Origin of the sequence: Labrenzia sp. VG12 (assembly GCF_002237595.1) — a bacterium.
Taxonomy (GTDB): Bacteria; Pseudomonadota; Alphaproteobacteria; order Rhizobiales; family Stappiaceae; genus Roseibium.
In genome coordinates this window covers 978,103-1,208,788 of sequence record NZ_CP022529.1, presented here as the reverse complement: position 1 = coordinate 1,208,788, position 230,686 = coordinate 978,103, and the positions used below count along the sequence as shown (strand labels likewise).

Genomic DNA, 230,686 nt, shown 5'->3' with positions numbered 1-230,686 from the left:
GATTCGTGATCGACCAGGACGGCATCGTCAGCATTGCTGAAAATGCCGAATTTGATGCCGAAACCGAAGGATCCGTGACTTTCACCGTCACGGCAACCTCAACTGATGGCTCGACGTCCGAACAGTCTTTCACACTGAACATTTCAGATGAAAACGAATACGCGGTCTCTGACATTTCGGACAGCGACACCGCTGTCAACGAAATTGCTGAAGACGCCGCGGCCGGTACCCAGGTCGGCATCACTGCTCTCGCCTCCGATGCCGACGTTACTGACAGTATCTCCTACACCGTTGACGATGCCCGTTTCTCCGTCGACGAGAACGGCGTTGTCACTGTCGCTGATGGTGCGTCGTTTGATGCCGAGACAGAAGGCTCCATCGACGTTACGGTCACCGCGACCTCGACCGATGGCTCGACCTCGACCGAGACCTTCACCATCGCCGTTTCCGATGTCAACGAGAGCGATGTCTCTGCCGTCACCGATACGGATGCCTCCGACAACACCATCGCCGAAGATGCCACGGCCGGCACCCAGGTTGGTGTGACTGCATTCGCAACGGACGCAGACATCACCGACAGTGTCTCCTACACCGTTGATGATGCCCGCTTCTCCGTCGATGAGAACGGCGTCGTCACCGTTGCTGATGGTGCAAGCTTTGATGCCGAGACAGAAGGCTCCATCGACGTCACGGTCACTGCGACCTCCACCGATGGCTCTACCTCGACAGAGACCTTCTCCATCGCCGTTTCCGATGTCGACGAGAGCGATGTCTCTGCCGTCACCGACACGGATGCCTCCGACAACACCATCGCTGAAGACGCAACGGCTGGCACGACTGTTGGAGTGACCGCATTCGCAACGGATGCCGATGTTACTGACAGCGTCTCCTACACCGTTGACGATGCCCGATTTGCGGTCGACGAGAACGGTGTTGTCACTGTCGCTGATGGTGCAAGCTTTGATGCGGAGACTGAGGGTTCCATCGACGTTACGGTTATTGCGACCTCGACCGATGGGTCGACCTCGACTGAGACCTTCACCGTCGCCGTGTCCGATGTCGACGAAAGCGACGTTTCCGCCGTTACCGACACGGATGCCTCGGACAACACCATCGCCGAAGATGCCACGGCCGGCACACAGGTTGGTGTGACTGCATTCGCAACGGACGCAGACATCACCGACAGTGTCTCCTACACCGTTGACGATGCACGCTTTGCCGTCGATGAGAACGGCGTCGTCACCGTTGCTGATGGTGCAAGCTTTGATGCGGAGACAGAAGGCTCGATCGACGTCACGGTCACCGCGACCTCCACGGACGGATCGACCTCGACCGAGACCTTCACCATCGCCGTGTCCGATGTGGACGAGAGCGATGTCTCTGCCGTCACCGACACGGATGCCTCGGACAACACCATTGCCGAAGACGCAACGGCTGGCACGACTGTTGGTGTGACTGCCTCTGCCACCGATGCCGACGTCACCGACAGTGTCTCCTACACCGTTGATGATGCCCGATTTGCGGTCGACGAGAACGGTGTTGTCACTGTCGCTGATGGTGCAAGCTTTGATGCGGAGACTCAGGGTTCCATCGACGTCACCGTCACTGCGACCTCGACCGATGGATCGACCTCTACCGAGACCTTCACGATTGCGGTTTCCGATGTTGACGAGAGCGATGTCTCTGCCGTCACCGACACGGATGCCTCGGACAACACCATCGCTGAAGACGCTACGGCTGGGACGACTGTTGGTGTGACCGCATCTGCCACGGATGCAGACGTCACTGACAGCGTCTCCTACACGGTCGACGATGCACGCTTCTCCGTCGACGAGAACGGTGTTGTCACTGTCGCTGATGGTGCAAGCTTTGATGCGGAGACTGAGGGTTCCATCGACGTTACGGTTACTGCGACCTCCACCGATGGCTCGACCTCGACCGAGACCTTCACGATTGCGGTTTCCGATGTCGACGAGAGTGATGTCTCTGCCGTCACCGACACGGATGCCTCGGACAACACCATCGCCGAAGATGCCACGGCCGGCACCCAGGTTGGTGTGACTGCATTCGCAACGGACGCCGACGTCACTGACAGCGTCTCTTACACCGTTGATGACGCACGCTTTGCGGTCGACGAGAACGGTGTTGTCACTGTCGCTGATGGTGCAAGCTTTGATGCGGAGACTCAGGGTTCCATCGACGTCACCGTCACTGCGACCTCGACCGATGGATCGACCTCTACCGAGACCTTCACGATTGCGGTTTCCGATGTTGACGAGAGCGATGTCTCTGCCGTCACCGACACGGATGCCTCGGACAACACCATCGCTGAAGACGCTACGGCTGGGACGACTGTTGGTGTGACCGCATCTGCCACGGATGCAGACGTCACTGACAGCGTCTCCTACACGGTCGACGATGCACGCTTCTCCGTCGACGAGAACGGTGTCGTCACTGTCGCTGATGGTGCGTCGTTCGATGCCGAGACCGAAGGCTCCATCGACGTCACGGTCACTGCGACCTCCACCGATGGATCGACCTCGACAGAGACCTTCACGATTGCGGTTTCCGATGTCGACGAGAGCGATGTCTCTGCCGTCACCGACACCGATGCCTCCGACAACACCATCGCTGAAGACGCAACGGCTGGCACGACTGTTGGTGTGACCGCATCTGCCACGGATGCCGACGTCACTGACAGCGTCTCCTACACCGTTGACGATGCCCGATTTGCGGTCGACGAGAACGGTGTTGTCACTGTCGCTGATGGTGCAAGCTTTGATGCGGAGACTGAGGGTTCCATCGACGTTACGGTTACTGCGACCTCCACCGATGGCTCGACCTCGACCGAGACCTTCACGATTGCGGTTTCCGATGTCGACGAGAGTGATGTCTCTGCCGTCACCGACACGGATGCCTCGGACAACACCATCGCCGAAGATGCCACGGCCGGCACCCAGGTTGGTGTGACTGCATTCGCAACGGACGCCGACGTCACTGACAGCGTCTCTTACACCGTTGATGACGCACGCTTTGCGGTCGACGAGAACGGTGTTGTCACTGTCGCTGATGGTGCAAGCTTTGATGCGGAGACTGAGGGTTCCATCGACGTCACCGTCACTGCGACCTCGACCGATGGATCGACCTCTACCGAGACCTTCACGATTGCGGTTTTCGATGTTGACGAGAGCGATGTCTCTGCCGTCACCGACACGGATGCCTCCGACAACACCATCGCCGAAGATGCGACAGCTGGAACGACTGTTGGTGTGACTGCATCTGCCACCGACGCCGATGTCACCGACAGCGTCTCTTACACCGTAGACGATGCGCGCTTTGCCGTCGATGAGAACGGTGTCGTCACCGTTGCAGATGGCGCATCATTCGATGCGGAGACCGAAGGCTCCATCGACGTCACGGTCACCGCGACCTCGACCGATGGCTCGACCTCGACCGAGACCTTCACGATTGCCGTGTCCGATGTTGACGAGAGCGATGTCTCTGCCGTCACCGACACGGACGCCTCCGACAACACCATCGCCGAAGATGCAACGGCTGGGACGACTGTTGGTGTGACTGCATCTGCCACGGATGCCGACGTTACCGACAGCGTCTCCTACACCGTTGATGATGCACGCTTCTCCGTTGACGAGAACGGTGTCGTCACCGTTGCAGACGGCGCATCATTCGATGCGGAGACCGAAGGCTCCATCGACGTCACGATCACTGCGACCTCCACCGATGGCTCGACCTCGACCGAGACCTTCACGATTGCGGTTTCCGATGTCGACGAAAGCGATGTCTCCGCCGTCACCGACACGGATGCCTCCGACAACACCATCGCCGAAAATGCGACGGCTGGGACGACTGTTGGTGTGACTGCATCTGCCACGGACGCCGATGTCACCGACAGCGTTTCTTACACCGTTGATGATGCACGCTTCTCCGTCGACGAGAACGGTGTCGTCACTGTTGCCGACGGCGCATCATTCGATGCCGAGACCGAAGGCTCGATCGACGTCACGGTCACCGCGACCTCGACCGATGGATCGACCTCGACTGAGACCTTCACCATCGCCGTTTCCGATGTTGACGAGAGTGATGTCTCTGCCGTCACCGACACAGACGCCTCGGACAACACCATCGCCGAAGATGCGACGGTCGGCACCCAGGTTGGTGTGACTGCATTCGCAACGGACGCCGACGTCACCGACAGTGTCTCCTACACCGTTGATGATGCCCGGTTCTCCGTCGACGAGAACGGTGTTGTCACTGTCGCAGATGGTGCAAGCTTTGATGCGGAGACTGAAGGCTCCATCGACGTCACGGTCACCGCGACCTCGACCGATGGTTCGACCTCGACCGAGACCTTCACTATCGCCGTTTCCGATGTTGACGAGAGCGACGTTTCCGCCGTTACCGACACGGATGCCTCCGACAACACCATCGCCGAAGACGCGACGGCCGGCACCCAGGTCGGCATCACGGCCCTCGCTTCCGATGCCGATGTCACTGACAGCGTCTCCTACACGGTCGACGATGCACGCTTCTCCGTCGATGAGAACGGCGTTGTTACCGTTGCCGACGGTGCAAGCTTTGATGCCGAGACAGAAGGCTCCATCGACGTCACGGTCACTGCGACCTCCACGGATGGCTCGACCTCGACCGAGACCTTCACCATCGCCGTTTCCGATGTTGACGAGAGCGATGTCTCTGCCGTTACAGACACGGACGCAACGGACAACACCATCGCTGAAGACGCGACGGCCGGCACCCAGGTCGGCATCACGGCCCTCGCTTCCGATGCCGATGTCACTGACAGTGTCTCCTACACGGTCGACGATGCACGCTTCTCCGTCGATGAGAACGGCGTTGTTACCGTTGCCGACGGTGCAAGCTTTGATGCCGAGACAGAAGGCTCCATCGACGTCACGGTCACTGCTACCTCCACGGATGGCTCGACCTCGACCGAGACCTTCACCATCGCCGTTTCCGATGTTGACGAGAGCGATGTCTCTGCCGTCACCGACACAGACGCCTCGGACAACACCATCGCCGAAGATGCGACGGTCGGCACCCAGGTTGGTGTGACTGCATTCGCAACGGACGCAGACGTCACCGACAGTGTCTCCTACACCGTTGATGATGCCCGGTTCTCCGTCGACGAGAACGGTGTTGTCACTGTCGCAGATGGTGCAAGCTTTGATGCGGAGACTGAGGGTTCCATCGACGTTACGGTTACTGCGACCTCCACCGATGGCTCGACCTCGACCGAGACCTTCACGATTGCGGTTTCCGATGTCGACGAAAGCGATGTCTCCGCCGTCACCGACACGGATGCCTCCGACAACACCATTGCCGAAAATGCGACGGCTGGGACGACTGTTGGTGTGACTGCATCTGCCACCGACGCCGATGTCACCGACAGCGTCTCTTACACCGTAGACGATGCGCGCTTTGCCGTCGATGAGAACGGTGTCGTCACCGTTGCAGATGGCGCATCATTCGATGCGGAGACCGAAGGCTCCATCGACGTCACGGTCACTGCGACCTCCACCGATGGATCGACCTCGACAGAGACCTTCACCATCGCCGTGTCCGATGTCGACGAGAGCGATGTCTCTGCCGTCACCGACACCGATGCCTCCGACAACACCATCGCTGAAGACGCAACGGCTGGCACGACTGTTGGTGTGACCGCATCTGCCACGGATGCCGACGTCACTGACAGCGTCTCCTACACCGTTGACGATGCCCGATTTGCGGTCGACGAGAACGGTGTTGTCACTGTCGCAGATGGTGCAAGCTTTGATGCGGAGACTGAGGGTTCCATCGACGTTACGGTTACTGCGACCTCCACCGATGGCTCGACCTCGACCGAGACCTTCACGATTGCGGTTTCCGATGTCGACGAAAGCGATGTCTCCGCCGTCACCGACACGGATGCCTCCGATAACACCATCGCCGAAAATGCGACGGCTGGGACGACTGTTGGTGTGACTGCATCTGCCACCGACGCCGATGTCACCGACAGCGTCTCTTACACCGTAGACGATGCGCGCTTTGCCGTCGATGAGAACGGTGTCGTCACCGTTGCAGATGGCGCATCATTCGATGCGGAGACTGAAGGCTCCATCGACGTCACGGTCACCGCGACCTCGACCGATGGTTCGACCTCGACGGAGACCTTCACCATCGCCGTTTCCGATGTTGACGAGAGCGATGTCTCTGCCGTCACCGATACGGACACAACGGCAAATACGCTCTCCGAGAATGCGGCGGAGGGAGATGCGGTGGGCATTACCGTATCTGCAACGGATAGCGACGTCACCGACAGCGTGACATACACGGTTTCCGATAGCCGCTTCACCATCGATGAAAATGGCGAGGTTACCGTCGCTGCAGATGCTGCATTCGACTATGAAAGCGAACCGACGATTTATCTGACCGTCACTGCGACCTCCACGGATGGTTCTACATCCCAGGAAACCTTTGAAGTTTCTGTCGCAGATGTGGCGGAAGCCTATCAGATGGAAGAAGGCCAGACGACCTTCACCGACACCGGTGTTGCAGAGACGACCATTACCGGCAATGACAGTGCCGATACGATCACTGCCCATGATGACGGCAGCGAAATCTACAGCGGCGCTGGTGACGACACTGTTTATGGCGGTGACGGTGATGACCGCATTCTGTATGGCGAAGGTGCGGACGTTGTCTATGGCGGCGGGGGCAACGACTTCATCGACGACGAGGTTGGAAGCCAACCGAACACCGATGCCAACTACCTGGACGGCGGTGCAGGTAACGACACCATCTATGGTGGCGGCGGTGACGACACGCTGATCGGCGGTGAAGGCAATGACATGCTGGCCGGCGAGAACGACGACGATACGCTCGATGGCGGAAGCGGTGCCGACGCCCTTTATGGTCAATCTGGAAATGACACGCTCGAAGGTGGTGCCGGCAACGATTATCTCGACGGCGGCAGCGGCACCGACACCGCGGTTTATTCGGGTAACCGCGACGACTATTCAATCACCCAAAACGATGACGGCTCATACACCGTCGTCGATCTGCGGGACGGTTCTCCGGAAGGAACCGATACCGTCTACAACGTCGAGAATTTCCGGTTCGCCGATGGTGATGTGCTCGTCGGTGATCTTATTGCAGAAGACATTGGTGCGGTCTCCGATGCGGACAGCAGCGCCAATTCGGTTGCTGAAAACGCTGGCTCCGGTTCGACCGTCGGCGTGACCGCGTTTGCCGAAGACAGCAATACGTCCGATACGGTGTCCTACACCGTCGATGACAGCCGGTTCACGGTCGATGGCAACGGCGTGGTGACTGTCGCTGATGGGGCTAGTTTCGACTACGAGACCGAAACCGACGTTTCGATTACGGTTACGGCAACCTCGAGCGATGGTTCGACCTCCCAGGAAACCTTCACGATCGACGTGGCTGATGTGGCCGAAGACCTTCAGCTGTCGGATGGTGGCACGAGCTTCACCGACACCGGTGTTTCGGAAACGTCTATCACCGGAGGAGACGGTGATGACACCATCACCGCCCATGATGACGGTGGAAACCTCATCGGCGGTGAAGGCGACGACACCTTGATTGGTGGTACCGGCAACGATACGCTGACCGGTGGATCCGGTTCCGATACGCTTCAGGGCGGCGATGGCGACGACGTGCTGAATGCCGGTTCCGGCGCAACGGCAGCGATCGGTGGCACCAGCGCAGTTGCAGCGACCTACTCCTTGATCCATCTCGGCAACATGGCGGACATTGATACCGACGAGACCAACGGTGCCAGCGAAAACGCTGCCGACCTCCTTGGCTCTTACGGTGATGCAAATTCTCCGCTCTATGGCCAGACTGTCAGTGCGACTGCCAATGACACCAGCGGCGACGGTGTGCTCGCAGACAATGACTTTGAGGGAACGGCCGAGACATTCAACATCGGCGGCACCGATTACGCGTTGGATTCCCTTCAGGTCTACGACGCCACCGTTACCTTCACGGACGGCACAACAGGCACCTTCTCGGCCGTTGTCATCCAGCTTGAAGGTGGTGATGTCTACCTGGCGCCGGAATACATGTCGAACACGGATTCGGAGCTTTTGAGCAGCAAGCCAATCCAGGGCATTTCGCTCGATACGCTTACGATCGACAATGCAGGCATGTACGCCAACCGCCTGGACACGGACTATCAGGTTGAAGGCGATACGCTGGAAGGCGGCGCCGGCAATGACACGCTAATTGGTGGCGAGGCAGCCGATACCCTTGAAGGCGGCAGTGGCAACGACAGCCTTGACGGCGGAGCCGGCAACGACACGGCGATCTATTCCGGCAATTGGGAAGACTACGACATCGTCGACAATGGCGACGGCACATACACCGTAACCGACACGCGCAGCGGCGCACCGGATGGTGTCGACACGGTGACCAATGTCGAAAACTTCCGCTTTGCCGACGGGGACGTTGCCGTTGACAACTTGATCGAAACACCGGTCGGGGCGGTCACAGATGGTGATGCAAGTGCCAACACCATTCTGGAAAATGCAGCAGCAGGTACTCAGGTCGGCATCACGGCAACTGCGTCCGACGCAGACGGTGACGCGGTCAGCTACAGCCTGAGCGACGACCGTTTCTCGATCGACGCCGACGGGGTTGTCACGATCGCCGACCATGCATTCTTCGACAGCCAGGTCGAAAGCGCCATTGACCTGACCGTCACGGCGACCTCCTCTGACGGTTCGGAATCGAGTGAAACATTCTCGATTTCCGTTTCGAGCGACTATGACTATGAGTTCTCCGGCGGAACCGGCAGCGGCAGCTTCAGCGCGTCCGACCAGTCCTATTCGATCGATGGTGTCGGCGGTGACGATGTCATCGCGACCGGTGATTTTGACGACCGTATCGAGGGTGGCTCGATTGATGGCAACGACAACATCTCAGGTGGAGGCGGCCGGGATCTTCTGTTTGGCCAGGCTGGTAGTGATGTCATCAGCGGTGGCTCCGGTGACGACGTGATCGTCGGTGGCACCGGCAACGACAACCTGTCCGGCGGCGATGGTTCCGACCTGTTCATGCATGGCCTTGGGGACGGCAGCGACGTCATCAGCGGTGGCGCAGGCGTTGCCTGGACGGACGTTATCGATCTTGGCGGCGGCCCGGGTGTGACCTCTGCCGGTGAATACGGAACCGACTGGACCGTGACCATCACCAATGGCTCGATCGAGACAACCGACACGGATGGCAAGGTGCTTGAACTGTCGCAGGATGCGGACGGGTACATCGACTTCGCAGACGGCAGCCGGGTTACCTTCAGCGATGTCGAGGAAATCCGTTGGTAGCTGATGTCACCGGACAGCGGAGACTGACGAAAGCCCCTCCGGAAACGGCGGGGTTTTTTCGTGGCTGATTGAACAAGCGGGGCAAAAAATGCGGTGTGTTGATCGTTCAATTCACACAATCGACTGATCTGCCTGGCCGGACAATCAAGTCCTGACACGGATGGGACGCAGGCACGCGCCTTGAAGGAAATCTGCGAAAACGATTTCCGCTAGCGAAACATCACTTCATTAGCGGGCAGCGAACGTTGCATGCCTGGATCCTGTCCGCGCATCAGCGCTCGCTCAGTGGGTCTCCGATGGCCCGTGTGACCGGTTTCAGCATATATTGCAGCACGGATTTGGACCCGGTCACGATCTTGGCATCAACGACCATGCCCGGCGAAATGGTTTCAGCCCTTGCCCCCTGCCCGATCGTGTTGGACGCCAGCGGAATGGTGGCCTTGAAATAATAGTTGCCATATTCGTCCCGGAAACTGGACGCTGAAATCACCGAGACCTCACCCTTGATCGTCCCTTCGATATTGGGATCGAAGGTCGTGATGTGGATCTCCGCCTCGTCACCGACTTCAACATGACCGATGTCGCGCGGAGAGACGCGCACTTCCGCGACCAAGTCGCTGTCGCTCGGAACAACTTCGGCAACCACGTCGCCGGGTGCCAGTACGCTGCCGGCCCCTTTGAGGTAAAGCGCCTTGATATGACCTGCCACCGGCGCGCGCACATAAAGCCTGTCGAACCGGTCACGCTGTTTTTCCGCTTCGAAGGCCAGTTCGCTGCGCTCCTGCGCCACCCGGCTACGTTCTTCGGCCAGTTCTTCCTGAAGTACGGCGATCGAGCGCTCAAGGCTCGCTTCCGCTTCCATCAACTGCGCCTGCGCACGACCCTTGAAGCCATTCAACTCGCTCAATTGGCTCTGCGCATTCTGAAGCGACGACTTGGCGTCCAGAAACCGCCGCTTCGACGTATAGCCCTGGTCGTAAAGCGATTCCTGGATGTTGAACTTTTCCTGCTCGATTTCGACCTGCGTCCGCTGCAGCGCAATACGTTCAACAATGCTGGCAAGTTCAGCCTGTTTCTCGTTGATCCGGGCCTTTAGCGCCTGCTGCTCCTGTTCAGCGGCCTTGCGCTGCGCGTCAAACGCCGCCTGCTGGGCTTCGCTGAAAACAGCCCCGCCGGTGAGCCGCAATCCATTAGCCCCATCCCCCGACGTATCGCCGGTGAGGCGCTGTTCTTCTGTTGCCAGGAACCGCAAACGTGTCTGCACCCGTTCCAGATCACTGGAGGTTGCTGTTTCCTGCAGGCGGACCAGAGGTGTGTCTTTCGTAACAAGTTGCCCTTCCTGCACCAGGACTTCGGCAACGATGCCGCCTTCCAGGTGGCCGACGGTTTGAACCTTGCCTGCCGGTACGATCTCGCCGGTCGCACTGGCAACTTCCCGCACCTGGCCGAAGGCAGACCATGCCAGGAATGCTGCCGCACTGAGGGAAAGAACCTGCAGAACGCGCCGATAGGCAACGGGAGGCGGTCCCTCTTCCAATTCAAGAGGAACGTCGAGAGAATAATTTTCAAGTGAGGCTTTACGAGTAAACATGGCGCCCTAACGCTGGCCGATACCACGCTAACTATTCGCGATTAAAGTAAATATCCGCTGAATCCGCGTAGCTCTCTTTTCTGAAAAAGTGCGCATTTGCCGTTGAAACCGGGCCGCAATCTTTTTCCTCAATCCACAAGTGCGTGGCAACCGAACCAATTTGGCCCAAACTGTCTTTGACCAAAGTCAGACGGCGTGCATTAATGTCACAAGAGTTGACCTATTTTGAGTCAAACTGTGATGCTTTGGGAGGAGCGTATGGCGACTGCGGAGACTGTTCTGGCGGAAAAACAGGACGGATTTTTGCGTATCACCCTCAATCGGCCGGACCGTCTCAACGCCTTCAACGAAGAGATGCACCTCGCCTTGCGCGGGCAGCTCAAAGTCGCGGCTGAGACTGCCGATATTCGCGCTGTGCTTCTGACCGGCGCCGGCCGGGCTTTTTGCGCCGGGCAGGACCTGTCCGACCGGGACATGCGTGACGGCAGCGAAGCGCCGGATCTCGGCGTGACGCTGGAAACGCTCTACAACCCCCTTGTGCGGCAGATCCGGGCGCTTGAAAAACCGGTCATCTGTGCCGTCAATGGCGTGGCTGCCGGTGCCGGTGCAAATATCGCGCTTGCCTGTGACATCGTTCTGGCAGCCCGGTCCGCGCGCTTCATCCAGGCGTTTTCCAAGATCGGACTGGTGCCGGATTCCGGTGGCACCTGGTTGCTTCCCCGCCTGATCGGAGAAGCACGGGCGAAGGCACTCGCCATGACGGGAGAGCCGCTGAACGCGGATACGGCCGCCGACTGGGGACTGATCTGGAAAGCCGTTCCGGATGAGGAGCTTCAGTCGGAGGCCCAATCCCTGGCCAGCCGGCTTGCCTCCGGAGCCACCAAGGGCCTGGCCGCCACCAAGAAACTGATCCAGGACGCGGCCGATCAGCCGCTGGACCGTCAACTCGATGATGAACGCGATGCACAGCGCCTTGCGGGACGCTCCAGCGACTACAAGGAGGGCGTCTCTGCCTTTCTCGAAAAACGCCCTGCCCGGTTTACCGGCACCTGATCAGACGGAGCCCCTTATGACCCCGGAAGAGCTTGCAAAAGCCTGTGCGCAGCGCATGTGGTCCCAGGACACGGCCTCCCAGAACCTCGGCATCGCCCTGGATCAGGTTGAAGCGGGCCGCGCGACCATGTCGATGACGGTGACCAAGGCCATGACCAATGGTCATGGCATCTGCCACGGCGGCTACATCTTCACGCTTGCGGACAGCGCCTTTGCGTTTGCCTGTAACACTTATAACCAGGTCACCGTTGCCCAGCATTGTGATGTCACGTTTCTAGCGCCGGCACATCTCGATGACAGGCTTACCGCTGAAGCGCGCGAACGGAACCGGCGTGGCCGTTCAGGACTTTACGACGTAACCGTAAGCAACCAGGCCGGTGACGTGATCGCGGAGTTCCGCGGCAATTCAAGAACGACAAAAGGCAGCATCCTGCCGGAATGAGGTGGTGACCTGATTGGTTGCCAAGGGAGGACATCATGGAAAATCTCGCTCCGCTTCCAGGAGATCTCGAACCCATCGAGACCGCTAGCCGGGACGAATTGTCGGCACTGCAACTAAGCAGATTGCAGTGGTCGCTAGCCCATGCTTATGAAAACGTTCCGCTTTTCAGGAAACGCTTCGATGAAAAGGGCATCCATCCGTCTGATCTGAATAGTCTCTCGGACCTGTCGAAGTTTCCCTTCACGACAAAGACCGATCTGCGTGACCACTATCCGTTCGGCATGTTTGCGGTTCCGCGCGACAAGATTGTCCGGGTTCATGCCTCGTCCGGCACCACCGGCAAACCGACGGTGGTTGGTTATACGGCGAACGATATCGACATGTGGGCCCATCTGGTTGCCCGCTCGATCCGCGCTTCGGGCGGACGGCCCGGTGACATCATTCACATTGCCTATGGCTATGGCCTGTTCACCGGCGGCTTGGGCGCACATTACGGCGCGGAGAAGATGGGATGCACCGTGGTGCCCGTTTCCGGTGGCATGACAGAACGGCAGGTGACGCTCATCCAGGATTTCAAGCCGCGCATCATCATGGTGACACCGTCCTATCTGCTATCCATCCTTGACGAGTTCCGCCGCCAGGGCATCGATCCTCGCGAAACGTCATTGGCGACCGGCATTTTTGGAGCGGAACCCTGGACCAATGCAATGCGCCAGGAAATCGAACAGGCGTTTGATATGCACGCCGTTGATATTTATGGACTTTCAGAAATCCTCGGGCCCGGCGTCGCCAATGAATGCGTGGAGACTAAAGACGGTCTGCATATCTGGGAAGATCATTTCTATCCGGAAATCATCGATCCGCAGACAGGCGACGTTCTGCCCGACGGGGAAATCGGTGAGCTGGTGTTCACAACGCTCACCAAGGAAGGTCTGCCGATGGTCCGTTACCGGACCCGCGACCTGACCCGCCTTCTTCCCGGCACCGCCCGCAGCATGCGGCGCATGGAGAAGATCACCGGACGCTCCGATGACATGATTATCCTGCGCGGCGTCAACGTTTTTCCTACACAGATCGAGGAACAGATCCTGAAATGCGAGGGCCTGTCACCGCATTTCCAGATCGAGCTCAGCAAGAAGGATCGTCTGGATGTCATGACGGTTCATGTCGAAGCACTTCCGGCAGCGGCAGGCAGCGATGCACGGGAGGCGTCGGCCCGGGAGCTTGCCCACCACATCAAGAGCGTCGTCGGCGTTTCTGCCCGGATCGATGTCACGGAACCGGGCGATGTGGAACGTTCTGCCGGCAAGGCCAAGCGTGTGGTTGATAACCGGCCCAAAGAGTGATCAAGGCCCTTACCCTTCAGCGCTCCCTGCCGGTTTCCTGAAAAACATGGCAACCGGCAGGGGCTTTCTGCCTAAGGACCCGAGACTGACTTTGCGTTTGAAACAATATCCGGCCCCCGGCGTGGCGTGCCTGGGACCGGTATAGTCAGTTCTTCGGTAGCGATAGCGTCCCGATCAGGCGGGCCAGTCTTTTGCGACCAGCGTCAGGACATCATACTGCGCCACAGGCTCATCCTTCTGGTTGGAAACCAGGCAATCCCAGCGAACTTCGCCATAGTCGGCGGTGATCCTGGGGGAGATTTCCTTGGCGGTCAGTTGTACCTTGAGGGTATCTCCGGCATTGACCGGGGTCATGAAACGCAGATTGTCGACACCGTAATTTGCCAGAACCGGGCCTTCGTCCGGGTCGACAAACAGGCCTGCGGCAAAGGACACGATCAGATAACCATGGGCCACACGCCCCTCGAAGAACGGGTTCCGCTCCGCAGCCTCCTGGTTCATATGGGCGTAGAACGTATCTCCGGTGAACTCGGCAAAATGCTCGATATCGTCCAGCGAGACCGTGCGTGACCCGGTGACAAGCTGATCGCCAATCTTCAATTCGGCCAGTGACTTGCGGAAGGGATGGCGCGTGTCTTGCCGGCCAGGTGACCCGGAAATCCACCGTCCCGTGACAGCTCCGAGAAGGTGCGGTGCGCCCTGCACGGCGGTGCGCTGCATGTAATGTTTCACGGAGCGGATACCGCCAAGCTCTTCACCACCACCGGCGCGCCCCGGGCCGCCGTGAACCAGCATCGGCAGCGGCGAGCCATGTCCGGTCGAGGACCTTGCGCTCATGCGGTTGCCGATCATGACACGGCCATGGAACGGTGCCATGCCGAGCACCGCCTCTTCCGCAACGCCGGGATCATTGGTGAACACCGAGGCGACCAGCGAGCCCTTGCCCTTGTGGGTGAGTTCAACAGCCTCGTCGACCGTGTCATAGGGCATCAGGGTTGCCACGGGCCCGAAGGCCTCGACGGAGTGTACGGCCTCAGCCTTGAGCGGGTCGGCACAATGAAGGAGAACCGGGCCGGCGAACGCGCCGTCACTGGACACCCCTGCCGGATTGCGTGACAGAAGCTCAGCCTCAGCTTTGAGATCGGCGATACGGTCCTCCACTTCCGTGACCTGATCACGCGAAGCCAGCGGACCCATGGTAACAGTGTCGTCCCGTGGATCACCGATAACCAGACGGTCGAACCGTTTCTGAAGCGCCTCCGAGACGGCTTCGATCGATTTCCTCGGCACGATGACACGCCGAATGGCGGTGCATTTCTGACCTGCCTTGACGGTCACTTCGCGGGCGACTTCCTTGACGAACAGGTCAAATTCCGGATCCTCCGGCGTCACATCCGGACCGAGCACGGCCGCGTTAAGACTGTCTGCTTCCATCGAAAAACGCGTGGAGTTCTGCACGATCGCCCGGTTCTGGCGCAGCATCTGCCCGGTGGCCGCAGAACCCGTGAACGTGACCACATCCTGTCCGGTCACATGGTCGACCAGATCGCCTGCCGAGCCGCAAAGAAGCTGAAGCGCTCCTTCCGGCAGGATGCCGGTTGCCAGGATTTCACGTACCATCAGTTCTGTCAGGTAGGCCGTCTGGCTTGCCGGCTTGACCAGGCACGGGACGCCCGCGATCAAGGCGGGCGCGATCTTTTCCAGCATGCCCCAGCAGGGAAAGTTGAAGGCATTGATGTGAATGGCAATGCCGCGCAAGGGGGTCAGCACGTGCTGGCCCGAGAAGGAATTGTCGCGCGACAGAAGTTCCACGGCTCCTTCGACAAACACCTTGGTGTTCGGCATCTCGCGGCGGGCCTTGGACGAATAGGCGAACATGGTCCCAATGCCGCCTTCAATGTCGATCCAGCCATCCTTGCGTGTTGCCCCCGTGGCAAAGCTTTCCTGGTAGAAAAGCTCCTTCTTGTCCATAAGCGCCTGGGCAAGCGTTTTCAGCATCAGGGCGCGCTCGTGATAGGTCATCTTGCGCAGCTCCTTGCCACCTTTGTCACGACCCCAGGTCAGAGCTTCGGCAAGATCGAGACCGGACGCATCGATCGTTGCCACAGGCGCTCCCGTGGCTGCGTCGAGCAAGGGTTTGCCGTCCGCCTTCCCCGGCCGCCAGGCGCCGGCCAGATAACTTTCCAATACGCGGACTTTTTGCGGATGAGCGGTCATGAAACAGCCTTAAATTCAACAGGATACGGAAGCGATCAGGCGTCGTAGGTAACGACGAGACGTTTTGTGAGCGGCCGCGACTGACAGGTCAGCACGTAGCCGTCACGGATCTCGTCGTCTTCAAGGGCATGGTTGGCCGCCATTTCCACCTCGCCCTCCAGGACCTTGCCCCGGCATGTGGAGCAGACCCCGGCACAGCAGGAGTAAGGCGCATCGATGTTGTTGCGATGGGCGGCTTCCAGAATGGTTTCTCCCGGCTCCATGTGGATGTCACGCGTGGTGCCGTCGATGGTCAGTTTCAGGTCCGCATCCTTGGCCTTGCCGTCCACGACTTCCGGACGAAGCTTTGGTGGCAACCGGCCGGGCTGATCGGACTTGAACAGCTCCTGCTTGATCCTGTCCGTGTCCACGCCCCCGGCTTCGAGGCTTTCGCGAACCGTTTCCATCATGCCATGCGGACCGCACAAAAACGCGAGATCGATGTCTTTCGGGTCGATCAGGGTTTCAAACAGTTCGGCAAGTTTTTCTTCGTCGATCCGGCCGGAGAAGAGTTCTGTGTCCTGTGCATCGGATTTCAGAATATGGATCACGTGCAGCCGGCCGAGATAGCGGTTCTTCAGATCCTCCAGTTCCTCCCGGAACATGATCGAGGACACTTGCCGGTTGGCATAGACAAGCGTGAACTGCGACTGCGGCTCCCGTGCCAAGACGGTCTTCAAGATGGACAGGATCGGGGTGATGCCGGATCCGCCGGCAAATCCGACATAAAACCGCGCCCGCTCGGGCTCGATCGGTGCATTGAAACTGCCAAGCGGCGGCATCGCTTCGACACTTTCGCCGACAACGAGATTCTCGTTGGCCCAGCAGGAGAAGGCGCCACCGTCGACACGCTTGATCCCGACTTTCAGAGCCCCCTCTTCGGTTCCGGCGCATATGGAATAACAGCGGCGGACCTCATGTCCGTCAAAATCGCGGCGAAAGGTCAGATACTGACCCTGCGAAAAGCGGAAAAGCTCCTCTTCGCCGGGTGTCGGCTGCAGGGTCACGACGACCGAGTCCCGTGTATCCGGGGTTACTTCGGTCACTGTCAGGGCATGAAACCGAGACATGCAAATCCTCCCAAGTGTGTTTCAGGCGGCGCTGCCGATCAGAAGCCAATCACAACAGCCTAGTGGCATTTGAAATAGTCGAATGGTTCAAGGCAGGCGCGACACCGATAGGCTGCCTTGCAGGGTGTCGAGCCGAACTGACTGACCTTTTCGGTGTCCTGCGACCCGCATCGCGGACAGGCGACCACCACGTCGGACTGTCCCGTCAGCCGGGCAATCCTGCCCTTCGAGGCACTCGGCGCACCGGTTTCCCGAACCGGCGGCGCAATGCCATAGGCACGCAGCTTCTCGCGCCCGCGGTCGGTCAGCCAATCCGTCGTCCAGGGCGGGCTCAGCTGCTGTTCAAGTCGCAGGTTGGTGATCCCGTGGGACCTGAGCTTGGTCTCGATGTCGAGATTGATCACCGCCGTTGCCGGGCAACCCGAATAGGTCGGCGTCACCGTGACAACAAGCGTTTCCTCTTGCCAATGAACGTCCCGGATGACGCCGAGGTCGGTCAGCGACAGGACAGGGATTTCCGGGTCAGGAATTTCCCCCAGCCATTGCCAGACGGTGTTGGTGGTCACGAGCATGACTTACCAGGTCGCTCCCGGATAGGCGCGCTGCAGGAACTGCATCTCCGCCAGAATGTGACCCAGATGCTCGGTATGCCGACCTTCCAGACCGCCTTTGTGCGCGAATGTGCTTTCGGGCAAGATCAGCGTTGCATCCGTCAGCACTTCCTGAACAGTTGCCTGCCACTCAGCCTGCAGCGACGCCGGATCAGGTGCCAGACCGGCTTCGGCCATGGCCCTATCGACCGCATCTGAGGCAAACATCTCGCCCGTATAGGACCACAATTCGTCCAGGGCCGTCTGCATCCGCTGATGGCTTTCCGGTGTGCCGTCGCCCAGACGAATGACAAGATCTGCCGAGCGGTCGAGATGATAGGCGACCTCTTTGCCGGCCTTTGCGGCAATCGCTGCAATCCGGGGATCGGTTGAGCCTTGCAGCGCCTTCAGCATCTGCATCTGGAACACGTCGATAAAGAACTGGCGCATCATCGTCTTGCCAAAATCGCCATTCGGTTGCTCGGCCAGAAGGAGATTGCGGAAGTCCCAGGCATCCCGCAGATAGGCCAGTTCGTTCTCGCCCCGCCCCTTGCCTTCAACCTCACCGGCCAGACCGAGCCACATACGCGCCTGCCCGATCAGATCGAGCGCGATATTGGCCAGCGCGATATCTTCTTCCAGAACCGGCGAGTGCCCGCACCATTCTGACACGCGGTGACCCAGGACCAGCGCGGTGTCACCGCGTCGCAGCAGCCATTCGAACAGAACATCGTTCGCGATATGATCGTTCTTGTCAGTCATCACATTTTCCCGACATCGTCCGGAATGTCATAAAAGCTCGGGTGCCGGTAGATCTTGTCCATGGAGGGTTCAAACAGGCTGTCCTTGGCTCCGGGGTCCGACGCCGAGATCTGTGCAGACGGCACCACCCAGATCGAAACGCCTTCCTTGCGGCGCGTATAGACGTCGCGCGCGTTCTTGATCGCCATTTCCGCGTCCGGCGCATGAAGCGAACCGACATGGCGGTGGTTCAAGCCATGCTGCCCGCGGATGAAGACCTCCCAGAGCGGCCATTCCTTTTTCATGTGTATCCTCCGAAATTCAGGCGGCTGAGCCGGCACAGCGTGCCGTGCGCCAGAGATTGGCGTTCGGAACGTGTTCCCAGCCAAACGCCTGGTCCGATGAGCCATTCTTGTTGTAATGATCCAGACGGTCCCGGGCTTCCTCCAGGCTTGGCTGATGACCAACCGGAACCGGCCACATGACAAAATGCATCCGGTCCATGACCTCGAACCATTCGGCACGCCGGTCGTAGATCCGCTTGTGAACCGTCTTGAAGACAAAGTTTTCAAGTGAAGTCACATCGGTCCAGACAGAGAGGTTCGGGATCACCATCGGATCGGCCTCCCGCGTCATCTCAACGGAGGTGCCGCCTTCATCCTTCAGGCGCCAGACAAACCCTTCGCTGCGCTCGGCAGCGGCGTTGACCCTGTCGAGATTGTTGACGAAATCGGCGATCCGCGGGTCGTTTATGTCGTAACGCAGGCGCGCGACATTCAACTCAGCGATATGAAACCCTGACATTGACCGTCACTCCGCAGCCTGTTGCGCCGCGGCTCGTTTGTCGGCATGGGCCATCAGACCGTCTCGCACCCAGGCACCATCCTCCCAGGCCTTGACCCGCGCGTTCATGCGTTCGCGGTTGCAGGGCCCGTTGCCCTTCAGAACTTCAAAGAACTCCGACCAGTCCGGTTCGGAGAAGTCGTAGCCGCCCTTCTCTTCATTCCACGTCAGCTGGTCGTCCGGAATACTGAGACCCAGATATTCGGCCTGCGGCACGGTCTGGTCGACGAATTTCTGGCGCAGTTCGTCATTGGTATTGATCTTGATCTTCCACGCCATCGACTGGGCGGAATGAACCGAATCCTTGTCGGACGGTCCGAACATCATCAGCGACGGGTACCAGAACCGGTTGAGCGCATCCTGGGCCATGCGGCGCTGCGCCTCAGAACCTTTCGCCATCTTCATCATGATGTCGTAGCCCTGGCGCTGGTGGAAGCTCTCTTCCTTGCAGATCCGGATCATCGCCCTGGAGTAAGGCCCGAATGACGTGCGCTGCAGCGGCACCTGGTTCATGATCGCCGCACCATCCACCAGCCAACCGACAGCACCGATATCGGCCCAGGTCAGGGTCGGGTAGTTGAAGATGGAGGAGTATTTCATCTTGCCGGCATGAAGAAGCTCGATCAGCTCGTCCCGGCTAACCCCCAGCGTCTCCGCCGCGCAATAGAGATATAGGCCATGTCCGGCCTCGTCCTGGACCTTGGCCAGCAAAATGGCCTTGCGCTCAAGGGTTGGCGCACGCGTGATCCAGTTGCCCTCCGGCAGCTGTCCGACGATTTCCGAATGGGCGTGCTGACCGATCTGGCGAATGAGCGTCTTGCGATAGCCTTCCGGCATCCAGTCGGTTGGCTCAATCTTCTCGCCGCGATCAATACGCTCCTGAAAAGCCCGCTCTTCCGCGGACATCTCCGAAATGTCACGGACCTTGTCCGCGTCGGTTTTCACCATCTGTGCGTACATGACCCCTCCTCATGCCATGTGAACCTTCGAGGAGAGTAGCGCACAATACGTCACAGAAAAAGTTTCTTTTTGATTTTTTGTGTGATGTTTTGAGTCCAACGCCACCAACATCGGTAAATCTGACCTGATCAGGACGTTGCGGAAAGGGTTTCCAGTCGCCTTCTGACGGCGTCAGGCTGTACGGGCAATGGACCGTTTCTGTCGAAGAGATGTTCCCCGATGAAGGTATCGGCCGGCACTGACAGTTGCCGGTAAAGATCTGCAAACAAGGTTCTCGCGGCGAAGCCCGGCCAGTCGTCGGGCAGAACCGTCTTCGGCAATCTCGGATCGCGCAGTTTTATGTCGCGATAGGCATGGACAAGAGCCAGCCGGTATTGAAGCGCGGTTTTCGGTGGGACGGTTTTGCTCACCAGGCGCTGCATGTCCAAAAATGTCTCTGAAAACAACGCATAGTCCCGCGCTAGATCCTTCAGACGAAACGCCTGAAAGGCGAGTTCTCTCAAGCTCTCCGTGTCGTCTGCCAACACACTTGCCCGAAACGGCAATCCCAGACGCGGCCGGTCCGGCCGGTTTGCGGCCATGAACATGTTGCCGCTGATTTGAACGAACCCGCTTCCAAGGAGTTCGGACTGTTCGGCAGCGCTTGTGCACAATGTGAGGATCCAGTCGCAGTCGGCCTCGGCCGGGCCGAAAAACAGGTCAGCCGCAAGGTGGTATTCCTTTCGGGCAGCAGCGGTCAGGCCATAAAAACTGCGCCGCCCTTCCCGCTCGCCCTTGAGCTGGCCCTTTGACACCAACCGGGACACGGCGGTCCGCACGAGGGATTCGTTGACGCCGAAATCCGCGCAAAGAGTAATCAGATCACCGATCCAGAGTACACCACCGCGCGGCTCAACGATGTCTCCATAGATGGTCACGATCAACTGGGCGGCCTTGGGCGGAAGAGGACGCAGAAAGTGATTGGCCGAAGTGTCCCTGATATCGAACATTTGAATCCTGTTCCGAGTGCAATGGCAGCAGATTACCCGGCGCGTTTGCTCAATCCAAGTGCGGCGGTGCGCTCCTTTTCGACGCAAGACGCTTTTGCTTGCGCAGGCGATTTTGTAACGTTATAGGATTACGCGTTATAAAATTACACACTCACGGATGATCCGCATGACTTCCTCGTTTTCTCGTCCATTGAACCGTCGCAGGAAATCCAGCCTCATGGCGTCAGCTGCCGGTGGTGCCCTTCTGGCCATGTCCGCGAGCGCGCTCGCTGATGCACCTTCTGTTGTCACGTCCATCAAGCCGGTCCACTCGATTGCCGCCGCCGTGATGAAGGGCGTTGGCGAACCAGTCATTCTGATAGACGGCGCCGCCTCCCCGCACGGCTTTGCGTTGAAACCAGCACAAGCGTCCCAGCTGCAAAACGCCGACGTGGTGTTCTGGATCGGTCCGGACTTGAGTGCGTCGCTTGAAAAGCCGATCTCCTCCCTCGCGGCAAGCGCCGATATTGTCGAATTGATCAATGCACCCGGTGTTTCCCATCTCGGCATCCGGGAGGGCGCCAATTTCGACGCCCATGATCACGACCATGGACATGGCGACCATGCGGAAGCTGAACATGGTCATGACGATCATGAAGAACATGCCGACCACGATGATCATGGGCATGACGACGACAAGCATGCCGAAGCCGAGCATGGTCACGACGACCACGATCATGAAAAACATGCCGACCACGATGACCACGGGCACGACGACGACAAGCATGCCGAAGCCGAGCTTGGTCACGACGATCATGATCATGATCATGATCATGATCATGAAAAGCATGCCGAAGCGGACCATGACCATGAAGGGGAACGCGACGCCCATATCTGGTTGAACCCGGATAACGGCATTGCGATCGCCGCACAAATGGCGGCAACGCTGTCCAAGGTCGATCCGGACAATGCGGCGACATACCAGAAAAACGCACAGGCCTTCTCGGAACAGATCGAAGCGCTTGAGCACGATCTGGAACATGACCTGGAACCGGCAGCAGGCAAGGCGTTTATCGTGTTTCACGATGCCTACCACCATTTCGAACATCATTTCGATGTCGAAGCCAGCGGTTCCATTACCCTGTCGCCGGAAGCGCTCACAAGCGCCGAACGCGTCGACCAGATCCGGCATCAGATCAAGGACCTGGGCGTAACCTGCGTGTTCCAGGAACCTCAATTCGATGCCAAGCTCGTCGATGTTGTCATCGAAGGCAGCGATGCCCGCGTTGGAACGCTGGACCCGCTTGGCACCGAGCTGCAAAACGGACCGGACCTTTATCCCAATCTTCTCAAAGGTCTGGCAGCGTCTCTAAGCAGTTGCCTGGGTGGCGAGAGCTGACAAAAAACCGCCGGTCACTGACCGGCGGTTTTCTTTTGGAATGCCTTTTGGGACAGCTGGCGTCAGGACCTTGCCTTGGCGCGCAGGGTTTCCGTCTTCTCCAGCGCTTTCAGCAGATGCCGGTCCCGATCGTAGATATCGGAATAGAAGGCGATCGATCCGTCCAGATCCGGCCAGGCTGTGAAATAGGACACATAGACCGGAATGTCGCCGGTTACCTTCTCCTGCTCGTTCTGGCCTGCGGCGATGCGCGAGGTCACATAATCTTTCGATTTACCGAGCACCGCGGCTGCCATCGCTTTCGGGTCGTGAAGCCGGACGCAGCCGTGACTGAACGCTCTGACATCCTTCTTGAAAAGGCTCTTGGCCGGCGTGTCGTGCATGTAGATATGGTGCTTGTTCGGGAAGAGAATCTTGACTTCACCGAGGGCATTCGAGCGCCCGGGATACTGGCGCACATTGATGCTTTGCTGCTTGCTGGCAACCGCGTACCAGTTGACCGACGCAGACGACACCTTGCGTCCGCCTGGCGTTGACACTTCATAGCCGGCACGGTCCAGGTAACTCGGATCCTGCGCCAGTTTCGGCAGCATCTCATTGACGATGATCGAATAAGGAACGCCCCAATAGGGGTTGTATTCAACGATCTCGATCTTGTCGTAGAAGAAGTTGGTCTGGTTGGATTTCTTGCCGACAACCACACGCATCTGCAGCGGATCTTCGCCTGGTGCGCTGTAGGTCGCGGTGAAGGCTGCCTGGTTGATGAAGACCTTGCGCTCTCCGAGCTCTTCCGGAATCCAGCGGCTGCGCTCCATCGCAAGTTCAACCTTGGCGATCTTGGCAGCATTGGTTTCACCGACCATGGCCTTGATGGTGTTCTTGCCAACGATACCGTCCGGAGTCAGCTTGGCTTCCTTCTGGAAGGACTTCACCAAGGCTACCAGTTCCGGCGTGTAAACCTCACCGTCCACATAGGCGGCAAGCGTTTCGGCGTGAGTCGTCTTCAGCTCTTCCGATGCGATCTTGGCAATCGCCGCGACAATGTTCTTCATCTCCGGGCTGGACTTGCCGGCTTTCAGGAACGTGCCGGGCGCAATCACGATCTGGTCCGCTTCCTCGTCTTCTGCCCGCAGACGCGCAAGTTCTTCCTTCAGCGCCTTGAAATGCGCATTTTGCGGCTGATGAGAGGCAAGGTTTGCGCCGACATTGCCGGACCCGTTCAGGATTTCCAGCGCAGCTACGAGATCCACTTCGTGCCGTGGCAGATCGTGGTATTGCGAAATCCGGTTCGGATCGACCCGGCCGCGGGTGGCATCGAGAACATAGGTCAGGGCCGCCGCGCTCAGTTCCATCTCAAATCGCATCAAGGCCGCGTCGCGTGCCTCACCTTCAAGCCCGGCGGTCGCCGGCAGTGCCACGAAATAGTCAGCCGGGTTGAGCGCGAACTGTGCTGCGTCGGCCAATGCACGACGCAGTTCAGCCGCTTTTACGGTGGCCTTGCCATCCTCGATCCAGACGAAGTCCGGATGCTCACGATAATAGGCGATCAGCGCCTCGCCGACTTCCGGCAATGTGGTCAGCGTCATGTCCTTGAGCGCTGGACGGGCCTCATCAAACGCCGTCAGAACCAGGGGGGCAACCGGTTGAGCATCGGTCTGAGCCGACTGGGTTTCCAGATCCGTTCCATCGGTTTCAGACGGCTGGACTTCCGCCGTCTTCTTCTCCGACAGCTCGGCAAGAGAAACCTTTTTCCAGGCGTCCGCCGTGTAGTTCAAATAGCGCGGCGCAGAAACCTTTACCCGGGTCGCCTGCTGGCGCAGCTGTTCCTGGCGTTGCTGCTCCTGGGCACGGCGCTGCTGTTCCGGATTGAACAGGCGCTGGAAGAAATTCTGCGCACTGGCTGTGTCGACTGTCGTGACGCTGAACCCGGTGGCAAGCACCGATGCTGTCAGGGCAACTTTCAGAGACTGCCCGAAGACTGTCCCTCTCCGCCTTTCCGGCAGGGTCAACCCGGTGTCTCGTTCCCGTCCAAAGTCTCTTTTGTTTCTTGCGCGCATTGCCAACATCCGAAATGTTTTAATCGTTGAGACCCGTCACCACGCCCGCCGTGACCAGCCGTAAATTTTCCCTGCCTTGGCATCCAATCCATGCCGCCGCGCTGTCTGGCGCTGGTGGCAGTGAAGGACCCTGTTCCGCAGCGGCTCTCGGCCCAATGGGCCCAACCAGCTCAAATGACCTGCGGATAGGGGTTAATACTACAACAGGCTTGTGCAGTCGGTTAAGGCCAAGTGTCATACACAGCTTTTGAAATCACGTCGGTGTGACGATATTGCCGCGTCCACACCACCCTAAAATAGAACCGCTACTCGCCCTACAGCTAAAAGTCGATTTCATTAGGCGAAAACTGGCAAGGCCTGTCAGGAAGAGGCCGGGATTGTAGCCGACCTCCGGACATTCGGCGCTGACGTGACAAGCATCACGACTGCTTCAGATCGGCCAGCCTATAACCTGGCTCACAAGAACGTGAACGTTCCGCCGGAGTGAAAGATGCCGTTCCAGTTCAATGTCGGAGATCATGTGTCGCCCGTCTTGAAATACAAGAAGTTCAACGCCTCGCAGTATTCACAACTGAAATGGGCGCGGTCCAAGCTGTTCAAAATGGTGCAGAACAACCCGTCCTGTAACGCCTATTTCCGAACGCTGCCGAAGGGCCGCAGCCTGACCAGTCTCATCAACGACAGTCGCATCTGGGTCAATTACGGACCGACGATCTCGCCGCTGCACGGAGAGATCCATGCCCCATCCGGGGAAATCGCCGTTGGAGACCGGGCGTTCAACATGGGGCGCTGGATGGTGCTTGCAACGCTCATTCACGAGCTGGCGCATTATAACGGCGCGCCGATCACAGGCGGCAACACGAGTGCAGAAGAAGCCGTTTATCACTGCGGCCTCGGCACACCGAAAGAATATTATGGCGGCGTGGATGATCCGCGCACGCCTTATGATCCAACAATCGGCGGCTAAACTGGAAACCGGACGGCCTCATGCGGCCATCCGGCAAAGCGTGTCAAATCAGAACGGAATTTCGTCATCCATCGGGCCGCCGCCGCCACCGGAGGGACCGCCATAACCACCACCGCTGGAACCGCTGCCATAGCCGCCGCCGCTTCCGCCACCGCCGAAGCTGCCACCAGAGCCGCCACCGAAGCCGCCTCCGCCGCCGCCCTGGCTGTCATTGCCATAGTCCGGAAGACCGCCGCCGGCACCGGCACCTTCACCGCGGCCATCCAGCATGGTGAGGTTTGAATTGAAACCCTGCAGGACCACTTCCGTGGAATACCTGTCCTGACCGGATTGGTCCTGCCATTTGCGTGTCTGCAACTGGCCTTCGAGATAGACCTTGGATCCCTTGCGCAGGTAACTCTCGGCAACCTTGCAAAGACCTTCGTTGAAGATCACCACACGGTGCCACTCCGTTTTCTCGCGACGTTCGCCGCTGTTCCGGTCGCGCCAGGATTCTGACGTAGCGATCCGCAGATTGGCGATCGGTCGCCCGTCCTGGGTTCGCCGAATTTCCGGATCGGCCCCAAGATTGCCGACCAAGATGACTTTGTTGACGCTGCCCGCCATTCTGCACTCCTGTTGTTCTCTTTCAGCGCTGCCGAACCGCCTCTGCAATCCGGCCGTTCATTATCTTGTTTCCTTGCGCTGCCAGCCTTGCTGCTAGAAACCAGAACCCTAGCGGCCCGCCAACCGCCTCGCCTTCATTTTCCGGCACCTTCACCCATTTTCCACAAGGCAGCACCGGTCGAAGGACTGACAATCCTTGCCGAGGCAACAGTTTCGGCAGCAGCACCACCACCCCTGATTGCACCTCGTTACAGTTTGCCCCGCTTTTGTTCCCCTGCGTCAATTTTTTTGTCAGGACGACAAGGCTCACCGCGTCACGCTTCGGCACCGCTGCAGCGGAGATCTTCCTGACGCAACCTGGGCTATGTACTTGTTTTGTTCTTATCACTTCTGTACAACCGATTCAATTGGTCGATGCAGGGAAAGCCGGAATTTGCTGCCACTCGACCACGCCCTGCTGGAAGCGCAGCGCGAAACTGCTATATCGGTGCAAACGGACGGTTTGGTGACCTCACATCCAGGCGTCCGCGACGTTGTTGACGGCGTCACGCAGAAGATCAGGAAGAATGGCAATGACGACATCCAAAGGCGCAAAGCCGGATGACAGCTGGAAAAACGACCCCACCAAGATGCTCAGCATTCGTGGCGCAAGGGAACATAACCTGAAGGGGGTCGATCTCGATCTGCCGCGCAACAAGCTCATCGTGATGACCGGTCTGTCCGGGTCGGGCAAGTCTTCCCTGGCTTTCGACACGATCTATGCCGAAGGCCAACGCCGGTATGTGGAAAGCCTGTCGGCCTATGCCCGGCAGTTTCTGGAAATGATGCAGAAACCGGATGTCGACCAGATCGATGGCCTGTCTCCGGCCATTTCGATCGAGCAGAAGACAACGTCCCGGAACCCGCGGTCCACCGTCGGCACCGTGACCGAAATCTATGACTATATGCGCCTGTTGTTCGCGCGCGTCGGCATTCCCTATTCACCCGCCACGGGACTGCCGATCGTAAGCCAGACAGTCAGCCAGATGGTCGATCGTGTGCTTGCCCTGGACGAAGGTGCAAGACTTTATCTGCTGGCCCCAATGGTCCGCGGCCGCAAGGGCGAATACCGCAAAGAGCTGGCCGAACTCATGAAGAAGGGCTTTCAGCGGGTCAAGATCGACGGCACCTTCTATGAGATTGCCGATGCCCCTGCCCTCGACAAGAAGTTCAAGCACGACATCGATGTGGTCGTGGACCGGCTTGTCGTGCGCGATGATATCGCCGGCCGGCTTGCAGATTCCCTCGAAACGGCGCTGAAGCTCGCCGACGGCATCGCCATCGCCGAATTTGCCGACAAGACCGACGAGAACGGCGACCCGGAGCGGCTTATCTTCTCTGAGAAGTTTGCCTGCCCGGTGTCCGGTTTCACCATTGCGGAAATCGAACCGCGCCTCTTTTCGTTCAACAACCCTTTCGGCGCCTGCCCAACCTGTGACGGCCTGGGCACGACCCTTGCGTTCGAGGAAGACCTGGTCGTTCCGGATCATTCCCTGTCGCTGCGCGAAGGGGCCGTGCTGCCCTGGGCCAAGACCGGTTCCACCTCCCCTTATTATGCCCAGACCCTGGAGGCCTTGTGCAGTCACTTTGACGTCTCCATGGCAACGCCCTGGAAGGACCTTCCCGCAGAGGTTCAGGACGCGATCTTGCACGGCACGGGCAAGACCGCGATCGAGTTTGTTTATGACGACGGCGTCCGCTCCTACCGGACTGAGAAGACCTTTGAAGGTGTCATCGGCAATATTGAACGGCGCTGGCGCGAAACGGAATCGACCTGGGTGCGGGAAGAACTGGCCCGCTTCCAGTCGGACCACGCCTGCCCGGCCTGCAACGGCTTCCGCCTGAAACCGGAAGCACTGGCCGTGAAAATCGCCGGCAAGCACATCGGAGAAGTGACCGAATACTCCATCCGCCAGGCCAGCGACTGGTTTGAAACGCTGCCGGGCCAGCTCAATGAAAAACAGACCGAGATTGCCGGCCGCATCCTGAAGGAAATCCGCGAACGCCTGAAGTTTCTCAATGATGTCGGACTGGAATACCTGACCCTGTCACGGGCCTCCGGCACGCTGTCCGGCGGTGAAAGCCAGCGCATTCGTCTGGCCTCCCAGATCGGATCCGGGCTCACCGGTGTGCTTTACGTTCTCGACGAACCGTCCATTGGCCTGCATCAGCGCGACAATGCCCGGCTTCTGGAAACGCTGAAGCACCTGCGCGACCTCGGCAACACCGTGATTGTCGTGGAACATGACGAAGATGCCGTCCTGACGGCCGATTATGTGGTGGATGTCGGTCCGGGCGCCGGTGTTCATGGCGGCGAAGTCGTTGCCAAGGGCACACCGGCGGAAGTCATGGCAAACCCGGCGTCCCTCACAGGGCAATATCTGTCCGGTGCAATGATGATTTCGCGCGCGGATGAGCGCAGGAAAATCAACAAGAAGCGCCAGATTTCCGTGCGCGGCGCGCGCGGCAACAATCTGAAGGACCTTGATGTCGACGTGCCGCTGAGCACCTTCACCTGCGTCACGGGCGTTTCTGGCGGGGGCAAGTCCACCTTCCTGGTCGACACGCTCTACAAGGCCGCGGCACGGCGTCTCAACGGCGCTCGCGACAATCCGGCTCCGCATGACCGCATCGAGGGCCTGGAAGTGCTCGACAAGGTGATCGACATTGACCAGTCGCCCATCGGGCGGACACCGCGTTCGAACCCGGCCACATATACCGGGGCGTTCACGCCGATCCGCGAATGGTTCGCCGGCATGCCGGAAGCCAAGGCGCGCGGCTATCAGCCGGGCCGGTTCTCCTTCAACGTCAAGGGGGGCCGCTGCGAAGCCTGTCAGGGCGACGGTGTCATCAAGATCGAAATGCACTTCTTGCCGGACGTCTATGTCACCTGCGACGTCTGCAAGGGCAAACGCTACAATCGCGAGACGCTGGAAGTTGAGTTCAAGGGCAAGTCGATCGCCGATGTCCTCGACATGACCGTGGAGGAAGCCGCCGAGTTTTTCTCAGCCGTTCCTTCCGTGCGTGACAAGATGGAAACCCTTGCCCGGGTAGGTCTTGGCTATATCAAGGTCGGTCAGCAGGCGACAACGCTTTCCGGTGGTGAGGCGCAGCGGGTCAAGCTCGCCAAGGAACTCTCCAAGCGGTCCACGGGCCGGACGCTCTATATCCTGGATGAACCGACCACTGGGCTTCACTTCCACGACGTTGCCAAACTGCTGGACGTGCTGCACGAGCTGGTCGACCAGGGCAACACCGTTCTTGTGATCGAGCACAATCTGGAAGTGATCAAGACGGCGGACTGGATCATCGATCTCGGCCCGGAAGGCGGCGATGGCGGCGGCACCGTTGTCGCGGCCGGGCGGCCGGAGGACGTTGCTGAAGTCCAGGCGAGTTATACCGGTCAGTTCCTGCAGGAACTGCTGCAGCGCCGGCCTCAGCGCGCTCCGGATGCGGCCGAATAAACACCCGACCTGAAGTGCCCCAACGGCAGAACCAGTTTGCAGCGCACACTGGCTCTGCCTTTTGTTTTCATGACACTTTTTCGAATCACCTGCGCAAAGCATCTTCAATTTTTGCTGCATTGCACCACATGCATATCAGACTTGCAGATATGGCACTTCTTTAAATTCGGGCGGTGAAATATATAGGGATCAACAACGGCGCGGAACGCAGCTGCGTTTCGGTAAATAAGGAAAAACAAAATGTTCGACACAGTGCGCCAACGCTACAACAACTGGGTAAGCTACCGCCGCGCGGTTGACGAATTGTCCCGCCTTTCCCAGCGTGAGCTCGCCGACCTCGGCATCAGCCGGAGCGACATCAAATTCGTCGCTCGCCGTCACAACGGCTGACACATATAGAATCGCGTCCCTAGGCATCCTCCTCCCAGCCGACGGGCGTGTGACACGCAGGGCATCCTCCTCCCAGCCCTGTCACGTCGAAACGACGCCCGTCAGTACCTCCTCCCACTGGCGGGCGTTCGTTTGTCTGGCGTTTGGATTTTCTTCCTGACCTTCCCGACCTCCGCTAGCCATGAAGCATCCTTGCTGAGCATGTGGTGACAAATACGTGCGTGCGACAGACGTGCCGGCGTAGCTTCGGTTTGCGCTTGCGAACTTGTCACCTCAAGCGAAGAGATACAGACCTGCCAACGCGGTGCAGAGCCGCCGATTGCCTTCCAGTTCAGGAGGGCTTTTTCCGTTTCAGATAGCCCAACCCTTCGCATATGCAGCATGAAATGCGCGCAGCTATGCGCCAGGCGGGATCAATTATGGATCAATTAGCGGTTTAACCGTTTATAAACCTGCATTTTCTGCATAGCTGCTTCGCGATTTCCCCTCTACCTCGCAGTGCACAATATCCCTATCTTCCAGTCATCAAGACGAACGGGCCAGACGCCGATCCGCGGTGCCATGGCCAAGAGATAAAGCGAAAGGCCTAAAGCATGATCGATACTGTTGTTCGCAAATTCAACAACTGGAAACGCTTCCGTCAGACCTATGACGAGCTGTCCAACCTGTCCAATCGTGAACTGAACGACCTGGGCATTGCCCGCGGCGACATTGCGCATTACGCGCGCCAGTCCGCGAAATAAAAAGTTTCGCAGTCCCGCGGCATCCTCCTCCCAGCCAACGGATTGCAAAGCCTGCGCCCCTTCGGGGACGCAGTTTCATAAAAACGCTCGCCGGATCCTCCTCCCACCGGCGAGCGTTTTTTCGTTTCTGCCCCCTGAGCTGCCGTGATCCCGCTGCCATCGTTGCGCAATGCGCCGGTAATCTGTATCAGGGCTGCAAACTGTTGTTTGGCCTGCTCCGCTGGAACCTGGTTTCATCCGCGCATGCCCGCTTATTCCAGGGAACAAATATGAGCCCCATTCATGTCATCGGCGGCGGTCTTGCAGGCTCCGAGGCTGCCTGGCAAATCGCACAGGCCGGTCTTGACGTTGTGCTGCATGAAATGCGGCCGGTCCGCAAGACCGACGCCCACCAGACGGACGGACTTGCCGAACTGGTGTGTTCCAACTCCTTTCGATCCGATGATTCCGAACAGAACGCAGTAGGATTGATCCACCACGAATTGCGCCAGCTTGGCTCCCTGATCATGGCCTGTGCCGATGCCCATCAGGTTCCTGCCGGCAGCGCGCTTGCCGTGGATCGGGACGGGTTTTCCGACGCGGTTACCAAGGCCCTTGAAGATCATCCGCGCGTGACGATCGATCGCCAGGAAATTGCCGGTCTGCCTCCGGCGGACTGGGACAAGGTCATCATCGCCACCGGCCCGCTCACGTCGCCTGCCCTGTCCCAGGCTGTTCTTGAAAAAAGCGGCGAGGACGCGCTCGCCTTCTTCGACGCCATTGCACCGATCGTCCATTTTGACAGCGTCGACCTGTCGAAAGCCTGGTTCCAGTCGCGCTATGACAAGGTAGGCCCCGGCGGTACGGGCAAGGACTACCTCAACTGTCCGATGGACAAGGACCAGTACGAGGCCTTTATCGACGCGCTACTGACAGGCGACACCGCCGACTTCAAGGAATGGGAAGGCACACCCTATTTTGACGGCTGCCTGCCGATTGAAGTGATGGCCGCGCGCGGGCGCGAGACGCTGCGCCACGGGCCGATGAAACCCATGGGTCTGACCAATGCGCACAATCCGGACGTCAAGGCCTATGCGGTGGTGCAGCTGCGCCAGGACAACGCGCTCGGCACGCTCTACAACATGGTCGGGTTTCAGACCAAACTGAAATACGGTGCCCAGGCCGACATCTTCCGCATGATCCCGGGCCTGGAGAATGCCCAGTTTGCCCGCCTTGGCGGATTGCATCGCAACACGTTCCTCAATTCACCGAAGGTTCTCGACGGCTCGCTGCAGCTGAAGGCCGCCCCACGTCTCAGGTTTGCCGGTCAGATCACCGGCTGCGAAGGATATGTGGAATCGGCCAGCGTCGGCTGTCTCGCCGGCCTGTTCTCCGTGATGGAGGCAAATGGCCGCGAAATCATTGCACCACCCGAGACCACGGCAATGGGCGCCCTTCTCGGCCACATCACCGGGGGGCACATTTCGCGCGATGACGGTGCCGGGAAACCGAGCTCCTTCCAGCCGATGAATGTCAATTTCGGCCTGTTTCCGCCCGTGGAGGCTCCCACTAAGGATGAGACCGGCAAACGGCTGAAAGGCAAGGACAAGGCCCGGGCCAAGAAGCTGGCCATGACCAGCCGCGCAAAGACGGACTTTGCCGTCTGGCAAAGCAAACTCGGTTTGAAAAAGGAAGCCGCGGAGTAGGTGCGCGGTTTTCCATGATGCGGCTTGCCAGGCGAGCGGCAGATCAAATCCTGGAGAGCGCTCTGCCGCTGGCGCGCCACAACAGCCATTGACGCCTGAGTTGGGACAGTTCAATCACCTGTTTCAACGGATCATGCCGAGGCGCTTCCAGCTTTTTCAGGAAGGGCTCCACGAGAACAAGCGGCAAAAAGGCATTGTCGCATTCCGGCGGAACGGAACCGGCGGCTTGCTGCACCCGGCTCAGATGATGGCGGACATGACTACGCAGCTCTGAAAGGACTGCCCCGAGCTCAGGTGTGGTTTCCGCTCGAAACACGGTCTCCACATCAAGGTTGTGACGCTCACAGACATCCTTCGGCAAATACATCTGCCGTCTGGAGCCGTGCCACGGAAGCGCCCGCATCAGACCGGTCAGTGCATAGGCCACGCCGGCATGGCCGGCAGCCGTGGCCGTTTCCGGGTCCTTGCCGCCGTTCAGGACAAAGCAGGCCAGCTGGATCACGCCGGAAACGGTTTCTCCGGCATACCCCTCCAGATCGTTCAGGCTCGGCATCTGATCGTTGTAAAGATCAAACACCCGCGCTTCGGTCATCGCCACCAGTCCCTTTTTCGGAAGCTTGTAGCGGTCTATGGTCTGGAGCAAGGCATTGGCGACAGGATTGGACGCGGCAGCGCCGTGTTCCGTGCCTTCCAGGAGATCCCGCCACCACTGCAGGCGCATCTCGCCCGGCAAAGGTTCGGAGACAAGTTCCCGGATGCGCGCGATTTCGGCGCTGAAAGCATAAAGAGCCATCAGTCCGGAACGATGCGTTTCGGGCGCGAGCAAAGCACTCAGATACCGGTCTTTGTCGAACCGGCGCACAATGTCCGCTGCGTGATCGAAATCGGTGGTCATGACCGCCATATGGTTCGCGCGAGTGCTTAGTCCACCGCCAAAAGCGCTGTGGCAACGGCCCTGTCTTCGGACAAGAGGACATTGTAGGTGCGGACGGCAGCTCCGGTCGACATGGGATCGGCCAGGATCCCGGCCGCCCGGAATCTTTCCTTGAGTGCCTGCGGCAGGGGCCGAAGGTCCTTGCCGGTACCGATCAGAAGAACTTCGATGTCTTCGTGTTCCTCGAAAACCCGTTGAAACGCTTCTTCGCTCAGCTCTTCCGGACTGGACAGATGCCAGCCGTAGATGCCGCTTGGAACGCATAACAGCGATCCGCGATGAGACATGTCCGCGAACCGGAAACCGCCATTGCCATAGGCATCCAGCGGCGCCCGGCCCGGAAAGTGTGCGTCACGAATTTCCATCGACCGCCCTTGCTCAGGCCGAGGCCTTGGCCTCAGGGCCTGCCTTGCCGTCATCGTCCTTCTTGGTCAGGGCGTCCGGACGCAGGTTGAGAAGGATCAGGAACGGTGCTGCCAGGAAGATCGAGGAGTAGGTGCCGATGACAATGCCGAAGATCATCGCCAGCGTGAACGACTGGATCACCTCACCGCCGAAGACATAAAGTGCAATCAGCGCAAGCAGCGTGGTGACGGAGGTCATGGTCGTTCTGGACAGTGTCTCGTTGATCGACTGATCCAGAATGTCCTGCAGCGGGCGCTTTTTGTACTTGCGCAGATTCTCGCGAATACGGTCATAGACCACGACGGTATCGTTGAGCGAATAGCCGATAATGGTCAGAACGGCCGCGATACTCGACAGCGAGAAATCCAGCTGCAGCAGCACGAATAGCCCGATTGTGATCACCACATCGTTGGCGGTGGTCAGGATCGCCCCGATGGCAAAGTGCCATTCAAACCGGAACCAGATGTAGAACATGATCGCCAGCAGCGAGGCAATCACCGCAATGGCGCCGGCCTGGGCCAATTCGCCGGAAACACGCGGTCCAACCACTTCAACGCGGCGGAAGTCGACATTGTCGTCGGCAAAGATCGTGCGCACCCGCTGCACGACCGATTGCTGGGCGAGTTCGCCGCCCGGCTGCTCTTCGACACGGATCAGAATGTCGTCTGACGCGCCGAATTCCTGAACCTGAACATCGCCGAGATTGAGCTCGGAGAGTTCGGAGCGGATCGCACCGATATCGGCCGGCCCATCGGTCTTGATCTCGATGATCGTACCGCCCTTGAAGTCGATGCCGTAATTCATGCCAACGGTGAAGAAACCGGCCAGTGAAGCAATCACCAGCAGGACGGACAGCGGAAAGCTTACCTTCCGCAGCCACATGAACTTGATATGCGTGTTGTCCGGAACGAGTCTCAGCAACATGTGTTTGTCTCCCGGATCAAATCGGCAATTTGGACGGACGGCGCTGGCGGATCCACAGAGCCACAAGCAACCGGCTGAAGGTGAAGGCCGAGAAGACCGTGGTGAAGATCCCGATTGCCAGGGTCACGGCAAAGCCGCGCACGGGCCCGGAACCGAGCTGGAACAGAATGACGGCCGCGATCAGCGTGGTGATGTTGGCATCAAGAATGGTGCCAAGCGCCCGGCTGTAGCCGGCATCAATGGCTGAAATCACCGATCGCCCTGCCCTCGATTCCTCGCGTATTCGCTCAAAGATCAGCACGTTGGCATCCACCGCCATACCGATGGTCAGGACGATGCCGGCAATGCCGGGCAATGTCAGCGTGGCCTGAAGCAAGGTTAGCGCCCCGAAAATCAGGAAGATGTTCGACAACAGCGCCAAGTCAGCAATCAAACCGAAACGGCCATAGGCCAGGATCATGAAGACAATCACGGCGGCGCCTGCAATGATCGAGGCAATCCGTCCGGCCTCGATGGAGTCGGCGCCGAGGCCCGGGCCGATGGACCGCTCCTCAATCACGGTCAGCTTTGCCGGCAGAGCGCCTGCCCGCAGCAAGACAGCAAGATCGTTTGCGCTATCGACCGTGAAGTTTCCAGAAATCTGACCGGAACCACCGGTGATCGGTTCGCGGATGACGGGCGCGGAAATCACTTCTTCGTCGAGCACGATCGCAAAGGGGCGATTGACGTTTTGCTGCGTGATCAGAGCGAATTTGCGGGCACCGGACTGGTTGAAGCGGAAGTTCACCACAGGCTCGTTGGAACGCTGGTCGAAGGAGACCTGTGCATCGACAAGATCATCCCCGCCCAGAAGCGGTGCTTCTTCAAGAAGATACGGGAATGGCGGATCGTCCACGGACATCATGACCACTGTTCCCGGAGGTGGCCGGTTCTGCAGCGCCTGTTCCCCTGACATGGACGTGTCGACCATGTGGAACGTCAACTGGGCGGTCGTTCCGATGACATCTTTCAGACGCTCCGGGTCGTCCTCGCCCGGCGCTTCGACCAGGATGCGGTCGCTGCCCTGGCGCTGAATGCTGGGTTCCGTGGTGCCGAGTTCGTCAACACGACGGCGGATAACCTCGATGGACTGCTGCACGATGTTGGTCATGCGGTCCTGAAGGCCCTGTTCGGAATAGGTGAACCGGACGAGACCATCATCATTGACGGTCATCTCGAATTCGTTGACGGGCTGGCCACCAAACAGATTGGTGACAAGCGGATTGACCAGGGGCTCCAGTCGCTCTTCCGCTTCCGCCAGACGCGTGAGATCCCGGATCCGGACCTGCGTGGCTTCGCCCTGAACGCCCAGGCCGGTGTAGCCGATCCTCGGATCCTCGCGCAGGGTCGAACGGATGTCGCCCTCCAGCTGTTTCATCCGCTTCTGGATGTAGTCTTTCTGGTCGATCTCGTAGAGAAGGTAGGCACCGCCCCTCAGATCGAGACCCAGAACCATCTGGCTCTTCGGCAGAAAGTCCGGCCAGCTTTCAAGCTGTTTGGCAGAGAAGAAATTCGGCAGGGTCGTTATGATGCCTGCAACAACCACAAGCAGGATCAGAGCGATCTTCCAGCGGGCGAAATAGAGCATGGTCAAGCCTTAAAAGCGGCCAGGCCGGTCAAACACCGGCCCGGCAAATCATCGGAATGTCGCGGTCTCAGCCGTTGTCTTTCGCCGGCTCGGTCTTGGAACGCACTTCCTGCACCATGGAGCGGACAACACGGACCTTCACGCCTTCTCCCAGCTCGACCTGGATCTCGCCGTCATCGACGACCTTGGAGACCTTGCCGATCAGACCGCCGGTCGTCACGACGGTGTCGCCACGGCGCAGGTTGGCAACCATTTCCTGGTGCTGCTTCATCCGCGTGCGCTGCGGCCGGATGATCAGGAAATACATGATCGCGAAGATCGCAACAAACGGAAGGATCTGGATCAAGAAACCGGAAGCGCCTGCCGGACCGGCTGCCTGCGCATAAGCTGGGGTGATGAACATGTAGTACTCCTAAGGGGGCGCCTTCCTGTTCCGGTCTGCCTAGATGACAGTTTCCGGGAAAACGCTCTTGTTCTGGTCGCGCGGACTATAGCGGCGGCGCGCCTCATTTCAAGCTTTGCAAGCAGTTTCCGGCGTACCGGTATGGGAATAACTGGCGTTTTCGCCCGTCAGCCACCGTGATACTCCTGCCACGACTTATCTCAGGGCCTCACATGGGCCTTTTTGACAGGGCATGCAAGAAGAATGAGTGCTGAAAACGACATCACAGCCTTGAACGCCAAGCTCGATTCCCTTCTGGAGCTGATCAGCCGCGCCGTGCCGGCAGCTCCGCGGCAAATCGACTGGACCGAAGCCGATGCTTTTGTGTGGGTCCCGGACCCCGGCGACCTTCAGCCGGTGCGCAAGGTCAACAGGGTCGAAATCACCCTGCTCTGCGCCGTTTCACATGTGCGTGACCTCCTTCTGGACAACACCAGGCGCTTTGCAAACGGCCTCCCAGCCAACAATGCCCTGCTCTGGGGTGCGCGCGGCATGGGTAAATCCTCCCTGGTCAAGGCCGCTCATGCAGCCGTCAACCAGGAGGCTGGCCGCTCCGACGTCAAGCTCATCGAAATTCACCGGGAAGACATTGAATCCCTGCCGAAACTCATGACCGCGATCCGATCCGCTCCGCATCGGTTCATTGTCTTCTGTGACGATCTCAGCTTCGACAACGACGACACGTCCTACAAGTCGCTGAAAGCGGTTCTGGAAGGTGGCATTGAAGGCCGACCGGAAAACGTCATTTTCTACGCAACGTCGAACCGCCGTCACCTCCTGCCGCGTGACATGATCGAGAACGAACGGTCCACCGCCATCAATCCGGCCGAAGCGGTGGAAGAGAAAGTGTCCCTGTCGGACAGGTTCGGTCTTTGGCTCGGGTTCCACAAATGCAGCCAGGACGACTATCTGGACATGGTGCGCGGATATGCCGAGCATTTCAGGCTCGACATGGCCGAAGACGACTTGCGGTCCCGGGCGCTTGAATGGGCGACGACGCGGGGCAGCCGCTCCGGCCGGGTGGCCTATCAGTTCATTCAGGACCTCGCCGGCCGGCTGGGCAAGACGCTAGACTAAACAAACAACAAAGCCCGGCCAATGGCCGGGCTCGAAGCTTTTCGATTCTTTTGATCAACGTCGGGGCAGATGGTTCAGCGGGTCGACCGGCTTGTTGCCCTTGCGCAATTCGAAATGCACCTGCGGCTGCGTGACAGACCCGGTCGCCCCGGCCAGGGCCACAACGTCGCCTCGGCGAACCGCATCACCGCGCTTGACCTTCAACTCGCTGTTATGGGCATAGGCTGAAACCCAGCCATCGCTGTGACGGACCAGAATCAGGTTGCCGTAACCTTTCAGCTCATTGCCGGAATAGATCACCGTGCCGTCGTCAGCTGCGTGCACGGCCGTCCCCTCGGGAACAGCCAGGTTCACACCCTCGTTGCGGCCACCGCCCGGTTTGGCACCGAAATCGGAAATGATCCGCCCGCGCACCGGCCAGCGGAACTGGGCCGTCGTGGCACTGTCTTCGCGAACGCTGGCAACGGTCGTCGGTGTCTTGATCGGCTCGGTCGGCTTGGCTTCGCTGGTCAGGGCCGGTGCCGGAAGGCTGGTTGTCTCAACGGTTCCGGACGGCGCCGCAGCAACCGAAGATGCCGGCGCAGCAGGTTGCCTGCGGGGTGTCGGGATCTGGGAAGCGGGTGCAGCGTTCGGGATCGATGCAGTTGTGAGGGGCCGCGAAGATCCGCCCGGCTTGCGCTTTGGCAGCGTACTGACACGGATGATCTCGACATTCTCAACCGTCACCTCGCCGCGACTGATATCGGCAAAGCTGGGTTGACTGACCGGCTTTCCTTCAGGACGAGGCAAACTGCCAACTGTCGTCGGAATGGAACTGGTCGTGATCGTTTCGTTCGTTGCCACCTTGGGCAGTTTCACCCGACGGCTCTCGCCTTCCGTCGTACTGGAGTGACCGTTGTTGTCGGCATAAACATAAGTCGGGATGATCAGGCTCTGACCCGGACGGACTTTCGTCGGGTCCTCGATACCGTTCACGGCAACCAGGGCCTGGATCGGCACACCATAGCGGCGGGCAACCGAATTCAGGCTGTCGCCCTGACGCATCTGCACGCGCGTACCACCTGCAGAGGTCCAGCCCTTCCAGCTTTTTGCATTTCGCGCGACTTCCGGGGCCGGCAGGGTTGCGACGGGAGCCGCTTTCACCGGCACTGCGCTCGGCGCAGGAGCTGCAGGCAAGGGAGCAGCCTGGACCCTGGGTGTCGAAACGGGAACAGACGCTGTGGTCACCGGCGCGGATGAGGCTAGCGGCAACCCGGCAGGCGTGCCACCCGGCCCCTTGGCGATGTCCTGGTAAGTCGGCTGCTTGTGCGCGCCATTCAGAATTTCACGCTGGTTTTGGGTGTTGCCCGTGTAATAGGGAGGTTCTCCAAAACGCTCGCTGGCACTCGAACATCCCGCAAGAGCAGCTGCCACCAATGCAACGGTGGCCACTTTGCTCATCATGTCCCTGCGGAGGGTACGCATCCGCTTTGTCATCGCCTAAACTCAAACCGCTAACTGTGGCTGTTATGGTTAAGAGTAGACGGCAGTAAGGTTTATAAAGGCTAAAGGCCGGCGCCCTAATTCCCGAAAAACCCGGTTTTCTCAATAGTGAAGCAGAGTCAGGTCGCCACTGACGCCCGAATTCATAGTAAATTCGAGTGTGATACCAGTCCGGCTACCGATATCCCGATACCATTTTCAGAATCGGCCGGCGGCTTGAGGTCACAGCATCTTGGCGACACCGGGCTGAAGCATCACCGTGCGCAACGACATCAACGTTTCCGCGGTCATGACGCCGTCGGCCTTCTGGAACCGGATCAGAGACTGGACCTGCTTTGAGCTGCCGACAGGTGCCAGCAGGTAGCCGCCGGGTTTGAGCTGCTGCACCCAGCTGTCCGGGATCGTCTCGACGGCCGCCGTCACGATGATCCGGTCGAATGGTCCCTTTTGCTTCAAGCCGTCAAACCCGTCGGCCTGACGGGCTTTCACGTTTTCAAGTTTGAGTGCGGCAAACCGCCTTGCCGCGAGGTCCTTGAGCGTGGCGAACCGGTCCAGGGTCTCGATGCGTGCGGCCAGATGCGCCATGACGGCGGCCTGGTAACCGGACCCGGTTCCGATTTCCAGAACCGCATGGTCTTTCGAAAGGCCCAGTGATTGAACGGCGAAAGCAACCAGCGACGGCGCCGAAATGGACTGACCGCATTCAATCGGCAGGGACGTGTCTTCATAGGCAAGGCCATGATGGCGCGCAGACAGGAACAGACGCCTCGGCACCCTCTCTATAGCCGTCAGGACGTCGCGCGCACCAACACCCCGCTGCCTCAACGCAAGTGTCAGGGCTGCGCGCGCCTCGGCTTCGTCCGGCAAACCGACAGGACCTTCTCCCGATTCCCCGCCCGGCCTTTGTCCGGCCATGCATTGCTCCGTCTTCGGCTTTACTGCAGCGCCCCGGCGAGCTGGGTGACCAGATCGTGGGCTGTCAGATCTATGCGTAGCGGCGAAACGGAGACATATCCATCGGCAATTGCCTGAAGATCCGAATTATCAAGAACGGATTTGCCGCGATCCTGGAACCTTAGCCAATAATAGGGATAGCCGCGCCCGTCCTGGCGCTCCTCGATGGACAGGCCACTTTGCTCGTGATGCCCCTGCACCGTGACCTTGACCCCCTTGACCTCGTCCGCGGAGCATGCCGGAAAGTTGACGTTGAGCAAGGTGTAAGGTGGCAGCGGAAAGTCGATCAACTGCTTGAACAGCTCCGGTGCATGAGCCTCGGCTGTCGAATAGTCCGGTTCAGAGCGAACGTCCCAGCTATAGGCCTGTGACACCGCAATCGACCTGATTCCCAGGATCGCGCCTTCCATTGCACCGGCAACGGTGCCGGAATAGGTGACGTCCTCGGCGAGATTCTGGCCACGGTTGATGCCGGACAGGACCAGATCCGGCAATCCGGGCAGAACCTTGCGCACCCCCATGATCACACAATCCGTCGGCGTCCCTTTCAGGGCGTAATGACGATCGTCGATCCGGCGCAGGCGAAGCGGGTCGCTCAAGGTTAGAGAATGGGCAACGCCGCTCTGATCGGTTTCAGGGGCAATGACCCAGACATCGTCGGACAAGGTCCTGGCAATCGATTCCAGAACGGCAAGCCCCGGCGACTGAATGCCGTCGTCATTGGTGATCAGAATACGCATGGCGGATTGCTCCAAATTGGTTTCGGGTCTGCGCGTCATGGCGAAAGACCCGGTCTTTCTTTAAATGCAGAGGACGGCAATCGATCCGATTGCCGCCCTTGAGGTTCAAAAAACTGGCGAGACACCAGCTCTTCCAGTCGGCCGCGCCAGGCGTCTAACCGATTTTTTCAAGACCACCCATGTAGGGCCGCAACACGTCCGGCACGGTGATCGAACCATCTGCGTTCTGGTAGTTTTCCAGAACCGCGATCAGGGCGCGGCCAACCGCGATTCCCGAACCGTTCAGCGTATGCACATGCACTGTTTGCTTGGCATCCGCCGGCCGGTAACGCGCATTCATGCGCCGGGCCTGGAAATCCCCGCAGACCGAGCAGGAGGAAATCTCCCGATAGGTGTCCTGCCCCGGCAGCCAGACTTCGATGTCATAGGTCTTGCGGGCGCCGAAGCCCATGTCGCCTGTGCAAAGCGTCATGACCCGGTAATGCAGGCCAAGTTTCTGCAGCACCTTCTCCGCGCTTCCAAGCATACGCTCCAGTTCGTCCAGGGACTCTTCCGGCCGCGTCACCGAAACCAGCTCGCATTTCAGGAACTGGTGCTGGCGCAGCATGCCTCGGGTGTCGCGGCCGGCGGATCCAGCCTCGGAGCGGAAACAGTAGGTCAAGGCGGTGACCCGCAGCGGCAGCTGGTCCTCGGTCAGAATCTCGCCGGCGACCAGATTGGTGAGCGGCACTTCCGCCGTCGGGATCAGATAGTGATCCGTTGTGGTCTTGAAGAGATCCTCACCAAATTTCGGCAACTGCCCGGTGCCATAGAGCGGATCGCTGTGGACCAGCAGCGGCGGCGAGACTTCGGTATAGCCGTGCTCCTGGGTATGCAGATCGATCATGAACTGGCCGAGCGCCCGCTCAAGCCTAGCAATCTGGCCTTTCAGCACCACGAAGCGCGACCCGGAGAGTTTGGCGGCGGCGGCAAAATCCATGTCGCCAAGCGCTTCTCCCAACTCGTAGTGCTCTTTCGGAGCCTCGTTGAAGGTGAAAGTCGGCTTGTCGCCATGCGTTTTCAAAAGCGCGTTGTCGGCTTCGTCCTCTCCGACCGGCACATCGTCATGGGGCAAATTGGGAATCACCGCCATGGCTGCCTCAAGATCGGCAACCAGCTTTCGCTCTTCCTCTTCGCCTGACTGGATGAAGGCCTTGATCTGGGCGACTTCCTCGATCAGCTCCTGGGCACGAGCGTCGTCGCCCGCCCCCTTCGCCTTGCCGATTTCCTTCGACGCCGCGTTGCGCCGTTCCTGAGCTTCCTGAAGCCTGGTGATATGGGAGCGACGGGACTCATCAAGCGCAATCAGCTTGGCGGCTGAGGCCTCGTAGCCCCGCTTGGCCAGGGCCTGGTCAAATGCGTCTGGGTTTTCCCGTATCCATCTAATATCAAACATCTTCGCTTTCCGAACGACGGTCGTTGCTGTTGCTTCCGTCTGCCGTCCGGAGAAGGATCAGATGCCGGGATCAGGCCGCGGCGTCTTCCGCTTCGCGCTCGGCTTCCCGCTCCGCGCGTTGGCGCTCCACCAGTCTGACAGACAGAATGGAGACTTCGTAGAGAAGCAGCGTGGGCAGCGCAAGACCGATCTGCGAGATCGGGTCCGGGGGTGTCAAAATTGCAGCAGCGGCAAAGGCACCGACAATGGCGTATTTACGCTTGCTCTTCAGCCCGTCGGCCGTCACCAGACCGGCGCGTCCCAGAAGCGTCAGCACCACCGGCAACTGGAACACCAGGCCGAAGGCAAAGATCAGGATCATGATCAGGCCGAGATACTCACTCACCTTGGCAAGGTGCTGAATGGCGACCTGCCCTTCCCGCGCCAGCTGTTCCTGGGACAGGAAGAACCCCATCGCCATCGGCATGACCAGGAAATAGACGAGGCAGGCCCCGATCAGAAAGAGGATGGGTGTCGCCACCAGAAACGGCAGGAAAGCGCCGCGTTCATTCTTGTAAAGGCCGGGAGCCACAAACATGTAGATCTGGCTGGCGATCACCGGGAACGCCAGGAAAAGAGCGCCAAACAGGGCCAGCTTGAGCTGGGTGAAGAACCACTCCTGCGGTGCGGTAAAGATCATCTGCACCGCATCCGGATCCGGCGCGGCCCGAAGATAGGGAACCGTCAGGATGTTGTAGATATCGGTCGCGAAATAGAAGCAGACGACAAACATCACAAGGATGGCCGCGATAGACCACATCAGCCGCTGGCGCAGCTCAATGAGATGTTCGATAAGAGGCGCCTTCGAGGCGTCGATATCTTCCTGGCTCATGCCTTCACATCTTCCGACACCGGTTTTGCTGCCGGTTTGGTTTCAGGCTCGACTGGTGCAGCAGTCGTCTCAGCCGGTGTCACCGGTGCAGAGGGACCGGGCGCGGCCGGTTCCGCTGATCCGTTGTCCTCGGCAGCAGGTTTTGCCGTTTCCGTGTCCTTGGCCGCGGGTTTCTTGACCGCGTCCTCTTCGATCGACTTCTTCAGGTCGCCCAGCGGATTGAAGTTGGCGGCCTCTTCGACCTGCTTCTTCATGTCGGCGATGTCCGCCTGCTGTTCCGCCTCGCGCAAGGCGTCGTTGAAGGTCGACTGGAATTCACGCGACATGCGGCGCATCTTTCCCATCGTCTGCCCGAGCGTGCGCAGCATGCGCGGCAGGTCTTTTGGCCCCACAACGATGATCGCGATACAGGCGATCACCAAAAGTTCGGTCCAACCGATATCGAACATGAGATGTTTCGTCCCTTAAGGAGACGCGACGCAGATTAAGATCAGCTCGCTTTGGTCTGATCTTCAGCTTTTGCGGACGGTGCCGATTCGCTGGCCTGATGATCGATGGTCTTCGGCGCGTCGGCAGTGTCGTCTTCGGCCATGCCTTTCTTGAAGCTTTTGATTCCCTTGGCAACATCACCCATAAGCTCGGAAATCTTGCCGCGTCCGAAGAGCAGAACCACCACCACTGCGATGATCAAGATCTGCCAAATACTAATGCCCATACGCCAAACTCCTGATAATTGGCTTTAAAGCCCTGTGGCCCTTTTACAAAAACGGCCTTCTCCCTGCAACATGCCTGAGAAGATCATTTCTTGCACTTAGACGGAATGCTAAGCCGGGCAGTCTTCCTTAAAATTGGGAAGCCTGCCTTGGAAAGACAAGCACGTCTTTCGGATCAGTGGTCACCGCGACGTCCATTCCCTCGTTCCATTCGCATCCAGCGCGCACACGCGCCTGAAGCGGGCGGTCAAGGCCATCAACAACAATCGACAGCAGATCGACCTCTCCGACAAACCGTTTTGAGCGGACCCGTCCAGGCACACCGCAAAGCCCCGCGGCATTCAGAACGATTCCCTGCGGTCGGATGCAGACATCGACCTGTTGTCCTTCCGAAAGGCCCGAAGCCTCAAGAACTCCGACGGGTGTCTCGATCCCGGCTGAACTCACCTTGCCTTCCAGCTGATTGAGTTCGGAGAAGAACCGCGCCGCAAACAGGTCAACCGGAGCGTTATAGAGATCAGCCGCCGTGCCGCTCTGCACCAGGCGCCCGCGCCGCATCAATGCAATGCGGTCGCCCATGCGCATGGCCTCTTCCGGATCGTGGGTGACGATGATGCAGGTCGCCCTGGTCTCGCGGATCACCGCAAGGGTCTCGTCACGGACATTGTCACGCAACCTTTTGTCGAGACCCGAAAACGGTTCATCCATCAACAGAATGCCCGGACGCGGCACCAGCGCGCGCGCAAGTGCGACGCGTTGCTGCTCTCCGCCCGACAGGGCATGAGGGTAATCGGCGGCATAATCGGCCAGCCCGACACGCCCAAGCGCACTCAGGGCCGCTGCCTTGGCTTCCTTGCGGGGCACACCGGTGAGGCCGAACATGACATTGGCCAGGATGCTCATATGCGGAAAAAGTGCATAGTCCTGGAACATCAGGCCAACGCCGCGTTTTTCCGGCGGCATGAAATGGTCCTGACCGGCAACTTCCCGTCCGTTGATCAGGACCTTGCCCCGGCTTTGACGCTCTACACCTGCCGCAATGCGCATCAACGTGGTTTTGCCACAACCCGAATGACCTAGCAGACACAGGATTTCACCCGGCGCAATCGACAGGCTCAGGTCCTTGACCGAGTCAACACCGTCGTAGTCATGGGAGACATTCTCGAACACGAGCCCGGCCGCAAAGGTCGCGCTGGCGGATCCTGGTGCCCCCCAGCTCAGCGGATGGCCGTTGCCGCTTGAAAAACTCTTCTTCAAATGATCAGGCATCAGGCTCCGGCGGGTTCATCCGTGTCGTCGTCAAACAGAGTCCCGTCTTCTAGAGGATCTTCCTCTTCCGTCAATGCGACATCGTCATTCGGCGTCGGTACCATGAAGGACGCCGGTACTGCGCTGTCGAGCAAACCGGCCCCTTTCAGCTCTTCCAGGCCCGGCAAATCCTTGACCGTTTCCAGCCCAAAATGGACCAGAAACTGTTCCGTGGTGCCGTAAGTCACCGGACGCCCTGGTGTTCGCCGGCGTCCACGCATGCGGATCCAGGTTGTCTCCAGCAGGACATCCAGCGTGCCCTTGGAGGTGGAAACACCGCGAATCTCTTCAATTTCTGCCCGCGTGACCGGCTGATGATAAGCAATGATCGCAAGTGTTTCGAGGGCCGCACGGGACAGCTTGCGCTGCTCCTCGACATTGCGGTGCATCAGGTAGGCAAGGTCCTCCGCGGTCCGAAAACACCACTTGCCGGCCACCCGTACAAGATTGACGCCGCGCGTCGCATAAGTCTCTTGAAGGCTTTCCAGCACGCTCAGGACATCGGTGCCATCCGGCAGCCGCAGTGTCAGCTCCTCCAGCGACAGGGGTTCGGAAGACGCAAACAACAGGGCCTCGACCATGCGCATGCCCGCCATATCCGGCGTGTCATCTGTGGTTTGTTCACTGGGCAGATCGTCGTAAAGATCTCTTTCAGACACCGTGATCCTGCTCCTGCGTTACCGAGCGGATATAGACGGGTGAAAACGGTTCGCCCTGCCGAATTTCGACCTGACCTTCGCGCACCATTTCCAGGCTGGCGGAGAAGGTGCTGGCAACAATCGTGGCCCAATCCTTGTTGTCGTATAGATAGTCCCGGAGATAGGCATTCAGAGGCGCCCATTCGCTGACCCGTCCGACCAGTTTGGTGAGCAGTTCGCGCGCCTCCTGGAGCGACCAGACCGTCCGCCTGAGCACCCGCACGGACGTCACCGACTGGCGCTGGCGCTGGGTGGCGTAGGCTGAAAGCAGGTCGTAGATCGATGCGTCCCAGATGCTTTTGTGCTCCACGGACATGGTCTCCGGCGCGCCGCGGTGAAAGACCTCCCTGCCCTGACGGCTTCGCGCCATCAGTTTTTCGGAGACTTCACGCATCGCTTCCAGTCGGCGCAGGCGGAAGGCAAGTGCCGCAGCCAGTTCCTCGCCCGTCGGCTCATCCTCATCGCGCTGTTCAGGCAGGAGAAGTTTCGATTTCAGGAATGCCAGCCAGGCCGCCATGACCAGGTAGTCAGCGGCAAGCTCCAGCCGCATTCGCCGGGCTTCTGCAACGAATTCAAGATATTGTTCGACCAGCTCCAGGATGGAAATGCGGGCCAGGTCGACCTTTTGAGTGCGCGCAAGCCCTAGCAGCAAGTCGAGCGGACCTTCAAAACCCTCGACGTCCACGACCAGTTGGGGATCCGAACTCGTGCGATCCTCTCCCGAGCTGACCGTGCTCAGAAGATCATAGGAGCCGTCTCCCAAGTCCTGCTTGTTGCTCTCAAGCTCCGCCATGGCCGTTTTGGTCAAACCCCTTGCCAACCGGTCAGGGACCGGAATTCTTCCCAGGCCTTCTCACCGTCAAAATCATCTTCCGGAACCCTTAGGCCACTCAAGGCGCGGTCACAGCGTTCCCGCGACAAACCCCTCAGTTCCGGGACCACGTCCGCAACAGCGCGCATTTCCGCCATGTCGCCATTGCAATGCAGGACAATGTCGCAGCCGGCTTCGATGATCTTGCGCGAGCGATCACCGAAATCGCCACCAAGTGCCTTCATCGACATGTCATCACTCATCAGACAGCCGTTGAAGCCGATCTCGCCACGAATGACATCGCCAATGACCCTTGCGCTCTGCGTCCCGGCCCGGTCCGGGTCAATCCCTGCGTATACAATATGGGCTGTCATCCCCAATGACACGTCGGAAAGTGCCTTGAAGGGGCGGAAATCCACGCTTTCCAGAGAAGAATGGGGTGCGTCGACCCTCGGAAGCTCCAGATGGCTGTCGACCTGAGCGCGGCCATGGCCCGGGATATGCTTGATCACCGGCAACACGCCGCCCGCAATCGCGCCATCCACCATGGCCCTGCCCAACCTCGCGACAATGTCGGGGTCCGAGGACGTCGCCCTGTCGCCGATCGCATCCACCGTTTCTTCAAAGCGCACATCCAGACAGGGCAGACAGTCGACAGTGATCCCGACACGTCGCAAATCCTCGGCGATGAGGCGCGCGCCCAGCCACGCCGCCTTGAGGGCCGCCCCCTGGTCAGTCTCAAACATGTCGCCAAACAGTTTTGGGGCCGGGTATTTCCGCCAATGTGGCGGCTTCAACCTTTGTACCCGTCCGCCTTCCTGATCGACCAGAACCGGAGCATCCTTCCAACCAACGGCCTCCCGGAAAGTCTGCGTCAGTTCCAGGACCTGATCCGGATGTTCGATGTTGCGGGCAAACAGGATCAATCCCCAGGGCTGTTCGTCCCTGAAAAATGCAATTTCGTCGGAAGTCAGACGAGTGCCGGCACAGCCGGAGACAAAGGCTTTGGTCATGGAACCGGATTAACCGCCGCGCCCTACCCCGTCAAGAAATGCTCCGGGCCGCCCTTGCGCCCCGCCCGCGAACTTGCTTTCTAGTGCCTGACGTATCTGACCCGATTGGAGCCCCATATGCGCGCGCGTCTCGACATTCCGGCCGGCAGCCTGCACCGGTTTTCCCATAGATCTGAAATCCTTGGGCGGAACCGGCTGGGGGATACGGCAACCCGCGAGATCGTGGTCTACGTGCCGCACGGACATGACGGCAGTGGCCTGCCTCTGCTGGTGGATATCGTCGGCTTCACGGCCGGAGGGCCAGCCCATGTCAACTGGAAGAACTTTGGCGAGAACGTTCCGGAACGACTCGACCGGCTCATTCATGACGGCGACCTGCCGCCTGTCGTGGTGGCCTTCCCCGATTGTTTCACGCGCCTTGGCGGCAACCAGTATATCGACAGCGATGCCATGGGCCCCTGGGGCACATGGCTGACAACGGAGTTTCTGGAAGAGGTTGAAGGCCGGTTCAAGTGCGGCGGTACCGGAAAACGCGGGTTGTTCGGCAAGTCGTCAGGCGGCTATGGCGCCATCATCCACGCCATGAAACATGCGGATATCTGGTCGGCCGCTGCCTGCCATTCCGGCGACATGGCGTTTGAGCTCTGTTATCTGCCCGAGATGCCGAGCGCCCTGCGCGCCATTGCCAAAGCCGGCTCCATCGAAGCTTTCGTCAAGGATTTCGAGAAGGGCCCTAAATATTCCGGAAACGCCCTGCACGACCTCATGACCTTCGCCATGGCAGCAACCTACGATCCCGATCCGGACCCGGATGTGTTTTGCGGGATCCGCCTGCCGGTCGACCCGGAGACCTGTGAAATCATCGAAGATCGCTGGAACGCCTGGCTGGCCTGGGACCCGGTTCACATCGTCGATGACCACATCGACGCCCTGAAATCCATGAAGGGCCTCTGGCTCGAATGTGGTGATGTCGATCAGTACAATCTGGTCTACGGCGCAAGACGCCTGCACCGGAAGCTTGAAAACGCCGGCGTCGAACATGTTTACCAGGAATTTGCCGACAACCATTCCTCGATCGACTACCGGCTCGACGAGAGCCTGCCCTTCCTTGTGAACCGGCTTCTGGCAGAGGACTGAAGACGCGGTCAACTGGCCCGAGGGGACCGGGCAAAGGGGTTCGGGACCGTCAGGACAGCACCGCCTGCAATAATCAGCGCAGCGCCAAGGACTGCGACCGGCGCGGGAACTTCGCCCCAAAAGGCGTAGCCGAACAGCGCGGACAGGACCACCGTGCCATAATAGACCGGCGCCAGCGTTGCCGCCCCTGCCCGCCGGTAGGCCGAGATATTCAAGGACTGTCCCAGGATCGCCAAAGGCCCCATCCAGGCAAAGAAGACAAGCGACTGCCACGAGATCCCCTGCTCCGCTATCAACCAGAGGACAGGTCCGGTCAACAGAACGGCTGCAAACACGTTCACGTAGGCCAGGATCGTGACCGTATCCTCGCGTTGCGCGATATAGCGCATGATCAACGCTTCTGACGCCATGAACACGGCACCGGCAAGGGCCGCGACCACACCGGCGAAGGCCAGGTTGCCATATCCGCCGCCACTTTCTGCCGCCTGGACCACCAGGTAGGCACCGACGGCACACAAACCGCCTGCGAGCCAGTGACGGCCTGTGATCAGCTCCTTCAGGATCAGACCCGCCATGACAATGGCGATGATCCCCTTTGTCAGACCGATGGCTGTTGCGTCCGCCAACGGCAAAACGCTGGCGGCATAGATCGAGCAGCCCAGCCCGCCGACACCACAGATTGCCCGTAACAAATGCAGTTTCCACAGTCCGCTGACACGTGAAAACACCGGCGTCTGCCGAACGGCCGCAACCGACAGGATGGTCACCGCTCCCCCAAGGAAACGCAGCCAGACCAGAACTGCGACTGGCAGCAGGCCGTCGGCGATCTTGCCGGCAGCAAAGATCGGTGTGAACGCCGACATGCCAGCAAGCGCCAGAAGCAACGCAACAGGTGTGTTTTCGGGTCTGCGATAGGTCGAACTGACGGACATGAATTGGTGTTCCTTTTCGCCCCCCTCCTAACAGGTGTGAGAACGCCGCCACAGCCGTGAATTTGAGATGCAGGGCATGCAAAAACGCATAGCATTGCCCATCCCGCTGCATTTCGGTATGTCTTGGACATGAACTGGGATGATCTGAAACTTGTTGATGCCGCCGCCCGCATGCGATCACTCTCGGGCGCTGCGCGCTCGTTGGACATCAGTCAGCCGCAACTGAGCCGGCGGCTGAAGAATTTTGAGGACAGGATTGGAGCGCGGCTTTTTGACCGGACGCCGACTGGTCTGAAGCCGACCGAAGCCGGTTTGCGCCTGATCCCGCTTGCCGACGACATGCGCAAGAACGCGGAAGCCGCCAGTCGTATTCTGCCGGATCTGTCCGGTTCAGCGCTGAAAGTTGTCAGGGTTGCGGTTGATGAAGTCCGCGCGCGTGTCCTGTCCGACCGGTTTGCCGAGCTTACCGACCTGATGCAGGACATAGAGCTGGAACTCATTTCCAGTCACCTGCATGTCAACCACCAGTCGCGCAGCATCGAACTGCAGATCCGCAATTGCCTGCCGGAAACCGATACCCTAATCGCCCGGAAAATCGGGGACCTCGCCTACGCGGTCTACGGGTCGGCCCGCTATGTGGCAGACAATCCGGCAGCCCACAGCGACGAGCGCTATTTTGCCTGCAACTGGCTTGGATTTGCACCGGACGATCTCTGGTACCCGTCTCACATGCGGTGGCTGGAGACACGTTTGCAGGACAGACCGAAACTGCGTTCCAACACCATGACCACCTTGATGAACATGGCCCAGGCCGGTGTCGGCCTTGCCCTGTTGCCTGTGTTCATGGGCGATCAGAACCCTGCCCTGGTCCGGCTGACCGAGCCGCTTCCCGAACTCACAAATGCGGAACACATCATTGTTCACCGGGACTTGCGGCGCGAGCCGGCAGTGCGAACGGCCATGGATGCCATCGCAACAATCTACCGTTCGATGGCACCGCTGCTGCAAGGACAAAACCCAACTGTCCCGTTGGCGGCGGCCGAATAGAAAAACGCCGCTCCAGGGCGGCGTTTCACGTCGTCTTGCCGAGTTCTTCTACGGCTGCCTGCGAACGAAACAGTCGCCCCCGGCAGCCTGAAGGTTTTCACAGAGCGAAATCGCTTCGTCGCGAGACGTCGTTGGAATACGCGCACGATAGAACACGCCTCGATCCTGGACATTGGCGGCGACGATAACGGCGTTGCGATTGCCGAGAATGGCCGGGAACCGCCGCTGCAGACCTGAATAGGCGTCAGACGCGGCGGCGGCAGACCGCTGCGACGTGACCTGAACGATGTAGGTCCCGGAGGCAATCGTTCCCGTATTGCCGGCAGGTGCAGGTGTTGCCGCCGGTGCGCTGGCTGTCTGGTTCAGGTTGAGCGGACCACTATTTTGCACTGCGGGTGCAGGTGTTGTCGCCACAGGAGGCGCGCTTGCCACCTGTACCGGCGCATTCGGTTTCTTGCGCGGTGTAACGCTAACAATTTCCGCAGGCGGCTGCGCATCGGTCTGTCCAGCTGTCGGCTCTCCTGTTCCGGCGACGATTGCCGGCGTCTCGGAAACTGCAGGGGTTGGCGCAGCCGGTTCAGGCGTCGCAGCTGGCGCCACTGGCTCAGCTGTACCTGTTATCGGCGTCGTCGCCACCACCCGTGAGGCGTCGCTATTGGCCGGAGTAGCAGGTGCTGCAGGTTCCGGTGTAGCAGGCGCCGGCGTTGTGGCCGGTGCTGGAACAGCTGCTGCTGGCGTCGCCGGATCATCTTCAGAAACGATCGTACCATCCGGGCGGACTATGACCGTACGCACACGCTTGGGAGCCCCTGGAACCAGCTCTGCACCGTTATTGGTACCGGCCGGTGCAGGGGGCAGTTCAGCGGGCTGCGGTGTCTCGGGCAGAACCAGATTGGACGGTGCCGATCCGTTGTTCTCGTTAACCCGGTCGTAGATCATCTTAGTCGTCTGGCTATCGGCAGGTGCCGGGCTTTCTTCAGGATAGATCTTGAGCGGTTCCTGCAGACCGCTGATGACCGGTGGCGGGCCACTTGGCACAACCACCCCGTCTCCGTCGACCAGGAAGAACCCGGCTGCGCCAAGAACGGCAACGCCCATCACGCCCGCGGCAACAAACAGTCCGCGGCGCGACTTTTCTTTCGCCTGCGGGACAGCTTCCTTCTCGGCGGCCGAATGCGGCGGCAACACTCCGGCACCGGTCAGGCTCGGATCGCTTTCCTGCATTGCCCTGGCAACCGCATCCAGGTCATAACCTTCGGGCGGCGGAGGCGTATCGTCCTCCTCGTCCGTCTGAGGAACCTCAGCGGCCGCCGCTGGCCATGTCATGTCATCGATGTCAGACGCCCCAGCCAGGGGGTCGGGTTCGGGTGCAGGCGCAGGCGTCGGCTCTTGAACCGTGGGTGACGGCGCTGCGTTGCGGTCGCCCGGAGGCGGAAAGTCGAGATCTGCAAACAACGCGTCTATGCCTGCAGGTTCACCTGATCCGTGCTGAGGAGCGACGGGTTCGCTGACCGTCGGTGCAGCTGCCGCCGGATTCAGGGCTGCAAACAGATCATTCTCGTCAATGCGAGGCCGAGACGCAGTCTCAGGGGACACCGGCTCGACCGGCTGCACAGGTTCGTTGAAACCGGGAACCGTCGTGCGTGGTTCCTCCGGAGCGAATGATGATGTGGCATGCGAGGACGCTGCCGCAGCTTCGTTCACGGCTGACGGAAAGGGGGTGCTCCCCGGCTGTGTTTCCGCAGGCCTGATCACTTCCGAAGCCGGAACAGATACGGCAGGGGCCGGGGCCGGCGCCGGTGCCGGCTCGACACGATAACTGTCTGCGGGCAAAACCTCGGGTGAATGTTGCTGCAGTCCAGCCTCGAACTCCTGGCCGAACGAATCGGGCAGCCCGGCAAAACCGGACTGTTCCGGACGACTGTCGACACTGGGTGCCGTCGGCTGCGGCGTGGACACCGGCTGAGTGTCATCGACGGACTGACGCAAAGCACCGATCAGTTCATCTTCCAGCTCAGCCGTCAGGTTCTGCTCCAGATCGATCGACAGGGTCGGCGACAGGCTGGTCTGATCGTTTGCCGCAACACGTTCAAAGGGGGCTACGTGGCCGGGCGAGTTTTCCCGAAGCGGCGCCTCCGGCTCAGCAGGTGCTACAGGCGCGTGCGTTGGCGCGGCGGCTGTCTCCCGAGGCTCGTTGGCATGAATGTCCGGCCAGAGCGAGGACACGTGAGACGATTGCCCAGGTTCAGGTGTTGCCGTCGGTTGAGAGGCCTGGGCAAGATCTCCGAGGGACAGCCCCGGGGGCGTTGGATCTGCCGGGGCAATCGGTTCCGAAGGAGACGGGATCTCGTCCACCGGTGCAACTGGAGCTGCGACTACCGGTGCGACAGGTGCAAAGGTCGGTTCCTGACGAACCTGATCGGGATTGGCGGGCGCAACCGGATCAACGGCTACATCTTCAAGTCCAGCGAAATAGTCCGTGCTGCCGACGCGGCCACTGCTCACATTTGCCCCCGATTGCTTGTTCTTGTGGACAATTCGCGCGAGCTCGACCAACGGATCCTCCTCAGCCGGACGGTCGCCCCCCGGTTCATCCCGGGAAGCGCGCAAATCAGATTGCTTTGTTTCGTAGTCTTGTGACATGAGCTTTACGAAAACCGGTCCACTTCGGCACTCTTAGAAACCAACTTTGTCTCTGGCAGCCGCGAATAGTCTATCGCATTTCTTCAGGAGCATTCACACCGAGAATCGATAATCCTGAAGCGAGCACCAGAGATACTGCACGAACCAAAGCAAGACGCGCTAGGGTTAATTTCAAGTTACCGTCCTGAATAAACCGTAAATGCGGCAAATCGTAGCCTTTGTTGTACTGACCTTGCAGAGAACTTGCGAGCTCGTGCAGATAAAAGGCGATTCTGTGCGGCTCATGTGTTTCAGCTGACGCTTCTACAACTTTCGGCCACTCTGCAAGTTTCGCGAAGAGCTCAAGCTCTCCGCTGTCGTCCAGCAGAGCCAGATCAGCACCCGTGAGCTCAGTGTCGTCTATCGACTCAAGAGACGTCTCCTCAATGGCCCGCCGCAAGACTGACCTGCATCTTGCATGCCCGTACTGGACATAGAATACCGGATTGTCCTTCGATTGCTCGGTGACCTTCTTGAAGTCGAAATCGAGCGGCGCATCGTTCTTGCGGAACAGCATCATGAACCGGACCGGATCGGGACCGACCTCGTCAACGACTTCGCGCAGCGTGATAAAGTCTCCCGAACGCTTCGACATCTTGACCGGTTCACCGTCGCGCATGAGCTTGACCAACTGACAGAAACGAACGATCACATCCGTCTTGCCGTCAGAGACCGCCTTGCCAACCGCCTGCAGACGCTTGGCATAGCCGCTGTGATCGGCTCCCAACACGTAGATGGTTTCACTGAAACCGCGTTCGAACTTGTCCTGAAAATAGGCGACGTCCGCGGCAAAGTAGGTGTAGGAACCGTCGGACTTCTTCAAGGCCCGGTCGGTGTCATCGCCAAAGTCGCTTGCTCTGAACAGGGTCTGTTCCCGGTCTTCCCAGTCTTCCGGAACCTGCCCCTTGGGCGGTGGCAGCGTGCCCTGATAGACCAAGCCCTTGTCACGCAGGGTGTCCAGCATGTGATCAATCTTGGATCCGTTGGCATCGCTCCGTTCATGCAGGGTCTTTTCGGAATAAAACACCTCATGCGTAACACCGAGCGTGGCCAGGTCTTCCCGGATCAGATCGAGCATTGCCGCTATCGCACGCTCTTTTACGAGCGGCAGCCACTCGTTTTCGTCCTTGTCCTTCAGGGACGTGCCGAATTCTTCCTTGAGCAGCGCTCCCACCGGAACCAGGTAGTCCCCGGGATAAAATCCTGACGGGATTTCACCGATGTCTTCGCCAAGCGCCTCGCGATATCTCAGGAACGCGCTGCGCGCGAGCGTATCGATCTGAGAACCGGCATCGTTGATGTAGTACTCCTTGACCACTTCATCGCCGGCGAATTCCAGAAGGTTTGCCAACACGTCCCCAACGACCGCGCCGCGGATATGACCGACATGCATGGGACCGGTCGGGTTCGCCGAAACATACTCGACATTGACCTTGCGCGGATTGTCCTTTTCCTGCGCTCCGAACCGTGTGCCAGCCTCAAGGACACTGGTCAGGACACGGTGCCAGACGGCAGGTGCAACGCGCATGTTGATGAAGCCCGGGCCCGCGATCGTCGTTTCGGTCACGTCTTCGTCCGCATTCAGCTTCGCGACCAGCTGCTCGGCCAGATCGCGGGGCTTCATGCCGAGCGACTTGGCCAGGACCATGGCTGCATTTGTAGCCAGATCGCCATGTGCCGGATCGCGGGGTGCCTCGACCACCACACGGGAAAGATTCGGCGCGACACCATTGGTATCTTTTAAATCAAGATCTTGAAGGATATTTTTGACGCGTTGCGTGAAGTCCGCAAAGATATTCATAGAGCACCGATCGGGTTTGGCCGTTCAAACACAAACTCCCCGTGCGCTGCGAAGGACCAGCCTCCGGCGCCACAGGGCGTTTTAATTGCCAAGCGCCTACCCCAAATCAGGAGTGTCGTCAAACAATCTGCGGTGCTCTTCAATGGCATACCGGTCCGTCATGCCGGCAATGTAGTCGCAGACACGACGCGCTGTTGCCTCTCCACCGAGGTTCTCCAGACCGACATTCCAGGGTTTGGGCATGAGGTCCGGTTCGCTTATGAACCGCGTGAAGAGATCCCGGACAACACGCGCAACAAGTCGACGGACCGCGAGCACATCCTCGTGCCGATAGACCCGGGCGAACAGGAACCGTTTGACCTCCTTCTCCGCAGTCGTCATCGCATCCGAGAAACCGACCAGGCAACGACCTGCCATTCGAATGTCATTTGCAGATTTGGGTGTCAGTTCCTCCAGGTTCTGCATGCCGAAACGGATCACGTCTTCAACCATGCGCGTGATTGAACGGCGTACGATCTCGTGAATGCGACGGCTTTCCTCCAGGCCGGGATACTTCCCGTCCACTTCGCTCAGAATGTCGGCCAGGAACGGGACTTCACGCATGTCTTCGATGGCGAACAGGCCCGCCCTCAGACCGTCATCCAGATCATGGGCATCATAGGCAATATCATCGGCAATCGCGGCGGCCTGCGCCTCTGCACTCGGCCAGGTCGACAGCAGGAGATCCTGACGAGCCGCATAGTCTCGAATTGCAAAGGGCAATTCGCTGTTCCTGAACTTTCCAAGCGGGGCACCATCCGGATCCAGCAAGGGACCGTTGTGCTTGACGAGGCCTTCCAGCGTCTCCCAGGCCAGGTTAAGGCCGTCGAACTCGGCGTAACGCTGCTCCAGATGTGTGACCACGCGAAGTGACTGGGCATTGTGGTCAAACCCGCCAAAGGGCGCCATGCACTCATGCATGACGTCTTCACCCTCATGACCAAATGGCGTGTGCCCGAGGTCATGCGAGAGCGCGAGACATTCCGCCAGATCCTCGTCGAGCCGGAGCGCCCGGGCCAGGGATCGCGCAATCTGGGACACTTCGATCGTGTGGGTCAGCCGCGTGCGGAAATGATCTCCCTCGTGATAGACGAAAACCTGGGTCTTGTGTTTCAGACGTCTGAATGCGGACGAATGGATGATCCGATCCCGATCCCTTTGAAAGGGGGTCCGTGTCGGGCTTTCCGGTTCAGGGAATAGCCGCCCCCTGCTCTCAAAGGGATTTTGCGCGTAGACTGCCAGGGCCTGCGCCCCAAATCCGATATCCACGGTCATCTTCTTCATCCCCTCGCCAGGAGCGTCCTGAGGGTTGCGGCGCCGCAATGGCCAATGTCTCTGCATTGACGCGGGCGGTTCCAAAACATACTTATCTGTCCAGATCAGGTTTATGTGTCCCGCCGGGCCGGGGCCTCTAACGAGTCGGTAAAACATGACCGAAACACTTGAAAGTCGAGTAACAGTCAGCGACCGCGCTGCCAAGCGCATCGCCGCGATTTTGTCAAAAGAAGCCTCCGGCAGCATGCTGCGGGTGAGCGTCGAAGGCGGCGGATGTTCCGGGCTGCAATATAAATATGACGTGGTGGATAGCCGCGAGGACGACGATTTTGTGATCGAAAATCCGGGTGCCACCGTGCTGATCGATTCCATTTCACTACAATACATGGGCGGATCGGAGATCGATTTTGTCGATGATCTGATTGGCCAGTCCTTTCAGATCAACAACCCCAATGCGGTGGCGGGCTGCGGCTGCGGCACGAGCTTTACCATCTGAACGCCCTACCCTGCCGGTTGCCCCGGCTCCCTCATTGCCGAGGCAACCCGTCATGAAAATCGCGACCTGGAACATCAACGGCGTCAAGGCCCGGATCGACACGGTTCAGGAGTGGCTTAAGGAAGCCTCTCCGGATCTTGCCTGTCTTCAGGAAATCAAATCCGTAGACGAGAACTTTCCAAGGTCGGTGTTCGAGGATCTCGGCTATAATGTTGAAACCCATGGCCAAAAGGGTTTCAACGGTGTTGCGCTCCTGTCCAAGAAGCCGTTGGAGGATGTTCAGCGCGGGCTGCCGGGCAACGATGAAGACCAACAGGCGCGGTACATCGAGGCCAGCGTTTCGACCGATCGCGGCGCCGTGCGTGTCGGTTGCCTGTATCTTCCAAACGGCAATCCGCTCGGGACGGAAAAGTTTCCGTACAAACTGGAATGGATGGAGCGGCTGATTGCGCATGCCGAACGTCGCCTGGCGGAAGAAACACCGTTCCTGCTTCTGGGCGACTACAATGTCATCCCGGACCCGATTGACGCCAAAAACCCGGACAACTGGCTGGATGACGCACTCTATCAGCCTGAAAGCCGCCGCAACTTCCGGGCCTTGACGCATCTGGGCATGACCGAAGCGGTCAGGGCGACCACGGAAGCTGCCGAAACCTACACGTTCTGGGACTATCAGGCTGGTGCCTGGCAAAAAAACAACGGTATTCGCATCGACCATATTCTGATGTCGGCCCAGGCCACCGATCTGATGCAGGGCGTCGGCATCGACAAGCATGTGCGCGGCTGGGAAAAACCCTCTGACCATGTGCCGGTCTGGGTGAAACTCGCAGCCTGATCCAATCTGGATTTCCCATTTAGGCAGCCACGGCTATTAAAACCGGTGCTGGGGCGGCAGTTTCGGCGACACCCCGTTTTTCCGGGGTTGATGTTTCTGAAGAGCGCTTTGGAAGGCGATATCCCCAGCCAGACTTGCGGTTGCTTGCCGTCATGGTAAGCTTTCCAGGTCATGGGATAACGCAACGGCGCATCACGTCCGCGCGCGCAACATGCGGACACCGGCTGGCTGCACATTCAGGATGTGCGCCCACACCTATGCTTCGTGCAAAAGCCCTGGCTCTTCTGCTGCTTTCCGGCGTTTGGCTCCTGATCGGCACTGTTGCCGCCACGGCACAGAATGTTTCCTGCACCTGCCGCTATCAGGGCCAGGACTACGGCATCGGCGAATCCATTTGCCTGAAAGGCTCCAACGGCATGCGTATGGCGACCTGCGCCATGGTGCTGAACAACACATCCTGGAAATTCAGCAACGCCCCCTGCCCGCTTACCTTGTGGGAGCAGGAGCGCGTTCTGCCTGATACAGAATGGAACGGCGAAGAGCAGCTAAAGCCGCGGCTATCTCACAGAGACCTTTCGCGACCTTCCTGACCTGGCGACAGAGTGCAGCCACAAAGGGCCATCGAGCCTTGCCAGGCATGGCCTTGCGCCCCATTACCCAGATCCCGGGTCACCACCCCAGCAAAAAAGACAGACACCCGCACTCCAAGCGCCAACGACCGAGCGTGTCCCTGCTCGTGCCGTTTGCCTAGGGAAGCGTTCCTTTGAATTTACTGGGACGGCACCTGTGCGGTCAGCACGTCAGGCCTGTTCTGTTGCAGCCAGCCATCTGCCAGGGAACGCGCCATCTGGCGAACCGGCTCCGGAGACACGGCAAAATACTGCTCATGCATGGCATTGATCCACGAGGCGTCCTGACCTTCGGCCTGCTGCCGGGCAACGGTCATCCACATCAGACCGCGTGCCTTCTTCTTGTCCGAGGACCCCAGCGCATAGAGGGTTTCACCAAGCCGGGCCTGTGCTCCGATATGTCCCTTCAGAGCGGCTAGATTGTACCAGCGCACCGCCATGCGGTGATTGTTGTCCTGATACATGCGTCCAAGTTCGTATTGGGCTTCTGCATCCCCGAAGTAGGAAGCGGCATGGGTGAACACCTGACGGGCCCGCGCTTCGTTTTTCGGCACGGCGCCGTCTATGCCCTGCAGGTAGTAGGAGCCGAGCGCGACAAAGGCACTGGACACAAAGGGTGCATCGGGTGCGTCCGGCCGGTCCTCACCGTGTTCACGCACGATCTGACTGTAATATTCGAAGGCCTTGAGGTCGTCTTCCGGGACCCCATCGCCCTTTGCGTACATCTCACCGAGTTTCCAGGCAGCCATAGGCTGACCGTTTTCAGCGGCATATTGCAAAGAATTCAGGGCTGCTGCCTTGTCACCGGAGTAGTAATAGCGCGCACCAGCACGCAAGGCCTCTGTCGGCGACAGGTCTTCAGGACCGATCGACCGGTTCGGTGCGGTTGGCTGGCCGTCAAACGCCAGGGCGTTTCCTGCCAGTCCCATAACTATCAACGCGCCGAGCACAGTTCCGGCCTTTGTCATGCGTTGAAACATTGTGCTGTTCTTTTGCATCCCAGTCACACAATTATCCGTCGGCGACACCAGGGTCCCCCGACGGACACTCTTGATTTTATCCGCGCGAAGCGCATTCGTTGTTCCGTCACACCAACGCGACAAATATCGCAGGATGTGAGCTCTTTCCGTTGAGTAACAATCTGCCCGATCATTTGGTCTTAAGTGGGGCCAGATTGCGCTCAATTAAGACCAATTCCAGGTTCTCTTGTTGTTCTTGAGCGATCACACCGGACCTACTGACAACAAGCGTTCTCAAACGATAACTCAACGGGTGTCCCTGAAACATGGCCGAACATGGGCAAGAGCCTGCAATCACCCCTGCGACACGCGAGTCTGTCAGCATGTGTTGCTGAATTAGCACAATTCCGACACCCCTCAGGCCCTGACCGAACCCGAGCATGACACCACAGGTGGGTTGATGATGTGTTGCCAGACCACCATTTAGCCGTGCAAGCCTGTTGAAAACGGGGGCTTTTGGCCAAAAGCGTTTGCTGTTCTATCTTTGTCCTTCAAACTGGACTGTGATTCGGTGTAGGTAACGGCGTTGAAGAACAGGTTCCTGCGATTACACACCCATCAGGCGATACGGAATGAGTGCAAAAGACGATCTATTTGCTGGCAATGCGGCGGTTTCCGCTCCCCTTTCAGATGAGCAACCCGCGCCCAAGCCGCAAAAGTCGCCGCAACTCGCTCCGGTGACGGCCGTGCCTGAAGACTATTCCGCCGCCGACATCGAGGTTCTGGAAGGGCTTGAGCCGGTCCGGCGGCGCCCCGGCATGTATATCGGCGGCACCGACGAAAAGGCCCTGCACCACCTCTTTGCCGAAGTGATCGACAATTCGATGGACGAGGCAGTGGCCGGTCACGCCACCTGGATCGACGTAGCCCTGTCCGAAGACGGCTACCTGACGATAACCGACAATGGCCGAGGCATTCCGGTCGACCCGCATCCCAAATTCAAGGACAAGTCCGCGCTTGAAGTCATCATGACCACGCTGCATGCGGGCGGAAAGTTCGACAGCAAGGTCTACGAGACATCGGGCGGTCTTCATGGCGTCGGCGTTTCCGTTGTCAACGCCCTGTCCGAAGAACTGGTCGTTGAGGTGGCGCGCAGCCGCAAGCTCTATCGCCAGGTGTTCCGGCGCGGACATCCGCAAGGCGGGCTCGAACTCGTTGGAGACACACAGAACCGCCGCGGGACACAGGTTCGCTTCAAGCCCGATCAGCAGATTTTCGGCAAGGGTGCCCATTTCAAGCCTGCCCGGCTTCTGAAAATGGCGCGGTCGAAAGCCTATCTGTTTGGCGGCGTCGAAATCCGCTGGCACTGTGCACCAGGCCTCATTTCTGAAAAAGACGAAACGCCGGCAGAAGCCGTGTTTCACTTTCCGGGCGGTCTCAGGGATTTTCTGGGCGAGCGGTTGAACAAGGAGCGCCGCGTTGTCGACGAAGTGTTCTCGGGCCGCACAGACAATGCCGGCAAACACGGCTCTGTCGAATGGGCCGTAAGCTGGTTTGCAGGCGATGGGTTCGTCAATTCCTACTGCAATACGGTCCCGACACCGGAAGGCGGCACGCACGAAGCCGGCTTCCGCTATGCGCTCTTGCGTGGCCTGAAGGCTTACGGGGAACTCACCAACAACAAGAAAGCCTCCATCATCACCGGCGATGATGTCATGACATCTGCCGGCGGCATGCTTTCGGTCTTTATCCGCGAGCCGGAGTTTGTCGGTCAGACCAAGGACAAACTGGCGACCAATGAGGCAACCCGCATCACGGAAGCAGCGGTTCGGGACGCCTTTGATCACTGGCTCACGGCGTCGCCGAACCAGGCCAACAAGCTTCTGGAATGGGTGATCGACCGGGCGGATGAACGGCTGCGCCGCCGTCAGGAAAAGGACGTCGCCCGCAAGACCGCCGTGCGCAAATTGCGCCTGCCCGGCAAGCTGGCGGATTGCTCCGCCAATCAGGCAGACGGAACCGAACTGTTTATCGTTGAGGGTGACTCGGCTGGTGGCTCCGCCAAACAAGCCCGCAACCGATCAAATCAGGCTGTCCTCCCTCTGCGCGGCAAGATCCTGAACGTGGCCAATGCCGGACGCGACAAACTCGTCGCCAACCAGCAGCTTGCCGACTTAAGCCAGGCTCTGGGTTGCGGCACGCGCTCCAACTACAAGGAAAGTGATCTGCGCTACGAAAAAATCGTCATCATGACCGATGCCGACGTCGATGGCGCCCATATTGCCTCGTTGCTGATCACCTTCTTCTATCGCGAGATGCCGGAGCTGATCCGGACAGGCCATCTCTTTCTGGCTGTTCCGCCGCTCTATCGCCTGAGCCAGGGCGGCAAGACCCTCTACGCCCGCGACGACGCCCATAAGGACGAACTGCTCCAGACCGTGTTCAAGGGCAGATCAAAGGTGGAAATCGGTCGCTTCAAGGGTCTTGGCGAGATGCTGCCGGCTCAGCTCAAGGAAACCACGATGGACCCGGCCAAAAGGTCAATGTTGAAGGTTCACGTGGAGGAAGAAGCTGTTGCAGAAACCAACGACACCGTTGAGCGTCTCATGGGCAACAAGCCTGAAGCGCGCTTCCGTTTCATTCAGGAAAACGCCGAGTTTGCAGAAGACCTTGATATTTGATCGAGAGATTGAGTATTTTGTCAGAAGTTCCGGTGCTTGGGGGCACCAAACGCGTCTTTAGTTCAGTTTCAGCAACGTGTCCGGTCGGAAAAGTACCATGTTAAACCGGGTTTATTCCATTTTCGATAAGCGCATTCGTCCGCTGCGCAATTATGTCTTTTTGGCATTTCCCAAGCACAACATCGCCTACGCCCGCATAACCGAACCGGCTTTTCAGATCCTGCGCCCGGTGTTGCACAGGCTCGCGGGCACGGAAGATCTGCTGCCGGCAAACAGTCCGGAAACCGAAGCGCCTTCCGGATCGGAGCGGCTGCTCTTCCACGGCGACGTTGAACTTCTGACAGCCAGAGAACTCAAGCGTCGCCATCCGGACATGAAGATACTGGCCTGGGTTCAGGATCCGCTGCACCGACTTGCCTATTGTTATGAGAAGATCATTCTCAATTCCGATCCTATGCCGTCCTACTACCGGGAACGGCATTTTGCGACGTCCATGACGCCAGATGAGTTCGTAAGCCAGGTTTCGGGCATTTCGGATCTTGAGGCCGATAACCTGTTTCGCAGTCAGACGGCTTTCCTGACCTACAAAGGAACGCTTGCAGCAGATGTCGTGCTGCCACTCGAGGACTTTGAACAGTCTCTGAACCGCTTCTTTGCCGAGAGCAGGCTGAAAAGCCGCGCGTTGTCGGTGGCCCCTTATCGCCTGTCGAGTTTCGTCTCTCAATCGACCTTGCGTGCGTTCAGCGAAGCTGCGCTGATGCAGAAGCTGAAAAGACGGTATCGCTCGGACTATTTGCTGCTCAGCTCTCAAGACGCACTGATCGCCTGAAGTCATCACTGAGTTGCTGGCACCGCTTCCGGGGCGCCGGTCGTTCCAGATTTTTGAGGCGCGGTCAGGTCTTGAATGCATAAAATCAACACCTGATCAGAAATTTCACTCAAACTTCATAAAGCTCGCAGAGCGCACTATTAACTGCGATGTCAGATCATCCGCGGAAATACTCGAATTTCTTGCCATTTTACCACTCCAACGCATTGACACTTGAGCGCATGAATGTAGTGTGAGCGCACATTGGCGCCGGCGGTTCCCCTGGTGCCGAAGAAGAACAATCTCAACATCCGGGCAACGCGCTCCATGGCATTTGATACTCTCGGTCTTAGCGAGAAGGTCCTCGCTGCAGTTGAAGCAGCAGGTTATAAAGAACCCACAGCAATCCAGGCGGGTGCGATCCCCCAGGTGCTGGAGCGCCGCGACATTCTCGGCATCGCTCAGACGGGAACCGGTAAAACCGCCAGTTTCACTTTGCCGATGCTGACGCTGCTGGAGAAGGGACGCGCGCGCGCCCGCATGCCGCGAACGCTCATCCTCGAGCCAACCCGCGAGCTGGCTGCCCAGGTTGAAGAGAATTTCGAAAAATACGGCACCAATCACAAGCTCAACGTCGCGCTCCTGATCGGTGGCGTCTCCTTTGCTGACCAGGACAAGAAGCTCGACAGAGGCACGGATGTTCTCATCGCAACTCCGGGTCGGCTTCTGGATCATTTCGAGCGCGGCAAGCTTCTGCTTCAGGGTGTTGAGATCCTGGTCATTGACGAAGCTGATCGCATGCTGGACATGGGCTTCATTCCGGACATCGAGCGGATCTGCAAACTGATCCCCTTTACACGGCAGACACTGTTCTTCTCCGCGACGATGCCGCCGGAAATCCAGAGACTGACGGAGACCTTCCTGCAGAACCCGGCACGGATCGAAGTTGCACCAACGTCTTCGACTGCTGACAACGTCTCCCAGTTCCTGAAGTCGTCTCCGTCCAAGGACTACGAAAAGCGTGCAGCCCTTCGTGAGCTTCTGGAAGAAGCCGAAGATCTCAACAACGCGATCGTCTTTTGCAACCGCAAGCGTGACGTTTCGACACTGTTCCGGTCCCTCGAACGCCATGAATACAATGTCGGCGCCTTGCACGGTGACATGGACCAGCGCACCCGCATGATGATGCTGGACAATTTCCGCAAGGGCAACATCAAGCTTCTGGTGGCAAGTGACGTGGCGGCGCGCGGTCTCGACATTCCAGAAGTCAGTCACGTCTTCAACTATGACGTTCCGAGCAATGCCGAAGACTATGTGCACCGAATCGGCCGGACCGGCCGCGCCGGCCGCACCGGCACGGCCTACACGCTCGTCACGGGTGAAGACCAGAAATATCTCGACGAGATCGAGGCCCTGATCAACAAGAAGATCGACTGGACCGGTGAGGCGATCGACTTCGAGGCTGCTGCTCAGGAACGCAAGGCGCGCAGAAAGGCCGGCAAGTCGACCAAATCTGCACGTTCAAGCAATGACAACGATGCCGAACAGGCAGACAACGGCGGCCGCCGCCGATCGCAGAAGTCCCGCGATGAATCCAGGAAAGTCAAAGAGGAGCAGTCTGAAGCCGTGACGCCGACGAGTTCAGTTTCAAAACTTCCGCAAAGATCAGGCGGGAAAAAGCCCCGCAGCGACAAAATGGAACCTGCATTCAGTGCGGGTGTTCACATTCCAGCTTTCCTTCTACGCGAACCCCGGCCCAAAAAGGCTTCATAACTTCGCGTTGACTCAAGCTTTCGGCGCCGATTTAACGGCTCTTTAAGCCTTCCATCAGAGTTTTAGTACTAGATCTTGCGGCCGTGTGGGGCGGACTCGCAGGACAATGTTGAGAGAACCCTGATGTCGGATGAAGATGACCACAAGCGGACGATCCAGTATGGAGAATCCGCGATCACTTACATCAAGAAAAACACACTGCCCGCTTACCCGCGTTCCTACGAACTCTGGTACACCTATGCGGCCGGCTACAATCAGGGTCTGAACCGGGCCGTCAACGAGACAATCAAAACCCAGGGCAGAATCAGTACCGACGAAATGCTGACGCTCTACGGGCGTTTTCTCTCGCCGACACGGCTTGGAGACCGACTTGACGAAGTCGGCACGAAAGTGTCGAAAGAAGTCGAGGAGCTCGTGGACACGCTCAAACTGAGCGCAGATGTGACATCCGATTACGGAACGGCGCTCGAGCAGGCCGGCGAAAAAATCAAATCTGTCGAAGATCCTCAGAAGCTGCAGATGTATGTGACCCATCTGGTCAAGTCGACACAGAATGCGGTTGCTTCAAATCGGAAGCTTGAAAGCCAGTTGCTTGAATCCAAGAAGCACATTGAAAATCTGCAGTCTTCGCTGGAAGCGATCCGGTACGAGAGCCTCACAGACGAGCTGACGACGCTCAACAACCGCAAGCATTTCGAGAATTCGATCGAACGCGTTATCGACCACTCCATTGAAAGTGGCCGCGGCTTCTCGCTGTTGATGACGGACATCGATCATTTCAAGAATTTCAACGACACCTATGGTCACCAGACAGGAGATCAGGTCCTCCGCCTTGTCGCTCTGGCGGTCAAACAGAACATCAAGGCACAGGACATTGCCTGCCGATATGGAGGCGAAGAATTCGCGATCATCCTCCCGCATATCGGACTTGAAGAAGCCTCCGCTATCAGTGAGAACATTCGCAATGCAGTGATGTCCAAGGAACTCGTCAAACGATCGACCGGAGAGAATCTCGGCAGGGTGACGATTTCAGTTGGCGTTGCAACCTTCAAGAAGATGGATACGGCCCACACGATCGTATCTCGTGCCGATGAAGCCCTTTATCTGGCCAAGAACGACGGCAGAAACCTTGTCAGGACCGAGCAGGACTTGGCTGATTCGCAAGATCAGGAAGACGTCGCCTAGGACAATCTGAGAGCAATTCAGCAGTTTGATCTGAGCCCCGGCAGCCGACGGCTCAGCTTTTTGCGTTCAGGCCCATCTGCCAGAAATCGCTTTCCAGCCGGCAGGCTTTTTCAAACAGGGACAGAACACGCGGATATCGCTGTTCGGTCATCACCTGGTCTGCCGTTGCATCCATCCAGGCGATAAAGTCTTTCGCGAGCCCCTGATAGGCCTCTCCGGCATATTCCCGGATCCATCGTTGGTAAGGGTTCGAATCATCATCCTTGCCCTCGCCGGCAAGACGCGCGCCGATCTCCGCATAACCGATCACGCAAGGTGCCAACGCGGCTTGCAGGTCCAGGAGGTCCCCGGCCATTCCGGCATCAAGGACGAAGCGGGTATAGGCCATTGTCGGCGTGTCTTCCGGAGCAGTCTCGATGGCCGACCGGTCCATCCCCCAGGTGCCACAGAGTTCCAAGTGCAGATCGAGTTCGACATCCAGAATGGCCTTTACACCTTCCAGCGACTGACGCATGTCGGCGACGCTTTGGCTTTTGTAGACGCCGAGCGCATATGCGCGCGCAAACTGGATCAGGAACAGGTAGTCCTGCACCAGGTAGTGCCTGAAACTCTCCAGCGGCAGGCTGCCGCTTGCCAATTGACCGACGAAGTCATGGCAGGTGTAGTCAGCCCACTGGGGGGCTGCGTCGGCTTTCAGCCGGGCAAACAAGGTCATGAAAGCACTCGATTTCAGCAGGGGACCAGACGCACCTGTCAGCGCGCCAGCGTTTTCAGGTCGGCTGCCTGAAGCGAAACAGATTCGCCACAGCCGCAAGCAGAGACTTCGTTGGGGTTCTTGAACACGAATCCGGACCGGAACTTGGTGACTTCAAAGTCCATCTCCGTACCGAGCAGGAACAGCACCGCGGACGGATCGACAAAGAGCTTGGCACCCTTGTCCTCGATCACGTCATCACCCGCCTTGGCCTCTTCAACCAGGTCCATGGTGTATTCCATGCCGGCGCAACCGCCCTTCTTGATACCGACTCGCAAGCCTATGGCGTTCTTGTCGGAGTTATCGACAAGGTCCTTTACGCGCTCGGCGGCTGCGTCTGTCAGGGTCACGACCTGAAATTTTCCGGCGGAAGCCATGCAGTCCTCAATCAGTTCCGGGTACCAAACCTGATATAGGTGGTCAGCTTATCGGAAAAAAGCCCTTTTGCTCAATACCAGTTGAGCGCAACCTTGGCCTCGTCCGACATCCGGTCCGGCGTCCAGGGTGGATCAAAGACCATGTCGACATTGACAGGACCGACGCCGGCCACAGATGCGACAGCGTTCTCGACCCATCCCGGCATCTCACCGGCAACCGGACATCCGGGAGCCGTCAGGGTCATGTCGATGTTGATCGAGCGGTCGTCGTCGATATCGACCTTGTAGATCAGGCCGAGCTCATAGATGTCGCAGGGAATTTCCGGGTCATAGACCGTCTTCAGCGCACCGACAATATCGGTCGTCAGCCGATCCAGTTCGTCAGCGGGAATGGCGCTTTTCGCCGAAACCTCTGCCTGAAGCTCTTCGCCGTCGGCGGCGGTGTCAATTGTGGTAGCGTTTTCCATAGGGTCCGTCCTTACCCGAAAAAGCTCTGTGCTTTCAACAAGGCTTCATACAAAGCGTCCACTTCGGCACGCGTGTTGTAAAGCCCGAAACTTGCCCGACATGTAGAGGTCACACCGTATCTTGCCAAGAGCGGCTGCGCACAATGGGTACCAGCGCGGACTGCGACCCCTGCCCTGTCGATGATCGTAGCAACATCGTGGGCGTGAGCCCCTTCCAGCTCGAAGGAGACAATTGCACCCTTGTCCGGTGCATCGCCGAAGATCCGAAGCGAATTGATCTCGCGCAGCTTCTGGTGCGCGTAGTCTTTCAGTTCCGCCTCGTGGCGGGCAATGTTCTCCCGGCCGATCGCATCCATGTAATCGAGCGCAGCGCCCAGACCGATGGCCTGGACAATCGGCGGCGTACCGGCTTCAAAGCGATGCGGAGGATCGTTGTAGGTGACAACATCCTCGGTCACATCGAGGATCATCTCGCCGCCGCCGTTGAACGGGCGCAGCGCTTTCAGCCGCTCCGGTTTACCCCAGAGAACGCCGATGCCGGACGGGCCGTAGACCTTGTGTCCTGTGAAGACATAATAGTCGCAATCAATGTCCTGGACATCCACCGGCAGGTGAACGGCCGCCTGGCTGCCATCGATCAGAACCTGGATGCCGCGTTCATGGGCGATCCGGCAAATCTCTTTCACCGGCACCACCGTGCCGAGCACGTTCGACATGTGTGTGATCGCGACCAGCCTGGTCTTGTCGCTGAGAGCTGCCTCGAAGGCGTCCAGATCAAACGATCCGTCTTCGCGCACATAAACCCATTTCAACTGTGCGCCATGGCGCTCGCGATGAAAGTGCCAGGGCACGATGTTGGAATGGTGCTCCATGATGGACAGCACGATCTCGCCACCGTCGGCGAAGAAGTCCGGTCCAAGGCCGTAGGAGACCAGATTGATGGCTTCCGTGGTCGATTTGGTGAAGACAATGTCATCGACCGACTTGGCGTTGAGGAAGCGGCGCACCTTTTCGCGCGCGGCTTCGTAGTTGTCCGTCGCCGTGTTGGAGAGATAGTGCAGGCCACGATGGACGTTGGCATATTCTTCCGAATAGGCCTTTGTCACCGCATCGATCACCGCCTTCGGCTTCTGGGCGGACGCACCGTTGTCCAGATAAACCAGCGGTTTGCCATAGACCTCACGCGACAGGATCGGAAAATCCCGTCGAATTGCCTCGACATCATAGCCGGCCGTGCCGGTGGTCTGTTCTGCGGTGGCGACCGTCATGCGGCGCTGCTCCTCATAAATGTGCGGGACCTAGTGACCGGCAAGCCAGTCGCGCACACGCGCTTCCAGGCCTTCGGTTACATCGTCCTCGCCATATTCCTCGATCGCTTCGGACAGGAAGGCCAGAACCAGAAGGGTCTTGGCTTCGTCTTCCGGAATGCCGCGGGCGCGCAGGTAGAACAGCAGATCCTCGTCGATCTGACCGCTGGTCGCCCCGTGTGCGCACAGCACGTCGTCCGCAAAGATCTCCAGTTCCGGCTTGTTGGCCATCTCCGCCTCTTCGGACAGAAGCAGAGCCTGGGTCATCATCTCGCCATCCGTCTTCTGAGCGTGCGGGGCGACATTGATGCGGCCCTGATAGACGCCTTTCGCACGGCCGTCGAGCACGGTCTTGAAGAATTCACGGCTGTTACAATGTGGCACAGCGTGATCGACGATCAGTGTCTGGTCCGCGAGGGCGTCCCCGCCTGCCATGGTGACGCCGTAGATCTTGGCTTCCGAATTCTCATCGGTGAAATTGATGAACTGCTGATTGCGGGTGAAGCGCGGACCGGCAATGAAGCCGAGCGACTTGAACTCGGTTTCCGCACCGAGCGTGGCAATCGTCGTGAACAGGCGTGCCGTGTCAACACCGCCCACGATCAGGCGAGTGGACGCGAGTGCGGACCTGTCAGCCAGATTGCACTCCAGAACGGTATTGAGTTCACCGTTCCCGGTGTCCCCGACGAATGTCTCCAGCAGCCGCATCCTGGCACCTTCACCAAGCGCGACGCTGTTGCGGGTTACCTGTGCACCGGCAGAGGTTGCCACCTGAACCAGCTCGACCGGCTTCGAGATTTCCGCACCAGCCGCGACCTTTATGACAACGCCGCCCTGAACGAACGCCGTGTTCAAGGCAACGACACCGTCATTCGGACCAGTCTTCGGCGAGGCCAGCAACTGGGCGCCGCCCTCTTCCACGAGAGCATCGGTCAGGGCAACCAGGCTCACGCCTTCTGCCGCCAGTGCTTCCGTGTCGGAAAGGTCCGTCAGGAAGCGGCCATTGGCGACAACGATCCGGAACCGGTCAAGCTCGCCGTAACTGTCATGGCTGTCCAGAAGGGACCTGGCGCTTGCGGCATCGGCCTCGGCGGCAAGCGGTGCCGCCGATTTCAGGAAGGCCCGCAAATCGGAATACTTGTATTCCTCGACGCGCCGATGCGGCAGGCCGCGGTCGCGGATCTGGCCGAGCGCGGCTTCGCGCAGGGCGGAAACGGCAACAGAGCCGGCCAGGTCGTCCTTGGCGCTGTCAAAGCGTTCCAGGAGATCGCTCTCAGCCTGCGTATGTTTGATCGCTACGCTTGCGTTCATGTCGCGTTGCTCCTCAGGCGGCCGTTTCGATGTAGTCGGCGTAACCGTTCTTTTCCAGCTCCAGCGCCAGGTCCTTGTCACCGGTCTTAACGATCCGGCCCTTGGACAGAACATGCACGACGTCCGGAACAATGTGATCGAGCAGACGCTGATAGTGGGTGATCACAACCATCGCCCGGTCCGGTCCGCGCAGCTTGTTGACGCCTTCAGACACGATCCGCAGCGCGTCAATGTCGAGGCCGGAGTCGGTTTCGTCGAGCACGCAGAGTTTCGGCTCGAGCAGCGACATCTGCAGGATCTCGGCACGTTTCTTCTCACCGCCGGAGAACCCGACATTGAGCGGACGCTTGAGCATGTCCATGGAGACGTTCAGGTGGCTGGCAGCCGCCTTGACGCGTTTCATGAAGTCCGGAATGGAGAGCGTATCCTCGCCGCGCGCCTTGCGCTGCGCGTTCATAGCCGTCTTCAGGAATTCCATGGTGGCGACACCCGGGATCTCGATAGGATACTGGAAGGCCAGGAACATGCCGGCAGCGGCGCGCTCGTCCGGTTCCATGTCCAGCATGTTCTCTCCGTTGAAGAGCACCTCGCCCTCGGTGATCTCATAGTCGTCCTTGCCGGCCAGGATATAGGACAGCGTGGATTTGCCGGAACCGTTCGGGCCCATGATGGCGTGGACTTCGCCGGCATTGATGGTCAGGTTGACGCCGCGCAGGATTTCCGTTTCGTCGTCCGCGATGCGGGCATGCAGGTTCTTGATCTCAAGCATTTTTCTACTCGTCTGTTTCATCGCTGCAGCCATTGCTGCGCTAACTGGTTCAGAGGTCAGCTTTCCGCCGGCACGAACCGCTGGGTCACGGTGATCGGGCCAACGATCCTTGTGTTGAATTCTTCGAGTTCTTCGGCTGGCACCCAGAGCTCTTCATGCTGGCGCCCGCCGACAATCTTTCGCTCGAACCTGGAGACATAATCTGCCTCCACATCGAACCTGGTCACAAAGCCCTGTTTCGAGCCGTGTTTGGTATTCCAGTCCCGGGCGATCTGGGCGGCATAGGCCTCGTTCGTCACGGGATAGAAGATCGGCTGCTCGGGCAGACGCGGCGGGAAGGCTTTCCAGCCGCTGTCTTCGATCAGCTTCAATTCATTCAGGCCGACAGGTCTGAAGAGCGTCACGGTTTCTGCCACCGGCTTACCCTACCGAGCCTTCGAGGCTGATCGAGATCAGCTTCTGCGCTTCAACGGCAAACTCCATCGGCAACTGCTGGATAACGTCCTTGACGAAACCGTTGACGATCAGCGCCACGGCTTCTTCTTCCGACAGGCCGCGCTGCAGGCAGTAGAACATCTGGTCGTCAGAGATCTTCGAGGTGGTCGCCTCGTGCTCGAACTGGGCCGACGCGTTCTTGCTTTCGATGTAGGGCACCGTGTGGGCACCACATTCCTGGCCGATCAGCAGCGAATCGCACTGGGTAAAATTGCGTGCATTCGACGCCTTGCGGTGGGCGGTGATCAGACCGCGATAGGTGTTTTCCGACTTGCCTGCAGAAATGCCCTTGGAGATCACGCGGCTGGACGTGTTCTTGCCCAGATGGATCATCTTGGTTCCGCTGTCGATCTGCTGGTAACCGTTGGACACCGCGATCGAATAGAACTCCCCGCGGGAATTATCGCCGCGCAGGACGCAGGACGGATATTTCCAGGTAATCGCAGAGCCGGTCTCCACCTGTGTCCAGGAGATCTTGGAGTTCCTGCCGCGGCAGTCTCCACGCTTGGTGACGAAGTTGTAGATCCCGCCCTTGCCGTCCTTGTCGCCCGGGAACCAGTTCTGGACGGTGGAGTACTTGATCTCCGCATCGTCCAGCGCAACCAGTTCGACGACGGCAGCATGCAGCTGGTTCTCGTCGCGCTGCGGCGCGGTGCAGCCTTCCAGGTAGGAGACGTAAGAGCCCTTGTCGGCAATGATCAGGGTTCGCTCGAACTGACCGGTGTTCTGTTCGTTGATCCGGAAATAGGTCGACAGCTCCATCGGGCAGCGAACGCCTTCCGGAATGTAGACAAAGGACCCGTCGGAGAAAACGGCCGAGTTGAGCGTTGCATAATAGTTGTCGGTGACAGGAACGACCGAGCCCAGGTATTTCTTCACCAGGTCCGGATATTCACGGACAGCTTCGGAGATCGAACAGAAGATGACGCCGGCCTTCTTCAGCTCTTCCTTGAAGGTGGTGACAACAGACACGCTGTCGAACACCGCATCGACGGCGACGCGGTTCTTTGGCTCGACACCGGCGAGAATTTCCTGTTCGGCCAGCGGGATGCCAAGCTTCTCGTAAGTCGCCAGCAGCTCCGGATCGACTTCGTCCAGGCTCTTCGGACCTTCAACGGATTTGGGTGCAGCCCAGTAATAGAGGTCGTCGAAGTCGATCTTCGGATAGGAAACACGTGCCCAGCTCGGCTCTTCCATCTGCTGGAAACGACGCAGGGCGTCGAGACGCCACTCGGTCATCCATTCCGGCTCGTTCTTCTTGGCCGACAAAAACCGGATCGTGTCTTCCGAAAGGCCCTTTGCGCCCTTCTCCGACTCGATATCCGTGACAAAACCGTATTTATACTGGTCGACATCGATGGCTTTCACCTGATCGATGGTTTCCTGTACAGCTGGCATCTTTTTGCCTCCATTCAGCAGGCGCCCGGCCTGCTCTTCCAGTCAATCTGCGGGGAGCAATCTCCCCATTGCGACGTCTTGCGGTCATGCCGCAGAATTTCGTTTCCGGTCAGGCCGCCTGGTGGCGCGCCTCCGGGTTAAGCCGATCCACGATCTTCGGCCAAAGGCCGAGAAACCGGTCAATGTCTTCCGCCGTCGTGTTCCAGCCCATGCTGACCCGCAACGCACATCTGGCGAGCGTCTCGTCAACACCCATGGCGGTCAGGACATGGGACACCGACACCTTGCCGGACGAACAGGCCGACCCCGATGAAACGGATACGCGCTCCAGGTCAAAAGCGATCAGTGCTGTTTCCGCCGGAATACCGGGAACGGCAAAACAGCTCGTGTTGGCGAGCCGGTCAGCATCTTCACCGAAGATGACCGTTGCCGGACAAACGGACCGCAGACCCGCTTCGAGCCTGGCTTTCAGCTCTGCCAGCTGGCCCATATGTTCCAGATCTGCAAGAGCTTCCATTGCCGCGACACCAAACCCTGCAATCGCCGCGACGTTTTCAGTTCCGCCGCGACGCCAGTTCTCCTGTCCACCGCCGACCATCAGTGGTGACGGCACCCGGGCAGTTGACCGCACGACAACGGCGCCGATGCCTTGCGGGCCACCGAACTTGTGGGCGGACAGGGTCACGACGTCCGCCTTCCAGGCGTCGGGATCGATCGGCATGCGCCCGGCGGCCTGGACCGCGTCGACGTGAAAGAAATGGCCATGAGCTGCAGCGATCTCTCCGATCCGGACCAGGGGCTGAATTGCGCCCGTCTCGTTGTTGGCGGCCATCACCGAGATCAAGCCCGGCTCCGCATCCTTGACGAGGTCTTCCAGGGCATCGAGACGCACAAGGCCTGCCGCATCAACCGGCACCACAACCTGGTCAGCCACCGCAAAGCGTCCCCCTGTCACGACAGACGGGTGCTCAACCGCGCTCCGGAACAGCTTGTCGAGATAGACCGGCGCGCCCTGGTCCTGCCAGGACGGCGACAGCGCCGTCATGTTGGCCTCTGTACCACCCGACACGAATGTGACTGCGCGGGTCTTGACGCTGCAGAGCTGCGCGACCTGTTCACGTGCACGCTCGATCCGGCCACGTGCCTTGCGGCCGTGACCATGCACGGAAGAAGCATTTCCCGCATCCATCAGCACTTCGATCATGCACTCGCGCACGGCCGGACGCAGTGGTGCACCGGCATTGTGGTCGAGATAGATCGGGTCAGACGCGCGCGGCATGCCACCTCTTGGACGTTGATCAACACTGGCAAGAATCGAAATTCCGCTTATCGAACAAACACATCTGCGAAAAACCTTGATATTTTCCGCTGTGATGACGATAACTCCCCCCAATCGGTCGAACCGAGCATTGCTGTCTCAGGGCTTCCTCTGGAGGGCGGTGCGAACTTTCGAATAATTCTAAACAGGGTTCTAGAAACTTGGAGCTTAAGAGTCAAGTTTAGACTTACGGGAAATCACGTATCCAGAGCCCTAATTTCCTTCGCCGGGATTCCCTGCGCGACACTATGACAAGGACTTAGTTCTTCATGCCTGAGGTGATCTTCAACGGTCCCGCCGGCCGGCTCGAGGGCCGGTTCCATCCCGCCAAGAAGCGCAATGCGCCCATTGCCCTGGTTTTGCATCTGCATCCGCAGTTCGGCGGCACGATGAACAACCAGATCGTTTATCAGATGTATTACATGTTCGCCCGGCGCGGCTTTGCCGTGCTGCGCTTCAACTTCCGCGGGGTCGGGCGATCTCAGGGCACCTTCGATCACGGCCAGGGTGAACTGTCCGATGCAGCGGCCGCCCTTGACTGGGTGCAGACCGTTCACACGGATGCGCGCGCCTGCTGGATCGCCGGCTTTTCCTTCGGTGCCTGGATCGGCATGCAGCTCCTGATGCGCCGTCCGGAAGTGGAAGGCTTCATCTCTGTCGCCCCTCCCGCCAACCTGCATGATTTCTCGTTCCTGGCCCCCTGCCCGTCTTCCGGTCTGATCGTTCACGGCGACAACGACAAGGTCGTGCCGCAAAAAGACGTGCAGACCCTGGTCGACAAACTGAAAACCCAGAAAGGTATCGTGATCGACCACGAGACCATTCCCGGCGCCAATCATTTCTTTGAAAATGACATGGACGACCTGATCGACCGCTGCGGAACGTATGTTGACGGACGGCTTGGACTGACACCAGCCGATTATGTCGATATCGACTGATCCATGGGATCCCGAAAGCCCGCCCCCGGCGGGCTTTTTTGTTTCAAGGGCCCGGGCCGTGCAGAAGCCGCCAGACAACATTCATGTCCGATCGGCAACAAAGGGTGACTTTGACGCCCTTTGTGCGCTTTACCATGAGCTGAATTCGGAGGATCTGCCGGCAACGGACGCGCTGCAACGTCAGACCTTTGCGGACATGTTGCAGCAGCCGGGCCTGACAATCCTTGTTGCGGAACGAGACTGTACGCCTGTCGCAACCTGCACGCTGGTAGTTGTTCCGAACCTCACGCGCGGATGCGCACCCTATGCACTCATTGAAAACGTGGTCACCCGCGCGAAACATCGCGGTCTCGGCATCGGTCATTGCCTGATGCAGGCAGCGATCAAAAAGGCCTTTGAGTTGGGGTGCTTCAAGGTCATGTTGATGTCAGGAGCCACCAATCGGGACGCCCATCGCTTTTACGAAGGCCTTGGGTTTCAGACCACCAAGACGGGCTTCGAGATCCGGGCCGCAGGCGTTCCGGCACGCAAATCCGGCAATTAGACAGAAGTGACTTAGCCCTGGAACGGCTTCGGGCGCGGAACACCCGGACCGCCGTCAACACCATCGTCCGGCCCGGCCAGCGGGTCTTCCCCCTCGGCAACGAGCCCCTTGATCGGCGGACCATCATAGTCTTCCGGCGGCGGCACCTTGGAGGCCAGCTTGCAGTTGGTCAGCCAGATGTCATAGACGGGATGCTCGACCGCATGAAGGCCCGGACTGGCAGCATACATCCAGCCGGAAAAGATCCGGCGGACTTCATTGTTGAGCGTGATCTCATCGACCTGGACAAAGCCGGTGGTCAAAGGAGATTCCGTTTGTGGCCGCGTGTGACAGACGCGCGGCGTCACCTGAAGCGCGCCGAACTGCACGGTTTCGCCGATATAGACGTCAAAGGAAATGATCCGACCGGTGATCTTGTCGAGACCGGAGAAGACGGCAACGGGGTTTTCGATTTTCTCCGCCTGGGCAACCGACGGCGTCATTGCCGAAAATGCGGCAATGCCAATAAGCGCGCCGGCGCGTCTCGCCGCTTTCATTGTTTCAAACAAGTCAGCCATCAACGTCAAAATGATTCCCCAGGTGCCAAGCATACGTGTTCGTCAGGGCGGCGCTAGCACCGAATTGCGGCCCCGGAAAGACAACACAGCTTTCCGGGGCCGCGATCCTCAAATTAGCCGATCTCAGCCAGGCGCTTTTGCGCAATCTGAACTTTTTCCAGCTTTTCCTTGCCGAGAGCGACCTTCTCCCGTTCGCCGTCCACGATCTCTTCCGGTGCCTTGTCCAGGAATTTCGGGTTGGACAGCTTCTTCTCGATCTTGGAGATCTCGCCTTCCAGCTTCGCAGCTTCCTTGGCAAGTCGTGCTGTTTCGGCACTGAGATCGATGATGCCGGCAAGCGGCAGGCAAATCGTGGCTTCACCGACAATGATCTGTGCGGATCCGGCCGGCGCGGCCTCCACGACCGCGACATTTTCCGCGCGGGCCAGTCGCAGGATCGCCGACTCGTGGGTTTTCAAACGCGCCCTGGTCTCCTCGCTGGCTCCGGTGACTGCAATCGCGACCTTGGCACCTGCCGGCACGTTCATTTCGGCCCGGACGGAGCGGATCTCCGAAATCAGGTCGACAAGCCAGTTGATTTCGGCGGCTGCGTCTTCATCCACAACCCCTTGCGTTGGCCAGGAGGCCAGGATCAACAGGCCGTCCGCCTTGGTTCCTTCCTCGCCAAGGCGCGCCCAGAGTTCCTCGGTCAGGAACGGCATGAACGGATGCAGGACCTTCAGGATCTCGTCGATGGCCCAGGCCGCGGTGGCGCGGGTTTCCGCCTTTGCGGCTTCGTCATCACCGTTGAAGATCGGCTTGGCAAGCTCCAGGAACCAGTCACAGAACGTGTTCCAGGTGAAGCGATAGATCGCGCCGGACGCGTCGTTGAAGCGCAAGTCATCGAGCGCTGCCGTCACGTCCGTGATGCAGCGGCCCATTTCCGTTGCGATCCAGCGGTTGAGCGTCAGCCTGGCGCTTGCCGGATCGAAACCGGTAACGCGCGCGCAGCCGTTCATCTCGGCAAAACGGGCCGCGTTCCAGAGCTTCGTGGCAAAGCGCTGTCCACCTTCTGCCGCCTGATCCGACATGCGCAAGGTACGGCGCGACTGAACCTCCTGGCTTGCCAGGGCAAACCGGGTGGCATCGGCGCCATAGCCGTCGATCAACTCCAGCGGGTCGAGAACGTTGCCGATCGATTTCGACATCTTCTTCCCGTTTTTGTCGACGACGGTCGAATTGATATAGACCGTGTGGAACGGCACTTCGTCCATGAAATGAAGGCCCTGCATCATCATCCGGGCGACCCAGAAGAAGATGATGTCGAAGCCGGTGATCAACACGTCGGTCTTGTAGTAGCGTTCCAGCTCCGGTGTCCGGTCGGGCCAGCCGAGTGTCGAAAACGGCCAGAGCGCGGACGAGAACCAGGTGTCGAGGACGTCTGGATCACGGGTCAGCGCCTTGCCGCCAGCCTTTGCGATCGCTTCTTCCTCGTCATGCGCACAATATTCGTTGCCGTCCTCGTCATACCAGACCGGGATCTGGTGTCCCCACCACAGTTGGCGCGAAATGCACCAGGGCTGAATGTCGTTCAGCCAGTTGTAGTAGGTCTTGTCCCAGTTTTCCGGAACGAATTTGGTGTCCCCGTCCTGAACCGCTTTCAGGGCCGGTCCCGCCAGTGTCTTGGCGTCGACAAACCACTGGTCGGTCAGCATCGGCTCAATGATAACCTTGGACCGGTCACCGAAGGGCTGCATGATCTTCTTGGATTCGACCAGTGGCAGTTCGGCCGGCGCCTCGTCGTCTTCGCCAAGCGGACGCAGAACCGCCCGTCCCTGCGCATTCCAGCCAGGCGCCTGGCCTTTCATCCAGCTGACCTGCGGGTGGTCGCTGGGCACCATGACGGCCAGTCCTTCCGCGGTGATCTGCTCGATGACGCGCTGGCGTGCCTCGAACCTGTCGAGACCGCGCAGGTCGTCGGGAACGATATTGATGAGATCGACCTCGTTGAGGGTCATCTCGGCGCCGTCAATGATCGCCTGCGCCTTGGCAGCTTCTTCCACGTAAGGCGCGCCGTCCGAGCGCATCGCGCCCTTGGTGTTCATCAGGCGGTACATCGGGATCTTGTTGCGCTGTGCAACGCCATAGTCGTTGAAGTCGTGCGCACCGGTGATCTTCACCGCACCCGAACCGAACTCCGGATCCGGGTACTCATCGGTGATGATCGGGATCAGACGGCGTTGCTCTTTCGGCCCGACCGGGATTTCGCAGAGCTTGCCGACGATGGGCCTGTAACGCTCATCATCCGGATGCACCGCGACAGCACCGTCGCCCAGCATGGTTTCCGGGCGGGTCGTGGCGATCGAGATGTAATCCCGCGTTTCGCGAAGCGTGACGTTGCCGTCCTCGTCCTTCTCGACATATTCATAAGTCTCGCCGCCGGCCAGCGGGTAGCGGAAGTGCCACATGTGGCCGTCGGATTCGATGTTCTCGACCTCCAGGTCCGAAATGGCGGTTTCCATTTTCGGATCCCAGTTGACGAGCCGCTTCGACTTGTAGATCAGCCCCTGGTCGTAAAGCTCGACAAAGACCTTCAGAACAGCTTCTGAAAGTCCCTCGTCCATCGTAAAGCGCTCGCGCGACCAGTCGCAGGAGGCTCCAATCCGCTTCAGCTGATTGATGATCGCGCTGCCGACCTCTCCCTTGTAGGTCCAGGCGCGTTTGACGAAGGCCTCTCGGCCGATCTCGCGGCGGTTCGGCTCCTGGCGTTCGGCCATCTGCCGCTCAACGGCAATTTGAAGAGCGATGCCGGCATGGTCCGTGCCCGGCTGCCAGAGCGTGTCAAACCCCTGCATCCGTTTCCAGCGGATCAGGATGTCCTGAAGCGTGTTGTTGAGCGCATGCCCCATATGCAGGGAGCCATTTACGTTGGGAGGCGGAATCACGATTGAAAAGGTTGGCGCGCCGTCCTTGGCGCCTGCTCCGGCCTTGAAGGCCTCCGCCTTTTCCCAGGTTTCGTAAATCCGCGGCTCAACGCTGGCCGCATCGTAGGTCTTTTCCAGCATTTGGGTCACTCAATGGGAGGAAGTATGTCGATTTGCGTGAAGCACCGTGTAAATCGGATAGGCCAGCGCAAGTCAACCGGCAAAAACGGCGAAGTTGCGCCCTTTCAAACTGCTGTCGCCGGGAAAACACATCCGGACCGGGGAGACTTGGGTTCTGCGGCAATTGCTGCCATAAGCGTTTCATGACCGTTTCGATCCGTCCGCACCATCTGCTTTGCATGCTGACCTATCTCGGCAAGGGCTACACGCCGGATTTCGTGGCCGGTTACAGCCTGATTGTCGACAGACTGAACGCCGGCGAGGATATTGTCCTGGTTGGGGGCCCGGACGACATCTGCCAGCCGATGCTGAGCGAGCCCGATTGTCATTGCAACAACGACAGCGTCCTCGCCCGTGACGCTGACGCTGCCAGGCAGATCGGCAAAGCGCTTGGAACCGATCTGACATTCGGGACCAGCTTCACACTGGCAGTGGGGCAAATCCAAAACCTTCGGGAGGCTTTTGCCGCCGGGCACATCCGGTCCGCATGCACCGGATGCGAATGGCATGAGCTTTGTTCGCGCATTGCTGAAAACAAATTCAGGGGATGCCGGCTGGCACCCCCTGCTTGATTTCAACGACCTAGGTGTCGATCAGCGACGACGAATGACCCGCTGCACCTCACGTTTGACCATCTCCTCCACCATCGGCGGCAGGTTCTTGTCGAGCCAGGCCTTCAGCATTGGCCGCAACATGTCGCGTACCAGCTCTTCCACGGTCTGGGCCTGAGTTCCGATGAACATGTCGGTGAAATTGTCGAGCGCAGCATGCACTGCCTGTCCCGTTTCCGGAGATGTCAGCGGTGTTTCAGGTGTCATGTCCGGCAGATCGTCGGGGATCGGCATCGCCGCCATCATGGAGGCCATTTCGAGCTCTGGCTCAGAGTCAGGTTCAGCCCCGATCTCCGGCATTGGCTCAGGATCTGGCGCCGGCGGTTCGGCGAAGGACAGATCGCCCCCGTCGCCATCGAGGTCATCGCTCATGCCCTCGACCATTTCCATGCCGTCGTCTTCGACCGCAAGTTCCTCGGTCAACTCCAGAACGTCGTCTGTCTCGTCTTCCTCGGCATCGGCGGCCATGGCTGCCGCCATGTCATCCGCACCGTCGTCTTCATCCGTTGCCACGTCCTCGTCATCGCCGGCCATATCGAACAGCTTGTCGAGATCGTCCTGGGACATTTCGGAGGCATCGCCCATATCGTCCGCCGCCTCTTCTTCTAATGGTGTGTCTGCTGGTTCTTCCGCGCTGGCATCCGCGGCATCATCGCCCTGGGAGTCCTCATCGGATATGATTCGGCGGATCGATGCGAGGATTTCCTCCATCGACGGCTCTTCAGCCTTTTTCGCCTGTGCCATGACTACCCCCGTACTTCGGCTACGCAAAGGAACACGCGGTTCACTCTGAATGATTCGTTAACCGAAATTATGCGGGTGCGCAGGAAAGGCGCAAAGCAAGCGCGCTCCTTACCAACGTCTTTTCCCCTCTTAAGTCGGATTTTACCGCGTTAGAAGAGCAAATTAACCGGTTTGCGCGTGCCTGCAACTGCCGTTTGCCGGTTTCAATCGTCCAAAAACAAATGACGGCCGGGTCATTCGACCCCAACCGTCATCTTGAAACGAGTTGGTTAATGATATCTTAGCGTCCGTCAGGCGTACGCAGTCCGATCCACTTGTCTCGAACAGCCTTGTAGTGCTGTTTGGGATTGTAGCGGGCGACATTCAGTCCGAGGGAATCGGCATCAAGCCGGCCTACGGCGGCAACAAGCTGATACCCGCCAACGATCCGATTGCGCTGTGCGGTCACCAGATTGGATTGCTGGGTTACAAGCTCCCGCTGGGCGTCAAGCACATCCAGCGTTGTGCGCTGACCGACACGCTGTTCCTCGATCACGCCTTCAAGGGCCAATTGCTGCGCTTCCACGGCTGCCTGCGCAGCAACGATAGAGGCTTCGGCCGCCTGATAGTTACCCCAGGCCGAAATCACGTTGGCGCGGACCTGATCGCGGGTCACGTCAAGCTGCAGGCGTGTCTGGCCGAGCTCTTCCTTGGCCTGCCGCACCCGCGAAGACACACCGCCGCCCTGATAGATCGGAATGCTGACATTGCCGAAGATTTGCGCGTTGTCGCTGATATCGGTCGTGGCCGACGGGTTCCAGGACCGCGAGATGCTGCCATCCAATGTCACGGTCGGAAGCAGTTCGCCTTCGATCGCCTTGACGTTGAAGATGGCCGCGTCGACAAGATGCTGCGCCTGGCGGATCAGGGGCTGGTGGGCCTCACTCTTGTGAAGTGCTTCGTCCAGAGACTTGGGCACATAGCGGCTGATGGTGGTATCGGCCGACAGACTGCGCGCCTCGATACCGATCACCTGGCGATAGATCGCACGGCTGGTGTTCAGATTGGCAAGCGCGGTGTTGAGGCTGGCGCGGGCTTCGGCGGCACGGGCCTCGGCCTGGCTCACGTCGGTGCGGGTGCCCTCACCCACGTCGAAACGGTCACGTGCGGCCCGGACCTGTTCCTGAAGGAAGGCAAGGTCGCTGCGCTGCAGGGACACGAGGGCGGTGTCGCGGATCACGTCGACATAGGCAGTCGAGGCATCCAGCAGCGTGTCCTGCTCGGTGGACATCAGGCTCTCGCGCTGCGCCCGAACCACCGATTCGGCCTGGCGGGTCGAGTTGATGGTGCGAAAGCCGCGGAAAAGTGTCTGACTGACTGTCAGGGAGATCGAAGCATTGTTGCGGTAATCGACGAAGGAATCCGCGCTGCTTCTCAGCCGCCCCGCAGAGGCGGCAGCTGAAACCGTCGGACGCCAACCGGACAGTGCCTGCGGTACGTTCTCGTCAACACCACGAAGCTGCGCGCGAGCGGCATTCAAGGTTGGGTTGTTGGCATAGGCAAGCGCCAGCGACTCCCGGATGGTTTCGGCATGCGCAGGTGACAGGAAGGCTCCGGCCAGCGTCCCCGCAGACACGCCCCCCAACAGGCCCACCGCGACGGTCACTGCTTTCAGCGTTGAACGACCAGACACCCCACACTCCTTCCGGGTCAACTCACTCGACCATGTTGAGTAAACTGCACGGTTTTATTCTTCAACCTTTTGAAGGCGATATCTTCGGAAATTCTTCTAGTGCGGCTTAATGGCAACAAGTTGCCGAAGCGGCATTCCACACGCAAATGAAAAAGCCCGCCAAACTGGCGGGCCAAATCAGCTGGAAATCTGCCAGGCCAGCATCAGAAAACGAACTCGGCAGCTTTCTCAAACCCAGGCAGCAGGCCGACCGACGCGTTGAAACCGAACCGGCTGCTCGCTGCCTCACCCGACTTCTGGTAAAGCTTGGCAACCCCTGCCCCGCCTTTGCCCTCGATGACCGCAAGCCGGCCGCCGGACTTAACCTGATCGAGCAAAGCTTCCGGCAAGACCTCGACGGCGCCATCCACAACGATGACATCGTAAGGACCTTCAGCCGCGTAACCGGCAACCAGCGGACCGTCGACAACCACAGCATTTTCGATGCCCAGTTCCATCAGGACCTCGGTCGCCGTTTTGGCGAGATCCTCGTCTTGCTCAAGCGCGACGACAGATGCGGCCAACTTGGAAACAACGGCAGCACCGTAACCGGTTCCGGCCCCAACAACGAGAACCACATCACCTTCCCTGATCTCGGCAAGCTGCACCAGTTTGCCGAAGATGTGCGGCTTCATCATCACGCGGGTGCTGTCGGCCGAGCCGATCGGCAGGTCTTCATCGATATAGGCGACAGTCCGCTTGGAGGCCGGCACGAACCGCTCGCGGGGAACCAGTTCCATGGCGTCCAGTATGCGGTGGTCGGTCACATCATTGGTGCGCAGCTGGTTGTCCACCATCTTGCGGCGGGACTGGCTAAAGTCCGTCATATCGGCCCTCACTTTGACTTGCCGGCTTGCCGGCGCCTCTTGGCTCCGTTCATTAGCGACGCAGAGCCGCCCTGACAAGTCTCGGCAATTACGGATCCTTCGAACAACCGGGGAATAGGCAAAAAATCTTGTCGTGCGGCTTCCGGAGAAGATCATCGGTTTCCTTGTGGTGGAAAATTGACGGCCATCGCAATCAGGGCTTGACCAACGCCCGCAACTGATCGATAAGGCGCGGCACACCACCTCGGGGCCCTGTGGCGGAGTGGTGACGCAGCGGATTGCAAATCCGTGTACACCGGTTCGATTCCGGTCGGGGCCTCCAGACTTTCCCATCATATTGGCAGTCTTTTGTTCCGCCTGGCATTCAGGCTGCTTCGGGTTACCGCGGCTCATGCTATTGTTTGTTTCCTTCTGACAACGCGGGGAACAATCATGAAAGCGCCAGGTGGACACACTCCTGCCGTCAAGAAGCCGGTAACGACATCAACCATGAAACGGGTCGGCCCACCCCGCCCGCGCAAATCCCCTCAACTGGTTTCACCAAGCAGCGACCCGGAAGCGCTGATCGAGGCCCTGCGCGAGCGTGTGAACGATCTGGAAACGCGCATAGCGGAGCTGGAAAGCGTGATTTCCCTGCAAAATCAGGACGTCATCATCAGCGCGCCCAAAAGCGTTCTGATACAGGGGCAGGATACGGTCGAACTGTCTGCAGGGTCCAAACTGATCGCTTCTGCGGCTCTAGCGGAGACCAACGCGCCGCTCGTCAAGTTCTCCGGCATTGTTCAATGTGATGTGATCCAGGCGAACACCGTGATCGGAGCAAGTTACACACCCGGTGCGGGCAACATCTGGTAGTTGCGCGGCAAGATCCGCAATTCCACTGCCTTGACGCCCCATGACAGAATTTCCGATGCTCTCTCGATGAAAGAGCCAAGCTTCAGCATCGGCGTTGAAGAAGAGTATCTTCTCGTCGACAAGACCACCCGGATTCTGGCGAGTTCACCGCCTCCCGAACTGTTCAAGGCGTGCGAAAGCGCACTGGAAGGCCGGGTCAGTCCGGAATTCCTGCGATGCCAGATCGAAGTCGGCACCCCTGTCTGCATGACGCTGGCCGAAATACGCGCGGAACTCGCCTATTTTCGCAAGACCATCGCACAGGAAGCTGCGGCCTACTCCCTTGCACCGCTCGCCGCGTCCACCCATCCGTTTGCCGAGTGGACAGACCAGCCGCACACTGACAAGGAGCGCTACAACGAGATCGCCCGCTCCATGCAGGTGGTCGCCAAGCGCATGCTGATTTGCGGCATGCATGTGCATATCGGCATCGAGGACGAGGAACTGCGGATCGAGCTCTTCAACCAGCTCGCCTATTTCCTGCCGCACCTGCTGGCGCTCAGCACGTCGTCTCCGTTCTGGCGCGGGCGAAAGTCCGGCCTGAAATCCTATCGTCTGGCGATCTTCGACGAATTGCCGCGCACGGGTCTGCCGCCAAGTTTCGAGAGTTATTATGAGTACCGGCACACGGTCGACATCCTGTCGCATGCCGGTGTTATCGAGGATGCCACCAAGATCTGGTGGGACTTGCGGCCATCCGACCGTTTTCCGACACTTGAAATGCGTGTCACCGATGTCTGCCCGCGCCTCGACGACGCAGTTGCCATCGCCGCCCTGTTCCGGTGCCTGTGCCGAATGCTTTACCGGCTCCGCCGCATGAACCAGGGCTGGCGGCAGTATTCCAGATTTCTGCTGGCGGAAAACCGCTGGCAGGCACAGCGACACGGAACCGATGCCCGTCTGATCGATTTCGGCCGCAACGAGACCGCGCCGTTTCAGGACCTTGTTGAAGAACTGATCGAGCTTGTTCGCCCGGATGCGGAGCATTTTGGCTGTGAGGTCGATCTCATGCACATACGCGAGATAGCCCGGCGCGGCACGTCAGCAGACAAGCAGCTTGCGATTGCCGGCGACATCCCGGAAGACAGCCACCTGCCACAGGAGAAACTTGTCGCCATCGTCGATCACCTGATTGAGGAAACGCAGGCGGGTCTTTGAAGCTGCTACGTCTCGTCGCCAGTTCGTCTGGGCGGTGTCCCATGTGCCGTTGTGTGAAAATAGGTCAGTGATCCGGTCACGACAAAGGCGAACTCGTCGATCTCGGCGATGACAGCGTTTGCGGATCGTGACAGACCGGACCTAGGCCGCAAGGATTTCTGTGCTTCTACCAGTGCAGCACGCGCTTCGCCAAGCTTACCAAGAACCTCCTGGCTGCAAAATGCACGCGGGGATCGGTCAATCGATTTTCCAGGTGCCAAGGGTTTCTCCAGCGCTCATTGTTCTTCTTTTGTTCTAATTTGAACACAGGTCAAGGTCAATACACGCTTGAGGCGAATGAGGCACCGCAACGCGCTTGGTTTGCAATTTCCGCAATGGCACGCCTACCGGGAAAGAAGTAAAGCTCGAGTAAGTCTTTCGCAGTATCCTCCATGTTCTCTGGAGGGACGCATGAAACATATTCTTGTCCTGATGACCGCGTTTCTTTTTACGGTTGGCACGGCCAGCGCACTGGATTTCCGGCTGGGTATCGTTGGCGAAGACGAGAGCCGCTACGACTACGAGATCGGGCTGATCAGGCTCGCACTCAAAAAGGCCGATGGCGAGCACGAGCTTGAGGTAATTGCCGACCCTCATTCCAGCCAGGCCCGTGTCCTGCTGATGCTGATGGACGGGGTTGCCCGGTTCAACGTGACCTTCTCCGGCATTGACCGCACCCGGCATGACCGTCTTTTGACCATCCCCATCCCTCTCCAACGCGGCCTTCTCGGGCAACGGATCCTGATCGTCAGCCAACAATCCCGCTCCCTGTTTGACGAGGTGAGCACCCTTGAAGACCTGAAGGCCCTATCGATAGGATCAGGGCACGGCTGGCCAGACACCGACATCCTGCAATCGGCGGGGTTCAACGTCGCCCAGGCGGACTATGAAGACCTGTTCAAGATGGTCGACAAGGGACGGATCGCCGGCTACGCGCGCGGCGTCGCTGAGCCCTATGTCGAGGTCGCCGCCCGGACATCCTCACTTCCCAACCTCCTTGTCGAAAAGCGCCTTTTGATCAGCTATCCGTTCGACACGTTCTTTTTTGTCGCAAAGCAGGACAAGGAGCGCCACGACATCCTTTTGCAGGGTCTGGAGCGCGCCTATGAGGATGGCAGCTTTTTGCAGTATTTCAGATCTCATCCACGCATCAGAAAGGTCTTTGACACGGCAAAGATCGAAGACCGCATCGAATTTGCGATAGAAAATCCGCTGCTTCCGGATGAGATTGCTAATATCGACGCTGCCTACTGGCATCGCAAATAGCGCGTGTGCATTTAACCGTTCATTTATGTACACAACTGCAGAATTGCCTGCCATTCAATCGATTTAAGATTTCTGCAAGAGCTCCACGCCATGGTGCAGCCATCCCAATCTGGAGGCTGAACCCATGCGCATAATCCTCTCCGCCCTCTTTGCGACAAGCCTGGCAATCGCGCCGGCCCAGGCCGTTGAATTCCTTGTTGGCGTCGAGCGCGGCGATACCAGTCAGAGTGACTATGAAATCGGTCTTATCGAGCTCGCCCTGGAAAAGGCCGGGGGCGACCATACGATGAAGATCACCAATACCGGCGACACCAACCAGAGCCGCATGCTGGAAATGCTGTCGACGGGAGACGCGGATTTTCACGTCACCTTTTCCGGCATCGACCAGGAACGGTTCGACAAACTTGCTACCGTGCCTGTACCGATGCAGCGCGGCCTTCTCGGCCACCGCATCCTGATCGTCAGCCAGGACAGCAAGGACGCCGTCGGGGCGGTCAAGTCCATGGACGACCTGAAGCAGATCTCCATCGGCTCCGGAACCGGCTGGCCGGACACAACCATCCTGGAAAAAGCCGGCTTCAATGTCGAATCCTCCAAATACGACAATCTCTTCAAGATGGTTGACCGGGGCCGCATTCAGGGATTTGCCCGCGGTGTTGCCGAACCCTATTCGGAAGTTGCCGCACGTGAAGGCGACATGAAAAACCTGACGATCGACGAACATGTCATGATCGTTTATCCGTTCGACATGTTCCTGTTCCTCAACAAGGGTGACAAGGAACGCTACGATATCCTGTTGACCGGCCTGAAGAACGCCTATGAGGACGGAAGTTTCCTCGCTTATTTCGAAAACCACCCACGCATCAAGAAGGTGTTCGAACAGGCGAAGATCGATGACCGGCTGCGTTTCGAAATCGACAATCCGCTGCTGCCGGCGGAAATCGCGGCCATCCCGGACGAATACTGGCACGGCCGTTAAGTCTGTCACCTTGAATTCCCAATACGATCCGGCCCTGCGCCTTGACTGGCGCAGGGCTCATTGTTTGTCATTCCTGTTCAAGACCGTCGGAGACGGGGCACAACGTGTCGCGAACTGTCTGTACAATCAAACACCTCGGCGGCTAGATGGGGCTCCGGGCGCAATCCGCGCCGCGACCCAGGACCAAGAGGCCGTTTAGATGGAACATGGTGGTGACCTGACCCTTGCGATCGAGCGATTTGGCGGGGCACGGGAGGACTGGCTCGACCTGTCGACCGGGATAAATCCCTATCATTATCCCCTTCCTTCAGAGTTCTCTGCCGCTGCCTGGACAGCGCTGCCGGGCAAAGTTGCCAGTGAACAACTGATTGCCGCAGCCCGCCAAGCCTATGCCGTACCCGAACACCTTGGTCTCGTCGCGGCACCGGGCACACAGATCCTGCTGTCTTTGCTGCCGTCCCTGTTGCCTGCGGGGCCGGTCGCCATCGCCTCGCCGACCTATTCCAGTCACAAGAAGGTCTGGACACGGGACGGGCGTGCGCCGGTCGAACTTTCCAGCATCTATGCCCTGCCCGCCGATGCACAGATCGTATTGCTGGTTAATCCCAACAATCCGGATGGCCAACTGATCGACGTCAAGAGCCTGAAGGAAATTGCCCGCACGCTGACGGAACGCGGCGGATTTCTGGTGGTTGACGAGGCTTTTGCCGATGTGGTGCCGGGCGCCAGCCTGTTGCCGCATATTCAGGACGAGAACATCGTCGTGCTCCGGTCTTTCGGCAAGTTTTTCGGCCTCGCCGGTCTGCGGCTCGGTTTTCTTGCCGGTGCACAGGCGATCACGAGCAAAATGGCGGCTCTTCTGGAAAGCTGGTGCCTCAGCGGTCCGGCGCTGGAAGTAGGCACAACCGCGCTCAGGGATACGGCCTGGCAGGAAGCCATGGCCCGCCGGCTTGTCGATGAAATGGCGGATCTCACTCTGACCTTGTCCCGGCACGGGCTGAGTGTCTTTGGCGGCACTCCGCTTTACGCCCTTGCCGGCCTTCGCAGCGCCAATGGGTTGCACGAAGCCCTTGCCCGCAGGCAGATCTGGACACGCATCTTCGACTACGCACCGACCTGGGTCCGCTTTGGCCTGCCGGGCGGTGCAGAAAACCTGGAACGGCTGTCGGAAGCCCTTGCAGAAGCCATGCAGGAGCTCTAACGAGCTTGCATGCTCCTTTATGACTCCACGCTCTGGCTTCTTCTTTTGGCGTTGCTGCTTGACGCCGTGGTCGGTGATCCAGACTGGCTTTGGCGGCGCGTGCCCCATCCGGTGGTCTGGATCGGCAAGGTGATCACGGCCTTTGATCGTCTTTTCAACAAGACAGACTGTTCCCCGGCTACGCGAAAGCTCGGCGGAGTTTTGACGCTCTGCGCTCTTGTTCTCGGCGCCGTTCTGCTGGGCACCGGCCTTCACGCCCTGGCGGACCTTCTTCCCTATGGCAATGGCCTGATCGTGGTCGTCGCCGCTGTGTTCCTGGCTCAGAACAGTCTTTATCGGCACGTGGCATCCGTCCGGGACGGATTGCAGCAAAGAGGCCTGGAAGGCGGACGCCAGGCCGTCGCAATGATTGTCGGCCGCGACCCGAAGCAGCTTGACGAGGCGGGCGTTTCCCGAGCTGCGATCGAATCCTGCGCGGAGAACTATTCTGATGGTGTCGTCGCACCGCTCGTCTGGTTCGCGCTGCTGGGTCTGCCGGGGCTGATTGCCTACAAGGCCGTCAACACGGCCGACAGCATGATTGGACACAAGAACGAAATCTATCAGGACTTCGGCTGGGCCTCGGCCCGGTTCGACGACCTGGTCAACCTGCCGGCGTCCCGACTTGCCGGCCTGCTGATCGCCTTTGGTGCGCCGCTCGCCGGTGGTTCTCCCGGCAAAAGCCTTGCCTGCATCTTCCACGATGCCCGCAAGCACCGTTCACCCAATGCCGGTTGGCCGGAAGCGGCAATGGCGGGCGCGCTTGGCCTGGCCCTTGCCGGCCCGAGGGTCTATCCGGGGTACACCGTCAACGACCCCTATCTGAACGCAGATGGTCGCAAGGTTGCGACGGGCCTGGATGTTAAGCGAGCGCTGAGGGTTCTGTTCGGGGCTTTTGGATTGCAGGCTCTCCTGGTTCTGGGCGCTGCCCTTTCCTCAAGCTTGGCTTGAAGCGAAAAAATCAGCACCACACCAGCTTAACGATACCGCGCCCAGTTCCGTCACGTATTGCTGTTTGCCGAAGGTGCCAGATTGCGCAACCAGTTGAAAACCTTAGACAGTCCGACCGCACATGCAACAAGGCCCACACCAAGCGCAACCTGAATTGCCGCAGTCCAGTATGCGGCCGTGTCCTGGGGCGAAAGCGGCTGGCCGGTCAACTGATAGGTGCCCAGGTTCCACAAATAGATGTGGTAATAGACCAGGTCCTGCAGGCCATCCACCGCAAAATAGAAACCGATCACGGCTATCGCGGCGGCCTGAAAGGTCTGCACCGCATCCTGTTTCATCGCGTCACCGTTCCGGGCAAGAGACAGGCCCACCAGAACCACTCTCGGGTAACAGAACAGCAGCACGCAGATAAACAGATTAAGCGCCAACACAAGCAGATCCAGCCGCACGGCCGGTTCCTGTGCATTGACGTAAAAGGACGCATAGGTGGTTGGAAGAAGCGTCAGAGCTTGCATGAAAAAGAAGACAGAAAAGAGCCTGACGACAATCAAAGACAGTGAAACAATCATGGCAAACCACTTTGAACCAAAATTACGGTCGATTGCCTATAGCAGATTGGCAGAACTGACAATTCCTAGGTCGGATACGACATGATGAAAGCACGCTGATCGCTTGTGTCGGGAACAGGCACACCGCGGGCATCTGAAACGATCCTCACGGCCTCCTCGGGCCGTGTTCCCAGTGCAATCAGAACACAGCAGACCACCAGACCGGACCGGCCGATACCGGCGCGGCAGTGAACCGTAACGCCCCTGCCTTCCCTTAGCCGCTGCACGATCAGGGACACCAGCGTTTGAACCGAGCAAAGGTCGGGAACAGTCCGATCGGCGACCGGGAGCGCCAGGAATTCCATGCCAAGCCGTTCACAACACGCCTCCTCACCCGTCAAACCCAACACGGAACTCTCGTCAGCTGTAAGCATAGAGATCACCGTGTCGACGCCGCTGAGCTGAAGCTTGCCCAGGTCATCCGAGAGCCACTCGCCAGAGGGTTTCGGCATGAGGAACAACTGCCCATTTGCCTGGACAGGTATGGAGTAAAGCGATGGCTGCATGGCAAAAGCCTTCAGGCCCTTTCTAGCGCTGCTCAGCGAAATGCAGCAGCGTTTCGATATCCAGGACAGCGCCAAGGTGGGTCGCAAGATCGTCCAGGATCAGATCGATATCGCGGTCATAGGCGAGATCCGACACCACACCAAAACCGCCCAAGAATGCCTTGCGAAACCCGTCGCCGGTGAAAAGACCATGCATGTAGGTCCCCGCAACGCGCCCGTCTTTAGAGGTCGCTCCGTCCGGCACGCCCTCAGCAAGCTGCATCATGGGTCTGGAGCAATCGGGGCCTTCCGTCCGGCCAATGTGAATTTCGTATCCCGTTACATCGGCGCCAGAAGCCACATGGGTTCCGGACGCCGGAACCGTCGATTTTTCAGATGTCAGCAGCGTTTCCACATCCAGGTAACCGAGGCCTTCGACCGTTCCAGGCTTTCCCTCGATGCCCTCCGGATCGGAAATGGTCCGCCCGAGCATCTGGTAGCCGCCGCAGACTCCAAGTATGTGCCCACCTCGGCGGTGATGTGCTTTCAGATCGATGTCCCAGCCCTGTTCACGGAAGAAAGCCAGATCGCCAATCGTCGATTTTGATCCGGGCAGCAGAACCAGGTCCGCGTCACCCGGCAGCGGTGTGCCCGGCTGAACCAGTTCGAGCGTAACCCTTGGCTCTAGACGAAGCGGATCGAGATCATCGAAATTGGCAATTCTGGAGATGACCGGCACCACAATCTTGAACCCGCCGCTGCCGAAACCGTCCGACAGCCCGAGCGCGTCTTCCGCCGGCAGTTTTGCCGCGTTTCCAAACCAGGGCACGACACCAAGCCCCCGCCAGCCCGTGCGAAGCGCGATCTCACGCATGCCGTCGTCAAAGAGGCTCGGGTCGCCGCGGAACCGGTTGACGAAGAACCCCTTGATCCGCTGTTGTTCGTCCGGATCGAGCACCGCATGCGTGCCGACGACCGAAGCGATCACGCCGCCCCGATCTATGTCGGCGCAAAGGATAACCGGCAGGTCTGCGGCCTCTGCGAATCCCATATTGGCAATGTCGCCGGCCCTGAGATTGATTTCAGCCGGGCTGCCGGCGCCCTCGACAAGAACGAGATCCGCTTCTGAAGCGTTGATTTCAAAACTCTCCAGAACCTTTGGTAAAAGCTCGGCTTTTTGCTTTCCGTATTCACGCGCACGCATGGTGCCGAACCGCTTGCCCTGAACAATGACCTGGGCGCCCGTGTCGGTTTCCGGTTTCAAGAGCACCGGGTTCATGTGCACGCTGGGCGGCACGCGGCAACCCATCGCCTGCAATGCCTGCGCACGGCCGATCTCGCCGCCATCGACCGTGACGGCGGCATTGTTCGACATGTTCTGCGGTTTGAAGGGCCTGACCCGCATGCCCCTGTTGGCAAACAGACGGCAAAGCCCGGCGACAACCAGGCTCTTGCCGACATTGGACCCGGTGCCCTGGATCATGAGGGCGGGCGTGGTTTTCCCGGAACCCCTGGACAAGCCTAGAACTCGATGCCTTCCTGCGGTTTCACACCCGAGCGGAACGGGTGCTTGACCTGGGTCATGTCGGTGACGAGATCAGCAATGTCGATCAGCTCGTCCTTGGCGTTCCGTCCCGTGATGACCACGTGGACATCGTCAGGCTTTTCGTTTTTCAGGAAATCAGCCACTTCGTTGATGTCGAGATAGTCGTAGCGCAACACGATGTTGAGCTCGTCACACAGGATCAGCCGGTATTCGCCGGAAGTGATCATTTCCTTGGCCGCGTTCCAGGCTTCCTGCGCGGCGTCGATGTCACGCTGGCGGTCCTGGGTTTCCCAGGTAAAGCCCTCGCCCATGCGCTTGATGGTCACCAGATCGGAGAACCGCTCCAGCGCCATGCGCTCACCGGTCTCGATCCGGCCCTTGACGAATTGCACCACCCCGACCTTGTGACCGTGGCCGAGCGAGCGGAACACCATGCCAAAGCCGGCTGTCGACTTGCCCTTGCCCTTGCCCGTGTGGACGATCAGGAGACCCTTTTCGATGGTCTTGGTCGCCATGATCTTGTCGCGGGCGGCCTTCTTCTTGCGCATCTTTTCCGCGTGCCGAGCATTGAGCTCTTCTTCGGAGAGTTCGGGTTTGTCCTTGTCGGCGGTCACGATGCGTCCGTCCCTTCCAGTTTTGTTTTCAAGTCTGCCAAGGCAGCATGGGTCGAATTGCGCCGCGGCGTCCAGAGGCCGCGATCGATTGTTTCCAAAAACCTGTCGAGCATTTCCCGCAGGCCGGCCGGATTGGCGTCCTGAAGAAACTCAAGCACCTCCGGATTGTCCAGATAGGCCTCGTAAAGCTGATCGAAATGATGGTCGCCGACGGTGCGGGTGGTCGCGGCAAAGGCAAAGAGGTAGTCGAGCGTCGCCACCATCTCGAACGCACCCTTGTAGCCGTGCCGCATGACCCCGCGGATCCATTTCGGATTGGCGGCCCTGCCCCGCACAACCCGGCCGATTTCCTCAGAAAGCGAGCGCACCACGGGGCGTTCCGGTCGCGAATGGTCGTTGTGATAGATCCTGGGCGCTTCGCCCTTCAGCGTCTCGACCGTCGCGGCCAGCCCCCCTTCGAACTGGTAATAGTCGTCACTGTCGAGAAGATCGTGTTCGCGGTTGTCCTGATTGTGAAGGACGGCATCGACCGCGCCCAGCCGGTTTTCAAGTTCGGTGCGTGCACCCGCACCCTCGGCGCCGCCGCCATAGGCATAACCGCCCCAGGTCAGAAAGGCCTCGGCAAAATCGCCCCTTTCCTGCCAGATACCCTCGTCGATCAACGCCTGCAGTCCGGCCCCATAGGCCCCGGGTTTGGATCCGAAAACGCGGAAGCCGGCGCGTTGCTTCGCCGTTTCAGCGTCAAACCCTTCTGCGCGCAGTCTTTCAGCTTCCGCGCGCATGCGGGCTGCGACCGGGTTGGCTTCAGCGGGCTCTTCCAGCGCACCAACTGCCCTGACAGCACTGTCGAACAGATCCATCTGGTGCGGGAAGGCATCGCGGAAAAAGCCGGAAACACGCAAGGTGACATCGATGCGCGGGCGCCCGAGCTCGGACAGTTTCAGGATTTCAAAGCCGGTTACGCGGCCGGACGCCTGTTCCCAGACGGGTTTTGCACCGATCAGGGCGAGCGCCTGGGCAATGTCGTCGCCGCCCGTGCGCATGTTGGCCGTTCCCCAGCAGGTCAGCACCAGCGACGTCGGCCAGTCGCCTTCTTCCTGGAAATAGCGGTCCGCCACCAGGGATGCGGATTGCCAGCCGAGACGCCAGGCGGTTTCGGTCGGCACCGCCCGGACATCAACGGAATAGAAATTCTTGCCCGTCGGCAAGACATCCGGCCTGCCGCGGGACGGAGCGCCGGAAGGACCAGGCTCGACAAAACCGCCTGAGAGGGCCGTCAGGATGGCTTGGGTTTCTGAGGGTCCGGAGCCGATCACGGCCGGCTTCAACCCGGTTTCGATTGCCTGCAACACCGCCCGGGTCTCGTTCCAGTCCAAAGGTGTTTCGATCTCTCCTGCCAGCAAGCGGCTTGCCAGCAATTCTATCCGCTCAATCGCATCCCCGTTCGAGCGCCAGGGAGCCTCGCTGACCGCCTGAAGAATGTCTGGCTTTTGCCAGGTCCAGGAGGCGGCGAAATCGCAATCGAGCGGATCGAAGCCGTCAAGGCCAAGATCAGCGGCAATTGCCCGTTGCAGGCTTTCCTGTCCTTTTTCACGTCCCCGCGGTACGCGCGCAAGGGCGGCAAGCAGATCCGTCAGCAGGTTGCCCTGCGGGCTTTCGCCCAGGATGTGCAGTCCATCCCGTATCTGGAGTTCCTTCAGGTCGCACAGATGCGCGTCAAGCCGGGCGAGACGTGTCTCCTCGTCCATGTCGTCGCTGAGACCGATGTCCTTGTCCAGACCGTGGCGGGTGGCTGCATCCAGGATGTCCCGGGTCAGCGCCTTGAGGCGGCGCGGATCGACACCGCTCGCCAGATAATATTCATCAAGCAGCGTTTCGAGTTCTTCGGCAACCCCGTGACTTTCGGCGCGGGCCAATGGCGGTGTCAGGTGATCGACGATGACCGCGGAGGTCCGTCTCTTGGCCTGAGCCCCTTCGCCCGGATCGTTGACGATAAAGGGATAGATGTTCGGCGTCGGACCCAGAACAGCTTCGGGAAAACAGGCCACCGACAGTGCCAGAGCCTTGCCCGGCAGCCATTCCAGATTGCCGTGTTTGCCAAGATGGATCACCGCATCCGCACCAAAACTTTCCCGCAGCCAGACGTAAAAGGCAAAATAGTGATGCGGAGGCACCAGGTCCGGGTCGTGATAGGTGTCCTTGGGATCGATGTTGTAGCCACGCGCGGGCTGAATGCCGACCACCTGCTTGCCAAAACGGTGAAGACCCAGGCGAAAAACCCCATCCACCAGATGCGGATCGTTCTCGGGACGTCCCCAACGCTCCTGAACTGCCTCGCGCACTGAGGCCGGCAGCTTCTCAAAGACACGAAGATAGTCGATCAGCGGCAAAGACTGGTAGCCTTCGCGCAGGTCTCGCCCGTCAAGCGCGTTGGTCACTCCGGAGGTCAAAAGCTCCATGAGGGTTGAGGAGTCCTGGGGAGCGGTTCCGACATCATAACCGCCCGCGCCCATGGCCTTCAGAACCGAAACGCAGGAGGCAGGTGTGTCCAGGCCTACGCCATTGGCAAGGCGCCCGTCCTTGTTCGGATAGTTGGCAAGGATCAGCGCCGTTTTCTTGCCTTGTGCCGGCATCTGGCCAAGACGTGCCCAGGCAGCAGCAAGTTCGGCGACAAAACGGATCCGGTCTGGCACCGGTGTAAAGGCGACGGGCGTGGACTGCGTAGCATTGTCAAAAACGCCCTCTTCCTTGAAAGAGACGGCGCGGGACAGGATCCTGCCATCGATTTCCGGCAGCACGACATGCATGGCAAGGTCGCGGATCGACAGGCCCTGATCGCTTTCCTCCCACCCCTCTCTGGAAGAAGAGGAAAAGACGACCTGCAGCACCGGTTTGCCGGGTCGATCAAGTGGTGTTGGCTGATGCGCTGCGCCAGCCTTGGAAACGGCAAAGGCCGTGCCGTTCAGCACGACATCGGGCGATGCACCTTCAAACAGGGTTTCGAGAACGGCGACACTTTCGGCTTCCTTCAGGCTCGACACGAACACCGGCAAGGCGTTGACACCAGCCTCGTCGAGAGCTGCCACGAGCGCGTCGACCGGTGCCGTCTGTGCGCCCTGGACTAGGGCACGATAGAAGGTGATCGCCGCAACAGGACGCGATGGATCCTGCCAGGTTGCCCTGAGTGTCTCCAGGTCCGGCGCGGCCTGTCCGGGCAGGTAGATCCCGGCGCGTGGCAGCGGAACCGGATGCGCCGGTTCCTCTCCCTTGTTCAAGAGACTGGCCGCAAACAGAAGCGCGTTGGCATAGTTCTCCGCACCGCCCTCGACGCAATACCGCCAGAACCGGTGAACCTCTTCCGCCGGCCTTGTAGACCGCGCGGTCAGGTCTTCGTCCCACTTGTCATCGCCCGGAATGACAATCAGCTCGACACCGCTGGCCCGTGCTTCCTCCTCAAAACGCTCCAGCCCGTAGCGCCAGTATTCCACCCCGCCCAGTACGCGCAGGATGACGAGTTTCGACCCGCGCATCGTCTGCTCGGCATAAAGATCTACCGAATAGGGATGCGACAACGCCATCAGATTGGCGAGACGCAGGCTCGCGGCCGTGGTTCCAAGACGCCTTTGCGCGGCTGCAAAGCTGCCGAGCTCCGTGTCGGCGGCTGAGAGAAACAGGATATCGGCGGGCGACTGGCCGAGATCTACGGCGTCTCCACCGTCATCGATACGGCGCGTCTGGCTGGCAAGAATGTGCATTTATGTCTTCTTGTTGGATTTTGCTGGCCGCGGCTTTGAGGCTCGCAGTTAGGCAGCCTCGACCGCCTGCCCGAGGACAGCCCGTGCTGCGTCCAGTTCAAGGCCCTTCAGGCCGATGACGACCAGGCGCCCGGCGCTTTCCGTGCCTGCTGCAAACCAGGTTTCAACCCGCGGACCAACGGCCTGAACCATTGCCGGCGCCGATTTGCCCTCAATGCGAACAGCCCCCTTGATGCGCAACACGCCCTTGTGCGCCATCACCTCAAGGACTTTTGCCTCGGCTTCGTTCAGGCTGGCGAAGGTTCCCACGTCGAGCACGTGACTTTCAAAATCATCGTGATGATGATGGTCATGGTGGTGGTCGTGATGATGGTGGTCGTCATCGTGATCGTGATCATCGTGGTGATGGTGATGATGCTCGTGGCGGCTGTCCATGTCGTCTTCTGCCGCGGAGCCCCTGCCAAGCAGAACCTCGATAGGCAAAGTTCCCTTTTCGGACGACACGATATGGACCGCCGGTCGCACGTCTTCGGCAATCTTTCCCTGCACGGTTTCAAGAGCCTCGGCGGAGACGAGATCGGCCTTGTTCAGGACCACAAGGTCGGCGCAGCGAAGCTGGTCGTGAAAGAGTTCTTCCACCGGGCTTTCATGGTCAAGGGCTTCGTCGGCCGCGCGCTGGGCTTCGAGTGCTTCTTCATCAAGTGCGATCCGGCCTTCGGCCAGCGCAGCAGCATCGAGCACGGTCACTACCCCGTCCACTGTGACTTTCGGCTTCACGCTCGGCCAGGAGAAGGCGCGCACAAGCGGTTGCGGCAATGCAAGGCCGGAGGTCTCAATGACGATGTGCTCAGGCGGCGTTTCGCGGGCAAGCAGCATTTCCATGGTCGGCAGGAAATCATCTGCGACAGTGCAGCAAATGCAGCCATTGGTGAGTTCGACCACTTCTTCTGCAGCGCAGTCCGGATCTGCGCAGCCATTCACCAGAGACCCGTCGAACCCCATGTCTCCGAATTCGTTGACGATCAGAGCAATGCGCTTGCCGTTGGCATTGGTCAGGAGGTTACGGATCAGCGTGGTTTTGCCCGCGCCCAGAAACCCTGTGACAATCGTTGCCGGAATTTTCTGACCCGGCAGATGGGAAGGTGTGCTCATAGTGTGATGTCCGGTTGGGTGCGGGGTTTGAGAAGAAGCGGCTGGCCGGCCGTCAGAAAGACAACCTGCGTGCAGACCTCCGCCATATCCTGATTGAGACGCCCCTGAGCGTCGCGGAACGACCTGGAGAGGCGGTTCTCCGGCACAATGCCCAGGCCGACTTCGTTTGAGACAAAGATGCAAGGCCCTTTAAGATGTGCGACCGTCTCGCACAGGGCAGCGGTTTCCTCGCCGATATCCTTGCCGGAAAAAGTCAGGTTGGACAGCCAAAGCGTCAGACAATCCGCCAGGATGACCCGATCAGGCGCACTTTCGCGCAACAGCACGTCCTTCAGGTTCAGCTGTTCCTCGATCGTGATCCAGCTGGGCCCGCGCCTGTGCCGGTGGGTCCCGATCCGCTCTTCCATTTCCGTGTCGAAGGCCGCAGAGGTTGCGACATAGATTTTCTGAAGGCCGGTCTGTTCCGCCAGTCTTTCGGCAAATGTGCTCTTGCCGGAGCGGGCGCCACCCAGAACGAGGGCGGTTCGCGGTTTTGAATGATCCGTCACTTTCATCTCCCGGCCGTCCACCCGACAGCGTTCGAGGTTGATCTTATCGACGGCCGGTCTCCTGGCTTGCGGATCCGCGCCAGCTGCACTCCTTCCCGGCCTTTGACGCCAGTGGTTCTTGTGCAGCCGCTCACCGCTCACAGTTGCGGGGGCAGCTCCGGCAGAGGGCCAACACACCCATCCCGGATTCCCGTTTCATCCGGATCGGGCCAAGCCCTTTCCGAAACCGTCCCGAACTTCGTAACCGGAACTTGAGACCGGCACAAGCCGCAGATTGGTTCCGTGACGCCCGGCCAGCCCCCTTCCGGAAAGGTCGCACCGGGCTCAATTCGCGCCGCAGGGAGCATTTGCGTCCGGTGAGATCACAACCTTAAACGCGAAAACACTGGGTTTTCCTTGTCCTAAGTAACGCTTAGGCAACTGAAAAACCTGAAGTTTTCCACACCGGACACAAAAAAATGACGGCTTGATGAAAAAAACGCCTTGAAGGGCTTGGCAAACGGATCAAGCCTTTGATATACGCATCTCCATCGACGGGGCGGCAACGTGTTGACCCCGACCGTGGTGATCCCCAGTAGCTCAGTTGGTAGAGCAAGCGACTGTTAATCGCTGGGTCGCTGGTTCGAGTCCGGCCTGGGGAGCCATCACCACCTCCTAAATCCTTAAAATCATTGAGATACAAGGGCTTCGGCTTTCTCCGAGGTACACCGTGTGGTACACGACGAGGTACACCGGAATGCGAATTGACGTGGAATACCTTCAGCAAAGAAGCAAGACTGCGTGGCGTTATCGCCGAAGAGTTCCAAGCAATCTCCGTGACATTATCGGCAAAACAGAGCTCGTAATCCCGTTGGGAAGCGACAAGCGCACTGCCATTGCCCGGTACCCAAAAATCCATAACGAGGTCGAGCGGACACTCAAGGCAGCCTTCGGGCAGCTGAATGGGAAGCCTGAGCCAAACACACCAGCCACCCCCCTGGACCTTCAACGGAAGGCTCTTGCCACAGTGAGCAGCTGGGGCTTCGACCCGGACTGGTATGGGGCTGAGAGCGACGACGATCCGGAAGCGATTGGTCGTGACATGATGGCCGAGCATGTCGTCCGAGACTACCCGGTGGATGACAACGGAAATCCGGTCGGGGTGAAGCCTGAACACACTCAGATCGTTCGAGTGCTGCGGCAAGGTGCCAGTCTCGAAACACCGCCTCCGACCTTGGCAGATGTGAAGAAGCTCTATCTCAAAGAGCGCGTCCGGGACGACACCAAGAAACAGAACGAGACCAACCGGGTTTTCAAGCTCGTCTTCGAGGTGCTCGGTCCCACAAGACGGCTCGACGGAATCAGGCGTCAGGACGCCAAGGATGTCCGGGATCACATGATGGACGGCAGAGCTGCCTCCTCCGTAGACCGCTACCTGAACATCGTTCGAGCCGCCTTCAACTACGCCATCACCGAGCTTGACCTCGAAGGAACCCGGAATCCTTTCATAGGCTTGAGAGCTATTAAGGAGGAAGGCGATGGCCCTGACCGTCGGAGCCGGAACCCATTCAATGGTGACCAACTGAAGGCCGCACGAACTCAGGTTCTCAGGGCCTGCAACAAAGACGCTCAGCGCGTCTGGCGTATTCTCGAAAAAACAGGTTGTCGGATCGCTGAAGTGACCGGTCTGCGGAGGTCCGATGTACACCTTGATCATCGCATCCCGTACATCGACGTTGAATGGCACGAAGACCGACGACTGAAGACCAAGGCTTCCAGACGTTGGGTGCCTCTGATTGGGGATGCATTGGCTGCGGTCAAGGAGGCCCTCCACGCTTCAGAAGGTGGCCAATACCTGTTCCCAACCTTCTGTAAGCACAATGGCGCATCATCGGCGTCGAGCATGATGAGTCGCGCAGTCAGAGCGGCTGTTGAAGACAGGAAGGTTGTGACCCATTCTCTGCGGCACCGCATAAAAGATCTGCTCTGGTTAGCCGGATATGCAGAAACAGAACACGGGCTGTTGATGGGGCAATCGACTGGAAACGTGAGTCACGACTACGGCGGTGACGAGGCAAGGCTCGAAGTCGCGTACAGGATGCTGAAGGCAGCCCTTGAACTCGCCGACCGTGAGGGTCGATGAGGGATGGCAGCCCCCGAAAACCCGGGAGCCGCGCCTTATTATCGCTTAGGAGAGTGATGAAATAATAATTGCGGGGCTTGCAGTGATTACTGGCGAGTAGACAAAGAGTATGTCTACGAGCCCCGCGAAGCGACGTGATAACGTGATAAAGCGGAGTGGATAGTGCGTCATCTAAACGGCCTCATCCGTTTCCACGTTGTCTTCTTCGTTCTCGTTTGCCGCCTGTCGCCTCTGTGCTTTCACCCTGGCGAATGTCTCTTTTGCTTCGTCCCTGTCGAGCAGTGAGGCCTTGATGGCCTTGTTGATCATGCCGGACACCTTGGCCTGACTGACGCGGAGCGCCTCAGCCAACTCCATTTGGGTGGCGTACTGTTCAGACCTCAAGGCACCCACCAAAGCCTCCAAGGGGTTTCCTACGGCTGACGAGATAACCTCCCACCCCAGCTTGCCGCCCTCACCTTCATCCAGGCGGACAGTCTGACCAGCAGCAGATTCGCCGACCAAAGACCGGCCCTTCTGAAACTCGATGTGGAATGCGGCCCCGGCTTGCGGATCGTGACTCTCCGGGCGTTCCAGCTTGATGACGGTGTTCATATTCTGGGTCATCCGGCTGCTGCCGAGGTAGTCGCCATTCTTGCCAGCGTGGTGCACGAGGATCACTGCGATCCTCCTCCGGCGCAGTTCGTTCAGGAACGGCTGAACGTTCAGCCAGGTCTGGTCCTCACTGATCGAAGCTCCCGTCACGATGGAACAAAGGTTGTCAACGACCACGACCTTGATCTCATGCGACTCGATCAGATCAAGATAGAAGTCGTGTGCCTCTTCCTCATCGAAGGGAGGCAAGCCGCCATCGAGCCGTAGCCCCGAGCAGAGCTTGAACTCGCTGGGGATGTCACCACCGGTCAAATCGAACAGCCTTTCGGCCATCTCAGCGGGATCGATTTCCGCATCGAAGTACAACACCTTCTGGGCAGTCGGGACGTTCCAGCCAAGCACGTCTTCGCCCTTGGCGACCGCGAGCGCCACGGCGATGCTGAACCAGGATTTACCAATGCCGGTCTTGCCGTACACCATGGCTGTGAAGCCAGCGGCCAGCCAGTCGCCGACATACTTCTCCGGCATCGGGAAGTTTGCTGTCATCAGTTCAGGGCCGTCCATGATGATGGGATGCTCGTCGACAGCCTTGATGTTTTCATAGTCAGTCATGGGAAGCCTCGCTGGTCAGGGAAAGGACATGCTGCTCGGCAATCGAGAGCGCGAAGCGGATCACGGCGGTCCTGTCGAGGAACGACACACGGCCAGCGAGGTGGTCACGGATCAGGCAAAAGCGGGCCATGTCCGCCGGGGTCAACCGGAGGGTCAGTCTTGAGTTCATTGGGGTCCTATGGGATTGCGCACGACAGTCCGACCGTGAAAGCAGATGGCCTACACGGGTGTAAATGTGTTCGTGCTGGAGTGTGTTAGGGTGAGCGAACGAGCCCGGAGGGGCGGGTCTTCGTTCAATAGGACCAGTTATTGGACGTCACCTACCTTCAACGGATGGGAAGCCGAGGAATGGCCCACACCACCGGAACCAGATGCCATCAGCATTTGGACCGATGCGACACTTCAGTGATCTCAAAATCAATGACCGCCTTGCGCCCCCAAATCGGTCGTTCGCCGTAATGAAGACCGCGCCCGAAAGCGGACGTTCATTTAAGGCGCAACAAATTCACAAGTTGGGCGGAGAGCCGACATTCGTTGCAGAAGGAATGAATGTCAGATTGTTCACTGAGTTAGACCGTCTAGGTAGCGAACCTACTATTTGCCAGTAGAACGTTCTTGCAGTTCCGGACGCCAACTTAGCAAGGGGTCTTCTGAAATCCGTGTAAGGTTAAGCGCTCCGAGTTCGTAAGCGGCTGCACCAAATCGGGTATCGGTGTCTTTTACCGCAAGCTTCCCGGTAACCGAGTATTCCGCAAAGTAAAGTGTATGGGGCCGCTCCGCCTCGATACCCTGAGCGCCGGTGACAAATACCATCTGGTTGCGTGGGGGCGCTGGCACGTGTACGCATGCCCCAATGTAAGGAACCAGCAGGAAATCAATCAGTCGATCTTCTTCAAAACGAACCGGCAGGATGTATCCGGTTAGTTCGGCTGTCTTACCATCCAGATCGGCGCGAGCTTCGAAAACTTTCTTGTCCTCAGGTGGATACATTGCCTTGAGGAAGGGATTCGTCTTGACGATCTGCCAGTGCTGCACAACCCCGGTACGCACCACCCTGGTCCCCTTTGAGACATCGACGGGGAGTAGATCAGCCCATTCCAGCGAGACGGGTTCTGCTTGGCCAACAGATGACATAAAGCAGCCGATCAAGGTGCTCTTCACCAGATAGAGCCAGCTGAAATGGGCCTTATTCACCAGACAATATCCAGTTTCTTACATACGCCACTGCTTGGTAAGGGAGGCGCGGTCGACAATTTTTCCGTTGTTGAGTACGTATTTTATATTCCGGGTATCAGAAATGTTTTCCGCTGGATTGCCTTCAACAATCAGCAAATCACCTTCCAGACCGACTTGTATGGATCCAGTACGATCCTCAATTTTCAGAATACGAGCGTTGTCGCTTGTTGCCGCCTTCAGTGTTTGCAAGGGCGTCACACCGGCCCCTTCTACCCAAAGCTCCAACTCCCGATGCAGCGATTCTCCGGCCCAGTTGTTGAGATACGGCGCATCTGTCCCAGCTCCGATCAAGACTCCGGTATCCACGAGCATTTTTGTCCATTTAAAAGCGTCGCTTCGAAAGAGGTCCTGAGTGCGTTGGTCGCCGAGAATAGCATCAAAAATCGAATTATAACGATTGGCAGATTCCGCCCCCTCGGTTGAAAGGGCCATCTCCACCCAATGGGGTGGGTTCACATCGACGATGAGTGGGTTGCCCGTAATGTAGTCGCCGTCCTGCTCTGTGCGGTACCCGCCAAATGTATCCATCATGACGGTGGTAGAGGTGACAAATGTACCCAACTCCTTGAGCATGTCGGCATCATTCTGTGTTGGCGTAGTGGTCATGAACATATTGTGCGCGTAACCGTCCAATTTGGTTACGTTGGCAATCCAAGGGTTTCCGTTGTTCTGCCATAAATCGCAAACCACCCGCATGCCCCTCTCGTGCGCTGCCGCAACTAACCCCTTTAAAACCTGGATATTAGTGCCTGAGTGGCATTTCACCATCTCAACCTTGTAGGTGTTCTTCATGGCGTCGAGCTTGCTACCCAAGAAATTGGGATCATTCACGGGCAGAAGCGTCGCATAACCAGGGGCCCCCACTTCGGCAGTCTCAAAATAAGTGCCAGCTATCTTGATATCTGGCCCGATCCACGCGCCCGCTTCGACCATGTCGCGGGTGTCTCCAGCTACGTCGGGAATATTCCCAATATCATATACTTGCGTTACCCCGGCGTAGAGAAAATTCAGTAGTTGCCATTTCACATGAACTGGTCGGTTACCATTGTCATTGGGCCCACGCCAGCCGCTGGACAGGTGAATATGCGAATCAATCAGCCCAGGGAGAACTGTCAGTCCATTACCCTCGATAATGCGTGCATCGGAAGGAACATCCTGCAGGGTTCCGGTGGCACCAACAGCTGCGATCTTGCCATCGGTTACTAGAACATCTTGCCCCTCGGTAGGGGCATTTCCCAATCCGTCGATGACGCGAATGTTCTGCAATAAGGTCGCCCCGTCCCACTCATAACGGGGTGCGATGGGATTTAGATCAGCCTCATCGTATGTAACGATTGGCTCACGCTCTGAGACAATTGCTGCCTGAGCGAATGCCAGATTAGGAGCCAAGCAACCGATTACGATAGCCGTAGTGCCTTTGCAAAATATGTTCATCCGGTAACCCTCAAGCTTCAAAAACTCAATTTCGGTTGTCAATTATGGACGGACTATCCGCTGACCACAACCGTCAAGCTCATGAAAAAATGCCGCTAATTCTCTTTGACGCATGTTGGACCTTTGTATCTGGAGGGACCAATGTCTGCTCCGGACCGAAACCTACTATTCTCTTGATTCGTGTGAATGGCGGCTTCGATGACACTGTGCACAGAACACGCCTGTCCGCTACCGGCCCCGTTGCGGCCATGCGGAAATAGAGCAAATAATGACCCCTCACCGCCCGGAGCTACGGTTCGTTCGCCAAGTATGAGTGACTTATTCATGATCGCATAGCAGGTTTGGCACTGCCTGAAAGGCCTAATCCGACGCCAGAGCCCTGTAGACTGTCGCCTTCGACAGGCCTGTTTTCACCATGATGGCTGGCACGGTCTCGCCCTCACCCCGCATGGCCCTAATGGACGACACGGTCTCCTCGGTCAGCGCCGGTTTCCTGCCGAACCGCGTTCCCTTGGCCTTGGCCTTGGCGATTCCGTCCATCTGCCTTTCCTTGCGGATGTTGGTCTCGAACTCGGCGAACACCGCCAGCATACCCAAGAAGGCCTTCCCTGCAGCGTCCTGCGTGTCAATGGACTGATCGAGAACCTTGAGGGTCACCTGCTTGGCGTCAAGCTCCCGCACGATCCGGAGAAGATCCTCGGCGCTTCTGGCAAGCCGGTCGATGCGCGAGATGATGAGGGTGTCCCCTTCCCGGACATACTCCAGGCATTGGCGTAGGGCAGGCCGCTGGGTGTCTACACCAGACTTCTTCTCTTCGAACAGCTTATTCACCCCTACTGTCCGGAACTTCTCGATCTGTACATCGAGGGACTGCCCAAGGGTGGAAACACGAGCATAACCGACAAGCGCCATTCTCATAACCTCTCAATAAATTTGAGAACTTATTTATGAGACATGAAAAGAGACGCGTCAAGCATCAGTCTCAGAACCTAGAGTTTTTGCGACTCTTATTTCCAACAAACCACATCGCCGCGACTTTGATTCTTGCACGACTCAGACACGTTCATTAGTGGTGTGCCTTCAACTCTAGATAATCGTATTGATCTAAACCGTCTGCGCCTTTTGAGGAGTTTTCCTGTGGATCCCTTCAGCAACTTTGACATATCTGCGGAACAATTGCGGATCTTCTCGCTCTTCCATCCACGCGCGTTCAAAAGGACAGCCTCTGCAATCACCAGCAATCAACGTTTGGTGCACTACACAAGTGCCAACACGGCCCTGAAAATAATAAAGAACGAAGCCGTATGGGCTCGCAATTCTTCATGCATGAATGATTTCATGGAACTGGAATATGGTCTCGAGTGCCTCACCAGCAGCCTAGCTGTTCACAGAGAGCGCTATATTGAAGTCTTTGATAATATTTTTGATGGTTTCACTGCTGAACTGACCCAATATTTCAATGACTGGCTCCCAACAATACGCTCAGACACCTATATCACCTGCCTATCAGAACATCTTGCAACTGAAGACACGCTTGGAAGACTATCGATGTGGAGGGCTTATGGCGGGCAAACAGGCGTCGCGTTCGTTGTAAGTGGAAAACCTTTTCTTACTCCGAGCGATGCATTAAATGCTTACACAAGCCCGGTCGAATACCTAAGTCGGTCGCAGTTTGAACAGGAATTTATTCAGTTCATTGAATCGATCCAGGGCAATGCTACGTGGGTAAAAAGCCTCGGTAGAGATACCGTTAAAGCCTATATGTTTGCGGCGCTTCGGTTTGCGATGCTTTGCACAAAGCACCCGGGCTTTCATGAAGAAAGAGAGTGGCGGGTGATATACAGCCCGAAGTATGAGCATTCGAAGAAGATAACCATAGACGTAGAGTCGATTGGCGGGACACCTCAGAAAGTCTGCAAAATTCCTCTCAAGGACATACCAGAAGAAGGCTTGACTGGTATTGAAGTTCCATCCCTCCTTGATCGCATCATCATCGGGCCAACGCAGTATCCTGTAGAAATGCGTGAGGCCTTCATCGACGTTCTTGAAAAGGCTGGCGTCGCTGAAGCCGAGCAAAAGGTTATCATCTCAGATATCCCGCTAAGAACCTAGTAATGACCGGATTGGAACTCATCCGGAATGACCTTGTGCAAATTTAGCTGGGGGGGGGCGGTGGAGCTTCAAATACAAGGGTATGAAAGAGACCTCCGTGATTACTTGGAGTAAAATCCAAGGCACCGAAAGCCCGGCTGATGTTAAGGGGTTGTCGCTTGGAAAACGTCTTTGCGAAACCAACTCGAGACGCAACAAGTCCCGTTGTCTTTGTGACTAAGCGCCTTGTTTACAAGGTACACGTTTGATACATATTGAGGTACACAGCAACCAAGCACGCCACCTTGAGCTACGCCCATATCCTATTGATCTTGTTGATTTTTCCGGCTTATGATACTGATTGATGAAGTCGCCAGACCGTCCGGCCTGGGGAGCCATCACCACCTCCTTCCTGAAAATCCAGAAAGTAGCGCTCAGCGGTCCGCTGTCATTTGCGCCTACCGGGTATCAGACCCCTTCCCGTTCCATCTTGATTGCTCCGCAAGGACATTCGAAGGCGCAGAGACCGCAGCCCTTGCAGTAGTCGTAGTTGAACTCGAAACGATTTCCGGGGCCGAGCTTGATCACGGCGTTGTCCGGACAGATGCCGTAACAATTGTCGCATTCAAAGCAGTTGCCACAGGAAAGACAGCGGCGCGCCTCGTAAAGCGCATTGTCTTCCGTCAGGCCCTTGAGCACTTCCTCAAAACCGGTCTGCCGTCGGACAGGATCCAGCTGGTCCTGTTTGCTCTGCGGCGCGTCGTCGTAATACCAGGGATTGATGTTTTCAAAGGTGGCCAGTTCCGGCTTGTCCGCTTTGGCGTAGGTTTCCCCGCGCAGCCAGGCGTCGATGTTGCGCGCCGCCTTCTTGCCGTGCCCGATGCCGACCGTGACCGTGCGCTCCGCCGGCACCATGTCGCCGCCGGCAAACAGCCCTGCCCGGCCCGTCATCATCTGATCACTGACCGTGACCACACCGTCGCGCGCAATCTCGACTCCCTCGACCCGTTCCAGGAAACTGGTGTCGACGTTCTGGCCAAGCGCCAGAATCAGCGTGTCGGCCTCAATCGTCTCGAACTCTCCCGTCGGCTGCGGTCGGCCGCTATCGTCAATTTCCATCTTCTCGACTGTCACGCTCGACCCGTCAATCTCCTTGATGGTGCGCAGCCAATGCATCAGGACGCCCTCGTCCTCGGCTTCACTTGCCTCGAAATCATGCGCCGGCATTTCCTTGCGCGACCGGCGATAGACAATCATGGCCTCATCGACACCGAGGCGCTTGGCGGTTCGGGCAACGTCCATCGCCGTGTTACCGCCGCCATAGACGATCACCCGGCGGCCGAGTTTGGGCGGCTCCGCACCGGTCTCCATGTCCTTCAGGACGCTGACGGCATCGAGGATCTTGCTCGCCGCATGGGCCGGAATGTCGATCCGTTTGGCAAGATGCGCCCCGACCGCAACAAATACCGCGTCGAAGCCTTCCTTCGTGAAGGCAGCGTCAATATCGTCAACCTTGGTGTTGAGCTCCAGGGTCACACCCGTGTCCAGGATGCGCTGGATCTCATAGTCCAGGACGTCCCGTGGCAACCGGTATTTCGGAATTCCGAAACGCATCATGCCGCCCGCCATCGGCCCAGCTTCACGGATCGTGACTGCGTGCCCGAACCGGCGCAGGTGATAGGCGGCACTCAACCCGCTCGGCCCCGCGCCGACCACAAGAACATGCTTTCCGCTCGGCTCTGACGGGATGTTCGGTTTCCAACCCTTTTCAAACGCGATCCGGCCCAGAAACCGTTCGATGGCATGGATCGCGACGGGCTCGTCCATCTGGCCGCGATTGCAGGCATTTTCGCACGGGTGATAACACACACGCCCCATGACGCCGGGCATGGGGTTGTCTTCCATCAACGCCTGGAACGCCCGCTCATAATCGCCCTCCTCGGCGTGAAACAGCCATTTCTGAATGTTTTCACCGGCCGGACAGGCATTGTTGCACGGTGGCAGGCGATCCAGATAGACGGGCCGTTCGGTACGCCAGGATCCGGTCTTATTGGCAAGGCTGGTGCTCGGATCAAGCGTGATTGCAAATGGCAGCTCGTGGGTCATGGCGCCGTCCTTTCTCCGAGAAGATTGAAGCGCTCGACATTTGCATCTGCCATGCGCTGAATGGCAGCGATGCGATCCCGGTCCTCGTGGCCCTTCCGGAAAAGATGGGCAAAGCGCTTCTGGAGTTTCAGATAGTCCTCAACCGGCACCTTTCGCCGGATCTTCTGACTGCGCACCACTTCGCCATGTTCGGCTTCAAACAGCGGGAAAAGTCCGCTTTCGACAGCCAGGCGCGCCAGCAGGATCGTATGCTCGGTGGCCGAGCCCCAGCCGAGCGGACAGGTCACCAGCACGTGGATGTAACGCGATCCGCTCATGCCCATGGCATGGGTCACCTTGGCCTCCAGATCATGCAGATCGGCGACCGAGGCGGTTGCGACATAGGGAATGTTATGGGCCATGGCGATCAGAGGCATGTTCTTACCGGTGCCGAAGACATTGCCCGGCGCATCGCCCACGGCCGGCGTGGTCGCCGTGCGCGCGGCGGGCGGCGTTGCCGACGAGCGCTGCACGCCCGTGTTCATATAGGCCTGGTTGTCGTAACAGATGTAAAGCACATCGTCGTTGCGTTCGAACATGCCGGAAAGACACCCGAAACCGATATCCGTCGTGCCTCCGTCGCCGCCCTGGGCGACGACCCGGGTTTTCCCCTTGCCGCGCCGTCTCATGGCCGCAGCGACCCCCGTTGCAACCGCAGGCGCATTGCCGAAAAGGGAATGGACCCACGGGATCTGCCACGACGTTTCCGGGTATGGCGTTGTGAAGACTTCCAGACAGCCGGTGGCATTCACCGCCGCCATGTTGCCGCCGGAGGCGCGCATTGCAGCGTCGAGGGCAAAGCGCGCGCCAAGCGCCTCGCCGCACCCCCGGCAGGCCCGGTGACCGGATGTGATCGCGTTGGAGCGATCAACGGAGGATTGCACGCTGCGCGCTTCCGCATCCATCAGCCTGTTGCCAACCGTGTGGGTTCCGGTCTGGTAGAACTTCACCCGTTGCAGGGCCGTTTCCTCGCTCATGATGCTTTGCTCCGCTCTGCCGCAGGACGGTTCTGGATGGCCTTCAGGATGCTCTCGGCCGCCGGACCGGCGTGACGCATCTCGGCTGTGCGCGCGATCTCTCGATCAACCACGGCCTGGTTCATGCCAAGGAAGGTGACATCGGCAAGGTCACCGGCCCGGGCCGCATTGGCGATGCCGGAAATGCCTTTCATTGTGATCGGGCGTCCGCCAAGCCCGGCAATCACGGTGTGTACCGGCTGCGTCGTTTCGCGGAGCGCCATGCGCACATTGGAGGCCAGAACGCCGCCGAGGCCGGGCGCCAGGCTCTTTTCCACCACGACGACCCGCTTGGCGTTCGTTAGAGCGGCTTTCAACTGGTCCAGCGGAAACGGGCGGAACGAACAGATGCTGACGGACCCGACGGATCGCCCCTCTGCGCGCTCCTGATCGACAACGTCCTTGATCGTGCCATTGACGGAGCCGAGGGCCACGAACACGGTGTCGGCGTCCTCTGCCTTGTAGGAATGCACCAGCCCGCCAGAGTCTCGCCCGAACACCTTCTTGAAGATCGTGCCAATTTCGGGGATCAGCTCAAGGGCCTGGAGCTGCTTGTGATGCGCCAGATAGCGCACTTCGGTAAATGCATCCGGGCCGACCATGGCGCCGATGGAGTAAGGATCTGCAGGGTCCAGCACCTGCACGGGCTCATACGGTGGCAGGAAGGCGTCGACTTCTTCCTGGGTGGGGATGTCGAGACGTTCATAGGCATGGGTCAGAATGAATCCGTCCATGCAGACCATGACCGGACAACTCAGTTCTTCGGCCAGACGAAAGGCCTGGATGTGAAGATCGAGGGCCTCCTGATTGGTTTCGGCAAACAGCTGAATCCAACCGGCATCTTTCATCGACATGGCGTCGGTGTGATCGTTCCAGATGTTGATCGGCGCACCGATGGCCCGATTGCCAAGGGTCATGACGATCGGCAAACCGAGACCGGAAGCATTGTAAACCGCCTCCGCCATGAACAGGAGCCCCTGGCTGGCGGTTGCGGTGTAGGCGCGCGCGCCCGCCGCCGAAGCGCCAATGGCGACGGACAGGGCCGCAAATTCGGATTCAACGTTGATATATTCGCAGTTCTCGAGAGCGCCCGACTTCACCAGCGCTCCGACGCCTTCCACAATGTGGGTCTGCGGTGTAATCGGATAGGCGCAGACGACTTCGGGGCGGCAAAGGGCGACCGCCTCCGCGACCGCGGCGGAGCCTTCAATCTGTTTAAGCATGGGCTTTCTCCGTCCGGGCAGCAATGTCAAAGGCTTCACGCGCAGCGGCCGCGTTTGCCGCTCCGACCTGCCCAGGGAATTTTTCGGCAATCGCCTCTTCGACCGCCTTGAGTGAGACCTTCCCGCACATGGCGGCCAGGCTGCCGAGCAAGGCGGCATTGGGCAACGGCCTGCCGATATGCCTGCGGGCGATTTCGCTGGCGCCGACATCCCGGAAGTGGTTCTCCGGAAAGCCGGCGGCATAGTCGGCAATCCCCAACTCTTCGAAGCTGCGGCGGGAATTGATCAAGACGTATCCGGTCTGGTCGAGACCGGAAAACAGATCAACGGAATGGATCAGGGTCGGGTCCTGGATCACCAGGGCATCGGGGTGTTCGACCGGTTCGCGGGAGCGGATCTCGGTATCGGCGATCCGACAATAGGAGACCACCGGAGCACCCATGCGCTCAGACCCGAAACTTGGAAAAGCCTGCGCGTGCTTGCCTTCCTTGAAGGCCGCGATCGACAACAGTTCGGCGGCGGTGACCACGCCTTGACCGCCCCGGCCGTGAAATCGTACCTGGAACACGTCCTCTCCCCCGTTCAAGCATCCGGCGCTTGTCGCAACCGGACATTGAGGGAGCGTACAAAGACCCGCTCAGACCAACATTGACCTGTCTCAATCAGCTTTAAGAGCGCGGAGTTCAGCGCTTAAGGGCTAGATGTGAAACGCAAGCGGAAGTGTCAGGAGAGAGGCTGGCCGTTGATCCAGACACCGGCAACGCCGAAGTCCTCGTCAAGATGCACCAGATCCGCAGCACGCCCTTGTTGCAGGTGTCCCAGCGGCCGGCCAAGGAAGTCGGCGGGGTCGGCAGTCGCCATTGCAAGCGCGGCATCCACCGGCATGTTCAGCGTCCCGGTCAGGTATCTTAAGGAAGCGGGCAGATCGATGTCCGCGCCAGCCAGTGTGCCATCCGCAAGGGTCAGCGTGCCATCCCGACGGAAAATCTCGCGTCCGCCGAGGTGAAAGGAGGTCACATCGGTGCCGGTCTGTGACATGGCATCGGTCACCAGAAAGATACGACCAGGGCCGTTCTTTGCCTTCAATGCAACCTTGATCGCGACCGGATCGACATGAACGCCGTCGGCAATCAGTCCTGCGCTCAGGCTTCCAAGATCGAGGGCCGCGCCCACCAGTCCCGGTTCCCGGTGCTGCAACGGGCTCATGGCATTAAAGAGGTGGGTGACGCAGGACGCCCCCGCCTCTGCCGCCGCCTTGCATTCCTGGTAGGAGGCGCCGCTATGGCCGAGGCTGACATGGATGCCCGCTTCCGCAAGCCTTTGAACCTGGTCCGGGGTGACAGTCTCCGGTGCGATTGTCAAAATCAAACTGGGCAGCTGTCTTGCGGCGAACAGGTAGAGTTCGATGTCGTCTTCTGTCATGGGCCGGATCAGATCCGGGTCATGTGCGCCCTTGCGCCCCTTGAAAAGATGCGGTCCTTCAAGATGAAGCCCCTGGAATCCGCGCACGCCGTGCGCCCAAGCCTCGATGCCGAGCTTGACCACCTTGCGCGTCGTTTCAGGCGTGTCGGTGATCAGGGTTGGCGTCAGGGCTGTTGTGCCGAGCCGCAGGTGGGCATGGCAAATGCGCGCCATGTCTTCGACACTCTCCGCATCGCCGAGCATCAATCCACCGCCGCCATTCACCTGCAGATCGATCAGACCCGGCGCCAGGATCCCGCTGCCGAGATCAACCTGACGCTGGTTTTCGTCGAGCTGGTCGATGGAAACCAGATCGGAAACCACGCCGCCGGCGACAACGAGCGCAGCCTTCTCGTGAAGCGTCCGGCCGTCAAAGATCCGGCTGCAAAGATAGGCGGTTGCGGCGGTCATACCGTCTGCGTCACCTTTTTCAGATGTTTGGGAACATCGGGATTGAAGCCCCGATGACGGGCGAACCACTCGATGAAGGCGTAGAACGACACGATTTGCACAAGCGCATCGGTCAGCGGGTGGTCTGCCGAAACAAATTGCAGCTTGTGTGCGCGCTGCACCTTGTCGCTGGTGGCAAAAACGCTGCCGCCCTGATCAACCATGCGGTCAGCAGCCTGGGCAAGCCCTTCTTCCGCCGCGTCGCGGACGCCAAGGGCCAGGATGGGGTAGCCGTTTTCGACGATGGAAACTGGCCCGTGCATCACTTCCGCAGACGAATAGGCCTCGGCGTGAATCTGGCACGTTTCCTTGAACTTCAGGGCGGCTTCATGGGCAATGGCGAGACCGGGACCACGACCGATTACATAGAGCGATCCGCGTTTCTCAATCGGCTCGGCCAGGGCCTGCCAATCCATGTCGATGGCCTTTTCGAACTGCCCGGGAAGATCTGCCAGCGCCTTGAGCAAAGTCTTGTCGTCGCCGATTTCAGCCAGCAGCAACAGTCCCGCAAGGACGGAGTTCACAAAGGTCTTGGTTGCGGCGACGCTGCGCTCAGGACCGGCGCCGATATCGACCGTCGCCTTGGACAAACGGGCAAGCGCGCTGTCGGCTGTATTGGTCAGACCGACCGTGAAGGCCCCTTGCTTGTCGGCGCTTTCAACAACCGACAGGATGTCCGGACTTGCACCGGACTGCGAAATGGCAATCACAAGTGCCTGGTTGAGTTTCACGCGCCCGCTATAGATGGAAGACACGGACGGGCCAAGCGAGGCCATTGCCAGGCCAAGATAGATCTCGGCAGCGTATTTCAGGAAGGTTGCCGCGTGATCAGACGACCCGCGCGCCACGCTTGCCAGAAACACTGGCGCTCCGGCCCTGGCTGCAATCTCGCGAATTTCTGGAGCACCGTCCGCAAGAAGACGGCGGGCAGCGTCGGGGATCTCTTCAATTTCCCGCCGCATATGCGTCGGGGCGTCGAGGTTCAAGGCTTCGTTCATAAGATCTAGTCTTCCGAAATTTGAAGTTCGGCAATGAAGTCATAGGCATCGCCGCGGTAAACGGATCGGGTGAATTCAACGACATTGCCGTTGGCAAGATAGGAGACGCGCTCGATCTTCAGCCCGGCGGAACCCGCCGGGACGCCAAGGATATCGGCATCGATCGGCTCAAGATTGCGGGCGGATATCCGCTGGATCGCCCGAACCGGCTGCAACCCTGCTCCACGCAGGATCGCATAAAGCGAGCTGGTCACCTTTTCCGGATTGGGCAGAATGTTTTCAGACAGGGAGGCCCGCTCGATCGCCATGGGCGTGCCGTCGGCCTTGCGCAGCCGCTCCACCCGCGCAACGCGCTGCCCGGAAGTCAGTCCAAGCGTGAACATTTCTTCGGGAGATGCCGGAAACAGTCCGCGCCGCAGCCACTCGCTGCTTGCAGACAAGCCGCGACGTGCCATGTCCTCGCTGAAGGAGGTCAGACTGGACAGGCGCTGTTCGACCTTGTGAACCTTGGGCGCGACGAATGATCCGCTGCCGCGTTTCTGCACAACGATCTGATCTTCCACCAGTCCTGCCACTGCCTTTCGGACGGTGACCCGGGACAGGTCGGTGATCGAGGCAATTTCCCGCTCAGACGGCAAGGGTTCATTCTCTTTCAGAACGCCTTCGTCAATCGCCTGCTGAATGCGCCGCCGCAACTGCAGATACCGGGGACCGCTGGAGTTTGCCAGCCAGTCGCCATTTTCCAGCATCGTGATAAACTCGGTCATGAAACGAGGCGCCTCAGGTGATGAAAATAATACCTTTCAGATACCAATTTAAACTCTATCGAAACCGAAAATCAAGTGATAAAAGTCACCGAACTCCCCTTAACCCCTTCCAGACGCCAACTGGTCCGTCGCGAGTTCCCCTTGCCTTTGTAGGCATATTTCGCGATATGACACTGACCGCAGCCAGTTTTCAGAAACCATGAATTTGCCGACGACCGAAGACCGGGACCCACTCTCCATTGGCCTCTCCACCAAGTCAGACGATGACGTTCTGGCCTTGCTTCTGCTTCGGCAGAAACAGGCGCTGGACGCGGTCGAACAGGCCATTCCGCAAATCAGTCGCGCCGCAGACGCCCTGAAACGCGCAACGCAGGCCGATTCCAAGATCGGGTATTCGGGCGCAGGCAGCGCCGGCCTCACTGCGCTATCCGACTGCCTGGAACTGCCGGGTACGTTCGGTTTTCCGCCGGAACGCATGCGCATGCTTTATGCCGGAGGCGCAGAGAACCTGCTGCATCTTGCCGGGACACATGAAGACAATGAAGCTGCAGGACATCACGATTTCCAGACGTCCGGACTTGGCAAAGGCGACATTTTGATCGGCGTCTCGGCCAGCGGCTCAACCCACTACACTCTCGGCACATTCCAGGCCGCAAAAGCTGCCGGAACAGAGACGATCGGCCTTGCCAACAATCCGAACACACCACTGCTGGAACTTTCCGATTACCCGATATTACTCAACACACCGGCCGAAATAATCGCCGGCTCCACGAGGCTGGGCGCCGCCAGCGCGCAAAAGGCCGCGCTCAACATGATTTCAACGCTGGTGGCCCTGCGCCTTGGTCACGCCGTGCGCGGTCATATGGTCAACCTCGTTGCCGACAATGAAAAATTGAAAGCGCGCGCGCATCGGATCCTGCAGGACCTCACGAACTGTTCTGCCGAGGTGGCCGAGAACAGCCTGGAACAGGCTGGCGGACGGGTCAAAACGGCGGCCCTGATGATTCTCCAGAACATCGACGCAACACGTGCGGAGCAGATCCTGGAAGAGCACAGCGGCAATCTGCGCCCCTTTCTTTAGGCCTCAGCTCACCCAACAGCCAAACGCATTGCCCGGATGCCGCGCCAGACGTCACCCCCCCGTGACGCCTGCTGCACTCTTACGTGTTTTTGACAATAGACCCCTCCCCTCAGAGCCCAGAGCCAATTCGTTAAAAAAGTCATGCCAATGGCTTTTTGTGGTTTACTAGACGCTCAATTGGTTGCATATTGGTATTATAAGTGGATGCAAACAAATGTAACCCAGAGGCAATTCGGCAGGCAATGACCACCTGTTTTGACATTGGCGGCTCCTTTATCCGTCACGGGACCCTGCAGGACGACGGCTCCGTCGCCGAAAGCGGCCGTGTCCCGACCCCCGGGAATGACTGGCAGGCCTTTGTTGACGCCATCGACAGCTGCACCGGTACAGATCGGGGCCCGATCTCGATTTCCCTGGCCGGCGCTTTCGACGACCGGACCGGCTTTGCCGATGTTGCCAACATTCCCTGCCTGCACAAACGGTCCGTCAAGACGGATCTTGAGGCCGCGCTAAAGCGCCCGGTTCTGATTACAAACGATGCCAATGCCTTCGCGCTTGCCGAAGCCATAGACGGCTCCGGTCGTGGCAAACCTGTCGTCTTCGGTATCATTCTGGGGACCGGTGTCGGTGGCGGCCTCGTGGTGAACGGACATCTGGTCAAGGGTGTTGGCGGCATCGCCGGCGAATGGGGCCATGGCCCGGTTGTCGACCCGACCGCCGGCGGACAGCTCAAGGGTCTTGAACACTACCCTTGCGGTTGCGGCCAGACCGGTTGCATCGACGCAGTCTGCTCTGCGCGTGGCATGGAAAAGATCCATCTGACGCTGCACGGGAAGTCGCTGTCCAGCAAGGACATCACGTCTGCCTGGCATCGGGGCGATGTGGAGGCAACGCACACCATCGAGGCCTATGCCACTCTTCTGTCCCGCGCTCTTTCCGTCCTTGTCAACACGCTCGGGCCGGATGTCATTCCGGTGAGCGGAGGATTGTCGGGCGATGAGGCCCTGCTTTCGCTGATCGATCGCAAGACCCGTACACTTGTGCTTGCTCACTATGCCGACCCGCTGGTGTTCAAGGGCCAGTTTGCCGAAAACGGCGGCCTGCACGGAGCCGGCATCGTCGCCCGTACAGCGTTCAGCGAGGCACGGACATGACCCACATACCGCTGGAGGTTTGCGTCGACACATTGGAAGGCGCCTGGGTCGCCGCTGAAAACGGAGCCGATCGGATCGAGCTATGCTCCGCTCTGTCCGAAGGCGGATTGACGCCGTCCTTGGGTGTCATGACGGCTGCGGCAAAACTGCCGGTGCCTGTTTACGTCATGATCCGTCCGCGTCGGGGCGGCTTCGCCTATTCGGATCTGGAGAAGGCGGCGATGCTGCGAGACATTGAGGCTACGGAACACGCCGGCCTTGCGGGGATCGTGCTTGGTGCCGTCGACGAACATCATGCGCTGGACCGAAACTTTCTCAGTGTCGCGCTCAAGAGCACTCGACTCCCCGCCACGCTGCACCGGGCCATCGATACGGTTCAGGACTATGGCCAGGCTATCGAGGACGCCATCGCGCTCGGCTTCGAACGTATCCTGACCTCCGGCCAGGCCGACAAGGCCGAATTGGGAATGGACCGCTTGCATCAGGCCGCCCGTATTGCTGCTGGACGCCTCTCCATCATGGCAGGCTCCGGTGTCAACGCCGCCAATGCAGCGCGCATTTTGAGACATGCTGGCGTTTCGGAACTGCACGCGTCCTGCTCCAAACCCAAAGGCGATGTTTCACAGCCGTCGACCGCTGAAACACGGCTAGGGTTCGTAGCCGCGACGGGCTCAAGAGATACCGATGCCGGTCTCGTCCAGGCGTTGCGACATGCCATGGACCTGCATGCGGAGGACGCGGCATGAAAACCGGCTATGTCGGCCTCGGTGCCCGGATCGCGAATGTCAGCAGCTGCCTTCAGAACGTCTCGAACGCGCTGGATCCGGTCGCCTATGTCGACCCGACCCCAGCTGGCCTGTCACATGTGGAGCGCAGAAGCGGCAACACGCTGACCGCTCATGATGATCTGGAAAGCATGCTGAAGAAGGAAAAGCTCGATCTCCTGATGATCGGCTCTCCCAATTTCATGCATCTTGATCACCTCCGGACCGCCTTGCAGTCGGATGTGAAATACATCTTCTGCGAAAAGCCGGTTGTGACCACGGAAGCTGAAACCTTCGAACTGCTGTCGCTGATGAAGGCCCATGACGGCGAAAAGCGCGTGATTGTCGGCCTGGTGCTGCGCTATTCACCGCTTTACACGGAGCTGCAGAAAAGCCTGAAAACCGGCCAGCTCGGCAAGGTAGTATCGATCGAAGCAGCAGAACATATCGGCCCCTATCACGGCTCTTTCTTCATGCGCGACTGGCGCCGCTACGAGAAGAACTCAGGTGGTTTCCTGCTCGAAAAATGCTGCCACGACCTGGATCTCTACCAGGGGATCACGGGATGCCGGGCGCGCTACGTTTCCAGTTTTGGGGGACGCAAGAGTTTTGTGCCGGAAAACCGGCCGGAAGCCGATCACAGCTTCCCGGGCCCTGTCTACAAGGACCGGGTCGATCCGTTCATACCGCGCTGGGGTGGTGGCAACGCCGACTTCGACAGCGACGGTGACATCATCGACTACCAGACCGCGCTGATCGAATACGAAGACGGCGCCAATCTGTGTTTTCACACCAATCTCTACGTGCCCGACGAGTTCCGGCGGTTTGCCGTCATGGGAACAAAAGGCATGGCAGAGGGCGACTTCATCCGCAACTATTACCGGGTGCACGACGCGCTGACATCGGCATGCCTGATCGACCGGCCGCAGCTGGTCGATGCTGGCCGGGACGGTCACTACGGCGCTGACGACGCCATGGCCCGGGATCTCAATCACTATTTCGAAAACGGCGGCAGCCTGCCGGTTGGCGTTCTGGATGCGCTGGAAGCGGGCCTGACAGCAATCAAGCTGGATGAGGCGCGCAAGGCCCGGGCCGTGCTCGACCTTGCCGAGACCTGGCAGCAATTCGACAGCTACGGCCTGGCTTAGGGGGGAGCATGGCACAGACCAAGAAAAAGACGGACTATTTCCCGTATCTGCTGCTGGTACCGGCGTCGCTGGTGATGCTGGCGATTGTCGCCTACCCGCTCTACGAGACGTTCCGCCTGTCTTTCACGAACACCAGCATGAGCCCGAACTTCCAGTATGTCGGGCTGGACAATTACGAGAAGCTGATGTCACGCCGCTTCCCGGAAGTGATTGCCCGCACCTTCTACTGGATGAGCCTGTCAGTGGCCCTCAAGATGCTGATCGGGACGCTTGGTGCGGTGTTGCTCAACGCCATGGTTCCGGGACGCGCCCTGTTCCGCGTTCTCGTCATGCCGCCCTGGGTCATTCCGATCGCCATCGGCGTCTTCATCTGGGGCTGGATGTATAACGGCCAGTTCGGCATGATCTCGGGCATTGCGCAACGGGTCGGTATTCTCGACGCGCCGTTTGAATTCCTCGCCTACAAGAACTCCGCCTTCATGGCGACCATCGTCACGGATGTCTGGATCGGCGTCCCGATGGTCACGCTCTATCTGCTGGCGTCCATGCAATCCATTCCGAAGGATCTTTATGAAGCCGCATGGGTTGACGGAGCCTCCCGCTTCTATCGCTTCCGCCGCATCACGCTGCCGCTGATCATTCCCTCGATCGCGACCATGGCGCTGTTGTCGGCAATCGCGACCTTTAACTCCTTCGACATCATCTGGATCCTGACGGAGGGCGGCCCGCGCGGCGCCACGACAACGATGATCATCGACACCTACAAGACCGCCATCAGCCGCTTCAAATACGGCGAAGGCGCGGCCCGGACGGTGATGATCGTCTTGTTCCTCGGGTCGTTCACACTGGTCTATTTCCTGCTGCTGTCGCGCCTTGCCAAGAGGAGCCCGAACAATGCTGCATAAGTATCGCTGGTACGAATATGTGCTGATCTATTTCGGCCTGGCAGTGTTCCTCACCTTTGTGCTGGCGCCCTTTGTAGAAGCTTTCGTGGTGTCGCTGCGGCCGCTGACCAGCCTGTTCTCCATCCCCTACCGGTTCATCACCGATGAAATGAGCTTCGATGCCTATTTCACCATGTGGGAGAACGTGCCGCTGCTGTGGATGTACATGCTCAACTCGTTCTTCATTGCAACGGTTGTCACCGTATTGGGGCTGATCTGCATCATTCCGGCAGCCTATGCCTTTGCCCGGTTCGAGTTCCCGGCACGCAACTCGCTGCTCGGCATCTTCATCGCGGTCAACATGTTCTCCGGCGCCGTCCTGATCATTCCGCTGTTCAAGCTGATGCAGCAATACGGCCTCCTGAACACCTATTTTGCCATGATCGCACCCGGCACCGCTTTCGTGATCCCGACCGGGATCTGGCTTCTGCGGTCTTACCTGGTGCGCATCCCGAAGGAGCTTGAGGAAGCTGCCTGGGTGGATGGGGCCGGCAAGATCTACACGCTCTGGCGCGTGATCATTCCGGTGGCCCTGCCAGGCATCGTGGTGGTCACGATCACCGCCTTCATCACCGCCTATGCGCAGCAGTTCATCTATGCGCTGACCTTCAACTCCGTGAACGAGCTGAACCCGCTGCCGGTCGGCCTGTTCCAGTTCTTCGGACGCCAGTCGGTCGTCTGGAACGAACTCATGGCCGCCAGCCTCGTCGGCATTCTGCCGGTGCTGTTCGTCTATGTGTTCTTGCAACGCTACATCGTCGCCGGTCTGACGGCTGGCGCTGTCAAAGAATAACAACAACAAAAACCAACCAGGAAAGGGAATTCAGATGACTCTCAAATCCATGCTGCTGAGTGGTGTTTTTGCCCTCGGCCTCGTCACTGCCGCCAAGGCTGACGACAAGAGCATTCACATGATCGTATGCGGCGACAATACCGGTGCCGGCATTCCGCTCCAGGCCGAGCTGATCAAGGGCTGGGAAGCCAAGAACCCGGGCTACAAGGTCGATGTTGAGTTTGTTCCCTGGGGACAGTGCCAGGAGAAATCCACGACCCTGGCCTCTGCCGGCAATCCGCCTGCCGTTTCCTACATGGGCTCGCGCACGCTGAAGCAGCTTGCGGCCAACGACCTGATCGTCCCGGTCAACATGACCGAGGAAGAGAAGGCCACTTACGCTGCACCGATCCTCGGCACGATCACCGCCAACGGTCAGCAATGGGGTCTGCCACGTGCTTTCTCCACCAAGGCACTCTACTGGAACAAGGACCTGTTCAAGGAAGCCGGTCTTGACCCGGAAACTGCTCCCAAGACCTGGGACGAGATGTATGAAGCGGCCAAGACCATCAAGGAAAAGACCGAAGCTGACGGCTTTGGCCTGGCCGCTGCGTCCTTCGACAACACCATGCACCAGTTCATGAACTACGTGTACACCAATGGTGGCGAAGTGATTAACGCGGACGGCGAGATCGTTTTCAACTCGCCGAACAATGTCGAAGCGCTCGACTTCTACGGCAAGATGGCAACCGTTTCCCAGCCGGGTCCGGTCGCTTATGACCGCGCCAAGCTGCGTCCGCTGTTCTCCGAAGGCAAGATCGGCATGTTCATCTCCGGTCCGTGGGAGCGTACCCGCGTTACCGACGTGAACTGGGGCGTCGCACCGCTGCCGCACGGCCCGAGCGGCGGTCCCGGCACGCTGCTGATCACCGACTCCCTCGCCGTCTTCAAGGGCTCCGGTGTCGAAGAGCAGGCGCTTGACCTCGCCAAGCTGCTGACCAACCCGGAAAACCAGATGGCATTCGAGCTGGCCGAAGGCTTCACGCCGCTGCGCGACCTGCCGGAAGTCAAGGCGCTGGTCGAGAAGGACCCGACCTGGGCAGCCTTCCTCGACGCCATCCCGACCGGTGGTCCGGAGCCGTTCGTCACTGACTATGTCGGTCTGCAGGACACGATCAACGAAGCCGTTCAGGGTGTAGTTCTGGGTGAGGTTTCTGCGGCTGAAGCCGTTGAAATCGCAGCAGAGCAGCTTGAGGAATTCAAGTAACACCTTGTGCAGTGACCGGGCCCCCTTCCCACCTTTGGGGGCCCGGCCCACTCATCTTTAAAAGGAATGACCATGGGCGACTTGCAGCTGCGCGACGTCCACAAGAGCTACGGCCATGTGGAAGTCATCAAGGGCGTCAATCTCGATGTTGATCACGGCGATTTCATTGTGTTTGTCGGTCCGTCCGGATGCGGAAAATCGACCTTGCTGCGCATGATTGCCGGACTTGAAGAAATCACCGGTGGCGATATCACCATTGAAAACACCGTCGTCAATGACCTGCCGCCTGTCAAACGCGGCATTGCCATGGTGTTCCAGTCCTATGCGCTTTATCCGCATATGTCTGTTTACGAGAACATTGCCTTTCCGCTGCGCGTCGAGCGCATGGCAAAGGACAAGGTCGAGGAAAAGGTACAGGCCGCAGCGGGCATTCTGCAGCTGACCGAGCGCCTGCACCACAAGCCGGGCGAACTGTCCGGCGGCCAGCGGCAGCGTGTCGCCATCGGCCGGGCCATTGTGCGCGAACCGTCTGTCTTCCTGTTTGACGAGCCGCTCTCCAATCTGGACGCAGCGCTCCGCGCCGAGATGCGCGTCGAACTGGCGAAGCTTCATACGGAACTCGACGCAACGATGATCTATGTCACGCACGACCAGGTCGAAGCCATGACCATGGCGGACCGGATCGTTGTGCTTGATCAGGGTGTCATCTCGCAGGTGGGGTCACCACTTGAGCTCTACCACAAGCCGCAAAACCTTTTCGTCGCCGGTTTTATCGGCAATCCGAAAATGAATTTCATTGAGGTCACCGGAAAAAGCACCGGCGAAGATGGCGTGACGGTGTCACTCCCCTCTGGCTCCGAACTCACGGTCAAGGTCTCGACAGACGAAGACGTTGCCGGTCGAAAACTGACACTTGGCATCCGCCCGGAGCACCTGACACTCGGCAAGGCCGACGCCACCATCGAGGTTCTGCCCAACGTCGTGGAGCATCTTGGAATCCATACCGTTACCTACAGCACGGTCGAGGGTGCCACAGCAACATTCTGCAGCCTTCTCCCGGGCTCCGCTCCGGCAAAGGTCGGCAAGCCAGTTGCCATGGGGCTGAAGGGAGCGGACTGTCATCTCTTCGACGAGAACAGCAAGGCGTTCGAGCGTCAACTGTCGCTTGAAGCGCTGGACGCTGCCGAGATGCACATTTGACCACACGCCCCCCTTCGGGGTGCGAACCAATCGAAAACGGCCGCTCTCGGGCGGCCGTTTTCTGTACTGATTAGGCGGGCAAGTCGTCTGGAGGACTAGACGACTTGCCCACGGGCGGCGACGGGCTCAATGCGCGTCACCACGCCGTCTCGATGGAACACCATCCTGTCGAAGAGATTGGAAACCACGCAGGTGTGGTTGGGGATGATCCGGACCCGTTCACCAACCTCCGGCTTTGTCGAAGACTTGCTCAGATCCACAACCGCATGCTCTTCACTCAGTGACGTGATCGATGCGTCCGGATAGTCGATCATCAGTCCATGATCGGAAAAGCCAAGCAGGTCGGAGGTCAGCGCCTTGGACCCGGCATCCAGAACGGCTCTGGTTTCCGTAGGCCTGGACACGACGGTTGCCAGCACATGCATCGCGCAATCGTCGAAGTCGCACATGCCGGCGCGCACCATGGACCGATCGTTGAAAATGTAGGTCCCGGCCCGGTGCTCTGTCGCGCTTGCGACCAGGTCGCTGTCAAAAAGGCTGGGCGATCCACCATGCGAAACAACCGGGCAATCCAGACCGGCGGCAGCCAACTGCTTGATCGTCTGCGCAAAGAAAGCCTCTACGTCCTTCTCCGAAGAGGGCCGCGGATAGGTCATGAGGCCGTGAAACTGAAGCCCCGGCGCCGCGTTAATGTGCTTTGCGAGCTCAACTGCCTCCTCCGGTGACTGCACGCCATTTCGACCCGCGCCAGTGTCGCATTCAACCAGGATCTTGAGCGGTTGTTCCCTGGAAAAAACCGCTGCCAAACCATCCACGACAACCGGATTGTCGGCAACGACCTGAAGATCGACCTTCGCGTTCAGAGCCAGCAAACGGTTGAGGCGTGCGTTGCCGAGCATGTTGAACGTGATCAGGATATCGGTGAACCCGGCATCGGCGAAAACCTCCGCCTCGCTGATCTTCTGGCAATTGATGCCCCTGGCCCCTGCCGCCAACTGCGCGGCCGCAAGCGCCGGGATCTTGTGGGTCTTGATGTGCGGCCGGAAATTCCGGCCGATCCTGTCGAAATAGTCCTGTGCGACCTTGATGTTGGTCGCCATGACCGTTTCATCGATCACGGCAACCGGCGTCAGAAGTTCGTGAATGGAAAGCCCGACACTCATCGCTCAAACTCCCTGCTTGGCGGCCGTCGTGCGCGCCTGGATTTCCTGAGGTGCCTGCACAGCGTTGATCGGCCAGATGTCTCTTGGCGCTTTTTTATACGGCGTGACGCGCGGATCGTTCGGATAGGGCCTGCCGGCAGCACAATAGAGGATCAACGGGCTGACCCGTGCAAAGGACTCGTGAAAATGATTGGTCGATTTCACGACCAGGATCTTCCGATCCGTCGGTTCGACCCCGAAATTCGAAAACAGGCTCGTGTCGAAGCACTGAGCCCTTGTTGAATTCAGGATCACCTCTATGCCGCCAATCCGAATCAGGCTGGCGTCGCCAATCGGAACATGGCTCTCGCCAAAGCGTTGCTCAGCATTCCGGATGTTGCGGACAATCTCGACTTCGGCATCGATCGGAGCGCCTGTATCCGGTGCTGACTTGGCACCGAACCGCAATTGCATGCGAGCCCCCTCACCAGCGACATGGCAGAGCTGAACCGAAACCGGGTCCCAGATCGAGCCAAAAGCAATGTTGTCGAGCTCACGCGCCATTGCCTCTGCCAGAAGAATGGTCGCATCCCCGGCGGTGCCGCCGCCTGGATTGTCCCACATATCTGCGATTGTGACAGGACCGCCTTCAAAGGCGAGCGCCCTGTCATAGGCTTCATCCGGCGTCAGTTCCCGGCTGCGCGCCTTTCCGCGCAGTCCGAACAGTCGTTCTCCGAATTCACGGCACACCGCCTCTCCCAATTCCGGGTTGGCGTCGGTTACCGCAAGTACCTTCGACCCCATTTCAGGAACATCTCCGGCCATGAATCCGTGCACCACGGACAGCGACAGCAGCTCTGGTGTTTCCCTCTCACGCCGGATCATCTCATCCACAAGGTGACGCATGGGCTCAGACGTTGTGGGAAAGACGTCGATCATCTTCGGGTCGTAAACGCTTATTTCCGGCGTGACTTCTCCAGCGACTGTACGCCTTGCAACTTCCCAGGCATCTTCCGCCCTTTCGACAAAATCGATGTGAGGGAATTCCTTGAAGGCGATCAGGGCGTCAGCTGCCTCAACGCGCTTTGCGGTCAGGTGACTGTGCGGGTCGAATGTCGCAATGATCGGTGTGTCGGGGCCAACCAGCGTCCGAATGCGGCCCAGCAGGTCACCTTCCGGGTCATCATAGCCATCGGCAACCATGGCGCCGTGCAAGCCGATCACCACAACATCAAACGGCAGTTGCGCCTGTATCTGCCCGCAGATCTCGTCACGCAGATCCTCGTACGTCTGCCGCGCCACAAGACCGGCCGGATCCGCCCAGGCTGCGGTTCCTTCTATCAAGTCCCATCCATGTAGCTGGGCGAATCTGCGCCCCACCGTGACCACAGCAGAGCACAGCGTCGGCGTCTGCGGGTGTTCTCCGGGCCGGGCCAGAAGCGACGCCCGAAAGGCCTCGATATCAACACGGATCGGCGAAAACGTGTTTGTTTCGGTTGCCAGGACGGCCGTGAATGCGCGTGGTCGGGACATGATCAGGACGCCACCGCCAACGGATTGGGCAGATAACCGGCAAAGCCGCAGATTTTCCAGCGCCCCTCCTTGCGGACGCAGAAATAAAGCGTCTGCCAGAGCAACCTGTCCACGCTGCCATCGGCTTTGGTGATTGAGCCGTCGAACTTCTTGTGAGCGATTGCCCGACCGCCTTTGACTTCAATCGCAGACAGGTCCGTTGCCTCGAAAATCGCAGCCCTGGCGTCTTCGGCAAATTCCGTCTCGGCAAAGTCGGCGGCCTGACGCAACCATTCCGTCTTGTAGGTTTCAAGGTCAGGGAATCCGAGCGTCCAGTCGTCCGGATTGACTGCCCTGCCCCCGTCCACGCCGAAAAACGCCGATACGTCAAAATCATCGGCAACCTGAGACCAGTCCGCGGCGACGAAGGCGTTGATGTCCCGCATCACCAACATGTCCCAGATTTCCGCCCTGTCTGGGTCCACGCTTGAAAAAGGATTGGTCTGACTGTCGGAAACACCCTGCATATCGGAAACCATTTTCATTTTGATGGTTGATTTTTGAAAAATATACGGGTGAAATAAAACCAATGTCAAACCACTATGTAAATCATTTTCATTTTTGGAGCTGAATATGTCGATCACACGCTATGGTGCTGAAAAATCCGGTGCCGGTGGCCAGAACCTTCCCTTCGCCCGCGCTGTCGAAGCGGACGGCTGGCTGTATGTCTCCGGCCAGGTGCCGATGAAGGACGGTGAAATCGTCGGCACCGGCATCGTTGAACAGACACATCTGACCATCAAGAACGTCATCGCGATCCTCGAAGAAGCCGGCTACGGTCTCGAACACGTGGTGCGCTGCGGCGTCTGGCTGGACGATCCGCGCGACTTCTGGTCCTTCAATGGCGTCTACAAGAGCTATTTCGGCGAACACCCGCCGGCGCGTGCCTGTGTCCAGGCGACGATGATGGTCGATTGCAAGGTCGAGATCGACTGCGTCGCCTACAAGAAGCCGGACTGACCCCATGCGGGACATCCTATCCGTGCTGCAGCAGATCGAACCGGAACTGTCCAAGTCGGAACGGATTCTGGCAAGCCTGTTGCGCACGGAAGCGGATTTCATTGTCAACGCCGGCATAACGGATGTTGCTGAACGGGCGGGCGTCTCGCCGCCGACCGTGACGCGCTTCTGCCGGCGTCTGGGCTGCGACAGTTTCACCGCGTTCAAGGTTCAGGTCGCGCAGGTCACCTTTGCCGGCACTCGCTATCTGGCGGTGGATGCGGCCTCGGCCGCCCCCTCGGATGTTGCCGACAGTCTGCTGGTCCAACTTCAGGACGCAGCGGTCAAGACACGCCAGACACTTGACATGGCCGCAATAGACAAGGCCGTTGACGCCATCTCGGGAGCAGGTCTCCTGGCCGCATTTGGCGCCGGTGGCACATCTTCGATGATTTCCGACGAAATGCAGAACCGTTTCTTCCGGCTCGGCCTGCGGACTGTCAGCATTACAGATCACGCCATGCAGCTCATGCAGGCTGCAACCCTATCGGCCGGAGATGTCGTGCTGGCGTCGTCGGTCTCCGGCCGGAACCTGCAGATGGTGCGCGCGCTTGAGGCGGCCAAGACCTATGGCGCCACCGTGATTGCGCTGACGCGTCCGGACCGCCCGGTGTCTGATCTTGCAGACATCACGATCGGAATCGACCTGCCGGAGGGCGACAACATCCTGCGGCCCAGCACCAGCCGTTTTGCGTTCCTTTATGTGACCGACCTTCTGGCAACGCTTGTCGCCATGAAACGCGGCAACGAGGCGCGCGAAAGCCTTCGGCGGGTCAAATACCAGCTCAGCAATTCCCGGGATCCGGATGACAAGGAAGCTCTTGGTGACTGACCTTTCTGCCAAATCCGTCGCCGTCGTGACGGGTGCAGCCGGCGATATCGGCGCGGCCATTTGCCGGGCACTCGCCCCAAACCATCACATCGCCGCAGTGGATATTGCTGGTGCAGCACTCGATGCGGCTGTGGCCGATCTGAAGGCGCTAGGCTTCCAGGCCAGTGCCTTTGTTTGCGACCTGACCGATCCCGAAGCCCTTACCGCGATGGCTGCTTCCGTCGCGGGTCTTGGGCCGGTGACCGTCCTCATCAACAACGCGGGGGCTGCCGCGTCGCCGACGCTGCATTCCATGACCGCTGTAGACCTGGCAAGGGACCTCTCCCTGAACCTGGAGGCCGCGCTCAATACCTTCAAGGTGTTTGAAACTCCCCTTTCCGCGTGCGGTTCAGGCTGTGTCGTCAATATTGCTTCGGTCAACGGTCTGGCTGCGTTCGGCCATCCGGCCTATAGCGCCGCAAAAGCGGGGCTCGTTCACGCGACCAAGGCCATTGCCGTCGAATACGGCAAATACGGCCTACGCGCCAATTCCGTCGCGCCCGGCACCGTCAGAACACAAGCCTGGAAAGACCGCGCGAAGGCCAATCCGGATGTCTTTGAAGAAGCCCTTGCCTGGTACCCTCTCAAACAGCTGCCGGAACCGGACGACATTGCAACCACCGTCGCCTTCCTTGCCAGCCCCGCCGCGCGCTGCATCACCGGCATCTGCCTTCCCGTCGACAGCGGTCTGACCGCAGGCTCAACGGCGCTGCCCCGCACCTTCACCCAATCGCCTGACTTTGATGGATAAGCTTATGAGCAACTTTGTTCTCGACAGTTATTTTCAGCCTTCTGATGACCTTGCCAAGGCACGTTTCGACCTTGCACTGACCAATACCGGCAGCAAGGCGGTTTCCTCTTTCTCTTTGGCTTTCACCTCCGTCACACGTGCAGTTAACAGCGCGACGCTCAAGAATGCCGCGGGCTTTACGCGCGTCGCCAACTTTCACGAGATCACGCCACCCGACGGCCTCGTCCTGCAGCCGGGAGAAACCTGGTCCTTTTCCATCGAAGGCTTGAGCCACCCGGGAAGACACAGGCTCGACGGACCGAAATCCGCCTATCTGACGGCGTCAGGTGCGATCCACGACGTGCAGTGCACCGACCTTGAAGCACCGGCCGAACTTGATACCGGTGAACGCAAACAGGTACCAGACGGGCACGTCGACACGCCGCTCTATATTGTGCCCTGGCCACAAAGCGTCGACTTTGCCGGCAAGAAAAGTGCTCTGTCCGCCTTCTTGATCGACAATGGCACGACCATCGAGAAATCCGCGGCTGCGAAAATCAATGCGCTTTCCAAGCGGCTCTTTTCGGCAGCTCCCTATCCATTCCGGTTTGCACCGGGCGCAGACCTGATGCCGCTGACCTTTAAAGCGGACCCCACCCTTCCCGAGGACGGCTATCGCCTGCAATTCAAGTCGGCAGCAGTTGCCATCAGCTATGGTGGATCGGTCGGCCTTGACTATGGTCTCACGGCGCTGGCGCAGATGGCCTTCGGCGCCTACAGCGCCCCGGAAAGCTATTGCCTGCCGGCAGCCGCCCGTATCGAAGATGCTCCCCGCTTTACCTGGCGCGGCACCCATCTGGACGTGTCACGACACTTCCGCGGCCCAGAGGACATCCTGCGACTGCTCGACATACTCGCCTGGGCCCGGATGAACATCTTTCAATGGCATCTGACCGACGACGAAGGCTGGCGTCTTGAAATCAAGGCCTATCCGGAACTGACCGTGAGCGGTGCCCGCCGTGGGCCCGGCTGTCAGCAGGTCGCTCAGCTCGGATATGCCTCTGAAGTCTATGAGGGCGCCTACACGCAGGACGAGGTCCGGGACATTGTCGCCCATGCCACCAGCCTCAACATCGATATTCTGCCGGAAATCGACGTTCCGGGTCATTCCACGGCGATCCTGAAGACCTATCCCCATCTTGGCGACCAGGCAGAACCGCCCGAGAGCTACCATTCCGTTCAGGGATATCCCAACAATGCGCTGAACCCGGCGATGGAGGAAACCTACGCCTTTCTTGAAAAGGTGTTTGCCGAGGTCGCGAGCCTCTTTCCTTGCGACTACATTCACATCGGCGGCGACGAGGTCGACACCAAGGCCTGGCTGACCTCTCCCAAGACCCAGCGCCTGATGGAAGAGCACGGACTGAAGGACACGATGGAAGTGCAGGCCTATTTCATGGGCCGCGTACGCGACATCCTGCGGAAGTTCGGCAAGAAGCTGGCCGGTTGGGACGAGGTTTCGCACGGTGGCGGCATCGACCCGGACGGTGTGCTTCTGATGGCCTGGCAGAAACCGGAAGTGACCCGCGAATTGATTGACCAGGGCTATCAGGTCATCTGCACGCCAGGGCAGCATTATTATCTCGACATGGCGCAAGCCTCTGGCTGGCAGGAGCCCGGTGCAAGCTGGGCCGGCGTCTCCTCACCGGAATCCGCCTATGGTTATGAGGCCTCCGACGGGCTCAGCGCCTCCGGTCCGGGCGCGCTGGTCGGGGTCCAGGCCTGCATCTGGTGCGAACACATGGTCGACAACAGCGTGTTCAACCATATGGTCTTCCCGCGCCTTTATGCCGTGGCCGAAGCCGGCTGGACGCAACCGGAGAACAAGAACTGGCCGCGCTTTGCCGCCAGCAGCAAATTGTTCCCCGAACTCTAGAAAGGGCGCATTCCATGAAGATCGCGGTCGGCGGCATTCATACGGAATGCAGCACCTATTCCCCCTGCAGCAAACCGCGGATGATTTTAATGTCGTCCGCGGCAAAAAACTGCTTGAGCAATGCGGTCTGATGGAGGAGCGGTTTTCCAACGTTACCTTCAGCCCGCTGTTTCACGCGCGGTCCCTCCCGGGCGGTCCCGTAAAGCCGGACTGCTATTCAGCGTTCAAGACGCAGTTCCTTCAGGACCTGGAAGCCGTGCTGCCTGTAAACGGCGTCTTGCTGATCATGCATGGCGCAATGCACGTGCCTGGGCTGGAGGACGCGGAAGGTGACTGGATCGCCTCTGTTCGCCAGCTTGTCGGTCCGGCTGTTCCCATTGCTGTCAGCTATGACCTGCATGGCAATGTCACCCAAAAGATCATCAATCAGATCGACATCTTCTGCGCCTACCGGACAGCACCACATATCGATGTCAGGGAAACGCATGTGCGGGCCGCACTCGAACTCGCCGACCAACTGCGCGGCGGAAAGCGCCGCCTGGTCGCCGTTGCGCCCGTGCCGGTTTTGCTTCCGGGGGAAAAAACCAGCACCGAGGATGAACCGACCAGATCCCTTTACAACACTCTGCCGGATTTCGACCAGCGATCAGGAGTGAATGATGCCAATCTGATGGTCGGTTACGTATGGGCCGACACGCCCAGGGCCACAGCGGCCGCGGTTGTCACCGGTACGGACAAGGCTGCGGCCTCGCAAGCCGCTGAAGAGATCGCCGAGGCTTATTGGCACTCCCGCGCTCGCTTCGATTTCGGGGTTCCGACAAAGCCTTTGAGTGCCTGCCTGGAAGATGCAACGACAACAGAAACGTCGCCCTTCATCCTGGCAGACAGTGGCGACAACCCGACAGGTGGCGGCGTTGGCGACAGGGCAGACGTCTTGTCGGAATGGCTTTCCCGAGGTCTGACGGATGCGGTGTTTGCTGGGATAGCGGATCCTGCTGCCGTTGGGCGTGCCTGGACGTACAATGAGGGTGACGAGGCACAGCTCACGATTGGCGGGGCGCTCGGCAGTTCCTGCGCCCGGGTTTCAGCGACCTGCCGGATCATTGCCAAACTCGGCCAATCCTCGTCAGGCGATCGCGAATTGCTGGTCACCATTCGGAACAACCATGTCATCCTGACCGAACGGCGCCGACCGTTTCATGCTTTGGACGACTTTCGCCGATTTGGCCTTGAACCGGAAAAAGCGCGTTTTCTCATCGTCAAGTCCGGCTATCTTTCACCGGAACTCGCCCCCTTGGCGAACCCCGCACGGATGGCGCTCACCGAAGGATCTGTCAGCCAGGATATCTGCGGACTGGAAAACCAACATCGGCAATCCCCCTGTTTTCCCTTTCAGTCGTCGTTTGACTGGAAAGCCAAGGCGATCGTTTCTGCACGCGCACCAAACTGAATTCATAGGAAGCCGGACGACAGAAGGCAGACGGGACCGGTTCAAGGGCACTCCCCCGTCGATGGCCATGCCTGGTTTCCGGCGGCCTGTTATCGGAACTCAAGAGCACAATAGACTTGTTCAAGCGAAAAGAAGGAAAGGCTCCTGCCCGCCCGTTGTAGACGACTCACTGCAGCCAACGGGCAAAAATCTAGTCTTTCAGACTTAAAATACCTTCGAATACGTGCCGAGCACAAATAATGGTCTGGCTAAATTAGAAGCACAAAAAAATTAGCCGCCTGTACAACAGCGATACCTTTCCCCCTACTTTCAGCCACTTAGAAGGAACAGGCACTTTCGGGATTGTCTCAGACTTCCGTATATTGTTATTTTTTACAATATTGAATATGAACGAACGGTCAGTATGAAATCTCAGCTATGTTGGTGTTCTGCAAGAGGCAAAGCCCACCTGAACACGACCGCCAGTGGCATGATTGCCGTCATTGCTGGCATATCGGCTTTTTGACACACGGCCCCATCGACTGTGCTGAAGCCCGAAACGCTCTATCGGTAAAACGATAGGGCGTTTGTTTTACGCACAGGCAATTCTTCATTAAACATCCGAGATGATTGCGTGGATTGACGAGTCCACAGTCAACGGCGCCAAATCGCGCAAAAAACGCCCGAAAATGCGTGCAAAAATGTCACAGTCAAGAAACTTACGCTGAGGCATTGTAAGTTATGACGAGTCAAAACCGATCACGGGCGAGTGATTGACCTTGATATGCGGCCCTCAGACCACACTTATTACCGAAATGTAACTGATTAAGGGTGAATTTGTGATCTTTATTACACCCATTCGGCAGAATGTGGTGCGATAATGGCAAAATCGTGACCGCGCAAAATAGGGGCGCACGGCATAAACTATTGAAAAGTGTCCGAAAAGGACCGGCCAAGAGACCCCAAAAGCGGTGAATGAAGTTGTATTAGCCTTGGGAGGCGTACATGCAACGGAATAGCAAAGCAGGAATTCTTGCGCTTGGCCTCATCCTCGCCCTGGCGGGAAGCGCTACTGCGGCCCCATTGCCTCAGGAAACAATCACGTTGCCGGAGGACCGTCTTGCGGTCACAGTCGCGTCTGCCACCCAGGAACAGGTAGACCCGTTAGAGAGTGAACTGACCATTTGGGTGGGAGAAATTGAACTCGACGGTCGAAAGGCTGTTTGGGTCGAATTGATCGATTCCTATGGTGAAGTCATTTACGATTCCGAGGTCAGCACCAACGAAACGCATCTTTTGCCGGATGGTCGTGCCGTCGTTGTGCGGGCGATGGATCAGGACAACTTGGTAGCCGGAAAGGACGAATCCCGGCTCGTAAATGAAGGCTCCCTCATGGTGACGCGCCGCGTCGTCAACGAAGGCGCCGATGCAACAACCGTTGAGCTGATTGAAACCGGTAGCGAGCCCCTCCAGAAACGCGGTACCATGTTGCAGGTCGCCGATTTCGGTGAGATGGTCTGGAACAAGATCGTTGCGTTTTTTGATGCCGCCGGCTCGCGGGTCAAGGTCGCCTGGAACTGGCTGGTTGACACCATTCAGGCTTAAGGCCCGAACGCTGTTGTTTTTGCCCCGTCCGGCTGTCCGGGCGGGGTTTCTATTATTTGGCCAATCCCTCCGCTAAACCCGGTTTCCTCTTCTGTCCCACCGGTCCGACACTTCGACGCTGGAAAAAATTTAGAGAAATCATTGACCTGCGTGATCTGACCGTTTCCACTTGGCGTAACCCGACTGAACAATAATGATGAACCAGACTTTTGGGCCGTCGGTTTCACCGGCTCGTTGGTCACGCCGAAGGATAAACCATGCGGATTGCCGTCATCGGCTCCGGGATCTCCGGAAACAGCGCTGCCTGGGCGCTCAGTTCTTCACATGAAGTCGTATTGTACGAAAAAAGGCTTCGGCCCGGCGGACACAGCGCCACTGCCGACATTGATTATGATGGAGCCCCTCTTTCAGTAGACACCGGCTTCATTGTCTACAACGAACGCAACTATCCGAATTTCACGGCACTGCTCGATCACCTCGGGGTCGCCAGCGAAATAAGCGACATGAGTTTTGCGCTCTCTGCTGACGACGGCAAGCTGGAATGGTGCGGTGACAATCTGAACTCGGTATTCGCGCAGCGCCGGAACCTGGTCTCTCCACGCTTTCTCCGCATGCTGCGGGACATGTTCCGCTTCAACAAGAAGTCGGTTGAAGATCTTCGGCATGGTCGCCTGAACGGTGTCACGCTCGGGGCCTACCTGGACAACGAGCGCTATTCCGCCGGCTTCATCAACGACTACCTCCTGGCCATGGGGGCGGCGATCTGGTCGACGCCCATCAATGAAATGCGCGCCTATCCGGCAGAAAGTTTTGTTGCGTTCTTTGAAAATCACCGGCTTCTGTCCTTCGAGCGCCCGCTCTGGAGAACGATATCCGGTGGCAGCCGGAACTATGTGGAACGGCTTGTGGCGCCTTTGGCTGGCCAGATCCGTCTCGGAACCCCGGTTACCAACATTCTGCGCGAGGGTGGACGTGTCCACGTCACCGACAGCTCCGGCAACACGGACACCTTTGACCAGATTGTCCTTGCCAGCCACACCGACCAGAGCCTGGCCATGCTGGGCGATCCGAGCGAGGCGGAGCGCGATATCCTGGGTGCGATCCGGTATCGCCCGAACGAAGTCTACCTTCATCGTGACGAAAACCTGATGCCCAAAAACAAACGCGTATGGGCGTCCTGGAACTACATGTCCGACCGGGAGGCCGGAGAGACGCGCGACGTCACAGTCAGCTACTGGATGAACCGGCTCCAGAACATCGATCGGGCCAAACCCGTCTTCGTGACGCTGAACCCTTTCAAGGCTCCGCGCGAAGACCGGACATTTGCCAAATATGTCTATGATCATCCGCAGTTTGACGCGGCTGCGCTGGCTGCCAAAAAACGGCTGTCGGAGATACAGGGCGTGAACAACACCTGGTATTGTGGCGCCTGGCGCGGACACGGGTTTCACGAAGATGGACTTGCGTCGGGCCTGGACGTGGCGCAAGCGCTCGGTGCGCGTCTACCCTGGGATCAGGAAGAAACGCAGCCTCAGTTCCTGGACGCCGCCGAATGACGGGAAAGCCGAGCAATCGCTGGAGGGATAATGGACCGCCGCCGGAAGCGGCGGCCGCCCTTTACGACGGTGCGGTCATGCACCAACGCATGAAGCCGAGAGAGCATCGTTTCTCCTATTCCGTCTTCACGACGCTGCTTGATCTCGACCGGCTTCACGAAGCCGGAAAGCTGAGCAGGCTTTTTTCGATCAACCGCTTCAACCTTTTGTCTTTTCACGAGAAGGATCATGGCCCCAGGGACGGCACCTGCCTGCGTAGCCATGTCGAGCGCTTGTTGCGGGACAAACAGATCGACCGCCCGCACCGGATACTCCTGCTCGCCTATCCGCGTCTTCTCGGCTACGGCTTCAATCCGCTCAGTGTCTACTATGCCTACGACCGGCAGGATCAACTGACGGCACTGGTTTATGAAGTGCGCAACACCTTTGGCGGCCTGCACACCTATGTCGCCCCCGTGCGCGACGGACAGATCAGCGATGCCGGTATCCGACAGGAGCAACGCAAGGAGTTCTACGTTTCTCCATTCATCAGCATGGACCAGAACTATCACTTTCGAATGCTGCCGCCTGGTGAAACCGTGCGGGTCAGGATCCTGGAAACAGATGCCGAAGGCCCTCTCCTCTCTGCGACCTTCTCCGGCGCACTGAAGCCCTTTCGGACGAGCACACTCGTCAAGGCCTGCTTGCGTGTTCCCTTTCTCACGCTCAAGGTGATGAGCGCGATTCACTGGGAAGCCTTTAAAATCTGGCGCAAGCGTGTACCATTTCATCGTCGGCCCGACAGGGACGTACCGGATGGGGGACCGGTCCGTCACGTCCAAGAAACGGCGCTGGCATCAAAACAATGATATTTCAAGAGGTTCTGCCATGAGTGAGCCTATCGTCCTGACTCAGGAAAATCTCCGGAAAGAATTGAAGGGGACGCCGCGCCTAGCCCGCATGGCAGCGAGCCTGGCGCTGAAAATTCGCTACGGATCCCTGGAAATTCAGTTTCCGGATGGACGCACCTATCTGATCAACGGGCGGGAGGCCGGTCCGCACGGGGTTCTGAAAATCCATAACTGGAAATTCTTCCGAATGGCCGTGCAGGCGGGAGATGTAGGTGTCGGCGAAGCCTTCATGGCCGGATATTGGTCGTCTCCCGATGTGACGACCTTTCTCGAAGTCTTCTGCATCAACCAGGAATCAACCCTGGAAGCGCTGCAGGGGCGCCCGATATCGCGCTTCCTGTTGTCTATCCGGCATTGGCTGAATTCGAACACAAAGCGCGGGTCGAAACGCAACATCTCCGCACACTACGATCTGGGCAACGCCTTCTACAAGGAATGGCTCGATCCTTCGATGACCTATTCCTCGGCCATCTACAGCAACGAGACCAACAATCTCGAACAGGCCCAAAAGGAAAAATACGCTTCACTTGTGCGCCAAACAGGCATTGAACCGGACCACACGGTTCTGGAAATCGGCTGCGGCTGGGGTGGATTTGCCGAACATGTCGCCAAGACAGTCGGTGCCCATGTGCGGGCGCTTACCATCTCCAGGGAGCAGTTCGAATATGCCAGCGAGCGCATTTTCAAGGCCGGCCTGAACGAGAAGGTCGACGTGGTCTTTCAGGACTACAGAGATGAAAAAGGTGTCTTCGACCGCATTGCGTCAATCGAGATGTTCGAGGCCGTCGGAGAGAAGTACTGGCCGACCTACTTCCGGCAATTGTCCACCTGCCTGAAACCGGGTGGCCGGGCAGGTTTGCAGATCATCACGATCCAGGACACCATGTTCGAGGATTACAAGCGCGGCACCGACTTCATCCAGCGCTATATCTTTCCAGGCGGCATGCTTCCGCCGCCAACCCGGCTTATGGAAATCGGCAAATCGCTGGGTCTGGACCTCATGGATCAGAAGATTTTCGGGCAGGACTATGCCCGCACGCTGGCGGAATGGCGACAGCGGTTCCGCCAGGCCTGGCCCCAAATCAGCCCGCTCGGGTTTGACGAACGGTTCAAGCGTCTCTGGGAGTTCTACCTGCACTATTGCGAAGCCGGTTTTCGCGCCGGCAACATCGATGTGCGCCAGATGGTCTATGTCAAATCGGGCTGAGGGCCTTGGCGACAGCAGAAATGAAAGGCCGGTTGCTAACCGGCCTTTTTTTGTGACCAGCCCGTGGTGCGCTTCAGCAGGGCAAAATAGGCCCGGTAGGGCAAAAGTTGCAAGAATTTGAGCTGCCGAACAAAGGGGCCAGGAAAGGCAATTTCGAACCTTTTCGGATGGTTCAATCCTTTCACGATTTCCCGTGCGGCTTCCTCGACCGTCATCAGATGCGGCATTGGAAACGGGTTGGACTTTGTTGCGGGCGTGTCCACAAACCCCGGATTGATCAGCTGAATGCGAATACCGGCGAGATCCAGATCGAACTTCAGCGACTCGACCATGTTGATCAGGCCCGCCTTGCTCGCTCCGTAGGCCGCAGATGTCGGCAGACCGCCATAGCCGGCCACCGATGACACAACACCGATCTGTCCCCTGCCCCTTTCCTTCATGCGATTGATCACCGGCAACAGAACGTTGACCGTCCCCATGAGGTTGACCTCGAAGGTTTTGCGATAGTCTTCGACATGACCGGAGAGACCGTCCTGCGGCAGATAGATGCCGGCATTCGCAACCAGAAGCACCACCGGTCCAAGGTGTTCCTCGATCTCCGCCGCCATGTGCTCCATCAGCTCGGTGTTTGCCACGTCGCCTGCATAGGCACAGATCCGTCCGCTCAGATCGGCAGCCCGCTCCTCAAGTTCCGTAAGGGCGGACAAGGATCTGGCCGTGACGACGACAGTCCATCCAGCTCGTGCCAGATCAATCGCAAGCTGACGCCCGATCCCTGAACTTGCACCAGTGATCCAGACGCAACCGTCATCCGGAATGGCAACATATTGTTTTTTCGGCAAAACAGTCTCCCAAATGATTTGCGTGTTCTACGCAAACCACCTGGGGGTCGGATCTCATTTAACGCATGAAGGGCGCAAACCATCGTCCGACCGGGCCTGTCAGCTGCAGGCGGCCTGCAGTCACAGCGAAACAGATGCAGTCTTCGCCCTCGTCTGCCACAGGCTTGTGATCGACATCTCCGTCGGCATAGGCAAGGTCGCCTGCAACGTAATGCCCGTCCTCGTCCCGGAACCCGCCTTTCAGGACCAGCGTCAATTCAGTGCCGTGATGCGTATGGGAGGGCATCGCGCGGCCCGCTCGCACCCACAGGAGGCTGCTGTTGCAGCCATCGATCTCTTCAAACTTGCATTCCTTGACACCCGGCAGCAGTGTTTTCCACGGAAGGTTTTCAAGCGTGTCCCCGACAATTGCCTGAAGGGACCCGGGAACACCGGACGTCTGCATGCCAGCAGCCCGTGTCAACGGGGCTCCAGGAAGATTGTCGTTGAGATCGGCGGCGTCGGTCTCGAATATGGCAGAGAGTGCCGTCTCGCGATCAGATAGAGCAACGGGTTCGCAGCTCTCGAGACCCGAACCGGCAAGTGTCTCCAGTGACGAGACATAGCTGCGGTTCTGGCCGCTCAGCTCGAGATGCGCACCAACCAGTGCCTGGGCCGGATAGGACAAGGTCCCGGCCGCGTAGCCGGCCAGCAGTTCATCCATTCCGGTCACGTTCTTTTCCATTGCCGCTCTCATAAAACTCCAGCGTCTTAAGTTATCTTAAGCGCGTTACGCTGCGCCGCGTTGCTTGGATCATCATTTACACCATAAATATTTGAAATTGAGATTCAGTCCAGCTTCTGGGCCGATTAATTGCCGGCCCACCTTCAATCGGACTGCAAAAAAGCCTGATTCCACGGTGTTCCCGGCTGGTATTCAGATCTCATCACATTACATTGCAAACTTGATCAAGGTGCCGGAGACCTTTAGCGTCCGGTGCTCGTCAGAAAAATCTGTCCGGCATGAGCTCCGGAACAGATCAGCCAGGAACCAATAATATGTCTGTGTCCGCTTCTGTTGTCGATGCGATCGGGAACACGCCCCTCATCCGCCTGAAGGCCCTTTCCGAGGAAACCGGTTGCGAGATCCTTGGAAAAGCGGAATTCATGAATCCGGGTCAATCCGTCAAGGACCGCCCAGCCCGCCAGATGATTCTGGAGGCCGAGGCACGTGGCGATTTGAAACCTGGTGGGGTCATCGTGGAAGGCACAGCCGGTAACACGGGCATCGGGCTGGCGCTGGTGGCAAGCGCCCGCGGCTACCGGACGGTGATCGTGATACCGGAAACCCAGAGCCAGGAAAAGAAGGACATGCTGCGCCTCTGCGGTGCAGAGTTGGTCGAGGTTCCGGCCAAACCGTTCAAGGACCCGAACAATTATCAGCATGTCGCGCGCCGTCTGGCTGAAGACATGGCGAAGACCGAGCCGAACGGCGTCATCTTTGCCGATCAGTGGAACAATCTCGACAATCGCAAAGCCCACTTTACGACCACCGGTCCGGAAATTCTGGCCCAGACCGGCAACCGGGTCGACGGTTTCATTTGTGCGGTCGGTTCGGGTGGAACGCTCGCCGGAGTTTCCACTTACCTGCAGGAAAACAAACCCGGTGTCGTAATCGGCTGCGCGGATCCGCGCGGTGCGGCGATGCAGTCGCTTTTCACCTCGGGCGACGCGGTTGCCTCAGAAGGCGGCTCCGTTTCGGAAGGCATTGGTCTTGGCCGCAGTACAGTGATTGTCGAAGACCTCAAGATCGATCATGCCTGGACCATCCCGGACGAAGAGGCCCTGCCGCTTGTCTTTGACCTTGCCGAGAAAGAAGGGCTTCTTCTGGGGGGATCGTCTGCAATCAATCTGGCTGGTGCACGCCGCCTGGCACGCGAACTCGGTCCGGGCAAAACCATTGTGACCATCTTGTGCGATCACGGCACAAGGTATCAGTCGAAACTCTATAATCCGGAGTTCCTGCGGTCGAAAAACCTGCCGGTTCCGGCCTGGCTGGAGCGTGAGGTTACCATCACGCCGCCGTTTGCCTGAGCGCTGAAGCGCCAAACGACCCATGGAACAGGATGCTCCCGCAATCCCTGACACTGGTGGCCCCGCTGAGACGGTGATTCACGACGCAGTGACAGATGCGGGTCTCCTGGACACCATGGCCAACAACCTTGGGCTGGTCGCGGCTTTCGTTGCGGCCCTCTACGTCACGGCCGGGATCTGTGCGGTACGCGAGGTCATGAATTCCCGGACGTCACAAGGATCTGCTGCCTGGCTGCTGTCACTGTTTTTTCTGCCCTATGTCACCGTGCCGCTTTACTTTGTTTTCGGATGGCGTTCCTTCAGCGACTACGCCAAGATCCAGGCGACGCTCGGCCGGTCCGAGCGGGCGCGACGCGCGGATGAACTCGGCCTGACGGATCACGAGGAAACACGGGACTGGCCAGTCCTGTCTCGTGTGGCTGGTGTTCCCTTCCTGGCGGGCAACAAGGCCAGTCTCCTGATCGATGGCGAAGCAACCTTCGGCGCAATCAAGGACGCAATCGCACGCGCGAAAACCGTCATTTTCTTCCAGTTTTTTGCCATTCATGATGACGCACTCGGCCGCGAAATGGCCGCTGCGTTGATCGAGCGGGCAAAGACAGGTGTCGAGGTCTATTTCCTCTATGACGATGTTGGCAGCCACGCGCTGTCGCGAGAGTTCATCCACCGCCTGAAGGACGCCGGTGTGCGCGTTTGCGGTTTCAATGAAAACCACAAATTCCTCAGATTGCTGGGTCCGATGAGGCTCAATTATCGCAACCACCGCAAACTGGTCGTCGTCGACCATGTCGAGGCCTTTGTCGGTGGGCACAATGTGGCTGACCAATATGTCGGGCGCAACAAATGGTTCGGACACTGGCGGGACACGCATGTTCGGGTCGAAGGCCCTGCTGCGGTTGCCTGTGCGCTCTCCTTTGTCGAAGACTGGCTCTGGGCCAGCGGCAATCAGATCGAACTGCCCCAGGTCACCGAAATCCCGATGCCTGGCGATGAATCGGTGCTTGTGATGCCAACCGGACCGGCCGACAAGCTGGAGGAATGTGCCCTTGCCTTCGTCGAAGCGGCGGCGCAGGCCAAGCGGCGGCTCTGGATCACGACACCCTATCTGGTACCATCTCTCGACGTGCAAACCGCGCTATGCGCGGCCGCCATGCGGGGTGTGGATGTGCGCATTCTTCTGCCCGAGAAACGGGATCACTGGACGGTGTGGCTGGCAAGCCATGCCTATGAAGACACATTCGTTCAGCGTGGCGTAAAGGTCTATCGTTATACGGACGGGTTCCTTCACTCCAAGGTTACCCTGATGGACGACAACCTTGTGTCCATTGGCACGGTCAATTTCGACAATCGGTCCTTCCAGATCAATTTCGAGCTGACATTGTGGTTCACCCACGAGCGGATGATCCGGAATGTCGAAACCATGCTGACTACTGATTTTCAGAATGCACGGCTGACCTGGCCGGACGCTTTTCAGTCTCGCAGTTATGTATTCCGGGTGCTGGCTCAGGGAGCCAGACTACTTTCCCCGATCCTGTAATTGACGGGCATTTTGGCGCCGCACGCTCTGGTTTATCTTCCGGCTTTGCCCTAGATTGGCGCCCTCGCGCTTACCAGGGCCCCTCATCAATGACTTTCCTGCCAGACGTCTCCACGCTTCTTGCCTTTACCGCCGCCTGCCTGGTGCTTTCCATTACGCCAGGACCGGACATGACGCTGTTTATGAGCAAGACGCTCACACAAGGTCGCATGGCGGGCCTCGCAGCCGTTTTCGGCGCAACCGCAGGCCTGGTTGTGCACACGGTTCTGGCCGCCATCGGCGTCTCTGCGCTCCTGGCCGCCTCGGAACTCGCCTTTACGATCCTGAAAGTCGTCGGCGCCGCCTATCTGATCTGGCTCGCCTACCAGGCGGTTCGAAACGGGTCCAGTTTCGCGCTTGAAGCGGTCAAAGTTCGCAAACAACCGTTCCACAGGGTCTGGCTGCAAGCACTCGGCGTCAACATCCTCAACCCGAAAATCGTGCTCTTTTTCGTTACGTTTCTGCCGCAATTCGTCAGCGCAAGCGATCCGCACGCAGTCGGGAAACTGCTGTTTCTCGGCTTCTATTTTGTTGCTCTCGGAACCCCCATCTGTGTCTTGATGGTGCTAGGTGCAAGTGCCTTTGCCAAGTTCTTGAAATCCTCGCCGGCTTTCATGCGGACGTTTGACTGGGCTTTTGCCGGTATCATGGGCACATTCGCGTTGAAACTGCTTGTGGCCAACGCCAATCGTTGACCGACATGCCTCTGCGGTAACCAGTTGCCAGGCCAGTCCCGGCACCCTGTTTCAAGGTGACGTCTGCAGTTTTCATGTCAATACGGTGCGCCGGCCAGGAGATCCCTCAAGCCGGATGGGCCGACCTCCGCCAGCTTTCGAAATTCCCGCGACAGATGATGCCGGTCCGAATATCCGGAGAAATAGGCGACGTCTTCGAGGTTGGTGGCACCCGGGCAAGCATTTGTGTGGCCGATCTCAAGCGTATGAAACGTGCCAGCTGGCCGTAGCCAAGCCCTGCCTCCGACAACCGGCGCGACAGACTGCGTGGAGACATCCCGATTCGGGCAGCGGTCGCAGGCAGTCCGGCGTGAGCTCCGTGAACGTTTTCGAGAGTGGAGATGACACGGGCGAGCAATCCGGTATGCACCATTTTGCCCTCTCCCCTCCTCAGGTGCTGAAACTCGATATGCGGCGGATGTGCGGGTTTCACGTGCATGGTGTCGTCGCCCTCCGCCAGCCGGAAGACAATATCACTGTCAAAATCCAGGGCTTCACCGACAAATGTTCCAAACCGGTAGAGCGGTTGAGCGGCGCGCCCGCGCGGTATCGACCAGATGCCTGCCAAAACCAAACCGGCACTGTCGAGCGTGCCGGCGGCGACACCAGCAAGCATCGCCGGTCCATAAGGTTTCCTGTTGGCCGGACTAATCAGATATGGGGACAGGACCAAGTCGGGCCCGAGTTCGCGCGAAACAAAGCAACTTTTTCCGGCGGTTTCCTTGAAGCGAACATCGGCTTGAAGCGCAAGAAAACCGCGCCACCGCCGGACGAGTTCCGACACAGTCGGTGACGAGGTCAGAACAAGGCTGAGCACATCGAATGCTTTTGGCCGCCCAAGTGCCCGTGCCAGCCAGAAAACTGCGTCACTGCCACGCTGCCGGTAGAGCCGGTCGATCGGTGTCAGCGGATCTGTCGCCGCGGCTATGATGCTCGCGTCACCCTCGTAGAGCTCCGGATAACGCTGCATGGCCTGTTGGGCAAACGTCCGCAGCCACCAGTTCCAGTGAACCGCATAGGCTTCGCCGAAGGGCGCCTTCACCGGCTTTTGCTGTCCTGCGGTCATCAGTTTTCTGCCTGCCCGAAATTTTGGCACGGATATTCACAGGCCTCCGTCAACCTCCAGAACAAGATAACGCCGCCGCTTGGACTTAGCCAAGGGGTTGAGACACATGGATGAAATCTCGCCGAGGACCAAATGCACAACTTCAAACCCGGAATTGAACGATTGGGTCTGTTTCTGCTGATGACAGTGACAATCGCACCTTTGGCACTGGCCGATCCTGTCAACCTGACCGCAGACGAAATCAAGACGATGATGTCGGGCAATTCAATCTATGGCTTCTTTCCGGATGGTGTCACTCAATACCGTCAGAACAACCATCAGGACGGTATCGCCGTTGTTGTGGTCAAAGGCGACATGATCCGCAATATCCCGTGGGAGGCCGTCGAAATCGACGGCAAGGGCCATTATTGCGAAGACTGGAGCGCGGACGGGTGGGGCAAACTGTGCTTCACGGTGACGCGGGAAGAGACGGATCAACCCGTTTTCACCAACGCCAAAGGCGTCTCGAACAAGCAGAACTGGACGGAAGGATTTGTCGACCTGAATTTTGAGGACTAGTCGACGGTCTCCTAACTGAGGCAGTCACCAGAAGTCCTTTAAACCCGTTTTGTGCCAACACCCGCGAACCAGTCGGTTTGCGGGCGTTGTCTGTGGTGCATCCGGCAAGACTCAAAATTTTAGCCCTTGCGTAGTTGGCCGAACGTTGCTCAAGTCAGACCATTGCCGGACCCTGGAGAGCCTAATGACCACCCCTTTGTTTCGAGACGACGCCTATCTTCGGACCTGCGAGGCCGTGGTGCAAAACGTCAATGAACGTGGTGGAATTTTGCTCGACCGGACAGTGTTTTATGCGACCGGCGGCGGCCAGCCCGGCGACTGCGGCAGTCTTGAACTGGAAGACGGTAGCCGCATCGAAATCGCGACCGCTGTTTATGACGCTGACAAGTCGACTGTTGTGCACGTTCCCGCAGAGGGACAGGCAGTTCCCGAAATCGGAAGCCGTTTGACGGCACATATCGACTGGTCGCGCCGCTACCGGCTGATGCGCATGCATACGGCCCTTCACTTGCTGTCCGTTGCCCTGCCCTATCCTGTTACGGGCGGCCAGATAGGTGACGGTGAAGGCCGCCTGGACTTCGACATGGGTGAAGAAACCGTCGACAGGGAAGCATTACTTGAAACACTCAACGAGCTTGCCGGCGGCGACCACGATGTCACGACCGAGTGGATTACGGACGAAGAGCTGGACGCCAATCCGGACCTTGTGAAAACCATGTCGGTAAAACCACCTCGCGGTTCCGGGCGGGTGCGTCTGGTGCGCATCGGAGGCGATGTCGATTTGCAGCCCTGTGGTGGCACGCATGTGGGCAAGACCTCCGAAATCGGCCCGCTCGAACTTGGAAAAATCGAGAAAAAGGGCAAACAGAACAGGCGCGTGCGAATCCGCCTGACGGATTGAGGCGCGCGCACGCCTGTGGCTGAACCGGGAGGCCGGACATGAAATTATCAGGAAGCTGTCGTTGCGGTGCCATCTCCTTCGAACTGGAGAGCAAGGCCCCTTATCCGTATATGCGCTGTTATTGCTCCATTTGCCGAAAGGTCGGCGGCAGCGGTGGATATGCGATCAATCTGATGGCAGATGCAGGCAGCTTGAAGGTTCAGGGCGCTGAGTCCAAGTCCGTCTACAACGCGATCCTTGACGGTAAAACCAGCCCTGCGGAACGTCACTTCTGCCGTTCTTGCGGTTCGCACCTATGGGTCTGGGACCCTCGCTGGCCGGAACTGATCCATCCGCATGCCGGATCAATTGATACCCCCTTGCCTGTGCCACCTGAAACGGTCCATATCATGTTGGCCTACAAACCGGACTGGATCGATGTTCCAGATGGCCCGGGTCACATTCATTTCCAGCACTATCCCGACCAGTCCATTGAAGAATGGCACCGGTCCAAAGACCTTCTCGAGACCTGAGGAAACAAGATGACTGACCATCCGCTCGTATCCACTCAATGGCTGGCCGATCACTTGTCGTCGCCGGATCTGGTGGTCATCAATGCCTGGATGCCGCCAGTTACCCATCCGGATGCACCTCCGGTCTATCCGAATGCGCATGTTCCGGGTGCCATCTTCTTTGACGTCAATGAAATCTGCGACACCTCCAGCGAGCTGCCGCATATGCTGCCCGCGCCGCATGTTTTTTCTTCTGCCATGCGGAAACTCGGCATTGGAGATGGCCAGACGCTGGTGGTCTATGATGACTTTGGCTTCTACTCCGCTCCGCGAGTTTGGTGGACGCTGCGCAGCATGGGTGCGGAACGCGTTTATGTCCTGGATGGCGGGTTTCCGAAATGGCGCGCCGAAGGGCGGCCCTTCGTCGATGACGATACACGGCGCGTTCAGAGCCATTTCTCTGCGCGCCTCAACAACGGCGCCGTGGCCGATCTGGGCGACATAAAAACGGCAATCGCCACCGGAAACCGCCAGATCCTGGATGCACGTTCTGCCGAACGTTTTTCCGGAGAAGCCCCGGAACCGCGCGCCGGATTGCGCAAGGGGCACATGCCGACGGCGCTGAACCTGCCCTTTACCCAGCTTATCCGGGAAAACGGCACGTTCCTGTCACGAGATGAGCTCAAGGAAGTCTTCGAAAAGGCCGGTGTCGACCTTTCCAGGCCCGTCACAACCACCTGCGGCTCCGGCGTGACGGCCGCCATATTGACGCTCGCGCTGACCATCCTGGGCGCGCGTGACCTGGCCCTGTACGATGGATCCTGGGCGGAATGGGGAAGCCGCGACGACACAGACATCGTCGCAGCCGGAACCTGAAACCGGTGCCCTAGGTCCCCGTCTTCAAGGTGTCGAAAAAGGCGCGGATTTCATTGGAGATGGAATTCGCGCTTTCAGACATTCTGCTCGCAGCCGATCTCAGATTGGTGGCTGCACCATCGGTCGTTTCAACGGCGTCACCGACACCGGATATGTTCTCGTCAAGTGTCTGAGCTCCCGCCGCGACTGTCTGCACGCTGTGCGATATTTCCTGGGTCGCAGCTCCCTGTTCCTCAACAGCAGCAGCAATTGACGCAGTCATCTCATCCAGCTGATTGACGACTTCCGAGATCGTCTGGATCGACGCAACCGCATTGTCGGTACTTTCCTGGATTTCGAGAACCTGCTGGCTGATTTCTTCTGTCGCCTTGGCCGTTTGCTCTGCAAGTGTTTTGACCTCGCTTGCAACAACCGCAAAGCCCTTGCCGGCATCCCCCGCACGCGCTGCTTCGATCGTTGCGTTCAAGGCGAGCAAATTTGTCTGTTCGGCGATGGCCTGAATGAGCCCGACCACATCTCCGATTTTTTGTGCCGCGCCAGCCAGACTGGCGACCTTCTGGCTGGATTCTTCCGTTCCCCCGGCGGCCTGACTGGCGATCTGTGAAGCGCCGCTGATCTGCTTGGAGATTTCCTGGATCGAACTGGAGAGTTCTTCCGTTGCCGAAGCCACGGTCTGGACGCTGAGATTGGATTCGCTCGAAGCCGTGCCCGCGGCACTGACCTGATCCCGGGCTGACATTGAGACAGCTGCGAGCTGTTCAGCTTCATCGGCGACACCGCGGGCATCCTCGTCAACAGACGCGAGCGGGGCCTCGACGCGTTCCTGAAATCCACTTATGGCCCGGTTCAGTCTGTCCGTCTGTTCGGCACGTTCCTGAAGAAGCCTTTCCTCATACGTGGAAATCGCAAGATCCATGTCCAGCATGACTGCCGATGTCACGTGGTCGAGCATCCTGCCAAGGTTCTTGCCGGACAGGCGATATTTGCGGACGAGAAATTCATGCAACCGGATCAGCACAAACCGGTATCCGGCGATATACCAGCGCGGTTCGAGACCGATCTGGCAATGGACGTGGCCAATCCTGTTGATGCTGTCGCGATAGGCCTGGTCGAAGCCGCTGGTAAACAGTTTCTCCCAATGCTGCTTTTGCGCTGACACCAGACGCGGTTGCTGATCTCCCACCAGCGCCGCCAGCTCCGGACGTGTCCTAACATGCGCATAGAACTCGGCGAGCACGCCGTCCAACGCAGGCTGTAGAACGGGCCACAACCCCTGAAGGTCCTTTATCGTTTCCTGGTCGATCTGCGCAAATATTAGTCTCGTATGAAAGTCATTTTCCTGATCAGGCATATTGTCCACCCTCAAAAATCTAACCCTAGGTCATCCTTAAAAAGTGAACAAATGCTGAAGTGTTTTCAGGCCCTGATACAATTCTCGATTACATTCCTTTCTTCGAATTTTTTTCACTAGAAAAAACTGACAATATCTTTTTGAGAGAGAGCCTCCCTGGCACAACCGACCCACAGCCATACCACGAATCGCCCGCTTGAAAGGCAACGGATCTTGCGGACGTCCAACTGCTTCCCACCCAGTTTCTGCCTCTTTTTTCAGCAGCCAGGCGACGTCGAACCTGCCCCTATTCCGCCGGCTGAGAGACAGGTTTCTGGCTGGAATTTGTCTTGCGCCTGCGCTCCAGTCTGATCAACGTATCCGCTCGGGTTCCCGGCAAATGGTGATCGGGCCAGATTTCAAGGGCATTCACCAAATCACCTCGAGGATAGTCGGCCAATACCCTGTCGCGAACTGTCTTTGAGATCCGCGCGCGGCCCATTCCAAAGACGTCGCACATGGCACCTCGCGAAAGAAGATGGGCCTCGACCCCATGAAGGCGAGCGGACACATGCCCATTCAGATGGAGGCCGATCGCGTTGGAAATCTTGCGGACCTTTGCGCGATCATGTCCCTTGCCGACGAGGTGATGCCTGCACCGCTCTGCGCCGGAAACAACAAAGCAGCACTGCCCGGGTTCAACCGAACGGCCTGCGGCCAGACCGACATCGTGCAATATGGCTGCCGCGAAGAGAATTTCCTTGTCAACAGACAGGCCCCGATAGCCGCCAAGCAGCAGCGCCCAATAATAGGTTCGCCAACTGTGTCGCATGAGTTCCAGGTTCTGAACGTCATCAGCAAATTCAAGCGCGTCGCACACAAGTGCTGTATCCGGTGGCTGCAACCCCTCCAGTTCGGTGCCGTAGGCATTCATCAGACCCAACCGGGATTTGAGACTGTCTGCAACCTGCAGCGTGAACATGCGCCCCATGTTGAAAATCAGCCGTGCCTTTTCGCTGGAGGTCAAGCGCCCCTTGCTGAACTCACCCTGACGCCGGCCCCATTCAACCGTTCCCATCTCTGTTTTGATCTCGGGCATGTCCAACAACCTTTCCATCACCACCTCCTCTATTTTTTGTACCGTATCGCACAAAAATAGACATGTCGATCGTTTTATGCGAACTGGTATAAAATGAAAACCGAGAGCAAACGCGGACGGCCGAGGCAATTTGACGAGGAGATCGTACTCGATCAGATCATGCAGGTGTTCTGGCGACACGGTTACGCCGCAACCAGCCTCGATCAGATCGCCGCTGCAACAGGGCTGAACAGGCCAAGTCTGTATTCTGCGTTCGGCAGCAAGAAAGCCATGTATCTCAAGGTTATCGAGCGATTTGCCGATCAGATGCACATCCATCTTCGCGAGGCCGGCTTGTCCCAGACCGGCGCAAATGCGCGAATGAAGGAAATCTTGTCCGCAGCAATCGATCTATACACCGGCAAATCGTTTCACACAGATGCGGCCTATGGATGTTTCGCGATCACCACCCTTCCCGCTGAGATAATGGACGACACAGATTTTCAATCCGCGCTTTCGCAGGTTTTGACGCGGACCGATCGCGGCTTTGCCTCCCTGATCCGGTATGAGGCCAACGGCGCCATGGCTGAGCAGGACATTCAGGAGGTCGCTCAGCAGCTGGCCCTGGTTTTGCACGGCCTTTCCATTCGCGCCCGGGCCGGAGATTCCCCGGATCTCTTGAAGCGACTGGCTGCAAGCGCTGTGGACCGCTTGCTGCCGGAAACGTCAAAGAGCGTTGTGGAGCGTTAGGGAACTCGTCAGGCCGAAGGGAAGCGGTGTCCATAAACCGGTTTGATAGCCTCCCTCGCGCAACATACGCGCGGTCCAGGTATTGCACCCCAAAAACGCGTTAAAACCGCCCTTGGCCGGAAAAAAAATGTCGTGGCCATCATAGGCCGCACCGATGATCGGAACCGGGTGATCGCCTTCAGCCAGAAAACTGTCGCCGATTGCTTTCTGCAAGCGTTTAAAACTGGAGGCCTCCAGATCGAGAGCCAGAACCGTGTCCAGGTTCTCGGGAATGGCTCCGGCCCGGCGGACATGCATCACCGATTCATCCCAGGTGAACGCCCTCAAGACAGGTCCGGCGCTAAGATGCCCCCAGGTTGGCGTTTCTATGCAGAAAGCCCGGCTCCCCCAACCGAAGACAACCCAATGCACACCGGGAAAGTCCAGATCCAGACCGCTTTCGGTAACGAACCCGAATGCACTCAAAACGTCCGGGTCGGCCGGAAGGGCAATGTCGGTGTGGATGGGATTGGACAGAACCAGGATGCGCCGTGTCTCAGGCGACGGGTCGGGCAACTTGGCCTCAACCGAGCTGACTGACGCAAAAGGCCTCGGAATCACAATTCCGAGGCCCATCGCAAGTGCCAATGCAAGAACAGCAGTCACAAGGCTCAAGACGCCCTGTCTCAACAGACGTGCCATTCCTGCTTGAACCAGATCAGTGATGAAGGATCTGGCTGAGGAACAGCTTGGTCCGCTCGTGCTGCGGATTGGTGAAGAAGTCTTCCGGCTCGTTCTGCTCCACGATCTGGCCTTCATCCATGAAGATCACCCGGTTGGCGACCTTACGGGCAAAGCCCATTTCGTGCGTGACGCAAAGCATGGTCATGCCTTCTTCGGCAAGACCGACCATCACGTCCAGAACTTCCTTGATCATTTCCGGATCAAGCGCCGACGTCGGCTCATCAAACAGCATGATCTTCGGGTTCATGCAAAGCGAACGGGCAATCGCCACGCGCTGCTGCTGACCACCTGAGAGCTGACCCGGGTATTTCAGAGCCTGTTCGGGGATCTTGACGCGCTCAAGATAATGCATCGCGATCTCTTCGGCTTCCTTCTTCGGCATCTTGCGCACCCAGATCGGAGCCAGCGTGCAGTTTTCCAAAATGGTCAGGTGCGGAAAAAGATTGAAGTGCTGGAAACACATTCCGACTTCGCGGCGGATCTCGTCGATCTTCTTCAGGTCATCCGTCAGTTCGATGCCGTCCACGATGATGTTGCCGGCCTGATGCTCTTCCAGCCGGTTGATGCAACGGATCATGGTGGACTTGCCGGACCCGGAAGGGCCGCAGATGACGATGCGCTCGCCGCGCATGACTTTCAGGTTGATGTCGCGCAGGACGTGAAAGTCGCCATACCACTTGTTCATGTTCTTGATTTCGATGGCGACGTCCGTGTCGGACACCTGCATTTTGGAGCGATCGGCAGCGATCTCTTCCGGATTTACAGCGTTCTCAGACATGAGATTTTACTCCAAGAGTGTCTTATGGCCGGGGCGCTGCGGGTCATCGCGCGCCCCGGAATTGGTGTGCTAGCGTTTGTGTCCCGTGTGCAGCTTCTTCTCCATGAAGATGGAGTATCGCGACATGCCGAAGCAGAACACGAAGAAGACAATTGCAGCAAAGAGATAGCCGGTGTGGCCCTGGCTCGGTGTCGACCAGGTCGGATCCGTGAAGGACGACTGGATCTGGCCGAGAAGGTCGAACATGCCGACGATCAGAACCAGGGTCGTGTCCTTGAACAGGCCGATGAAGGTGTTGACGATGCCCGGAATCACGAGCTTCAGCGCCTGCGGCAGAATGATGAGATACATCATCGGCCAGAAACGTAGCCCGACTGCCATGGCCCCTTCATACTGGCCTTTGGGAATAGCCTGGAGACCACCACGCACGACCTCGGCCATATAGGCCGCGGAAAACAGCGTCACGCCGATCAGAACGCGCAGCAGTTTGTCGAAGGTCACGCCCTCCGGCAGGAACAGCGGCAGCATCACCGAGGACATGAACAAGACGGTGATCAGCGGAACACCACGCCAGAACTCGATGAAGATGATCGACACCATCTTGATGATCGGCATTTTCGAGCGCCGGCCAAGGGCCAGAGCAACGCCGAGCGGCAAGGAGGCAACGATGCCGGTCACTGCGATGACGAGCGTCACCAGCAACCCGCCCCAGACAGCCGTTTCAACGATCGGCAGGATAACCGCATCGCCGATCACCAGACCGGTCAGCAGGAAATAGGCCACGATCGGGAAAACGACAAGGAACAGGATCGCATTGGTCTTCTTGAAAGGCGCGCTCGGGATCGCAAGCGGCACCAGCAGAAGAAGGAACAGTGCATAGACGATGTTCACACGCCAGATTTCATCGACCGGATACCGACCATAAATGAACTGCGGCAAATACGCCTTTACATAGGCCCAGCACGCCCCACCATGACCGCCATCCTGCGGCAGACAGGCCTCACGGTTTTCACCGGTCCAGACCGCGTCGATCAACGCGAACTGGATGAAAGGCGCGACGATTGAGTAGGCAAGAAGAATGCCTACGACCGTCAGAATGGTGTTGCCGATGGAGGAGAACAGGTTCTGCCGCATCCAGCCGATGGCACCGGTGGTCGAGACCGGCGCCGGCATGCGCGGCGCCTCCTCGGTTCGGATCTGAAAGATATCAGTGTTAGCCATGATTGCGCTCCTTACCGTTCCACGAGCGCCATGCGCTGGTTGTACCAGTTCATGAAGGCCGACGTGAGCAAGCTGAGCGACAGGTAGACTGCCATCCAGATGCCGATGATTTCAATCGCCTGACCGGTCTGGTTGAGAACCGTGCCCCCGACGGACACGAGATCCGGGAAGGCAATGGCCACGGCCAGAGACGAGTTTTTGGTCAGGTTCAGATACTGGCTGGTCAGCGGCGGAATGATGACGCGCATGGCCTGCGGGATCACCACGAGGCGCAAGGTCGGGCCGTTGCGGAGACCGAGCGCATGCGCCGCTTCCGTCTGGCCATGTGACACGGCCTGGATACCCGCTCGAACGATCTCGGCAATGAAGGCCGCGGTGTAGATCGCAAGGGCAGCCGTCAGAGCCAGGAACTCTGGAATGATGTTGATGCCGACATTCAGTTCAAAGCCCTGGCGGATGCGCGGGCCCGTGTCGACAAACACCGGATGCTCCAGGTGCATTGGCATGCCCATGACCAGGTAGGCCAGCAGCGGCAAGCCGATGATCAGGCCGACAGCCGTCCAGAACATCGGGAATTGCTGCCCGGTCGCATCCTGGCGTTTGTGTGCCCATTTGGAGATCACGATACTGGCGACAATTGCAACAACAAGCGCAATGCCGATCATGAAGGATCCCGGTTCCCAGATCGGCTTAGGCAAACGAAGACCGCCGATATTCAGGTGAACCGTGTCAAACAGCGACCACTTCTCGCGTTTGCCCGGCACGGCCCGTAGCACTGCAAAATACCAGAAGAAGATTTGCAGCAGCAGCGGAACGTTGCGGACCAGCTCGACATAACAATAAGCGATGCGGCTGATCACCCAGTTGTTGGAAAGACGTGCAATTCCAACCACAAAGCCGATGATAGTCGCAAAGAAGATGCCGACAACAGCAACGAGAATGGTATTGAACAGGCCGACAACAAGAGCCGTGCCGTAGCTCGACGTCTCCGAATAGGGCACCATCGACTGGATAATGCCGAAACCGGCCGTGTTTTCAAGAAAGCCCCAACCGGAGGCAATGTTTTGCCGTTCCAGGTTGGCGATCGTGTTGGTAACGATGAAATACCCAAAAAAGACCAACGCGGCAATCAGGAGCACCTGATAAAACAGCCCGCGGACTTTGGGATCGTTCAACAGCGAAGCACGCGCCGGCGCCCCCGCCGAGTCCTGCTCCATTACTGACATAGAACCTCGCCCAAGTTTTCACGAAAGAGCCCGGCCCGAAGCCTCTCCTCGATCGTGACTGTACTGCTTCCCTATCGCGCCTTGGCAGCACGCCCCTATCGTGGAAGCAGTCTGTTCCCCCACGCGATTTCGGACTGATGTCCTTTTTTTATGCGTGGAATTTATTGAGGGTTCCGGCAGTGACCCGCCGGAACCCCTTCAATCCTCAGTCAAAGATGAGGATTATTAGCGAACCGGCGGAGCGTACATGAAGCCGCCGTCGTTCCACAGGGCGTTCACGCCACGGGAGATGCCGAGCGGAGTGTCCGGGCCAACGTTTGCGTTGAAGGACTCTTCGTAGTTACCGACGTTCTTGACGATGTTGTAAGCCCAGTCGTTGCTGAGGCCGATGGCTTCACCGAACGCGCCTTCAACGCCGAGCAGGCGCTTGATGGACGGGTTGTCGGAAGACTTCATTTCGTCAACGTTTTCAGACGTCACGCCGAGTTCTTCAGCGTTCAGCATGGCGTTGAGGGTCCACTTTGCGATGTTGAACCACTCGTCGTCGCCCTGACGAACAACCGGACCAAGCGGCTCTTTGGAAATGATTTCCGGCAGAACCATGTGGTCGCCCGGGTTGGTCAGCTTCAGACGCTGGGCATAGAGACCGGAAGCATCCGTGGTGTAGACGTCGCAACGGCCGGCGTCATATGCAGCAACAACTTCGTCGGCCTTTTCGAAGGCAACGATTTCGTACGGCATGTTGTTCGCACGGAAGTAGTCAGCAACGTTCAGCTCGGTCGTGGTACCGGTGTTGGTGCACACAGACGCGCCGGACAGCTCCAGAGCGGAGGTCACGCCCAGGTCCTTGCGAACCATGAAGCCCTGACCGTCATAGTAGTTAACACCGGCAAAGTTCAGACCCAGCTGGGTGTCACGGGACATGGTCCAGGTGGTGTTGCGGGACAGAACGTCGACTTCGCCGGACTGCAGAGCGGTGAAGCGCTCTTTAGCGGACAGCGGGGTGTACTTTACAGCGGAAGCGTCGCCGAATACGGCAGCGGCCATCGCGCGGCAAAGGTCAACGTCGAGACCGGTCCAGTTCCCCTGTGCATCCGGGTTCGAGAAGCCCGGAAGACCCTGGCTCACGCCACACTGAATGAAGCCCTTAGCCTTGACGTCTTCCAGCGTCGTTGCACCGGCAGCCGTCGTCGCGGCGACTCCCATAGCAGCGCCGATTACGAGCGGAAGGATTTTTTTCGACATGGATATGCAGCCTTTATTTGTTACCCATACTTTTTTACGTCGGGTTCTTTCGAAAGAGGTCGTCCCCGTCTCGCGTTCCGGACGGTTACCGGCCTTGACAGCCGTTTCCTCCAGACCTCTTTCGTCCCAACCCAACGCCCCCCATACGATGGCATTTAGCCGTTCGGGTCAAGTACTTGCTTCAAGTATCTCGTCAAAATTCTGGTGCAATTCGCCAATTCCAGCCTCAATTGCTGCACAAACAGCGAACATGGCTAATCCGAAATCATCCAATGCCTAAAAAGGCTTCAATCCATTTAAACACATTCGCGGCTTCGTTAACGCTACCGACAAAATCCATGACAATAATGCTCGTCCGGGAAAGGATTTGTTGACCAGCTTGCAGGCGCAACCGAGATGACTAAAGTGTGCCGTCTCTACCGGGCCGCGCGCGCCCGCCTTCCCGACACCACCCAGGCACCAGAAAACATGTCCAGTTCCGATTCCCGCTCCAACCTGAAACCCGACACCCAACTCGCCCATGCAGGGCGCGATCCGCTTGGCTTTCATGGTTTTGTCAATCCGCCAGTCGTGCATGCTTCGACCGTGCTCTACCCGGATGTCGGCACCATGGTCACGGGCGGACAAACCTATTCCTATGCCCGCCGCGGTAATCCGACGACTGATTCCCTTGAAGGCGCCCTCAAGGAGATTGAAGGCGCGGCCGGTGTGAAGCTGGCCAATTCCGGCCTGAACGCCATCGCGCTGGCGATCCTGTCCTGCGTCAAGGCGGGAGACCATATTCTGATCGCCGATACAGCCTATGGCCCGACCCGGCATTTTGCCGACACGGTCCTGCCGGGAATGAACATCGCTGTGGAGTACTACGATCCTTCGATCGGTGCGGAAATCAAGTCGCTGTTCCGGCCGGAAACCACAGCGGTCTTTACCGAAGCCCCCGGTTCGCTGACATTTGAAATGCAGGACGTTCCGGCCATTGCCGCGGCAGCCCACGAGATCGACGCGACTGTCCTGATGGACAACACCTGGGCCAGCCCCCTGTTCTGCCAACCTATCGCGTTCGGTGTCGATCTCTCCATCCAGGCGGGCACGAAGTATATTGTCGGCCATTCCGACGCCATGCTTGGAACGATCGCTGCCAGCGAGAAGGCCTGGAAGGGTCTCGACGCCCTGCACGGCGCCATGGGGAGCCACGTTGCACCGGATGATGTTTTCCTCGGGATGCGCGGCCTGCGAACGCTGTCCGTCCGTCTGGAGCGCCATCAGCGCAACACCCGCATTGTGCTGGACTGGCTGAAGGACCAGGAGCAGATCGGCCAGATCCGCTATCCGGCGCTCGAAACAGATCCGGGCCACGCCCTGTGGAAGCGCGATTTCTCCGGAGCGTCCGGTCTGTGCGGCTTTGACTTCAGGTCCAGCACCACCCAGGAGCAGGCCTACGCTTTTCTCGATGCACTGACCCTGTTCGGGCTCGGCTATTCCTGGGGCGGGTTTGAAAGCCTGGCCATTCCGGTCCGCCTCAAGGGCATGCGTTCGGCCACGAAGGTCGATCCGGACCTGCAGTCCGTGCGTCTTCATATCGGCCTGGAAGACCCGGAAGACCTGATCAAGGATATGGCGCACGCGCTGGACAAGGCATTCGGGTAATCACAAGGATAGGCGCTGGTTCACTCCAGCGCTTCTCCTGCACCTTTTTCAAAGCGCATTCGAAACAGCAAGCGCCCCCAGATCCGCTCAAACTCTTCTTGGGTTATGACGAAGGGCACAACGCCGACTTCGGCAGCAATTTCGTCAAAACTGATGCTGCCCTCTGTTGGCAAAAAGGTCTTCCCATATTCAAACTCTCCGGAAGCCATTCCGAAGGTCCCGTCAGGAAAGATCTCCATCACGCGCCGCGTCCAAAGATGATCGTCTTCGTCATCTTCATAGTAGCATATGTTCGGTTCTTCGAGATTGCCGTGTATCGAGACAACCTTCAGATAGCGCATGGCCATTGCGTCAGATGGCCGGGTCGTTCCGCTTTTCCTTGAAGATCAGCCAGAGATTGCGGAAATAGATCAGAAGACCAAGCCCCTGCCCGGCAATGAACACCGGATCCTGGCGCTGCACGGCGTAGACCAGCAGCAAGGAGCCGCCGGCGATGGAAAAGAACCAGAATGCCACTGGCACGATGGAGCGGCCGACACGTTCCGACGCGAGCCACTGGATCACGAAGCGCATCATGAACATGAACTGGGCGACAAAACCCAGAATGATCCAGAAATCAAATTGTTGAACAAAGACGACGTTTAGCCAATTGAGCAATGCGTCCATGGTGCAGTTCCAGTTGGTTCAGACGGGTTGAAGACCCGCGTGTGTGATCTTGATTTGTGGCGGCAATCAGGTGAGCGGTCGAACTTGAGGGATTTTCTTGCGTCGGCGCCGCAGCCACCACACGCCGAAGAGATCCAGGACACCGATCAGGGCACGGTCGAAGATGCCGTATTTGGAAGTGCCATGACGGCGCTGACGATCCTGCACGTCGATATGCGTCACGCCGTAGCCCTCGCGGATCACGAGCGCAGGCAGAAACCGGTGCCAGCTGTCGAAATAGGGCAGCTGCAGAAAGACGTCACGGCGCAGGGCCTTCAGGCCGCAGCCGCTGTCGCGGGTGTTGTCGCGCAGGATGGCGCCGCGCAGCTTGTTGGCAAATCGGGAAGCATACCGCTTTGCCAGGCTTGCCTTGCGTCCGAGCCGCTGACCGGCCGCCAGTGCGACAGCCGGCCCGGCTGCCTCCAGCGCATCCAGCAGGTCCGGGATATAGGCCGGGTTGTTTTCGCCGTCGCCATCGATGGTCGCAACCACGTCGCCGCGCGCGTGCTGAACGCCCGTTCGCACGGCGCAGCTTTGACCGCACGAGCTTTCGTGGCGAACCGGCCGCAGCCAGTCGTGGGTTGCAGCGTAATCCTGGAGCACGATATCGGTGCCGTCAGTTGACCCGTCATCAATCACGATGACTTCAAAACGGCGTCCGCTCAGAGCCTCTTCGATCTCGTCGAGCAGGATCGGCAGATTTTCCGCTTCGTCCTTTGCCGGCACGACAACCGTGACGGCAAGTTCGCCCTGACCGACCGACAGCCCGTCCAGAAAGCTCTGTGTCATATTTGGGTCCGTTCCTGTTCTTCTGCGGGGGGCACAATCCGGTCGGCACCGCGCTGCCCGCGCATGACCTGCCACACCGCCCGACAGCAGGCCCTGGCGGACCGCGCGGTCATGTTCGGCATGATCTTGCCGGTGGAGGTCATATGAAAACCGATGCGACGGCGCGCCATGGCCCGTACCGTGAAGAAGGTGAATGTCATTCCAAGGAGCGTGCCGGCAATGACATCGCTCGGGTAATGCGCGCCCACCATGACCCGGCTGAAGGCCAGCCAGAACGCCCCGACAACAATCAGCCAGCGATAGGCAGGAAAGATGAAGGCGAGCGCCGTTGCCAGTGCGGCGACGGTGGTCGAGTGACCGGAAGGAAAGCTTGTATAGGTTCCGTCAAAGGCCAGGAAATCGAACCGGACCGGCCCGACTTCCTCATAAAGTTTGGGCCGGGCCCGGCCGAGCGACCATTTGAAGACGATCGCGATCAGACCGGTCGCGGCCACCGAATAGAAAATGAAGGCCGCATAGGTAAACAGCGATCCGATCGCCATGCGCAGACGGAAACTGTAGCGCCCGGCCTCCTGGGCCAGAAGCGCAAGGCATGTCAGGCCTGTTGAAATCAGGATCCAGTCCGCCTTGCCGAAATCGGTTACCGACCGAAAGGCGGATCGATACTCGCCGGGCAAGGACCGAAGCCAGGGATAGGTGGGAATGTCGAAGGCAACAACCGCGATGCCGACGGTCAGCAGCAGCACGGCAAGGATGTCCTGCGGCCTTTGCCCCGGCGGCAGAACACCCCTGTTCTGCTGTGCACGATCCTTGCGGCCCGAGAACAGGATGGCAGCCCGCCGCATATTCCCGCGCATGCGTGCCAGGATATGCCAGACAAATTTATTGCTGCTCTGCATTGCCGTTTTCTATACCCGTGACCGACCTGGCATTCTGATAAAGTGCGATGTCTACGTCATCGCCGCCGTTTATGTTGAGGCCGTCTACCCTTTTTCGCGCCTCAGGCACAAGACCAATCTCTTTTGCGGCCGCCAAAAACGCCGCTTCTTCCCGGCTTTCTATCGCCGCGATCCGGCACGAACCTGGCTCAGCAGACGCCGGTTCGGCCAAAAACTCTGCTGCTCCCTTCGGAGAAATGATCTTTGTCTGTGTGCCTTCCAGAAAGATGAAACTCGGCTCGTGGAAACCTGAAGTCACGACATGACGGTGGCTCTGGTCCGCACATCCGGGCAGGTCGTCGAGAGCCGCCACCAGTCGCGGGCTCACCCAGATCGGCGACAAGGCCGGTCCGACGAAGCCCCAGACACCGACGGCAACGCAGATCGCCGTCAGGCAGACGGCTGGCATGGCGTAAAGGGCCGGGCCACGCAGCAACCGTCCGGCAGCCGCGAGGCCGAAAATGGCTCCAAGGGCAACAATGACGACGCCAGGGGGCGACGGCCAGGTGCCCAGAACGATCGGCCCGGCAAAGGCAGCCACAGCGAGACCGACGGCCGGCAATCCCAGAAGGATCGCAGCAATCCAGCGCAGGGATTTGCGGCTCTCAGCGCCTGCCCCTTCCATCATGGCAGCGGCAACCGGCAGCGCCAGCGCCGGCAGCAGCGGCATTGTATAGTGCGGCAGCTTGGTGGCCACGAGTTCAAAAATGACCCAGCTGGGCACGAACCAGCTGGCGGCGAACAGGACCAGCGGGCTTTTGCGCTCCTGCCAGATCAGAGGAGCTGCCAGAAGGACGAAGGCGGGCAGCGGCCAGAAAACGCCGAGCATGGCGCCCAGATGTGTGAGCGGCGGCGCGCCATGACCTTCCTGCCCCTGCCCCACCTTGCCGAGCAGATCCCTGCCAATCGCTTCGGTGAAGAAGGTGCCGTCCGTTGCAATCCAGATCGCCACGAACCACGGGGCGACCAGAAGCAGAAACCAGATGACCCCCACCAAAGGCGACGCCGCCTTGAACCAGGCGGCTTTTCGGGTCAGAGCCATCAGGCCGATGATGGTGGTACCGACGACCATGAGCCCGACCGGGCCCTTGATGAGAACGCTGGCCGCCAGGGCCGTCCAGAAGACGAAATTCAGCCCCCAGATCCGCCTGCCGGGGTTCTTGAGCCAGATCCGCGCCAAGGCTCCCTGCGCGACGATGACCGTTGCCATCAGCATGGCATCGGTCTTGGCAAGCCTGGCTTCCACCCCGACAATGATGGCAAGGGCGACAAAACAGCCGACGAGCAAAGCTCCGGCCGGCCCCATGAAGGCCCGCGCGAGCCAGAACGCTGCCAGAACGCTTAACGTCGCACCGAGAAGGGACGGCAGGCGGTAGACCCAAAGCGGTGCCTCAGCGCCGTGTCCGGTCAGTTTTGCGGCGGCGGCCTGCATCCAGTAGATACCGACAGGCTTCTTGTGGCGTGCCTGTTCCTGGAACCGGATATCGACATAGTCCCCTGTCTCAAGCATCTGCTTGGTCGCCTGGGTGTAGCGCGGTTCATCGCGATCAAGCGGCGGCACGTTCCATTGGCCGGGTACAAACAGAAACAGCGACAGCAAAAGAAGCAGAAACGGTGCCGTGATGTCGTGACCGAAAATGTGCATCCAGACAGGTTTACGCGGCGCCTTTGGCGTGTCGGCCCTGTCCTTGCCTGCAGCCTCGGCAGCCGGGCCGGAAGGCTCCACCGTCGCGGCCTCGTCTTCCGCCTTGGGGGCTGTGTCGTTTTTGTCGGCCATCAAATCCTAGATCCAGTTCTGTCCGGGGAACGGTAACCCCGTCTTGCAAGCATCTCCTACATGAGCTTTTCAAAAAGGGAAACAAGTCCATGCCCGTCAAGCTAGAAGGGACAGGAAAAAGCTCTTCTTTCCCCTCGTCGAAGAGTGTCCCGACCGGACGTTTCAATGGCCGCAGCTCGTTGTTCTGCCCCTCAACGCCGACAGGGCATTGGCCAACCGCCCCGCACGGTACTATGGCGAGGCGCCTGCGCTCGCACCGAGGTCGGATGCTTTCAAATTTTCATCCGGCGCTCTATCGTCTGTTTTGTTGAATCATCTTTGAGACACATGGATTTCCAATGACATTGATCGCCCACATGACCGACCTGCATTTGCGGCCGCGCGGTCTTGCCTGTTACCGGGTCTCCGATACCAACATGCTGGCGGAACGTGCCATTCTCTCCTTAAAGGCGCTGGACCCGCAGCCCGATGCCCTGGTTATTACCGGAGACCTCACCGACCGAAGCGACCCGCGTGAATATGCCGTTGCAAAGCGGATCCTCTCCCGTCTGGACATACCGGTCTATCTTCTGCCTGGAAATCACGATTCGACGGCTAAAATGCGCCGGGAAATGGCCGGGTATCCAGGCCTGGCGGAAAACCCGGACGGCAAGATCAGTTACTGCGCCGACATCGGCAGCGTTCGCCTCATTGTGCTGGACACCTATCTGAGTGGAAGCCCCTGTGGCGAGATCGGCCGGGATCAGCTGCGCTGGCTGGAGGCCAGGTTGAGCGAGGATCAACGTCCGACCCTGATTGCACTCCATCACCCGCCTGCCCTGTCGGGGATCCGGCATATGGACAATATCGGGCTAACCGACGCACCGGCGCTTGAGGAAGTCGTTATACCCCACGCTCATGTGGAACGGTTTTTATGCGGCCACCTGCATCGTCCAATCATTGCCAGCTTCGCCGGAAGGATAATGACGCTTGCACCCAGCACAGGCCATCAGGTCGTGCTTGACCTGAGCGAAGACAGTCCTGCCCTGTTCAACTTCGAACCGGCGGCCTATTTCCTGCATTACCATTCGATGGAAACGGGGGTTGTGACCCACATGGCGTATGTGGAGAATTTCCCCGGACCCTATAACTTCTTCGCCGACGAAGGTGTCGTCTGGCCCGGAGACGAACGTTGAACTTCCAGAGTACCGATGCCCGCGGTCTTTTCCCGGCTCTCATTGGCCTGTTGCTGATCGCTGTCCTCAGCGCCTGCAGCGCCTTGCCAGGCGGGGGCGAGCTTGAAGACAAGACCGTCCTGACCAATCAGCCGGTCGACCAGTCCCAAATGCTGTCCATGTTGAACGCCTATCGCCAGCAGAACGGTCTGCCAGCGCTCAGGCTGGATCCTGCCCTGGACAAGGTGTCCCAGGACATGGCCCGACACATCGCCGAAAGAGACAGCATGCAAACCTGGGCCCACAGTGCGTTCGGGCTGTCCCAGCGTCTCGACAAGGCCGGTTACGCCAATTACGCGGCCGCGGAAAACCTGGGCGCGGGCTATGCCGATCTGGCAGCGGCGTTTCGTGGCTGGCAGGGATCGGAAGGCCACAACAAGAACCTGCTCAACCCGTATGTCACGCGGGTCGGCATCGCCAGAACCAACAGGAACACCGGTAAATGGCGCAATTTCTGGGTGATGACGCTCGCACGCCCTTTTGAAGACGGGCGTCCAACGGTTCGCTGAAAAAAGGGCGGGATTGCCCCGCCCAAGGTTTCTTCCAGAGATCGGATGACCCAGTCGTCATCCGGACGCAAAGACCTCAAAACCTGAGTTCTTGGATCAGGTTTTGATAAGCCTCGGCCGTGTCTCTGTCAACGCTTTTGCGAACCACTTTTTCAAAACGGAAACGGTCGGTCTGCAAAGGCGGTTTCAGTCAACGGTTTCTTGAGCGCCCCCCATTTGACCGGCGCTTCATAAAGCCGCTTTTTGCCAAACCGCGGTTCCCACGTGCACAGGTCTGGCGACAGCAGCTTGATACACGGGATATCCAGATCCGGGCGTGTGGCATCGAATTCCCAGATCGAAAGGTTCTGCTCCCTGCAACTCCGCAACAGCGCCTCGTAGCTTGAGCGTCCGGAGAGCTGTTGTTCTGAGACAGGCCTGGCATCCTGCAGGGGCAAGTCTGCCAGGATGGACCGGCGACGCGCATAGGCAAGCTGACTGGGAATCCGAACCATCTTGTCGGACGCCGGATAGGACCTGTCCATCAGTTGCAGCGCGTTTTCCGATTGCAGCAGCTCTTCAATTGCGCTGCTGCAGGCAGAAGCAGCGTCCCACCCTGCTGCCGATCCGAACGCACAGTTCCGTCCGTCCGCATCGTGAGAAACGGCCATTGCAACCTGTACAGCCAGATCCGTCTGGAGGAGATAAACACCCCAGCGACGGGGTTCGTCGTCCATGTGAGCCACCAGCCCTGGCGACAGGATTTCACGCAGAATTCCCTTGGGTAGAAAAGTTATCCCCAGGCGGTTGTACCATGTTATGGCCACGGCATCGCGCTCAGCCAGTTCCAGCAAGGCACGTTCACGCGCCCCTTCGCGTGTGGGCCAGACGGCACAACCGACGCTTGACGCAAGATTTAAAGGACCGCCCATAGCGCGTTCGCTTTCCTGAAACAAAACCGCGAAACTGGGCAACTCCAACTGACCATTTCCCGTGAGGCACGTGAGCCTGACCCGCCTGCTGGAGATACGACTCCAATCCGGATCGCCGCCACCGATTTTTGGAAGTTTACGGCCGGAACGTTGCGTCAACGCCGCCTGCTGCGCGTTGCTCAACCCGAGCCAGGCGAGAAAATCTACTTCCGGTTGCCCCTCCGTCACCAGAAACACTCTGGGGTCACGATCGCCCAGACTACAAAGACTTACGCGCTCCGCCAGCTCCCCCAAACAACTCATGGTTGCTTTTTGTGGGTCAATTCCCTGCCCGCCTGCGGGGATTGAGCGTTCCGGCTGCGCCGGTTGCACCGTCGGATCAAGCGGCAGTTTCAGGATGCCTGTACAAAAATGCACCGGGCATCCCGATCGCTCCATGGGTACCAACTTGACTTGAAATCGATCCAGGAGCGGCACGAACAGACGCAAACCTTCATCCACCATCCGCAATTTAGGCACATCGCTGCGATGATCGGAAGACAAAAGGCCAACGCGAACCAAATCCGCAATGACAGTTTCGCCGAGGTTCGAAAGCTCTGAAGGCGGTTCAAACCGGCCCTTCGGGTTGCTGATGTTCATGGTCTGCACGTTATCCCCCTAGGTAAAGTACTTTACCTCACCCAGTAATTGCACCCACCCGGGATTCTTTTGACTACTATTGTGGGTAGTCCCAACTTCATTCTACAGTCAATTCGAAAGCAGTCAGACAGTAGTAAAAAACTTCTACCCACATAATTTTACTAAAGTTTGACCTAATTCAGAAAAGCCGGGTGACCATCCAACCACCAGGCAAGTTACCGTGCAACCTTAACTTCAGGAGGCTCATCATGCACGCCAATACTTCTACTGCTTCCGCCCTGAAACTCGGCGCGAAACTTGGCGCAATCATCCAGGACAGCACTGCCCGTGAACATCTTGTCGAAAACTCGGCAGAAGTTCTGGCGGATCTCGGTGCCCGCAGCGATCTGACCATCCTCGCTGACACTGCGGACCTGGTCCACCTGATCATCCCGGCCGACGTCGATGCCGCCCGGGTCGCCGCCAATGATGAAAGCTATTTCGAAGAGCTCGGCAAGCTGGCGCTTGGCAGCTGCTACTACGAAGATCTTCCCGAGTAAATATTCGGTACACTTCACAAAGACTGCCGAACTCAAATCATCAGACTTGAGTTCGGTGGACACAACTTTCGAGGGGAAAACATGGCTAGATTTCCGCACTACAAAAGCAACGTGATAGAGCTAGGTCGTCTTCTTGCCCGGGCATCCCTGGATGAATCAGTACGTGAAGCCCTCGTGAGCTCACCTCAGGAAGCGCTTGCGCAAATTGGTCTCCCCAAACACGCAACCAGTCTGATGACCTTCAAGGTCGTAGACCAAAGGCTTCAAGAGAACGCAGTGGTTCTTCCCTACAAGCTGAATGATGACAAACTGGCCAGTAACATCGCAGGGTACGCTGAGGACCTCGGGAAGCATTTCGCCCTAAATTGAACCTGGGCCATCGAAAAGGAAGCGTTGCACCAATGCAGCGCCCTTGTCGTATTCAAGGCGCACCTTATCGTCTTGGAAAAAGTTCACTTTCCGGCGCCAACCAGCGGGATCTTCCGCCATCATGGAAGACTGCTTCATCGTTCCAGCCAACTGATTGCTGTACCGACCAAGTATCTGCATCGCTTCCTCTTCGCGACCTGCACAAATTAGCGCGGCAACGCGAGTCGTAAGGCCGCTAATTCCAATTCCTGAACCGCGTTCAATTTGCCTGATAGCCGTTTCATAGTCTTGCGCAGCAAAATATATGTTTGCGAGATACTCATAGAAGACTCGAGGAACAAAGGCGAAAAGCGAAAACGCCCTTTTTGCGGTGGCGAGTGCTTCAGAGACGTCGCCGGAAAATGCAAGTCCTTCAGCAACGGACATCAAGTTGGCTGGGTCAGAAGAACTCAATCGCCCTGCGTTTTGAAACGCCCTACGTGCTTCTTCTGGCATGTTTGACAATATCAGCGCCCAACCATAAATCCTCTGATTCATGGCTTGCCAAGGGTCCAACATAATTGATTTTTCAGCAAGACTAAGAAGATCATTCTTGCCGTCCTGATATGAATTATCATGAAGTGGAAAGTGTATTTCTCTCTTCATGATTATCGACGCTTTTGCCGAGTATACTCGTGAGAACGAATTATTGGTCAGTTCTATCTCATCGAGAATAGACATCGCTTTTTCATCGGACTGTGGGGTGAAGTCCCAAAGCAACGCGTCTGCTTGGCACCACCGTGCAAAGGTCGATGTATTTGCCGGATTTCTAAGCTTGGTAATTGCATGACCATGAATACGGCTGACAATCTGACTTGCCGTAGGCACGATACCGTCCCAAAGACTTAGATCCACAATTTCATTGAATACTATCTGCCCGTTGCTTCGGTCATCGAATTGGACAACAATTTTTCCCGAGCGATCGTCATGGCGAAAGCGAAGAACATAGCTCCCGAGTTCACTCCCCTCCACCAAAGTAGGTTTAGGAGCGTCGTCTTCGCCGAAATACTCAGATTCAAACAGATCAAACGACCGAAATGAGGAGAGGCCTGAAACAATCTCTTCACGCAGATGAATTGCGTCGCCCAATCCTCTTTTGTTCAGCGCAGTAGTGATGATTGATATTTCCGGCAAGTGAACAAAATCGGCCGCGTTTTTGAGTACGTTCTTCGTTTCTTTGTTCTTCTCCGCGTGTGAAGCTGTCGACGCACTCGCGTCCTCCTGCTCCGACAACAGCGCCTTCGTTTCCGGCTCCGGCTCCACATCCAGGTGAAGCCGCATTTCGCGGACGCAGGCCTGGTATTGCTGTTCTGCCCGCTCGTGCTGGCCGAGTTTCTTGTAGAGACGGATCAGGACCCTGTGCGCAGCTTCATACGCAGGATCGATCTTCAGGAGGAAGCGGCCGCCAGCCTCCACCCGCACGCCACCGTCTTCAGTTGAGATCTGATTGAGATGCTGGAACGCGGCGCTGGTGACTTCGTTCTGAACCCGTTCCCGCTCGACCATCAGCCACTCGGAAAACTCCGGATCGATGTCCTCAAAGCCGCTCAGGAAGTCTCCGCGCCAGAGCTCCTCCGCTTCATGAAAGTCCGCGGCCTGACCGCGTTCGACCAGCTCCATGACGCGCGTCAGGTCCGAGGAAAAGACCGCCGGATCCAATTGGACGTGCCCCGGAGACGACCGCACGACATCGATACCGCCGGCTTCCTCCGCCGTTTTCAGCTGGCGCAGGGCCTGGCGCAAGGACTGCATCGCCTTGTGCCGGTCCGTACCGGACCAAAGCAGGTCCGCCAGCGCCTCGCGCGGCGATGTCAGACCTCCACTGCGGCACAAATATCCCATAATTGCCAGTGCCTTACGGGTTTTTGCCGCAACCGGCTCCTGTCCCTTGCCCAGCAGCAAGGGTCGACCGAGACAGGCGAAGCAAAAGGCGTTTGCCATCAATTCCCCGTAATTGAAATTCACTGTTTTTCAGTTGCGATTGCGCAACTGCGAATACCATGCAACCTGAAACACAACAGCACCTTATCACGCTCATTTCACGCTGCAACAGCATGCTTTTTCGTGGATGGTCACAGCAGCTCAGCTGCAAACGGCAATTAAAATACTGGTGGGTAGTATTATGTCTATGAAAGTCACCCCTGATCGCCCTGAAGTCGAACAGGAACCTACAATCGAAGCGATCAAGCGGATGATCCGCTACACCAAGAAGGAATCGGACAAGGACGGTCGCACGTTCTGCTCCTATTTCCTCGACATGGCGCTCCAGTCCCTGGAAGACGGGTCTGAGGATGTCGACATGATTCTGAAGACCAAGATCACACCTCTCATGGTGGGGCAGACGAAGGCAGAGACGGCGAAGGCCGAATCTGTCTGACCGCCGACAGGCAATGCCGCGCATCACCCCCCATAAACATGCGGGCTGGTGCGCGGCAGCGGCATGTTCGGGGCGTGAACATGTCTGATACCAGCGGCTTTTGGTCCTGACATTCGAATGAAAATGGCTGCCGGCAGGTCGGAACCACGACCGATTGCGTGGACAGGTGCTTTTGACTGCCAGGTCGGGCAGCAGAGCCCGGTCGGCCTGGTCAAGCGTGCCCGAAATCGACCATGAGAATGTCTGGCTTCCTGGAAAAATGGCGACCCCGGCAGGATTCGAACCTGCGACCATTCGCTTAGAAGGCGAGTGCTCTATCCAGCTGAGCTACGGGGCCGTTTGAGAGGCTTGCGTCAACCTCCGAAGTGTCTTCGCCGAAACACGGCCAGAAGTCGATCCGCTTTTGCCGGTTTCAACAGGCAATCAACGTTCGACTTTGATCTTGGAAACGGCAGGCCGCTAGTGCGTCCAGGGCGCAACCCGGTTGAACTTGAAATTGTCGGCATAGGCTGCACCGCGCACCTTGCGCTCCTGCGCCTTTTCCACCCTGTGCGGAATGCCGTGACGTCTGGCATAGGCAACGGCTTCTTCCTGGCTTTCGAAGTAAAGCCTGATCTGCTGCTTCATGTCGGACGAAGAGGTATAGCCCATCAGAGGCTCCACGGATTTGGCCGCCTCCGGCTCATAATCCAGCACCCAGCGCTGGGTCTTCGCCTTGCCGGACTGCATGGCCGTTTTTGCCGGACGGTAAATGCGCGCAACCATATGACTGTGCCCTCAAATCAAAACGCGGAACGTCTGTTTCCTCACCCCCAGCTTTTTCCCGCCTTTGCCCCCGAAGTCAACACTGATCTTGATGCTTTGCTCAATCATTGCCTGCCGGGAACGGGACACAACCCATGAAAGGTCACGTTAACGGTATTGCGCGTTGGCGGAAGCGTGACACTTTCGTGACATGACAAATGCCACCTCTGCGTGCTAAAAACTGCCGTAACGTGACTTGGGCTGTGACCATCCAACCGGCCCTTTGACACACTGATCTTAGGGCACTGGCCTTGACCGGCCGGGCCCTGTGGCATGGGCACGGCTCATAATAACAACAAGGCTAGCAATATGTACTATGAGTATCTGAAGCGATTGGACACACCTGTTCCTGAACATGTGCAGCCGATCACGACGGAAGGGCTCACCTTGAAGGCCGCCATCGATGCGGCCAACCTGACGGAGATGTGGGACATGATCCTGACGCTCGACTATGGTGTTGGCGATCCGGATCAACTGTCTCCCGAGAAACGCGACGAGTTCCTGAACGTCATGTCGCTTCTGCTGCAGGCGTTTGAACGGTAACCGTCATAACCAACGGACGAGACCGACCTTGCTGACGCGCCCAAACGCTCTTTTTAGCGAAATCGGAACCAAGGCCATCGACCGGGGCCTGGCCGATCCGCGTTTGTCTGCCTTTTACGACAGCATCCTGTCCGCAGGTTCCGGCGAGATCCAGGAGTGCCTCAAACCCTACCTGCCTCATCTGAGCCTGTGTTCGGACCGGATGCCGGACGGCGCGCCGCCACCAATCTTCTATGTCGGCAAGGACAGCGGCCAGCGCACTCTGTTCGGAGAAGACTGGGCCAGCCCGTCCAGCCCCGCTACAGGACTGCGCACACCGGACGAAGAGCTGGAACAGGCCTCTGCCGAAGGCTATCGCAAGGCGCTTGCCGGCACGCCCTATTACGGCTACGCCCGCACGCCCGTGCAGGTGAATGGCGAAATCTACGAAGTGGCGTTTGAGCGGCTGATTGTCGCGCTGCGCCCTGCCCCCTATTCTCCCGTCCGGTTCTGCGCCTATTTCGGCGTCATTCAGGATCTGCGCCGGACGTCCTGACAATCAGCTTGGCCAGCCCGTGCAGATCGCCGCGCGTGGCGTAGACCAGCCAGTCATCCGCCCGGATATGGCCCGGTGCAATTTCCCAGTGTGTGCCGCGCGGAACGAAGCGGCGGTAACCGACCCGGATGCCGAAGCCCTTCTCCGCGCTTCTGGCGGCCATCAGCCCGTAAAGATAGTCCGGCGACCATTTCAGCAGAGACAAGAGGAAACCAAGCTGCGTCAGCGGTTCGGCCAGCCCCTTGCCGCGGATATCGCGCCTGAGCCAGAGGTTACCGTGATAGACGATGCGCCCGCGCATGAAATAGGCGTCATGGGCATGGTCTGTGCCGAAGCGCACCTGCGGGTTGGGATCGACAAAGATGCGGCGCTGCTGCTGCTGCCAGTGTTCGGCCAGGCTGCGGTCCCGCAGGTCGTCCATCTTGGCCGCCTGGACCGACACGATGTTGCCGTGCGCGTTATAGGCCCCGACCCAGAAGGCAGTTGCGCCATGCAGATCGAAGAAACGCGGAGAGAAATCCTCCATCAGGTACTTGTCTTCGGTTGCGCGCACCGTTTTTTCGAACAGGGAGAAATCCGCACTTTCCTTGAGAGAAAGTCCGCTGTCCTCGACCCTTGTTCGAAGGGCGGCAATCGCCGCCGTCACGTCCAGGGTCGCCTGTTCGTCCGGATCCGGTAGCATCCACCCGCTCCGTCGCCCCGCACCCCATGCGGTCCGTGCCGATCACAACGCCTTGAAACTTGTTCCAGACCAGTCTGTTGCCGCGACGTAGCTTGCACAAGCCCGCATTCCCGGCATCCCCGGAATTATCCCAGCCTTTGCGCGGCAACCGCAGCAAAAACGTTCTCATTTCACCGGATTGGCAGCACATGTGGTAGCCGGCGAAGTATCGCTCGATGCAGTCGACAACACTGTGAGGGAGAGTGGTCGGGGCAGCAAGATTCGAACTTGCGACCCTCTGGTCCCAAACCAGATGCGCTACCAGGCTGCGCTATACCCCGATCCGTTGATTTCTGGGGATTTATAGGCGTTCGGCGCCTGGGTCAAGCGAGAACAGACCATGAAAATCTGTCCCTTGTGGACAAAAACGGACAATGGAGTCCCGGAATAGTTCCAGTTTCCGTTCCTGTCCTGTTCAGGGCGAGTGGTGCGCTCAATTCCGGCTCATGCCCGATAGATGCAGGAAAGGCCCTGCCCGGAAACGGGCTGTCCATCGGGCATCCATGCAAATTTGCGCTGAGACACAACCCCTGGTAAGTCGACTGCGGAGCGCTTCCGCTCATTTTTCAGGAAGGAAATCCCGTGCGCGCTGCGCTGACATCATTCTTCATCAATTTGCCGATCATCGACAGTTAGGGATTGGGTTGCTGCGCCATCCTCCGGTGAAGCATCAAGCTCGCTGATAACGACTTTGCAGGCAGACTACCGGAGGACTCAGCGTTTCCTGCCCTTCAAATCGGAGATAAAAATATGCCTATTGCAGTTTTGCTGCTGGAGACCACGGTTCCAGCCATTCTGGAAGAAGAAAGCGACAAGGCCCTTTTTGATGCCGTGTGTGCTCTTCCGGTGGTGCCGGCAGACGCCAAGGCAGATCTCGGATGTCTGCAGGCATGGATTGAAACATTGCCGCTGCCGTCCGGCTGGTTTGCCAATGCGGAAGAAGTCAAAGCGTTGCAAAAACGTGTCCGGATGGAACAGGACGCCAAGCTGGTCAGGGAAGCACAAAAGCACTTTGGCACCACTCAGCGAGAACTGACCGCCTTGATTGGCCTTGCCGACCCCCAGGGCGACGGCAGCCCTGTTCGGCGGATCATGTCAGCCAAGCAGGGCCTTTCCGGACCAGGTCGCCGTGTCCTTGCCCATGCCGTGCTGCACGGCAGTCTTGAACGCGCCGATGAGGCAGAAGCGCTCAATCAGATCGGGAACGGCACCTGGCGGATCGTCGAACGCTCGGAGATACGAGCGAAGCGCAGTGGCGAGGGTATCAAGCGGCATTGAAATCACGACCTGACGGACAGCACTCCATTCAATTCATGGCTTAGTCTCGGTGTTTCAAGAAGGCAGCAATTCGTGACAAGAAGAGCCAAACGGAACCTCTTCGTATTTGTGATTTCATGGTTTCTCTTAACGGGCCTTGCGGTTTACTGGGAAATGACCAAAGGCTTCGGGATGCCGTTCACGGGCCTTTTCCTGATGCCCCCGGCCGTAGCAGCAGCTTTGGTTGGACGTTGTTGGGCCTTAGACCATGAGCGCCTCAGACATCTGCGCGCGATAAGAGTGAGCAGAAGGAACCGCAGCGCCGCCGAAAAGCGCGGCGAACTCCTTGTCGTTGCAATCATGGTACTCATCGCCATCATCGTGTTCTGGGTCTGCGCGGTGTTCGCGTAAAACCAAGATGCGCTAATGGCTACGAAGGATCCGGAAAGCTGTACCTCACCGCCAGCACCTATTCCGCCCCCATCGACGGGCTCGACACCTTGTCTCCCGGCTTGACGCCGAGCTTTGCGGAAAGGCCTGCGTTAATTTCCAGCACAAATTGCGAAGGGCCGTCCGAGGGGATGGTGTCCAGCGAAAAGGGTTTGGTGTCCGCGGCGATGCTGACGATCGTGCCGGTTGCGGAGATGTAGATGATGTCCAGCGGCAAGGGCGTGTTCTTCATCCAGAAATAGCGCTGACCTTCGGTTTCGAACAGGAACAGCATGCCGCGGTCCGGCGCCATTTCCTCGCGAAACATCAGGCCCATGGAGCGCTGTTCGTCGGTGGCGGCGATCTCGACCTGAAAGCGGTGCACTGTCTCGCCGGACGTTATGGTCAGGTCTTCAACCGGCAGCCCTGTCTGGCTTTCATCGGCAATGGCCGGGGCAAAGTGTGTTGTGCCCAGAAACAGGCTGATGGCCATCAGAAGACACACAAAGAAATGCGAAAAACAAAATCTCTGTCTCAGTGAATGCATAGAACCGCCTGCCTTGTTCGTCAGATCCATGCAGTCATATAGGCACATTTTGGCGGAATTCGCATCAGCCCCAATGCCTGCACCAGCCGGTCTTTCGGATCGGTGCAAAAGAGGGCTAGAGACCGGTGCCAGCCCCTCTTGCCGCCATCCGGCGTTCAGATCAGCAGGGCCGTTTTCACATCGGCATGGGCACCGCGCAGATGCAGAACGATCTGCCTGAAAATGTCGACCGGCTTGTAGGGATATTCGATGATCTCGTCGATACCGCATTCCAGGATCGCTTCGCGAATGCCGCCATGCATGTTGGGCGCCGCCAGGACAACATATTTGGCAATCTTCTCGCCGGGCTTCTGCCCCTTCAGCAGCTCCAGGTAGAAATGCACCGGTTTGCTGTAGACCAGAAAAACGATCTCGTCCTGTTGCGGCGTGAATCGGCCGCCTTTCAAGGCGTCCTCGCGCACCGTGCGCATGTCGCAGCCGAGGTCCAGCAAGGCATTGTTGATCGGGGCGACCAGCTGGAGATTGTTGGTCACCATGGCGACCTTGACCGCCCCCCTGCTCGCCCTCAACTGCTGAAGCTCGTTTTCGGCCTCCTGCAGGCGCGCCCGGTTCATGTCCTCGATGCGCTTGACCTCGCGCAGCCGGCTTTCCACCGTTGCCAGCAGCAGGTCATAGTCGATCGGCTTGGTCAGGTAGTCGTCGACCCCCATGCGCTTGCCGGCAATGATGTCCTCGCGGGTGGCCTTGGCGGTGAGAAAGATAATCGGAACCGTGTCCAGATCCCGGAACTCGCGTCGGACATGCTGCAGCAGGCCCGGCCCGTCCAGTTCCGGCATCATCATGTCGCACAGGATCAGGTCCGGCCTGCTGACCTGAAGACGTTTAATCGCCTCTATGCCGTTGACGGCCGTGTCCACCCTGTAGCCTGCTTCCTGCAGTTCTTCGGTGAGGTCGTCCAGCAGCAGAGGCTCGTCTTCCACGCACAGTATTCTGGGGTCTCGTTCCATTGTTCTACTCTTTCTTTTACGCAACAGACCGGGCTCGTTCCAGCACAGCGCCCACCACCACGGGCAAACGGATGGCAATCCGGCTGCCTTCGCCGACCGTGCTTTCGATATGAATTTCCCCGTTGTGCTGCTCGATCAAGCTGGCGGCCATGTTGAGACCGATGCCCGTTCCGGGGATGCCGCTGGAGGTCGATGCACGGAAATACTTGTCGCAGACCCTGTCGATCTCCTCCTCGGGAATGCCGACGCCCTGGTCAGAGACCGCAATTTCAATGACACCGCCTGTCATGCCGCCGGTAATCGATACACTGCTGGCATTGGGAGAGTACTTGACCGCGTTGGACAGGAGATTCTCGATGCAGAGTTGCGCCAGCTTTTCGTCGTAGTCGTAGTGATCCGGCAGTGCTGCCAGGTCGACCTGGATTTCATGGGTATCGCAGGCCTCGGCGAAATTGAGACAGATCCGCTCGACGACAGGGCGGAACGGCTGGCGCCGCCTGTTCAGCTCCATGCCGTTTGTCTGGGCCTGTGAGAAGTCGAGAAACCGGTTGATCAGATATTGCATTCTTGAGACGGCCTCACGGATTGTTCCAAGACGCCCCTGCATCTTGTCAGCGGCAATTGTTTCCCCACGCCGCAGAATTCTCTGGGCATTGCTGTCGATGATCGCCAGCGGTGTCCGAAATTCATGCGAGGCCATGGAGACGAATTCGCGCTGCATTTCCGTCAGCTGTTTTTCCTGTTGCAGCAGCTTGACCAGTTCATCCGTATGCTGGCGAAGGTTGCTCTGCTGCTTCTTGTATTCGGTGATTTCGGTGAAGACGGAGATGATGCCGCCATCGGTCGACCGGGAATGGGAGATCCGGTACCATTTGCCCATCGGAAACCGTCGTTCCAGCCAGGGAACATCGGGATCCATGAGGTCCTCGAGGCTTTTTTCCGGATCCGTTGGAAAGAGGCAGCTCATCAGGTTTGCAATCGTCGCCCCTGTGCTGACATAGCCACCGATATTGGCATGAATGGATTTCATCTTGTCATTGGCAAGGACCACACGGCCTCTCTCATCCGAAATGACCAGACCGTCACGGATGCCATTGATGGCATTGAGCAGAAGATCCCTGTTTTCCAGAAGTTGCTGGGTCTTGTGATCCAGTCTCCTGGAGAGCTCCTGCCGGGCGATCAGGAGGTCCCGCTCCTGTTGCCGTTCCCGCGTGACATCGCTGTAGAGCGTGACAAACCCGCCTTCGCTGACAGGTGTCCCCTGAACCCGGATCACCGTCCCGTTGGGCCGGACCCGTTCAAAATCATGCGGTTCGAACAGGCGCGCCTTTTCGAGCCGCTCCTGCACCTGCTTGTCGGGATCACCGGCGCCATAGTCCCCACGCTCGGCATTGAACCGGAGCAAGCGTTCCAGGTTGGGGCCGGCAACAAGAACTTCATAGGGAATGTCCAGAAGGGCCTGTGCGGCCTCGTTGACCAGCAACAGATCCAGGTTCCTGTCGACAACCGTGATGCCCTGGTGAACTGTTTCCATCAGACAGTTCAACAGGCTGGCCTGGTCGCAACCTGTTTTCACAAAATTCGTCACGGCAAATCTCGCCCTTGGGCTCGTTTTCCGTGTTCAGTTTCAAATCGGATCCGTAAAATAAGACATAATTTGTACGCAGAAACCGGGTTCTTCGTGCAGATTGTGATCCATCGACTGGCAGGCAGCCCGTTCACTTTTGCAAAAGAAAGGGCCGGAACAAGTCCGGCCTGAAGGGATGCGCAACTTGAAGCTGTCTGACGTCAGTGGGACGCGGGAATATGCGTGCCTGCCCCGACCGGACGGATCTCCGCAGCCATGCGGCCTTTCGGACCCTCACCGAAGCGGACCAGAACATCCTGACCGGGCCGAAGTTCGGTGATGCCGAAGCGGCGCAGGGTCTCCATGTGAATGAAGATGTCCTCTGTCCCCTCACCCTGGGTCAGAAAGCCGAAGCCCTTGACCCGGTTGAACCACTTGACGGTTGCCTTTTCAAAGCCGCTTTCAGCGACGACCTGGACATGGGTCCGGGACGGAGGCAATTGCGAGGGGTGGGTCGCCGTGGTCTCGTCCATCGACAATATGCGAAAGGCCTGCAGACCGCGTGGCCGATCAAGCACCTCACACACCACCCGCGCGCCTTCATAGGCGGTCTGAAACCCGTCCCGCCTGAGGCAGGTCACGTGAAGCAGAATGTCGCCTTCACCGCTGTCCGGCACAATGAAGCCGTAGCCCTTGCCGACATCGAACCACTTAATGGTGCCGGCAATCTCGAACACATCGACGGCAACGTCTTCCGCCATCGTGTCGAGTGCGCGGGCATCTCTTGCGGTTTTAACCCCCATAGGCCCTTGTCCCGTCTTTAGGTCCGCATCTGAAGCTGAAGACAAGGTTCGACTCGTCAGTCAGCTGATTCCTAACAAAAGGATAACATTGTGCTTATCGCCAGGAAGGGAAATTAACGAACTAACCACAGACCATTTACGGAAATTCCGGCAGTTCTTCGCCAAAATCTGCAAAGGTCTGCGCAAGAGGGGTGCGAATGACTGTTGACGCCAACGAATCAAGCGGCGTTTCTTCGGCGTTCAGAATCACCAGATCTGCCCCGGCCTTAACCGCGACCGCCGGCAGCTGCGCGGCCGGGTGCACAACCAGGGAAGACCCCAGCACCAGAAAGAGGTCGCATTCCTGTGCCGCGCGGGCCGCATGATGCAACGCCCGCTCCGGCATCTGCTGGCCGAAGCTGATCACGGCAGCCTTGAGCAGACCACCGCAAGCCCGACAGCGCGGGCTGTCGCCCACCTCGACCTTGCGCCGCTGGTCGTCCAGTTCCGCCCGTGTGCCGCACTCCAGACACTGAGCAAAGGTCGAATTACCGTGAATTTCGATCAGCCTGACCTCTGGAAAGCCGGCTCTTTGATGCAGGCCGTCGACATTCTGGGTGATCAGGCAGGTCAGCGCATCACTTTTCGCCAGCCGGGTCAGCGCCAAATGCGCCGCGTTGGGCTCGGCCTTTTCAAAAAAGTCGAGCATTTCAAAGCGGCGGTCCCAGTCTTCCAGGCGGCTGGCTTCGTCGGCAACAAAGTCCTGGTATTGAACAGGCTGGCGTTTGGACCATATGCCACCCGGAGAGCGGAAATCCGGAATACCGGACTCCGTCGAGATCCCCGCCCCTGTCAGGGCGACAATGTTCCTGTAGGAACCGTTCCTGAACTGTGCCACAAAGTCCCGCGCTTCGGGCAGACTGGTTATCGTATTCATCGGCCGGTTCCACGCCCTGACTATATAACCCCTCACCTGAGGATAGGATTGGACATGCGTTATTTGCACACCATGGTCCGCGTGACCAGCATTGAAGACTCGCTCGATTTCTATTGCAACAAGATGGGCATGACCGAGGTCCGCCGTTACGAGAACGAGAAGGGCCGGTTCACGCTGATCTTCCTGGCGGGTTCAGACGATGTCGAGGCCGGCAAGGCCAATGCCGCGCCGCTTCTGGAGCTGACCTACAACTGGGATCCGGAGGAATATTCCGGCGGCCGGAACTTCGGGCACCTAGCCTACGAAGTCGACAACATCTACGAGTACTGTGAAAGCCTGCAGAAAAAAGGTGTTGTCATCAACCGCCCGCCACGTGACGGCCGCATGGCGTTCGTTCGTTCGCCGGACAACATTTCCTTCGAGCTTCTGCAAAAGGGCGAAGCTCTTGAAATCAAAGAGCCCTGGGCATCCATGGCAAACACCGGCGAGTGGTAATAGCGACAGGTTTTCAACAGCCGCAGGCCCGGAAATCCGGGCCTGCAAAAAATTGTCATCAAGGCTCTTGCGGCCCGATCCAATCCCGCCTATAAGCCTCTCCACGACGCAGCCGCGTCGACCGCGCGCCCATCGTCTAGCGGTCTAGGACGCCGCCCTTTCACGGCGGAAACACGGGTTCGAGTCCCGTTGGGCGTGCCAATTCTTTCCGGCACATCGAGACAAAATCATACCGCCATCGTGCGGTCAGACCGTTCCGGGCGAAATGTACCTGCCCTTGATCTGCTGAGCCGGATCGTCCTTGCTGAACAAGGTCCGTCCCGGAAACTCGCGCTGGTAAAACGCTTCGATTCTTGCGGCCGATGGTCCGGCGTAGTCAACCCGCCCATCGGGAAAGAATACATCCAGATCATCGTCTTCGTGCCTGGAAGCATAGGTCTCCTGCGACCCGTGCAGGATCATGGCGACGCCGATGCGGCTGTTGACGAAATTCTGCACGTCGAAGAATTTTGGCGACCGGGCATGTGTCTGACCGAGACGGTCTTCCTTCACCCGGACGATCTCGGCAGGCGCCTCCATATCGACGATGCCATAGAGATCGAAGTCACCATGAATGCACTTCCCGGCCGTAATCAGCGAGCTTGCAGTGAATTTCACACAGCCGAAATAGGGATCCTCCGGGTTGCGCTCGACAAAATAGAGCCCTCCTCCCGGAACATATGTCAGTCCCTTCTGCTTTTCATGGCTGGACATTTCCGGTCGAAGTTGCGTGGCAAAGGATCTCCAGGCTTCCATTGCCTTGGTGTATTTGCCATCGGTATAGGCGCGCTCACCAACCATCCCCGGATCGACAACGAGACCAGCAAGAGACCGACGTTTTGCTTCCGGCACCCTGCAACCTGCCGGTGCCACGTCAAAATCGGCGGTCTTGGCCTTGCAGTCGAGTCGCTTCGGAGAAGCATATGGCTCCCCGATATGCTGAAGAGACGCCGTGTTGGTCCGTCGCACCAGGATGGCAACATTATAAAGCCGTGCCGCAGAGAGAAAGACGCCAACATGCTTGGCGCGCATGTGTTTCAGGATATCCGCTTTTCCAGCCATGACTGCATTCTCCAACAACTCCAGCCGCGTTTCGCTGACCGGTCTTTCAGGCCAGGTCCAAATTATCAAACACACGCTCCCGAGGCAGGTGATTCAGGTCACAGAAACATTGGTTTTGGTCCTTGATCCGGGTCGACAGCTCCTTGAACTCTGCACACATCAGCGCAATCACCAGAAACTCGGCACCTTTCCATCACAATCTGTTCAACACATTGCAGAAAATGGCAGGAACCTTTGGCTTGGTCGTGGTGTTCGAGAAAAGCTTTGCGTATACTCGTTGCCTGATTTGGAAGGGACGACATCAGACAGGGCTGATGGCGTCTTATGGTGTTGCAGGGGCGCTTTATCCTATTTCATGTTCCTGTGACGCGGATTACAGAAAGTTCATGCCAATCGGGGTAGCTCTAACGTCAAGAGGACGCAGACCTCGTTTCAAGATCGGTCCAACCGACAGGCAACCTTGATCTACGAGAGGACAGGACATGTTCAAACGATTGATCGCCGTGCTGGCAATTGTACTTGCAGGGACTGCCCCGGCACTTGCAAAGCGCGTTGCCCTTGTCATTGGCAACGGTGCTTACGAGCACACGGTACCCCTTCCCAACCCGGCCAACGACGCCGAGCAGATGGCCGCAAAGCTGCGCGCCCTCGGATTTGAGGTCGTCGCAGGCCAGGACCAGACCTACAGCGACATGCGCCGGTCTGTCATGAACTTCGCCAAGAAGGCCTACGGTGCCGAGATCGCCATCCTGTTTTATGCAGGCCACGGTCTCCAGGTCGCCGGCAAGAACCATCTTGTGCCGATCGACGCGACCATCGAAGACGAAACCTCCCTCGACTTCGAAACCATCACGGTTGACTTCATCATGCGCCAGATGTCGAAAGACGTGAAAGTGCAGATGGTGTTCCTGGATGCATGCCGCGACAACCCGCTGGCACGGACGCTTGCGCGCCGTATGGGCCCGAGCCGTTCCGGCAGCATTGGCAACGGTCTTGCGGAAATCAAGATCGAGGAAACCGGTGGCGAAGGGTCAGTCATTGCCTTTGCGACCAGCCCGGGCGACGTCGCACTCGATGGCGAAGGCTCCAATTCTCCGTTCACATCGGCCCTGATCCGTCACATCGACACGCCGAATGCGTCGATCCAGACGGTCATGACCCGCGTTACCGGCGACGTCTATCAGGAAACCGAGAAGCGTCAGCGCCCCTGGGTCAACGCTTCGCTGATCGGTGAAGTGTTCCTGAACAAGCGGTCCGTCGCCCCGTCAACGACCGTTGCCTCCCTTGGCGACACGGCCACGACGACGTCGCAGCAGCCGGCCGCAAACGTAGCCAATACCACTGCCACCCAGTCGAACATTGCCTGGGAACGCGAAAAACTGATCTGGGAAACGGCCAAGTCCAGCAATACGGTTGTCGACTATGAAGCCTATCTCCAGGCTTACCCGAACGGTCTGTTTGCAGATTTCGCACGCAACTCGATCAAGCGTCTGAGCAGTGCGAACCAGGTGGCTTCGGTCAACCCGACCGTTTCCACGGGCACCGCTGCCGGCGCGCAAGGCGCGACCGGTGTTGTCGCAACGCTTCCGGACCCGCAGAAGGCCATCCCCGGCACGCAGGTAACGGAATCCGCTCTTGGCTGGAACCGCACCGCGCGTCGCGAAGTCCAGACCCGACTGAACCTTGCCGGTCATGATGTCGGTCGTCCAGATGGCGCATTCGGTCCGAAGACCCGCGCCGGTGTGACCGCCTGGCAGACTGCCAACGGGATCGTTCCGACCGGTTTCTTCACGGCGGCACAATATGCCTTGCTGACGGCCCAGACTGCGACGCAATATTCGGCGTACCAGGCTGAAGTGAACCGCAAGCAGAAGGCAGCGGCTGCTTCACGCAGCACGACGACGCGCCGGAACAACACCACAACCACGACCCGCCGCAACAACAATTCTGGCGGGAGCATGAACCCGGCCGGAGCTGCCTTCATCGGTGGTGTTGTCGGTGGCATCATCGGTGGTGCGATCGGCCGGTAAGACCGACGGCTTGAATGGATGAAATTACGGCCCGGCTTTTGCCGGGCCGTATTTTTTTATGCAAAGCCTAATTGACGTTCTCGGTGTGCCTAGCGCAAGTGAAGGCTGACCCGCTTCAGCCTGGAAGACCGGGCTTCGTCCAGGATGCGGACGACCTGCTGAAAGTCGGTCTCATTTTCCGGCACCAGCAAGGCGCTTGTAGCGCCCTTGCCTGCAAGACGATCCAGTTCGGTGGCCAGTTCCTCGAACATCAATGTTTTTCCATTGACCGTCAGTTGGACGTCGCCCGAAGTACCAGCGGATCCAACCATGATCAAAATGGACGGCACCTCTGGTGTGGCAGCTTCAAGCGCGCTGTTTTCGCCCGTCGGTTGACCAAGCAGGACTTCAAGCGGGCGCCAGATTCCGAAGGTCGACGACAGCAGAAAGAACATGATCAAAATGAAGATGACGTCGATCAGCGGCGTCAACGGAATACGCTTGCGTCTGGCAACGGGATTGGGAATGAAGATCATCCAGAAGGCCACAAAATAAGACGAAGAAACGGGTCCGACGCCGAGTTTCTGACAGATCGGCCAGAAGCACAATCGCAATTGCAAAATTGACCCTGGCGCCTTCCTTCCTTAGCGTGAGACTCCAATTGACCACATCCGCAAGGCGCCCATGCAACCCGGAAACGTCGCAGGCCGATTTTCAGCGCGCCGACAGTGCCAGAAGATGCTCATGCGCCTCACACTCGGCGTTGCCTGCTTCTGCCTGCCTCAATCCGCACAAGCCGGTTTGCGGGTCTGCAACGGGTCAGTCGATCTGGTGAACGTTGCCATCGGCTACGAAACCGAAGACGGATTGAGGACGGAGGGCTGGTGGACGATAACGTCCAACGCGTGCAGCCAGATCCTGCAGGAACCTCTCGGCAATGCGCGATATTATCTCCACGTAGCCGACGGTTTTGGCGAAAGCCGGCTTGGCGGGGACATTACCCTTTGCATTCGCGAAGAAAAATTCGTTCTCTATGATGGCGATCAATGCTGGCAGCGCGGTCTGATTGAAGCGGATTTCTTTCAGATCGAAACCGAGGGAGCACCGGACTGGACGGTGTTGTTGTCTTACGACTGACCCTCAGTCGCAGGGCCTCACGGATCGAGAAGTATGACGAAACAGGACGTGCAGAGTTGCCTTGGGGGTTGAATGCGGAGTTTTCTTTTCCTGATATTAGTGTCGGTCTTCAGCCTCACTCAATTGACAATTGTTCAAGCCCAGGACGTTTCCGGCAAAATCAGCCTGGAGCTCAACAAGCTACAGCCTATTGACGGTGGCGGCTGCCGACTGTCGATCATTGCCACCAATGGCCTGGAACGTCCAATGGATCAGCTGACGCTCGACATGGTCTTCTTCGACAAGGAAGGGCTGGTTGATCGGTTCCTGGCGCTTAAGTTTTCGCGCATTTCGGCCGGGAAAACCAAAATCCTGCAATTCTCCCTTGCCGAAAAATCCTGTGACAGCATCTCGCGGCTTCACGTAAACAATGTCAGCAATTGCGTGCCGGCCTCAATCAAGGATGTCTATTGTTCCGACCTCCTGGAATTGAGCAATCGCACGCCCATCCGCTTTGGCGACTGAGTTCACCTTGAACCCTTGAACGGATCCCGGATCTCATGGTCGAAACCTCCTCGTCACTACTGGAACTGGGCGGACCGGTTGTCATCATCCTTCTGGCCATCTCGGTTGCCGCGCTTGCTGTCATCCTCGCAAAGGCGTTCCAGTTTTCAAGCGCCCGGGTTGGACGTCATCACCTTGTGCGCCAGGCCGTCTCCCAATGGCGCACCGGAGACCGCGCCAAGGCCTCGCAAAACCTGATCAAGGACCGGTCGTTGTCTGCGGCGCTCGTGCGCAGCGCGATGGATGCCATTCAGATGCTCGACCAGCAGCAATTGAGCTCGCAGGAACGCGACATCCGCGAGGAGCGGTTGCGCGAGGAGATCTCCGCCCGTGCAGCAGATCGGCTGTTTGGATTGGCCAGCTGGTTGAAAGCGCTTGACCTGGTGACCCAGATTGCCCCCCTGCTCGGCCTTCTCGGCACCGTCCTCGGCATGATCGAGACCTTCCAGACCCTCCAGGATTCCGGCGCCTCGGCCAATCCGGCGACACTTGCCGGCGGCATCTGGGTCGCGCTGCTGACGACAGCCTGCGGGCTTGCCGTTGCGATCCCGGTGTCCGTCGCCGTTACGTGGTTCGAAACCAGGCTGGAAAAAGAACGGGCCGCGCTTGAGGTGTTGCTCACCGGTGTTTTCACCGCTGGCGCCGGCAGTCCTCAAGCCGTCAGCGCGACACCTTGAAAGCTGCCAGGGAATAAACCCCTGGAGCTGCGAGAATGCCTGCGATGCGCGAAGACGGCAGCGTACCGAAGCGGGGCGGCTGGTTTGCGGCCGGCCGGTTCCAGATGGCCAGGACCAGTGCTGTCTCGGAGTCAGAGCGCGACATCAGCACCACCGGGACCTTGAACCGCCACCCCCGGCCGTCTGAGCGCTGGAGGCAGGCAGCAGGAAGTCCCGGCCGTCGTGAATCTGACCGGCGTCGTCTATGAGATAGAGTTCCGGTGGCCCCTTGCCCCCCAGGTCAAGGCCTGCGGCTTCTGCCGCTGCAATCCGGGCAACCGGCAGGTCCCGCTGGATCAGCCCGGTTGCCACAGTGCCGCTTTTGACCACCGTCTTGTCCAGTTCGACGAGACCAGCTGCATCGAGCCCCTCAGATACGCCAAGGGCGTTCAACAAGGCGCATTGCTGGCTTGTCACGAGGCGGAGCTCGATCGACGCCTCATACCCCTGATCAGACGTGAACCGCTTGTCAAACAATGCAAACGGACCAATCCCCGGCGCAAAGGCTGTCACCTGTGCACTGTCGACCCCGGCCGACAAGACGGAAAGGTGGGCACAGTCGCCGAAATCATAGTTCTGAACGTAACGCGTCACCTTCGCCAGCGGGTCGATTGCCGCGACCTCCACTGGCGGAACAACGTTTGCGGGATCGGTCGGAGGTGCAATTGACGGAACAACCGATGTTTCCGATTCACTTGGGGAAAGCGCAGCAACAACCGTTTCGTCAGGCTCCACCGGTGCAAGCGGCTGGATCTCGGGCGTCACGGTTTCCGATATCGGGTTTTCAATCGGCGCGAGGGCAATCGGACGATCGGGCGTGATGACCGAAACGCCAATGTCATCCGGCGCGGTTGCGGTGACCGTTTCTGCCGGTGACGCCGAGAGAATTTCGCTCGATTGCGTATCGGTCTCAACAGCTTCGAATGCGATTGCCGTGTCAACCGGTGTGTCGACAAGATCCTGCGCGACCACGACGCTGGTGCTTTCGACCGGGTCGATCAGGGCGGCCTCCGGTTCCGCGACGACCGGTTCCAGGGAAGCGGTGTCGATTACGTCGGTGGGGGCCTCTTCAGCCACCACTTCCGGCACTGAAGAAAGCGTTTGCGTTTCAATGACTGCAAGAGGGTCTTGGGTCAGGATTTCGACGTCTTGAACTTCAGCCGACGACACTTCGGGCGTAACCACGCTCAGCTCCGCCTCCGCCTCACCGGTTGACACGGAAACCTCAACCGCCGGCTCCTCGGCAACCAGCACCTCGGAGGGGGAGACCAGAGCAGGCACGGTGACGTCAACGGCCTCCAGCGTCTGCCCTTCGGCAAGCTCTGGAGGCAGAGAGGTCACCTCCTCTGCCGCGGAACCTTCCACTTCTTCGGCCTCGACAACCTGGACTTCGCTGGCAAGGGTATCCGCCTCAACGGGAATGGGGTCGCCGACAATCGCTTCGGGCGAAAGCTGAGCGAGTTCCACAGGGGCGCTCTCAAGTGGCGTTATCTGGTCTGGCTCTTGTGCAGCGACAACGTCCGGCAACGGTGCCGACGGTTCGACGACCGCCTCCGGTGTGACCGGTTCGAAGGCCAGATCATCTGGCGAGAGTGCGGTCACCTCCTGAAAAACCGGACCTCCAGCCTCGAACAGCACTTCCGTCACCGGAGGGGGCGCTGTGTCAGACACATCCCATTGCAGGTTCGCCAGGCCAAAGACAAACAGGGAGACATGAAGCGCGACCGACACCCCGAGCACCGCCGGCCAGACATAAACCGGAATTTGCCATTGTGTGTCGAGATTGTAGGCCGCAGCTGTCAAGGTGCCCCCGCCTCCACGGTCACCAGCGACAAGGCCCTGACACCGCTTTTTCTCGCCCGCGCGGCAAGCGCGGCGACCGCCTCCATCCTTGCGTGTTTGTGGACCTGCACCGTCAGGCGATCGCTTTCTGCTGCGGTTTGTTCCAGAAACGCGATCAGTCCGGCTTCGTCGAGTTGCGTGCCCTCGACCCAGGCCTTGCCGTCTCGCGTGATCACCAGACCATTGCGGATGCTGGAAGCCCCTTCACTTCGCGTTGTCTCCGCCCAGGCAAAGTCTTCCGGCAGCGGCGGTCGAAGTGTCCCGGAGACAAGCAGGAACAGCAGCAGGAGAAACACGACATTGATCAGGGCCAGCGAACTGTCCGCACGCCGTTGCGGCGTCAGCTGCTGAAGATGAATGGGTTTCGTGTAGCGTTTCATGGCTGGACCAGATCGGCTTCTGTTTGCGTCATTCGGTCTTCGCCTCTTTCTGGTTCCTCCCGACGCGTCGAAAACCTAAACCGGACTTCAACGACACCCCGTTGCGATCTACGGGACTACCTTGACTGTCGTCGCAGTCGCCCGCAAGACCGGAGAGCCCTGCATCAGCGTCTCAAAATAGGGCCCCGCCTGTTTCACCGTTTGACCCGAAAGGTTTTCCGCGAGGCCCTTCCCGACCATCGCAATGATCAAACCTGTTTCTTCCACGGCCGTTTTCAGGGACAGGGGCACGACAAATCCGGCACCACCGGCGTCGCTTTGCAAAAACGGCGTCAGATCGGTCACCTCACCCTTGCTGTTGACGAACACCAGGCCAAGCCCGCCTGTCGAGGGATCATAACCGGAAATCCTGCCGGCCATGTTTTCCCCATTCGGAACAACCGTTCTTTGCATATCCAGGTGCAGTTCGGTTTTGGCATTTCCGGGAGGCGTGCCCCGCAGGAAGGCAATGGCGGGACACTGGGCATCGGAAACGAGGTTCACCTGGATCTTGGCCTCGAATCCCTGGGTCTGGGTGAAATCGCTGTCGAAGGTGATGAACGGCGGTGTTCTTGAGGCAAAGCCCTCGATTTCTGCCGACCGGCTGGCGATCTCGATTGGCTGAAGATACATGCAGTCGCCAGCCTGATAGCTGCTCAGGTAATTCCGGATCCGGTCCTCGGGCTTGATCGCCTCCTGCACCGGTTCGGGGTCGGCAGCCACCGGCGGTGGTGTGGTGATTTCCGGCTGACTATCCTGTGTGGAGACCGGATCCGGTTCGATCGTCTCCGGTGTCAGTTCCGGCCGGGTTACGACAGGCGTCGGATCAGGTTGAGGACTTTCCACTTCCGGTGTCACCGTGGTGGTTTGAGCCGGTGCCTCGGGGGCATTGGGATTTGGTGGGGCGACAAGAACCGGCGTCTGGTCCTGCTCCGGCACCGTTTGGCCAACGAGGAAATACACGCCTCCTGCTCCAACGCCGGCAATGCCAAGCAGTGACAGGGCGACGAGAATGCGTTTGCCCCAACTGGCAGCAGGCGGTGGTGTATCGAGTGCCGTCTGTTCCGGAGGCGGCGATGACGGCCGGATGATCGTACGATCCTCGGCCTGAGGTGTTTGCATCGGCGCGCCGAGCGTCCAGCCTGCAATCTCCGCCATGCTGGCAGGTCGATTGGCCGGGTCCGGCTGCAGCATGGCTTCAAGAAGCGGCCGGAACCTGTTGTCGATGCCTTCCAGCGACGGCACATGGCGCCGCTTGTCAACGATCTGCACCTGGGTGCCGCCCATGTCGACCTGTTTGCCGAGTAGCGCTTCGGAGATCACCAGACCAAGCGAATAAATGTCGCTGCGCGCCGTGACCTTGCCCTCGAATATCCCGACCTGCTCCGGCGAGACATAGTTCACCTTGCCGGCAAAACCGTCGCCGATGATTGTCGGACCGCCCGTATTGGCTCTGGAAATTCCGAAATCGATGATCTTGGCCTGGCCGACATCGCCGTTCTGCAAGATGATGTTGTCCGGCGACAGATCCCGGTGAATGACCTCCCGGTCGTGCACGGCCTGCAGCGCGGATGACAGGCGCTGCAACAGCCGAAAGACTGCCTCAGGCTCCAGCGGACCGGCTTGCAGTCTGGTCTTCAGCGAAGGGCCGCTGACAAATTCCATGGCAAGATAATAGATGCCAAGTGTGGGTTCCTTGGCGAAGACAAAATACTGCGTGAGCGCATCGTGCTTGAGCTTGCGCAGGATCTTGGCCTCGCGCTTGAACAGATCCAGGATCATCGGATCCTTCGCGAAATTCGCCAGCAGCACCTTGATGGCCACGGGGTCGCCGCTTTCCACGTCGCGCGCCCTGTAAACGGTGCCGATACCACCGTCGGCAATATGTTCCTCGATCTCGTAGAGATTGTTGAGCCGGGTTCCGGCGGGCAGCGATTGCTCAGCAGGGTTCATCTGTTGAAGGTTCCTTCCGCTCCGGTCTGGCGGTCTATGTCGACGATTACCACGGTCACATTGTCGGAACCGCCCTCTTCCAAAGCCCCGTTGATCAAGCTTTGCGCGGCGAGCCTCGACGCGCCATTCATCAAGAATGTACCGATGACCGGATCCTCCAGATGCCCGGTCAGCCCGTCGGAACACAGCAGGAACCTGTCTCCGGGCCTCAGGTTGCCGGAAACAAGCTCCAGTTCCAGATCCAGACCGGACCCGATGGCGCGGGTGATCACATGCCGGCGGGCGAAGGTCCTGGCTTCTTCCACGGTCAGCACATTCTGGTCCACCAGTTCCTGCGCTTCCGTATGATCTGTGGTCAACTGCTCCAGACGGCTGTCTCTCAGCCGGTAAACACGGCTGTCGCCTGCCCACAAACAGGCAAAATTGCGCTTGAAGGTCAGCAAGGCCGCGATCGTCGTCCCCATCGGTGCGCCGTCTGCACTTTCCGATGCGCGTTCGATCCGGTCCTTCGCAACGATCAACCGGCTTTCGAACTGTTCCAGCAGGTCTTCACCGCTGCGCGGGTTGGTCAGGCTGGTCAGGGCCTCGCGCACAAGACCCGAGGCCATGGCACCGTCGCAAAGACCTCCAGCGCCGTCCATGACAGCAAAAACCCCTTTTTGCTCGTCAACAAAATATGTGTCTTCATTCTGCTCGCGCACACGGCCGACATGCGTCAGGCCAATGGCAAATCCGCGAAGCGTTTCCTCCTGAATTCCGGTCACGTTCGATGATCCTCCGGATGATATCGCCCATGATTCACCCCTGCCGTTTCCTGCCCCTCTGGAATTTGCTCCGGCAAGATCAACCACCGAAACGCGCCAGCATCCGGCAATCCCTTGCAGGCAAATACAAAGTCCCTGTCTCCTCCCCGGCTCCTGAAATTGGAAACGGTCACGGTGTCTGTACCTGCCATGGCTGGCAGCTCAGTCCACTCACCTGCAACATGACCGGCCTCCCCAGTCGGTATCGGGAGCTCCGCGACCGCTCTTTGAAAGTCCTCGAAACGTCCATCTTCCTGCAATGCGCTCAAAAGCACCGCTTCTGCTGCTGCATACCAGTGCGCCGGCGGCGCCCCCTGATCAGCATTCATGTCCGAGGCCACCGTCAACGGGTATTCCCGCCCCACCCGGTCGATGCTCGGCATGAACGCCCCGGCCACCATCCGCGTTTCCGGGTCCGGACCCGCCCGGTCCTGCAGCGTGACGTCGAACCGCCAGATGGGCATGGTCATATAGGCCTCCTTCCAGCTGTCGCTCAGATCCAGCCTGGATTGCGAAAGCCCCTTCAGCAGGAAGGGCTCCCACAGTTTCAAAAAGCCTTTCGGGCATTGCCCGATCACGAAATCGGCTCTTGCCGGCAATTTGCCGAAATAGCCGGCCATCTCAGAAACTCGTCGGACAACTGAACTCGCCGACCGCCGACAGGAAAAACGGGTTCGGTTTCGTTCGCAGGGTTATCGTGAAGGCAACCTGCCGCCCGCCAAGCGTTCTCCGGACCACAAACTTGTTCTGGCCCGAACTGACGCGGTTGGCCTTGATGAAACGGTAGAACGCCCAGTCTCCGTGGATTTCCTGGCGCGACTTGTAACCCGGCACTTCGGGCTGGATCACGAGGACCACGCGCGGCGTCGCCGTGTTGCTCGGCCAGTCGAAATTGGAGGGCACCGGCTGGATTTCGGCATTGAACCCGGCGCCTCGCGAAACAAAAACCACGTTGCCATTGACTTCCAGGCTGGCCGATTCCGCCTGTTGGGAGAGCGATCTGGGCACCACCTGCAGCCCAACTGACGGAAACGCGTTTCCGGTCGGGAAGAAAGCCTGCTTGATAAGGTCCGCCCGCTCGAACTGGCGCAGGGTCGCGTTGGACAACCGATCTGCCTGTGAGACCTCCGGTTTCCAGTTCCAGGGCCGCGTCGACGTATCCACCAGGCCCTTGAGGTTCTCATCAAAGAAGCGCTGCATGATCCCGGACGGTGAAAACAGCTTGGCAAATTCGGTCATGGGCACTTCGGACCGCCCGTTTTCGAACGGGTAATTGCGTCCGACGATCCGTTTGCATTCCCCGACCACCTGTGTGCTGAGTTTTTCGTTCAGCTGGGTAATCGAGGTCTCCTTGAATTCCTCGTCAAATTCCCGCGCGGCGCGCTGGATAAGCGTGTCAAAGGGTGGCGGAAAACGCGTCGCATTGCTGCGCAGAAGCGAAGCCTGGATCTGGACATTGTTGTTCGCGGTTTCGCTTTGCAGCGGGTTGTTGGCAACGACCAGGAGATTGTCCAGAATGTTCTTGAAGTTCAGAAGCAGGGCATCGATCTTGCGATTGTTCTGCCCTTCCACCAGTTCGTGATAGCGGCGGAAATGATCCTCGATGGCCTTGCCCGGAATGATTGCCGGACCGCCAGCACCTGTCGCCCCGCCGATCGCACCTTGCAGACCATCCGGTGCCAGCACCTGAAGGCCCGCTTCCAGACCAATGCGTTTCAGGCCGCCAGACGCATCCAGCACGTAGCGTTGAAAGATCTTCTGGGCGGCTTCCGAACCTGCTTCCTGGGCGTTGCCGCCCGTCAGGTTCCCGGCAATCCCTTCGCTGGACAGGTCCTGTGTCAGCAGCGTTTCCCGGCGCAGGCTTTCCAACAGCTGTACGACGGGCGACGTCGGCGCCGACACCGCCTGAAGCGTGGTGTAAAGCGGCTTGTCGTTGCGCATCGACTTGAATTTCAGATTGCCGAGCGCCTCTTCCCAAGCCTCGATGAATTCCTTGGTATAGAGCGCCAGGATCTCACCGGGCAGAGACTGGTACTGATCCTCGAAAGCATCGACTTCGCCGATTTCACCAAAGACCCACTTGTCGCGTTCCAGTTCCGCCCGGATACCAGCCAGATTGGGCAAGACGGACAGGTGGAAGCCCGGATAGGTGAAAAACTTGTCGACCAGGACCGTGTCCAGCGTGTCGCCGTTTTCGGTTTCAAAAACGGTTTTCATATCCGGACCGCCGCGCTGTTCAGCAATCCAGTCCTCACTCGCGAGACCTGTTGCGCGCGATTTGAGCAAGGCGTAGCCGCGTTCGGCCAGGCTCACCCTGGCCAGTTCCCGCTGGACCTCGTCCACCAGCACGCCGTCGAGCTGACTGGTCAGCACGTTGCCACCGAAATTCAGCTCCAGCATCGCTGCCACATGGGCATTGAGGGCTTGTCGCAGGGGTTCGCCTGCGGGTCCAGGGAAACTCTGCAGGAAATCCGATCGCAAGGAATTCCTGACCTGGTCTTCATCGATTTCAGGCGCATCGTTGGCGAGCATCCGGTAAAGCTTGGCAAAATTGTAGAGCTTCTCGACATCTTCGCCGCCGGGACCGGTCCGGTTGTCGAGGACGTCGGCCATCTGCTCTTCAACGCGCAGGATCAGGCGCGGGCGCAACAGGCGCTCCAGCCCGCTCCGGTAGGATGTCACACCGGCTGCTTCCAGACGCTCGCGCTGCGACAGGCCAAACTGCTCCATGATCGGCGTCGGATCGTTGCGGCTGTCATAACCGACCGGCAGGCTGCGCAACTTGTTGAGGATATAGACCGTGTCGAGCAGATCATCGCTCCGGACAACCCGTTCCGACAGGACGGTTTCGCCATTCACCCGGATATCGTCGACCGCCTGCGCGGTTTCGTCGATCAGCGCCTTGTTGTTCATGTAACTGACGGCCCAGAGGCTGCCGAGCCCCAGGGTCACCAGCGCAATGACGGCATAGGCGGCAATGCGTGTCGCCGTCGCCATGCGCACGGCGGCCCGGTTGTGGGTGACCCAGCCTGCTTCGCCGATAATCACCTTGGTCAGAAGATCCCGCAGGAAGTAGCTCTTTCCCTGCCCCGAGAGTGCTGCAGCCTGATAGGCCGTGCCGAAGGCCTGGCTCATGGAACCGATGACCCGGTCAATTGCAGTGCCTGTCTGTGTTCCGGAGGTGAAATAGAAACCGCGCAGCACCGCATTCGGATAGTATCTGCTTGGTTCGAATATCGCGTTCAGGAACCCGGTGACCCTGTCTTTCAGGGCCGCGACCTGGGTCGGAAACCCGTAGAGCATCAATCGCGCACGCGGATCGGGCTCTTCCTGCAACCGGTCCGCCATTTCCTCGTTCAGCCGTTCGATCAGCAGATCGAACTCAACCGGCGTTTCGGAGACCATGTTCTTGGTCTTCTCACGCGTTTGAAAGGTCGCTCCCCAGACCAGATTTCGGCGGCTTTCCGGGTAGGAGCCGAAAAACTCCATGAAACCGGCAATCGTGTCTGCCTTGGTGAAGACGACATAGACCGGGAAATCGATCTTGAGGGTTTTGTAGAGCTCGATGAGACGGGCCCGAATGGCATCCGAATGCTGCTTCAGTTCCTCGTCCGGCAAGGTCATCAGGTCTTCCAGACTGATCGACACCATCACACCGTTTACCGGCTGCCGCGGCCGCGCCTTGCGCAGAATGTTCAGGAAGCCAAGCCAGGCCTCCCGGTCGTGCTCTTCGTCAGAATCCTGTGTTGTGTAGCGGCCGGCCGTGTCGATCAGGACAGCGGTTTCCGCAAACCACCAATCGCAATACCGCGTGCCACCAAGACCCTCGAGTTTCTGCGCCTCCCCCTTGCCACGGGATGCAGCGAACTTCAGACCGGAATGCATCAGCGCGGTTGTCTTGCCAGAACCAGGCGGGCCGATCATCAGGTACCAGGGAAGATCGTACAAATAGGTCCGTGCGTTGCCGCTCGATGTTTTCAGCGTCTTGAGCGCGTCCTTCATGCGCTCGGACATGATCTGCAGGTCTTCCTCACTGGCCTTGGGCTGCAGGATTTCCTGCTCGAGCGCCCGATTGGCCGCAATCCGCTTGTAAATGCGCCAGGCCTGCCAGCCGCCAATGCTCAGCACAATCAACAGCACCAGCAGCAGACGCAGCCAGAGCGGCTCCAGCGGCCTGACACCGGCAATCGCCAGGAACGGACCGCCGAACCAGATCAGCGCTGCCAGCGCGAGCACTCCAAGAAATATCGCCGTTATTCCGAGCCAGAATTTCATCTACAAAACCTTATTCTGCGGTCACCCGGAGTATGAGCGGACCGCATCCGCCCATGCTAATTGTTGATCACCAGTCCGCCTTGCGGCGGCTTCAGGAAGACCTCCACTCGACGGTTGAGCGCCTTGCCCTCCCGGGACGTGTTCGGTGCGATGGGTTCATCCGCCCCACGGCCCTCCACCTCGACACGGTCCGGCGTCTGCAGGATCGATTTCATGACCTCGGCGACGGAACTCGCCCGTTCGACAGACAGGTGCCAGTTGGTCGGAAATCGCGGATTGTTCCGGATCGGATCGCTGTCCGTATGCCCGACAATCAGGATATCTCCGTCCACCTTGTCGAGGGTTCGGCTGACCTGCTCGACCAACAGCTGGAACTCGGGCCGCAAGGTGGCGGCGGCAACATCGAACTGCGCGCGCATCCGCAACAGGATTGCAGGTCCGGCCTGCGAGATCTCCACGCCTTCCAGGCCGGCCAGTTGATCGGAAACCGTGTCAATCGGCGCATCTTCGGGAGGCGGCGGTGCGGGTGGCGGTTTGGGCTGGTAGCCCTCCCGGGCCAGTTCGATCGGTCCGGTCGGGTAAAGCGCGACTTCACGTCCGGCGACCACTTCACTGCCGCTCGCAAGAAGCAGCATCAGGGTCACATACCCGCCCAGCAGCAAGGCTGCCGCAATCGCCGCGATAGACCAGATCGGCACCGAAAATCCGGTTCGTTTCTGAAGCAGTTCCAGCCCGCGCCAATGCGGTGACAGGTCATCTCCCGGACGCGGCCGTACGCGGCGCAGGATTTCGTGCAGATCGCGCCGTTCGCGCTCCAGTCCCTGCTGTCCACCCTGAATGGCGCGATACTTGCCGTAAAAGCCGAGCGACAGGCAGGCATGCATCACTTCCAGAACGCCATAGTTCAGGCCAGGGTCCTGTTTCGCCTTCTCAAGCAACTGGAAAAACTCGACACCACCGGTGGCCTGACCGAAAAACTGAGTCAGCATGGAGTATTGCGTCCACTGGTGTCGGCCGGCGGATGGCAGGTTCTGCACAATATCGTCGGAGGTGGCGCAAAGGGCATAGGCGGCAGATCGGATCTGATCGTCCGTAATTCCTGCATTGCGCAGTTCTTTTTCGAAGGTCTTGATGGCGTTGTAGACGTCCCGCATCAGTTGGTCGAACTGCGCGTCGGTCATGGTCAGGTGCAGGCGGCCGAGCAACAACAGCAGCGGTGCGGCCGCGCGGGAAATGGGATTGCGGTTGGCAACCCGGATCTGGTTGATATCCGGTGTGTGGGCGAGCTGTCCGGCTCCGGAAGCCGGGGCGGCCCCCTGGGGCGGTGGCGGAGGCGCGCCCGGCGCCTGCGGCGGCGTTCTGAGATCGGGGGCTGCCTGCTGCCCGTATTCATAGCCGGCCGGTGTTGGGGCGTAGGGATCCCCCTTCCCGCCACTTCTCTGCCAGGGATCAGGCGCACCGCCTTGCGGCGGTGGCTGTTGCGGCGGTTGCGGGGCTGCTTGCGGCGGTTGAGCAGGCGGCGGTTGCGGGGGGTGTGGCGGCGCCTGGCCGGGCGGCGCCGTTGGTCCGGCCGACTGGCCTTCGCTCCAGCGTCCGCCCGGATTGGGCATGACAATGGTTTTGCCCTTGCGTTTCGAGACGCCAAAGGGATCGTCTTGGTCGGACATCAGCGGCCCTCCCGGATGGCATAGAATTCAAGCTGCAGGTCAGGCCAGTTGCCGGAAAACTGCAGCCCGACCGCTGAATCCTGACTGAATTCCCGCCAGAGCGGCGTGGTCTTGTCGAGGCGAAAATAGACCCTGTCCGTCAGCGCCCGGATCTGTGCGGGCGGTACCGGCATGTGAATCAGCGGAATGCCTGGCAGGTTGGAATAGACTATCTGCCGCATCTGCCCGAACGGACCGACCTTGAACAGTTTCGGAAACTCGTTCTGGATCTCGGTCAGCGGACGGCGCGCCGCCACCTCGATGACAAAGCTTGCCTGGGCAAACAGATTGCGGTCGACGACCGTCGACTTGTAGGCGTTCGGCGCAAGCTGCTCCAGCGGCAACCGGATCGCCCGGCGGTCGTAACCTGCCGACAGGAAGGCCTGGATGTCGGACAGAACCGGCTTGAAGACGTCATGCAACTTGTCGTGATCGTAGACAGGATAGTTGCGGGCCCGGCGCTCTTCCGTCGCAAAGGTCGCAAGCTCGCCAGCGATCTGCAGAAACTCGGAATAGACACGTTCGGGATGAACATAGGCCGACTTGCGGAGATGCATCAGCAGCGGATAGGTCCGGTTCAGCATCTGCAGGGTCAGGTAATCGAAATTCTGCAGGCCGCCACCGGCGGAAGTGTCGGCAGCATAGCGGGCAAGTTCACTCAGCTTGCGTTCCACCCAACCGATCACGGCGTCGATCCAGCCCGTCACCGCCGGATGAACGTGACAGGCCAGCACCGGCGGCGCAAAGGCACCATCGGTGATAACGATCCGGTCCTTGATCTCCGTGATCCGGGCAACAGGCAGGCATACCTGACCTGGATGAGGTGTCGAGCGGATGGAGTACATGAGCCGCGGGTGGGCCACGTCGATCTCTTCCTCCTGCCGGATGGCAGACGTGGAATCGATGATGGTCTCACGGTCCTGCACATAACGCGTGGCGGCATCCTCGCGGCCATTCGCCACTTCAACAGCATTGACGGTCGTCTCGGGAATGCCGAGCCAGACAATCTGCCCGGCAGCGTCTTCCGGGACATCGATCGCCGGCGGGGGCGTGCCGTCGGCCGGGAAATTGAAGACTGTTCCATCCGGGAAAATCCCGCGTCCATAGCGCAGCGCAAACCGGCACTGCTGGCCGACATCCTGGTCAATTTCGAGTTCTGAAAATCCCCAGGGATAGGCGGAGGCAAGCCGGACCCGCTCGTCCAGCAGATGTTCCGCGTAGCGGTCGCTCTGCTGCAGGTGGTGCGGCCGCAAAAACAGGCCTTCGGTCCATGCAACCTTGCTATACCACGACATAAAGGCACTGCTCCCTTGTCACCTACGGCGCTTTTGCGCTCGTGAACTCGAAAAAACTTCTTGTCTATCGACCCGGCATCTCATCCAGGTCGTCGCTGCTCATGTCTTCATAGCTTTCTGTAAAATACTGCGTGAAAACCCCCACCAGGCCGTCGTCATAGGCCTTGGTCAACGATGTCCAGCGCTCGTCCAGTTTCTCCCAGAGTTTGGCCTTCTGATTGCCGAACGTGCTCTTGGCCACCTGCCCTTCATCCTCAACGGCCTTGGGAGACAATGTCTCCTCGAAGCGGGCGGCCGCCTTCTGCATGGCAGCGTAGGTCCAAACGTGATGTTTCTGGATATCCTTGAACGCAGCCGACATGGCCCTGGAAATCGGCAGGTAACCGGTTTCCTCCGCCCCCTGGGACAGCATGGTCTGCAGGGCCATGGCCGGTGTCGGTGAGAATTTCAGCGCGTTGTTTCCGCTGCGCATGATCAAGGTCCGGTTGACATTCCGTGTCATCGCCTTGACCTGGCTGCGGGCCTGCAAAAGCCCCATCAGGTCTCCGGTTACACCACTGAGGACGGTCCCGAGCTCACGCGCGAACTCTTCCGGATCGCGTCCTTTCAAAACATCCGGCGAGATCCCTGCACCTTCTGCAAAGGCTTTCAGAAAATCGACGTCCGAAGGCGGAGCTGCGCTCTCTTGCGGCGACGTTGCCGGCTCTGCGGTCTCTGGTGAAACTGTTGCCGGTGCAGCGGCTTGAGATCCGGGTGCCTCGGCAGCAACATCGCCCCCACTCTGCGGTTCGACAGGCGCTGCGGGTTCAGGTGCTTTCGGAGCCGGTTCCGCTGCGGGCGACGGCGGTGCTTGTGGTGGTTCCACCGCCTGAGCCGGCGATGGTTCCGCCCAGCCTCCTGCCTCTGGGAACGGGGACACAGCCGCTTCGGGCTCCGCTGCTACTGCAGCATGTGACCCAACCGGTTCGGGTTGTGCCGGTGCGTCTTCCAACTCGGGCAGTTTGAACAGGGGTTCAGTCGGCGCGCCGTCCGCGCTGGTTTCAGCAGGCGGAAAGGCAGGCGCCGGAGCAGACGCAGGCGGTTCGGGCAGCGGCGGTTCGGGCACCTGGCCAGCCGGGCTTGCCGGTTCCGGATAAAGATGAGGTTGCTGGGCCAGATGATCGAGCGGATCGGCCTGTGCAGGGCGAACCTGTTCACGTTCCATCGGCCGCGCTTGTGGATCATAGAGAGCGGGATCGGCACTGCCCCATCCATGGCCCTGCTGGCTCCAGACATCATCAGCCGGTGTGCCAATTCCGGGATCCGCCGAAGGGGGCGCGTGCCGGCCTTCCATGCCAGCCCCCGGCGTCGCCCAGGGTCCCCCACCCGGGTCTGACGGGTATGGCGACTGAACAGCCGGTTCCGGCGTTGACGGCCAGGCAGGTGCGGCAGCGACCGGTTCTGGCTGCGGCGCACTCCACTGCGGCTGCGAAACGGCCGCTGCGGATGCCTCCAGCGACACCTTGATGATATAGTCACCGATCATCAGACGATCGCCCGTACGCAGAACATGGGCCTTGTCCATCCGGGTCTGGCTGCCGTTCAAGAACGTGCCATTGGTGGAGAAGTCATAAAGAACGTATTGCCCGCCCTCGAAACGTACCTCGCAGTGCTTACCGGAAATCACGCGTTGCGGGTCCGGCAAGCTCCAATCCAGATGCTCATGCCGGCCAATGTCAAACCCGCGATCGCTACAGCTGTAGGACAGCTGCCCGCCGGTATCCAGATGGTCAACATTTTCGATCTGGAGCGTGATACGCATTCCCGCAGATCTCCTTCAACTGACTTTAAGACATCGCGGCCGATGAGGTTTCGATATTCACCGCCGGCATCGACCCGCCACTGGCAAAGGACAGGCCAGCGGACAAACATGTTTTTACGGCCTGTTCGCGTTCGGGAGCCGACAGCGTTCCAAGTGCAATCAGAACAGCCGCGTTGACCGCTTTCGCCGTGAGATCGTCCGGCATGTCCACCCGGTGATCCGGGTTGGGTGAAAGAGAACCTCCCGACCAGCCGGCAGCAAACCCGATCCAGACGGCAGCACTGTCGGCCTTGGCCGCCTCGGCCGCTGCATGAACAGCAGCACGGGCATCTTCATCGCCTTCGCGCACCCAGGTCTCACTCAGCGCCAACACCTCACGGTCATTGTCATTTTTGGCACCGTCCAGGCCGGCCACGCACTTCATGCCCCACCAGACTGATTCCCGCTTGGGCAGCACATGGGCAAAATATTCGATTGCCTTCAGCGGCTCGTCACCCGCCTGAAGTTCCAGTGCGTACTCTTCCGGGGCCAGGTCCCCAGAAGGTTCATTGACTGACTCCGAGAGGCCAGGATAGGCCTCGAAAACCTGTTTTGCCTTTGTAAAGCGGATACGTGATCCCATCTGCTCTACTCCGTTCTTGTTGTTTTCGCCGCATTGCCGGAACAGCAACATCAATTGATCATCACAAGTCCGCCCTTCAGCTTCAGAAGCGCACTGCCGGTCACGTTTGTCAGCGTGCCTGTCGCATTCAGCATCGCCGACGCCTTCACATCGATCATCACCGATTCAATCGCGATCGACGCGGGCGTCATGGTGATCTTGCTGGCACCGCATTTGAACTCGATCAGCGTTCCGGCCTCCACCGTCCAGTTCATGCCGATCTTTTCCGTCGTGTTCACGCCAACCTTTTCCGTACGGTTGACGTCGATCTTGGTGTCCCGGCAGTTCTTGACGTGGAGCGTCTCGTTGTTCTCGATAACGGTATCCATGTCCTTCTGCGCATGCACGCCGATCTGCTCCTGACCCTTCGTGTCGTCGAGCACAAACTCGTTATAACCGCCGCCACCAACGGTCGAGTCGGACTTGATCCCGGCCTTGTTCTTCTCGCCAGGCAGGGAATAAGGCGGCATGTTTTCGGCATTATAGACCGTTCCGATAACGATCGGCTTGTCCGGGTCTCCTTCCAGAAACTGAACAATCACCTCCTGATCGACACGCGGAATGTAGATGCCGCCCCAGTTCTTGCCGGACCACACTTGAGCAACGCGCACCCGGCGCGATTGCGTTTTGTCGCGGTCCCAGTGAAATTCGACCATGATCTGGCCGTACTCGTCCACATCGATTTCGCCTTGCCCCACGACTTTTGCCGTTTGCGGGCCCGGGATCCTGGGCTTGCGTGTGACTGCCGGCGTCCGGAACGGAATTTCGGACGCAAGTACGTCATAGGTGCCGGTATAGGCTTCCCCCTGAGCTGCGCCACCACCGGTCCGGTACTGTTCGGTGATGATCTGGTGACTTGCGCGCACCACCAGGTATTCCTTGTTCTGTGGCCCGTGGGGATGATCTTTCAGGGTGAAGAGGCCACCGGCATAAAGTCGCGGCACCTCGCCGGCTGTTTCGATGCGCTTGTCGGCCGCCTGTTCCGCTTCCAGACGGATCTTGGAGAAGGTCGTGCCCTTGTCCTTTTCCGTATAACGACCGGGGTAGTCATAATGCTCAAGCGAGCCTGCGCGATAGGCCGAACCGGCGTCCCTGTCCGCCTCGAGAGACGCACTCGGCTTCTCGAAATCGTAATCGTTGACGGCGAATTTCCCGGTCCGGAACCGGCGCGTCGGGATCCAGTGATAGATATGTTCCTCATCGCGCTGGCTGTCGCCGCCGATGGGAATGAAGGGTATCGTGGAATCACCTGTGATCGGGCTGTAGGACGATTTTGCATCCGCCAGGATCATCGTGTGTTTGCCGTCGTCGTGCTCGAAGAAATACGAGATCCCGAACTCTTCCATCAGGCGGCGGCAAAAATCGTAGTCGGATTCACGGTACTGAACGCAGTAGTGAATCGGATCATAGCTCTCCGTCAGCTTCTTCCGATGGTCTGCGAAATCATGTTCTCCCAGCACTTCGGAAATGATATCGGGCGCAGATTTGTCCTTGAATATCCGGCAGTTGGAATTCTTGGTAAGCAGCCAGAACCAGGGTCGAAGTGTCAGCTTGTAGATGTAATAGGCATCGCGATGCCCCATCCACCTGGCATCGGTGAGCAGACCGTCAAAATGCCGGGTATCGCCATTGTTGGTGACGACCTTCACGGTCATATGAGTCGCAATCGCCTGATCGAAGTCCAGGTCTTCCTTCTGGCTGACGACTTCCAATCGAATCTCGAAATCGTCGCTCAGGCCCTCGTCGCATTCAACGGAGACAATGGACAATTCGTCCTTGCCAAAGACCGAGGTCAGTTCGGCCATCCGCTGTTTCTGTTTGAGTTGTCCTAAGGCCACGAAAGGTCTCCTCGGAAATACTGTGGTTCCTGACAATGACAGCCTGGCAACTGCCTTCCTTCAGTACCTATTGCGTTTCCGCAAAAAATAATGTGCTCAAGAACACAATTGTTGCAAATACTTTCGGCGCCCTGCGCTAGAGTGACGGAATTGCGTCAAACGCCTTACCCAACTGTTCTTCTATTTACCACCGCAACACTCAAATTAATTAGCCCGCTCATCAACGTCATTCTCCGTGTATCCTCTTGCTTCTTTTCCGCAAAACGACATACTGACATCAAAACGCACTTTAGTGACTTTGACCACACTAATATTCCACCGATATGGCACGATACATTTCGAAGCCCGATGCAATGACGCATTCGAACACTCCACAAGGGAGGATTGAGATCGTGACCCCTACCGTTGACTCCAAGACCCGGCACAGCGCCAACCGCACCGTTCTGCGCAGCGCCATATTCGCCGCAGCGCTGTCACTCGGATTAGCCGGCCTTGTGAGTGTAACCTCGCCGGCAGCCGCACAGGATGCGACCTACTCCGCGGACGAAGTGAAACAGCACTTCAAGCAGCTCAAGACCCGTTCGCTGAAGGCAACGGGGTCGACTAGGGCCCTGTGCATCGGCACCAGAGACGAGTGCAACCCGAATGGGGCGGCAGAAGGTGGCGGCCAGGTTGCCGTGACCCAGGAGAACGCGGATGGCCAGACGGACACCGCCGCCGCCACTCCCGACGCCCCCCTTGTGGTCGATCCGGAAACCAACGCCATCGACGACGCCTTCAATCTGCTGGTGTCTTTTGAATATGCCTCTGCGCGACTAAGCACCTCGGCACAGGCAAACCTTCGGGAATTTGCCAAGGCCATACAGGATCCCGATCTGTCGACAGCCAAATTTGTCATTGAGGGCCACACCGACGGGATCGGATCCGAAAGCTACAATCAACGTCTGTCGGAGGACCGTGCGCAGGCGGTTACACAGTATCTGATCAATCTCGGTGTCAATCGAGGCCGGCTGACGACTGTTGCCTACGGCGAATCGCGGCCGAAGGTCTCCGACATCAACGACCCGGCCAATCGCCGCGTCGAAAGCAAGCTTATCCTCGAGCAGTAAGGCTCGTGCGGTCTCCGGCCGGACAGACAACCGGCCGGAGCAAATTCTATAAGAGATGGGCCTGGGCAACGGACCGGGTTGGGGAGCATCCATGAGCTTTGATCCGGACACCTACGGCACTGAAGTCTCGCCCGGCGCGGGTTGCGGACCGGATCTTTATGACACTGAACCCGCCTTTGCCGCCCTGCTTGATTCCTGTGAGGAAATGCTGCCCGAACGGTTCAGCGAGTTCGACCGGTCGGAAATCGATTTTACAGATCTGTTCAAACAGATGGACGGCTTCCTGAAACAGTCCAGGGACCTGAGACTTCTGGTCTTCGTTGCCCAGTTCGGCCTGTTGGGCGGGCAATTGCACACCTTTGCCAATGCCGTTCGCACCATCCGAAAACTGCTTGAGTCGCACTGGGACGAGGTTCATCCGGTCGATGCCGACTTTGGTTATATGGAGCGCGTTGGTGCCCTGGAAGCCCTCAACAACCGCCCAGCCGTAGTCCTGCCGCTTGAAGCCGCACCGCTGCTGAAGACCCGCCGAACCGGCCCGATAAGCTACCGCGCCATCCAGATCGCCGCCGGAAGCGCGACAGCGCGACCGGACGAGCATACCATTTCGCTTGGCGCCATCGAGGCAGCTCTCACATCCGGTGAACTGGAGCAGGATGAAATCGATGAGGTCGTGCAGGATCTCTCAGACCTGCCCGCAGAACTGGAGGCAATTTCCAGCATCTGCACCGAGAAGCTTAAGGACGCAAAGGCAGCACCGCCCAACTTCGACGCCCTGACGACGTTGCTGAAGGAAATGACGACAGAGCTGAACGTCCGCCTCGGTCGCATATCCCCTGAAGATGAAGCCGGCGAGGATCAGGAAGAGGCATCGCAGGATGCCGGTTCTGCGGATCAGCCGGCAATGGAACAGCAGGACATCGCCAACGCGGCGCAGGCAAAGCTGATCCTGGATGCCGTCGAGGACTATTTCTCGTCCAGGGAACCGTCGCACCCGGCCCTGTTTCTCGTTCGAGAGGCGCGTGGCCTCGTCGGAAAATCCTATCTCGATGCGCTGAAAATTCTGATGCCGCGCCGGTTTGACGATGTCGCCCTGCTCCTGGGGGCAAGCGGACTGCAGCTGTCCAATGATCGGCTGATCGACCTCAACGAGAACGACGATCGCGACCTCGGCGACATTGAAGATTTCTCCGTCATGGTGATCGAGAGCCGATCGGACGCGATGAAAGGCATCGGTGCGGTCAAGGGATATTACACCACCAACGAGCCGACGAGCCCGATCCCCCTGCTGCTCGAAGAAGCCCAGAACATGAGTTCCGGGTCCTTCACCGGCCTCCTGAACCTGTTTTTGCGACCGGAGGACGACTGAAGCTACGCAATGACCGGGACCACATTCCCTAGAGTTTTCAGGTTCTTCTTGACACAATCGGTCAACGGGTCCTCAATAATCGAAAGAAAATTCGAAACCAGCGATCATGTGACCATGATCACTTCCAATCACGATCATTCGAAGTACATAGATACACAAGAGATCAAACGCAGAGAAAACAAAAAATCAATAAACCAATATCGCTGCGTCAGTATTTGACTAAATTTGGCCCTGCTTTTTCTGGGTCAATGAAATGAAAGGCAAGTACAATGGCATCGAATAGCGGGCAAAGCTTTATCAAGCGGAACAGGCCTCCGAGGGTTCACATTTTCTACGAAGATCCGTTTGACGCGGAACAAAAGGTCGAGCTGCCATTTGTCATGGGCATCATGGCCGACCTGTCCGGAGACAATCCGGGTGTCGAGAAACCCGACATTGACGATCGCAAGCTTCTCGACATCGACATGGACAATTTCACAAAGCGCATGGAGGCCATCGAACCCGGCACGTCCTTCACCGTGAAAGACAAGCTGTCCGGTGAAGACAACTCCAAGATGAGCGTTCAGCTTCGCTTCAAGAGCATGGACGATTTCACACCCGGCAAGGTGGCCGAACAGGTGCCTGCGCTGAAGAAGCTTCTGGACGCCCGCCGCAGCCTGGCTGCGCTTCGGACCATGATGGATGGCCGCGTTCAGGCGATTTCGCAACTGGAGGAACTGACACGGGACCCCGCTCTGATGCAGGCCCTGGCTCAGAAGATCGAGGCCGATCAATCGAATTCTGCCGACGGTGCGGCAGAAGGCGACGGCAAAGAGGAGGCGTAAATGAGCAACACGGATACCAGCGCCCAGACCAGCGCTGCTGCTGCCGGCGAAGCCACGGGAGAAGCCAGCCCGGAAGAGTTCGCCTCGATCCTGAAACAGAACTTTCGCATCAAGGACGAGAACGACACGGCCAATCAGCTTGTTGACAATGCCATGTCGACCTTCCTCGCCGAGGCCCTGTCCGACCAGGCCCTGATCAAGGATGATGTCTATGACACCATCGACGAGATGATCGCCAAGCTGGACGAAAAGCTGAGCGCGCAGGTGAATGAGATCATTCACGCGCCGGAATACCAGAAACTGGAAAGCGCCTGGCGCGGTCTGGACTATCTGGTCCACCAGTCGGAAACGGATGCGACGCTGAAACTGCAGTTCCTGAACATCTCCAAACGGGAACTTGCCGGGGTCTTCAAGAGCTATCGTGGCGCCAAGTGGGACCAGAGCCCGCTGTTCAAGCAGATCTACGAAGCCGAATTCGGCCAGCTTGGTGGCCAGCCTTACGGATGCCTTGTTGGTGACTACGAGTTTTCCTACGACCCGCAGGACATCACGGTTCTGCGCGGCATGGCGAAGATTTCGGCCGCGGCCCACGCTCCTTTCCTGGCGGCTGCCAACCCGCAGCTGATGCAGATGGACAGCTGGACGGAACTGCCGGCCAAACGCGACTTGTCGAAGATCTTCGACACGGAGATCCACGCCCAGTGGCGGACCCTTCGCGAATCCGAAGATGCGCGTTATCTCGGTCTGACCATGCCGCGTGTCCTGGCCCGGCAGCCCTACGGCGCCAAGTCGGATCCGGTCGAAGAATTCGCCTTCGAAGAGGAGTTCGGCGAGGACACGCACGACAATTACGCCTGGATGAACTCCGCCTATGCCATGGCGGCGAACGTCAACCGGGCCTACAAGGAATATGGCTGGACAGTCCGTATCCGCGGCGTTGAAAGCGGTGGATTGGTCGAGGAACTGCCGACCCATGTCTTTGAGACCGATGATGGTGGCGTCGATCAGAAATGCCCTGCCGAGATCGCAATTTCGGACCGGCGCGAACACGAGATCTCCCGCCTTGGGCTGATCCCGCTGATCCACCGCAAGAACACCGATCAGGCGGCTTTCCTCGGGGCTCAGTCCGTGTTCAAGCCACGGCAATTCTCCGGACCGGACGGCAAGGATGCGACCGCTTCCGACAACCTGTCCGCCCGACTGCCCTACATGTTCGCGACCACGCGTTTCGCCCACTACCTGAAAGTGATGGTGCGCAACAAGATCGGTTCGACCAAGGAAGCGCCGCAGCTGCAGCGTTGGCTGAACGACTGGATCATGGACTATGTCGACGGTGATCCGGACAATTCGACCGAGGAAACCAAAGCGCGCAAGCCGCTTCGCGAAGCCAAGGTCACCATCGTGCCCGATGAAGAAAACCCCGGTTATTACCGGGCCCAGTTCTTCCTGCGTCCGCACTATCAGCTGGAAGGCATGGACATCGGCATGAGCCTGGCGTCCCGCATCCCGCAGGACGGCACCTGATTTCACGAATTGCCGGGCGGCGGTCAGCGCCCCCGGCAGGCATCCCCAAAGGATGCGGTCCGGTTTTTCCGGGCGGAGGTACAAACGAGACACGCAAGTGTCTAGGGGTTTGGACCGCGAGGTCCGAGGTAGTTGTCAGGAATAGTTAGGATTGTGTCAGGTCTCCGGACCTGACCGTCAACAACCAAGAGGACTTATTGAAATGGCTGTCGATTTTTTTCTGGAACTTGATGGTATCAAAGGTGAAGCACAGGACAAAACCCATAAGGACAAGATTGACGTCCTGTCCTGGTCCTGGGGCGCCTCCCAGTCCGGCACCACCCATATGGGCGGCGGTTCCGGTTCCGGCAAGGCTCATTTTCAGGATCTGAGCATCACCAAATATGTCGACAAATCCACCCCGGTGCTGTTCCAGCATGTTTCCACCGGCAAGCACATCGCCAAGGGCACGCTGTTCGTGCGCAAGGCGGCTGGTGACAGCCCGCTGGAATACATCAAGATCGAGATGAAGGACATTATCGTCACCAACATCTCGACCGGTGGCAGCGGTTCCGACGACCGCATCACGGAAAGCTGCACGCTGAACTTCGGTGAGTACAAATACATCTACACCGAACAGAAGCCGGACGGCTCCAAGGGCGCGGCCCCGGAATTTGCCTGGGACATCGCATCCAACGAAAAGAAATAAGGCTTTTGCCGACCCGGCTGCCGCGCGCTGCGCGGCAGCCGTTTTCTTTCAGGCATTCGCTCAAGTCGATCTCCGGCGCAACGCCGAATGGAACGACAAGCATCTTGGGGCTGGCAGTCAGCGTGGGCATGGCCGATGGCTAAATCAACCGTGAAAATGCACTCCCCGCTGATGTGGGCTTTCCGGGCGATGGACGACCCGGACTACAAGGCTGCCCAGGAACGGCAGAAACAAAGCTCAAAGGGAAAAAATCTGCGCTCCGGCCGTCGACTGTCCCGCTCCTACGGCGTTTCTGAACACGCCCTTCTGTCCGAAGTTCGCAGAGACCTTCAAGCCCTGCTGAACACGGTCAATCTCAACTCCACACAAGACCTTTCCGATTTTCCGGAGGTCACCACCTCCATCTTGAACTACGGTCTGCCGGATCTGTCCGTCCACATCGTAGATACGGTGCGGATCGAGCGCCTTGCAGATGATATTCGGGAAGCTCTGATCCGGTTTGAACCAAGAATGGATCCCAAGACACTTCAGGTGACCAGGGACGACAGCATTGACAGCGACACGTTCAAGGTCCGGTTCCTGATCAAGGCCGAAATCCGCTGCGACCCGATCCGGGTCGGCAGTGAATTCGTTGCCGATGTCGATCCCGCATTCGGACGTATCAAGATTATCGGGGCGACTTAATGAACCGCGAATTTCTGGATCTCTATAATCAGGAACTCATTTATCTGCGCGAACAGGGCGCCGCCTTCGCGGAGGTCTATCCCGCCGTAGCCGAGCGCCTGGGCGGACTTCTGGAAGACAAGTCGGACCCGATGTTGTCCGGTCTGCTGGAAGGCACTGCCTTCCTGTCTGCCCGCGTACAGCTCAAGATGAAGCACGAATTCGCGGAATTCACCTCCAATCTGTTTGAGCAGCTCTATCCGACCGCCCTCGCCCCGATTCCATCAATGGTGCTGGCGCGCGTCACGCCGAAATTCGGCGATGCCAACTTGCGAAACGGCATCAAGATCGAGCGCCACGCGCCCATGGAGGCAGTGTTCCGCGAACGGCAGGGAGAAGTCCGCTGCCGCTTCACCCTGACCTCTCCCATCACCCTGACGCCTTTGGAACTCACCTCGGCAAAGTATCTCAGCTCAGCTGCGCAGGTGTCCGGCCTTGGCGCTGACATGGCCGAAGACCGGCGCGCCCGGGCCGGTCTGTCGATCACATTGACCCACCGCATGGCAGAAGATCCGGAACTGGAAGTTTCTGCGGAAGAAGCGCTCAAAAAACCGGAATTCCAGGTCGCAGGCTGCCGCATTGATGAACTGCCCATCCGGCTGGTGGGCCCGCTGGATCTGGCGTCAAAGGTCTATGAGCAAATCTTCGGCCACACCATCGCGCTTTACCTGCGCACGGAAGATGCTTTTGGCCAGGTCAGCCTGCAGCGGCTGCCGGTGTCCGCTGTTCAGCAACTCGGCTTCGACGAGGAAGATGCGCTTTTGCACAATGACCTCAGGCTGTTCACCGGCTTTGACCATTTGCGCGACTATTTCAACTTCCCGCGCAGCTTTCTGGGCTTTCGTCTTACAGGACTGCGCCGCTATCTCGACCGGATCCGCGCCAAGTCCTTTGACCTGGTGTTTGTCTTCGATGAAGCCGAGTCGCGCCTGCCGGCCCATGTCGAGGGCAAGATATTTGCCCTTCACACAGCACCCGCCGTCAATCTGTTCGAACGCCAGACGGACCGGGTGCCGATCAAGAAGGGGCAGCACGAATTTGCGGTCATCACCGACAGAACGCGACCGCTGGACTACGAGGTTCATTCCGTCACCGAGGTCAACGCACATTTTTCCGGTGGCGAAAAGCGCCCCATAGAACCGCTCTACAGCGTTGCGCCGGACACGGAAAAATCCGGACATGAATGGTTCTATACAATCCGCCGGCTGCCGCGCCGCCAATCGTCGTCGGAAATCCGGCGGCAGCAGCCCAGCTCCTATGTCGGCACGGAGACGTTCATCACCATCTCCAGCGGAGCACAGGCAACGGCACTTTTGCAAAGCGGCAAGAAGCGCCTTGCGGAACTCTCCCTGAAAGTCATGGCGTCCAATCGCGCTCTTGCCGCGGATCTGCCTGTCGGCTCCAATCCGGACAAGTCCGAAACCGGCGACTTCCGCATTCTGGAAGATGTCGGTCTGAAAGTGGATTGCGTTGCCGGTCCGACCGCGCCGCGCCCGCCGCTGCTTTCCTACAACGAGCGGCTTGGGGAGGATGGTCACGCCGGCGCCATTGCCTGGCGCCTCATCAACATACTGGCGCTCAACCATACGGGTCTTGTCCATGATGCGGCTGGCGCCGACGGACGGTCATTCCGAGACATTCTGAGCGTGTTCGCGCCGCTGTCCGACAATGCGGCAGACCGACAGGCCCAATCGGTGCGCGCAGTTTCCACCCGTCCCGTCGTGCGCCGTCTGCAGCAAAAGTCCGGCACTGGCGTTGCGCGAGGTCTGGAAGTCACCATCACGCTGGACGACAAGGCCTTTGAAGGCGCCAGCGCATTCCTTCTGGGGGCTGTGCTCGACCGGTTTGTTGCGGAATACGCGTCCATCAATCACTTCACGCAATGCGTCATTGCCACCACTGAACGCGGTGTCATCATGAAGTGGCCGCCCAGGATCGGTGCAAAGGGGATCTTATGAGCAAGCAGGACGACAAGGACCTGCTCAAGGACCGGAAGGCGGACGACAAGACAATTGTCCAGTTTGCCGGCGCACGCACGCATGTCTGGCCGGCGACCGATGACGAAGATACCGGGGCTGGAGAAGACCAAACCGAAGACGCGGTGGAGGCAGACCCAGTTTCTTCGCCTGAGACCGAAGAGGGGTCGGATCCACCCATCGAGAGTGAAGCAAGGCAAGAGGAGCCAGCTTCCAATGACATCGCGCAAATACCCGATGACACGATCTGGTCGCACACGCCAGAAGCGTCAGCTCCGACCGAGGACACATCGGCAGCAGAGACGATTAAAGCGGACGCGACAGAAGCTGACACGCCCGAACTTCCAGAACCCGCGCATCATGCGACAGATCCTTTTCCCGCATCTGATCCACCATCGATCGCTGACCCCAGCCCGCAAGAACCCTCTTCCCCCGAAACGGGCTCTCCACCTGACGCGGACATGGATGACGAGGCCAGGGAAATCGCCGCGGCCGCGTTGTCAGATGCGGAACAGGAACCGGTGGAAGACAACACCGCTCCTCCGACCGAAGCTCCTCGAATCGAGGTTCCTGTCCAGCAGCAATTTGCATCCCTGCTCGCCGCGTTGAGCGACCGGATCGAGCAACATCCCGGCGGCCACGATCTTCTTGCCGTTCTGCGCATGCTGGAGGGCCAGACCGCGCCGGGCGGCGCGTCCACGGGCATGGACCCCAAAAAGGCAGATGAACCGGCGCCTCCAAGGATCGGCAAAAGTCGCCGGCTGATGGAGGACATCGTTCGGTTCGGGCAGGACCCTTCGAGTGAATTTGCCCCTTCCACCATCGAACGGGCCACGCGGGATGCCGATGGCGGACTGGTGCTGCTGGAACGCTTTCTGGGATTGCTCGGGCCGCAAGGTGGCCTGCCCGCGCCTTACACCGACGAAGCCATCATGCGCGGGCTGCGAGGCGATGACAGCTTTCCGCGCTTTCTTGACGTCTTCAACAATCGCTTTGTCCAGCTGTTTTTCCGGGCCTGGGCCGATGCCCGCCCGATCGTGCAGCATGACAGGCCTGACGATGACCGGTTTCTGACCTATCTCGGCTCGCCCATCGGCCTCGGCGCCCCCATCTACCGTGATCAGGACCGCATCGACGACCGATTGAAGCTGCTCTATGCGGGGCTCACCTCCTCAAAAACCAAGAGCGCGGTGCGGCTGAAAGCGCTCATCACCGGCGTCTTTGGCGTGAAGGTCGAAGTCGATCAATGCGTCGGGACCTGGCTGCACCTCGACCGGGACGATCAGCTGCAACTGGGAGGGTTCGGTCCGGGCGGCGCCGGACAACTGGGTGCGGATACCATTGTCGGCGCCAAGGTCTACAGCGTGAGCGACAAGATCCGTATCCGGATCTTCACACGTTCGCTGGAAGAATACCGTAAGTTCCTGCCGCCAACGCGCACGAAGCCCAACCCCTGGACAGAGAAGCTCTTCGATCTGATCGATTTCTATCTCGGGCTGGAGATCGAGTACGAAATTGAACTTGCCCTTCCCAAACGTTGCGCCTCTTCTGTCAAGATGGATCGAAACAACTCGGCGACACTCGGCCATATCGGCTGGTTGAAGCCGGCGACAGATTCATCGCCGGAAGAGCCAGAGGACGAGGAAGAGATGCTGACAGACACCCGTTTCCGGCCCGTGCGCAGGCACACCACCGTTTATCAATAGAACTCAACTTTGAAGGTTCCGAGCCATGGCTGACATCACCGTTGAAAACGTAGCCTACAAGATCAACTCGGTCGCTTATGAGAGCCTCGACAAGGCAATGCGGCTGACCAAGGATGCCGGCCACCGGCACCTGGAGCTGCTGCACTGGTTCTACTATCTGATCCGCGACGAGAAGTCGGACCTCTTTCAGATCCTCAGGCATTTCGACGTGGACCTTGGAACCCTCGACAAGGACCTTCAGGCGGCGATCAAGGAACTGAAGATCAATCAGACCGAGCTGCCCTCCATGTCCAAGCCCTTTCGGGAAGCGCTCGAAGGGGCCTGGTTTGTCGGCACGCTCACCTTTGGCGACTACAAGATCCGGTCGGCCTATGTGCTCATCTCCGTCCTCGGCGACGAGGCGGCCCGCACACAATTGTTCCGTCTGTCCTCATCGCTCAACAAGCTCAAGCGGGACGAAATCTCCGGTAATCTGGACGCCATCGTCGACGGCTCCGGCGAAGCGCGTGCGCGTCCGATCGACGGTTCCGGCCCGAAGGCTGCTGCCGCCGCCCCGGGGGAAGCCCCGACGGAATCCATTCCTGGTGGCGGCCCCGGCGAGGATGCGCTGTCCCAGTTCACCGTTGATTTCACAGCCCGTGCCCGGGCGGAGGAATTCGATCCCATTGTGGGACGCGACGAGGAAATCCGGCAGGTCATTGATGTCCTGATGCGCCGCCGGCAGAACAACCCCATCCTGACCGGGGAAGCCGGCGTCGGCAAGACGGCCATTGTGGAAGGCTTTGCGCAGAAGATCGTCGCTGGCGACGTGCCACCTGCGCTGCTGGGCACTCGGCTTTGCGCGCTGGATCTTGGCCTGCTTCAGGCGGGCGCCTCCATGAAGGGTGAATTCGAAAAGCGGCTCAGGGCTGTCATCGACGCCGTTCACGGCTCCATCGTGCCGACCATCCTGTTCATCGATGAAGCGCACACGCTGATCGGCGCTGGTGGTGCGGCGGGTACCGGCGATGCAGCCAACCTGCTCAAGCCCGCCCTCGCCCGCGGCACATTGCGCACCGTAGCTGCCACCACCTGGTCGGAATACCGGCAACATTTTGAAAAGGACCCGGCACTGACCCGCCGGTTCCAACCGGTTCAGGTTGACGAACCGGACGAGGAAAAGTGCTTTGCCATGGTTCGCGGTCTGCTGGGGCCGATGGAAGAACATCACCAGGTGCGCATTCTGGACAGTGCCGTTCGGTCTGCCGTTTCGCTGTCTCATCGCTACATCCCCGCCCGTCAGCTGCCGGACAAGGCCGTCAGTGTCCTGGATACGGCGTCGGCGCGCGTCAACATTTCCCAGGCAGCGCAGCCTTCGCGACTGCTGGATCTCGCCGCCAAGAAGGGTTTTCTGGAGACAGAAAAACAGGCCCTGACCAATGACGCCGAGCTTGGCATGGAGCAGGAGGAAAAACTCGAAGCGCTGAATGACGCCATCGAGGAAACGGAAAAGAAAATCGAAACAGTACGTGCGGACTGGGAGCGTGAACGCAAGCTGGTCGCCGAAATCCGACGCCTGAACGCCGCCCTCACCGAATTGAGAGGTGGAGAAGCCGCACCGCACCCGGAAAGCGCCGAAATCGAAGACCCCGAGGAAGACAATCCGGCTCTGGTGCCGATCGACAAGATCGAACTGGATCTCGATGTCGATCTGGAAAACGAAGACGCGATCCGTGAGGCTCTGGCGGCGAAACGGGCAGAGCTCTCTGAAATTCCGGAGGACGACCGTATGGTCTACGCCTATGTCGATGACGAGGCGGTTGCCAGCATCATCTCCGACTGGACCGGCATTCCGGTCGGCCGCATGGTTCAGGACGAGATGCAGACCATCCTCAATCTGACCGACAGTCTGAACAAGCGCGTGATCGGTCAGGCACACGGGCTGGCAATGATCGCCAAACGCATCGAGACCAGCCGGGCACAGCTCGGCAACCCGGACAAGCCGATCGGCGTGTTCATGCTTTGCGGCCCTTCGGGCGTCGGCAAGACCGAAACCGCCCTGGCCCTGGCCGAAGCGCTCTACGGCGGTGAAGAAAGCCTGATCACCATCAACATGTCGGAATTCCAGGAGGCGCATTCCGTCTCCGGCCTGAAGGGCGCCCCTCCCGGCTATGTCGGATATGGCGAAGGTGGCCGCCTGACCGAAGCTGTCCGGCGCAAGCCCTATTCCGTGGTGTTGCTCGACGAGGTCGAGAAAGCCCACCCGGATGTTCACGAGATCTTCTTCCAGGTATTCGACAAGGGCTGGATGGAAGACGGCATGGGCCGGAAGATCGATTTCCGCAACACTCTCATCCTGCTCACTTCGAATGTCGGCACCGAGATCATCATGAATGCGGCCAGTCACATGCTGGACGCGCCGGTGTCGACCGACGAAAGCCAGGCGGCGACTGATCCCAATGCACCGGATCCCGAACAGCTTGCGGAATCTCTGCGTCCGGCCCTACTGGACGTGTTCCCGCCTGCCCTGCTCGGCCGGATCGTGACGATCCCGTATTATCCTCTGTCACCATCGATGCTCGGCTTCATCGTGCGCCTGCAGCTCAACCGCATCGTCAAGCGCGTCAAGCAGAACCGGGATGCCACGCTGACCTATGGCGACGATGTTGTCGCCCATATCGTCTCGCTGTGCCGGGACCCGGACAGCGGCGGGCGCATGATCGACAACATCATCACCAACGATCTTCTGCCAAAGCTGTCGCGAGCATTCCTGACCGCGCAGCTGCATGGCGAAGAGATATCAGAGGCTAGCTTGAAAGTGGGCGCCGACGGCCTGGACATAGAAACCACAAGCTCGGCTGCCGAAGCGGCGGAATAGTTGAACTGAAACGCCGGTCGGGGCGTCCCCGGCCGGCGGTAACGGGCTGCGGTCAATGAACCGTCAGAATATCGGTGATTGAACTGCGATAGTCGCGAATATCATTGCTGGCGACGGATTGCGGGGCGTCCGTTCCCGTTTCCATTTCAAAGGCGAGAGGGTCTGTCGGTTCGCCGCGCATCCGGATCTCAAAATGAAGATGCGGACCGGTGGACAGCCCCGTTGTCCCCACATAGCCGATCAGGTCTCCCGCCTGCACCACGGTCCCCATTTCAACGCCGTCCGCATATTCATGCATATGGGCGTACCGGCTGGTAATGCCGTCCTTGTGGGACAACTCGATGAAATTTCCGTAGCCGCCGCGGACGGCGCGATAGGTGACCTTGCCGGAGAAGGCCGCGCGGATCGGTGTGCCAGTCGGCGCCGCCCAGTCAACACCTGCGTGAAGCCGCTGGGTTTTCTTGATGGGGTGAAACCGCATACCGAATTTTGAGGTCAGCACCCCTTTGACCGGCACCAGCATGGCCCCCGACAAACTGACTTGTCCCCCCTCGTTGACACAGGCAAATCCGCGATTGCCCGGTGCCTTCATGACATAGCAGCGCACCGACCAGTCATTGCCGCGCCGGACGCCTGCAAACAACACCCTGCCCCCGCCCCGTTTCTCGTCGCGAGGCGCATCGGTGAAGACAAGACTGAACCGTTCATCATCCGTAATGGCGCGTTGCAGATCCGTCATGGGCGCCAGGTAGGCGATTGCCTCGCCCACGATAGAAGCGGGCACGGCATTCCGGACGGCCGTGGCATAGAGTCCGTCGATCAGGCGGTGTTTCTTGCCGGAACCCGGCCTTGGATCTTGCGCGATCTTGTCCTGCCCGATCTCCTGTCCAAACCAGGGATCGGCACCATGAACGTAAGTCGGTCCGTCTCGAGTGTTGGACATGGCAACCGTGCCCAGATACCCGTCCTTTGCATAAATCGAAATCTGCACCGGGCGATAGTAGTCGCCGACACGACCCAGCCGGTTCGGCATCCGGACGCCTCGCACTGCGATTTTATCGCCCACGACCAGATCGCTTTTCTTGAATTCAACCTCCATGAACTCCAGAAGCGTCTTGATTGCATCCGGATCAAATCCGTTCTCCGTCAGAAAGTCCTTCAGCGACAGGTCCTTTTCAATGACTTCCCGGATCTCGATCCGGCTTGGCCCCTGGCCGATCGGGCGCTCAGTGAGGTAAAGGTTCAGCGTGTCTGTCGCCGGCTTCAGGAAAACCGGCAAATTCTTTTCCGCCGGATCGGCGGAACCGCTGCCTTCTTCAATGGTCAGGCTGTCACTGTCGGCGCCGCCACCAAAATTGCCGAACTGGAAGTCCGCTTCATTACCGGGAGCACGAATGACCAGATTGCCGCTTTGATCCAGCATGCGGCTGTCGAGAACAAACGCTGACGCTGTCGGAATGGCCGCCCGCCCCGTGCCGCTGGCTGAAGCCGGAACCGATCGCTCTGTCAGGTCAATGCGCAGGCCCGCCGCGCTGCTCTCGAGCAGAACCGGATCTCCTGCGAGCGGAATGACCGCCGATTGGGCCATGTCGAAAAACGGATCGGCTGGCAGATCCAGATCATCGCCATTGGCAAGCGCCGTTTCGTTTTCCGCCGACGGTTCGGGCTGCTCCTCAACCGTCTCGTTTGTCGCCTCGGCAATCGCTTCGACGCTTTCTGCGGTCACCAGCTCCGGACCGGTTTCCCCTGGCGATGAAAACGAGATTGCGCCCGACGTAACGAGATGGGCCAAACCTCCAGCGACACCTCCAAAGAGCAGGCAACCAACAGCCAATGCAGCGTAGGTCCAAATGGGACCGCGTTTGCGACCGGATCTTGAAGGTTCCCGTGGTGGAGAAGGTGGCGGTGGTGTCGGCGGAGAGCTCGAGCCGGTACCTGGCTTGCGCGCCGATTGCCCGGACGGACGGATCACCGTCCGCTCGAATTCGGGACGGTTTTGACCCGGATCGTAGTTTTCAGGCCATTGAGCCATGCCGAGACCCTGAAAAGGCAGGCCAGGCCTGCGCGGTTCACCAACACTTCTGTTCCCAGATCATGCCGGATGACGTAGCGAGATGCAAAACGCGTTTGTGGAAGGCTCGTCTGAGTTTACCGGTTCAGATTGACCAGATTGCCGGGATCCGCCGCAATCTCCTTGCTGCCGGTTGCCTGCGTGTCTGTTCCATTGCGCGGTTCCATATACATTTCCGGCCGATCCAGTGTGAAAACGGAGATATCTGTGCTCAGACCGCGCAGTTGTCCGGTCCAGATTTCCGCAACCGGGTAGTCCTCAGGCAGTTTCTCGGCAACGGAGCCGCTGATCGCAAGACGAACCTTGCAGTCCTTTGCGACCGACTCAACGCGGCTGGCCGTGTTGACTGTTGTGCCCATGACAGTGAAGGACCGCCGGTGCTCTCCGCCGATATCACCGACGAGAACCGGCCCTGCATTCAGCGCAATTCGCAGGTCCAGGGGTGGCTGGCCGGTGATCTGGCGCAGTTGATCCAGCAGACCGATAATCTCCGCGGCTGCATCGACGGACGCTTTTTCCGGTGCTTCCACCTTGTTGGGTGCATTCCAGACCGCCATGATGGCATCGCCGATATATTTATCGATGTAGCCTTCGTGTTTGGTGATGACCCTGCCGATTTCATCAAAACAGGCATTGACCACCCGAACCACATCCCGGTCGGCGAGACTTTCGGACATCTTCGTGAAGCCGACAATGTCGATAAAGGCCACCACCACAGGACGCGTGTCGCCCCCCAGTTCCGGCAGTTGCTCCGAGGCGGCCATCTGCTTGATGACGTCCGGCGCCAGGTAGTGGCCGAACAATTTGACCAGGGACCTCTGCCGTCGCTGCAGGATACCGACCTTGCCGACACCTGACACCACCATGGCACTTAGACAGGCTACCGGCATCACACCGGGTGCGAGCAGCACGCCGGCACTCAATCCGACCAGGCTGATGCCAAGAGCGAGGACGCTCCCCAAAATCGCAACAAATGGCAAACTCGCAAGTGGCAAAAGCAAACCGGCAACAGCCCCAATGAGGGCAAACACGATTGCAAGCGCGGGCAGTGTTCCGGGGGCCGGATCCAGCGCGATACGGCCCGTTGCCGCGGCGGCGACAAAATCGGCCAGGATAAAGACACCGGCCGTTTGCGGCTGGACCCGCGGCCGGCCGCTTGGCCCGGTCTCAGCGCGTTCGGCCGGCAGATGAGGCAGAAACCTGTCGGAGTACAAGTGCTCGTCCTCAAAGGGCAACAAACCGCCGAAAAGCACGATCCGTCCTGCTGCGAACTCTCTAAGGTCCTTTTGCCCTGCCTCGGTTTCCAGAAGGTCCAGAACATCGATGAGAGACAGGTAGGGAATCGACGTGGCAAGTCTTGTTGAGGGAATGGCCGTGAAGCGCTCGGAAATCTGCACCCCGCCCTTGGCCAGCAGAGCGTCAATCAGGTGCGGCGATTCAGAAAGCGGCAGCCTGGGCGTGTGCTGCCGGACAACGCCGTCACTGTCTGTCGACACGATAACAGAGCGCACGCCTCCCTGCCCTGCCGCCGCGGTGAAAGACCGGTGCGGAACGCCGACTTCGGTGTGCGCAATGAAAACCCGGTCGCGGTTCTGATAAAGGTATCTCTGGAACGGAAGATCGAAGCCCTTCAGGCGCGGTTCGCCCGTGCTCGGATCAACAAAGGAATCGGCGCTGTAGGCAAAGACAAAATCATAGCCGACAGCGACGGCGCCAGCCTCCAGAAGCGCCTGCCCGGCTTCCGCCAGAAGCGGTGCCATCAGTACACGTGGAATTGGCGCCAGCCGTTCGGAGTTGAGCGCAACATTGTCCAGACCAACGACAAGCACGGGCGCGGATTCGACCCGATCCACGCCCTCGAATGCGGTCTTCACCTGGAAAAGGCGGTCCGTCACCCACCCTTCCCAGATGGCCTTTTTGGCGGATAATCCGATGGCGATGCCTGCCCCGGTCGCAACAAGCGCGATCAGGATCATGAGTTGCTTTCGGCCAAAGGCTGCGTCCGCAAAGCGGCCGCCTCCCGTCATTTCACAATGACAACGGCTGTTTTACGCCCGACCTGATCCGGATCGATGGTGAATTTCCGCATGACAACTCCATAATCCGGCGCCTTGCCTTGCAGGAAGAGCTCCACTTCGACAGCGTCATCTTCGCTCTCGCGATCCGGCATATCCGTCAAGATATTGTCGAGCGCATCAAAGTCGAAGCGCTTAGGTGCTCCACCTTCGAAGGAGACGAAAACAGTATCGTACTGGTCGCGCAACTTGTCATCGAAGCGCAGCATCAGCGAGGCTGCCTTTTTGTTTTCGAGATTGAGGCCGCGCAGGGTCACGGTCAGCCCCTTGTCCGCCTCGACATTTGTGCCGCTGTCGGCCTGCAGACAATTGCCGGCCCGAAGCACTTTCTCTTCACCGCCTTCCAGGGTGTATCCTTCCGAGGAAACGGTCAGAACACCGGAAGACAGGCGAACTTCCTGGCATGCCCCATAGTCGAGAAGATCGATATGACCATCGCCAAGCTCGACCACCGTTCCCGGCATCAGTTCGCTGAAAGCAGACACGCCGACATTTTCCGACTTGTCCAGAACAAGGGCAACGGGGTCAGCCAAGGCCGTGGCAGTCGACAGGCTCAGGACGGCGGCAGCTGTCAGAATGCGTTTCGAACTTCGTTCCGAACAAACGGATCTAAACATGTGTTTCATGACGGACTCCTCGGTCATTGGTCATTTTGCGACCCAGCCAAGTTCAGCGCCGATCGCATCGTCTATGGGCTGATAATATCAAAGAATGGCAAAACGAGTGTGGCCATGGTCACATAAAAGAGTTTTATGTCGCAACAACATACGCAAAATTTCGAACTAACCTGCGGGCTGTGTGTAAACCCCCGCGATGCCGATTGCAGCGGCCGATTGTCCGATCAGCTTCAACACACCAACCATCAGGTCCTTGCTGAGTTTCTGGCCATCGAGTGCAGCAAGAACCCCGACGAGTTGCGGCATCGGCTCGGCTGAGCGCACCATCACAATATGGTCGGCACCAAAGGGCAGTGCAGCTCTGAGATTGAGCACATAGGGTTCAAACGCCTGGATCGATGTGTCCCGGCCTTGCGGATCTGCGCGCCGGTCCGGCGCCAGGAGCCGCAAAGTTCCGTCCGCCTCCAACCCGAACACGGCCATGTAGCCATTCTGGTCCGAGGTCAGGCCGACCTTGAAAGCTGCCCCCTCCGGAATGTGGCCAACCGAGGGAATCAAGCGTCCCTCGATGGGCTGGCGATCCCGCGACAGTGCATAGAGATCGCTCAGGAAGACCCACTTTGCCACCACCGCTGCGAAACTATCCGCGTTCCTGGCATTTCCCCTGAGCACAACATCGCCAAACTTTGTCAGGACATCACCGGCCTCCACGTCCCAGAAAAGATCACCGGGACCGTCCGAACTCACGTCGAGCCGACCGCTATGCACCTTGGACAAATTGTCGAGTACCGGCAGTGCAGTCGCCGTGCTGGCGGCCAGTGTCAGCTTGCTGTCCTCCCGGCTCAGCAGATTGTCATCGACGCGCGGCAAAACGGCTGCGCGTGTGCCGCCACCGATGCTCAGGCTGGGAGACTGCCGACCTTCCGTGGCCACGCGAACCGTTTCCTGCAGGAAGCGGCTCAGCTCTTCCATGGATATGCCGCCATCGCGATCCAGGTCAGCCCGTCCTTCGACACCACGCGCAAAAGCCCAGCTCAAGGCGCCCCTGGGCTCACCAGCAATCATCAATTCCGGGATAACCTGTCCATCGACCGTTGCGCCGACATAGATCACGTTGGGCATCGTCTCACCGTCGAGATCCTCTGGTGCGGCCTTGGCAAGCAGAGGGTGTTGAGGCGCTGTTTTCAGCACATCGTCTTCAAATGCCGGCAAACCGACAAGCCGCGTGCCCAATCGCTCGATCCGCGGGTCGATCGAACGCGTCATGGTACCGGAGTGACAACTGTCCGCGAGAACCAGGACGCTGCGCTCCCCGGCGGCCCGGAGCATTGCGGCAACATCGTCGTCCCGCAACCGCTCGCCATTGCCAGGAGCCGCGACATCAAAGCCGGCCAGCAGAAAGACCTCGTCCATGCTGTCATCTTCGGACCCGGAGACCCATTCGGGCTCCTGCGCCCCGTGACCCGCATAAGACAGAACGAGCACATCATCAGGCTCAGAGCGCTCAATCAGGGCCTGCCAGTTCGTCAGAACGGCTTCGCGGGTCACAGCTTCATCATAGAGGGTGGTCAGGTCGCGCACACCTGCTGCTGTCAACGTCTCGGCAATGTCACGGGCATCATTGACCGCGCCCTTCAGCGGAGACACATGCTGATAGGCGTCGACACCGATGACAAGCGCCCGCCATTCACCGGCACTTGCAAATCCGGTGCCCGCAAACGAGAGCAACAGGCCAAGACAGAAACGCTGCAGGAACAGCATTGCCGGACGGCGGAAGGAAAACAGCATCTGGCTCAGGGTCCTAATGGTTTGGCTTAACCCCAGGAACCTCCACCGCCGCCACCTGGGCTGTCGTTGCCGCCGCCGCTATCGTTGCCACTACCGCTGTTGCTACCATCATTGCTGTCCCGCGGGGCGCTTGGCGCCGAAGCCGGTGTTGATTGCGGTGAGACCGTCGGGCCGGATGTGGTCGATCCGGACTGTGTCTGACACCCGGCGAGCACCAACAGCGCAGCCCCGGCGAGCGGCAATACAAACATGGGGGATCTCATTGTCATTCTCCTATTGTCTAAAACAGATCATAGCGTGGACGGTTCTGCTCCCACTGGTGTTTCACCAGCGCGATCAATGCATCGTCGCCTTTGACCGGCTTCCTGCCGGATGTTTCGAAAAACGCCGACAGGGCTTCCCTGGTTTTCCGGCCAGGCTGGCCGTCAACCGGACCAGGGGCAAAACCCAGATCAGTCAGGGCCTGTTGCAGTGCCTTTGCCTTCAGGTTTCGGGGTGCCTTGCCGAGTTCTGTCTTCGCCTTTTCTGCAGCCGGAGAGGACGGGTCGACAGCAACCGACATGGCCAACATGCGCACCCGATCACGGCCCGCAGACTCACCGGTTTCCTTGCCGAGCATCCAGGCGGTGTTATAGGCGCCCCAGGCATCGCCCCGCTGGGCACTTTCGCGGAACCAGCGCGTCGCCTCCGCAGCGCTCTTCTCGACACCTTGCCCGTTGAAATATAGCAGGCCGATAGCGGTTCCAGCCGCTGGGTGCCCGCCGTCATGGGCCTTCTTGAACCATCCAAACGCAGCTTCAAAATCCTGCGGCACGCCTTTGCCATCCCGGTAAAGCGTTCCCATGTTCAGAAAACCGTAGATGTCCTGCCGCGCTGCCGAGCGGTTATAGTAGTAAACTGCCCTGTCGACATTCTCGTCAACATGTTGACCACGCAGGTAAAAGCCGCCGATTGCATTGAAGGAAAACGTGTGACCGGCCTCGACGGACTGGAGCAGCTTTTCCATGCCCGACTGTTCGTTCTGTGCCGTGCCCTCGCCCTTGATCTCGGCCATGCCGAGGGAATGCAACGCATAAGCGTCACCGCGCTCTGCGGCCTTGCGATAAAGATCGACCGCCTTGCCGCGATCCCTGTCGATCCCCGCTCCCAGGAAATACATGCGTCCAAGCACCTGACCGGCGCGGACATGGCCCATCTGGTAGGCCTGATCAAAATAGGCGGCTGCCTGATCGAGATCCCCGGCGGCAAACGCACCTCTGCCTCTCTGGAAGACAAAACGCCCGATCCCTGGATAGGCAGCCATGGCCGAGGCGCAGGCAGCGTCCACCTTGGCGCTGTCCAACGCGTTGGCAAGACGGCCATCGGTCACGGCCTGAAGATCAAAAGGCTGCGTCGCAAGCGCGTCGCATTCCGTGACGCGGGGCTGAACCGTTTGCGTGATCGTCCTTGCAGTTCCTCCCTCCGCAGAGGGCAACTCCAGAACAAAACTGCCGGATTGGTCCTCGGTTCCGATTTGCGGCCGTAACGTCAGTGACGAAAGCGCGTTGGCCGGAAACCGGTCGCCTGCCTGCAACAGTCTGCCGTCGGCCGCGAGCTGAAGATCAGCATCGACGGAAACCACCTTGAGCCAGTCACTGGTCGCCGGCAGGCCGACTGCCGGAGCCTGCGGATAGACCGTCACCGGCCCCACGCCGATGTCGGCCTCTACCGGACCGGAAGCGGCGCGGTTCTCAAGCCAGGCAAGCAGTTCCTGCAAGACCTCGGTCTTAGTGTCTTCAGGTTCAATCTGTTCTGCAGGCGCGGCTGATTGGGCCACGGTCACCGAGGCAATTGCAGAGACGTTACCGCCCCATTCATCCGTCACCTGGTAGCTGATCAGCTCGATATCGCCTGCGCTTGATCCCGTGGGAACGAATTCCAGACTGGCAAGCTCCGAAACCGTCAGCTCCGTCCCCTCAGACACCGATCGACCATCCGGCAGTCTGAGTTCGCCCTTTTCCGGGCTCAGCGTCACTTTCGCCGTCAGTTTGCCGCCCTCAGGCTGAACCGGTTCCGGAATACTCAACTGATGAGCAGTGGCATCGACCGGGACCGTCACCCGGTGATGGGCCGTTACGATGGGTTCAGGCTTTGGCGGCACGAAATAGAAACTGGTGACCAGCGTTGAGTCCTCGTAAGGAATCTGCTGCCCACCAGTCTTGCGAACCACTTCATCGCGAACCTTGGTCATCAGGTCCTTGATTTCGAGCTTGGGATCAAGCGCGTTGCTGACGACCGACGAGGTGAAGGGGCTCATCGGCCCCTCGCCGTCATAGGCCACCTGGCCCGGGCGCGTCGCATAAGAAATGAAACTGCCCAGCTTGTTCGGAATGCGCCTCAGGCCACGAGTCTTGCCAAGTGCATATTCTTCTTCGCCCCAGAACAGGCTGCCAATTTCGAAAGGATTGTCGCGGCATGCATCCAGCATCACGATCTGTAGACTTGAAGCCGCTTTCATATAATCGAGAAGATGCGAAACCTTGAGGCTCTCAAACTCGAGGTCATACTGCGACGAGAGCTTTGCATCCACGGGCAGAATGAAGTTCGAATCGCCAACCTGCAAGGCGTGACCGGAATAGTAAAAGAGCGCCGTGTCGCCATCATTCAGTTCCCGCAGAAAGCGGCGAACGACCTGCTCCAGGTCCTTCTTGCTCAAATTCGTGCCGATTGTGACATCGAAGTCCGCTTCGCGCAGGATCCTTGTGATTTCCCTGGTGTCATTCAGCGGGTTCAGAAGCGGTTCGACATATTGATAGTCCTGGTTGCCGATGACCAGGGCGACGCGGCGGCCCTCTTCCGAGGGTGTTGAAGCCTCGGCTGTCGCAGCTGAAAGCGCGAGCATGGACGACGCCAGAAAACCGAAGCGGATCCTGCGCAAAACCGGAACACTTCCCGATTGTGCCGGCTCTCGGGTCCGCCGACGGGCGAGAGGTAAAAAACTGCGTGTCTGCATATCATCCTCAGCGCTGGAACTCGAAAATCAGTTTCGCGCCTGAACCCTGCCTTGTCTGTGACAAAACTCACAAGAAGGAACGAACCGGCTCAGTCGCGACCGGCACCCCCAAATCAAATACCCTAACGTAAAGTGATACATACTTGCCGCTGTGTGGCAAGCCATTGCGTGCAAACAAAAAGCTGAGCTCCGGACCCCAAGGATTTCAATTCTGCGCGAGTCGACCTACGCTATCAGAACGCCCCTTGAACCGATGGAAACCATGACAGCTGACCTCACCATCCGTCCCTTGCGGGGAGACGAGATCCATATTCCCCTCAACATGGCTCAAGAAGAAGGCTGGAACCCGGGCCTGGAAGACGGCACCGCCTTTTTTGCCGCGGACCCCACAGGCTATTTTGCAGGTGAGATCGACGGCAAGCTGATCAATGTCATCTCAGCTGTCCGCTATGGCGACGCTTTCGGCTTCATCGGCCTCTACATCTGCAAACGTGAATTTCGAACGCGAGGCTACGGTCACCGGATCTGGGACCACGCGATGGCCTATCTGGGCTCCAGGGTCATTGGCCTTGACGCAGTCAACGAACAGACGGCCAGCTACGCTGAACACGGCTTCAAGTCAAAATACAGGAATATCCGCCAGACCGGGACATCCCTCTGCGATACACCGATGGACCCGCGTCTCGCTCCGCTCGGCCAGGGTCTCTACCCGTCCATTCGCGACTATGATCTGGAGTTCTTTCCGGCGCCACGACCGGAGTTTCTTCAGCTCTGGACTGCACCGATGCTCGAAACCCGCCGCGGCTTCGCTTTCGTCGAAGATGGCGGCGTTCGCGGTTACGGTGTGATCCGGCAATGCCATGAAGGCTACAAGATCGGCCCGCTCTTTGCGGATACACCGGAGATAGCCGATACGCTGTTCCGGGCACTTGCCGGCCAGGTCAAGGGTCAGATGGTTATCCTGGACACCCCGGAACCAAACGCAGCGGCGCTGCTTTTGGCAGAACACTATGAACTGTCACCAGAATTCGAGACGTTCCGCATGTATCGCGGCGCGGTTCCGGATCTTCCCCTGGATCAGATATACGGCATAACAACGTTCGAACTGGGTTAGCAACCGTACGCGATTGCCCGGTTCTGTCCGCGCTCAGTGGTCTACGTTGCGATAAGCAAGGATCGCGCCTGCCAGATCCTCAAGGGCAGCGCCAACCGACTTGAACATGGTCACCGTGCCATCGGATTGCCGACCAGGATGGTCTCCACGGCAAAGCTCGTAAAGATCCGCCCTGATGTCGGATTGGGAAATGAGGCCCGATTGCAAAGGCTGAACGATGTCGCCACCTTCGCTCAGGCAGCCGTCGCGTGTATCGACATAGATCTCGGCCCTCTGGACGAGGTCATCATCGCTTTCGCGCATGCTCGGCTTGAACGCCCCGACCAGATCGACATGCGCGCCGTCCTTGAGATGCGCCCCGCGAATAAGCGGCTCCGTGGAAAGTGTTGCCGCGCTGACGATATCAGCCTGGGAAAGCGCCCCGTTCAGCGTTTCGGCCGGCCTGGCGGACACGGGCAAGCTCTTCTCGATTTCCTCGGCGAGTTCTGCCGCCTTTTCCCTGGACCGCCCCCAGACCGTGACTTCCTCGATGGCACGAACAGCCATGTGGGCCTCGACCAGATTTGGCGCCAGTCTGCCTGTCCCCAGCACCAGAAGGTGCCTGGCATCGGAGCGTGCGAGATAGCGCGCCGCAAGAGCGGACGCGGCCGCGGTGCGACGGGCTGTCAGCTCACCGCCATCGACGAGCGCAAGCATTTCACCGGTGCGCGCATCCGACAGCAGATACTGAGCCGCAACTGCCGGCAGGTTCCGCTCCGAGTTTCCAGGCACAACCGTCGCAACCTTTACACCCGCGTAGCCACCCGGAACCCAAGCAGGCATGAGCAACATGGTTCCGTCCGGTTCACCTGGAATTTCCATGTCGTGATGATGGCGTGTCGGCATGACACATCCGGAGCGGAACATGTCAGCCAGTGCGTCGATCAGGTCCGGAAACGGCAGGGCATCACGGGTCTGGGCGTCGGTTAACAGCAGCATCTTGAACCATTTGACATTGATTAAATTTCGAAGGACCAAATCACATTCAGCCCAACAGTCCAAGTGCGGTTGCCGGCCGAAACGTTCCGGATGTGTCAGGAAAGGTCGAAGATCATCATGACATAGGCAGCAAACAGGGAAAGGTGCACGGCCCCCAGAAGGTAGTTCGTCGTGCGGCTGCCAAAGGTCAGCAGACTGACAAACAGGGTCAGTACCAGAAGGGCGATATCGGCCGGTTTCAACCCCAACTCAATCGTGAGACCGGTGATCCAGCCAACAAGCAGCACCGCGGGCACTGTCAGGCCGATGGTCGCAACGGCCGATCCAAGACAGATATTGACCGCGCGCTGCAGCTTGTTTTCGCGCGCCGCCTGAAGGGCACTGAGCCCTTCGGGCATCAGGACCAGTGCGGCAACGATAAACCCGCTGAGGGCCAGGGGCGCGCCCAGCCCACCGATTCCGAACTCGACGTAAAGTGCCAGCTTCTTTGACAAAAGAATGATCGGCACCAATGCGCCAAACAGACCAACCACGTGGAAGGGCAAAGACCGCACGACAACGCCGTGATGCCCGTGATCGTCATCGCTCTGGTCCGGCTGCCTGAAGATATCGCTGTGCGTCACGGTCTGGATCGCGAGGAAGACGCCGTAAAGCAGAATGCACATGATCACGTCGAACCCGGCCTGAAGCGGCGACAACTCACCGCCAGGTGCAGAATGCGTGAACCGGGGCAACACAAGCGCGAAAATGGCTAGCGGCACCAATACGGACAGAAACGCCTGTGCGCCCTGAAGATTGTAGGTCTGGTTCCTGTGGCGCAGCCCTCCCATGAGAAGGCACAGGCCGATCAGGCCGTTCATGACAATCATGACAACGGAAAACATGGTGTCGCGCGCCATGGTCGGTGCCGCGTCACCTGACAGCATGATGGCGACAATCAGGGCGACTTCGATGCCGATTACCGCCAGCGTCAGGATCAGGGTGCCATAAGGTTCGCCCAGGATGGTCGCAAGGCATTCCGCGTGGCGGACAACGGAGAAGGCGCACCACATCACCGTCGCAAATATGCCCCCAAGAAGCATCAGGGACGGCCCGATGCCTACATATTCGGGTTTGAGTGTATCCCCGAGCAGGAGAAACACCGCAAAAACAAGGAAACCGGTCAAGCTGGGCAGTTCGGATTTCAGCACGTTCTGGCCCCCGACCGAGAATCAAGACATGAGACTCCGAACTATAGGCTGCTCCCCGAACGGGCTGCAACCGGACCAAGACCTTGCGCAAAAAAGCGAAAGGACCGGCGCTGAGCACCGGTCCCCTTCATTGTCATCAGCGTCAAAAGTCAGATGGCCAGGTATTCCTGGCGAAGCTCTGCATTGTCGAGAACCTCCTGGGCGGAACCGTCAAACACCACTTCACCCATGTCGAGGATCACAGCCCGATCAGCCAGGTGAAGGGCTGCAATCGCGTTCTGTTCCACGATGATCGTGGTCATGCCGAGTTCCTTGACACCTTCCAGGATGCGTTCAATCTCCTGAACGATAACCGGCGCCAGTCCCTCGTAGGGCTCATCCAGCAGTAACAGCTTGATGTCCCTTGCCAGAATGCGCGCAACGGCCAGCATCTGCTGTTCACCACCCGACATGGTCACCGCTTCCTGGGACCTGCGTTCCGCAAGACGCGGAAAGTGATCGTAGATGCGCTCGATCGACCAGCCTTTCGGCTCCGCAATCTGGGACAGTTCCAGATTTTCCTGAACCGTCAGTCCCGGAATAATCCGGCGATCTTCAGGGACCAGTCCGACGCCGCAGCGCGCCGCCTGGTAACTCTGCATGTCATGCAGCGCCTGGTGGTCCAGCCAGACCTCGCCATGGGTCAGCTGCGGATCGTCCATGCGGGCAATGGCTCGCAAGGTGGAGGTCTTGCCTGCACCGTTCCGGCCCAGCAGTGCCAGGATTTCCCCTTCCCTCACGTCAAAGCTGACGCCTTGCACGATATAGCTTTCGCCATAATAGGCATGCAGGTCCCACGCGGAGAAATAGGCTGGCGCTGCTCCGGTTGCCTTTTTGGGTTTGATGCCAGGCGCCTGTTTGCCGGCAAAATGATCGTCAAGCAGGGTCACAGATGCGCTCCTCCCAGATAGGCTTCCTGCACACGCGGATCGCCCTTGATGTCTTCCGGTTTGCCCTCGGCGATGATTGTGCCTTGCGCCAGCACCGTCACCTTGTCAGCAAGGGAAAACACAACATGCATGTCGTGTTCGATCACGACCTTGGTGATGCCGCGATCGCCAATGCGTTTCAGAAGATCGATCGTGTTGTTGGTGTCGGCGCGCGACATGCCCGCCGTCGGTTCATCGAGCAGCAGGAGCTTCGGATCCTGCGACAGGCACATGGCAAGCTCCAGCCGGCGCTTGTCGCCGCGAGACAGCGAACTGGCGATGATGTCCCGCTTTTCGGCGAGCCCCACATCTTCCAGCATGTGCATGGCCTTGTCACGGATTTCGGCATCCTGGTCGACCCGGGCAAAGGCATGCAGAGCGAACTCGCCGTCCCGCTTTGCCAGGGCCGGGATAATGATGTTTTCCATCAGGGTCAGATCATCGAAGATCTCCGGTGTCTGAAAGACGCGTGACACACCAACCTGGTTGATCTCATGCGGCTTCATGCCGGTCAGCGAAATGTCGCCAAACATCACGCTGCCCGTGTCCGGGGCAAGCCGGCCGATCATGCAGTTGAGAAAGGTCGACTTGCCGGCCCCGTTGGGGCCAATGATGGCGTGAACCGTGCCCTCCTCGACGGCGAAGTTCACATTGTTGAGGGCCCGAAGTCCGCCGAACGACTTGTTCACACCCTCGACACGTAGGATTTCCATATTAGTTCACCTTATTCTGCAGGGGCTGCGGAAGCCTGGGCAGCGGAGTTGTCTTCAGACGGCGGCTTGCGCTTGAAGAGGCGACCGATGCGCTCCAGGCCTTCCATGATGCCACCTGGCAGGAAGATCACGATCAGCATGAACATGATGCCAAGCGTCAGGTGCCAGCCCTTGCCGATGAAGGGATGGATGACGAACACAAGGGCGTCAGCCAGACCATCGGGCAAACCGGAGAACCAGCCATAGAGAATGTTGTCGTTGATCTTGGAGAAGATGTTCTCGCAGTACTTGATGAAACCGGCGCCCAGAACCGGACCGATCAGGGTCCCTGCTCCACCGAGAATGGTCATCAGCACGACCTCACCCGACGCGGTCCATTGCATGCGCTCTGCACCGGCAAGCGGGTCCATCGCGACCATCAGGCCACCGGCCAGGCCGGCATACATGCCCGAAATCACGAAGGCTGCGAGCGTATAGGGCTTGCTGTTGAGGCCTGTGAAGTTCATCCGCTGCTGGTTGGATTTGACCGCGCGCAGCATCATGCCGAAAGGCGAGCGGAAGATCCGGACGGCGATGTAGAAGGCCACCATCATCACGACGGCACACAGATAATAGCCGGCATTGAAGGTGAACAGCCATCCGCCCATTGAGAGCTCGAAACTCTCGCGCATCGGGAGACCGAACAGGTTTGCCTGCGGAATAGAACCGTCAACCTGGCTGACCCCGAGAACCCGCGGATCGTCGAGTGCAAGCTGAAGACCTGTTTCACCGTTGGTGATCGGTGTCAGGACCGAATAGGCCAGCGAAAACGACATCTGAGCAAAGGCAAGCGTCAGGATCGAGAAGTAGATGCCGGACCGCCGCAGGGAGATGTAACCCACAAGAAGCGAAAAGAGACCTGCAAACACGACGGACATGAAGATCGCCGGGATGACGTTCATCGTCAGCAGCTTCATCATCCAGACACCGGCGTAGGAACCGACGCCGAGGAAGGCGGCATGACCGAAGCTCAGATAGCCGGTCAGGCCGAAGAGGATGTTAAAGCCGATCGCGAAAATGCCGAAGATCAGGAAGCGTTGCATCAGATCCGGGTAGCCGGCATTGAACTGAGCCAGTTCGGAGTTTTCCGGAAACGGGTTCAGCAGGAAGGGGGCGAGCACCACAAGAACCAGCACAAGCAGGAACATATAGGTGTCTTTTTTGTTGAGTCCCAACATGTTTTAGCTCTCCATGACACCCTTGCGGCCCATCAGTCCCCGCGGGCGGGTCAGAAGGATCACGATGGCAACGAGATAGATGATGATCTGGTTGATGCCCGGCAGCAGAGCCACGACCTGCGCCATGGAGGCAAAACTTTCCAGAATGCCCAGCAGGAAGCCGGCGAGCACCGCGCCCGGCAGGGAGCCCATGCCTCCGACGACGACCACCACGAAGCTCAGAACCAGAAAGTCCATGCCCATGTGGTAGTTCGGCGAGTTGATCGGCGCATACATGACACCCGCGAGCCCCGCGACCACCGCTGCAAGCGCGAACATGAACGTGAAGCGCTTGTCGATGTTGATGCCCAGAAGCCCGACGGTCTGACGGTCTGCCATCCCTGCCCTGACCACCATGCCGAAGGTGGTGAACTGCAGGAACGCGAAGACCGCGCCGATGATGCCAACGGCAAACAGGAAGTAGACGATACGCCAGTAGGGATAAATGATCAGGTTCGGATCCATGCCGACGAGGACACCGAAGTCCAGGCTGCCGGCGAACGCATCCGGTGCCGGCGTCGGGATCGGGTTGGCGCCGTAGAAATACTTGATGATTTCCTGGAGCACGATGGCAAGGCCGAAGGTCACCAGGATCTGATCAGCATGCGGACGCTTGTAGAAATACTTGATCAGACCCCGTTCCATGAACAGGCCGACAAGGGCCATGATCGGTATCGAGAACAGGATCGCGAGTGGCACCGACCAGTCGATGATCGCTGCTCCGGTCTCCGGCCCGAACCACGCCTCGACATAAGGCGTTTCGACCTTCAGCGGATTGCCGAGGAAGTCGGTGCGCTCAGGGTCTACGGTGGTGAACGACAGAGACAGGAGACGGTTGAGGGTCACGGCACAGAAGGCGCCGATCATGAACAATGCACCGTGTGCAAAGTTGACCACGCCCAGTGTGCCAAAGATCAGGGTCAGACCAAGGGCAATCAGCGCATATGCTGAGCCTTTGTCGAGCCCGTTCAGAATTTGAAGAAGTATCGCGTCCATCGCTCTTCGCTCGGATCAGAAGCGCGTGCGGTCCCAGCCCTCAATCGCGCAAGTGTTTAAAGGATCAGGCAGGGCGGAAGACCGCCCTGCCTGTCTGAACGTCGGATATCAGGCGCCCGGGTTACAGGTGCCGAGCTGACCGCCAGCCATCTGCGGGTGGTTCGGGTCATAGGTGACCTGCTCCACCGGAGTGACTTCGACAATTTCCAGAAGGTCGAACTCGGAGGTCGGGTTTTCCTTACCCTTCACGACGAGAACGTCCTTGAAGCACTGGTGGTCTTCGGCGCGGTACAGCGTCTTGCCGTTGCCCAGACCGTCGAACTCGTAACCTTCCAGGGCTTCAACAACACCGCACGGGTTGAACGTGCCTGCACGCTCGACGGCATCTGCATAGAGAAGCGCCTGGACGTAGCAGGTGTGCGCTGCCTGGCTCGGCGGGAAGCCGTATTTCTGACCGAAGGACTGGACGAAGGCCTTGGAGCCCGCATCCTGCAGCGACCAGTGCCAGTTGGTGGAGCCGAAGATGCCCTTAACGTTTTCACCGGCACCCTTTGCCATCAGGCGGGAGTAGAGCGGAACGATGATTTCGAAGTTCTTGCCGTTGACGACCTTGTCGCGCAGACCGAACTGAACGGCGTTGGTCAGCGAGTTGACCATGTTGCCGCCGTAGTGGTTCAGAACGAGCACGTCGGCGTCGGACTGCAGAACCGGGGTGATGTAGGCCGAGAAGTCGGTTGCCGCGAGCGGTGTCTTGACGGTCTCGACGGTTTCCCAGCCCAGAGCCTCGGTGGATTCACGCACGGCCTGCTCGGTGGTGTAACCCCAGTTATAGTCTGCGGTCAGGTGATAGGCCTTACGGTCGGCACCGTAAGCATTCTTCAACACCGGTGCCAGTGCGGCGCCGGACATGTAGGAGTTGAAGAAGTGACGGAAACCGTTGGCGCGCTTATCCTTGCCGGTGGTGTCGTTGGAGTGGGTCAGACCCGCCATGAAGATCACGCCGGCTTCCTGGCAGAGTGCCTGCACGGCCACGGCCACGCCGGACGAGGAACCGCCGGTGATCATGATGGCGCCGTCTTTTTCGATCATCGACTTCGCGGAAGCGCGCGCCGCATCGGATTTGGTCTGCGTGTCGCCCGTGACGAATTCCACTTTCTTGCCAAGGATACCGTTGCCCTTGAGAGCCTTGGACGAGAAGGTGTTCATCATGCCGCCGTCGCCACCACCGTTCAGGTGCTCAACGGCCAGCTGATAGGCGCGCAGTTCGTCTGCCCCCTCATCGGCATAAGGACCGGTCTGCGGAACGTTGAAACCGAGTGTGACGGTCGAACCGGTCGGCTCGTTCAGATAGCCCGCGGACCAGGCTCTGCTGGTGAAGATGGTCGGCGTTGCCAGAGCGGCACCGCCCAGCGCACCTGCACGCAGGATTGAACGGCGATTAAGGGGTTTGCGAATTAAGCTCATACTTTCCTCCCAGAAAGGCGCGGCGGTCCACCTCGGACACGCCTGCGAGTAGCTGTACAGCCGCAAGCAATTCTGGCCCGTTCCCCGTCCGGATGCCCGGCTCCTCTGCGCCAAAACTGCAAGCTGTGAAAACTGTAAAAAAAACAAATGCGCGACAGCAATACGACTATCGGAGCGCCCTTTCCTCACAAGTCCTTATACTTTCGAAGTAATCGCGGCTAAACAATCGAATTTCGTCAAGAGATTGCTGCATTGCACCATTCTTTTTCTAACCTGAATGCAGGGAGTTAGATGGCAACTCTATCGCGATGCAAAATTACTTTTACGTAATGGTCAAAAGGATGGGTTGCAGGCCGGTTGTTAGACCAAAGTGCAACTCCCAATCCTGCTCCCGGAGGCCTGTTTGACGATCACGGGCGCAGATAGCTATCAAGCTTCTCCTATCTGCTCTGGCACAGGACTGAACCGTTATGAGTCTGCTGACCTCCCTCGACGCCCTTCACGCACATTACGGCACCGCCGGCGAAGCCTCCTTGATCAAGGAGATCAACCATTTGAGTACCGCCTACCGGCAAATCGTTGAAACAGCCCGGTTTTGCGCCCTGACCACAGCGGGACCCGAAGGTCTGGACTGCTCGCCGCGGGGAGACGACGATCCGGTCGTCAGGATACAGGATGAGCGTACGTTGCTGCTTCCGGATCGACGTGGCAACAACCGGATCGATTCGCTGCGCAACATCGTTCGTGACCCACGCGTTTCGCTGATGTTCATGGTCCCAGGCTGGAACAATGTCCTGCGTGTGAACGGCAAGGCCGTGCTCTCGGTAGATGCAGATCTACTTGCGTCGTTCGAAAAGGAGGGCAAACAGCCGCGATCGGTGATCATCGTGACAATTG

201 protein-coding genes, 5 tRNA genes, 1 pseudogene and 1 riboswitch (2 of these 208 running past the window's edge) are annotated in these 230,686 nt (G+C 58.8%); of the genes and pseudogenes, 84 read left to right on the top strand and 123 right to left on the bottom strand.

Annotated elements, in window-relative coordinates:
- Positions 1–9,362, top strand: the 3' portion of a protein-coding gene (locus tag CHH27_RS05465; RefSeq protein ID WP_094070688.1) for an S-layer family protein. Its footprint begins 1,033 nt before the window's first position; only the last 9,362 of its 10,395 coding nucleotides appear in the window; the start codon falls outside the window, past its left edge; its stop codon occupies positions 9,360–9,362.
- A gap of 271 nt (positions 9,363–9,633) precedes the next feature.
- On the opposite strand, the gene CHH27_RS05460 is transcribed toward CHH27_RS05465, so the two are convergent.
- Positions 9,634–10,953 (bottom strand): HlyD family type I secretion periplasmic adaptor subunit, encoded by a 1,320-nt coding sequence (locus CHH27_RS05460; RefSeq protein ID WP_094070687.1) that lies wholly within the window; start codon positions 10,951–10,953, stop codon positions 9,634–9,636.
- Positions 10,954–11,211: 258 nt separating this feature from the next.
- On the opposite strand from CHH27_RS05460, the gene paaG reads away from it, so the two are divergent.
- Genes paaG through paaK form a run of 3 tightly spaced genes read left to right on the top strand, consistent with a single transcriptional unit; the run spans position 11,212 to position 13,794 of the window.
- Positions 11,212–12,006, top strand: coding sequence for a 2-(1,2-epoxy-1,2-dihydrophenyl)acetyl-CoA isomerase PaaG (paaG, locus tag CHH27_RS05455; protein WP_094070686.1), 795 nt, complete (start codon positions 11,212–11,214; stop codon positions 12,004–12,006).
- A gap of 16 nt (positions 12,007–12,022) precedes the next feature.
- Entirely contained in the window at positions 12,023–12,448 is a 426-nt protein-coding gene (gene paaI, locus CHH27_RS05450; protein WP_094070685.1) for a hydroxyphenylacetyl-CoA thioesterase PaaI, read from the top strand.
- A 35-nt stretch (positions 12,449–12,483) separates the two neighbouring features.
- A complete protein-coding gene (paaK, locus tag CHH27_RS05445; protein ID WP_094070684.1) occupies positions 12,484–13,794 on the top strand; it encodes a phenylacetate--CoA ligase PaaK in 1,311 nt (436 codons plus the stop codon).
- A 174-nt stretch (positions 13,795–13,968) separates the two neighbouring features.
- Here the strand turns inward: paaK and paaZ are convergent, their stop codons facing one another.
- The 8 genes from paaZ to CHH27_RS05405 all read right to left on the bottom strand — a co-directional run bounded on the left by paaZ (position 13,969) and on the right by CHH27_RS05405 (position 21,243).
- Complete coding sequence (gene paaZ / locus CHH27_RS05440) at positions 13,969–16,011, bottom strand: phenylacetic acid degradation bifunctional protein PaaZ (RefSeq protein ID WP_094070683.1); 2,043 nt, start codon at positions 16,009–16,011, stop codon at positions 13,969–13,971.
- Positions 16,012–16,046: 35 nt separating this feature from the next.
- Positions 16,047–17,120, bottom strand: a complete 1,074-nt coding sequence (locus CHH27_RS05435) for a 2Fe-2S iron-sulfur cluster-binding protein (protein ID WP_094070682.1) — start codon at positions 17,118–17,120, stop codon at positions 16,047–16,049.
- Between the two features lie 59 nt (positions 17,121–17,179).
- Positions 17,180–17,692, bottom strand: coding sequence for a 1,2-phenylacetyl-CoA epoxidase subunit PaaD (gene paaD, locus CHH27_RS05430; protein ID WP_094070681.1), 513 nt, complete (start codon positions 17,690–17,692; stop codon positions 17,180–17,182).
- Between the two features lie 3 nt (positions 17,693–17,695).
- A complete protein-coding gene (paaC, locus tag CHH27_RS05425; RefSeq protein WP_094070680.1) occupies positions 17,696–18,472 on the bottom strand; it encodes a 1,2-phenylacetyl-CoA epoxidase subunit PaaC in 777 nt (258 codons plus the stop codon).
- Positions 18,472–18,756 (bottom strand): 1,2-phenylacetyl-CoA epoxidase subunit PaaB, encoded by a 285-nt coding sequence (gene paaB, locus CHH27_RS05420; RefSeq protein ID WP_094070679.1) that lies wholly within the window; start codon positions 18,754–18,756, stop codon positions 18,472–18,474. The genes paaC and paaB overlap by 1 nt, the downstream gene beginning before the upstream one ends.
- A gap of 16 nt (positions 18,757–18,772) precedes the next feature.
- Entirely contained in the window at positions 18,773–19,255 is a 483-nt protein-coding gene (locus CHH27_RS05415) for a DUF3291 domain-containing protein (RefSeq protein WP_094070678.1), read from the bottom strand.
- A gap of 6 nt (positions 19,256–19,261) precedes the next feature.
- A complete protein-coding gene (paaA, locus tag CHH27_RS05410; protein ID WP_094070677.1) occupies positions 19,262–20,254 on the bottom strand; it encodes a 1,2-phenylacetyl-CoA epoxidase subunit PaaA in 993 nt (330 codons plus the stop codon).
- 128 nt (positions 20,255–20,382) lie between these two features.
- On the bottom strand, positions 20,383–21,243 hold the full coding sequence (locus CHH27_RS05405) for a PaaX family transcriptional regulator C-terminal domain-containing protein (RefSeq protein WP_094070676.1): 861 nt from the start codon (positions 21,241–21,243) through the stop codon (positions 20,383–20,385).
- Between the two features lie 217 nt (positions 21,244–21,460).
- Here CHH27_RS05405 and CHH27_RS05400 point away from each other — a divergent pair, with 217 nt between their 5' ends.
- On the top strand, positions 21,461–22,621 hold the full coding sequence (locus CHH27_RS05400; RefSeq protein ID WP_247646195.1) for a zinc ABC transporter substrate-binding protein: 1,161 nt from the start codon (positions 21,461–21,463) through the stop codon (positions 22,619–22,621).
- A 62-nt stretch (positions 22,622–22,683) separates the two neighbouring features.
- Here CHH27_RS05400 and CHH27_RS05395 read toward each other — a convergent pair whose 3' ends face one another.
- Positions 22,684–24,678 carry a murein L,D-transpeptidase gene (locus CHH27_RS05395; RefSeq protein WP_094070675.1) on the bottom strand — a complete coding sequence of 665 codons (1,995 nt, stop codon included), beginning with the start codon at positions 24,676–24,678 and terminating at the stop codon, positions 22,684–22,686.
- Positions 24,679–25,168: 490 nt separating this feature from the next.
- Between CHH27_RS05395 and CHH27_RS05390 the strand changes: the two genes are divergently transcribed.
- Complete coding sequence (locus CHH27_RS05390; protein ID WP_094070674.1) at positions 25,169–25,645, top strand: hypothetical protein; 477 nt, start codon at positions 25,169–25,171, stop codon at positions 25,643–25,645.
- Between the two features lie 48 nt (positions 25,646–25,693).
- Here CHH27_RS05390 and CHH27_RS05385 read toward each other — a convergent pair whose 3' ends face one another.
- Both CHH27_RS05385 and CHH27_RS27555 read right to left on the bottom strand, forming a co-directional pair.
- Positions 25,694–26,251, bottom strand: coding sequence for a single-stranded DNA-binding protein (locus CHH27_RS05385; protein ID WP_094070673.1), 558 nt, complete (start codon positions 26,249–26,251; stop codon positions 25,694–25,696).
- Between the two features lie 22 nt (positions 26,252–26,273).
- Positions 26,274–26,561: a hypothetical protein gene (locus tag CHH27_RS27555; RefSeq protein ID WP_157738719.1), complete on the bottom strand. Its 288-nt coding sequence runs from the start codon at positions 26,559–26,561 to the stop codon at positions 26,274–26,276.
- Between the two features lie 262 nt (positions 26,562–26,823).
- Between CHH27_RS27555 and uvrA the strand changes: the two genes are divergently transcribed.
- The 4 genes from uvrA to trmFO all read left to right on the top strand — a co-directional run bounded on the left by uvrA (position 26,824) and on the right by trmFO (position 32,572).
- Complete coding sequence (gene uvrA / locus CHH27_RS05380) at positions 26,824–29,754, top strand: excinuclease ABC subunit UvrA (RefSeq protein WP_198338354.1); 2,931 nt, start codon at positions 26,824–26,826, stop codon at positions 29,752–29,754.
- 240 nt (positions 29,755–29,994) lie between these two features.
- Positions 29,995–30,144 carry a DUF1127 domain-containing protein gene (locus CHH27_RS05375; RefSeq protein ID WP_094070672.1) on the top strand — a complete coding sequence of 50 codons (150 nt, stop codon included), beginning with the start codon at positions 29,995–29,997 and terminating at the stop codon, positions 30,142–30,144.
- Between the two features lie 593 nt (positions 30,145–30,737).
- Positions 30,738–30,887, top strand: coding sequence for a DUF1127 domain-containing protein (locus CHH27_RS05370; protein ID WP_094070671.1), 150 nt, complete (start codon positions 30,738–30,740; stop codon positions 30,885–30,887).
- A 269-nt stretch (positions 30,888–31,156) separates the two neighbouring features.
- The gene (trmFO, locus tag CHH27_RS05365; protein ID WP_094070670.1) at positions 31,157–32,572 is read left to right on the top strand and encodes a methylenetetrahydrofolate--tRNA-(uracil(54)-C(5))-methyltransferase (FADH(2)-oxidizing) TrmFO; all 1,416 of its coding nucleotides are present in this window, start codon (positions 31,157–31,159) and stop codon (positions 32,570–32,572) included.
- Positions 32,573–32,615: 43 nt separating this feature from the next.
- On the opposite strand, the gene CHH27_RS05360 is transcribed toward trmFO, so the two are convergent.
- From CHH27_RS05360 to yajC, 5 genes are all read right to left on the bottom strand, one after another.
- A complete protein-coding gene (locus tag CHH27_RS05360; protein ID WP_247646194.1) occupies positions 32,616–33,476 on the bottom strand; it encodes a phytoene/squalene synthase family protein in 861 nt (286 codons plus the stop codon).
- A gap of 17 nt (positions 33,477–33,493) precedes the next feature.
- On the bottom strand, positions 33,494–33,871 hold the full coding sequence (locus tag CHH27_RS05355) for an Mth938-like domain-containing protein (RefSeq protein WP_094070669.1): 378 nt from the start codon (positions 33,869–33,871) through the stop codon (positions 33,494–33,496).
- Between the two features lie 13 nt (positions 33,872–33,884).
- The gene (gene secF / locus CHH27_RS28280; RefSeq protein ID WP_094070668.1) at positions 33,885–34,835 is read right to left on the bottom strand and encodes a protein translocase subunit SecF; all 951 of its coding nucleotides are present in this window, start codon (positions 34,833–34,835) and stop codon (positions 33,885–33,887) included.
- 16 nt (positions 34,836–34,851) lie between these two features.
- Entirely contained in the window at positions 34,852–36,462 is a 1,611-nt protein-coding gene (gene secD, locus CHH27_RS28275) for a protein translocase subunit SecD (RefSeq protein ID WP_094070667.1), read from the bottom strand.
- 67 nt (positions 36,463–36,529) lie between these two features.
- On the bottom strand, positions 36,530–36,865 hold the full coding sequence (gene yajC / locus CHH27_RS05340; protein ID WP_094070666.1) for a preprotein translocase subunit YajC: 336 nt from the start codon (positions 36,863–36,865) through the stop codon (positions 36,530–36,532).
- A 243-nt stretch (positions 36,866–37,108) separates the two neighbouring features.
- Here yajC and CHH27_RS05335 point away from each other — a divergent pair, with 243 nt between their 5' ends.
- Positions 37,109–37,981, top strand: a complete 873-nt coding sequence (locus CHH27_RS05335; RefSeq protein WP_094070665.1) for an ATP-binding protein — start codon at positions 37,109–37,111, stop codon at positions 37,979–37,981.
- A gap of 54 nt (positions 37,982–38,035) precedes the next feature.
- Here the strand turns inward: CHH27_RS05335 and CHH27_RS05330 are convergent, their stop codons facing one another.
- The 11 genes from CHH27_RS05330 to nagZ form a co-directional block, all read right to left on the bottom strand.
- Positions 38,036–39,445, bottom strand: a complete 1,410-nt coding sequence (locus CHH27_RS05330; protein WP_208988583.1) for a M23 family metallopeptidase — start codon at positions 39,443–39,445, stop codon at positions 38,036–38,038.
- A 240-nt stretch (positions 39,446–39,685) separates the two neighbouring features.
- The gene (locus tag CHH27_RS05325) at positions 39,686–40,378 is read right to left on the bottom strand and encodes a protein-L-isoaspartate(D-aspartate) O-methyltransferase (protein WP_094070663.1); all 693 of its coding nucleotides are present in this window, start codon (positions 40,376–40,378) and stop codon (positions 39,686–39,688) included.
- Positions 40,379–40,398: 20 nt separating this feature from the next.
- Positions 40,399–41,157: a 5'/3'-nucleotidase SurE gene (gene surE / locus CHH27_RS05320; RefSeq protein ID WP_094074535.1), complete on the bottom strand. Its 759-nt coding sequence runs from the start codon at positions 41,155–41,157 to the stop codon at positions 40,399–40,401.
- A 154-nt stretch (positions 41,158–41,311) separates the two neighbouring features.
- The gene (gene serS, locus CHH27_RS05315) at positions 41,312–42,592 is read right to left on the bottom strand and encodes a serine--tRNA ligase (protein WP_094070662.1); all 1,281 of its coding nucleotides are present in this window, start codon (positions 42,590–42,592) and stop codon (positions 41,312–41,314) included.
- A 70-nt stretch (positions 42,593–42,662) separates the two neighbouring features.
- Positions 42,663–43,463 carry a twin-arginine translocase subunit TatC gene (gene tatC, locus CHH27_RS05310; protein WP_094070661.1) on the bottom strand — a complete coding sequence of 267 codons (801 nt, stop codon included), beginning with the start codon at positions 43,461–43,463 and terminating at the stop codon, positions 42,663–42,665.
- Positions 43,460–43,912 (bottom strand): Sec-independent protein translocase protein TatB, encoded by a 453-nt coding sequence (gene tatB / locus CHH27_RS05305; RefSeq protein WP_094070660.1) that lies wholly within the window; start codon positions 43,910–43,912, stop codon positions 43,460–43,462. Before tatB ends, tatC begins: the two co-directional genes overlap by 4 nt.
- Positions 43,913–43,953: 41 nt before the next feature.
- Complete coding sequence (locus CHH27_RS05300; RefSeq protein WP_094070659.1) at positions 43,954–44,178, bottom strand: twin-arginine translocase TatA/TatE family subunit; 225 nt, start codon at positions 44,176–44,178, stop codon at positions 43,954–43,956.
- A 127-nt stretch (positions 44,179–44,305) separates the two neighbouring features.
- On the bottom strand, positions 44,306–45,445 hold the full coding sequence (locus CHH27_RS05295) for an ABC transporter ATP-binding protein (protein ID WP_094070658.1): 1,140 nt from the start codon (positions 45,443–45,445) through the stop codon (positions 44,306–44,308).
- Positions 45,445–46,080, bottom strand: coding sequence for an SMC-Scp complex subunit ScpB (gene scpB, locus CHH27_RS05290; protein WP_208988899.1), 636 nt, complete (start codon positions 46,078–46,080; stop codon positions 45,445–45,447). Before scpB ends, CHH27_RS05295 begins: the two co-directional genes overlap by 1 nt.
- Positions 46,081–46,135: 55 nt before the next feature.
- A complete protein-coding gene (locus CHH27_RS05285) occupies positions 46,136–46,975 on the bottom strand; it encodes a ScpA family protein (protein ID WP_094070656.1) in 840 nt (279 codons plus the stop codon).
- A gap of 11 nt (positions 46,976–46,986) precedes the next feature.
- A complete protein-coding gene (gene nagZ, locus CHH27_RS05280) occupies positions 46,987–48,006 on the bottom strand; it encodes a beta-N-acetylhexosaminidase (protein ID WP_094070655.1) in 1,020 nt (339 codons plus the stop codon).
- Positions 48,007–48,123: 117 nt separating this feature from the next.
- Between nagZ and CHH27_RS05275 the strand changes: the two genes are divergently transcribed.
- Positions 48,124–49,143: an esterase family protein gene (locus tag CHH27_RS05275; protein WP_094070654.1), complete on the top strand. Its 1,020-nt coding sequence runs from the start codon at positions 48,124–48,126 to the stop codon at positions 49,141–49,143.
- Between the two features lie 8 nt (positions 49,144–49,151).
- Here CHH27_RS05275 and CHH27_RS05270 read toward each other — a convergent pair whose 3' ends face one another.
- Positions 49,152–50,075, bottom strand: coding sequence for a DMT family transporter (locus CHH27_RS05270; protein ID WP_094070653.1), 924 nt, complete (start codon positions 50,073–50,075; stop codon positions 49,152–49,154).
- Between the two features lie 129 nt (positions 50,076–50,204).
- On the opposite strand from CHH27_RS05270, the gene CHH27_RS05265 reads away from it, so the two are divergent.
- Positions 50,205–51,122, top strand: coding sequence for a LysR family transcriptional regulator (locus CHH27_RS05265; RefSeq protein ID WP_094070652.1), 918 nt, complete (start codon positions 50,205–50,207; stop codon positions 51,120–51,122).
- Between the two features lie 48 nt (positions 51,123–51,170).
- Here CHH27_RS05265 and CHH27_RS05260 read toward each other — a convergent pair whose 3' ends face one another.
- The 3 genes from CHH27_RS05260 to CHH27_RS05250 form a co-directional block, all read right to left on the bottom strand.
- Positions 51,171–53,627, bottom strand: coding sequence for an SPOR domain-containing protein (locus CHH27_RS05260; protein WP_157738717.1), 2,457 nt, complete (start codon positions 53,625–53,627; stop codon positions 51,171–51,173).
- Between the two features lie 208 nt (positions 53,628–53,835).
- Entirely contained in the window at positions 53,836–55,605 is a 1,770-nt protein-coding gene (argS, locus tag CHH27_RS05255) for an arginine--tRNA ligase (RefSeq protein ID WP_094070650.1), read from the bottom strand.
- 96 nt (positions 55,606–55,701) lie between these two features.
- Positions 55,702–56,919: a deoxyguanosinetriphosphate triphosphohydrolase gene (locus CHH27_RS05250; RefSeq protein WP_094074534.1), complete on the bottom strand. Its 1,218-nt coding sequence runs from the start codon at positions 56,917–56,919 to the stop codon at positions 55,702–55,704.
- Positions 56,920–57,073: 154 nt separating this feature from the next.
- On the opposite strand from CHH27_RS05250, the gene erpA reads away from it, so the two are divergent.
- From erpA to CHH27_RS05235, 3 genes are all read left to right on the top strand, one after another.
- Positions 57,074–57,415: an iron-sulfur cluster insertion protein ErpA gene (gene erpA / locus CHH27_RS05245; RefSeq protein WP_094070649.1), complete on the top strand. Its 342-nt coding sequence runs from the start codon at positions 57,074–57,076 to the stop codon at positions 57,413–57,415.
- A gap of 52 nt (positions 57,416–57,467) precedes the next feature.
- Positions 57,468–58,250 carry an exodeoxyribonuclease III gene (gene xth / locus CHH27_RS05240; protein ID WP_094070648.1) on the top strand — a complete coding sequence of 261 codons (783 nt, stop codon included), beginning with the start codon at positions 57,468–57,470 and terminating at the stop codon, positions 58,248–58,250.
- Positions 58,251–58,507: 257 nt separating this feature from the next.
- Complete coding sequence (locus CHH27_RS05235; RefSeq protein ID WP_094070647.1) at positions 58,508–58,840, top strand: hypothetical protein; 333 nt, start codon at positions 58,508–58,510, stop codon at positions 58,838–58,840.
- A gap of 179 nt (positions 58,841–59,019) precedes the next feature.
- On the opposite strand, the gene CHH27_RS05230 is transcribed toward CHH27_RS05235, so the two are convergent.
- Positions 59,020–59,859: a tetratricopeptide repeat protein gene (locus CHH27_RS05230; protein ID WP_208988581.1), complete on the bottom strand. Its 840-nt coding sequence runs from the start codon at positions 59,857–59,859 to the stop codon at positions 59,020–59,022.
- Between the two features lie 611 nt (positions 59,860–60,470).
- Here CHH27_RS05230 and parE point away from each other — a divergent pair.
- The 4 genes from parE (at position 60,471) to CHH27_RS05210 (ending at position 66,285) form a co-directional block, all read left to right on the top strand.
- Positions 60,471–62,519 carry a DNA topoisomerase IV subunit B gene (gene parE / locus CHH27_RS05225; RefSeq protein ID WP_094070645.1) on the top strand — a complete coding sequence of 683 codons (2,049 nt, stop codon included), beginning with the start codon at positions 60,471–60,473 and terminating at the stop codon, positions 62,517–62,519.
- 97 nt (positions 62,520–62,616) lie between these two features.
- On the top strand, positions 62,617–63,348 hold the full coding sequence (locus CHH27_RS05220; RefSeq protein WP_094070644.1) for a sulfotransferase family 2 domain-containing protein: 732 nt from the start codon (positions 62,617–62,619) through the stop codon (positions 63,346–63,348).
- Between the two features lie 306 nt (positions 63,349–63,654).
- A complete protein-coding gene (locus CHH27_RS05215) occupies positions 63,655–65,100 on the top strand; it encodes a DEAD/DEAH box helicase (protein WP_094074533.1) in 1,446 nt (481 codons plus the stop codon).
- A gap of 123 nt (positions 65,101–65,223) precedes the next feature.
- Entirely contained in the window at positions 65,224–66,285 is a 1,062-nt protein-coding gene (locus tag CHH27_RS05210; protein WP_094070643.1) for a GGDEF domain-containing protein, read from the top strand.
- A 52-nt stretch (positions 66,286–66,337) separates the two neighbouring features.
- On the opposite strand, the gene tenA is transcribed toward CHH27_RS05210, so the two are convergent.
- From tenA to CHH27_RS05165, 9 genes are all read right to left on the bottom strand, one after another.
- Positions 66,338–67,000, bottom strand: a complete 663-nt coding sequence (tenA, locus tag CHH27_RS05205) for a thiaminase II (RefSeq protein ID WP_094070642.1) — start codon at positions 66,998–67,000, stop codon at positions 66,338–66,340.
- A 38-nt stretch (positions 67,001–67,038) separates the two neighbouring features.
- On the bottom strand, positions 67,039–67,416 hold the full coding sequence (gene sufA / locus CHH27_RS05200) for a Fe-S cluster assembly scaffold SufA (RefSeq protein WP_094070641.1): 378 nt from the start codon (positions 67,414–67,416) through the stop codon (positions 67,039–67,041).
- Positions 67,417–67,487: 71 nt separating this feature from the next.
- A complete protein-coding gene (locus CHH27_RS05195; RefSeq protein WP_094070640.1) occupies positions 67,488–67,883 on the bottom strand; it encodes an SUF system Fe-S cluster assembly protein in 396 nt (131 codons plus the stop codon).
- An 11-nt stretch (positions 67,884–67,894) separates the two neighbouring features.
- Complete coding sequence (locus CHH27_RS05190; RefSeq protein ID WP_094070639.1) at positions 67,895–69,151, bottom strand: cysteine desulfurase; 1,257 nt, start codon at positions 69,149–69,151, stop codon at positions 67,895–67,897.
- Between the two features lie 30 nt (positions 69,152–69,181).
- Entirely contained in the window at positions 69,182–70,501 is a 1,320-nt protein-coding gene (locus CHH27_RS05185) for a SufD family Fe-S cluster assembly protein (RefSeq protein ID WP_094070638.1), read from the bottom strand.
- Between the two features lie 13 nt (positions 70,502–70,514).
- A complete protein-coding gene (gene sufC / locus CHH27_RS05180; RefSeq protein ID WP_094070637.1) occupies positions 70,515–71,270 on the bottom strand; it encodes a Fe-S cluster assembly ATPase SufC in 756 nt (251 codons plus the stop codon).
- A gap of 56 nt (positions 71,271–71,326) precedes the next feature.
- Positions 71,327–71,686 (bottom strand): hypothetical protein, encoded by a 360-nt coding sequence (locus tag CHH27_RS05175; RefSeq protein ID WP_094070636.1) that lies wholly within the window; start codon positions 71,684–71,686, stop codon positions 71,327–71,329.
- 4 nt (positions 71,687–71,690) lie between these two features.
- Positions 71,691–73,163 (bottom strand): Fe-S cluster assembly protein SufB, encoded by a 1,473-nt coding sequence (sufB, locus tag CHH27_RS05170; RefSeq protein WP_094070635.1) that lies wholly within the window; start codon positions 73,161–73,163, stop codon positions 71,691–71,693.
- A 109-nt stretch (positions 73,164–73,272) separates the two neighbouring features.
- Positions 73,273–74,442, bottom strand: coding sequence for a cysteine desulfurase family protein (locus tag CHH27_RS05165; protein ID WP_094070634.1), 1,170 nt, complete (start codon positions 74,440–74,442; stop codon positions 73,273–73,275).
- A gap of 308 nt (positions 74,443–74,750) precedes the next feature.
- On the opposite strand from CHH27_RS05165, the gene CHH27_RS05160 reads away from it, so the two are divergent.
- Together CHH27_RS05160 and CHH27_RS05155 are read left to right on the top strand one after the other, a co-directional pair.
- Entirely contained in the window at positions 74,751–75,419 is a 669-nt protein-coding gene (locus CHH27_RS05160) for an alpha/beta hydrolase (protein WP_094070633.1), read from the top strand.
- Between the two features lie 58 nt (positions 75,420–75,477).
- Positions 75,478–75,963, top strand: coding sequence for a GNAT family N-acetyltransferase (locus tag CHH27_RS05155; protein ID WP_157738715.1), 486 nt, complete (start codon positions 75,478–75,480; stop codon positions 75,961–75,963).
- 11 nt (positions 75,964–75,974) lie between these two features.
- Here CHH27_RS05155 and CHH27_RS05150 read toward each other — a convergent pair whose 3' ends face one another.
- Entirely contained in the window at positions 75,975–76,520 is a 546-nt protein-coding gene (locus tag CHH27_RS05150) for a DUF2155 domain-containing protein (RefSeq protein WP_094074532.1), read from the bottom strand.
- Positions 76,521–76,633: 113 nt separating this feature from the next.
- Positions 76,634–79,564: a valine--tRNA ligase gene (locus CHH27_RS05145; RefSeq protein ID WP_094070631.1), complete on the bottom strand. Its 2,931-nt coding sequence runs from the start codon at positions 79,562–79,564 to the stop codon at positions 76,634–76,636.
- Positions 79,565–79,746: 182 nt separating this feature from the next.
- Here CHH27_RS05145 and CHH27_RS05140 point away from each other — a divergent pair, with 182 nt between their 5' ends.
- Complete coding sequence (locus tag CHH27_RS05140) at positions 79,747–80,175, top strand: DUF1284 domain-containing protein (RefSeq protein WP_094070630.1); 429 nt, start codon at positions 79,747–79,749, stop codon at positions 80,173–80,175.
- A gap of 21 nt (positions 80,176–80,196) precedes the next feature.
- Here the strand turns inward: CHH27_RS05140 and CHH27_RS05135 are convergent, their stop codons facing one another.
- From CHH27_RS05135 to CHH27_RS05125, 3 genes are all read right to left on the bottom strand, one after another.
- Positions 80,197–80,958: a PopZ family protein gene (locus tag CHH27_RS05135; protein WP_094070629.1), complete on the bottom strand. Its 762-nt coding sequence runs from the start codon at positions 80,956–80,958 to the stop codon at positions 80,197–80,199.
- Between the two features lie 280 nt (positions 80,959–81,238).
- Positions 81,239–82,543 (bottom strand): TolC family outer membrane protein, encoded by a 1,305-nt coding sequence (locus tag CHH27_RS05130; RefSeq protein WP_208988897.1) that lies wholly within the window; start codon positions 82,541–82,543, stop codon positions 81,239–81,241.
- 290 nt (positions 82,544–82,833) lie between these two features.
- Complete coding sequence (locus CHH27_RS05125) at positions 82,834–83,496, bottom strand: protein-L-isoaspartate O-methyltransferase (RefSeq protein ID WP_094070628.1); 663 nt, start codon at positions 83,494–83,496, stop codon at positions 82,834–82,836.
- Between the two features lie 248 nt (positions 83,497–83,744).
- Here CHH27_RS05125 and CHH27_RS05120 point away from each other — a divergent pair.
- From CHH27_RS05120 to CHH27_RS05110, 3 genes are all read left to right on the top strand, one after another.
- Positions 83,745–83,818: transfer RNA gene (locus CHH27_RS05120), tRNA-Cys, on the top strand.
- A gap of 110 nt (positions 83,819–83,928) precedes the next feature.
- Positions 83,929–84,351, top strand: coding sequence for a hypothetical protein (locus CHH27_RS05115; protein WP_157738713.1), 423 nt, complete (start codon positions 83,929–83,931; stop codon positions 84,349–84,351).
- 66 nt (positions 84,352–84,417) lie between these two features.
- A complete protein-coding gene (locus CHH27_RS05110; protein WP_094070626.1) occupies positions 84,418–85,548 on the top strand; it encodes a carboxylate-amine ligase in 1,131 nt (376 codons plus the stop codon).
- A 5-nt stretch (positions 85,549–85,553) separates the two neighbouring features.
- Here the strand turns inward: CHH27_RS05110 and CHH27_RS05105 are convergent, their stop codons facing one another.
- The gene (locus tag CHH27_RS05105) at positions 85,554–85,808 is read right to left on the bottom strand and encodes a hypothetical protein (RefSeq protein WP_208988574.1); all 255 of its coding nucleotides are present in this window, start codon (positions 85,806–85,808) and stop codon (positions 85,554–85,556) included.
- Between the two features lie 190 nt (positions 85,809–85,998).
- Between CHH27_RS05105 and CHH27_RS05100 the strand changes: the two genes are divergently transcribed.
- The 4 genes from CHH27_RS05100 (at position 85,999) to cbiB (ending at position 90,023) form a co-directional block, all read left to right on the top strand.
- On the top strand, positions 85,999–86,853 hold the full coding sequence (locus CHH27_RS05100; RefSeq protein WP_094070625.1) for a hypothetical protein: 855 nt from the start codon (positions 85,999–86,001) through the stop codon (positions 86,851–86,853).
- Positions 86,854–86,977: 124 nt separating this feature from the next.
- Entirely contained in the window at positions 86,978–87,832 is an 855-nt protein-coding gene (locus tag CHH27_RS05095) for an ABC transporter substrate-binding protein (RefSeq protein ID WP_094070624.1), read from the top strand.
- Between the two features lie 199 nt (positions 87,833–88,031).
- Positions 88,032–89,033, top strand: a complete 1,002-nt coding sequence (gene cobD / locus CHH27_RS05090; protein WP_094070623.1) for a threonine-phosphate decarboxylase CobD — start codon at positions 88,032–88,034, stop codon at positions 89,031–89,033.
- A 9-nt stretch (positions 89,034–89,042) separates the two neighbouring features.
- Positions 89,043–90,023: an adenosylcobinamide-phosphate synthase CbiB gene (gene cbiB, locus CHH27_RS05085; RefSeq protein ID WP_094070622.1), complete on the top strand. Its 981-nt coding sequence runs from the start codon at positions 89,043–89,045 to the stop codon at positions 90,021–90,023.
- A gap of 50 nt (positions 90,024–90,073) precedes the next feature.
- On the opposite strand, the gene CHH27_RS05080 is transcribed toward cbiB, so the two are convergent.
- From CHH27_RS05080 to cobU, 7 genes are all read right to left on the bottom strand, one after another.
- Complete coding sequence (locus CHH27_RS05080) at positions 90,074–90,592, bottom strand: hypothetical protein (RefSeq protein ID WP_094070621.1); 519 nt, start codon at positions 90,590–90,592, stop codon at positions 90,074–90,076.
- A gap of 65 nt (positions 90,593–90,657) precedes the next feature.
- On the bottom strand, positions 90,658–91,083 hold the full coding sequence (locus CHH27_RS05075; protein ID WP_157738711.1) for a dual specificity protein phosphatase family protein: 426 nt from the start codon (positions 91,081–91,083) through the stop codon (positions 90,658–90,660).
- Between the two features lie 76 nt (positions 91,084–91,159).
- Positions 91,160–92,599, bottom strand: a complete 1,440-nt coding sequence (locus CHH27_RS05070; RefSeq protein WP_094070619.1) for a cobyric acid synthase — start codon at positions 92,597–92,599, stop codon at positions 91,160–91,162.
- 38 nt (positions 92,600–92,637) lie between these two features.
- The gene (cobO, locus tag CHH27_RS05065) at positions 92,638–93,276 is read right to left on the bottom strand and encodes a cob(I)yrinic acid a,c-diamide adenosyltransferase (protein ID WP_094070618.1); all 639 of its coding nucleotides are present in this window, start codon (positions 93,274–93,276) and stop codon (positions 92,638–92,640) included.
- Complete coding sequence (gene cobN / locus CHH27_RS05060; RefSeq protein WP_094070617.1) at positions 93,273–97,031, bottom strand: cobaltochelatase subunit CobN; 3,759 nt, start codon at positions 97,029–97,031, stop codon at positions 93,273–93,275. The genes cobO and cobN overlap by 4 nt, the downstream gene beginning before the upstream one ends.
- Before the next feature lie 48 nt (positions 97,032–97,079).
- Positions 97,080–98,183, bottom strand: a complete 1,104-nt coding sequence (gene cobW, locus CHH27_RS05055; RefSeq protein ID WP_094070616.1) for a cobalamin biosynthesis protein CobW — start codon at positions 98,181–98,183, stop codon at positions 97,080–97,082.
- Positions 98,180–98,737: a bifunctional adenosylcobinamide kinase/adenosylcobinamide-phosphate guanylyltransferase gene (cobU, locus tag CHH27_RS05050; protein ID WP_094074529.1), complete on the bottom strand. Its 558-nt coding sequence runs from the start codon at positions 98,735–98,737 to the stop codon at positions 98,180–98,182. The genes cobW and cobU overlap by 4 nt, the downstream gene beginning before the upstream one ends.
- A 27-nt stretch (positions 98,738–98,764) precedes the next feature.
- Positions 98,765–98,977: riboswitch (cobalamin riboswitch) on the bottom strand.
- Between the two features lie 322 nt (positions 98,978–99,299).
- Between cobU and CHH27_RS05045 the strand changes: the two genes are divergently transcribed.
- Both CHH27_RS05045 and CHH27_RS05040 read left to right on the top strand, forming a co-directional pair.
- Positions 99,300–99,375, top strand: a tRNA-Asn gene (locus CHH27_RS05045).
- A 92-nt stretch (positions 99,376–99,467) separates the two neighbouring features.
- On the top strand, positions 99,468–100,853 hold the full coding sequence (locus CHH27_RS05040) for a site-specific integrase (RefSeq protein WP_157738709.1): 1,386 nt from the start codon (positions 99,468–99,470) through the stop codon (positions 100,851–100,853).
- Positions 100,854–101,024: 171 nt separating this feature from the next.
- On the opposite strand, the gene CHH27_RS05035 is transcribed toward CHH27_RS05040, so the two are convergent.
- The 5 genes from CHH27_RS05035 to CHH27_RS05020 form a co-directional block, all read right to left on the bottom strand.
- The gene (locus tag CHH27_RS05035; RefSeq protein WP_094070614.1) at positions 101,025–102,059 is read right to left on the bottom strand and encodes an AAA family ATPase; all 1,035 of its coding nucleotides are present in this window, start codon (positions 102,057–102,059) and stop codon (positions 101,025–101,027) included.
- Positions 102,052–102,228, bottom strand: coding sequence for a hypothetical protein (locus CHH27_RS27550; RefSeq protein WP_157738707.1), 177 nt, complete (start codon positions 102,226–102,228; stop codon positions 102,052–102,054). Before CHH27_RS27550 ends, CHH27_RS05035 begins: the two co-directional genes overlap by 8 nt.
- Positions 102,229–102,653: 425 nt before the next feature.
- Positions 102,654–103,253 (bottom strand): DUF3299 domain-containing protein, encoded by a 600-nt coding sequence (locus CHH27_RS05030; protein WP_094070613.1) that lies wholly within the window; start codon positions 103,251–103,253, stop codon positions 102,654–102,656.
- Positions 103,254–103,271: 18 nt separating this feature from the next.
- The gene (locus CHH27_RS05025) at positions 103,272–104,771 is read right to left on the bottom strand and encodes an amidohydrolase family protein (RefSeq protein WP_094070612.1); all 1,500 of its coding nucleotides are present in this window, start codon (positions 104,769–104,771) and stop codon (positions 103,272–103,274) included.
- A 318-nt stretch (positions 104,772–105,089) separates the two neighbouring features.
- The gene (locus CHH27_RS05020; protein WP_094074528.1) at positions 105,090–105,641 is read right to left on the bottom strand and encodes a recombinase family protein; all 552 of its coding nucleotides are present in this window, start codon (positions 105,639–105,641) and stop codon (positions 105,090–105,092) included.
- Positions 105,642–105,866: 225 nt separating this feature from the next.
- Here CHH27_RS05020 and CHH27_RS05015 point away from each other — a divergent pair, with 225 nt between their 5' ends.
- On the top strand, positions 105,867–106,841 hold the full coding sequence (locus tag CHH27_RS05015) for a DUF2971 domain-containing protein (RefSeq protein ID WP_094070611.1): 975 nt from the start codon (positions 105,867–105,869) through the stop codon (positions 106,839–106,841).
- A gap of 447 nt (positions 106,842–107,288) precedes the next feature.
- On the opposite strand, the gene CHH27_RS05010 is transcribed toward CHH27_RS05015, so the two are convergent.
- The 7 genes from CHH27_RS05010 to CHH27_RS04980 form a co-directional block, all read right to left on the bottom strand.
- Positions 107,289–108,926, bottom strand: a complete 1,638-nt coding sequence (locus CHH27_RS05010; protein ID WP_094070610.1) for an NAD(P)-binding protein — start codon at positions 108,924–108,926, stop codon at positions 107,289–107,291.
- Positions 108,923–109,942, bottom strand: coding sequence for a thiamine pyrophosphate-dependent enzyme (locus tag CHH27_RS05005; RefSeq protein WP_094070609.1), 1,020 nt, complete (start codon positions 109,940–109,942; stop codon positions 108,923–108,925). Before CHH27_RS05005 ends, CHH27_RS05010 begins: the two co-directional genes overlap by 4 nt.
- Positions 109,939–111,204, bottom strand: a complete 1,266-nt coding sequence (gene porA, locus CHH27_RS05000; protein ID WP_094070608.1) for a pyruvate ferredoxin oxidoreductase — start codon at positions 111,202–111,204, stop codon at positions 109,939–109,941. The genes CHH27_RS05005 and porA overlap by 4 nt, the downstream gene beginning before the upstream one ends.
- The gene (locus CHH27_RS04995) at positions 111,197–111,772 is read right to left on the bottom strand and encodes a 2-oxoacid:acceptor oxidoreductase family protein (protein ID WP_094070607.1); all 576 of its coding nucleotides are present in this window, start codon (positions 111,770–111,772) and stop codon (positions 111,197–111,199) included. Before CHH27_RS04995 ends, porA begins: the two co-directional genes overlap by 8 nt.
- A gap of 155 nt (positions 111,773–111,927) precedes the next feature.
- Positions 111,928–113,076, bottom strand: coding sequence for an N-acetylglucosamine-6-phosphate deacetylase (nagA, locus tag CHH27_RS04990; protein WP_094070606.1), 1,149 nt, complete (start codon positions 113,074–113,076; stop codon positions 111,928–111,930).
- Entirely contained in the window at positions 113,073–114,113 is a 1,041-nt protein-coding gene (locus CHH27_RS04985) for an SIS domain-containing protein (RefSeq protein WP_094070605.1), read from the bottom strand. The genes nagA and CHH27_RS04985 overlap by 4 nt, the downstream gene beginning before the upstream one ends.
- Before the next feature lie 5 nt (positions 114,114–114,118).
- Positions 114,119–114,880 (bottom strand): GntR family transcriptional regulator, encoded by a 762-nt coding sequence (locus CHH27_RS04980; protein WP_094070604.1) that lies wholly within the window; start codon positions 114,878–114,880, stop codon positions 114,119–114,121.
- 199 nt (positions 114,881–115,079) lie between these two features.
- On the opposite strand from CHH27_RS04980, the gene CHH27_RS04975 reads away from it, so the two are divergent.
- The 8 genes from CHH27_RS04975 to CHH27_RS04940 all read left to right on the top strand — a co-directional run bounded on the left by CHH27_RS04975 (position 115,080) and on the right by CHH27_RS04940 (position 123,210).
- Complete coding sequence (locus CHH27_RS04975; protein ID WP_094070603.1) at positions 115,080–115,961, top strand: N-acetylmuramic acid 6-phosphate etherase; 882 nt, start codon at positions 115,080–115,082, stop codon at positions 115,959–115,961.
- A 242-nt stretch (positions 115,962–116,203) separates the two neighbouring features.
- Positions 116,204–117,115, top strand: a complete 912-nt coding sequence (locus tag CHH27_RS04970; protein WP_094070602.1) for an ROK family protein — start codon at positions 116,204–116,206, stop codon at positions 117,113–117,115.
- Positions 117,112–117,861: a copper homeostasis protein CutC gene (locus CHH27_RS04965; RefSeq protein WP_094070601.1), complete on the top strand. Its 750-nt coding sequence runs from the start codon at positions 117,112–117,114 to the stop codon at positions 117,859–117,861. Before CHH27_RS04970 ends, CHH27_RS04965 begins: the two co-directional genes overlap by 4 nt.
- Entirely contained in the window at positions 117,858–119,027 is a 1,170-nt protein-coding gene (locus tag CHH27_RS04960) for a Gfo/Idh/MocA family protein (protein ID WP_094070600.1), read from the top strand. Before CHH27_RS04965 ends, CHH27_RS04960 begins: the two co-directional genes overlap by 4 nt.
- Before the next feature lie 8 nt (positions 119,028–119,035).
- The gene (locus CHH27_RS04955) at positions 119,036–119,932 is read left to right on the top strand and encodes a carbohydrate ABC transporter permease (protein ID WP_094070599.1); all 897 of its coding nucleotides are present in this window, start codon (positions 119,036–119,038) and stop codon (positions 119,930–119,932) included.
- Positions 119,922–120,764: a carbohydrate ABC transporter permease gene (locus CHH27_RS04950; protein ID WP_094070598.1), complete on the top strand. Its 843-nt coding sequence runs from the start codon at positions 119,922–119,924 to the stop codon at positions 120,762–120,764. The genes CHH27_RS04955 and CHH27_RS04950 overlap by 11 nt, the downstream gene beginning before the upstream one ends.
- Positions 120,765–120,798: 34 nt before the next feature.
- A complete protein-coding gene (locus tag CHH27_RS04945; RefSeq protein ID WP_094070597.1) occupies positions 120,799–122,010 on the top strand; it encodes a sugar ABC transporter substrate-binding protein in 1,212 nt (403 codons plus the stop codon).
- Positions 122,011–122,082: 72 nt separating this feature from the next.
- Entirely contained in the window at positions 122,083–123,210 is a 1,128-nt protein-coding gene (locus tag CHH27_RS04940) for an ABC transporter ATP-binding protein (RefSeq protein WP_094074527.1), read from the top strand.
- Between the two features lie 95 nt (positions 123,211–123,305).
- Here CHH27_RS04940 and CHH27_RS04935 read toward each other — a convergent pair whose 3' ends face one another.
- The 3 genes from CHH27_RS04935 to CHH27_RS04925 are packed head-to-tail and all read right to left on the bottom strand — an operon-like array spanning position 123,306 to position 126,409.
- Positions 123,306–124,373, bottom strand: coding sequence for an alanine racemase (locus tag CHH27_RS04935; RefSeq protein WP_094070596.1), 1,068 nt, complete (start codon positions 124,371–124,373; stop codon positions 123,306–123,308).
- A 3-nt stretch (positions 124,374–124,376) separates the two neighbouring features.
- A complete protein-coding gene (locus tag CHH27_RS04930) occupies positions 124,377–125,885 on the bottom strand; it encodes a M81 family metallopeptidase (protein ID WP_094070595.1) in 1,509 nt (502 codons plus the stop codon).
- 2 nt (positions 125,886–125,887) lie between these two features.
- The gene (locus CHH27_RS04925) at positions 125,888–126,409 is read right to left on the bottom strand and encodes a hypothetical protein (protein ID WP_094070594.1); all 522 of its coding nucleotides are present in this window, start codon (positions 126,407–126,409) and stop codon (positions 125,888–125,890) included.
- 88 nt (positions 126,410–126,497) lie between these two features.
- On the opposite strand from CHH27_RS04925, the gene CHH27_RS04920 reads away from it, so the two are divergent.
- The 9 genes and pseudogenes from CHH27_RS04920 to CHH27_RS04880 all read left to right on the top strand — a co-directional run bounded on the left by CHH27_RS04920 (position 126,498) and on the right by CHH27_RS04880 (position 137,147).
- Positions 126,498–126,884: a RidA family protein gene (locus CHH27_RS04920; protein ID WP_094070593.1), complete on the top strand. Its 387-nt coding sequence runs from the start codon at positions 126,498–126,500 to the stop codon at positions 126,882–126,884.
- Positions 126,885–126,888: 4 nt separating this feature from the next.
- Positions 126,889–127,755 carry a MurR/RpiR family transcriptional regulator gene (locus tag CHH27_RS04915; protein WP_094070592.1) on the top strand — a complete coding sequence of 289 codons (867 nt, stop codon included), beginning with the start codon at positions 126,889–126,891 and terminating at the stop codon, positions 127,753–127,755.
- The gene (locus CHH27_RS04910; protein WP_247646193.1) at positions 127,748–128,545 is read left to right on the top strand and encodes an SDR family oxidoreductase; all 798 of its coding nucleotides are present in this window, start codon (positions 127,748–127,750) and stop codon (positions 128,543–128,545) included. Before CHH27_RS04915 ends, CHH27_RS04910 begins: the two co-directional genes overlap by 8 nt.
- A gap of 4 nt (positions 128,546–128,549) precedes the next feature.
- Complete coding sequence (locus tag CHH27_RS04905) at positions 128,550–130,460, top strand: beta-N-acetylhexosaminidase (RefSeq protein WP_094070590.1); 1,911 nt, start codon at positions 128,550–128,552, stop codon at positions 130,458–130,460.
- Between the two features lie 14 nt (positions 130,461–130,474).
- Positions 130,475–131,910, top strand: a pseudogene (locus CHH27_RS04900) (M81 family metallopeptidase).
- Positions 131,911–132,894: 984 nt separating this feature from the next.
- The gene (locus CHH27_RS04895) at positions 132,895–133,494 is read left to right on the top strand and encodes a hypothetical protein (protein WP_208988572.1); all 600 of its coding nucleotides are present in this window, start codon (positions 132,895–132,897) and stop codon (positions 133,492–133,494) included.
- A 257-nt stretch (positions 133,495–133,751) separates the two neighbouring features.
- Positions 133,752–135,050 carry an NAD(P)/FAD-dependent oxidoreductase gene (locus tag CHH27_RS04890; RefSeq protein ID WP_094070588.1) on the top strand — a complete coding sequence of 433 codons (1,299 nt, stop codon included), beginning with the start codon at positions 133,752–133,754 and terminating at the stop codon, positions 135,048–135,050.
- The gene (locus CHH27_RS04885; RefSeq protein WP_094070587.1) at positions 135,047–135,898 is read left to right on the top strand and encodes a DUF1365 domain-containing protein; all 852 of its coding nucleotides are present in this window, start codon (positions 135,047–135,049) and stop codon (positions 135,896–135,898) included. Before CHH27_RS04890 ends, CHH27_RS04885 begins: the two co-directional genes overlap by 4 nt.
- A gap of 19 nt (positions 135,899–135,917) precedes the next feature.
- Positions 135,918–137,147: a cyclopropane-fatty-acyl-phospholipid synthase family protein gene (locus tag CHH27_RS04880; RefSeq protein WP_094070586.1), complete on the top strand. Its 1,230-nt coding sequence runs from the start codon at positions 135,918–135,920 to the stop codon at positions 137,145–137,147.
- A gap of 35 nt (positions 137,148–137,182) precedes the next feature.
- On the opposite strand, the gene CHH27_RS04875 is transcribed toward CHH27_RS04880, so the two are convergent.
- Positions 137,183–137,989, bottom strand: a complete 807-nt coding sequence (locus CHH27_RS04875; RefSeq protein ID WP_094070585.1) for an SDR family oxidoreductase — start codon at positions 137,987–137,989, stop codon at positions 137,183–137,185.
- Between the two features lie 58 nt (positions 137,990–138,047).
- Positions 138,048–138,713: a ChrR family anti-sigma-E factor gene (locus CHH27_RS04870; protein WP_094070584.1), complete on the bottom strand. Its 666-nt coding sequence runs from the start codon at positions 138,711–138,713 to the stop codon at positions 138,048–138,050.
- A gap of 314 nt (positions 138,714–139,027) precedes the next feature.
- On the opposite strand from CHH27_RS04870, the gene CHH27_RS04865 reads away from it, so the two are divergent.
- The 3 genes from CHH27_RS04865 to CHH27_RS04855 all read left to right on the top strand — a co-directional run bounded on the left by CHH27_RS04865 (position 139,028) and on the right by CHH27_RS04855 (position 142,333).
- Entirely contained in the window at positions 139,028–140,062 is a 1,035-nt protein-coding gene (locus tag CHH27_RS04865; protein ID WP_094074526.1) for a cysteine synthase A, read from the top strand.
- Between the two features lie 73 nt (positions 140,063–140,135).
- Positions 140,136–141,599 carry a cardiolipin synthase gene (gene cls / locus CHH27_RS04860; RefSeq protein WP_371681822.1) on the top strand — a complete coding sequence of 488 codons (1,464 nt, stop codon included), beginning with the start codon at positions 140,136–140,138 and terminating at the stop codon, positions 141,597–141,599.
- Positions 141,600–141,688: 89 nt separating this feature from the next.
- Positions 141,689–142,333 (top strand): LysE family translocator, encoded by a 645-nt coding sequence (locus CHH27_RS04855; RefSeq protein WP_094070582.1) that lies wholly within the window; start codon positions 141,689–141,691, stop codon positions 142,331–142,333.
- Positions 142,334–142,439: 106 nt separating this feature from the next.
- On the opposite strand, the gene CHH27_RS04850 is transcribed toward CHH27_RS04855, so the two are convergent.
- On the bottom strand, positions 142,440–143,438 hold the full coding sequence (locus CHH27_RS04850) for a hypothetical protein (protein WP_094070581.1): 999 nt from the start codon (positions 143,436–143,438) through the stop codon (positions 142,440–142,442).
- Between the two features lie 132 nt (positions 143,439–143,570).
- Between CHH27_RS04850 and CHH27_RS04845 the strand changes: the two genes are divergently transcribed.
- The 4 genes from CHH27_RS04845 to sseA all read left to right on the top strand — a co-directional run bounded on the left by CHH27_RS04845 (position 143,571) and on the right by sseA (position 146,264).
- A complete protein-coding gene (locus CHH27_RS04845) occupies positions 143,571–143,996 on the top strand; it encodes a hypothetical protein (RefSeq protein WP_094070580.1) in 426 nt (141 codons plus the stop codon).
- 184 nt (positions 143,997–144,180) lie between these two features.
- Complete coding sequence (locus CHH27_RS04840; protein ID WP_094070579.1) at positions 144,181–144,897, top strand: alanyl-tRNA editing protein; 717 nt, start codon at positions 144,181–144,183, stop codon at positions 144,895–144,897.
- A 38-nt stretch (positions 144,898–144,935) separates the two neighbouring features.
- Positions 144,936–145,409: a GFA family protein gene (locus CHH27_RS04835; RefSeq protein WP_094070578.1), complete on the top strand. Its 474-nt coding sequence runs from the start codon at positions 144,936–144,938 to the stop codon at positions 145,407–145,409.
- Between the two features lie 9 nt (positions 145,410–145,418).
- Positions 145,419–146,264, top strand: coding sequence for a 3-mercaptopyruvate sulfurtransferase (gene sseA / locus CHH27_RS04830; RefSeq protein WP_094070577.1), 846 nt, complete (start codon positions 145,419–145,421; stop codon positions 146,262–146,264).
- Positions 146,265–146,274: 10 nt separating this feature from the next.
- On the opposite strand, the gene CHH27_RS04825 is transcribed toward sseA, so the two are convergent.
- Together CHH27_RS04825 and CHH27_RS04820 are read right to left on the bottom strand one after the other, a co-directional pair.
- Entirely contained in the window at positions 146,275–147,615 is a 1,341-nt protein-coding gene (locus CHH27_RS04825) for a globin-coupled sensor protein (protein WP_094074525.1), read from the bottom strand.
- Positions 147,616–147,901: 286 nt separating this feature from the next.
- Entirely contained in the window at positions 147,902–149,005 is a 1,104-nt protein-coding gene (locus CHH27_RS04820; RefSeq protein ID WP_247646192.1) for an HD domain-containing protein, read from the bottom strand.
- On the opposite strand from CHH27_RS04820, the gene CHH27_RS04815 reads away from it, so the two are divergent.
- The gene (locus tag CHH27_RS04815) at positions 148,901–149,422 is read left to right on the top strand and encodes a TetR/AcrR family transcriptional regulator (protein WP_247646247.1); all 522 of its coding nucleotides are present in this window, start codon (positions 148,901–148,903) and stop codon (positions 149,420–149,422) included. The two genes, CHH27_RS04820 and CHH27_RS04815, sit on opposite strands and share 105 nt — an antisense overlap.
- On the opposite strand, the gene CHH27_RS04810 is transcribed toward CHH27_RS04815, so the two are convergent.
- The 5 genes from CHH27_RS04810 to CHH27_RS04790 all read right to left on the bottom strand — a co-directional run bounded on the left by CHH27_RS04810 (position 149,399) and on the right by CHH27_RS04790 (position 154,615).
- Complete coding sequence (locus CHH27_RS04810) at positions 149,399–150,103, bottom strand: TIGR02117 family protein (protein WP_094070575.1); 705 nt, start codon at positions 150,101–150,103, stop codon at positions 149,399–149,401. The two genes, CHH27_RS04815 and CHH27_RS04810, sit on opposite strands and share 24 nt — an antisense overlap.
- Positions 150,104–150,119: 16 nt before the next feature.
- The gene (locus CHH27_RS04805) at positions 150,120–150,923 is read right to left on the bottom strand and encodes an amino acid ABC transporter ATP-binding protein (RefSeq protein ID WP_094070574.1); all 804 of its coding nucleotides are present in this window, start codon (positions 150,921–150,923) and stop codon (positions 150,120–150,122) included.
- A gap of 69 nt (positions 150,924–150,992) precedes the next feature.
- Entirely contained in the window at positions 150,993–152,144 is a 1,152-nt protein-coding gene (locus CHH27_RS04800; protein WP_094070573.1) for an amino acid ABC transporter permease, read from the bottom strand.
- A gap of 11 nt (positions 152,145–152,155) precedes the next feature.
- On the bottom strand, positions 152,156–153,370 hold the full coding sequence (locus tag CHH27_RS04795; protein WP_094070572.1) for an amino acid ABC transporter permease: 1,215 nt from the start codon (positions 153,368–153,370) through the stop codon (positions 152,156–152,158).
- A gap of 225 nt (positions 153,371–153,595) precedes the next feature.
- Positions 153,596–154,615 carry an amino acid ABC transporter substrate-binding protein gene (locus tag CHH27_RS04790; protein WP_094070571.1) on the bottom strand — a complete coding sequence of 340 codons (1,020 nt, stop codon included), beginning with the start codon at positions 154,613–154,615 and terminating at the stop codon, positions 153,596–153,598.
- A gap of 468 nt (positions 154,616–155,083) precedes the next feature.
- Here CHH27_RS04790 and metC point away from each other — a divergent pair, with 468 nt between their 5' ends.
- The gene (gene metC / locus CHH27_RS04785; protein WP_094074523.1) at positions 155,084–156,262 is read left to right on the top strand and encodes a cystathionine beta-lyase; all 1,179 of its coding nucleotides are present in this window, start codon (positions 155,084–155,086) and stop codon (positions 156,260–156,262) included.
- A gap of 20 nt (positions 156,263–156,282) precedes the next feature.
- Here metC and CHH27_RS04780 read toward each other — a convergent pair whose 3' ends face one another.
- From CHH27_RS04780 to CHH27_RS04760, 5 genes are all read right to left on the bottom strand, one after another.
- Complete coding sequence (locus tag CHH27_RS04780) at positions 156,283–156,603, bottom strand: hypothetical protein (protein WP_198338352.1); 321 nt, start codon at positions 156,601–156,603, stop codon at positions 156,283–156,285.
- Positions 156,604–156,613: 10 nt separating this feature from the next.
- Positions 156,614–156,928, bottom strand: a complete 315-nt coding sequence (locus CHH27_RS04775; RefSeq protein WP_094070569.1) for a lipid-A-disaccharide synthase N-terminal domain-containing protein — start codon at positions 156,926–156,928, stop codon at positions 156,614–156,616.
- 66 nt (positions 156,929–156,994) lie between these two features.
- Positions 156,995–157,756 carry a glycosyltransferase family 2 protein gene (locus CHH27_RS04770; RefSeq protein ID WP_094070568.1) on the bottom strand — a complete coding sequence of 254 codons (762 nt, stop codon included), beginning with the start codon at positions 157,754–157,756 and terminating at the stop codon, positions 156,995–156,997.
- Positions 157,753–158,655: a phosphatase PAP2 family protein gene (locus CHH27_RS04765; protein ID WP_094070567.1), complete on the bottom strand. Its 903-nt coding sequence runs from the start codon at positions 158,653–158,655 to the stop codon at positions 157,753–157,755. The genes CHH27_RS04770 and CHH27_RS04765 overlap by 4 nt, the downstream gene beginning before the upstream one ends.
- Complete coding sequence (locus CHH27_RS04760; protein WP_094070566.1) at positions 158,639–160,471, bottom strand: glycosyltransferase family 39 protein; 1,833 nt, start codon at positions 160,469–160,471, stop codon at positions 158,639–158,641. The genes CHH27_RS04765 and CHH27_RS04760 overlap by 17 nt, the downstream gene beginning before the upstream one ends.
- A gap of 338 nt (positions 160,472–160,809) precedes the next feature.
- Between CHH27_RS04760 and CHH27_RS04755 the strand changes: the two genes are divergently transcribed.
- Positions 160,810–161,646 carry a phosphodiesterase gene (locus tag CHH27_RS04755; protein ID WP_198338351.1) on the top strand — a complete coding sequence of 279 codons (837 nt, stop codon included), beginning with the start codon at positions 160,810–160,812 and terminating at the stop codon, positions 161,644–161,646.
- Positions 161,643–162,194 (top strand): CAP domain-containing protein, encoded by a 552-nt coding sequence (locus CHH27_RS04750; protein ID WP_094070565.1) that lies wholly within the window; start codon positions 161,643–161,645, stop codon positions 162,192–162,194. The genes CHH27_RS04755 and CHH27_RS04750 overlap by 4 nt, the downstream gene beginning before the upstream one ends.
- A 152-nt stretch (positions 162,195–162,346) precedes the next feature.
- Here CHH27_RS04750 and CHH27_RS04745 read toward each other — a convergent pair whose 3' ends face one another.
- On the bottom strand, positions 162,347–163,744 hold the full coding sequence (locus CHH27_RS04745) for a YcaO-like family protein (protein ID WP_094070564.1): 1,398 nt from the start codon (positions 163,742–163,744) through the stop codon (positions 162,347–162,349).
- Between the two features lie 248 nt (positions 163,745–163,992).
- Here CHH27_RS04745 and CHH27_RS04740 point away from each other — a divergent pair, with 248 nt between their 5' ends.
- Positions 163,993–164,283: a hypothetical protein gene (locus CHH27_RS04740; protein WP_094070563.1), complete on the top strand. Its 291-nt coding sequence runs from the start codon at positions 163,993–163,995 to the stop codon at positions 164,281–164,283.
- Positions 164,284–164,643: 360 nt separating this feature from the next.
- Here the strand turns inward: CHH27_RS04740 and CHH27_RS04730 are convergent, their stop codons facing one another.
- On the bottom strand, positions 164,644–166,632 hold the full coding sequence (locus CHH27_RS04730) for a BTAD domain-containing putative transcriptional regulator (protein ID WP_094070561.1): 1,989 nt from the start codon (positions 166,630–166,632) through the stop codon (positions 164,644–164,646).
- 181 nt (positions 166,633–166,813) lie between these two features.
- On the opposite strand from CHH27_RS04730, the gene CHH27_RS04725 reads away from it, so the two are divergent.
- Positions 166,814–167,068: a hypothetical protein gene (locus CHH27_RS04725; RefSeq protein ID WP_094070560.1), complete on the top strand. Its 255-nt coding sequence runs from the start codon at positions 166,814–166,816 to the stop codon at positions 167,066–167,068.
- Positions 167,069–167,328: 260 nt separating this feature from the next.
- On the opposite strand, the gene CHH27_RS04720 is transcribed toward CHH27_RS04725, so the two are convergent.
- Together CHH27_RS04720 and CHH27_RS04715 are read right to left on the bottom strand one after the other, a co-directional pair.
- Positions 167,329–167,405: transfer RNA gene (locus CHH27_RS04720), tRNA-Arg, on the bottom strand.
- A gap of 122 nt (positions 167,406–167,527) precedes the next feature.
- The gene (locus tag CHH27_RS04715) at positions 167,528–167,833 is read right to left on the bottom strand and encodes an ETC complex I subunit (RefSeq protein WP_094070559.1); all 306 of its coding nucleotides are present in this window, start codon (positions 167,831–167,833) and stop codon (positions 167,528–167,530) included.
- Between the two features lie 348 nt (positions 167,834–168,181).
- Between CHH27_RS04715 and CHH27_RS04710 the strand changes: the two genes are divergently transcribed.
- Both CHH27_RS04710 and CHH27_RS04705 read left to right on the top strand, forming a co-directional pair.
- Positions 168,182–168,415 (top strand): hypothetical protein, encoded by a 234-nt coding sequence (locus tag CHH27_RS04710; RefSeq protein ID WP_157738703.1) that lies wholly within the window; start codon positions 168,182–168,184, stop codon positions 168,413–168,415.
- Positions 168,416–168,443: 28 nt separating this feature from the next.
- Positions 168,444–168,950, top strand: coding sequence for a hypothetical protein (locus CHH27_RS04705; RefSeq protein ID WP_094070557.1), 507 nt, complete (start codon positions 168,444–168,446; stop codon positions 168,948–168,950).
- On the opposite strand, the gene CHH27_RS04700 is transcribed toward CHH27_RS04705, so the two are convergent.
- Both CHH27_RS04700 and CHH27_RS04695 read right to left on the bottom strand, forming a co-directional pair.
- Positions 168,922–169,632: a hypothetical protein gene (locus CHH27_RS04700; RefSeq protein ID WP_094070556.1), complete on the bottom strand. Its 711-nt coding sequence runs from the start codon at positions 169,630–169,632 to the stop codon at positions 168,922–168,924. The two genes, CHH27_RS04705 and CHH27_RS04700, sit on opposite strands and share 29 nt — an antisense overlap.
- A gap of 243 nt (positions 169,633–169,875) precedes the next feature.
- Positions 169,876–169,952 (bottom strand) — tRNA-Pro (locus CHH27_RS04695).
- 469 nt (positions 169,953–170,421) lie between these two features.
- Here CHH27_RS04695 and CHH27_RS04690 point away from each other — a divergent pair.
- Positions 170,422–170,949 (top strand): hypothetical protein, encoded by a 528-nt coding sequence (locus CHH27_RS04690; protein ID WP_157738701.1) that lies wholly within the window; start codon positions 170,422–170,424, stop codon positions 170,947–170,949.
- Positions 170,950–171,021: 72 nt separating this feature from the next.
- A complete protein-coding gene (locus CHH27_RS04685; protein WP_157738699.1) occupies positions 171,022–171,339 on the top strand; it encodes a hypothetical protein in 318 nt (105 codons plus the stop codon).
- Between the two features lie 58 nt (positions 171,340–171,397).
- On the opposite strand, the gene CHH27_RS04680 is transcribed toward CHH27_RS04685, so the two are convergent.
- From CHH27_RS04680 to CHH27_RS04660, 5 genes are all read right to left on the bottom strand, one after another.
- A complete protein-coding gene (locus CHH27_RS04680) occupies positions 171,398–171,850 on the bottom strand; it encodes a DUF192 domain-containing protein (RefSeq protein WP_208988568.1) in 453 nt (150 codons plus the stop codon).
- Positions 171,851–172,059: 209 nt separating this feature from the next.
- Positions 172,060–172,911: a response regulator transcription factor gene (locus CHH27_RS04675; RefSeq protein ID WP_094070553.1), complete on the bottom strand. Its 852-nt coding sequence runs from the start codon at positions 172,909–172,911 to the stop codon at positions 172,060–172,062.
- A 16-nt stretch (positions 172,912–172,927) separates the two neighbouring features.
- On the bottom strand, positions 172,928–174,445 hold the full coding sequence (locus CHH27_RS04670; protein WP_157738697.1) for a PAS-domain containing protein: 1,518 nt from the start codon (positions 174,443–174,445) through the stop codon (positions 172,928–172,930).
- A gap of 254 nt (positions 174,446–174,699) precedes the next feature.
- Positions 174,700–175,281, bottom strand: a complete 582-nt coding sequence (locus CHH27_RS04665) for a cold-shock protein (RefSeq protein WP_094070551.1) — start codon at positions 175,279–175,281, stop codon at positions 174,700–174,702.
- Positions 175,282–175,417: 136 nt separating this feature from the next.
- Complete coding sequence (locus tag CHH27_RS04660) at positions 175,418–176,197, bottom strand: Sir2 family NAD-dependent protein deacetylase (protein ID WP_094070550.1); 780 nt, start codon at positions 176,195–176,197, stop codon at positions 175,418–175,420.
- Positions 176,198–176,251: 54 nt separating this feature from the next.
- Between CHH27_RS04660 and CHH27_RS04655 the strand changes: the two genes are divergently transcribed.
- Both CHH27_RS04655 and CHH27_RS04650 read left to right on the top strand, forming a co-directional pair.
- Positions 176,252–176,692 carry a VOC family protein gene (locus CHH27_RS04655; RefSeq protein ID WP_094070549.1) on the top strand — a complete coding sequence of 147 codons (441 nt, stop codon included), beginning with the start codon at positions 176,252–176,254 and terminating at the stop codon, positions 176,690–176,692.
- Positions 176,693–176,817: 125 nt separating this feature from the next.
- A tRNA-Glu gene (locus CHH27_RS04650) sits at positions 176,818–176,893 on the top strand.
- Positions 176,894–176,938: 45 nt separating this feature from the next.
- On the opposite strand, the gene CHH27_RS04645 is transcribed toward CHH27_RS04650, so the two are convergent.
- A complete protein-coding gene (locus CHH27_RS04645; protein WP_094070548.1) occupies positions 176,939–177,793 on the bottom strand; it encodes a hypothetical protein in 855 nt (284 codons plus the stop codon).
- 482 nt (positions 177,794–178,275) lie between these two features.
- Between CHH27_RS04645 and CHH27_RS04640 the strand changes: the two genes are divergently transcribed.
- Complete coding sequence (locus CHH27_RS04640) at positions 178,276–179,823, top strand: caspase family protein (protein ID WP_094070547.1); 1,548 nt, start codon at positions 178,276–178,278, stop codon at positions 179,821–179,823.
- 89 nt (positions 179,824–179,912) lie between these two features.
- On the opposite strand, the gene CHH27_RS04635 is transcribed toward CHH27_RS04640, so the two are convergent.
- On the bottom strand, positions 179,913–180,338 hold the full coding sequence (locus CHH27_RS04635; protein WP_157738695.1) for a biopolymer transporter ExbD: 426 nt from the start codon (positions 180,336–180,338) through the stop codon (positions 179,913–179,915).
- A 208-nt stretch (positions 180,339–180,546) separates the two neighbouring features.
- Between CHH27_RS04635 and CHH27_RS04630 the strand changes: the two genes are divergently transcribed.
- From CHH27_RS04630 to CHH27_RS04620, 3 genes are all read left to right on the top strand, one after another.
- Positions 180,547–180,939 carry a DUF1036 domain-containing protein gene (locus tag CHH27_RS04630; RefSeq protein WP_157738693.1) on the top strand — a complete coding sequence of 131 codons (393 nt, stop codon included), beginning with the start codon at positions 180,547–180,549 and terminating at the stop codon, positions 180,937–180,939.
- 123 nt (positions 180,940–181,062) lie between these two features.
- Positions 181,063–181,443, top strand: a complete 381-nt coding sequence (locus tag CHH27_RS04625; protein ID WP_094070544.1) for a hypothetical protein — start codon at positions 181,063–181,065, stop codon at positions 181,441–181,443.
- Between the two features lie 35 nt (positions 181,444–181,478).
- The gene (locus CHH27_RS04620) at positions 181,479–182,159 is read left to right on the top strand and encodes a MotA/TolQ/ExbB proton channel family protein (protein ID WP_094070543.1); all 681 of its coding nucleotides are present in this window, start codon (positions 181,479–181,481) and stop codon (positions 182,157–182,159) included.
- On the opposite strand, the gene CHH27_RS27545 is transcribed toward CHH27_RS04620, so the two are convergent.
- From CHH27_RS27545 to CHH27_RS04565, 12 genes are all read right to left on the bottom strand, one after another.
- Positions 182,143–182,304: a hypothetical protein gene (locus CHH27_RS27545; protein ID WP_157738689.1), complete on the bottom strand. Its 162-nt coding sequence runs from the start codon at positions 182,302–182,304 to the stop codon at positions 182,143–182,145. The two genes, CHH27_RS04620 and CHH27_RS27545, sit on opposite strands and share 17 nt — an antisense overlap.
- Positions 182,304–184,001: a hypothetical protein gene (locus tag CHH27_RS04615; protein ID WP_094070542.1), complete on the bottom strand. Its 1,698-nt coding sequence runs from the start codon at positions 183,999–184,001 to the stop codon at positions 182,304–182,306. The genes CHH27_RS27545 and CHH27_RS04615 overlap by 1 nt, the downstream gene beginning before the upstream one ends.
- Positions 183,998–184,420 carry a biopolymer transporter ExbD gene (locus CHH27_RS04610; RefSeq protein ID WP_094070541.1) on the bottom strand — a complete coding sequence of 141 codons (423 nt, stop codon included), beginning with the start codon at positions 184,418–184,420 and terminating at the stop codon, positions 183,998–184,000. The genes CHH27_RS04615 and CHH27_RS04610 overlap by 4 nt, the downstream gene beginning before the upstream one ends.
- A 108-nt stretch (positions 184,421–184,528) precedes the next feature.
- Positions 184,529–186,412, bottom strand: coding sequence for a serine/threonine-protein kinase (locus tag CHH27_RS04605; protein ID WP_094070540.1), 1,884 nt, complete (start codon positions 186,410–186,412; stop codon positions 184,529–184,531).
- Positions 186,409–187,176, bottom strand: a complete 768-nt coding sequence (locus CHH27_RS04600) for a PP2C family serine/threonine-protein phosphatase (protein ID WP_157738687.1) — start codon at positions 187,174–187,176, stop codon at positions 186,409–186,411. The genes CHH27_RS04605 and CHH27_RS04600 overlap by 4 nt, the downstream gene beginning before the upstream one ends.
- Positions 187,173–187,835 carry a type VI secretion system-associated protein TagF gene (gene tagF, locus CHH27_RS04595; protein WP_094070538.1) on the bottom strand — a complete coding sequence of 221 codons (663 nt, stop codon included), beginning with the start codon at positions 187,833–187,835 and terminating at the stop codon, positions 187,173–187,175. The genes CHH27_RS04600 and tagF overlap by 4 nt, the downstream gene beginning before the upstream one ends.
- Position 187,836: 1 nt before the next feature.
- Positions 187,837–191,490 carry a type VI secretion system membrane subunit TssM gene (gene tssM / locus CHH27_RS04590; protein ID WP_094070537.1) on the bottom strand — a complete coding sequence of 1,218 codons (3,654 nt, stop codon included), beginning with the start codon at positions 191,488–191,490 and terminating at the stop codon, positions 187,837–187,839.
- 56 nt (positions 191,491–191,546) lie between these two features.
- Positions 191,547–193,157, bottom strand: a complete 1,611-nt coding sequence (icmH, locus tag CHH27_RS04585) for a type IVB secretion system protein IcmH/DotU (RefSeq protein WP_094070536.1) — start codon at positions 193,155–193,157, stop codon at positions 191,547–191,549.
- A complete protein-coding gene (gene tssK, locus CHH27_RS04580; RefSeq protein ID WP_094070535.1) occupies positions 193,157–194,491 on the bottom strand; it encodes a type VI secretion system baseplate subunit TssK in 1,335 nt (444 codons plus the stop codon). Before tssK ends, icmH begins: the two co-directional genes overlap by 1 nt.
- 64 nt (positions 194,492–194,555) lie before the next feature.
- Entirely contained in the window at positions 194,556–196,292 is a 1,737-nt protein-coding gene (tagH, locus tag CHH27_RS04575) for a type VI secretion system-associated FHA domain protein TagH (protein ID WP_094070534.1), read from the bottom strand.
- Between the two features lie 25 nt (positions 196,293–196,317).
- Positions 196,318–196,914, bottom strand: a complete 597-nt coding sequence (locus tag CHH27_RS04570) for a hypothetical protein (protein ID WP_157738685.1) — start codon at positions 196,912–196,914, stop codon at positions 196,318–196,320.
- A 50-nt stretch (positions 196,915–196,964) separates the two neighbouring features.
- The gene (locus CHH27_RS04565; RefSeq protein WP_157738684.1) at positions 196,965–198,791 is read right to left on the bottom strand and encodes a type VI secretion system Vgr family protein; all 1,827 of its coding nucleotides are present in this window, start codon (positions 198,789–198,791) and stop codon (positions 196,965–196,967) included.
- A 392-nt stretch (positions 198,792–199,183) separates the two neighbouring features.
- On the opposite strand from CHH27_RS04565, the gene CHH27_RS04560 reads away from it, so the two are divergent.
- The 9 genes from CHH27_RS04560 to tssH all read left to right on the top strand — a co-directional run bounded on the left by CHH27_RS04560 (position 199,184) and on the right by tssH (position 211,567).
- Positions 199,184–199,900, top strand: coding sequence for an OmpA family protein (locus CHH27_RS04560; protein ID WP_157738683.1), 717 nt, complete (start codon positions 199,184–199,186; stop codon positions 199,898–199,900).
- Positions 199,901–199,991: 91 nt separating this feature from the next.
- A complete protein-coding gene (locus tag CHH27_RS04555) occupies positions 199,992–201,269 on the top strand; it encodes an ImpA family type VI secretion system protein (protein ID WP_157738682.1) in 1,278 nt (425 codons plus the stop codon).
- A 269-nt stretch (positions 201,270–201,538) separates the two neighbouring features.
- The gene (tssB, locus tag CHH27_RS04550; protein ID WP_094070529.1) at positions 201,539–202,093 is read left to right on the top strand and encodes a type VI secretion system contractile sheath small subunit; all 555 of its coding nucleotides are present in this window, start codon (positions 201,539–201,541) and stop codon (positions 202,091–202,093) included.
- Positions 202,094–203,617, top strand: coding sequence for a type VI secretion system contractile sheath large subunit (gene tssC, locus CHH27_RS04545; protein ID WP_094070528.1), 1,524 nt, complete (start codon positions 202,094–202,096; stop codon positions 203,615–203,617).
- A 202-nt stretch (positions 203,618–203,819) separates the two neighbouring features.
- Entirely contained in the window at positions 203,820–204,305 is a 486-nt protein-coding gene (locus CHH27_RS04540) for a type VI secretion system tube protein Hcp (RefSeq protein ID WP_094070527.1), read from the top strand.
- Between the two features lie 135 nt (positions 204,306–204,440).
- Entirely contained in the window at positions 204,441–204,989 is a 549-nt protein-coding gene (gene tssE, locus CHH27_RS04535) for a type VI secretion system baseplate subunit TssE (RefSeq protein ID WP_157738681.1), read from the top strand.
- Positions 204,989–206,986, top strand: a complete 1,998-nt coding sequence (gene tssF / locus CHH27_RS04530; RefSeq protein WP_094070525.1) for a type VI secretion system baseplate subunit TssF — start codon at positions 204,989–204,991, stop codon at positions 206,984–206,986. The genes tssE and tssF overlap by 1 nt, the downstream gene beginning before the upstream one ends.
- Positions 206,983–208,710 carry a type VI secretion system baseplate subunit TssG gene (tssG, locus tag CHH27_RS04525; protein ID WP_094070524.1) on the top strand — a complete coding sequence of 576 codons (1,728 nt, stop codon included), beginning with the start codon at positions 206,983–206,985 and terminating at the stop codon, positions 208,708–208,710. Before tssF ends, tssG begins: the two co-directional genes overlap by 4 nt.
- Positions 208,711–208,735: 25 nt before the next feature.
- Complete coding sequence (tssH, locus tag CHH27_RS04520) at positions 208,736–211,567, top strand: type VI secretion system ATPase TssH (protein ID WP_094070523.1); 2,832 nt, start codon at positions 208,736–208,738, stop codon at positions 211,565–211,567.
- Positions 211,568–211,619: 52 nt separating this feature from the next.
- On the opposite strand, the gene CHH27_RS04515 is transcribed toward tssH, so the two are convergent.
- The 6 genes from CHH27_RS04515 to CHH27_RS04495 form a co-directional block, all read right to left on the bottom strand.
- Positions 211,620–213,359, bottom strand: coding sequence for a M23 family metallopeptidase (locus CHH27_RS04515; protein WP_157738680.1), 1,740 nt, complete (start codon positions 213,357–213,359; stop codon positions 211,620–211,622).
- A gap of 356 nt (positions 213,360–213,715) precedes the next feature.
- The gene (locus tag CHH27_RS04510) at positions 213,716–215,614 is read right to left on the bottom strand and encodes an adenylate/guanylate cyclase domain-containing protein (RefSeq protein WP_208988566.1); all 1,899 of its coding nucleotides are present in this window, start codon (positions 215,612–215,614) and stop codon (positions 213,716–213,718) included.
- Between the two features lie 47 nt (positions 215,615–215,661).
- Positions 215,662–216,339, bottom strand: coding sequence for a hypothetical protein (locus tag CHH27_RS04505; RefSeq protein WP_208988557.1), 678 nt, complete (start codon positions 216,337–216,339; stop codon positions 215,662–215,664).
- A 156-nt stretch (positions 216,340–216,495) separates the two neighbouring features.
- Positions 216,496–218,118 carry a caspase family protein gene (locus CHH27_RS04500; protein ID WP_094070520.1) on the bottom strand — a complete coding sequence of 541 codons (1,623 nt, stop codon included), beginning with the start codon at positions 218,116–218,118 and terminating at the stop codon, positions 216,496–216,498.
- A gap of 26 nt (positions 218,119–218,144) precedes the next feature.
- A complete protein-coding gene (locus tag CHH27_RS27540) occupies positions 218,145–218,381 on the bottom strand; it encodes a hypothetical protein (protein WP_157738679.1) in 237 nt (78 codons plus the stop codon).
- Between the two features lie 17 nt (positions 218,382–218,398).
- Positions 218,399–220,999: a caspase family protein gene (locus CHH27_RS04495; protein WP_198338349.1), complete on the bottom strand. Its 2,601-nt coding sequence runs from the start codon at positions 220,997–220,999 to the stop codon at positions 218,399–218,401.
- A gap of 373 nt (positions 221,000–221,372) precedes the next feature.
- Here CHH27_RS04495 and CHH27_RS04490 point away from each other — a divergent pair, with 373 nt between their 5' ends.
- Positions 221,373–222,224, top strand: coding sequence for a GNAT family N-acetyltransferase (locus CHH27_RS04490; RefSeq protein ID WP_094074519.1), 852 nt, complete (start codon positions 221,373–221,375; stop codon positions 222,222–222,224).
- A gap of 33 nt (positions 222,225–222,257) precedes the next feature.
- Here CHH27_RS04490 and CHH27_RS04485 read toward each other — a convergent pair whose 3' ends face one another.
- The 7 genes from CHH27_RS04485 to CHH27_RS04455 all read right to left on the bottom strand — a co-directional run bounded on the left by CHH27_RS04485 (position 222,258) and on the right by CHH27_RS04455 (position 229,789).
- Positions 222,258–223,202, bottom strand: a complete 945-nt coding sequence (locus CHH27_RS04485) for an ornithine cyclodeaminase family protein (protein WP_094070518.1) — start codon at positions 223,200–223,202, stop codon at positions 222,258–222,260.
- Between the two features lie 95 nt (positions 223,203–223,297).
- The gene (locus tag CHH27_RS04480) at positions 223,298–224,392 is read right to left on the bottom strand and encodes a calcium:proton antiporter (protein ID WP_208988555.1); all 1,095 of its coding nucleotides are present in this window, start codon (positions 224,390–224,392) and stop codon (positions 223,298–223,300) included.
- A gap of 149 nt (positions 224,393–224,541) precedes the next feature.
- Complete coding sequence (locus CHH27_RS04475) at positions 224,542–225,321, bottom strand: ABC transporter ATP-binding protein (protein ID WP_094070517.1); 780 nt, start codon at positions 225,319–225,321, stop codon at positions 224,542–224,544.
- Positions 225,318–226,073, bottom strand: coding sequence for an ABC transporter ATP-binding protein (locus tag CHH27_RS04470; RefSeq protein ID WP_094070516.1), 756 nt, complete (start codon positions 226,071–226,073; stop codon positions 225,318–225,320). The genes CHH27_RS04475 and CHH27_RS04470 overlap by 4 nt, the downstream gene beginning before the upstream one ends.
- 11 nt (positions 226,074–226,084) lie before the next feature.
- Positions 226,085–227,290 carry a branched-chain amino acid ABC transporter permease gene (locus CHH27_RS04465; protein ID WP_094070515.1) on the bottom strand — a complete coding sequence of 402 codons (1,206 nt, stop codon included), beginning with the start codon at positions 227,288–227,290 and terminating at the stop codon, positions 226,085–226,087.
- 3 nt (positions 227,291–227,293) lie between these two features.
- Complete coding sequence (locus CHH27_RS04460; RefSeq protein ID WP_094070514.1) at positions 227,294–228,325, bottom strand: branched-chain amino acid ABC transporter permease; 1,032 nt, start codon at positions 228,323–228,325, stop codon at positions 227,294–227,296.
- A gap of 108 nt (positions 228,326–228,433) precedes the next feature.
- Positions 228,434–229,789 (bottom strand): substrate-binding protein, encoded by a 1,356-nt coding sequence (locus CHH27_RS04455; protein WP_094070513.1) that lies wholly within the window; start codon positions 229,787–229,789, stop codon positions 228,434–228,436.
- A gap of 470 nt (positions 229,790–230,259) precedes the next feature.
- Here CHH27_RS04455 and CHH27_RS04450 point away from each other — a divergent pair, with 470 nt between their 5' ends.
- On the top strand, positions 230,260–230,686 hold the 5' portion of the coding sequence (locus CHH27_RS04450) for a pyridoxamine 5'-phosphate oxidase family protein (protein ID WP_094070512.1). It continues 182 nt past the right edge of the window; 427 of the gene's 609 nt are visible here — the first part of the coding sequence; its start codon is at positions 230,260–230,262; its stop codon lies off the right edge, out of view.

Bases quoted from the DNA above. Each gene is read 5' to 3' on its own strand.
- CHH27_RS05460 (WP_094070687.1), bottom strand. From the start codon at position 10,953: ATGTTTACTCGTAAAGCCTCACTTGAAAATTATTCTCTCGACGTTCCT.
- paaG (WP_094070686.1), top strand. From the start codon at position 11,212: ATGGCGACTGCGGAGACTGTTCTGGCGGAAAAACAGGACGGATTTTTG.
- paaI (WP_094070685.1), top strand. From the start codon at position 12,023: ATGACCCCGGAAGAGCTTGCAAAAGCCTGTGCGCAGCGCATGTGGTCC.
- paaK (WP_094070684.1), top strand. From the start codon at position 12,484: ATGGAAAATCTCGCTCCGCTTCCAGGAGATCTCGAACCCATCGAGACC.
- paaZ (WP_094070683.1), bottom strand. From the start codon at position 16,011: ATGACCGCTCATCCGCAAAAAGTCCGCGTATTGGAAAGTTATCTGGCC.
- CHH27_RS05435 (WP_094070682.1), bottom strand. From the start codon at position 17,120: ATGTCTCGGTTTCATGCCCTGACAGTGACCGAAGTAACCCCGGATACA.
- paaD (WP_094070681.1), bottom strand. From the start codon at position 17,692: ATGCTCGTGACCACCAACACCGTCTGGCAATGGCTGGGGGAAATTCCT.
- paaC (WP_094070680.1), bottom strand. From the start codon at position 18,472: ATGACTGACAAGAACGATCATATCGCGAACGATGTTCTGTTCGAATGG.
- paaB (WP_094070679.1), bottom strand. From the start codon at position 18,756: ATGAAAAAGGAATGGCCGCTCTGGGAGGTCTTCATCCGCGGGCAGCAT.
- CHH27_RS05415 (WP_094070678.1), bottom strand. From the start codon at position 19,255: ATGTCAGGGTTTCATATCGCTGAGTTGAATGTCGCGCGCCTGCGTTAC.
- paaA (WP_094070677.1), bottom strand. From the start codon at position 20,254: ATGTACGCACAGATGGTGAAAACCGACGCGGACAAGGTCCGTGACATT.
- CHH27_RS05405 (WP_094070676.1), bottom strand. From the start codon at position 21,243: ATGTTCGATATCAGGGACACTTCGGCCAATCACTTTCTGCGTCCTCTT.
- CHH27_RS05400 (WP_247646195.1), top strand. From the start codon at position 21,461: ATGGCGTCAGCTGCCGGTGGTGCCCTTCTGGCCATGTCCGCGAGCGCG.
- CHH27_RS05395 (WP_094070675.1), bottom strand. From the start codon at position 24,678: ATGCGCGCAAGAAACAAAAGAGACTTTGGACGGGAACGAGACACCGGG.
- CHH27_RS05390 (WP_094070674.1), top strand. From the start codon at position 25,169: ATGCCGTTCCAGTTCAATGTCGGAGATCATGTGTCGCCCGTCTTGAAA.
- CHH27_RS05385 (WP_094070673.1), bottom strand. From the start codon at position 26,251: ATGGCGGGCAGCGTCAACAAAGTCATCTTGGTCGGCAATCTTGGGGCC.
- uvrA (WP_198338354.1), top strand. From the start codon at position 26,824: ATGACGACATCCAAAGGCGCAAAGCCGGATGACAGCTGGAAAAACGAC.
- CHH27_RS05375 (WP_094070672.1), top strand. From the start codon at position 29,995: ATGTTCGACACAGTGCGCCAACGCTACAACAACTGGGTAAGCTACCGC.
- CHH27_RS05370 (WP_094070671.1), top strand. From the start codon at position 30,738: ATGATCGATACTGTTGTTCGCAAATTCAACAACTGGAAACGCTTCCGT.
- trmFO (WP_094070670.1), top strand. From the start codon at position 31,157: ATGAGCCCCATTCATGTCATCGGCGGCGGTCTTGCAGGCTCCGAGGCT.
- CHH27_RS05360 (WP_247646194.1), bottom strand. From the start codon at position 33,476: ATGGCGGTCATGACCACCGATTTCGATCACGCAGCGGACATTGTGCGC.
- CHH27_RS05355 (WP_094070669.1), bottom strand. From the start codon at position 33,871: ATGGAAATTCGTGACGCACACTTTCCGGGCCGGGCGCCGCTGGATGCC.
- secF (WP_094070668.1), bottom strand. From the start codon at position 34,835: ATGTTGCTGAGACTCGTTCCGGACAACACGCATATCAAGTTCATGTGG.
- secD (WP_094070667.1), bottom strand. From the start codon at position 36,462: ATGCTCTATTTCGCCCGCTGGAAGATCGCTCTGATCCTGCTTGTGGTT.
- yajC (WP_094070666.1), bottom strand. From the start codon at position 36,865: ATGTTCATCACCCCAGCTTATGCGCAGGCAGCCGGTCCGGCAGGCGCT.
- CHH27_RS05335 (WP_094070665.1), top strand. From the start codon at position 37,109: ATGAGTGCTGAAAACGACATCACAGCCTTGAACGCCAAGCTCGATTCC.
- CHH27_RS05330 (WP_208988583.1), bottom strand. From the start codon at position 39,445: ATGCGTACCCTCCGCAGGGACATGATGAGCAAAGTGGCCACCGTTGCA.
- CHH27_RS05325 (WP_094070663.1), bottom strand. From the start codon at position 40,378: ATGGCCGGACAAAGGCCGGGCGGGGAATCGGGAGAAGGTCCTGTCGGT.
- surE (WP_094074535.1), bottom strand. From the start codon at position 41,157: ATGCGTATTCTGATCACCAATGACGACGGCATTCAGTCGCCGGGGCTT.
- serS (WP_094070662.1), bottom strand. From the start codon at position 42,592: ATGTTTGATATTAGATGGATACGGGAAAACCCAGACGCATTTGACCAG.
- tatC (WP_094070661.1), bottom strand. From the start codon at position 43,463: ATGAGCCAGGAAGATATCGACGCCTCGAAGGCGCCTCTTATCGAACAT.
- tatB (WP_094070660.1), bottom strand. From the start codon at position 43,912: ATGTTCGATATCGGTTGGACCGAACTTTTGGTGATCGCCTGTATCGCG.
- CHH27_RS05300 (WP_094070659.1), bottom strand. From the start codon at position 44,178: ATGGGCATTAGTATTTGGCAGATCTTGATCATCGCAGTGGTGGTGGTT.
- CHH27_RS05295 (WP_094070658.1), bottom strand. From the start codon at position 45,445: ATGCCTGATCATTTGAAGAAGAGTTTTTCAAGCGGCAACGGCCATCCG.
- scpB (WP_208988899.1), bottom strand. From the start codon at position 46,080: ATGGCGGGCATGCGCATGGTCGAGGCCCTGTTGTTTGCGTCTTCCGAA.
- CHH27_RS05285 (WP_094070656.1), bottom strand. From the start codon at position 46,975: ATGGCGGAGCTTGAGAGCAACAAGCAGGACTTGGGAGACGGCTCCTAT.
- nagZ (WP_094070655.1), bottom strand. From the start codon at position 48,006: ATGACCAAAGCCTTTGTCTCCGGCTGTGCCGGCACTCGTCTGACTTCC.
- CHH27_RS05275 (WP_094070654.1), top strand. From the start codon at position 48,124: ATGCGCGCGCGTCTCGACATTCCGGCCGGCAGCCTGCACCGGTTTTCC.
- CHH27_RS05270 (WP_094070653.1), bottom strand. From the start codon at position 50,075: ATGTCCGTCAGTTCGACCTATCGCAGACCCGAAAACACACCTGTTGCG.
- CHH27_RS05265 (WP_094070652.1), top strand. From the start codon at position 50,205: ATGAACTGGGATGATCTGAAACTTGTTGATGCCGCCGCCCGCATGCGA.
- argS (WP_094070650.1), bottom strand. From the start codon at position 55,605: ATGAATATCTTTGCGGACTTCACGCAACGCGTCAAAAATATCCTTCAA.
- CHH27_RS05250 (WP_094074534.1), bottom strand. From the start codon at position 56,919: ATGACCGTGGATATCGGATTTGGGGCGCAGGCCCTGGCAGTCTACGCG.
- erpA (WP_094070649.1), top strand. From the start codon at position 57,074: ATGACCGAAACACTTGAAAGTCGAGTAACAGTCAGCGACCGCGCTGCC.
- xth (WP_094070648.1), top strand. From the start codon at position 57,468: ATGAAAATCGCGACCTGGAACATCAACGGCGTCAAGGCCCGGATCGAC.
- CHH27_RS05235 (WP_094070647.1), top strand. From the start codon at position 58,508: ATGCTTCGTGCAAAAGCCCTGGCTCTTCTGCTGCTTTCCGGCGTTTGG.
- CHH27_RS05230 (WP_208988581.1), bottom strand. From the start codon at position 59,859: ATGTTTCAACGCATGACAAAGGCCGGAACTGTGCTCGGCGCGTTGATA.
- parE (WP_094070645.1), top strand. From the start codon at position 60,471: ATGAGTGCAAAAGACGATCTATTTGCTGGCAATGCGGCGGTTTCCGCT.
- CHH27_RS05220 (WP_094070644.1), top strand. From the start codon at position 62,617: ATGTTAAACCGGGTTTATTCCATTTTCGATAAGCGCATTCGTCCGCTG.
- CHH27_RS05215 (WP_094074533.1), top strand. From the start codon at position 63,655: ATGGCATTTGATACTCTCGGTCTTAGCGAGAAGGTCCTCGCTGCAGTT.
- CHH27_RS05210 (WP_094070643.1), top strand. From the start codon at position 65,224: ATGTCGGATGAAGATGACCACAAGCGGACGATCCAGTATGGAGAATCC.
- tenA (WP_094070642.1), bottom strand. From the start codon at position 67,000: ATGACCTTGTTTGCCCGGCTGAAAGCCGACGCAGCCCCCCAGTGGGCT.
- sufA (WP_094070641.1), bottom strand. From the start codon at position 67,416: ATGGCTTCCGCCGGAAAATTTCAGGTCGTGACCCTGACAGACGCAGCC.
- CHH27_RS05195 (WP_094070640.1), bottom strand. From the start codon at position 67,883: ATGGAAAACGCTACCACAATTGACACCGCCGCCGACGGCGAAGAGCTT.
- CHH27_RS05190 (WP_094070639.1), bottom strand. From the start codon at position 69,151: ATGACGGTCGCCACCGCAGAACAGACCACCGGCACGGCCGGCTATGAT.
- CHH27_RS05185 (WP_094070638.1), bottom strand. From the start codon at position 70,501: ATGAACGCAAGCGTAGCGATCAAACATACGCAGGCTGAGAGCGATCTC.
- sufC (WP_094070637.1), bottom strand. From the start codon at position 71,270: ATGCTTGAGATCAAGAACCTGCATGCCCGCATCGCGGACGACGAAACG.
- sufB (WP_094070635.1), bottom strand. From the start codon at position 73,163: ATGCCAGCTGTACAGGAAACCATCGATCAGGTGAAAGCCATCGATGTC.
- CHH27_RS05165 (WP_094070634.1), bottom strand. From the start codon at position 74,442: ATGCCGCGCGCGTCTGACCCGATCTATCTCGACCACAATGCCGGTGCA.
- CHH27_RS05160 (WP_094070633.1), top strand. From the start codon at position 74,751: ATGCCTGAGGTGATCTTCAACGGTCCCGCCGGCCGGCTCGAGGGCCGG.
- CHH27_RS05150 (WP_094074532.1), bottom strand. From the start codon at position 76,520: ATGGCTGACTTGTTTGAAACAATGAAAGCGGCGAGACGCGCCGGCGCG.
- CHH27_RS05145 (WP_094070631.1), bottom strand. From the start codon at position 79,564: ATGCTGGAAAAGACCTACGATGCGGCCAGCGTTGAGCCGCGGATTTAC.
- CHH27_RS05140 (WP_094070630.1), top strand. From the start codon at position 79,747: ATGACCGTTTCGATCCGTCCGCACCATCTGCTTTGCATGCTGACCTAT.
- CHH27_RS05135 (WP_094070629.1), bottom strand. From the start codon at position 80,958: ATGGCACAGGCGAAAAAGGCTGAAGAGCCGTCGATGGAGGAAATCCTC.
- CHH27_RS05125 (WP_094070628.1), bottom strand. From the start codon at position 83,496: ATGACGGACTTTAGCCAGTCCCGCCGCAAGATGGTGGACAACCAGCTG.
- CHH27_RS05115 (WP_157738713.1), top strand. From the start codon at position 83,929: ATGAAAGCGCCAGGTGGACACACTCCTGCCGTCAAGAAGCCGGTAACG.
- CHH27_RS05110 (WP_094070626.1), top strand. From the start codon at position 84,418: ATGAAAGAGCCAAGCTTCAGCATCGGCGTTGAAGAAGAGTATCTTCTC.
- CHH27_RS05100 (WP_094070625.1), top strand. From the start codon at position 85,999: ATGAAACATATTCTTGTCCTGATGACCGCGTTTCTTTTTACGGTTGGC.
- CHH27_RS05095 (WP_094070624.1), top strand. From the start codon at position 86,978: ATGCGCATAATCCTCTCCGCCCTCTTTGCGACAAGCCTGGCAATCGCG.
- cobD (WP_094070623.1), top strand. From the start codon at position 88,032: ATGGAACATGGTGGTGACCTGACCCTTGCGATCGAGCGATTTGGCGGG.
- cbiB (WP_094070622.1), top strand. From the start codon at position 89,043: ATGCTCCTTTATGACTCCACGCTCTGGCTTCTTCTTTTGGCGTTGCTG.
- CHH27_RS05080 (WP_094070621.1), bottom strand. From the start codon at position 90,592: ATGATTGTTTCACTGTCTTTGATTGTCGTCAGGCTCTTTTCTGTCTTC.
- CHH27_RS05075 (WP_157738711.1), bottom strand. From the start codon at position 91,083: ATGCCGAAACCCTCTGGCGAGTGGCTCTCGGATGACCTGGGCAAGCTT.
- CHH27_RS05070 (WP_094070619.1), bottom strand. From the start codon at position 92,599: ATGATCCAGGGCACCGGGTCCAATGTCGGCAAGAGCCTGGTTGTCGCC.
- cobN (WP_094070617.1), bottom strand. From the start codon at position 97,031: ATGCACATTCTTGCCAGCCAGACGCGCCGTATCGATGACGGTGGAGAC.
- cobW (WP_094070616.1), bottom strand. From the start codon at position 98,183: ATGAGCACACCTTCCCATCTGCCGGGTCAGAAAATTCCGGCAACGATT.
- cobU (WP_094074529.1), bottom strand. From the start codon at position 98,737: ATGAAAGTGACGGATCATTCAAAACCGCGAACCGCCCTCGTTCTGGGT.
- CHH27_RS05040 (WP_157738709.1), top strand. From the start codon at position 99,468: ATGCGAATTGACGTGGAATACCTTCAGCAAAGAAGCAAGACTGCGTGG.
- CHH27_RS05035 (WP_094070614.1), bottom strand. From the start codon at position 102,059: ATGACTGACTATGAAAACATCAAGGCTGTCGACGAGCATCCCATCATC.
- CHH27_RS27550 (WP_157738707.1), bottom strand. From the start codon at position 102,228: ATGAACTCAAGACTGACCCTCCGGTTGACCCCGGCGGACATGGCCCGC.
- CHH27_RS05020 (WP_094074528.1), bottom strand. From the start codon at position 105,641: ATGGCGCTTGTCGGTTATGCTCGTGTTTCCACCCTTGGGCAGTCCCTC.
- CHH27_RS05010 (WP_094070610.1), bottom strand. From the start codon at position 108,926: ATGACCCACGAGCTGCCATTTGCAATCACGCTTGATCCGAGCACCAGC.
- CHH27_RS05005 (WP_094070609.1), bottom strand. From the start codon at position 109,942: ATGAGCGAGGAAACGGCCCTGCAACGGGTGAAGTTCTACCAGACCGGA.
- porA (WP_094070608.1), bottom strand. From the start codon at position 111,204: ATGCTTAAACAGATTGAAGGCTCCGCCGCGGTCGCGGAGGCGGTCGCC.
- nagA (WP_094070606.1), bottom strand. From the start codon at position 113,076: ATGACCGCCGCAACCGCCTATCTTTGCAGCCGGATCTTTGACGGCCGG.
- CHH27_RS04985 (WP_094070605.1), bottom strand. From the start codon at position 114,113: ATGAACGAAGCCTTGAACCTCGACGCCCCGACGCATATGCGGCGGGAA.
- CHH27_RS04980 (WP_094070604.1), bottom strand. From the start codon at position 114,880: ATGACCGAGTTTATCACGATGCTGGAAAATGGCGACTGGCTGGCAAAC.
- CHH27_RS04975 (WP_094070603.1), top strand. From the start codon at position 115,080: ATGAATTTGCCGACGACCGAAGACCGGGACCCACTCTCCATTGGCCTC.
- CHH27_RS04970 (WP_094070602.1), top strand. From the start codon at position 116,204: ATGACCACCTGTTTTGACATTGGCGGCTCCTTTATCCGTCACGGGACC.
- CHH27_RS04965 (WP_094070601.1), top strand. From the start codon at position 117,112: ATGACCCACATACCGCTGGAGGTTTGCGTCGACACATTGGAAGGCGCC.
- CHH27_RS04960 (WP_094070600.1), top strand. From the start codon at position 117,858: ATGAAAACCGGCTATGTCGGCCTCGGTGCCCGGATCGCGAATGTCAGC.
- CHH27_RS04955 (WP_094070599.1), top strand. From the start codon at position 119,036: ATGGCACAGACCAAGAAAAAGACGGACTATTTCCCGTATCTGCTGCTG.
- CHH27_RS04950 (WP_094070598.1), top strand. From the start codon at position 119,922: ATGCTGCATAAGTATCGCTGGTACGAATATGTGCTGATCTATTTCGGC.
- CHH27_RS04945 (WP_094070597.1), top strand. From the start codon at position 120,799: ATGACTCTCAAATCCATGCTGCTGAGTGGTGTTTTTGCCCTCGGCCTC.
- CHH27_RS04940 (WP_094074527.1), top strand. From the start codon at position 122,083: ATGGGCGACTTGCAGCTGCGCGACGTCCACAAGAGCTACGGCCATGTG.
- CHH27_RS04935 (WP_094070596.1), bottom strand. From the start codon at position 124,373: ATGAGTGTCGGGCTTTCCATTCACGAACTTCTGACGCCGGTTGCCGTG.
- CHH27_RS04930 (WP_094070595.1), bottom strand. From the start codon at position 125,885: ATGTCCCGACCACGCGCATTCACGGCCGTCCTGGCAACCGAAACAAAC.
- CHH27_RS04925 (WP_094070594.1), bottom strand. From the start codon at position 126,409: ATGAAAATGGTTTCCGATATGCAGGGTGTTTCCGACAGTCAGACCAAT.
- CHH27_RS04920 (WP_094070593.1), top strand. From the start codon at position 126,498: ATGTCGATCACACGCTATGGTGCTGAAAAATCCGGTGCCGGTGGCCAG.
- CHH27_RS04915 (WP_094070592.1), top strand. From the start codon at position 126,889: ATGCGGGACATCCTATCCGTGCTGCAGCAGATCGAACCGGAACTGTCC.
- CHH27_RS04905 (WP_094070590.1), top strand. From the start codon at position 128,550: ATGAGCAACTTTGTTCTCGACAGTTATTTTCAGCCTTCTGATGACCTT.
- CHH27_RS04895 (WP_208988572.1), top strand. From the start codon at position 132,895: ATGCAACGGAATAGCAAAGCAGGAATTCTTGCGCTTGGCCTCATCCTC.
- CHH27_RS04890 (WP_094070588.1), top strand. From the start codon at position 133,752: ATGCGGATTGCCGTCATCGGCTCCGGGATCTCCGGAAACAGCGCTGCC.
- CHH27_RS04885 (WP_094070587.1), top strand. From the start codon at position 135,047: ATGACGGGAAAGCCGAGCAATCGCTGGAGGGATAATGGACCGCCGCCG.
- CHH27_RS04880 (WP_094070586.1), top strand. From the start codon at position 135,918: ATGAGTGAGCCTATCGTCCTGACTCAGGAAAATCTCCGGAAAGAATTG.
- CHH27_RS04870 (WP_094070584.1), bottom strand. From the start codon at position 138,713: ATGGAAAAGAACGTGACCGGAATGGATGAACTGCTGGCCGGCTACGCG.
- CHH27_RS04865 (WP_094074526.1), top strand. From the start codon at position 139,028: ATGTCTGTGTCCGCTTCTGTTGTCGATGCGATCGGGAACACGCCCCTC.
- CHH27_RS04855 (WP_094070582.1), top strand. From the start codon at position 141,689: ATGACTTTCCTGCCAGACGTCTCCACGCTTCTTGCCTTTACCGCCGCC.
- CHH27_RS04850 (WP_094070581.1), bottom strand. From the start codon at position 143,438: ATGACCGCAGGACAGCAAAAGCCGGTGAAGGCGCCCTTCGGCGAAGCC.
- CHH27_RS04845 (WP_094070580.1), top strand. From the start codon at position 143,571: ATGCACAACTTCAAACCCGGAATTGAACGATTGGGTCTGTTTCTGCTG.
- CHH27_RS04840 (WP_094070579.1), top strand. From the start codon at position 144,181: ATGACCACCCCTTTGTTTCGAGACGACGCCTATCTTCGGACCTGCGAG.
- CHH27_RS04835 (WP_094070578.1), top strand. From the start codon at position 144,936: ATGAAATTATCAGGAAGCTGTCGTTGCGGTGCCATCTCCTTCGAACTG.
- sseA (WP_094070577.1), top strand. From the start codon at position 145,419: ATGACTGACCATCCGCTCGTATCCACTCAATGGCTGGCCGATCACTTG.
- CHH27_RS04825 (WP_094074525.1), bottom strand. From the start codon at position 147,615: ATGCCTGATCAGGAAAATGACTTTCATACGAGACTAATATTTGCGCAG.
- CHH27_RS04810 (WP_094070575.1), bottom strand. From the start codon at position 150,103: ATGGCACGTCTGTTGAGACAGGGCGTCTTGAGCCTTGTGACTGCTGTT.
- CHH27_RS04805 (WP_094070574.1), bottom strand. From the start codon at position 150,923: ATGTCTGAGAACGCTGTAAATCCGGAAGAGATCGCTGCCGATCGCTCC.
- CHH27_RS04800 (WP_094070573.1), bottom strand. From the start codon at position 152,144: ATGGCTAACACTGATATCTTTCAGATCCGAACCGAGGAGGCGCCGCGC.
- CHH27_RS04795 (WP_094070572.1), bottom strand. From the start codon at position 153,370: ATGTCAGTAATGGAGCAGGACTCGGCGGGGGCGCCGGCGCGTGCTTCG.
- CHH27_RS04790 (WP_094070571.1), bottom strand. From the start codon at position 154,615: ATGTCGAAAAAAATCCTTCCGCTCGTAATCGGCGCTGCTATGGGAGTC.
- metC (WP_094074523.1), top strand. From the start codon at position 155,084: ATGTCCAGTTCCGATTCCCGCTCCAACCTGAAACCCGACACCCAACTC.
- CHH27_RS04780 (WP_198338352.1), bottom strand. From the start codon at position 156,603: ATGCGCTATCTGAAGGTTGTCTCGATACACGGCAATCTCGAAGAACCG.
- CHH27_RS04775 (WP_094070569.1), bottom strand. From the start codon at position 156,928: ATGGACGCATTGCTCAATTGGCTAAACGTCGTCTTTGTTCAACAATTT.
- CHH27_RS04770 (WP_094070568.1), bottom strand. From the start codon at position 157,756: ATGACACAGAGCTTTCTGGACGGGCTGTCGGTCGGTCAGGGCGAACTT.
- CHH27_RS04765 (WP_094070567.1), bottom strand. From the start codon at position 158,655: ATGCAGAGCAGCAATAAATTTGTCTGGCATATCCTGGCACGCATGCGC.
- CHH27_RS04760 (WP_094070566.1), bottom strand. From the start codon at position 160,471: ATGGCCGACAAAAACGACACAGCCCCCAAGGCGGAAGACGAGGCCGCG.
- CHH27_RS04755 (WP_198338351.1), top strand. From the start codon at position 160,810: ATGACATTGATCGCCCACATGACCGACCTGCATTTGCGGCCGCGCGGT.
- CHH27_RS04745 (WP_094070564.1), bottom strand. From the start codon at position 163,744: ATGAACATCAGCAACCCGAAGGGCCGGTTTGAACCGCCTTCAGAGCTT.
- CHH27_RS04740 (WP_094070563.1), top strand. From the start codon at position 163,993: ATGCACGCCAATACTTCTACTGCTTCCGCCCTGAAACTCGGCGCGAAA.
- CHH27_RS04730 (WP_094070561.1), bottom strand. From the start codon at position 166,632: ATGGCAAACGCCTTTTGCTTCGCCTGTCTCGGTCGACCCTTGCTGCTG.
- CHH27_RS04725 (WP_094070560.1), top strand. From the start codon at position 166,814: ATGTCTATGAAAGTCACCCCTGATCGCCCTGAAGTCGAACAGGAACCT.
- CHH27_RS04715 (WP_094070559.1), bottom strand. From the start codon at position 167,833: ATGGTTGCGCGCATTTACCGTCCGGCAAAAACGGCCATGCAGTCCGGC.
- CHH27_RS04710 (WP_157738703.1), top strand. From the start codon at position 168,182: ATGTACTATGAGTATCTGAAGCGATTGGACACACCTGTTCCTGAACAT.
- CHH27_RS04700 (WP_094070556.1), bottom strand. From the start codon at position 169,632: ATGCTACCGGATCCGGACGAACAGGCGACCCTGGACGTGACGGCGGCG.
- CHH27_RS04690 (WP_157738701.1), top strand. From the start codon at position 170,422: ATGCCTATTGCAGTTTTGCTGCTGGAGACCACGGTTCCAGCCATTCTG.
- CHH27_RS04680 (WP_208988568.1), bottom strand. From the start codon at position 171,850: ATGGCCATCAGCCTGTTTCTGGGCACAACACACTTTGCCCCGGCCATT.
- CHH27_RS04675 (WP_094070553.1), bottom strand. From the start codon at position 172,911: ATGGAACGAGACCCCAGAATACTGTGCGTGGAAGACGAGCCTCTGCTG.
- CHH27_RS04670 (WP_157738697.1), bottom strand. From the start codon at position 174,445: ATGGAAACAGTTCACCAGGGCATCACGGTTGTCGACAGGAACCTGGAT.
- CHH27_RS04665 (WP_094070551.1), bottom strand. From the start codon at position 175,281: ATGGGGGTTAAAACCGCAAGAGATGCCCGCGCACTCGACACGATGGCG.
- CHH27_RS04660 (WP_094070550.1), bottom strand. From the start codon at position 176,197: ATGAATACGATAACCAGTCTGCCCGAAGCGCGGGACTTTGTGGCACAG.
- CHH27_RS04655 (WP_094070549.1), top strand. From the start codon at position 176,252: ATGCGTTATTTGCACACCATGGTCCGCGTGACCAGCATTGAAGACTCG.
- CHH27_RS04645 (WP_094070548.1), bottom strand. From the start codon at position 177,793: ATGGCTGGAAAAGCGGATATCCTGAAACACATGCGCGCCAAGCATGTT.
- CHH27_RS04640 (WP_094070547.1), top strand. From the start codon at position 178,276: ATGTTCAAACGATTGATCGCCGTGCTGGCAATTGTACTTGCAGGGACT.
- CHH27_RS04635 (WP_157738695.1), bottom strand. From the start codon at position 180,338: ATGATCTTCATTCCCAATCCCGTTGCCAGACGCAAGCGTATTCCGTTG.
- CHH27_RS04630 (WP_157738693.1), top strand. From the start codon at position 180,547: ATGCGCCTCACACTCGGCGTTGCCTGCTTCTGCCTGCCTCAATCCGCA.
- CHH27_RS04620 (WP_094070543.1), top strand. From the start codon at position 181,479: ATGGTCGAAACCTCCTCGTCACTACTGGAACTGGGCGGACCGGTTGTC.
- CHH27_RS27545 (WP_157738689.1), bottom strand. From the start codon at position 182,304: ATGTCGCGCTCTGACTCCGAGACAGCACTGGTCCTGGCCATCTGGAAC.
- CHH27_RS04610 (WP_094070541.1), bottom strand. From the start codon at position 184,420: ATGAAACGCTACACGAAACCCATTCATCTTCAGCAGCTGACGCCGCAA.
- CHH27_RS04605 (WP_094070540.1), bottom strand. From the start codon at position 186,412: ATGAACCCTGCTGAGCAATCGCTGCCCGCCGGAACCCGGCTCAACAAT.
- tagF (WP_094070538.1), bottom strand. From the start codon at position 187,835: ATGGCCGGCTATTTCGGCAAATTGCCGGCAAGAGCCGATTTCGTGATC.
- tssM (WP_094070537.1), bottom strand. From the start codon at position 191,490: ATGAAATTCTGGCTCGGAATAACGGCGATATTTCTTGGAGTGCTCGCG.
- icmH (WP_094070536.1), bottom strand. From the start codon at position 193,157: ATGTCCGACCAAGACGATCCCTTTGGCGTCTCGAAACGCAAGGGCAAA.
- tssK (WP_094070535.1), bottom strand. From the start codon at position 194,491: ATGTCGTGGTATAGCAAGGTTGCATGGACCGAAGGCCTGTTTTTGCGG.
- tagH (WP_094070534.1), bottom strand. From the start codon at position 196,292: ATGCGTATCACGCTCCAGATCGAAAATGTTGACCATCTGGATACCGGC.
- CHH27_RS04570 (WP_157738685.1), bottom strand. From the start codon at position 196,914: ATGGGATCACGTATCCGCTTTACAAAGGCAAAACAGGTTTTCGAGGCC.
- CHH27_RS04555 (WP_157738682.1), top strand. From the start codon at position 199,992: ATGAGCTTTGATCCGGACACCTACGGCACTGAAGTCTCGCCCGGCGCG.
- tssB (WP_094070529.1), top strand. From the start codon at position 201,539: ATGGCATCGAATAGCGGGCAAAGCTTTATCAAGCGGAACAGGCCTCCG.
- tssC (WP_094070528.1), top strand. From the start codon at position 202,094: ATGAGCAACACGGATACCAGCGCCCAGACCAGCGCTGCTGCTGCCGGC.
- CHH27_RS04540 (WP_094070527.1), top strand. From the start codon at position 203,820: ATGGCTGTCGATTTTTTTCTGGAACTTGATGGTATCAAAGGTGAAGCA.
- tssE (WP_157738681.1), top strand. From the start codon at position 204,441: ATGGCTAAATCAACCGTGAAAATGCACTCCCCGCTGATGTGGGCTTTC.
- tssF (WP_094070525.1), top strand. From the start codon at position 204,989: ATGAACCGCGAATTTCTGGATCTCTATAATCAGGAACTCATTTATCTG.
- tssG (WP_094070524.1), top strand. From the start codon at position 206,983: ATGAGCAAGCAGGACGACAAGGACCTGCTCAAGGACCGGAAGGCGGAC.
- tssH (WP_094070523.1), top strand. From the start codon at position 208,736: ATGGCTGACATCACCGTTGAAAACGTAGCCTACAAGATCAACTCGGTC.
- CHH27_RS04510 (WP_208988566.1), bottom strand. From the start codon at position 215,614: ATGATCCTGATCGCGCTTGTTGCGACCGGGGCAGGCATCGCCATCGGA.
- CHH27_RS04505 (WP_208988557.1), bottom strand. From the start codon at position 216,339: ATGAAACACATGTTTAGATCCGTTTGTTCGGAACGAAGTTCGAAACGC.
- CHH27_RS04500 (WP_094070520.1), bottom strand. From the start codon at position 218,118: ATGCTGTTTTCCTTCCGCCGTCCGGCAATGCTGTTCCTGCAGCGTTTC.
- CHH27_RS27540 (WP_157738679.1), bottom strand. From the start codon at position 218,381: ATGAGATCCCCCATGTTTGTATTGCCGCTCGCCGGGGCTGCGCTGTTG.
- CHH27_RS04495 (WP_198338349.1), bottom strand. From the start codon at position 220,999: ATGCTCGCGCTTTCAGCTGCGACAGCCGAGGCTTCAACACCCTCGGAA.
- CHH27_RS04490 (WP_094074519.1), top strand. From the start codon at position 221,373: ATGACAGCTGACCTCACCATCCGTCCCTTGCGGGGAGACGAGATCCAT.
- CHH27_RS04485 (WP_094070518.1), bottom strand. From the start codon at position 223,202: ATGCTGCTGTTAACCGACGCCCAGACCCGTGATGCCCTGCCGTTTCCG.
- CHH27_RS04470 (WP_094070516.1), bottom strand. From the start codon at position 226,073: ATGGAAATCCTACGTGTCGAGGGTGTGAACAAGTCGTTCGGCGGACTT.
- CHH27_RS04465 (WP_094070515.1), bottom strand. From the start codon at position 227,290: ATGTTGGGACTCAACAAAAAAGACACCTATATGTTCCTGCTTGTGCTG.
- CHH27_RS04460 (WP_094070514.1), bottom strand. From the start codon at position 228,325: ATGGACGCGATACTTCTTCAAATTCTGAACGGGCTCGACAAAGGCTCA.
- CHH27_RS04455 (WP_094070513.1), bottom strand. From the start codon at position 229,789: ATGAGCTTAATTCGCAAACCCCTTAATCGCCGTTCAATCCTGCGTGCA.